The organism is Halomonas bluephagenesis (assembly GCF_054790765.1).
Map to the genome: position 1 here is coordinate 3,684,794 of NZ_CP133631.1, position 230,686 is coordinate 3,915,479.

The following is a 230,686-nucleotide window of genomic DNA, read 5'->3' on the forward strand; positions in this document are numbered from 1 at the left end:
GTTTTTAACCAGCGCGCCCGCCATCGGCGGGAGGGCTTTTGCCGGGGCGCGGTTATACAGCGCTTCCTGGGCCAGTTCGCCAGCCATGAGCAGCTTGAGCCAATCCACCAGCTCCGAAGTGGAGGGCTTTTTCTTGAGCCCTGGGGCGTTGCGTAGATCGAAAAACACTTCCAAGGCTTCGCCGACCAGCCTGGGGGCGATATCCGGAAAGTGGACATCGACAATCGCTTGCATGGTCTCGCGGTCGGGGAATTCGATGTAATGGAAAAAGCAGCGACGCAGGAAGGCGTCGGGTAGCTCTTTCTCGTTATTCGAGGTGATCACGATAATCGGACGCTGTTCGGCGCGGATGGTTTCGCCCGTTTCATAAACATGAAACTCCATACGATCCAGCTCTTGCAGCAGGTCGTTGGGAAACTCGATATCCGCTTTGTCGATTTCATCAATCAGCAGTACCACGCGCTCACCTGCGGTGAAAGCTTCCCATAACTTGCCGGGCTTGATGTAGTTACCTACATTTTCCACCCCTTCAACGCCCAGTTGGGAGTCACGCAGGCGGCTAACCGCATCATACTCATAAAGCCCCTGGGCGGCTTTGGTGCTGGACTTGATATGCCAAGTAATCAGCTTAGTGCCCAGGGATTCAGCGAGTTCCTCGGCCAGCAGTGTTTTACCGGTACCAGGTTCACCTTTGATGAGTAGTGGACGCTGTAGCACAACCGCGGCATTGACTGCCTGTTTGAGTGCATCAGTTGCGATGTAAGAAGAGGTTGAATCAAACGCCATGGGGAGTGCCTCGGCTTGTCGAAACGAGTTGTTTAAAAATAGATTCAAACAAGTGTACGTGAGGGTAAACCCCATGGCCAACTAGTGGATAGAGCAATTGGCTATCAGCCCTGCCAGTTGGGGGGCACAATTCCCTGGCGCTGCATTTGCCGATATACCGTGGGCCGCGAAACGCCTAGCTCACGGGCAACCGCGCTGATATTCCAGTGATGTTGCTTGAGCAGATCGATAAGTGAACCTGAAAGGGCTTCGCTGGCGTTCGTTTCAATTTGGGCCGCCACGTTGCGGGTAATGCGCTGACTAAGGCATTGTTCTGGTAGGTCGTGAACGGTTATTTCGTCGCTTTCCGAAGTGGCCAGGGCAAAGGCGAGGGCGTTTTTAAGCTGGCGGATATTGCCGGGCCAGGAATACGCGAGCAGCGCACTAATGGCATCTGCGCGCAGGCGCGGCGAGGCACGCGTGGCGCGTTCGGCAGCGACGTCTTCAAACACGCGGCGAATAACAAATAGTTTATCGGCGCGTTCGCGTAGCGCGGGTAGTCGAAGCTGTGCACCGTTTAGCCGGTAATAGAGGTCTTCACGGAATTCCCCTTGTTGGATCATTTCTTCGATATGCCGATGGGTGGCCGTAATAACGCGAATATCGATCTTTACCGGCGTGTTAGCCCCTAGCGGCATCACTTCCCGTTCGGACAGCACGCGCAACAGTCGGGTTTGTAGCGCTAATGGCATATCGCCGATTTCGTCTAAAAACAGCGTGCCACCATGGGCCTGTGGAATAAGACCGCGCATCCCTTTTGAGCGGCCGCCGGTAAAGGCGCCAGGTTCGTAGCCAAACAATTCGCTTTCAATCAGTGACTCGGGAATGGCCGCACAATTAACCGCAATAAACGGCTGTTTGGCGCGGTTGCCGCTTTCGTGCAACGCCCGTGCAACGACCTCTTTGCCGGTACCGGTTTCTCCACTAATCAGCACGTTAACGTTAGCTTCATTGCGCAAGCGTTCGGCCAGTTTTTGTACTTTGCGCATCGCGGGGTCGTCGGCGCCCAGCCGAGCTAAGGGTTCCGGCAACTCAGAAGCAGACGGCGTTGCCCGTTGCGACATGCGGGGGCGGCGGGGTTCCAGCAGGCTAATAAAGTGGATGGTGTTGCTGGCACGAGCGCGGAAGGCGCGTAATTGATCATCAGTGCCGCTATTAATGCTCAGTATATCGGCGATCTCACACTCAAATAGTTCGCCAAGCATTGGGGTGTGATTCGCTGACCAAGGTGGCCAGCGGTGCTGGTGTTCGGCGATTAGCTCGCGGCCCACGGCGTTGGCGGCGATCACCTGTCCATTCTCTTCAATGGCGATTAAACCACGCCCGTTGACGTGCACAAATTCCCGGGAAGTATCTAGACGCACCATCAGGCAGTCGCGGTAGCGCTGAAGAAAATAGGCATCCTCAATCATGCGTGCATAAAGCGTTACCAGCGATAGGCTGAAATTCTGGCTTTCGTGCTGGGTAGGCGACTGCAGCGCGGAGATATCTAACACGGCCATCACATTACCCTGAGGGTCAGCAATAGGAGCGGCGGTGCAGGTCAGCGAAATATGGGAAGCATCGAAGTGCTCCTGGCGGTGGCAGATGATGGCCTGACGATCATGTAAACAGGTGCCAACAGCGCAGGTGCCGGCAAAGCGTTCATCCCAGTCAGCCCCCAGGTAGAGGCCTGCTTTGCGTAATTGCTGGTCCTGGTTGGGATCACCGCGAAACTCAACGGTAATGCCGCGGTGGTCGGTGACCAGCAGCACGTAGCCAAGCTGGGCTATTTGTCCATAGAGCTGATCGACCCCGGCACGGGCGACATGCAGTAACTCATCGACGGACTCGCGGTGCTCAATCAGTGTTTGCTGGGGCACCACTCGTGCTGGGCGAGGGTGAGTGGGGTCTAGCTGATAATCATTTAGGCAGCGCAGCCATGAGCGACGAATGGTGGCCTGTGCAGGTAAACAGGGGGTGTCTAGCCCTTCACCGAGCTGAAAAATATGCTCGATATGTCGACGCTGTTCAGACTGAAGCTGTGTAGTTGTCTGAAACTGTTTAGTGGCGTGCGTGTGATGCAGCATGGCGTTACTCAATGGGCGCTGTTGTTATTGTCCTTTTAGCCTATGCGCTTTCCCCCCAGAGTCAACGTGGGCTGCTTACGCCGTTAGTCGTGCGTTACACCTGTAACGTCAAGCTGTAAACGGCGTGACAGGTGTACGGCACTTTCGCTGTCTTATCTATTTGTCTGTATGTGGATAAATTATATATTTTTCAGTTGCTTATTTTTTATATGATTGGTTTGGCACGGCGGCTGCTATGTATTTGGTGCATCACAGTTAACTCAACAATAACAAATGCACATGGAGTACCCGCTATGTCTAAGATAACGGCACAAGTCCAGCAATCCCCCACGGATACTGTTCAAGCGTGGCTGCACGATTTCGATACTGCCCTTCAAGCCCAGGATATTGAGCGAGTGCTGTCGCTGTTTGGAGACGAGTGCTACTGGCGTGACTTTCTTGCGTTTACCTGGAATTTAAAAACCTGTGAAGGCAAAGACGAAATTCAGGCCATGCTCAATGCCACGCTCAATAACGTACAGCCTTCGAACTGGCAGTTAGACGGCGAGGCCACTGAAAACGGCGATATCTACGATGCGTGGTTTACCTTTGAAACAGCGGTTGCCAGCGGTAAAGGCTATTTGCGTCTTAAAGAAGGCAGGTGCTGGACGTTGTTAACCACCATGCAAGCGCTGAACGACTACCCTGAGCAGTGCAATCACCATCGCCCAAAAGGAGCTGAACACGGTGCCAATAAGCAGCGTGAAACCTGGTTAGAGTCACGACAACGCGAAGAAGCTGAGCTTGGCTACACCCAGCAGCCTTACTGCGTGATTATTGGCGGTGGCCAGGGCGGTATTGGTTTAGGCGCACGGTTAAGGCAACTGGGTGTGCCAACGATCATCATTGAGCGAAACGAGCGCGCGGGGGATTCCTGGCGTAATCGCTATAAGTCGCTCTGCTTGCACGATCCAGTCTGGTACGACCACCTTCCTTATATCCCCTTCCCAGATAACTGGCCTGTATTCGCCCCGAAAGACAAAGTGGGCGATTGGCTGGGAATGTACACAAAAGTGATGGAGCTCAATTATTGGAGTTCCACCGAGTGTCAGAATGCTAGCTACGACGAAGTCGCAGGTGAGTGGCTGGTTAAGGTTAAGCGCAACGGCGAAGAGATCACGCTACGACCCAAACAGTTGGTGATGGCCACGGGCATGTCTGGGATGCCCAATGTACCGACATTCCCAGGGGCAGAAAACTTTGAAGGTGAGCAGCAGCACTCTAGCCAGCACCCAGGGCCGGACGCCTATAAAGGTAAGAAGTGTGTCATTTTGGGCTCGAATAATTCAGCTCATGATATTGCCGCCGCACTATGGGAGCACGATGCCGACGTCACCATGCTGCAGCGTTCATCTACCCATATTGTGAAGTCGGATTCGCTGATGGAGGAGGTGCTGGGGCCGCTTTATTCGGAAGAGGCTGTGGCGAGTGGCTTAACCCATGAAAAAGCCGACTTGGTGTTTGCCTCAATCCCTTACAAGGTGCTGCCGGATTTCCAGCGCCCCGCCTTTGAGGCGATTAAAAAGCGTGACGCCGAATTTTACCAAAAGCTTGAGAGCGCAGGCTTTATGCTCGATTTCGGTGACGATGAATCGGGGCTGTTTTTAAAGTATCTACGCCGCGGTTCGGGTTACTACATCGATGTAGGCGCATGCGACTTGGTGGCCAGTGGTGATATCAAGCTGCGCAGCGGTGTGGGCATTGAGCACATTAATCCTCACTCCATCACGCTGACTGATGGCAGCGAGCTTGATGCTGACTTGATCATCTATGCCACCGGCTATGGATCGATGAATGGCTGGGCGGCGCGGCTTATTTCTCAAGAAGTGGCCGATAAAGTGGGCAAGTGTTGGGGGCTAGGTTCCGACACCACCAAAGACCCGGGCCCATGGGAGGGTGAGCTGCGCAATATGTGGAAGCCCACTCAGCAAGAGGCACTGTGGTTCCATGGCGGCAACCTACACCAGTCGCGGCACTATTCACGTTATTTGGCGCTGCAGTTAAAAGCACGCATGGAAGGGCTAGACACTCCTGTCTATGGCCTGCAGCCAGTTCATCACAGAGCATGAGATAAGGGGCAGTATATGAGCCAGTCAACGATGCAGGCAGCAGTTTGGTACGCAGCGAAAGACCTTCGTGTTGAGCAAATGCCAATACCGACGATTAACGACCCTCATGAGGTAAAGGTCAAAGTGGCGGCTTGTGGTATTTGTGGTAGCGATTTGCACGAATACGCTGCTGGGCCGATTTTTATTCCGGTCGATAAGCCGCACCCGATTAGCGGTGAACAAGCACCGATTATCATGGGGCATGAATTCGCTGGTGAAGTGGTTGAGGTAGGCGACAAAGTAACACGGGTGAAAGTGGGGGATCGCGTTGCCATAGAGCCGATTCTTTCACCTCACCAGAACGGTGCTTATCAAATGGAGCGCTATAACCTCACGCCGCTATTGGGTTTCCATGGCCTTTCTGGCGGCGGCGGTGGCTTCTCGGAGTTCACTGTGATGGGGGAGCACATGGTGCATAAGCTGCCGGATGACCTCAGCTTCGAGCAAGGGGCATTGGTAGAGCCAGCGGCGGTTGCTTTGCATGCCGTTCGTCAAAGTAGTTTGAAAGCGGGGGATAGTGCGGCAGTATTTGGCGCTGGCCCAATTGGGTTAATGACCATCGAAGCACTAAAAGCAGCAGGCGCCGCTCAAATTTACGCCGTGGAAGTAGCACCTTCACGTAAAGCCAAGGCCGAAGCGCTTGGTGCTATTGTGGTGGACCCGCAGCAAGAAGATGCAGTGGCGAAGCTGCAAACGTTAAGCAATGGCGGCGTTGACGTGGCGTTCGAGGTGACCGGGATTCCGGCCGTACTGAATCAGTCCTTGCACACTACCCATGAAGGCGGTGAAGTGGTCGTGGTCAGTATTTGGGAGGGAGAAGCGAGCTTTCAACCTAATGACCTGGTCATTAAAGAGCGCACCATGAAAGGTATTATTGCCTATCGCCATGTGTATCCAGCGGTGATGGCGCTAATGCAGCGTGGCTACTTTCGCGCTGAAGACATGGTGACTCAGCGTATCCCGTTGGCGGATATCGTGGAGGAGGGATTTGAGGCGTTGTTGAGCGATAAAGCGCAGGTGAAAATAATCGTAACGCCTTAGTATCGTTGCGAACATCTACTAAAGGCCATCCGATGATGGCCTTACTACAAAAGAGTAGTCGACCGTGGAAAGAGTGCGTAGTCACCGAAAACTTGATTCGGCTACGCTTTTTTTTGGAATACCTTGGGCAGCGAATCAAGCTGGTTGAAGAAAGAGTCTGGTAGGTCGGGTATCGCTAGCTTCAATGCGCTGACAGGATCATTCATGAATTGCTCCATGTGTGATTCACTAGCCCCTAGCCATGCGAAAAAGCGCTTTTCATGTGTCAATAGTTCCTGGATTAATTGCTCCACATTGCTGGCTGCTTTGGAGTCAGTTTCTGCCAATTTCTGGACTAACGGATGATCTCGGCCAATTTGTAGAGTCATAGGCGCTCTAGAGCTGAAGGTGATGTACTGCTCCTTCAGGTTTGGGCTTTTTAATCGATATTTTACGAAATGAGTAGAATCAGTTGCCATGACAATATCCTTCTGCAGAAGTTGTTAAGCAGTGACCTGAATAAATGGGTCCCATGAGTAGTAGCCCTGAACAATGTTGTCCCGATCTGTGAGCATAAAATTGAAAGCGTAGGTAATTTCCCCTTCGGCAATAGCTTGTGCTGACCAAAAATAACTGTTGATTGTTTGAGTCGCAGGGTGAAGAAGGTTGCCAGGAACAGGAAGCGGGGTTTTGACCTCTGCAACAACTGGGTAAGGTGTTGACAGAATGTTCTGTTTTCCACCCACGGGGGCGTATTTGTACAAAATTGCTGAGTATGTCGCATTTACAGAAAGCGATGTCTCTCGCCATCTGAGAGTGTCTAGTGTGCGAGCAGTTACTTTTAACTCTCCCGTTCCCTCTCCGAAGACCCCATTTTCTTGACGTACAATCAAGTAAATCATCGTTTCGTCAATCGGCGTTGGCTTGGATGGGGTTCCAGGGGGGTAGCTTGATATAATGGTATCCGCGTCAACCGCCATCAGAATATCGATGATTTGAGGTGTCGTGCTTCGTCCCATACAGTATTCTCCTTATTGTATTTTTTCTCTTGGTTGCAAGAGGTACAGAGAGAATAAAATCAGTCAGTGATCTGGATGAAGGGATCCCACCAATAGTAACCCTGTACATTATTATCACGATCAACAATCATGAACTTGAAGTGGTAAGTTACGCTTCCGGGCCTGGTGACCGTGCAGTTCCAGAAATAGTCATTGATCGTTTGCGTTGATGGTTGAAGGGGGTCAGAAGCAACTGGTAGCGGTGTATTGACCTCGACAATAATGGGTTGAGGTGGAGTAATCAGCCCATCGTTATTGGTTGAATCGAACTCATAAAGTATGGTTGAGTAAGTGCCGTTTAGGGTCAATGACGTTTCTCGCCAACGAATGACGTCCAACGTCTGAGCCGCAATGGTCAACTCCGCTCCGCCGTTTCCAGAAACCGCTTCGTCACTACGTACAATCATGTAGATAAAGTTCTCACTGGCAGCGATCTGTTGCGGGTTGTCTGGGTCTGTGTTCGTTCCGTATTTATTAATGACTGACTCGGCATCAATTGCGATCAGTACATCAATAATTTTTTCAGTATCAGCCATAATGTTTCTCCTTGGTTAGCGTTGCGTTGTTACACAAAGAGCGGATCTCCGCCTAACTGTAAGGAAATATTTGGATGTACATAGTCAAGCCTGAATGAGTCACTTCCGGTCCATTTGATAGGATCAACGGCATTAATCAGAAGTAAATCCACGGATGGCGATGTATCTTTATTGACCGACTCAATAGCACCTGTCGCAATTTGTGATGCCCCCAATAGCAATCCAATGACAAGCCCGCCGATGACGAGTGAGGCACCCTCAGTCAGGGGGGCGCAAATCAATGCCACTAGGCCAACAATGATCGATATGATGATCTCGGTAATGACGATCCCCGGATCTTGGTGAACCGTATACTGTTGGTCAGTTGGTTGTGTTTGTACAAAGTTGATGGTCTGCCCATTATTTGAGCTACCGAGATTTAGCGTGTACCAGTTGGTTGCGGTTGTCTCTGATGTAATGCCAAACGTGATGTAGGTTCTGGTTGTGCTGGTTACGATGAATGTTTCTCCATCGGTCTCTAATGTAAGAGATGTGAGCTTAGGGTGATAAGTCGAGCCATCATGTTCAACTGGAGGCATATCCACTGATACCCCCTGATCCAGATAAAGTTTGGTTTTATCATTACTCATCAAGAAGTTATCGCTGTTAAGCCCTGGGTAGGCAACCATAATGGCTGGGCGTACCAGATCGTATAAGGTTCTTTCCTGGGAGACGAGAAAACCGGCTTCGCTGTTCGCTGGGATGGCATTTGGAGAAACCTGCTCGCTCAACGATTGCCCGGTTCGATCACCTGTCATCGTTAGCACGCCAAGAATGCTGTCATTAAGCGAATTGCCATCTAGGTAAGCGTACTCTGTATAATTTGGCGTTACGAACCCCCACTGTCCCTGGTCAATCATTCGGTTGAGGTCAACCACTGAAAACACATGGTTGAATTCACTTAAATTAGCGCAGATCCAGTCTAAAAGGGCCTGACCAAATACGGCCTGAGTGACACTTCCTGGGTTGGGGGTGAGTGATACCTCGCCCACCAAAGCGGCTACTGGGGGTGAGGTATTGTCTGAGCTGGTTTTTGCAACCAAAGCAACTAAACTCGATGAGTCGTCATTCGCGGCGCTGTGGGGAATGTAGTGAAGGTTGATTTCTATCGTTGCGTTGCCAGCATCAACGGTAACCTTACTGCCACTGCTGTAGTCAACAACGATGTTGGTCATGGGGATGGAAATACGGATGTTTTTGCCATCCCCGCCCATACAGACTTGCCAGTCCGAGAAATCAGCGGAGGCTGTGTAAGAACCTTCTGCCGTCATCGAGAAGTTTTGCGGCGATGATTGCTGATCCACAATTGTTTTATTTACGTCGGGAATAGGAATAGCAAAAGCGGTATCCCAATTATAGGTATTTGCGGCAGCATTTTGGGTGGACATGGGCTGCTTTCCTTTGTCGCTGTTTACTTGGTCTTCAGGCCAATTTGTAAAGAATCGGCGAGCCATGCTGATTTGAGTTCATATCCGCTGACACCAGGGAAGGTATAAGGCTCGATAGCATCGTTGGCAAATTCGTCAAAACCAGGCACGTTTTCCCAATCGTTTTTGTATACAGACTCCAAAATAGCCGCCACGGTCATTTCAACCCCGTACGCCGCAGTCAAAGCTGCTGTGACACCACCGAAGACTTTCCAGCGAGTGGAATTGAAAGCATTTTTTATCCGCGTCATTCGCCCCGCGGCTTGTTCGGTGCCATTAGCTAGTGCATCTTCTTCGTTAACGATATTTTGCTCTTCACTCTCGCTGTCTTCACCCAACGCGCTGAAAAAGCTTTCTTCATCAAGAAGGGCGGATCCTTCATCAACACTGGCAACTGTCACATCTGCAGAGGCGGCAAGGCCATCCACAACCGGCCCAAGAACCGCTACCAATGCGAGGGTCGCGGTGACCGCTCCCATGATAATTTCAAAATCTATTTCGGCTTGGGTTTTTGTGACATTGACGGTCATGTTACGTACAGACTCAGTGAAATTAAAAATCTGTTTCGTATCTCCTGAAGACGTCGTAACCGTTTTTAGGCCTAAGCTTACCTGCTCGGTATAGTTAATATGAACGTCGTATTGCCAGCTTTGGTGATAGGTCAAATCAATGAATTTTATTTCCAGAAAACTGTGCTCTAAGTTCATTTCAAATTGGTGAGCTTCAATGGTGACCTGGGTGGCGGTGTAAAATTCGAGTGTGCCGTTATTGAGATCTACGATGTATTCGTCCCCGTTACCACTGAGGAACCATTGACTTCCCTTGATATTGACTTTAACTGAATCGTTTCGGAGGTCAGGGTTATAAGTATCTCCGTACTGGCCCTGAGTCCTGAAGGCATTCACCAGCCCCTCGGGGAGAATTCCCTCGTCTAGTTGAGAGGAATAACCGTCGTCTGCCGTTGTGGCATACGGGTCTTCATCCATCTTGAAGTAGCCGTAAGTCAACTTGTTGAGGTTTTTTACAGACAGACCATCGTTAAATATAGTGAAGTCGTCGTCCGTCGCATCGTCAAAAAGATGCTTGGCGCCACCCAATAACATATTTTTCACAAAGTTCGGGCCGCTAATCAGCAAGCCTGTATCGGCACCGTTGGCATCCTCGCCTGTTGGAATGGCATTGGGTGACACTTGGTGATTTGATCCGGGAGTATTGTTCTGAATCATCGTCAGTACCCCCATCACTGAACTTTCCATGGTCTGCTTGTCCACCACGGCATAACTGGTGGCTGTGGGATCAATCCAGGTATAGTTGGGAGACTGGCTGAGTTGGGGAGTCAGATCTATCACTGAGAAAACGAAGTTGAAATAGCCAATATTGCTGTTGAACCACTCACTAAGAAGCTCTGGTAATTCCGCGTTACCGATGCTGCCAGCATCTGGCGGATTGACGATGTTCATAACGACTACGGCGGGTATTCCGCCAGCTTCCTGGCTAAGGGCACGAAGCTGGCTCTTGAAGGAATCAGAGTATTGATAAACAGATAGAAACTTCTCCTGATCCTTATCTTCACTGTAGAACATGTAATAGAAAGAGCCGTCCGCTGCGGTCACCACCCAAGCGGCGCCATGCGTAACAGTTGACAGTGTAGAATCACTGCTAATCGTTACACCGTTGGTTGCAAAATCCCCAATAAGAGCAGCGTCCACAACACTATTGTCGAGATCGGCAACGATGGCACCAACACCTTCGTTGATCACGAAAGCCTTTTGATTTGGGTCTGGAATCCAATCCATATTGATCTGGATAATGATGCTCATCTCCAGCCCGTCCAGTGAGTAACTTTCGCCCCCCGCTAGATAGACACCACTAGAAACTGGAACGCTCATATTGATGTTCTTGCCATCGCCACCGGTAGACAACTGCCACGCGTCCAAACTTGCTGTGAGCTGGTAGCTGGGATCATCACTGGCTGACTGTGAAATGTTCTTGGCTCTATCATCAACACTACTCCAGTTGTCAGTAAGTGCTCGGTTGGTCGTGTCAAAATGCAGCGCCACAACGGTATCCCAATTGTATGTATCGGCAACCGCACGGGCGTCAATTTCCTTTACAGCAGCTGGGGCAAGTGAGGTGCTATCAGTCATGGTATTTCTCCTTAGTCACTGTATGAGTATTCACTCCAATTTATGCTCAGATCAGCTAAGTGGGGTGGTCAGGAAAGGTTTCCACGGAAATAGAGGGCTCCGTCTAGGCCTCCCTCGGTCAAGCTGAACGACTGCCCATCAATTTGCCAGTCGAGAAGGCTGGCTACGTTGACGACATCGTTATCAAAAGTTGATTGCACGGCGGCGTTAATATTAGACATGCCCACAGCATTTACTTGGTCGCCATAATGGTTGACCGCATCGGTTATATCGGCAATCAGACCGGGTAGCGTTAAACCTAGGCCAACAAGGATGATGTAGTCATACCAAGGAATATCCTGATCATGCGTCGTCTGAGGGCTAGGGTCTTCTTCAAAAGTCATGACCCCGGTCGAATAATTCAAAGAAAGCGGATTGACAGTTTTTGACGTCCAGCTATAGGTGGCATCTGGCAGGTCGGCTAGGCCAAAAAGGAAGGTAAGCGGGCCGCCGCCAGCAGAGGATGTCTGGAGTCCGTCACCAGCATCGGAAGGCCAAAGGGAAAAGGAGTCGGTGTTGATATTGTCGCCATCAATCTGCGCATCAAACGCCCCATTATTAGAAATAACCGAATGCTGGTTTGTTTGATGTACAGCAAATGTACCCTTGGGAAAGGTGTCTTGAACGCCGGGCAATAGCGTGTTTTTAAAAAAAGCTTCTTGAGAAATCAGTGCAACAGCGTTAGAACCAGAAGTTAGCGCTGTGGAATCAAATGCAGGGGTGGAAGGAAACGGCGAGTCATCGAGCATCGATAGAAAGCAAAGTGCTTCAATATCACCGGATGCAACAAAGTATTGCCATTTATACGGGCGTAACCATGTGGCCGCCCCAGCAGGCACTGGAACTACACCTGCGAAGATGTACTGCAGATTATCCCGGTTTTCATAAAATGCTTGCTGCGCAATTTGTTTTAGCATGCCGGTGGCGGCACTTGTCATCTGTCCTGATGGGTCTGTTACAGTGAGAACTGCAATATAGCCGGGATCGTTGGGCGTGCTGGCTTCGGAGGGAGAGAAAACTAGGCTGGTCAGCGAGCCTTCGCCATCGAGTTCTTGTTGATTCCCGGGGCCAAGCCAACCGAGTGTGATTTCTACCAGCATTGAAACCCCGGTCATATCCCAACTACCATTAACGCCTGGCAGGCCCGATATACTCATAAAACCCTCTTTAATCGGTATATTGAGCTTCATTAATCTGTTCTGCCCCCCATCTGCCATGCTCCATACGCCGAGGTTGACATTAATATTGGTGACAGCGCCTGTGACAGAGTCATGGTCTGTATAGACAAGAGGCATCGAAACCGATGCAAGGTTGGTACTCATGATGTCATTGACCTTGTCTTTGGTCAGTGCATAAGAGTAGTCGTACTGATAGGTATCCATGCATACTCCTTTATTGTTGACCGACTCTTTTTTTGTTCATCACACGGAATAAGTAAAATTAATCAACCGCTTAGTTAGTTAGCTTTTTAGCAAGCGATAAAGTTGTTAGGGAAGATAACTGAGTGAAAATAAGGTGTTCTGTGTGTTTCAAAAAAATCTAATAAGAGAAATTAATTAGACATAAAAATTTCCTCGCCCTAATGAGGTGATCCGAAACGCGTAGCCTCAAGCTGTTTAATCAGACAGTTACCTCTGCAGGCTTAAGTAGCTACCGATTAGGGTTATGGTAATTCTGCATGGTTAAAAAGTATTAAAACTCAGCGTAGTCCATCTTATTGCGTTTGCCAGTGTTTTAGCTTTGCATCAGTAAATTTAGCTGATGGTAATCAGCTATCTTAAAAAGAACGACTAACTGGACTGAAGAGAGGGGGCTTGAAAGTCGACTAAAGTTAGCGCTTACCCAAACGTGTCGCCAAGAGTCGTTTTGTGCCCATGCAATTCAAGGATAAGGGATTTTTGAGATTGAAGATGCCCGCCAGGACAACCGTTTTAAAGATTATGTTCTGGTAAAAACGCATCGTGGCATACGCTTTTACGCGGGCATACCGATGACAACGACGGATGGCCTTAGGGTAGGGGCGCTGTGTATCATTGACTCCGTGCCACGCCGTTTTAATGACCAGTAGCGTCAGGTGTTAAAAGATTTAGCAGCGTGTGCCGAAGAGGAGGTCAACCAATCAGGGTAGGATCTTATACGTTGCAGCGTGTAGCTGTCGCGTTTATGACGGCGAAAATATAGCCCGATGAGATCCAATAATTAACAGCACTCGGTGCTGTTAGCGTTATCGCAAAGCCGTTCGACCCGATGACGTTGTCACATCAAGTCCGCAGTCTTTGGGAGCAGGCAAGTGGTAGAGAGTGAGCGTAGTAAATTAGAACAAAAGCTTGAGCTTTTAAAACAGTCTTATCAGCATAATCTGCAAGAAGAACTGACATCGTTGTGCCATGTGCTGAAAAAAGCACAGCGACGCGAGGAAAGCCCGGAAGCCGATGTGGTTTCTTCGGCAGTATCGGTTGATGATAAAGCGCACGACGAGACCTCTCTAGATGCTATTTATCGTCGGATACATAAAGTATCAGGTTCTGCAGGTACCTTCGGCTTCGAGCATGTCAGTCAACTGGCCCGGGCATTGGAAGTGACCTTACTAAACGCATTAAAAGAAGGTAAGTCGTCGCTGGACGCATCTTTGGTTACGTTGCTGCAATCTCAGTTGACCTTGATGCAGCGCTCATTGGTGCCGGAGGCTCAGCCATTACCACAATGTACAATTGAGCAGAGTGATATACGTTCAGTGGCCAAGATATGGCTAATAGAGGAAGATGCCCTGCTTGGAAAACGTATATTGGAGCAGTTAGCTAACTTTAGTTATGAAGTGACACTATTCTCTTCAGTGCCTGCCATTGCTAATACCGACAGTGAACCACCGGATGTCCTGATTGTCGATGCAGCTGCGGGTTCTGCTTACCTTTCTCCGCTTCAATCGCTTTCCTGCCCCCTGTTTTTTATCAGCGAGCAGGACGACTTTGATGCGCGCATGCGTGCTGCGCAGCTTAACGCCTATGGCTATTTTTTAAAGCCGCTGAATATTCCACAACTTGTTAATCGTTTAGAACAGTTGCTTCAAGAGCGCCATGCGCCCCCCGCACGGATTTTAATTGTAGACGATGACTATCAGCTCGCTGCCTACTACCAGTTGGTGCTAGAAGCGGCTGGTATGGAAGTGCAGGTGTTGGATAAGCCCCGCTATGTCATTGAGCAATTAACCACTTACAGGCCTGAGCTTTTGTTAATGGACGTGCATATGCCGGACTATAACGGCCCGGATATTGCCGCGATGATTAGGCAATACGATGCCTGGAGCAGCCTTCCCATCGTATTCCTTTCCGCTGAACTGGATCTAAACAAGCAGGTAGATGCGTTAAGCCACGGTGCGGATGAATTTCTAACGAAGCCGATTTCGGCCGCTCAGTTAGTGGCCTCCGTTCGCGCACGGGTATCACGTTCACGAACACTGTCTGCACTGCTCAATAAAGATTGCCTTACGGGCCTTCTGAAACATGCCAGCATCAAAAGTGCCGCTATTGATGAGCTGCATCGTGCTGCTCGTCAGCATTATCCGGTAACGGTGGCGATGATTGATATTGACCATTTTAAGGCGGTCAATGATACCCACGGACATGCTGCGGGTGATGTTGTGATCGCTTCTTTAGCAACGCTATTACGTCAGCGTCTTCGTCAAACCGATATGATTGGCCGCTATGGAGGCGAAGAATTTCTAGTGGTATTGCCTCATTGCACGTCCGAAGATGGCCGCAAACGGCTGGAAAATATTCGTGAGTACTTTTCCAGATTACGATTTAATCAAGGGGCTCAAGAGTTTGGCTGCACTTTATCTGCAGGTATGGTGTGCAGCATTGATATGACAGAAGGTGAACAAGATAGGTTATTGGTGCGAGCTGACGAAGCGCTTTACCGAGCTAAGCGAGGAGGGCGTAACCAGGTTTGCCAATAGCGCGATTCGTTATGAGGCAAAACTATCCTGCCATGCTCACGGATGGTGCGCTTTGGCATTGGCAACAACGCCGCTCAATTAACATTCTGCCGTATTTTCTCCATAGGTTGTTGTTTTTAAATATTAAAATTAAATATGGCACGCAGTTCGCTAAATGTTAAGTAAGAAGCAAATGAACAGAGTTCCAGACGATAAATAGGGTGCTCTTCCTTCTTTGCTATATCGCCCCGACAGAGATTGGTAAGCGATACACTGAGTGAGCTGGCGTGCTCCACCTGGGTCCCCTTCGGGGGACTTTTTTTATGCCTGTCATTTGTACCTGACTTTTATAACTGATGCTGTTGGCCGGCTGTGCTTGATATGTAAAACTTATATTAAAATAACACAACAAGTTTGGAAACGCTGTTCGATTGGTATATATTGTATAGGTAGCTGGAGTTACCGGCACCAATCCCCAGTAAGATGTAAGAGGATGACCCTGATGAGTAAATTAAAATTAGTATCTGCTGCTGTTCTTTCCGCTAGCGCCTTGATCGCCAGCCAAGCAGCATTCGCTTACGAAGCAGGTGACGTTTTCGTACGTGGTGGTGTCGCCCAAACGGATACGGGTTCTGGAAATGGCAATGTTGGCGCGGCAGATCTAAACGTACAAAGCGCGCGAGGATTTACGTTTGGCGCGGGTTACCTGTTCACTGATAAGCTTGGTGCTGAACTTAACAGCTCCGAGAAGTTTGAACACGACCTCAACACCAGTCCTGGTGGCGACGCAGGTAGCGTAGATCGTTTGCCAATTAATCTGATGGTTAACTACTATCCGATGGGCGGTTTGGACTCTAAAGTTCAGCCCTATGTCGGCGTTGGCTTGAACTACACTCGCTTCTCAGGCGAGCCCACTGGCCTAAGCGTTGATGAAAGCTATGGCGCGATAGGTCAGGCGGGGGTTGATTTAGCGGTTACCGATAACGTCATGCTGAATGGTTACGTTAGCTACGCAGACGTGAACGCCGACATTAATGCAAGTGGTAACAAGGTCGGTGAAGTAAACATGGAACCAGTCACTATCGGTGGTGGCGTTACCTACCGCTTCTAACGGTTCGATCTGATAGTCGCCCGGCCCGGGGAATTAATCCTCGGGCCGGGCGTTTTGCTTATCAGGGGGTCAAGTTTTTGAAGCCACTCTCTGTGACGACAACGTTATCTTCAATACGGATGCCGCCACAGTTGGCTAACGAATCAACGGCTCTCCAGTTAATCGGCAGTGCCTTGTCGCGCAATGGTTTCAGCAACATAGGGATATAGTAGAATCCAGGCTCTATGGTTACTACCATGCCTGGGCGCAGTGTACGGGTTAAACGTAGCGCTGGGTGTTGTTCAGGAGCAGGTGAGGGCGTTCCGTCTGGATGACGAAGCCCTGCCACATCATGAACCTGTAGCCCCAACGAATGCCCTAATCCGTGTGGGCAAAAGGCCCGCGTAATCCCCTCATCAACTGCCTGTTCTGCACTACCCTGAAAAAGATCATTGGCAATAAGAATATCTGCCAACAAACGATGCATTTGCTCATGTAGCGCAATGAACTCCACGCCTGGAGCAACGCTTCCGACAAGCGTGTCTTTTAACTGGTGGATACCGTCAATTAAATCGCGATAGAGGGCTGGCGCGTCAGGACCTGCATAAGTGCGTGTAATGTCAGCGCAGTAGCCGCGAAAACGGCGACCAGCGTCAACCAGTAGGCTATGTCGTTGCGTGGGACTTTTTAGGCCATAGTGTTGGTAATGCAAGACACCTGCATGTTCATTTAGCCCAATGATGTTCTGATAGGGGACATCGGATTCACGCTGTCTGCTGGCAGCCAGGTAGGCCAGTTGAATATCTAACTCCGCCGACGCGCCAATAAAAGCCGCCTGTGCGGCTTGATGACCTGCCATGGCGAGTCGGTTAGCTTCGCTCAAACAAGCAATTTCATAAGCAGTCTTGAACATGCGCAGTTCGTCTAGAGCCTTAACCAGCGGTTCGGGCTGGTACTGTGCGTCTAATGCGAGGCACGTGGTGGCCTCAATATCGCCGATCACGGCAGCGCGACCGGCTAACGTTGGCATGGGTTTTTCACTACATAGATGAATATCAAACTCAGTCACCCATGGCTCTTCAGGAAGGCGAGTAGGCAAATGCCAGAAATCTGCCGGCGCATACAAGTACAACTGCGGGCGCTTGCCTGGTTGAATCACCAGCCAACTGTGCTGGATATCGGCCATGCCCACCCAGTGCATAAAGTGGCCGTATGTCTGGAAGGTTGGCGTTTGGTCGTCGCCAAAGTGAGGGTCGGTGTGACCGCTATAGATAGCCAAGCTATCGAGACGGTGACTGGCTAACAGGTCTGAATAAGCTTGCTGTAAATGCGCTAGGTGTTCGCGCTGCAGTTTAAACAAAGAAGCTGACATTCAAGTAGTGTCCTTTTTTCAATGACGGCTCGGCCATGAACTCTGATGACGGTAACAAGTCGGGTAATAGCCTTAACTGTTGGCTTAATTGCGCAGCGGAGCGAGCTCACTCCACAGGCTATCCAGCTCTGCGTGATGCTGGTTTTGGTGGCGATATAGTCGCAGCTCCATCGGGACATCCCAGCGGCTATCGCCTGCTCTGATTAATGTTCCGTTGGATAGCTCAGCGGCTATGTTGCGTTCAGGTAGCCAGCTCATGCCATAGCCGAGAAGCACCAGCTCTTTAATACCTGCCGCATAGAGATTTTCACTTTGCGCCATGAGGTAGGTGCTCTGCGGTAGGCGAGCGAGATGCGCCTTTACCGCTGAACCCAATAGGCCCCGCTTTGGATAGGCCAGCCAAGGCGCGGGGTGCTGCCGTGAGCCGGGCAGCAACGCGCAAGGTGTGCCGTTCGCGTCCAAGCCAGTGACAGGAATCAAGCGCTCGTGGCCAATGACTCGATACGTACAGGCACTGGTATCGATGTCTAAATCGCAACGCCCGATTGGCCAATAGCAAATAGCGAGATCGCACTCTGCTCGGCCAAGCGCTTGAAAATAATCGCTCGCCACCCAGCCAGTCGCTCGTAAGTACGGCTGTATACGCTCTTGCCAACCCGTAGAGGCAAGCCACTCCGGCAAAAACTGTGGAAGTAAGCTCTGCGGAGCAGCCACCATGATGCGGCGCTGCTGTCCGGCGCTGATTTCTCGCACGCGGTCACGTGTTAAACGCACGCGATCGGTTACCTGCTCGCAAAGCGTCAGGAACTCCTCTCCCGCTGGGGTTAGCGAAAGCGGCAATGTCTGCCGGTTGATCAGCGTCACGCCCATCTCTTCCTCCAGCAACTTAATGCGCCGTGAAAAGGTGGGCTGTGTGACGTGCTGATCATCTGCTGCGCGAGAGAAGTGCCGCGTTCTGGCCAGGGCAATAAAGTCTTCTAGCCAGCGAATTTCCATGTCTTACCTCGCAGTGCTGCCAAACGTGATGCTGTTGCTGAAACTGACGTCATAGGCGGGCTTCTTCAACAGCGTGGCACGCAACGCGAGTGCCGTCATCCTGGGTTTGCAGGATAGGAATTTCCTGGTGGCAGCGGGCGTTGGCATAGGGGCAACGGCCATGGAATACGCAGCCGCTCGGTAAGTTGACTGGTGTCGGCACTTCGCCGGTAAGACGAATATGCTGGGGCCGGTCATCCTTCAGGCGTGGAATTGCCGAGAGCAGCGCCTGGGTATAGGGGTGGCGCGGTTTAGCGAACAGCGTCGCTGTCGTTGCCACTTCACAAACTGTACCTAAATACATCACCGCTACACGAGTGCCAAAGTGCTCTACAACCGCTAAATCGTGGGTGATGAATAGATAAGTCAGGTTACGCGCTTGTTGCGCCTCCATCAGCAGGTTGAGCACTTGTGCCTGAATGGATACATCCAGTGCCGAAATGGGTTCGTCGGCAACAATAAACTCAGGATCGACGGCTAGGGCGCGTGCTATGGCGATACGCTGGCGCTGGCCACCTGAAAACTCGTGCCCAAAACGCTTGCCCCAGTCGGGGTCAATCCCCACTGAACCCATGACGTCCTGAACCTTGTCGAGTATCTTTTCACGGTTCCAGTCTGGGTGGTGCAAGCGCAGCGGTTCTTCCAGCGTTTGCTGGATCGTCATCCGAGGATTAAGCGATGCATAAGGATTTTGGAAAATCATCTGCATGCGCTTGCGATAAGGCAATAGCTGGCGGGAACTTAAGTTGTCGATCCTCTGCCCGTCATAGCGAATTTCGCCCTCGGTGGGCGTGAGTAACCCCATGACTGTTCTGGCAACAGTGGATTTACCGCAGCCAGATTCACCAACCACGCAGAGCGCTTCGCCGCGTTTTATATCGAGGTTAACGCCGTTAATAGCGTGTACATGCTCTTGGTGACGAACCAGCTTGCCGCCTTTAAAGCGCAACTGATCCAAAAAATCCCCTGATAATGAAAAACGCTTTTTTAGGCCACGAATTTGCAGTAGCGATTCGCTGCTCTCTTCATTTTGAGTGTGCGACGTACTGTGTATTGTACTGTGCATTTCTCCCTGAGCACTCATCGTGTTTCCTCCTTCAGGCGACGGTCTTCAAGCATTTCAGCCACCATATGGCAGGCGACACGGCAATTGCCGGATTCGACAAATTCAGGCACTTGCTGGGTGCAGGCAGGGCGTGGTTGACCATCTGCTCTATTGATGAAGTCGCAGCGCGGATGAAACGCGCAGCCGCTAGGCAAGTTAGAGAGTGACGGCATGCTGCCGCGGATTTGATTGAGCTTTTCGCCGGGCGTCGCCATTTGCGGTAACGCGTTGATCAGCCCTTGGGTATAGGGGTGCTGCGGATCATTGATAATTTCCCGCGTGGGGCCTTGTTCAATAACACGACCAGCATACATAACCAGCATACGCTGAGTGACCTGACTCACGACACCCAAGTCGTGAGTGATAAGAATCAGGCCCACGTTGTGCTGTTCGCATAGCTCAAGAAGGAGCGCCATGATTTCCGCTTGGATGGTCACGTCCAAGGCGGTGGTCGGTTCATCAGCAATGATAATGTCGGGGTCGAGCAGTAGGGCGATGGCGATAATAATGCGCTGGCGCATACCACCAGAAAGCTCGTGGGGGTATTGATCCAAGCGTGTCTCTGGCGACGGAATCTGAACTTGGCGCAACTTATCCAGAGAGATGGCGCGTGCTTCTTTGGTGGAGATACGTCGGTGCGCTTTTAGGCACTCGACCATCTGCTCACCAATCGAGAGTACGGGGTTTAGCGTCATCATTGGGTCTTGGAAAATCATCGAGATGCGATTGCCGCGTACTTTGCGCAGACCGCGCTCGGACATGGTATTAAGTGTCTGACCTTCAAACTTAATGCTGCCACCGGCTATAAAGCCGGGCTTGGCAATCAGATTAAGTAGTGAGAAGGCGGCCACGGATTTACCCGCGCCAGACTCGCCTACGATGCCTAAGCGCTCGCCGCGCTCCAGGGTGAAATTGACATCGCGAAGAGCGCGCACTTCACCTTGGCGAAGTGCAAAACGTACGTCGAGTTGAGAGACTTCAAGTAGCGCCATGGTGTCCTCAGCCTTTATAGAGTCGTGGGTTCATGACATCGCGCAGCCAATCGCCCAATAGATTGATAGACAGCACCAGCACAATGAGTACCGCACCAGGAATCAGGGTGATCCACCAAGAGCCTGACTGAATATAGTCAAAGCCGGCTTTAATCAGCGATCCAAGAGAAGGGTGGGTTTCTGGCATCCCGAGGCCTAGGAATGACAGTGCCGCCTCAGAAATAATGGCGTTGGCAATTTGCACCGTTGAGATAACAAAAATCGGAGACATGGTGTTCGGCAGCACATGGCGAAACATAATACGTTTGCTGCGTAGGCCCATCACTCGTGCAGCATCGACGTACTCTTTGTTTTTCTCAGCTAACACCGAAGCGCGCACCGTGCGTGCGTACTGAGGCCACTCAGCTAGCCCGATAATTAAAATCAGCATGAGCACGGCATATTGGCTGTAAAACGCGCTACCCATGGTGGCTTTCACCAGAGCACCCACCACGATAGCGACCATTAGTGTAGAAAAGGACAGCTGGATATCGGCTAAGCGCATCAAAAAAGCATCGACGCGGCCACCTAAGTAGCCTGCCATTAGGCCGAACGTTACGCCGAGCAGCGCTTGAAGTATGACAGCGCCAAAACCAATTAGTAGCGATACGCGTGTGCCGTAGAGAATAATCGACCATAAATCGCGTCCCTGGGCATCGGTGCCTAAGCTGTAACGCTCATCAGCACCATCAATCCAAAAAGGCGGTAATTCGGACGACATAATGTCGATTTGTGCGAGGTCATAAGGATTGGTGGGGGCTAGCAAAGGCGCTGAAAACGCCGCAATGACTAGGCAAATAAATACCGCGAGACACAGTTGGGCCGTGCGATCGCGCTTAAAGCTGTACCATAAATAGGAATCACGCAGGCGTTCCCAACGGCTGGGTGCCATCGTTGTTGTAGGCGTTGTCATGCGGGCTTACCTGTCAGTTTTACGGTGGGGTTCACGAAGCCGTAGATCAAATCCACAATGGTGTTCGTCACCACGAAAATGACGCCGACAATCATCAAGTAAGTAACAATTAGCGGTATATCGGCTCGGTTAATAGCATCAAGGAACATCAGTCCCATGCCCGGCCATTGGAAAACAGTTTCGGTCAAAATGGTGTAAGCCACCATGGTGCCGATCTGTACGCCGCCAACGGTGATAACCGGCAGCATGGTGTTTTTAAGCGCGTGAACAAAGTAAACACGTCGCATTGAAATGCCTTTCGCTCGGGCGTACTTCACATACTCTGACTGCAGCACTTCCATCATTTCTGCGCGAATCAGGCGGATAAACAGCGGCAACATAATGGAGGCGAGTGAAATAGCGGGTAGTACCAAATGCTGTAAGCCATTCCACGTGGCTAAGTTGGTGTCCCAGTGGCCTACCACATGCACTAAGTCATAGCCACGGCCAAACGATGGCATATTACCTTCTGTCGACAGCAGGCTATTTAACCAAGCTCCCCAGCTGGTACTTTCAGGAAACAGGGTGATAGTGATCCCAATCGAGAAAATCTGAATCAATAAAATGGCGGTCAAAAACACCGGTATCGAAATACCAATAATTGAGGCGCCCATAAAAAAACGTGATATAGGAGAGCGAGGTTTTATCGCGCTATAAACGCCGATTGGTACGGAAAAAAGCACAATAATGAGCGTGGCGGCAAACACCAGTTCGAGCGTTGCAGGCAAATGCCGAGCAATTACTTCCAGCGCAGGTTCGCGGTAGAAATAGGAGTACCCAAAATCGCCTTGCACCGCATTTTTAGCAAAGCGTACATACTGAACTAAAAACGAATCATTTAAGCCTAAGCGCTCGCGAATAGCTTCACGTTCACTTTCGGGGACCGACTGTCCGACCATCTGTTGTACAGGGTCACCCAGGTTATCCTGGATGGCGAAGGCCAGTACACTGATGACAAACATCACCAATATCGCGTGCATCAGGCGCTTGATTAGAAAAGCAATCATGGCGTACGCCACCTATGTCATAGGTTTAATAGAGAATTAATGGCAAGTAAGGGCGAAGCCTGTGATGAGGCTGTTACCACATAAAATGCTTCGTCCCCCAGGGTTATGGGGAACGAAGCATCCTTGCACGTGTAAAAATAAGCGTGGAAATTAGCGATTAATTACCAGATCACCTAGATAGGGGAAGTCAATGGCGTTAACGATTGGTTCGATATCTATGCCGTCAGCAGCGCCATAGGCGAGATTTTGCCAATGCAACATGATGTAGCCTACGTCTTCATAGAGCATGGCTTCCGCTTCACGCAGCATTTCATTGCGTTTTTCTAAATCAGTTTCGCTATCTGCCGCAGTAACAAGCGCGTCAATTTCTTCGTTGCAATACCTGCCGTAGTTGTATTGACCAACGCCGGTCTCTTCATCAATGCAGAAAGAGAGATACTGGAAGAAGTTAGCGGTGTCTTCGGTGTCCGCATGCCAGCCAATCATTGCAATGTCAGATTCGCGAGTATCGTATTCGGGCCAGTACTGAGCAAGCGGCATCGTGCGCAGGTTAACATTAATGTTGATCTGCGCCAGCATGTTAGCCACTGCTTGAGCGATCTGAGCATCGTTCACGTAGCGGTTATTCGGCGCGATCATGTCAACGCTGAACCCTTCCTCGTAGCCCGCTTCTGCCATCAGCTCTTTGGCGCGTTCAATGTCATAACGTGGCACTAAGTCAGGGTTGTGGCCAGAGTAGCCTTCTGGAGAGAACTGGCCCGCTGGCGTGGCGAAACCACGCATCAATCGGTCGGCAATACCTTCTTGGTTAATCGCCAAATCAACAGCTTGGCGAACCCGTGCATCCTGGAAGGCTTCAACGCGTTCTTCATTCATTTGGAAGCCAATGATGCGTGTGCCGTCCACTTCTACGAGATTGGCGTTATCGGCTTTGCGAACACGATCCAGGTCGTTAGGTGGCACCGCATCGATAAAGTCAACGCCGCCTGACAGTAGTGCCGCCACGCGTGAGGCATTTTCAGCAATGGGCGTCAGGACAATTTTAGAAACGTTACCTTCGCTGTCGGTATCCCAGTAATCCTCAAAGCGTTCAAAATCAACGCGGACACCTTGACGGCGTTCAGTGATAATAAATGGGCCAGTGCCTGAGACATTTCGCGATGCAAATGAGTTGCCCGCTTTTACGATTTCAGCTTTTTCATTGCCGCTTTCGGTTTCACCCGTGTAGAACTCGCTATCCATGGGGAAGATGTAAGTTGCAAGGTTCAGCAGTAGCGGGTAGGGCTCAGTGGTTGTAATTTCGACAGTGTAATCGTCAACTGCTTCAGCACCTGCGACGGGCTCAAAAATAGCGCGATAATCCGGGCTCTCTTTCAGACGTTCAATCGTCCATACCACATCTTTGGCGGTAAATTCGTTACCTGAGTGGAAGGTGACACCTTCACGCAGGGTCATGCGTGTCGTCGTTTCGTCTACCTGTTCCCATTCAGTCGCCAGACGCGGCTCAAACTGAAAATCTTTTGTCCAACGTACCAGCGGGTCAAACGCTAAGTGCGAAAGGCGCAGCATGCCGCCAGATAACTGCTCATGGATATCGAGGGTTTCAGGGTCGGCAGAGTAACCAATGCGCAGGGTTTCAGCACTTGCGGTCATCGGTAGCATCGTCGTGCCCGCAACCACAGCACCAATGACAGAAGCCAGTAGCGTTTTCTTAAACGTCATAATGTTTCCCTTTGTATTGTTTATTGTTCACTTTACTGGCCAAACCTAGCGTGTTTAAAAACCAATTGCGTTTGAAAACTAGGTGCGTTTGAAAAACCAGTAAAACAGACACGGTCAGCTTGTAAGCTGTTCTAACAGCATTGTGTTCTCTATAAACATAGAGAGTGCGGGTTGCGTCATACAATCGAAATAATGAGAGGTATCATTCATCTGCTGAATGACAGGGCTGGTAACGGCCTCAAAAGATAGGGGCGTTAGACGAAGGTGGGGTGCAGTGGGCGCCGCTATTCGGCTTTTCAACTCCATAGCGGCAACTGTATAAGTGTGTTCTAAGCGAAATGTTGGTGTAACCAGCGGTTAATGGCATCTGACTCGTAGAGCCACTCTTCCCGGCCGTCTTCATGGTTAATTTTTAAGCACGGAACTTTAACTTTGCCACCGCCTTCTTGAAGCGCTTTTTTATGGTCAGGGTCTAGCTGAGCGTCGCGTAATTCGATATTGAGTCCCAGTCGCGCGATTTCTTTACGTACTTTGATGCAGAAAGGACATGTGCGGAACTGATAGAGGGCTAGGTGTTCACAGGCGGCATCGACCTTAGCTTGCTCTTCCTCGGTACGCTCTACAGATTTAGGGGTTGAAAGCTTCTCTGAGATCAACATGACGGGGGCTAGAATAAGGCGGACACCTCTGAAGAAATAGCGAATCAAAACGCGCATTGTAAGCTCCCTCGGCAACGCTGAGATTGGTCAGCGGTTGGATGTGTGTGAATGATCATCTTTAAAAGATCATGAGCAAAAAGTTAGCCGCATCCTGCATCAAACTGGGCGTTTTGTCACTTCTGAACGAGCTTTGGCTCTAGTTTTAAAGCCAAGACCTGCCTTGAACTAGATGAGCAAGTTAACGTTGCATGCTAGTCTCAGCAGCTTAGTTAACTGGTTAAGTAAGGAGCGCTTCACCTATGCGTCTGCATATTATGGGTATCTGCGGCACTTTTATGGGGAGCCTGGCTCTGCTAGCGCGGGAGTTAGGGCATCAGGTGAGCGGCTCAGATACGAATGTGTATCCTCCCATGAGCACCCAGTTAGAAGAGGCGGGGATAACCCTGATGGAGGGATATCGCGCCGAAAATCTTGCTGATCAGCCTGCACTTGTCATTGTGGGAAATGCGTTATCTCGGGGTAACCCCGAAGTCGAGGCGCTGCTAAATAGCGGTTTGTCCTATACCTCAGGCGCTCAGTGGCTGGCTGAACATGTACTGCCTGGCAGGCAAGTCATTGCCGTTGCAGGTACTCACGGTAAGACCACCACTGCCAGCCTTTTAGCATGGTTATTGGAAAGCGCTGGCTTTACGCCTGGATTTTTAATTGGTGGTGTGCCGCGTAATTTTGGTGTGTCGGCACGCTTAGGTCATCACGATAGCCCGTTTATTGTAGAGGCTGACGAGTACGATACGGCGTTTTTTGACAAGCGCTCTAAGTTTGTTCACTACCGCCCCCAGATTGCGGTGATGAACAACTTAGAGTTTGACCATGCCGATATATTCCCTGACCTTGCTGCGATTGAGCGCCAGTTCCACCATTTGGTACGAACCGTGCCGAGCCGAGGTTGCTTGTTAGTTGCTGATCAACAGCCTGCGCTGGAACGTGTTTTAGAAATGGGAGTATGGTCGCCGGTCGAGCATTTCGGCACATTAGAGAACAGCGAGTGGCAATTGCGTTTGGAACGCTCTGATGGCAGCCGCTTTCAGGTGCTCCACATTGGGGTAGAGGGCGAAGAGGACGGCGTAGTCGAGTGGGCGTTAACCGGTGAGCACAACGCGCGTAATGCGCTTGCGGCACTTGCCGCTGCGAGCCGTTGTGGTGTGAATCTTGCTCGCGCTTGCGCTGCGCTTTCTCGTTTTAAAACACCCCGTCGCCGTCAGGAAGTCCTCGGGGAAGTGGACGGAGTGCAAGTCATCGATGACTTTGCCCACCATCCAACAGCGATTGCGGCCACCTTAAAAGGGCTGCGTGCAGCCACCACCAAAGGGCGTTTGCTGGCGGTGATTGAGCCACGCTCCAATACCATGCGTTTAGGCGCACTGCGTGCTCGACTGAATGAGAGCGTTGCCGATGCGGATGCCGTGTTCTGGTTTCAACCGGCAGGGCTTGACTGGTCAATGGAAGCGTTAGTGGCTGAACAAGGCAAGCGCGCTGAACTATTTAGCGATATCGATGCGCTCGTGCAAGCGGTTGTGACTCAAGCGTCACCACTAGACCGTATTGTTGTGATGTCTAATGGCGGTTTTGAAGGAGTTCATCAGCGCCTGTTGAGCGCGCTATCTGCCAAGGAGCAAGCTGAGTGACAGACTTTAAACCGCCGGTAACAGTGGCGCTGACAGGTGCTTCGGGCGCGCAGTATGGCCTGCGCTTGATCGACGTATTAGTGGCTGCAGGTCATGAAGTGTGGGTAATGATTTCCAAAGCAGCGCATATGGTCATTGCCACTGAGACAGATGTGTCGTTACCTGCTCAGCCTAAACGCTTAGTCGAGGCACTCACCGAGCAGAGTGGCGCTAAGCCCGGTCAAATCCGCTGTTTTGGTCGTGAAGACTGGATGGCACCCGTCGCATCAGGTTCTGGCGCCCCCTCTGCGATGGTGATTTGCCCCTGCTCTACAGGCACGCTTTCAGCAGTCGCAACTGGCGCGAGCAATAACTTAATTGAGCGTGCCGCCGACGTCGCTATCAAAGAGCGACGGACGTTAGTCATGGTGCCACGTGAAAGCCCCTTTTCACCCATTCACCTAGAGCACATGCTGGCGCTAAGCCGCTTGGGAGTGGTGATTTTGCCTGCGGCTCCCGGTTTTTATCATCGCCCGGAACGAATAGAAGATTTAATCGACTTTGTGGTTGCCCGGATACTCAACCAGTTAGGCATTACCCACCGCCTTGTACCGCGTTGGGGTGAAGGGTATGAAACCACGTCTAGCGATGCAGATAACGATGTAAACAATACGGAAGAGTAATGATGATGTCATGGGCGACGCTGTCGGTGTTTGTACCCACGTTTTTGTTCGTTTCCCTAACGCCGGGGATGTGTATGACGTTGGCGATGGTGCTGGGAATGACCCAGGGAGTGAAGCGAACGCTGTGGATGATGATAGGCGAGCTAATTGGCGTTGGCATCGTTGCGGCCGCCGCGGGTGCTGGTGTGGCAGCGTTAATGCTGCGTCAGCCAGAGCTGTTCATTGCGTTTAAGTGGGTGGGCGGCGCGTACTTGGCTTATTTGGGCATTATGATGTGGCGCTCTAGGGGGCGTATGGCTATCCCTGACGAGCTTAATGCTGGGCCAGCCGCTGGGCGGGTACAGCTGGCTACTCAGGGGTTAGTCACGGCAGTGGCCAACCCCAAGGGGTGGGCCTTTTTTATGGTGCTGCTGCCACCGTTTTTAGATGGCAGTCGGCCACTAGCGCCTCAGCTTACCCTTCTTATTGCGGTTATTTTAGTGATCGAGTTTGCCAGCATGCTGGTGTACGCCACTGGGGGGAAAACGCTGCGTAACGTGCTAGGCAAAAGCGGCAATGTACGGTTGCTTAACCGTATTGCAGGGACACTAATGATTGGGGTGGGTGTCTGGCTGGCACTGGGGTAGCGTCGAATTGCTAAGTAGCGCCGAGTTGCTAAACAGGTGGTAGCAGGATAACACGCAGGCCTACCAGCACGATGGTGGCTGCTATTAGTCTGCCCCACGGGCAACGAGGTAAGGGAGTTCTAACGCTTCGCTGCCAATTCAGCCGAACGAGGGCGCATACTAGCAGGCCCAAGAGGGCGCCGCCGATGAGATCACTTAGCCAATGAACGCCTAATATTAAGCGCGATAACGCCATCGGCGTGACCAGTATAATGGCTAGCCAATAAAACCAAACGCGTTGTTTGCGGTGCAACCCGGCTGCAATGAACGCAGCTGCTAGCCCAGCAACGACAACTGCCGTGGAGGTGTGTGCGCTTGGGTATGAAAATGAGCCAGCCAGATAGTCTGGTGTTTCTGGCCGTACACGCCCAAAAACCATCTTTCCCATTGTGTTGAGCAGCGCAACACCACCGATGGCAAACGCCCAATGGCTAAGAGCATCCATGCGCTTGTGGTGTATCAGCCAAACTGCCAAAGGCAAAAGTAGGGCGGTAACCCCAAGTGAGTCGCCTATTTTGGCCAAGCTCAAGCTGACTAACTGAAGTGGCTCATTGGTTAACCAGCTAACCAGCCGCTGCGCTTGTAGGTCAATCGCCAGTGGGCCTTGATGGTTCATTACCAGCAGTGTCCAGGCTGAGACACTTGCCAACGTGATCACAAATAACAGTAACGAGGCTAGCGGCACTTCATCATTAAGGCTCATTGAGAGCCAGGAACGACGCATAAAAGGGACACGACGAATAAGGCGTGCTGTTGCCAAGTAGATAAAGCCATGGCGCCCAACCTGAGCTCTTCCCCAGGAAAAAACCACCGCAAGCACGACGATGCTGGCGCCTAATGTAATGATTGCCGTTTCAATGTTTTGGGGGAGATTGAGGTGCTGTTGCCAGGTTCTTCCTAGTAAGTAGCCAGGCAGCACATAAGCGGGTGCCCACAGGGCGGCGGAAGTGATATTAGCCCACAAAAATGTGCGTTTTGGCATCCGCATCATGCCTGCAATAAGCGGAATAATGGGACGGACTGGCCCTACGAATCGGCCAATAAATACTGAATGGATACCATAACGTTCAAAAAAAAGTACGCCGCGTTCAAGCCATTCTGGATGGATGGATAACGGCCAGCGGTTGGTGACCTGTTCGCGGTGGTGATAGCCGAGCAGGTAGCTAATGCTATCCCCCAAAATGGCGCCTAGTAACGCAGCGCCGGTTAGCCATGGTAGGGCAATGGCTTCATGCCCCGCCAAAGACGCGGCTGCGGTGATTAACACAACGCCTGGAACCAATAAGCCAACCAACGCAAGGGATTCAAGCAGTGAAATTAGCGCAACCATCAGTAGTAACATGGCTGGTGAGAGCGACAGGGCAAAAAGCGTATCAGCCATGACGAGTACTGCTCCATTTTATAAGCATCAAGCGATAGATAATGCCTTCGCACGTGCTTCCAAGCGATTTATGTAGCGTTCAAAACTTTCATTTCGGCACGGCAGGCAAACAGCAATACGGGTTTCTAATTGCCCCGTTTCCACTAGAACACGTTGTGATAATGCGCGTTGCAGCCGCTCGCGCACCAACATAGCACCGCTTTCGCTTGTGTCAGGCAACACCAACCAGAATGTGGCGTTGTCTGCTCGGCCTAATAGGTCGTGGTCACGGCAACGGCTATTCACTTCGTTACAGAGAGCGCCCAAAAGAGCCGTTTGAGCGCGTGAACCAAATTGCTCTTCCGCCATATCAAGTTGGGGTAAATGCATTACTAATACCGCCAAGCGCTTGTTGAGCATCGCTGCGCGTAGAAATTCATTATGCAGGCGCTCTTTTAGCGTATCGATATGGTAAGCATTGCAATCATTGTCGTTTGGATCCGTCGCCCTTAACAATGCTCGCTGACGTGCGTGTTCCCATGGTGGTAAGGCGAGCAGCAGAATGAGAGCGGTATAAGCAATAATCATCTCTGCGGATGTGCCATTGTGGTTGGTTAACAGCCACCACAAGGGGCCGGAAAATGTAGTTAGCAATAAAGCGCTCGATAGCGGGAGCAAAAAAAATGCAGCAGCCGTGGGCAGTCCAATCCAAATAGTCGAGATGCTAGGGTGGTTATAGAAAGCGGACAGGGTAATGACATAACTACTACCCAGTAAAATAGCGCGAGGAAGAGCAGGGTTTAACGCCTGACTTTGGTGCATTAATAACGCCGCGAGTAGCAGCAGTGCCACAAACATCGGCACTAACAAGTCGTGATAATTTCCCATCCCATAAAGCCAGAACGTGTACCCTGCTACTAAGATAACGCTGGCAGTGTAGGCAAAGGTCATCAGGTGTCTGTGCAGCGGTTGGTCAATCATCGTTATTTTCCCGTTGTAGAGGCGGGAGCTGGGCTAGCGCCTCGACGGACAGACCTGATAGTTCTATGTCCATTAGCGGCAGGTGATGGGAGTGCTGTTTTTCTGGGAGGCCGGCACAGAGAAGCTTGCGGCGGTGAGCGGCTTCCTTTGGATTATGCGACAGCATTAAGGCGGCAAGCGTCTGACTGTTTAAGCGATAAACGTGTTCGAAGCTGTATGTGAGGTTGCACAATTTTTGCGCCGACGACCAAAGCTGATGACGTTTTACTTGGATAATGAATAACTCTGCATAGATGGCTTCACGTTCAGAGCGGGTTTGTTCGCGACTTAGGTCTCTTAGTAGTTGGCCGCTTGGCCATAGATTAAGACCGGGAATAAGCCGAAGACGTTTGCGAATCGAGCCATTAATATCGATTAACTGGCACGCTTTGGCACTGGACAGCACGCCCAGTGTCATCAGAGTAGCCAAAAGCAGTAGCCCTTCGGGTAAGGTGAGAAGAGGGGCGATTAATAACCAGCTAAGTAGCGCAGCGCACGCGTTGAAAGCAGCTACCCAGCGTTTCTGGGGAAGCATAAACATTGCCGCCCAAGCCCATATTAAAAAGCTATGACGTTCTGGAGCTGCGGCAATAAGAGACAATAGCAGCGTCCCGGTGAGCACTTGCCAAGGTAGGCCTTTAGAACGGCGGTGGCTAAAATCGAGTAATAACGCAGTAACGAAAAGCCAGCCTACCGACAACCAAAGCGCCAGCGCAGCCACTGGCTGTGCCGTATATGTCCAGAGTGCTAATACTACTGCCGCTGCAAATAGATTGGCTCTTAGTAGGCGTATTTTGTACTTGCTTTGCATGGTGGCTTACTATTCACCTTTAATTCGGGATTGCCCATGGAACACTTTGACTAGGCGTGGGCGTCTAAATGTAGTCACTAACAGCGTCAGTATAACGCCCTAATGGCGTAACATACTGCCAAACACCTAGTACCACTACCATAGAATGCAACTTGCCTTGCATACGCGATAACACAGGGAGAAAGTATGAGCGGTTCAAACGCACGCCAAAACGTAGCCCTACAGCAATTAGCTGCGGGGGATGTGCCCGCTTATATCCAGGTGCTCGGTCAAGGCGCTCGGGCAGCTGCTAGAGAGTTGCGTCGTGCTGATACGGGATTGAAAAATCGTGCGCTTGAGGCAATGGCATTACGCCTTGCGGCATCTAGACAATTAATATTAGAGGCTAATGCGCTTGACTTACAGCGTGGTAAAGAAACCGGCTTAGACAATGCGTTGCTAGATCGTCTGGCACTTAACGATGCGCGAATTGATGCCATGATCGAAGGTCTTCATCAAGTGGCTGCCTTGCCAGATCCTGTCGGCGAGATTGACGATATGCGCTATCGCCCGAGCGGGATTCAAGTTGGCAAAATGCGCGTGCCGCTTGGGGTTATTGGCATTATTTACGAATCTCGCCCCAACGTTACCCTTGAGGCAGCAAGCTTGTGCTTAAAATCCGGTAATGCCTGCTTGCTACGCGGGGGATCTGAAGCCAGTGCGTCAAATGCTGCAATTAGTAGTTGTATACAGGAAGGATTAGCCGATGTTGGCTTGCCGCCTGAGTCAGTACAGGTCGTTGCCACCACTGATCGAGCTGCGGTGGGGGCAATGATTAGCATGCCTGACTATGTTGACGTCATTATTCCAAGAGGGGGAAAGTCACTGATCGAGCGCATCTCCCGCGAGGCAACGGTGCCGGTTATTAAACACCTTGATGGCGTTTGTCATGTTTACATCGATACCACGGCAGACCCCGCTAAAGCGATGGCCATCGCGGTAAACGCGAAAACGCATCGTTATGGCACCTGCAATACGATGGAAACGCTACTGGTGGATGCGCCAATTGCCGATATTGTGCTGCCAGAGTTGGCTCGTGCCTACGCCGAGCACAGTGTAGAGCTACGTGGTTGCGAGCGCACACGGGCGTTGCTGCCCCAGGCAACGTTGGCCACTGAAGAAGACTGGAGTGCTGAGTACCTTGCGCCTATTTTAGCGATTAAAGTCGTCGATGGTATGGATGAGGCGATCCAACATATCGAACAATACGGCTCTCATCATACCGATGCCATTGTGACTCAAGACATCAGTCTAGCGAGACGCTTCATGGCAGAGGTCGACTCGAGTTCAGTCATCGTGAATGCATCTACGCGTTTTGCTGATGGCTTCGAGTATGGGCTGGGAGCCGAAATAGGTATCTCAACCGATAAGCTGCATGCACGAGGGCCTGTTGGATTAGAAGGGCTCACAACGCAAAAATATGTAGTGTTTGGGGATGGGCAAGTCAGGCAATGAGTTCAACATCCATGCGAATAGGTATGCTGGGAGGTACCTTTGATCCTGTGCATCTGGGGCATTTACGAAGCGCCGTTGAGGTTCGTGAAGCCCTTGGGCTTGATCGTCTGCACATGATTCCTGCGCCTCAGCCGCCTCTGCGTGATACGCCTCAGGTGTCGCCGGAGCAGCGTTTTGAGTTGTTGACGTTAGGTATTAGCGACACACCAGGGGTGGTGGCAGATGATCGTGAGCTACGCCGAGAAGGGCCTTCTTATAGCGTGGATACGCTTGCCGAGCTGCGGCAAGCGTATGGCGATAGCGCTTCTCTAGTGATGATTATCGGGTTCGATGCTTTCCTGCGGTTAGCCAAATGGCACAAAGCCAAGCAGATATTCTCCTTGGCGCACCTCGTGGTGATCGCTCGACCTGGCTATAACGCTCCTTGGCCTGAAGCGTTAAGGGAACTGGTGGGTGATCGTGAAGTCGATAGTGTAGATGAACTGATGCAATGCCCGAATGGCAATGTTCTTACGCTGGCCTTGCCTTCCATGATGGCGATTTCGGCTACTTATATAAGAGAGCGTTTGAAAATGGGCAAAAGCGTTCGTTACCTACTGCCTGAGGCAGTTGAAGAAGCCATTCTGCATTATGGTTTCTATCATTCTAGCGAATAGCGCTGGCAGTCAGGAAAGAAGCCGTTACAATGGCCGGCTTATTGACTGAATATCACTGAGCTCGTTTTTGCTGAGCTTACGACAACAAGGGGTTGCCTTTAGGAGCCATGCACATCGATACACTTAAAAATCTAGCGGTTGATGCCCTAGAAGAGCTTAAAGCACGAGATATTACGCAACTAGATGTTTCCAAGCTGACAGAAGTTACTGACTTGATGCTGATCGCCAGTGGTACGTCTACTCGCCACGTGGCTGCTTTAGCGCAAAACGTTGTGGAAAAAGCCAAAGCGTCAGGCCTTTCGCCCCGTGGTGTTGAAGGTGGCGATAACGCTGACTGGGTGCTGGTAGATCTGGGTGATGTGGTTGTCCATATTATGTTGCCTGAAGCGCGAGCGCTCTACGATCTTGAGCGTTTATGGGCAGACTTGCCCAATGATGCTGGAGCCATTAGTGAGTCGCTCAAGCGGTTTGAAGAGCGAGCCACGATGTCATGAAGATCCGGCTGTTAGCGGTGGGCACCAAAATGCCTGCGTGGGTTGAAGAGGGCATTGAGACCTACCGCAAACGGCTACCTCGAGATTTCACGCTTGAAATCGAAGAGATTCCACTGGGTCAGCGTGGTAAAAATGCTGATATAGCAAAGGCGCGTGCGCAAGAAGCGCAGCGTATACGCGACAAGCTACGTGGTGACGAGTATATCGTGGCACTTGAGGTTAAGGGTAAAACCTGGAGTACCGAGCAACTTGCTGACGAGGCTGACGCCTGGCGTATGTTGGGCAAAGATATCGTGCTATTGGTGGGAGGGCCTGATGGCTTAGAGCCATCCCTTTCAGCAATGGCTGATAAAGCGTGGTCTTTATCACCGCTCACGTTACCGCACCCACTAGTACGCATAATGCTGGCTGAGCAGCTTTACCGGGCGTGGACCCTGCTAGTAGGCCACCCCTATCATCGATAATTGCTTTTTGTCTGATTTGAGAGTCATCGTTACCCATGCCTAAGCGCCGTGACACGCTTAAAAACCCTGAGCAAGAATTGCGTATTTTTCGTGTCAGGGCGCTGCTTGCCGTCTTAGTGGTGGTTATTTTGACGGGGTTGTTGACTGGGCGATTAGCATACTTGCAGATCGTTCAGCACGACTTATACAGTACCCGCTCCGAAAAAAACCGTGTTCGTGTTGAGCCGTTACCCCCCAACCGAGGGTTAATCTACGACCGCAATGGTGTCCTCCTCGCCGAAAATCGTCCTACCTATAACCTCACTTTGGTACGCGAACGCGTTGATGATTTAGATGAAACGTTAGCACTGCTAGTTGAGCTTCTCGACTTGCCTGAAGAAGATATTGAAGCGTTCAATGTTCGTTCGCGGCAACGCCAACGCCCGTTTCAGCCCGCGCTTTTAATGAGTGATTTGAGTGAAGATCAAATCGCAAGGCTAGCGGTGAATCGACATCGCCTGCCAGGGGTTGAAGTAGAAGCACAATTACTCCGCTACTACCCTGATGCTGAAATGATGGCGCATGCGTTGGGTTACGTAGGGCGTATCAACGCAGAAGAGATGCAAACTCTAGATGCTGGGCGATATGCAGGGACACACTTTATCGGTAAAACGGGTGTTGAGCGTTTTTACGAGACGGAGCTGCACGGGCAAGCCGGGCTGCGCAAAGTAGAAACGAATGCACGCGGGCGTGTGCTTAGAGAACTTGGCCGTACTGATCCGGTGCCGGGGGGAAACCTTACGTTAACGCTTGATAAGTCAATGCAAATGCTGGCTTACGAATTGTTAGCTGGAAGGCGCGGCTCTATCGTCGCTATCGTGCCTGGCACGGGAGAAATTCTCGCTATGGTATCGACACCTGGCTTTGATAGTAATCAGTTTGTTACGGGAATTGACGTCGCTTCCTATCGAGGCTTGCAGGAAAATATCGACCTACCGTTATTTAATCGGGCAATTCGCGGTCATTATCCGCCTGGTTCCACGATTAAGCCTTTTTTAGCGCTGGCGGGATTAGTTGAAGGGGTGATCACCCCCGATAGCACGATTAGCGACCCAGGTTTCTATCAATTACCCAATGACTCTCGCCGTTATCGCAATTGGTTGCGCTGGGGGCATGGCCGGGTAGATATGGAGCGTTCGATCGCTGTTTCAAACAATACCTACTATTACACCCTAGCCCATGACCTGGGTATCGATAACCTGCATGAACAAATGTCTAATTTTGGTTTTGGTCGGCGTGTTGCTCATGATGTGCAGGGTGAAAGTACTGGCCTGATGCCGTCTCGTGATTGGAAGCGAGCGCGATTCAATCAGCCTTGGTATCCCGGTGAAACACTCTCGGTAGGTATTGGTCAGGGCTACTGGCAGGTAACTCCGCTACAGCTGGCTAGCGCAACCGCTACATTGGCTAACCGTGGTCATTGGGTAAAGCCGCGTATTGCGTTAGAGATAGGCGACGTGCCCTTGGCACAGGACTTGCCGGATACGCTGCCTGATATTCAGCTGGATAATGAAAATTGGTGGAATCGTGTCTTCAGTGGTATGGAAAAAGTTATCAGTGGTAACGAAGGCACGGCGCGGCGAACGGGGGTGGGGCTAGAGTATCGTATGGGTGGAAAATCAGGCACTGCCCAGGTGTTCTCGCTTGGGCAGGATCAGCGCTATAACGCCGATGAGCTTGAGGAGCGCTTGCGCGATCATGCTCTTTTTATGGCGTTTGCACCGCTTGAAGACCCACAAATTGCGGTATCAGTGATTGTTGAAAATGCTGGCGGCGGTAGTACCCACGCTGCCCACTTGGCGCGCGCGATGACTGATGCATGGCTGTTAAATGATGATGCGCCGGATGTTGAAGAGGTTAAGGAAGTATTGGAAGAAGATACTGCCAACGTGGAGGGCAATTAATGAGGTCATGGCAACCCCTCTCCCGCCCGTTACGCCGTTACCCAGTGCGCCCGCCAGATAGCGGTATCGCCAGACGCAAAAGCATCTGGGAGCGAGTTCATCTTGATCCATGGTTGCTAGGTTTTCTGCTGTTGCTGATGGGAGGTGGGTTGTTAGTGCTTTACAGCGCCTCTGGGCAGCGTATTGATACCGTCATTGCTCAGGCCATTCGATTTGGTGTTGCCATCGTGGTGATGGTGGTTATTGCTCAATTATCGCCTTCCACGTTTCTGCGCTGGGCTCCCTTGGCTTACGGCGTGGGGCTGGCAATGTTACTGGCAGGTGAGATCGCTGGTGATGTGGGTATGGGGGCAAAGCGGTGGCTTGAAATACCGGGTGTTATTCGCTTTCAGCCATCTGAAATGATGAAATTAGCGGTGCCGTTAATGGTTGCCGCTTATCTGAATCGTTGCCAATTACCGCCGCGTTTCAGGCATATTTTGGTATGTGCGGTGATAATCGGTTTGCCGGTGGTGCTTACCGCTATTCAACCGGATCTTGGTACATCGCTTTTAGTGGCCAGTGCGGCGGTCATTGTTGTGCTCCTGGCAGGCTTGTCCTGGCGCTTAATTGGTTTAGTGGGTGCCTTAATAGCGGCAGGGCTTCCTGTTCTATGGATGAACATGCACAACTATCAGCGTCAACGGGTTTTAACGTTCCTGGATCCGGATAGCGACCCTTTAGGGTCGGGTTGGAATATTATTCAATCGACGACGGCTATAGGTAGCGGTGGCTTATGGGGGAAGGGGTGGTTAGAAGGTACCCAGTCTCAATTAGAGTTCCTACCTGAGCGCCATACGGACTTTATTATTGCCGTGTTAGGTGAAGAGTTTGGTCTGGTAGGAATGCTGGTGCTGCTGTCCCTATATGTCATGATTGTGGGGCGAGGCCTTTGGTTAGCGACTTCTTCTCAGGACACCTTTGGTCGGCTATTTGCAGGCAGTATTATTCTGACGTTTTTTATATATGTGTTCGTCAATGTCGGCATGGTGAGTGGTATTTTGCCCGTTGTTGGCGTACCGCTGCCGCTGGTGAGCTATGGCGGGACTTCCAGCGTGACCTTACTGGCAGGGTTCGGTATTCTCATGTCAATACATGCCCATCGGCGGTTGTTACCGCGATAATATCGAATGGATAAGTGGCGGTGCTTTTTCACAGGAGTGGTGAGTTAATGAACTGGGTCCGAAATAAAGTAGGCGGCTGCGTGGCAGCTGTTTTAATGGCGTGTTCTTACACGGTTGCGTGGGCTGACGACGCGTCGCCTTTTGATCCGCAGCAGCACGAAGGTACTCAACAGTTAGTTGACGAGTTGGCAGCGCAAGGAATTTCTCGACAATGGCTAACAGATACCCTGAATCAAGCCAACTATAGCCAGTCTGTTTTGGACGCTATGGAAGGCGCGGCTGAACGTCGCTTACGTTGGCATGAGTATCGCGATATATTCTTAACGCAGCAACGTATTGAGGAAGGCGCTGAATTCATCAATGAGTATGAGGATGCACTTGCCCGGGCTGAAGAGGAGTATGGTGTTCCCCCAGAAGTTATTGCTGCCATTATTGGCGTTGAAACCTATTACGGTAAGCATAAAGGGCGCCATCGGGTACTAGACTCATTAGCAACCTTAGCGTTCTATCATCCCGTCCGTGGTGGCTTTTTTCGAGGCGAGCTGGCGGCTTTCTTGAAAATTGCTCATGAGCAAGGCGTTGAAGCTGACGAGCTTTATGGCTCGTATGCTGGCGCAATGGGATATCCCCAGTTTATTCCCACTAGTTATCAAGCATATGCTGTTGATTTTGACGGCGATGGTAAACGAGATTTATGGGAAAATCCGGTTGATGCCATTGGCAGCGTGGCGAATTACTTTGCTGTCCATGGTTGGCAGCGTGACGGGGCAATTTATCACGAGGCCGTTGGCCCTGAGTTAGCGCCTGAAACGCTTTCAATTAATCAAACAAGTAAGCCCGTTGTGACTGCGTCTGAAGCAATCGAGGCCGGTATTGAACCACAGAGTACGCTTGATCCAGAGTTACTTGTGGTGCCTTTAAGGCTCGAACTTGCCGATGAAAGTATCCAGTATCGCTTGGGTGAATATAACTTTTACGTTATTACCCGCTATAACCACAGCCATCTCTATGCAATGGCGGTGGCCGAGCTATCGGAAGCCATTGAGCGGCAGGTTGAGGGCTAAACATGAGAACAGTGCTGTCTGAGGCTCGCTGTATTGGTGGTGCGGTGGTCATCATGGCGTTGGTTAGCGGTTGTGCCGGCCATGAAGCTAAACAAAGTAGCGCCAGCGTGAACCAGCCAGCTAGCGGGCCTACTACTGCGACAAATGCGAGTGGAACGACCGGCAGTGGAGCGAGTGGTAACGTGCAAAGCAGTAGTCCGTCGACGGGGGAGCGCTATGCAATGACTGGCGATGCGTATCCGCTAGAGCCGCCGGATGTGAGCAAAGTGCCAAACGCTGAGCCCCGTGTAGAACCGCTATCACGTGCCGGTAATCGCTCCACTTATGAAGTGTGGGGTGAAACCTACCATGTGCTGCCGGATGCAGCAGGCTACGTGAAGCAGGGAACGGCCTCTTGGTACGGTGAAAAATTTCATGGTTATGCCACATCAAACGGTGAAATTTATGACATGTATAAAATGTCTGCTGCTCACCGTTCATTGCCACTACCAACATTTGCCCGAGTCACCAGTTTAGATAGTGGTCAATCTGTTATCGTGCGCGTCAATGATCGAGGCCCTTTTCATAGTGACCGTGAAATTGATCTTTCCTACGCTGCGGCTGCACGGTTAGGCTTTTTAGATAATGGTACTGGTGCCGTCCGGGTTGAGGCCATTGAGCCTGCACAATGGCTGGCGCAGCAGGGGAGGAGCAGCAGTCATGGAGCAGCCGGTGCGGTTTCTTCGACGTTCCCTGCTGTAGATGCACGGTCTGTTCGAGATATTCCTGATCAGCGACCAATGGCAACGGGGGACGCGATTTATCTACAAATTGCGGCATTGGGCAGTGAAGAAGGAGCCCAACAGTTGCAGCAGCGCTTGGTCAGTGAGCTACCACATAAAGTGCGGGTGATGAGTGATACAGATGTGCATCGTGTGCAAGTCGGGCCTGTAAGCCCTGCGCAGGAAACCCAAGCGCGAGAAGAACTCCGTCGGGCGGGCTTCCCACAAGTGTTTATCGTGAGATAGTTCACCCCATTTATTAGCTAAAATAACGTGCTTCGTTGACGTTTTTTTCTTTGTTGTGAGAAGTAAGAGATGAATGTATTGATGTCTATTCGCCGTACCGCCGGGCTTTGTTTGTTTGCGGTTTTTGCCGTGGTGGCTTCCCCGGCTGGGGCTCAAGTGACCCCCCAGCCGCAAACGATTATTCCCTCCGCTCCTCAGCTAGCGGCCAGCTCATGGATTTTGATGGATGCCAACAGCGGTCGTATTCTTGCCGAGCATAATTCTGATGAACGCTTGCCGCCAGCGAGTCTGACTAAGCTCATGACCGCTTATTTGGTAGAGCGTGAGTTAGACCGAGGCACCATTAGCCTGACGGATATGATCAATATTAGTGAAAAAGCTTGGCGCACCGGCGGCTCCAAGATGTTCATTGAGGTGGGGGATCGAGTCTCTGTCGACGATCTGCTGCATGGTATTATTATTGTTTCGGGTAATGACGCTAGTGTGGCAATGGCAGAGCACCTTGCTGGTGGCGAAACGCCATTTGCCGATTTGATGAATCAGCACGCTACGCGCTTGGGAATGAACAATACTAATTTCCAAAATGCGACGGGCCTGCCTGGTGACAATCACTATTCAACAGCTCGTGATATGGCGCTGTTATCTCAGCATATTATTAACGATTACCCCGAGCATTACGCTATTTACTCTCAGCGTAACTTCGCTTTTGGTGGTATCGATCAGCCAAACCGTAACCGTTTGCTATGGCGTGACCCGAGTGTCGATGGCTTGAAGACCGGTTGGACAACGGAAGCAGGTTACTGCCTTGTCTCCTCGGCTCAGCGCGATGGCATGCGCTTAATTTCAGTCGTGATGGGTACTAGCTCAGAAGAAGCAAGGGCGCAGGAAACACAGAAGCTTCTTAGCTACGGCTTCCGTTTCTATGAAACGATGAAACTCTATGAGCGTGGTGCAGTGCTTGCAACTCCACGTGTCTGGGGCGGCGATAGTAATGAGCTGCGTGTTGGTGTTGACGGCGAAGTGTTCATGACCCTTCCACGTAACCGTAATGAAGAGTTGCGCGCTCGCTTGAACCTAGATGGTGATCTTCAAGCGCCGGTTGCTGTGGGTGACGATGTAGGTACGTTAGAAGTGTATTTAGGTGAAGAAATGGTCGGCGAGCGTCAACTAGTGGCTCTTGAAAATGTTGAAGAGGGCGGTTTGTTTAAACGACTATTTGACCAAGTAAGGCGTTTCTTCAGTGGTTTGATCAGCAACTTCACCGATTAATAGTAGCGAACGAACTTAAGCGCAGGATTTTCAGCATTTTGCGCTTAAGCTACTAATCTTATAAGGCAGTGCTGCATCCGTATTCTGAACAGAAGTAACTATATTCCGTGTAAAGGCGAGCTATGAAAAAAGGCGCGAAAAATGGGCTAAGAGATTTACGTCAGCCTGAGGTAAACGAGCCACCTAAAATCACCTTTCCCTGTGATTACTCACTGAAAGTTGTTGGCGATGCCGCTGAGGATTTTCCAGCCTGTGTGTGCCAGGTGATTGTCAAACATTCCCCGGATTTTGATGAGACGTCACTTCAAGTTGTCGATAGCCGTAATGGCCGCTTCCAATCAGTGCGTGTCACTATTGTTGCCACTAGCGAGCAGCAAATACGCCAGTTATTCGATGATCTGAAAGCTACAGGTCGCGTACACATGGTGGTATGACCATGGCTAGTCAAGCTATCGAGCTACATCAGCTTGGTCATCGTGCCTATTTACCTGTGTGGAGCGCGATGCGCGAACTCACCGATACCCGGGATGAGTCAACGCCTGATCAATTCTGGTTAGTTGAGCACGATCCCGTTTTTACTCAAGGTCAGGCGGGTAAACCCGAACACGTGTTAATGCCAGGTGATATTCCTGTAGTAAAAACGGATCGGGGTGGACAAGTCACCTACCATGGCCCAGGGCAGGTTGTGTTATATCCACTGCTAGACGTACGGCGTGGCAAAATCGGTGTTCGAGAGCTGGTCACTGCACTAGAAAATTCAGTGATTGATGTACTTGCGCTTTATGATGTGTCTGCCTGGGCGAAGCCCGACGCACCTGGTGTCTATGTGAATACGCAGCAAGGGGAGGCGAAAATTGCTTCTTTGGGGTTACGTATTCGGCGGGGCGCAAGCTATCACGGGGTTGCCTTGAATGTAGATGGCGACTTATCCCCCTTTGGGCGGATTAATCCCTGTGGTTACGCGGGTATGCAGGTGACGCGATTGACTGATTTAGTGGTATTGCCTGCCGTTCACCGGGTAGGTGACCAATTGGCGTCCGCGTTAGCCCAGCGGCTAGATCGTGAGCTGGTTGATGTGGCCGTTTATTAAATAAAAAAAATGAGACTACCTACACGCAATGCACTTGTTAGTACTGATCTGACTATGCTGATTTAGCCGTGTCAATTGCGTGCAGGTAGTTGGTTTATCAGTTTATCCGACGTTAAACGCAGGAATGCGGTTAGCGTCAGGTTCTTGGCCAGGTACCGCGGCGGGAGCAGCGAGACCGAGGTTGTTTTTTTCAAAAACGCGGTCGGCGCGATAACTAGAGCGAACCAGCGGCCCGGAAGGTACTTCCATAAAGCCTTTTTCAAGACCAAGCACACGGTAGCGGTCGAACTCTTCTGGGGTGACCCAGCGCTCTACGGCTAGATGGTTTTTGGTTGGACGCAAGTATTGCCCAAGCGTCACGATATCAACGCCAATCTCTCTCAGGTCATCAAAGGTTTTAAGAATCTCTTCGTCTGTCTCGCCTAATCCAAGCATCAAGCTTGTTTTGGTAATAATGTCTGGCCGATATTGCTTTGCATGCGCCAGAACGTCCAGCGTTTTACGATAACCAGCGCGTGGGTCACGTACTTTACTGGTCAGGCGCTCTACGGTCTCGACGTTCTGCGCAAACACTTCCAAGCCTGAATCGGCTAACCGCTCAATGGCAGCTTTATCAGCGTCAAAGTCGGGTGTGAGTGCTTCTACAACCACTTCCGGCGTGCGGGATTTAATCGCTTTAATACAGTTGGCGTAGTGCGTAGCGCCACCGTCATCCAAGTCGTCACGGTCAACGGAGGTCAGCACGATGTAGCGCAGCCCCATCAGCTCGACTGATTTTGCGGTGTTTTCCGGTTCGTCTAAATCCAGCCAGCCTTTCGGGTTGCCTGTGTCCACTGCACAGAATCGGCATGCGCGTGTGCAAACAGACCCCATCAGCATAATAGTGGCGGTGCCATTGCTCCAGCATTCGCCCATGTTGGGGCAGTGCGACTCTGCGCAGACAGTGCTGAGACGGTGCGTAGAGACATTTTTTTTGACGGCTTCGAAGCGTTCGCCTCCCGGAATCTGGGCGCGCAACCATTTAGGTTTACGGTCAAGACTAGGAGACGCTTCATCTGATGGCGTTTTACGCTGCTTCATGCCGTCTTTAATGACCGACATGCCATGCTCGTTGCGGAATTTTTCGCCGCTAGGGACACGCGTTGTGGGGTTGTTGCTCATAGGAGAGAGCCTCTCTACTGTGCGGCAGGCAATGCCCAAACGTTGTGGCGTCGAACCATATGCTATGGCGATGACGTTTAAATGCCATGGCGTTGACAGTTGGATCGCCTGCGCGAATACATGCCAAACCCTGAAGATTCTGAATGATACGTAGGTAGTAGGCTAATGTAACATATCTCTTGGTTAACAAGACACTAAGCCCTCTTCATCGAACCTCTAAATAGACAGCTCGCCAAATCGATAGCCCACTATATTGACAGCAACGGTAGACAGGAAACGCCGTGGCTAGGCAGCGGGCTAGAAGGGGCTTGGAAATACCGACGAAAATCCGGCAAGTGTTCCCTTATAAAGCGTAAAAAAAGATCGGCGACGGGCGTCGGAAAATGATCGCGACGATACACCGTGCACCACGAGCGCCGAATGGGGAAGTTAGGTAAGGGGAGCGCTGATAGCAGCCCTTGCTCTAGTTCAAGTTGAACCGCCAAGCGGGGCAGAACGGCAACGCCCAAGTGAGCCATAATGCCTTGTTTAATGGCTTCATTGGTGCCTAGTTCAATGCGGTGGGGAAGACCGATTTCTTGGTCAACGGCCAACTGCTCAAATGCAATACGCACTCCAGAACCTGGCTCACGCATCAATACATAGTGACGCGCAAAGTCGGCTAATGTTGGTGCTTCCATATGAAGCAGTGGGTGGTCTGGCCATACGAGAGCGATGAGTTCATTTTCAAGAATGGGCATTACCACCAAGTCGTCGTCTTCAGGCACCATGGCCATAATCACGACATCATCTTTCTGTTCTGCCAGCCTTTCTAGCGCTTGACTGCGATTGCATACCTTTAAACGAATGCGTACGTCTGGGTAGCGTGCTCGAAACCGTGCTAATAGATACGGCACCACATATTGGGCTGAGGATACGGCCGCGATATTCAGCTCGCCGCTAATGTTGCCATTAATCTCCGAAAGATTCATTTGCAGCCTAGAAAGCTGCCCAAAGATTTCGCGTGTGGAGAGCGCTAAGGTATCCGCAGCAGGTAGCACGTGAAGGGTTTTACCGGCATATTTAAACAGCGGCTGACCAAGCGCGAGTTCTAATTGGCGAATTTGCGCGCTAACCGCAGGCTGTGTAAGTCCTAGTTGCTCGGCAGCGCGTGAGTAGGAGCGCTGACGGTGGACTGCCTGGAATACTTGTAATTGTCGGAAGGTCAAACGGTTGAGTAGTGTAAGGGACGACATAACAACCTCTAGGTATACACCCTCCGAAGATAGAAAGTGCCACAAAACAAAAAATCTCAGCATTACGCTGGAAATGCTATCACCGATGATGTGCGGCGTCTTTATGACAACAATGATGAATTTGCAAAGGTAAGCATCGACGTTACGCAGTGAGTGGCCTAAACTATATTGCATTGCAGCATCATTGCTTCGGGACGGGTGCTTTGCATCAACCCAATGGGAGAATTTATGAACTTTCTCGCTCATCCTATGTTGCCTGGCAGCACGCTGAAAAGCTTGTGGCCAGGAGCGTCTGATCAAATGGCTCCACTGCCGGGCGGCGAGGCCCTGGCTAGCATGGTAGATCCGTTCGGGTTCGGGCGGGCTGCAGCGAGCTATTGGCGCGATAGTATCGAACGTAGCGTCCTTTACTGGGATGTTATGCGTGAACGCGGAAATCAATATCTTGAGCATATGGAGCAAACCAAGCCAAACGTGCTTGGGTTTGATACCGAAGTGCTCATTGATGGTCGCACGCTTCCGCATCCGACTAACTATGAGCTACTGAGAGTACTGCCCCCCAGTCATATTCAGATTGATCCTGAAAAACGACCGTTTGTTGTCGTGGATCCTAGGGCAGGGCATGGTCCAGGGATTGGCGGGTTCAAGCCTGATAGCGAGCTTGGGGTCGCTCTGAAGGCTGGCCATCCTTGTTATTTTATTGGTTTTTTGCCTTTTCCCGAGCCGGGTCAAACCGTTGAGGATGTGGTTGAGGCGGAAATTGCGTTTTTACGCCATGTTATCGCTTTGCATCCAGAAACCGCTGAAAAACCGATGGTAGTAGGTAACTGCCAGGCGGGTTGGCAGATAATGATGGCTGCGGCGCTTGAGCCTGACGTGTTCGGCCCGATTCTTATTGCGGGCGCACCGCTTTCTTACTGGGCGGGAGAGCACGGTAAAGCCCCTATGCGTTATACCGGTGGTATGGCCGGTGGCAGCTGGATTACGGCCTTAACCAGTGACATTGGTAATGGCCTTTTTGACGGCGCGTGGCTAGTGCAGAACTTCGAGCGCCTCAATCCAGCCAACACCTATTGGAAAAAGCAGTATCACCTGTATGACAACATCGATACCGAATCCAAACGCTATCTAGAGTTTGAGCGTTGGTGGGGTGGTCATGTTGTGCTAGGTGGCGAAGAGATTCAGTACATCGTCGATAATCTTTTTGTCGGTAACCGTCTCTCGACTGCTCAGTTGGTAACTCGCGATGGCCGTCGTGTTGATCTACGCAATGTGCGCTCGCCGGTCGTCGTATTTTGCTCGCGTGGTGACGATATAACCCCGCCGCCTCAGGCACTGGGTTGGATTCGTGATTTATACGAAGGCGAAGAAGATATCATCGCCAACGAGCAGACGATCGTTTATTGCCTGCACGACACGACAGGACACTTAGGGATTTTTGTTTCCGGTAGTGTGTCACGCAAAGAGCATACTGAGTTCACGGCTAACATGGACTACATCGATGTTATGCCGCCTGGATTGTATGAAACAACGGTCTCGCATGTCAGCGAACGAGATGATGCGGAGTTACTTGAGCGCGACTACTTGCTTGAGTTTACGTCACGTAACTTTGAAGAACTTGATCGTGACGTGATGCATAAGCCTGAAGATGACCGTAGATTTGCCACGGTTGCGCGAATTTCCGAAATAAACCTCGGTTTTTATCGGCTTTATGTTCAACCCTGGATTCAGGCCGCGATGACACCAGAGGCAGCCCGCTGGATTCGTCGTATGCATCCTATTCGGTTAGGTTACAAGCTCCTTTCTGATCGTAATCCGCTGACAGTACCGCTACCGGTCATGGCTGAAACAGTTCGCCGTAATCGTCAGCAAGTGGGTCAAGATAATGTTTTCAAAGCACTAGAAACCATGTTCTCCGATCAAATAGTTGCCAATCTCAATGCAGTACGAGATTTGCGTGATAGCACGACAGAACGGCTGGTTATGGATATTTATGGACAGCCACTATTGCAAGCAGCGGTAGGTTTGCATGGCGATGCGCACGTGCATCGTCGTCGTCCCGGAGCAGAGCCAGAGCATCAACGGTTTGTTGAAAACCGTAAAAATGAGCTGCGCAATAAAATTGCTCAGGGCGGTGCTCACGAAGCTGTAATGCGCTCGGTTATCTATGTTTTAGGCGGCGCTCCTGCCACCGACGAACGTAACTTCAAACGTTTACGTGCTTCCCGTGCTGAGCTAGAGCCTAGTTCGACGTTGAGTGAGTTTAAGCGTTTGGTGCGCGATCAATTCTTTATCCTGAAATTGGATCGTGAGCGTGCGCTATCATCATTGCCTAAACTGTTAAAAGGGCAAAGCGACAGCGACATTGATGGTCATATTGAGCACCTTAAGCATGTGTTCGCCGCGAGCGGAGAGCTATCTGAGCATGCAGCAGAGCGCTTTGATCAGGTGAAAAAATTATTTGATCAAGCGAGGCCGCCGAAAGCTGCTCAACCAAAAGCGATAGAGAGCAAGCCAGCTGCTGAAACTAAAAAAGTAGAGGCTAAAAGCGCCGCTGCAGATACCCAAACTGCTGTAAGTTCTTCAACTGAAGGCGCGTTAGCAGAAGATGCCTCGGCGGAAAGCGCTGCTAATAATGTAGTGGCAGACGCATCTAAAAAAGCTAGCAAGCCTCAGCCGAGAGCGGCATCGCGTAGGAAACCACCGCGCAAGCGTTAAGTGTTACAACGCTTGTCTACGCCCCTGTTTTCATACAGGGGCGTTTTTTTGTTTCTATATTTTGGGTTGCCGTCTGCGTATGGGCAGTCTAGTGTCTAGCTACTTCATTATGAAAAATAGTGTTTATAAGCACCTCGCGGTTCAGCATCAATTCGTTACCTATGCGTCGGTTGTTACTGGCGCTTGTTGCAGGCCTGGGGTAGGGTAGGCGCATTTTTCTCATGGCCGTCAAGTGGTAACGACAGGCGGCAACGTATTCAGAGCATGGGCGATAGCGCCTGAGCATTAGGAAAGTGGAGCACTATGGGCAAGTCACTGGTCATCGTCGAGTCGCCTGCGAAAGCGAAGACGATCAATAAGTATCTCGGCAACGATTTCATCGTAAAGTCGAGCGTGGGTCACATCCGTGACCTGCCGACCAGCGGCTCAGGTAAGGCAGCCTCCGACCCGAAGGAGCGCGCTCGCCAGGCTGCGGCAACACGCAAGATGTCGGCGGAAGAGAAGGCAGAGTACAAAAAACGTAAGACCCATGATCAGTTAATTAGGCGGATGGGGATTGACCCAAGTAATGGTTGGGAAGCCCGCTATGAAGTGCTCCCAGGTAAAGAAAAAGTCGTCGCAGAATTAAAGAAGCTGGCTGAAAAAGCCGATGCTGTTTATCTCGCAACGGATTTGGATCGCGAAGGGGAGGCGATTGCCTGGCATTTGCGCGAGACGATTGGTGGCGATGACAGTCGCTACAAGCGCGTTGTATTTAATGAAATCACCAAAAATGCCATTCAGGATGCGTTCAAATCGCCAGGGACGCTAAATATTCCTCGCGTGGAAGCACAGCAAGCGCGCCGTTTTTTGGATCGCGTTGTCGGTTTTATGCTTTCCCCATTGCTGTGGGCCAAGATTGCCAGAGGCTTATCAGCTGGCCGTGTCCAATCGGTTGCGGTTCGACTAATCGTTGAGCGTGAGCGAGAGATTCGTGCGTTTATCCCTGAAGAGTTTTGGGATGTGCATGCAGATCTCGCTTCTCCGGATGGCGAGCTAGTTAGGTTTGCGCTGGTGCGTCAGGATGGTAAACCTTTCCGCCCCACCTCCGAAAAAGACACGCTTGCGCGTATTGAGCAACTACGTAAAGCCAAGCTTGCGATTCCCTCCCGTGAAGACAAGCCGACGAGCTCCAAGCCTACTGCACCGTTTATTACCTCAACGTTGCAGCAGGCCGCCAGCGGCCGGTTAGGGTTCTCTGTTAAGAAAACCATGACCATGGCCCAGCGCCTCTACGAGGCTGGCTATATTACTTACATGCGTACCGACTCCACCAATCTTTCAAAGGATGCGGTAGAGAGTGTTCGTTCGTTTATCGGTGATGAGTACGGCGCACGCTATTTGCCAGAGTCTGCTAACCGTTACAGCAGTAAAGAGAGTGCCCAAGAAGCCCATGAGGCCATTAGGCCCTCTAGCGTTGAGCGCAAAGCGAGTGATCTCTCTGGCATGGAGCGAGATGCAGAACGCCTCTACGAGCTGATTTGGCGTCAATTTGTCGCCTGTCAGATGACACCTGCTGAGTATCTTTCTAGTACGTTGAGTGTTGAAGTTGATGGCTACGACTTGCGTGCCAAAGGGCGAGTGCTCAAGTTTGATGGTTACACGCGGGTGATGAAGCCAACCGGCAAAAATGAAGACCAAAGCCTGCCTGATTTGCCGAAGGGCACGGCGATGGCGCTTGAGAAGCTTGATCCTCAACAGCACTTCACTAAACCTGCCCCGCGTTACACGGAAGCCAGCTTAGTTAAAGAGCTTGAGAAGCAAGGCATTGGTCGTCCTTCTACCTATGCTTCCATTATTTCCACGATTCAGGATCGTGGTTATGTGAAGTTAGAAAGTCGTCGTTTCTATGCTGAAAAATTGGGTGATATTGTCACCGAGCGATTGAAAGAGTCTTTCCCCGATTTGATGGATTATTCGTTCACGGCTCGAATGGAAGATAGCCTGGATGAAGTTGCGGAAGGTGAGCGCAACTGGCAAGCCCTGTTGGATGCTTTCTACGGTGAGTTCAGCCAAGAGCTTAGCAAAGCGGAAAGCGATGAAGGAATGCGCCCTAACCAGCCGGTTCCTACGGATATTGACTGCCCAAGCTGCGGCCGCAAAATGCAGATTCGGACAGCCTCCACCGGGGTGTTTTTGGGCTGCAGCGGTTATAACTTGCCGCCCAAAGAGCGTTGCAAAACCACCATTGATTTAATTCCTGGTGAAGAAGCCGTCGCAGAAGACGCAGGCGAAGAAGCAGAAACGAATGCTCTGCGTGCCAAGCGACGTTGCCAGAAGTGTGGAACCGCCATGGATAACTATCTCATCGATGAGGGGCGCAAACTGCATATTTGCGGTAATAGTCCTGATTGTGATGGTTATGAAGTGGAGACGGGTAAGTTCAAAATCAAAGGCTACGACGGCCCCATTATCGAATGCGATAAATGTGGTTCTGAGATGCAGCTTAAGTCGGGTCGATTTGGTAAGTATTTCGGCTGTACCAACAGTGAGTGTAAAAATACCCGCAAGTTGCTTCGTAGTGGTGATGTGGCGCCGCCCAAAATGGACCCCATTCCCATGCCGGAACTGGCCTGCCAAAAGGTAGACGACCACTACGTGCTGCGTGATGGTGCTAGCGGCTTATTCCTTGCCGCCAGCAAGTTTCCTAAAAACCGTGAAACCCGTCCGCCGCTGGTAAAAGAGCTGAAAGCTCACGCTGATGAGCTGCCGGAAAAGTATCACTTTATCCTGAAGGCGCCCAGCGAAGACCCAGATGGCCGTCCTGCGCAAATCCGTTATTCACGAAAAAATAAAGAGCAGTACGTGATGACCGATGAGGAGGGCAAAGCAACTGGCTGGAAAGCAACTTTCGAAGCAGGGAAATGGCACGTGGAGGATAAACGTAAGTGAGCCCACGTTCGCGCACCAACCAATTGCTTTATCAAGCTGAGCTTTTGGTTGGTCTTCCAACAGGTAACGACGAGCATACTCAGGCTCGCCAAATGGCGATTGAAGAGAGCGCCTTGGCGCTCTTTGAGCTGGCATTAAATTCGCTGCTCAAAGAGGTGACCGAGCATGCGCGCCTTAATGAACATGGCTGGCAAGCGCTCCTCAATGAGAAAGGCCCCACCGTTGCTGAGCTGCAGCGCCTAAGAGATATGATGCACCAGCCAGATAGTTGGTTGCATTGGTTGATTGGGCAAGTTGAGAAGCTGCATAGTGATGAAGGGGCGAGTAAGCGCGTTGTGCAGAACCCCTCAATGATTGCTGTCGGCAGTCAGCTGAGCGTTGCCGACCAGTTGCTAGCTAATCTTCATGCTGCAAAGCGCGACATTGCAGCGTTACGTGAAACTAGCCAAGAGTGGTAATCATAGCGACAAACGTATTGCCTAGAGAGTGCGAGTAGCAAAAGGAGATATAGATGCGCTATAACCAAGTCAAAGATTTAGTTGAATGGGCCGCAGGTTATCATGGCCAAATGGCGCGTCAGTATCGTGCTGCAGCCGATTCAAGCGAGCATCAGCGTCTTGCCATGGCGCTAACGTACCTAGCCGACAGCGAACTGCGAATGAAAACCGGGCTGGAAGCGCTTATTCGTGATAGCTCTAATCACAAAGAAGTGTTGGAAATATGGTTTGATGACCCTAGTGATTTTCCTCAGCCCCCAGTGCTCGAGGCGCTTGCTCACCAAACGGTGGCAGACTCTACTGATAAGTTGACTCACGCAGCAGTTGAGTCGCATCGTAAGCTGCAGGGCCTCTATGAGCATCGTGCATCACGCGCAAAAATAGAGCCAGAAGAGGCTTTTTTTAACGCCTTGGCAGAAGGGCATAATGCAGAAGCACGTAAGCTAGTAGCGAGTATGCAAGAATTTGAAGATATCTAGGTAAGACTTTGGGAGATATCTAGATAGCGTTCAACAATGGTGCGGTTGCCGACATTGACATACTGGCATGTTATTTGGCTTATTAAAGCACTGACATTTGGTGTGAGAATAGGGTATAACAATTGCCACAAATGCTTTGTTGGCTAGTGATGCTGGCCTATATAGAGAGCGATAACGATGCCTGTAAACCGTCGCCGTTTTTTAGCGTTGGCGCTGGGCTGGCCTGCTGTGGCCAGTGCAGCGACTTCCAGTACCTTAAATAATTACGAACCTACAGATCTTGTTGAGACGCTGCTTTCTCGTGCGAGTCTCCCGCGTCACAGCGATGAGCTGTGGGTGTTAATTGATGATAAAGATGCCACGTTGAGTGTCTACCGGGGTAATGCTTTGGTTGAGCACTATGCACCCATATCTCTTGGGCGTGGTGGAGCGAAAACCCAGCGGATCCGTGGTGATAATGTGACACCGCTTGGCGAGTTTCGAATTAATCGATTTAATTACGAAAGTCAGTGGCATATCTTTATTGGTATCGATTATCCTACGCCACCTCATGCGAGGATGGCGCTCGAAAAAGGCATTTATTCCCAAGCGGATTACGATGCTTATTTTGATCACTATCGGCGCCACGGCTCTCCGCCACAAAATACGGCGTTGGGCGGCGCCATTGGCATACATGGCATCGGTGGTGGTGATCCAGATATTCATGGTCAATACCACTGGACCCAAGGTTGCGTTGCTGTCACCAACGAGCAAATTGAGCGTGTTGCTTCGCTGGTAGGTGTTGGCACTCGCGTGGTGATCCGCTAGGCTATGTCGTTGAAGGAAGTTCAAGGTTTTGAATACGTGGCTATAGACAAGCGCTGTGGTCTATTATAAAACAGCGTTTGACTTGCGTGCTTTGGTGTAAAGCCATGGTACAAGTCACTGTAAAGAACCTGCACCGCAGGTAGACAAAATTGAGCTAACGCTTTAGCCTTAAATTTGTCATACCCCTAATGTTGTACCCAAGGAAGACTCAAGGAGAACACTATGACTCTGAAGACTGCTCTGAAGATGACTGCCGCTGCCGCTTCACTGGCAATCCTGGCTGGCTGTGCTTCTACCAGCGCTCTGGAAGAAGTTCGCATGACTGCTGAATCTGCACAGGCTGATGCCGCAGAAGCACGCAGCATGGCTTCACAAGCAATGAACACTGCTAACCAAGCTCAGCGCGACGCGCAAGCTGCCCTGCAGATGTCTCAGCAAAACCGTGAAGAAATGAACCGCATGTTCCAGCGTTCCATGCAGAAGTAATTCTGCCTGGGCCCTAAGCGTTAAAACTTAGGGTTGCTGTAGATGTAAAAAAACCCCGCCTCGGCGGGGTTTTTTTTATGTCTTTGGTTATGCCTCTTCTTCGCCTCGAGCAACTGTCGTGAGCTCAATTTCCTCTAATAAACCATCAAGTTCCACAGGCTCTTCAGCGGGAGCTGGTGCTGGTGCTTGGGGGCCATAAAGCGCGATAAGGCGACCATCCGGGTTTTCCACCGCGAGTTTTACCTGGGCATAGTCAACTTCTGCTTGCTCTTCAGCAAGTTCGCTTACTCGCTCGATGGCGTTAAGCAGCGGCTCAAAATCGCCAACGTTTTCTTCAAGCTGTGGGTAAGACTGCACAAACAGTGTGCCGTCCGCTGCCCAGCCTGCTTTAAACGGTGCATCCATCAAGTTGACCTGAGTGCCACTGGGCAAGCGCTCGTAGAGCGACTTGATATCTTCGGGGAACATGCGGATGCACCCGCGGCTGACCCGCATGCCCACACCTTCAGGGCGGTTGGTGCCATGAATCAGGTAGCTAGGCATTGCCAACAAAATGGCGTGCCGACCTAATGGGTTGTTGGGGCCAGCAGGCACAATAGAGGGTGCTGGCTCACCACGTGCTGCTGCTTCGCGACGCATAGAGGCTGGCGGTGCCCAGGCGGGATCTTTTACCTTCACTGTTGTGCGGGTAATGCCGATCGGTGTTGCAAATTCCTCACGGCCAACACTGACCGGATAGGTTTCAACAATGCCTGGATTGTCAGCTGGGTAATAGTAAAGTCGCAGTTCGGATAAATTAACGACCACGCCTTCACGAGGAGCAGGTGGCAGAATATAGCGCGCAGGTATGACGACTTCTGTTCCTTCCCCAGGCACCCACAGGCTGACGCCTGGATTCGCCATACGAATTTCTTCGTAGCCAATGTTGTGGCGCCGCGCTATATCGATAAGTGTCTCTTCAGGGTCTTCTACGACGACGGTGTAGTGTTCTCCAATAATGTCTCCCGTCTCAGGCAGGCGAAAATGGCCGCGTGGTAATTCTCTCTGCTCAGAGGGCTGGTCAGCACTGGCTAGCACCTCTTCCGCAAGGGCTGCTGAGCCTTCAGTCGTGCTGGCTGACTGCTGTGCGTAAACGGGGCTGGAAAGGCTTGCTGTAAGCAAGACAGCGAAGCTAGTCGGGCCCCAGACGTTATATAGCTTACGAATATTCATGGTGGTTCCTAATTAATATATGCGCTAGTTACTGCAAACTGGCATTGTCATGGGAGGCGGTTAGTAGGGCTTTTATACAAGTTTGCCCCAAGGTTCACGCCGCCGCTACTTTTTGATTGAGTGTTGTAAGCAGAGCTTCGACCTTATCAAACCGCTGTTCGGTAGTTTTCATTGGAAATTCAAATCGTAAGGTGTCTGAGCCATCTAAACGATAGTGCTGTGGCGATTTTTGAATGAGTGTCACGAGTGTTAACGGATCGACCTGAGTGGCGCTGTTGAAAAGCAATCTTCCGCGGTTTTCTCCGGCTTCAATGCGCGCTACACCCAGTTGTTCGGCGCGGTGGCGCAGCTTGGTTTGACGTATCAGGTTCTTCAAGGGCTGAGGCAGCAGTCCAAAACGATCGATAAGCTCGACTTGTAACTCTGTAAGCTCGGCGTCGCTTTGGGTGTTGGCAATGCGCTTATACATCACTAGGCGCTGCTGCACATCGTGAATATAGTCGTTGGGAATCAATGCAGGCAGGGTAAGGCTAATCTCGACACCTATATTGAAGGGGGCGTCAATGTTAGGCGTTTTGCCCGCACGGATAGCTTTCACTGCACGATCCAGCATTTCCATGTAAAGCGTGTAGCCGATAGTTTCCATTTGGCCACTCTGCTCGTCGCCTAACAGTTCGCCTGCGCCGCGAATTTCCATGTCGTGGCTTGCCAGGGTAAAACCAGCACCGAGATCATCGGATGCGCTAATCGCTTCCAGGCGCTTGATTGCATCTCGTGTCATTGCCTTTGGGGGCGGTGTTAGCAGGTAAGCGTATGCTTGGTGGTGGCTGCGTCCAACGCGGCCCCGCAGTTGGTGAAGTTGGGCCAAGCCGAACTTGTCTGCGCGCTCAATCAAAATGGTGTTAGCGCTGGGTACGTCAATGCCTGTTTCTATAATGGTTGAGCACACAAGTACATTGAAGCGCCGATGATAGAAGTCTGACATTACTCGCTCAAGACTGCGCTCAGGTAACTGGCCGTGAGCAACAGCAACCCGTGCTTCTGGTACCAGTTCGCGAATTTGTTCGGCAGCGTTTTCAATCGTTTTGACTTCATTGTGCAAAAAATAGACCTGTCCGCCGCGTAGAATTTCACGCAGCAGGGCCTCTTTAATGACGCTGCTATCTCGTTGTTGCACAAACGTTTTGACCGATAAGCGTCGCGCTGGCGGGGTGGCGATAATCGAAAGGTCTCGGATGCCGCTCATGGCCATATTCAGGGTGCGGGGAATCGGTGTTGCCGTTAGCGTCAGAATATCGATTTCGGCGCGCAACGTTTTGAGCTTCTCTTTTTGCGCGACCCCAAAACGGTGCTCTTCATCGATGATTAAAAGCCCCATTTTGGGTAGCTCAACGCTTTTAGAAAGCAGTTTATGGGTGCCGATGACGATGTCAGTTTGGCCATTCTTGATGCTTTCTAAGGTTTGCGTCATCTCCTTGCCGCTGGTGAAGCGTGAGATAAGACTAATGTTCACCGCGGTGTCGGCAAAGCGGTCGCGGAAGTTTTCAAAATGCTGGCGAGCTAGCAGCGTAGTGGGCACGAGCACCACAACTTGGCGACCTGTCTGAACGGCCAGGAACGCAGCGCGCATGGCGACTTCGGTCTTACCAAAACCTACGTCACCGCAGACGACGCGATCCATTGGTTGGGGGGAGATCATGTCGCTTATAACCGCTTCGATGGCTGCCTGCTGGTCGGGGGTTTCTTCAAACGGGAAGCTGGCAGTGAAGCGAACGTACTCATCTCCTGGCGTGTCATAAATAAACCCTTCCTGAGCCTCTCTTCGAGCGTAGATGTCGAGTAGCTCAGCAGCGGTGTCGCGGATTTTTTCAGCCGCTTTACGGCGCGCTTTTTCCCACTGCTCTGAGCCTAACTTGTGCAGTGGGGCCAGTTCGTCATCAGCGCCGCTATAGCGCGAAATAAGATGCAAGCTATCGACAGGGACATATAGCTTAGCGCCGTCGGCATATGAGAGAGCCAAGAATTCGTTAGCCTGTCCACCTGCTTCAAGGGTTTCCAGCCCCAGGTAGCGGCCTACGCCATGCGCCTGGTGAACAACCGGTGCGCCTTCACGTAGCTCGGATAGATGACGCACGGCCAATTCATTGTCGTCGGTGGCTTTTTCCCGCCGACGGCTCTGGCGCACTACATCGCCAAATAGCTCCGTCTCGCTAATGACTGCGATATCAGGCTCGGTGAGCCATAAGCCGCTTCCCACCAAGCTCTCAGTAATGGCAATGCGATCAGAGCTAGTTAAAAAGGCTTGGAAACTGTCAATATGAGGTAATTTTAATTTAAGCGGTGCCAGTACCTCTTCTAACGCTTCTCTGCGTCCTCGTGACTCTGCAACAAACAGCACTCGCGTAGCTTGCTGCGCATCCAAAAAGGTCGCCAGTTCGTTAAGGGGTTGCTTGGCGCGAGCGTTAATCGCAAGCGAGGGGAGTGCCTGGGCTTGCGGCGACAGGGCATGGCGTTGCGTGTCATCTTCGGTTAGCTCGATTCGTGGGCGAGCTTTAATCGCCGAAAAAACGTCATTGACGGGAATGAACGCCCGGCGAGGTGGCAATAAAGGTCGTGTCGGATCAACACCTAAATTTTCGTAGCGTGATTCAATAGACTGCCAGTGTTGTTCAGCCGCTTCGAATACGTCAGGCAGCAGTGCCACGCGAGTGTCGTCGGTGACGTGTTCAAATAAAGAGGCGGTTTCGTCAAAGAACAGCGGTAAATATTGTTCCAGGCCCGGGGAGGGGATCGCCTTCAGTGCATCGTTATAGAGAGGGCACTGACGCGGGTCGACATCAAATAGTGTTTCAAACTGCTCTCGGAAACAAGCAATGGCGCTGCGGCTTAGCGAGTACTCATGGGCGGGTAGTAGCTCAATCACATCGACTTTGTTGGTAGAGCGCTGATTGCCTGGGTCGAAATGGCGCAGCGTATCAATTTCGTCATCAAACAAATCAATACGAATTGGCTCATCCATGCCCATCGCAAAAAGGTCAATGATTGCGCCGCGCATGGCGTATTCGCCCGGCTCGTAAACCGTCTCGACGGCGCGATAGCCAGCACGTGACAGTGACTCGCGAAACGCTTCCCGATTTAGTTTAGCGCCCGCTTTTAGCGTCATAACGCGCCCGGCAATGTATGACACTGGAGGCAGCCGCTGCATCAGCGTATTGATTGGCACCAGCACAATGCCGCGCACGCCATCCTGTAACAGACGCAGCGTGCGTAGGCGTGACGAAATTATATCCTGGTGAGGAGAGAAACTGTCATAAGGCAGCGTTTCCCAGTCTGGGAAGGGCAGTACGGGCACATTACTGTAGAACGCCAGATCCTGTTCCAGACGCTGTGCGCTGGCAGTATTCGGCGTAATTACCAATAATGGTGCGCTTGACGCGATCTGAGCCAGTGCCAGGGCAGTCGCACTGCCCGGCGGCGCTGTCAGGTAAAGCGTGTCGCGAATCCCTTTTGGCTGGGGTGGTTCGAGCAGAGAAAAAGAAGGCATAGTCACGGTATCGTTTTGCGCTGAAACGGAATCTGGATCATACACGATCAGTACTTTCAGGCAGAGACCTGCGCAAAGCAAGCGGAGGTTAACTAAGCTTTCAAGGACTGTTTCAAGGACTGTTTCAAGGACTGTTTCAAGGTCTATAGTGTTACTATATTGTTTCGATACATTATTGTGGCTTGTAGTCAATCCGCTCTTTCTGTAATACCCCTACATGTTGTGCGACTATCCATTCATTGCGGCATGCTGGTAAGCCCAGGATAATGTTCCCAGAATTTTCTCTTCACTACCCAATGAGGCCGCACGTGAGTCAGCAAGCTCTCGAAAACGTTTTTCAGGAATGGCAAAGCAACGAAGCTCTGGCTGAGCAAATGATCCCGTTGGTAGGTCAGCTGTATCGTCAGAACAATGTTGTTGCCACTATGTTCGGTCGTTCCCTGATCAAGCGGTCAGTTATTCGCATCCTTAAAGATCACCGTTTTGTACGCAAAATTGAAGGTACCGAGCTGTCAGTTGAAGATACGTTCCCCATCGTGAAAGCGATGAGTGAGATGAATCTCGGCCCTGCGCATGTTGATGTTGGCAAGCTGGCGGTTAATTTTAAACGCCAGAACGGTGGAGACCTTGACACCTTCTTGCGTAAAGAGCTTGCTGACATTATTGATGGCTTCCAGCCAAATGGCAGTAAAGGCGAGCCTCAAGACGTAGTACTTTACGGTTTCGGTCGTATTGGTCGTTTGCTTGCTCGAGTCATGGTGGAGAAAGCAGGCGGTGGCAACCTGCTGCGTTTGCGAGCAATCGTTGTGCGTGGACGTGGCGATGTCGCAAAAGACCTTGAAAAGCGTGCTAGCCTGCTGCGTCGGGACTCGGTACATGGGCCTTTCGACGGTACAATTACTGTGGACGTTGAAGCACGCACACTTATCGTTAACGGTAATGTGGTTCAGGTTATTTACGCCGACTCTCCCAGTGAAATTGATTACACCGCTTACGGTATCAACAATGCAGTGATTGTTGATAATACGGGTATCTGGCGTGATGAAGCTGGCTTAGGGCAGCACCTTGAGTGCAAGGGTGCTAAAAAAGCACTGTTAACGGCCCCTGGCAAAGGCGACATCAAAAACATCGTATTCGGCATTAATCACGCAACCATTGGCGACAATGACCGTATTGTGTCGGCAGCTTCCTGTACCACCAATGCCATTGTTCCAGTGCTGAAAGCGCTAAACGATGAGTATGGTGTCGTGACGGGGCACGTAGAAACCGTACACGCTTATACCAACGACCAAAACCTCATCGACAATTACCATAAAGGCGATCGTCGTGGCCGTAGTGCGGCGCTTAATATGGTATTGACCGAAACAGGTGCAGCAAAAGCTGTCGCAAAAGCGCTACCTGAGCTTGAGGGTAAGCTGACGGGTAACGCCATTCGTGTGCCCACACCCAATGTTTCTATGGCCATTTTGAATTTGACCTTGGAGAAGGGTACTGATGCTGAGGCGCTGAACGATTACCTGCGTCGTATGTCGATTGATTCTGCTTATCAGAAGCAAATCGACTTTGTTGATTCTGCCGAAGTTGTGTCGTCTGATTTTGTTGGCAATCGCCATGCGGGCATTGTCGATGCTAAAGCCACTATCGCAAACGGTAATCACGCCGTTGTATATGTGTGGTACGACAACGAATTTGGCTATAGCTGCCAAGTTATTCGTATTCTTCAGCATATGTCCAATGTGAAGTTTTTGAAGCTACCGCATCAGGCAGTTTGACCGTTAACTGCATTTAAGCAGCCTTTAAAGCGCTTTTAAGCGCGAAGTTGTACAAAACGCCACCTTCGGGTGGCGTTTTTTGTGCTGAAAACAAATGCAGTGAAAGCGTATATAGCACTTTCGGAGGCTATCAGGGATGTGGTCATTGGCCGCGCTTATCTTTATAATACGATAGATTTTTCGGGGTGGTTCAAGCGTGCTTGGGCCTGACTGGTAACAATCTGAACAGACAATAAGAATTTACTGAACAGAAATAAGCATTCGAACCCCTTACCTTCGTATATCCGATCCATCAACTGGGCGAGACTATGATCGAAGTCAAAAAAGGCCTGGATCTCCCCATCACGGGAGCGCCCGAGCAGCGTATTGAAGATGCGCGGCCTGTGCGCCACGTGGCAATCCTGGGCACCGACTACGTTGGCATGAAGCCGACGATGGAAGTTCAGGAAGGGGATAAGGTCAAACTGGGCCAATTACTCTTCACCGATAAGAAAATTGATGGTGTGCGTTTTACAGCGCCTGCCAGCGGTGAAGTAGTTGCTATTAACCGTGGCGAAAAGAGACGTCTGCTGTCTGTCGTTATTAAAGTCGATGAAAATGAAGAAGCGATGACATTTGCTTCTCATGATCGTGGCGCTTTAGAACAGCTAGAACGTCAATCTGTTGTTGACCAACTGGTTGAGTCAGGGCTTTGGACTGCTTTGCGCACCCGGCCTTTCTCTCGCACGCCAGCTATCGACAGCGTGCCTACCGATATTTTTGTCACTGCTGTGGATACTCATCCTCTTAGCGCTGACCCTGCGGTAGTGATTAACGAAAACTCCCAAGCATTTGAAGACGGCCTCAAGGTGCTAACCCGCCTGACCGAGGGCAACGTTTTTCTGTGTACGGGTGCTAATGCTTCCATTCCTGGTGGTGATGTCAGCGGCGTAAAGACTGAAAGCTTTGCAGGCCCGCATCCGGCAGGTTTGGTGGGAACGCATATTCATTATCTTTCGCCGGTAGCTCTGCACAAAAAAGTGTGGCACATCGGTTATCAGGATGTGATTGCGTTCGGCAAACTGTTTGTTGAAGGCAAGCTTGATACGAGCCGTATCATTGCTGTCGGTGGCCCGCGTGCTGAAAATCCTCGCTTATTGCGCACCCGAGTTGGTGCCAGTACGGAGGAACTCTTAGCAGGTGAGGTCATCAAACCTGATGACACCCGCGTAATTTCAGGCTCTGTGTTCTCTGGCGCTTCTGCTGAAGGGAATCTGACCTATCTGGGGCGTTTCCATAATCAGGTGAGCTTGCTAGAAGAAGGTAACAAGCGCACCTTTATGGGGTGGCTGTCCACGGGCGCCAATCGCCACTCAATTATGGGCATCTACATTTCCAAGATTAAAGGCTTAAGTAACTACGCGCCGACAACGTCTACTAATGGTTCTGAACGAGCCATGGTGCCGGTGGGTAATTACGAGCGCGTCATGCCGTTGGACGTAATGCCAACACAGCTACTGCGTTCGCTGATTGTGGGCGACATTGAGGTTGCCATGCAGCTTGGGTGTCTTGAGCTGGACGAAGAGGATCTGGCGCTGTGTACCTATGTTTGCCCAGGCAAATATGAGTACGGCCCTATCCTGCGTGACAATCTCACCATGATCGAGAAAGAGGCCTGATGATGGGTATTCGACAAACACTCGATAATCTCGAGCCGCACTTCCATAAAGGTGGCAAGTACGAAAAGTTCTATCCGCTCTACGAAGCGATAGATACTGTTTTTTACTCGCCGCCCAGCGTTGCGAAAACCACTGCCCACGTGCGTGATGGTGTTGACCTTAAACGCATCATGATCACGGTGTGGATGTGTACTTTCCCCGCAATGTTCTTTGGTATGTGGAACGCTGGTTGGCAAGCGAATACCGCGATTGATGCTGGATATGCATCGATGAGCGGCTGGCGTGAAGCAATCATGATGACCCTGGCGGGGGGTCATGATCCTAGCAGTCTGTGGGCAAACTTCGTCCTTGGTGCAACTTACTTCCTGCCTATCTACCTCGTTACGTTTGCGGTAGGTGGTTTTTGGGAAGTTATGTTTGCCATCAAGCGCGGCCATGAAGTTAACGAAGGTTTCTTCGTCACTTCCGTGTTGTTTGCCCTGATTCTTCCGGCAACTATTCCGCTATGGCAGGGCGCACTGGGGATTACCTTTGGTGTCGTGATCGGTAAAGAGATCTTCGGTGGTACGGGTAAAAACTTCCTGAACCCCGCCTTAACCGGTCGTGCGTTCCTATACTTCGCTTATCCGGCGCAAATTTCCGGTGATGCCGTATGGGTAGCTGCCGATGGTTATACTGGTGCAACAGCACTCTCCATGGCCTTCCAGGACGGTATGACAGCATTGACCAACACTTACAGCTGGTGGGATGCCTTCTTAGGTTTCATTCCTGGCTCAGTTGGTGAAGTGTCAACGCTGGCAATTCTGATCGGTGCTGCGGTACTGCTTTGGACTAAGATCGCTAACTGGCGAATCATGCTGGGCGTTTTCTTGGGCATGGTCATTACCAGTACGCTGTTTAACCTGATCGGTTCTGACAGCAACCCCATGTTCGCAATGCCCTGGTACTGGCACTTGGTAATTGGTGGCTTCGCTTTCGGCATGGTGTTTATGGCAACGGATCCTGTGTCTGCCGCCATGACCAACCAAGGTCGCTTAGTGTTTGGCGCGCTAATTGGTGTGATGACTGTGCTGATTCGCGTAGTAAACCCGGCCTTCCCAGAAGGCATCATGTTGGCCATCTTGTTTGCCAACCTGTTTGCGCCGTTGATTGACCACATGTTCGTCCAGGCCAATATCAAACGCCGTCTCAAGCGGACTGGCGTACCGGCCGAGGAGACTGCCTAATGGCACAAGGTAACAACTCCATCAAGAAGATCCTGATCGTAGCGTTTTCGCTGTGTATCGTGTGTTCGGTGATCGTGTCGACGGCTGCTGTGGCACTGCGCCCTGCACAGCAGTTAAATCAGGAGCTGGACCGTAAAACCAACATTCTTAACGTGGCACGTCTTTATGAGCCCGGTATGGATGTTGAGGAAGCGTTCCGCACTCAGATCACTGCACGTGTGGTAGAGCTTGATACCGGTGAGTACACCGATCAGTTCGACCCAAATACCTTCGATGGCTTCGAAGCATCTCGCGATCCAGCAACGGGGCGTACCCTTTCTGGTGATCGTGACATTGCTGGTTTGTCTCGTGTTGAAAACTACGCGACTGTCTATCTTGTCGGCGATGAAGAAAACCCGGACCAAATTGTTCTGCCTATTCGTGGGCAAGGGCTCTGGGGTCGCATGATGGGCTTCCTAGCTGTCGAAGGTGACGGTAATACCATCGTCAGTATCACCTACTACGACCATAGCGAAACGCCTGGTCTTGGTGCTGAAGTGAATAATCCGCGTTGGCAAGCCCAGTGGGAAGGCAAAAAGATTTACGATGAAGAGGGCGACCTCTCACCGGAAATTCACCTGACCAAAGGCGGCGCGAGCAACGAGTACGAGGTTGATGCGCTATCTGGTGCAACGCTGACTAGTAACGGCGTGACCAACATGCTGCAGTTCTGGTTCAGCGAAGAGGCTTTCGCTCCGTATTTGGCTAACTTCCGTAGTGGTACTGAACCAGAAGACGCCGAAGACACCGATACTGACTTCGACGACGTTGAGGGGGCCTGATCATGGCGGATGCAAATGCAAAAAGCGTCTTAACGGCGCCGATCTTTAAGAACAATCCCATCGCGCTACAGATTTTGGGGATTTGTTCTGCACTAGCGGTTACTACCAGCATGAGCGTATCGCTGGTAATGGCGTTAGCGGTAATTTTTGTAACGGCTTTTTCGAACTTGTTCGTATCGTTGATCCGGAACCACATTCCGTCTTCGATCCGTATCATTGTTCAAATGACCATTATTGCGTCGCTGGTTATTGTGGTTGACCAGATCCTCAAAGCTTACGCTTATGAAATGTCTAAGCAGCTGTCGGTATTCGTGGGTCTGATCATCACCAACTGTATCGTAATGGGCCGTGCAGAAGGCTTTGCTATGTCCAACACGCCGGGCATGTCATTCCTTGACGGTATCGGCAATGGATTGGGCTACGGCTTTATCCTGATGGTCGTTGGCTTCTTCCGTGAGCTACTGGGTGCTGGCAGTGTATTTGGCTTCACCATCCTGCCGACTGTGCAAAACGGCGGCTGGGATGTACCTAACGGTATGATGCTTTTACCGCCTTCTGCCTTCTTCATTATTGGTTTGCTGATCTGGGTACTGCGTTCAGTTAACCCTGAGCAGGTAGAAGAGAACGAGTTCAAAATGAAGCACAACACCAAGCCGAAGGAGGCCGTGTAACATGGAACACTATCTAAGCCTTTTCGTTGCTTCGGTTTTCGTTGAGAACTTGGCACTGGCCTTCTTCCTAGGGATGTGTACGTTCCTGGCGGTATCTAAGAAGGTTTCCGCTGCATTTGGCCTTGGGATTGCCGTTATTGTCGTACTGACAATCTCGGTTCCGGTCAACAATCTAGTGTTCAACCTACTGCTGGCTGAAGGCGCGCTGTCTTGGACTGGCATAAGCGGTGCTGAAAACATCGATCTCTCATTCCTAGGCCTTCTGAGCTACATCGGCGTTATCGCCGCACTTGTTCAGATTCTGGAAATGTTCCTCGATAAATATGTTCCTGCGCTTTACAACGCGCTAGGCGTATTCCTGCCGCTGATTACCGTTAACTGCGCCATCCTAGGTGGTGTACTGTTCATGGTTGAGCGTAACTATAACTTCGGCGAATCCGTAATTTACGGTTTCGGTTCTGGTGTTGGCTGGGCGCTTGCTATTACAGCGCTGGCTGGTATCCGTGAAAAGCTGAAGTATAGCGACGTGCCTGGCGGTCTTCAGGGGCTTGGCATCACGTTTATTACCGTTGGCTTAATGTCGTTGGGCTTCATGTCCTTCTCAGGCATTCAGCTTTAATCGGAGCCGGTTTTCTCGGCAGCCTCAGGCTGCCGAGGTACAGAAAACCTTCAGCAATAGGAAACCGACATGGTTGATACATCTGTCATCTTGCTCGGTGTTGTCATGTTCACGATCATCGTTATTAGCTTAACGGCGATCATTCTGGCAGCGCGAAGCAAGCTAGTGAGTAGCGGGGACGTGACGATTGAAGTCAACGGTGACCCCGAGCACACCCTGCAGACTCAGGCTGGTGGTAAGCTTCTTAACACCTTAGCCGCAAACGGAATCTTTCTTTCCTCTGCCTGTGGCGGCGGCGGTTCTTGCGCTCAGTGTAAGTGCCGAGTAGAAGAGGGCGGCGGCTCTATTTTGCCGACGGAAGAATCTCACTTCACCATGCGTGAAAAGAAAGAAGGCTGGCGTCTATCTTGTCAGGTTCCTGTGAAGCAGGACATGAAAGTGGAAGTGCCTGAAGAAGTCTTCGGCGTTAAGAAGTGGGAGTGTGAAGTTACCGCTAATCCTAACGTCGCGACCTTTATTAAAGAGTTGAACCTGAAGCTGCCCGAAGGCGAGGAAGTTGCCTTCCGCGCCGGTGGTTATGTACAGCTGGTAGCGCCGCCTTACGATATCAAGTTCTCCGATTTTGACATCGAAGAAGAGTATCGCGGCGATTGGGAAAAATTTGATATGTTCAAAATTTCCCATAAGAATGACGAGGAAGTGATACGCGCTTACTCCATGGCTAACTACCCGGATGAAAAAGGACTTCTCAAGTTCAACATCCGTATCGCTACACCGCCTCCGGGTACGAGCCATCCGCCTGGTCTTATGTCCACTTACGTCTTTAGCCTGAAGCCGGGTGACAAAGTGACCGTAATGGGGCCGTTTGGTGAGTTCTTCGCTAGAGACACTGATGCAGAAATGGTCTTCGTAGGCGGTGGTGCGGGTATGGCACCGATGCGTAGCCACATTTTCGATCAGCTTAAGCGCTTGAAGTCAGATCGTAAAATTACTTTCTGGTACGGTGCGCGCTCCTGGCGTGAAACTTTCTACAATGAAGAGTATGACCAGCTAGCGGAAGAGTTCCCGAACTTTGAGTGGCACTTGGCGCTTTCTGATCCGCAGCCTGAAGATAATTGGGAAGGGCCAACAGGCTTCATCCACAACGTATTGTACGAAAACTATCTGAAGGATCACCCTGCGCCTGAAGATTGTGAGTACTACATGTGTGGGCCACCCATGATGAACGCCTCGGTTATTAAGCTACTGCTTGACCTGGGCGTTGAGCCGGAAAACATTCTGTTGGATGACTTCGGCGGTTAATGAAGTGATTGTGTAAATTGCCTTCGGGCATGAACGGGGCTGGCCTTTTGGTCAGCCCCGTTTGTATGTGAATGTTGGAAAAACGACGTGTTGCCTGATCATTTTGGAGTGGCTGAGGTACAATAGGCATTAAAATTCTACGGCACTTAACGACATGACCGTTGTCGGCAGGTGAGCAGTTAATGCAATGCTGGGAGGTGAACATGACTATCTGGCTACTGGTATTTGGTTTTATGGCGCTGGTAATGACGGCAATGGCCGTCGGCGTATTAATGGGCCGCAAACCTATTGCTGGCTCCTGTGGCGGTTTAAATCAATTGGGACTAAAAGAAGGCTGTGACATTTGCGGTGGCAAAGACGAGGTTTGCGAAGAGGAAAATCGCAAGCGTGGGAGTGTCCGCCGTCGTAGCGACGAGAGTCGTGGAGCTGACCTAGGTTATGACGCAACCCGTCGTTAATCTGGCAATTTTCTGCTCAAACGCTCGCTAACTGCGAGCGTTTGTGTAAATGCCTTTGAAGCGCTTTTAAGTCAGGAATAAGGAGATCCAAGTCGTATGGCAGTTCATAATTACGATGTCGTGGTGATAGGTACTGGCCCCGCTGGGGAAAGCGCTGCCATTAACGCCGCTAAGCACGGTAAGCGAGTGGCGATTATTGAGAAGCAGGCTCAGGTGGGCGGCAACTGTACCCACTGGGGCACGATCCCTTCAAAAGCGCTTCGCCATCAGGTCAAACAGATTATGGCGTTCAATACCAACCGTATGTTCCGCGATATCGGTGAACCCCGCTGGTTTTCTTTTCCCAAGGTGATGGAGCGCTCGCGTGGCACCATCGATAAACAGGTTGAAATGCGCACGACATTTTATGCGCGCAACCGAATTGATCTGTTTCATGGCGTGGCTCGATTCAAAGATGAGCACACCGTGGTGGTACGAGACCGACAGGAAGGCGTGGAAGAGCTGATAGCTAAGAAAATTGTCATTTCTACCGGGTCTCGGCCTTATCGTCCGGCGGATATTAACTTTCGTCATCCGCGTATTTACTGCTCTGATACGATCCTCAGCCTTTCCCATACACCGCGGACACTGGTGATCTTTGGGGCAGGTGTTATCGGCTGCGAGTACGCCTCCATCTTTTCGGGTCTTGGCGTTAAGGTTGATTTAATCAACAACCGCGATAGCCTGCTCTCGTTTTTGGATGATGAAATCAGCGATGCGCTTTCCTACCATCTGCGTAAACACGGTGTCTTGATTCGCCATAATGAAGACTATAAAAGTGTCGAAGGCGACGAAGCCGGCGTAACCGTGAACCTGAAGTCGGGCAAGAAAATCCGCGCCGATGCGTTTCTCTGGGCGAATGGCCGTACCGGTAATACTGATAGCCTTGGGCTTGAGAACATTGGCTTAGAGGCAAACGGCCGAGGCCAGCTCAGCGTTGATGAGCACTACCGTACAGCGATTCCGCATATTTACGCTGCAGGCGATGTGATTGGTTGGCCGAGCCTTGCCAGTGCTGCCTACGACCAGGGACTAAACTCCTGTAACGAGCTGCTGGAAAAAGAGTACCGCTTTGTTAGCGATGTACCCACCGGGATCTACACCATTCCCGAAATCAGCTCTTTTGGCCCTAACGAGCGAGAGCTAACCGAAGCCAAAGTGCCCTACGAAGTGGGTAAAGCCTTCTTTAAAGATACTGCTCGTGCGCAAATTACCGGCGATACAGTGGGAATGCTGAAGATTTTGTTCCACCAAGATACGCTGGAGATTTTGGGTATCCATTGCTTTGGTGACCAAGCGTCGGAAATTTTGCACATTGGCCAGGCAATTATGCAGCAGGAAGGTGAGGCGAATACCGTGAAGTACTTCGTTAACACTACTTTCAACTATCCGACGATGGCAGAAGCGTACCGGGTAGCTGCGCAGAACGGTTTAAACCGAGTGTTTTAAAATGTTTTAAGTATATGGGGGCTTATGCCCCCATACTTCACACCTCACAAACCATTCAGCAGTTGCTGAGCGCGTGGCTGCCAGTCACCGTCTAAGATGGCAGCCTGAGCGAGTGCTTCGCGCGCACCCTCCCTATTTTCCATCTGAAGCCTTAGGATGGCTACATTAAGCCATGCAGCACCCATGGCAGGATCAAGCTGTGTGGCTGATTCGAAGGCTTCCAGCGCTGCTTGAGGTTGTTGATCTGCGTGTAGTGCATTGCCGAGCGCAAATTGACCCAGTGGATTGGTAGGGAAGCGTTCAGTAAAGGCTTGCCAGCTGGAAAGCGTTGCTACAGGCCCATGCTGCTCCTCATAAGCGCTAATGGATTCCAGTGCATTGCGGGCGGCAACACCCTCGGGCAGGCTACCAGGTTCGCTAACCACAAATCCCCAGCGTTCACTGCGCGCCCAAGTGGCATCAAAGCGGCTAAACGACATCGTATGGCGTTCGATTTCACCGCTACGCAAAATCAGCGTTTCATTGGGTAAATCAAAACCAATGGCCACTGCGTAGTGCCACATCGGGAAGGCTGGCAGGGAGAGGTTTTGCATTACCACCACTGGGTCACCTGCTGCCAGGTGGCCAAGCAATGCATCCAGGGTGCCACGTATTGGAATCGCCAGCTGCTTATAACGACGCACAGTGGCTAGCATTTCAGGTTGGACGCTTCCCTCTCGTCTGGGTTGAAATACCTGTGGAATTAACTGCTCAAGCCCTGCATCTACTCCTTGATGGTTAAGTACCATCGCCAGCGTTGCGGGGCCGCACTGATACTCTGTCTGAGCGTAAAACGGCACCTCGGTAAGCTCGGTTTGCGGTGCCAGGCTAGCTTTAGTGCTTTCTAACAGCACCGGGCTTCTGGCACAGCCGCTAAGCAAGGTGGTTAGCAGTAGGGCAAGCAGTAAAACGCCCGCAAAGCGGGCGTTTAAAAGGTGTTTCATCATGGCAGGCAAATCAGCGAGTGAACGGATAAACATCAGTTAAGCCGAGAATGTCAGTCACCAGCAGAATTACAAATACCGCAAACAGCGCGCCAATCACACCGGCACCGGCTGGTAGCTGTTCGAGTTGTTCGGCCATTTGCTGCGCTTCTGCATCGCTCAGTGCGGCAACGCGGGCTTCAACGTCATCTAAATCGACACCCTGCTTGAGCAGTTGGTCTTGCACGTCTGCACGGGCAAGGATTTCATTGATGCGCTCGCGGTCAGCACCAGTACGGTCAGCGGCTAAAACAGATTGCGTAGAGACTAATTCTGTAGAGACCAGCTCTACAGAGTCTATGTCCATACCTTGCGGAGCCGTGGGGGCGGCGGCAACGGGCAGGCTGGTAATGACTAACGCAGCGATCAGTAAACTTGAGAGGTAAGCACGCACTTTATTCATTGTCTTCATCCTTAGACGTATCGGGGAGCAAGCGGTTTTGTTTCTTGAAGCAAGAGTATAAAAACAATTAGTGCAGGATTTAAGACGAAAACGCAAAGTGCTAATTATTTGCACTAATGCGGTAGGTCCATGGGGTTTCAGCTAAAAGCCCCTTGCCACCCGCCATGGTCAAGGCTAGGTCGTGAAGCCCAGGCCATAACGGCACCACTGAAGCCCCTTTCACAGCAAGATCCAGACGCTGGGCCATCAACAGAAGTTTATGTAAACGTTTCATTGATAGGCGGCTGATCGCTTTTTGATAAGCGGGGCGGCGTTTATCAAAAATCATCGGTTTCTGTGTTTTACACGCGTGCTCAAAGCTTTGCCCCTGATCCAAATGCTGGTGTAACGATAACAGGGTACGTAGCTCACGACTGAGTGCCCAAAGCACGATGGGGGCTTCAACCCCTTCACTGCGCAGCCCATTAACGATACGCGAAGTGCGTGTTGGCTCACCTTTTAAACACGCATCCGCAAGGTTAAACACATCAAAGCGGGTGCTGTCTTCTACGCCCTGGGCAATACTTTCGACATTAAGGCGAGTGTTAGGCGGATGAATAAGCGCGAGTTTTTGCAGCTCCTGATCAGCGGCCAACAGATTGCCTTCAGTGCGCTCACCCAATAAACGAGCCGCTTCTAGGTCAATTTGTAAACCATGCAGCGATGCGCGATCCCGCAGCCAATAGCCTAAGCGCGAGGCATCGACGGGCCATACGGGTACAAATAAACCTTGTTTGTCGAGCGCTTTAAACCAAGCGCTTTTTTGCTGCTTAGCGTCTAACTTGCCCATGCTGATCAGCAGCAAATCGTCACTACCACTCATCATTTCAGCATACTGTGCCAGTGCTTTACTGCCATCTTGGCCCAGCTTGTGTGTTCCTAGCCGCAGTTCAAGGAGCTTATTAGAGGCGAATAATGAGAGGTTGCTGGCGGTTTCCAGCAGCCGACCCCAGGCAAAATTAGGCTCTACATCAAGCACTTCCCGCTCTTCGACTCCCGCTTGCCGTGCGGCTAAACGCACGGCATCGCAGGCATCTCGATGCTGCAGTGGTTCATCACCGGCAACAATCACGACCTTAGGCAATTTTTTTGCTAAGGCCGCGGGAAGCTGGTCCGAAAATACCTTCACTGAATGGCCTCTAGGTTCGCGAGTCTTTCGATAATGCGCTCAGCCAGTTGCCGCGTTAGCGTTTGTTCCGCTTCTTGAAAGAGGGTTTCGCGATTGAGTAGGTCATCATCACTGACTCGAATGCGCGTACTGGTAGTTACCGTTGCATTATTAAGCACGTAAGCATTGTTTTCTCGCTGCTGTACAGAGAGAGACGTACTTAACGTTAGCTCGTGTTCTTGGCTGGCACGCCCTTCGCTACCAATACGGCGTTGGCGAAGTGCTGGCGAACCTAGCGTGACCCGCCAGGGCGCACCATCAGAAACCTCGGTGCTTTGCTGCAGTAATCTGATGCGCAGCTGTTGGGCCAAGGCACTTTTGTCGTCGCCTTCAATTGAAAGTGCGGGCAAGCGCGGCATCGAATCTAAACCGCGCAAGCGAAACCCGCAGCCGCTTAGCAACACCGCCGCTGAGGCGGCGATGCTGGTAGCGAGGAAACGACGGCGTGTAACCTGTTGGGATGGCTTCATCCACTCACCACAATGTTAACCAGCTTGCCGGGTACAACGATGACTTTACGAACCGTTTTACCTTCCAGATGGCGCTGGACGTTTTCGTTCTCCATCGCAAGCGTCTCGATGGCTGCTTTATCTGCGCTGGCCGGAGCTTCTAGGCGCGCGCGAAGTTTACCGTTTACTTGCACGACTAGTTCGATACTGTCGCGGGTTAGCGCGGCTTCATCCACCTTCGGCCACTGAGCTTCAATGGCAGGCTGGTCATAGCCCAACTGTTGCCACAGCGTGTGACACAGGTGCGGTGTGATGGGCGCCAGCAGCAGCACACAGGCTTCAAGTGCTTCACGACTGACCGCCAAGCCAAGTTCGGACGTATCGTCGAACTTAGCCACTGCGTTAGACAGTTCCATCACCGCGGCAATGGCGGTATTAAAGGTGGTGCGGCGGCCAATGTCATCACTAGCTTTCTTGATTGTCTCGTGGGTTTTACGACGCAGCGCTTTTTGGTCATCGTTTAACGCATCAACAGTTAATTCGCCCGGTGTACCAGCAGCAAGATGCTCGGTGACCTGACGCCAAATCCGCTTCAAGAAGCGGTGAGCGCCCTCAACGCCGGAGTCAGACCACTCCAGCGACTGTTCGGGCGGTGCGGCAAACATCATAAACAGGCGGACGGTGTCGGCACCAAATTTGTCGATCATCGACTGCGGATCAACACCGTTGTTTTTCGATTTGGACATCTTCTCGATGCCACCCATTTCCACCGGCTGGCCCTCACTCACAAGAACAGCGCTTAACGGACGACCTTTCTCATCGCGTTTTACTTCCACATCAGCGGGGTTGAACCACTCCTTACCACCGTTATCTTTAAAGCGGTAGAAGGTTTCCGCGATCACCATGCCCTGGGTGAGCAACTGCTGGAACGGCTCATCAGAATCCACCATGCCGAAATCGCGCAGCAGTTTGTGGAAGAAACGGGCATAAAGCAGGTGTAAAATCGCGTGTTCGATACCGCCGATATACAGGTCAACGGTTAGCCAGTAATTGGCGCGCTCATCCAGCATGGCTTCGTGGTTATCCGCACAGCAGAAGCGAGCGAAGTACCAGGAAGATTCCATAAAGGTGTCGAAGGTATCGGTTTCGCGCACCCAGCCATCGCCCAGTTCAGAAAACTCGGGCATTCTCTTCAACGGCGAGCCGGAAGCATCTACGGTCACTTCCATGGGCAGCGCTACCGGTAGCTCGTCATCGGAGAGCGGTACGGTTTGGCCTTCCGGGCCATATTTTACTGGAATCGGCGCGCCCCAATAACGTTGGCGAGCAATGCCCCAGTCACGCAGGCGGTAGTTGGTTTTCACCTCGCCACGGCCAAGCTCCGCAAGCTTCGCGGCAATCGCATCAAACGCTGCCTGGAATTCCAATCCATCGAACTCGCCTGAGTTAATCAGCGTGCCGTGCTCAACGTAAGCACCTTCGGAAATATCCGGCTGGTTACCGTTGGCATCGGCCACCACAGGCTTCAGCTCTACGCCGTACTTGGTCGCAAATTCCCAGTCGCGTTGGTCGTGGGCAGGAACGGCCATGACCGCGCCGGTACCAAACTCCATTAACACGAAGTTGGCCACAAACACCGGCACTTCATCGCCAGTTAGCGGATGAATCGCTTTGTGCCCAGTGAGCATGCCCAGCTTTTCTTTAGTGGCCATTTCGGCTTCTGATGTGCCACCTTTGGCGCACTCGTCACAAAACGCCGCCAGCTCGGTGTTTTTTGCGGCAGCCTGCTTCGCCAGCGGGTGGCCAGCAGCTACGGCTACATAGGTCACGCCCATCAGCGTATCCGGGCGGGTGGTGTAGACCGGCAGCGGCTCGCAAGCGCTGCCGTCTTCTGCCTGAATTTCAAAAGTCATTTCAACGCCACGGGATTTACCAATCCAGTTGCGCTGCATGGTTTTAACTTGCTCGGGCCACTCGACGTTTTCCAGGTCTGCCAACAGTTCATCGGCATAGTCAGTAATCTTCAAGAACCACAACGGGATCTCTTTACGCTCAACCGGTGCGCCAGAACGCCAGCCGCAGCCATCAATTACTTGCTCGTTGGCCAATACCGTTTGGTCAACCGGATCCCAGTTCACCGTAGACATTTTCTTATAGACCAAGCCTTTTTCGACCAACTTGGTGAAGAACCACTGCTCCCAGCGGTAATAGCTGGTATCGCAGGTGGCGAATTCGCGGCTCCAGTCATAGGCAAAGCCAAGTGCCTTCAACTGGTTACGCATATAATCAATGTTTTGATAGGTCCACTTCGCGGGCGGTACCTGGTTTTGAATCGCGGCATTTTCCGCAGGCATTCCGAACGCATCCCAGCCCATGGGCTGCATGACATTTTTACCCTGCATGCGCTGGAAACGGGACACAACGTCGCCGATAGTGTAATTACGCACGTGGCCCATATGCAGCTTGCCGCTGGGGTAGGGGAACATGGATAGGCAGTAGAACTTTTCGCGGTTAGCATCTTCTACTGCTTTGAAGCACTGGTGTTTGTCCCAGTACTGCTGAGCGTCACGTTCAATCTCACGGGGGCTGTAATGTGCGTCCATCGGTGTTTTCAATGCCTTGGGGTAATTCGCCCAAAAAGGGCGCAAAGTGAATAATGGATGACGGCTGTCAGATAAGTAACGTCGATTGTATCCTATGCAGGTGTATCCTTGAACGGTTAGCCGATGATAGGCCGCACCTTGGGTCGACAAAAGGAGAGGTACCATGGAACAACATAACGATCACCGTTTACGCGAAGGCTACGAGCGCCTACTAGAACGCATGCAGGACGGGGCCAATGATCTTACCTGGGATAATCTACAAAAGGATTTGGACGACGCCGTTGCCTTTGAAGCGGAGCTGGAAGAGTACACCAAAGATGAGCTAGCCCTGCTGCGTGCCTGGGTAGAGCGCGACCTGAAAGATATGCGCTACTACATGGCGGATACCGGTAAACAGGTTGCTAGCTGGTTGGGCATCGATATCGATAGCCTCTCCCGGCGTGTGGCGGAATCGCTGCTCTCAATCGCCGACCGCAGTGTAGTGGAACGCGAACGCTTCGAAGATGACCTGGAAGCCGCCCGCGCCGACTACTGCGAAGGTGAAGTTGCTGCGCCAGGCCTGATGGCGTGCGTACACTGCGATGCCCAGGTGATGCTAGAAAGCGTCTCGCGCCTAGAGCCATGTCACCAATGTGGCCACCGCTATTTCTACCGGTTTCCCAGTAAAATCGTCGAAACCTGAGAGCTAACGCACTCAACAATTAATTGACCCACACGCTCAAGCCTGCGATCGCCCCTAGCGAGAGCAGGCCCATCATGGCGGCATACAGTAAATTATTTTTCATCATGCGGTAACCGCTAAACCCGTAACGCCCCTGCAGAGAAAGGTTAATGCCGGAAAGCGGCCCAACGCTGGTACCTACCGCCCAGGCGCTCAGCGCGACAAAAGCAAACAGCGTTTGCTCACCATTCGCTAAATTCAAAATAGATGCCAGTACGGAAACGCCAATAATCGGGTGTAACCCCACCAGTGCACTCAGTGTAATAGCCGCAAAGCTAACCATGGCCTGCCACATGCCAAAGGTGGCAAATAGCGTCCAGTCGTCACCTGCTGCGGCCGCGACCAGGGTAGAAAGCCCCAGGGTTAATAAGCCCGCCGCCAGAAATAGCGAAATTTCACCACGCATTGCGGGTAGCCGTGTAGTGGTATGTTGGCGAATGCGTCGCAGGGTATAGCGCGAACCTTCCCGCAGGTTGCTTAGTATCGCCACCGCTGGTAGTAAAAAGGTAATGATGCTGACAATGGTGAGCGACGGCGTCAGCCAAAAGTGAAACAGCATCACCAGCGCTGCCATGCCCGCAGGCATTAACAGGCTGCGGGGTGAAAGCGAAAAGCCATCCACCTCGGCTAAATCAAAACGTCGCCTAAGCTCTAGTGTGGTTAACAGCCCCGACAGCATCGCCAACGGAAACCCAATCATCGCAATCTGGCCGTACTGCACCTCTGGCACCAGCGCAATCACCACCGCCATAGAAGCAAAGAAGGGCGACCACAACGCCGCACTTGAAAGCCCACGGTTCAGCGCTAACAGCTGGGGTGTGGTTAGCGGTGAGCGTCTGGCTAAGCGGTCGCCGACCATAAAGACCGTCGAAAGATTCAAAATAGTGCCGAGAAAGTGCACCCCCAGCCACGTACGCAGCACGCCATCTGCACCGGTCACCCGCTTACCTGGTGGGCGCTTATTACCCTGGGTGCCAATCAAGGAAATAAAGCTAACACCCACCAGCATCGTGGCCACAAATACATTGCCCTGAAGCATGGCAGGCCAATTCACATTGGCACCATAAACCACCCGCGCCACTACCAGCATTAACACCCCAAGGGCAATCAACACCCCCGCCTGAATGCGCGAACGCTTTGGAATATCCCGCCACAGCAGCGCCACCGCCGCCCACAGCAAATAGCTCACCGCCTGCGCCGTTGGCACCACGCCGATAAAGCCAATAATTTGAGCGACCAGCCCAAGCAGAATTAAAACACCCGCCACCCGCTGCCGCATCGTTGTCTCTTGCATCTCAATCCCTTACTGGTTGAGTTAGCAGGCTAATCGGGTTTTCAACAATTGGCTAGCGGGAGAGAAACGAAGAGGGCGTTTACCGAAAAGAAAAGTCACATTTTCGTAGCGCGGTGCCTGATGCTACCCCAGGCCGCGCCGTTATACCCAATGAAAGCAACTTGTAGCGCGTGGTAACGAATCTCGCGAGGAACGAGCAGTGAGGCACCCGCGGGGAGCGGCGTAACAACGTCCCATGGCACATAAACAGCCCCTGTCTTGGCCGCCGTCGCGGGTTCGCTGACGCTATAAAGCCAACTGCCATACCGTAGCGCGTGGTAACGAATCTCGAGAGGAACGAGCGAATGAGGCACCCGCGAAAGAGCAAGCACGGATCAACACATACAACGATATAAGCATAACAAAGCGGCGTTTCTGCTTTGCTATATCGAAGAAAACTGAGTAATGTCAAAATATAGTTTGCTTAACGTAATATCAGACAAGAAAAACACCGACGGTCGCCAGCGGAGCGTGTTAACGCAGCCCAGTTGTACCGGGGCGGTAGCGTGCTTTCATGGTGCTTAGCTAGCGAGATGCCAGTAGTATGTTTACCTCGGAGTACATCAACTGCTCAGTAGTTAGGTAATCGTATCAAGAGGACTTGTTAAGCCTGCAAAATGTTGGCCGAGCACATGGGTATAGATTTGTGTAGTAGATACATCAGAATGCCCAAGGAGCTCTTGAACAGTTCGAATATCTCTTCCATTTCTCAGCAGCTCGGTAGCAAAGCTGTGACGAAATGTATGGCAAGAGACCCGTTTATTAGTCAGCTTTGCAGCAACTACGGCTTTCTTTAACGCTTTTCTGGGCACAGAATCATGCAAGTGGTGGCGACACAGCACGCCAGTGACTGGATGGTGAGAGATGCTGTTAGACGGAAATAAATACATCCACGCAGGCTGCCGATAGGCAGAAGGGGATTTTTTTGCCAAAACACCCGGTATAGAAGGGCCAACACTTTTCTGATTGTCTCGTTCTTGCAGCGCTAGCGCAGCGCTGATTATGTCTCTCGTGCTTTCATAAAGCGTCGAACTAAAGATGGTTACTCTATCTTTTGAGCCTTTACCGTCTCTCACTGTTATTGATCCCCGGGAGAAATCGATGTCTTTCACCCTTAAGCGCAGACACTCAGAGATACGTAACCCAGAGCCATACAAAAGTGAAAAAATCAGTTTATCTCTTCCTACCATCTCCTTGAGAATGCTGGCAACTTCAGCCGCCATGAGCACTTCAGGTAAACGCTGTGGCTTAGAAGCATAACTGAATTCAAGATCTCCCAATGGCTGTTTCAGGAATTGATTATACAAATACGCCAGCGCGTTTAGCGCTATACGCTGGGTGTTGACTGCCACATGGCGCTCAGTGGCTAGGTAGCCTAGGAAACGTACGACTCAATCTCACTAGGATGACGGCAATTATTGTATCGAATGAAAAAACGTATCCAGTAAATGTACGTTTTCTCGGTTCGGATACTCATCCCACGCACGCGGATGGACGTGCGAACCTCATTCAGGAAAGGGCTGCTGGCCATTTGGTGAACCCATTATTTTCTGTATGTATAAACAGTATAATTAGGCCTTTTCATTCTGCAATGCGTATTTTTCTATCCCATCGGAGTGAAGGGGTGCTCGATTTCAAGGAAGGTTTTTTTAAATAATTATATATAACAATAAGTTGGTGAGCTTCTTTGTATGTTTATGTGCAATATGTAAGGATGGCTTAAAATGACAACGCGCATGCGCATTTTTCTAGCAGGCTTTAGGGCGGGAGGTGGTGATATTTCTTTTTTATCAATCGATTGGAATGCTTTTAGAGAGGTAGGCCTTCCAGGAAAACGCGCATGCGCACTAATAAACTGTTAAGCGTCACAACGAGAATATGGCGGGGATTTAAGCCCATGCTAGATAATATAAAACCAAGGGAACAGTCAGGGCGAGATGCTTTAGCAAGGTTTCGAGCGCAAGCACGATCAGCTGCACTAGCTTCTCTTTCAATTCTTGAAGGCAAGGATATTGATCGTGTGTATTGCGATATGCATGATGATTTCGTAGTACGACTCAACAGAGATGATCAATTTTTCTATATATTCTACCAAGTAAAAACCAACAGCAAAAAGAATCACAATTGGACATTGAATGAAATTTTCGGATTGAGCTCTAGGGTTAAAGATTTATCAAAACACAAAGATATTGATATTTTAAACAGCTTTGCTGGAAAGCTTCTCTTGCATACCGTTAATTTTGGAGACTGCTGCGAAGCAGTTATTTTTCAAACAAATATTAATATTGAAGACCCAATAGAAAACTTGTTAAATGACATTCAATGTGGAAAGTTTGAAAACAAAATAGCAAAATTGCTTGAGAAGCGCTTCCCTGCATGCTTTTCATGCTCAGAACTTAGCTCTGACAAAGTAAAGATAAATCTTAAGAAATTAAAATTTGAAACCGATGTCCAGTATATAAAATTAGAGACAAATAATTTTAGTTCGATTGCCAAGGATGCTATATACAAATATAGCGAAATTGATTTAACTCACGATGAATTCAAAGATATTTTAGTAAAACTTGTCGAGTTGGTTGAGGCAAAATCATCTGGAGTTATCAATGAACTCAGCCAGGCATCCTTAGAAACATACTCCGGCATATCGATTTATGATCTGCTTGAGATTTTAAGTATATCTAAAGCAGCATATACTGCGCTTATAGATGGAGGGGATCCCCTCGCCGTAAAAAATTCTTCAATTATTCAACGAACCTTGAGCGATGCAGGAGCAAGTGAAGTCCAAATAGAATTCTGTTCTCGCTGCAAAATTGAGTGGGATGAGTGGTTTAGAAATAACAGGCATGTACTACCCGAGTTAACAGTAATGACTGTTCAATCTGATCTTGCCAGCATACTGCGAGATACAATGGCCTCAGGCCGGCTTAACCTTTCTTCATTAGAAAAGCCTATTAATGATTACAAGGCTAAAATAGAAAATAGAAATTATGGCCTCAGTGATAACGCCATTTTAGGTGGTGTTATGGCTGAACTCGTAAGGGTGCAGAGATGAATTTAGACACATTCTTTGAGGAGATTAAAAAAACACCTATTAATGTGACAGTTAATAGCGAAGTGTCTCCAACTAGGGCCAGCCTAGACAATGAAGCGTTATTTCAACTACCTTTTATATGCATGGCAATACTAGTTATCGCAAAAGGAAATAGAAAGCCGATAGTTTCTCAGTTAGGTCAGCTTGTTGGCGAGTGCCTAGAGAGGTCAATGCCAACCTTTAAAGGTTCTAGTCAGCATCTAGGCTGGTCTGCTAACTTAAGGGTTCGAACAGTAAAAGCATTAAGTTTTTTAGAGTTAACCAATCTCATTGTTGTCAGCAATCGAAACAGTAGAGTGCAGTTATCAGAGATAGGTAAGAAGGTGGCTCAAAAAGCATTGGACGGACAAGATGATCTTGCTGCAAGCTTGCTCAGCATCGCTCGAGAATACAGAAATATATGTGTTACGCGCCAACTAGAAATGGAACTTATTGAATGAAACTTAAAACTCTTCAAATTCATTCACATGGTAGCTATGGATTAGGCTGCGAGCCTTTAGACTTTTCTGATCATATTACGCATATATATGGCCCGAATGGTTGTGGAAAAACGCCAATAATAAAATCAATTGCTTTCTGTCTCGGCTATCCTGCTGTTTTTAGAAATGATATATATGACCGATGCAAAATGGCTTCTTTTGAAGTTGAGGTCGATCAAAATTTTTTGAGAATTGAGCGCCAACTATCAAGAGAATTTGATATAGAAGTAATTGACAGAAATGGAATAAGGCAAAGATTTTTTTCTGAAGGTGAATTTTCGGAATTTTTATTCAAAATACTCAAGTTAGATTATCCGAATCTTGTCTCTAATCGCGGAGTTGTAACTAAACCATATATTTCAACACTAATCCCTCTAGTTTTTACTGATCAAGACAATGGATATTCTGGAGTTTATGCTTCCCCAGGTAGTTTTATTCAAGACCAATTCCAAGAAATGGTTAGATTATTATTTGGCCTTCCCCCGAAAAATTTCTTTGATGCAAAAAAGGAACGAATTGATAGCAAAAAAAATCTCGAATATTTAGATCTTGAGGTTAAGCGAAAAGAAGATGAATTAAAAACAGCTAAATTGGCCACTGAAGTTATAGGGCGTTCAAGTGAAGAAGTTCTTGTTGAGATTGACTCACTTGAATCAGAACTAAAATCTATAACTACACAAAATTCCACTAAAGCCGACTCTATTCGGGCTTTTGACAATTTAATCTCACAACAACTAGCCCAAATCAGGACGCTTGAGGCAACTCTATTAGACATTACGAAACGGCGTAAATCTTTAACCATAATGATCGACGAGATCAATAGTGAAGCGAATACTTTGAGCTTGAATGAATCCTCCAGACAAATTTTCATGTCGTTTGAGGAGGTTTGTTCTAATCCTAAATGTGGTTTATTTGCCTCAAGCTCGAACTCATACGCAAAAAATTTACTTTACTTAAAAGATCAAATTAAAGATCTTGTTAGAAATGATGCCTCATATAGTCGTGATGAGATGCGGATTGAATCGCAGATTTTTTCCAATACAGAATCTGTAAAAAATCTATTGGCGGAACGAAAGAAACAAGAAGATAATAGTGAAATAGCCGCATTAGTTGCTTCCGTATCAAGCTTAAAAGATCGAATATTTCAGTTGCAATTGCAATTATCTGAGTACGACAAACTATCTGAACTTGAAAAAGAATACGTGCTCTATCTAAACAAGAGAAATGATGCCCTAGAAAAATATGAATCTACTCAGGTATCGCGTTCAAATACTCCTGATTTAATCCGCGTTCGTTCCGATCTTCGAAAATTATTTCTTGTATGGCTTGATCGTTTGCATACGCCAAGTAATGTTAGCAGGGACATTACGTTTCGAAATAATTTCGAACCAGTTATGGGAAATGAACAGATTTCGCAGCTTTCAGGAAGCACAAAAGTAAGAGTTGTACTGGCATTTCATGCAGCTCTAATTGAAAATCTGGTAGCAAATAAATCACCTATTAAATTATTAGTTTTAGATACGCCAAAGCAGCACGAAATTAACAACGATGATCTAGACAGATACTTCAAGGCATTAAAAACTGTATGTGAGGCCGGAGATGTCCAGATTATTTTCTCGACAACGGAATACAAGTATGTAGGTGATAAGTTTGATGCGACGTGGGAGCCTAGATATGACGGAGACGAGCAAAAAATGTTTATGCGAAGTATCGGATCGAGTGGCGCTTAACAAGGCCAATCACGGCGACACCTTTTTCGTTCCTGCTTCGCCTTCACTACAAAGCTGCGTGTGTTGGCGGCGTTAGACCTTTGGGAATGTTATGAAAAGAATTAATACCGATATCCTGATGAAAGGCGATGTTGTTCTCACGACCACTTCCGGGAAAGACAGTGGATTTATCCGAAAAGTAACTCGCAGTGACATATCTCACGCAATGATTTGTGTTGCCTATGGGTCTGTCATTGATTCGACGGGAGAAGGTGTGCAAGCAAGGAATATACAGAAGCTCCTATACGACGATGAATGTGCGATCTACATTTTGAGACTAAAAACACCACTTTCAGAGGTTCAAGCAGACAGTATTGTAAATTATGCAAGACGACGTCACCCCCAGATTGAGTAGCGCTACACTTTAGAGTCCGATCCTATGCTAAGGAGATTGGACATGAAGAAGCGTTTCAGCGAAGAACAGATCATTGGCTTCTTGGGCGAAGCGGAGGCGGGACTCCCCATCAAGGAGCTATGTCGTCGGCACGGTTTCTCGGAAGCAAGTTATTACCTTTGGCGCAGCAAGTTTGGCGGCATGAGCGTCCCCGATGCCAAGCGACTGAAAGAGCTTGAAGCCGAAAATGGACGCCTGAAAAAGCTGCTCGCGGAGTCGCTATTGGAGATGGAGGTCACTCGCGAGGCGCTGAGAAAAAAGTGGTGAGCGCCCCGGCACGTCGAGACGTGGTGCGTTTTATGGTGTCACGTGGCCTGAGTGAGCGCCGAGCGCTCCGTGTCATGCGTATGAGTGCCAGTGCATTGCGCTACCAACCGGCTCCTGACCGCAATGAGACATTACGTGAACGCATTGTTGCCTTGGCACACCGACATCGTCGTTACGGCGCGGGCATGATCTACCTGAAGCTGCGTCAAGCCGGTGAACAGGTCAATCACAAGCGCGTCGAACGCCTCTACGCGGCGGCTCGGTTGCAGGTAAAGCGACGCAAGCGTAAGAAGATTCCCCTGTCTGAACGCAAGCCCCTGGGCCGCCCTGGCGCTGCCAATCAGGTCTGGTCAATGGATTTTGTGTTTGACCGCACGGCGGAAGGGAGAGTGATCAAGAACCTCACTATTGTCGATGACGCCACCCATGAAGCCGTGGCTATCGTGCCTGACCGTGCCATTGACGGGCTGTCGTTAACACGGATTCTGGATCATCTAGTGCTACAACGTGGCCTTCCAAGTGCCCTTCGTACGGATAATGGGAAGGAGTTCTGCGGACGCGCCATGCTGACGTGGGCTCATCAACGTGGTGTTGCCCTGTTTTTAATCGAACCTGGAAAGCCCAATCAAAACGCCTACATCGAATCGTTCAACGGGCGTTTTAGAGACGAATGTCTAAATGAGCACTGGTTCACCAGCCTGCATCACGCGAGAGTCATCATCGAGGCGTGGCGACGGGAATACAACGAGGAAAGACCGAAGAAAGGACTGGGAGGATTAACGCCTTCCGCCTATGCCGAGCAACTGGTTTTAAAACACGATAAAGTAACGTCAGACTCTAAACCCGGGTGCTACTGAAGATGGGGTGACGTCGAAGAGCCTCTACAGGAACATCTTATACAAAAATAGAGGCTGCAAAATCAATAGCGCCAGAAATCGCTGGAAACGGAGGGATTAAGCAGTTCTGTTCACGAATGGTAGCTAGAGCCTATGCATCTGCAGGAATCATGTTGGTGAATAATCCAGATTACTGCACTCCGAATGATCTAAAGAACTCTGAGCTATTGATGCATGTCGAGAATCCATGGGTTGTGGTTTCAGACAATGAGGTCAAGACAGTAAAGCAGGTTGGTGATACAACCGAAGGAATGCGAGAAAAAACTAACAAGTTGCTTATGGCCATACGAGCATTAGACCCTAATGTCGAAAGCATTAATGATATAGACAGTTTGGTAATCCGGCGGGCAGATTTAGATAATTCAATTGCTAACGCGTTCCGTACTTCTGGATATCTTGATCATTGGAAAGTGGAGCTATCACGCTTTCCTTGGCGGTATGATCAAATATTGATTACTCAGTTTTACCATTCACTTACTGATCCTAAAGAGCTTATACAGTATTGTCGCGACACAGTGAGAGACGATGAAAATGGGGCTTTTGCCCATTGGGAAGCTAACGCACGCGGTTATAGCGAGGCCAATCGTGCGTACCCTCGCGAAACGTTCCGGTTGCTGAACGAATTGTATAGCCAGTTAAGTTTGAACCATCATAAACGGGTACTTTTAGCAAAATTACTGATTAATACATATGGAAAAACGGACGCGCTGTAACCAAGTGTTATTGTGCTGGTCTAACAATCCAATGCACGCGGAGCCAGCTACGTTGCGCAATATTTTGTGGTGTCGCTACGCTCCCTTATACCACAAAAATTGCTCCACTCCGCTGGCCCGGTGATTGGGGCGTTAGCCAAAAAGGAATAGCCTTGGTCACTGGATTAAAACTACAGCGCGCCTTTCGCAAACAATCTCTCGGTGCGAGAGGGGAGCTGGCACTTTTCAGGGCCTTCATCCGGGCCTTCAGTTCTCTTGGATCCGAGGCATTGGCTAAGGAGTATCACGGAAATCGCTATCAAGTCACGTTCAATCAGGCACGCGGGGCGGGACGTTCGACACCACGCTGTGAGCTATGTGATGTACTCATAGTTCACTACCCTATGGGTAACCCGAGTGCAGCGCGTATCACGTTCAATCAGGCAAAGGTTGCCTCAAAGCCATTCGGTTGTTACAGAACTGCGCAATTGAGTAAACCATATTCCTTTCGGGCGAACCTAGAACAATGGGATCTTCTGTCTAATCGGCCGCTCATAGGCCCAGCTACGCGCACCTTCAAACCGCCATCAGACCTGCTGTCGGGTGCAATCCTTCCCTCAGTGGGAACCTTTGGTGTTTTCTACCCGGTTGGGCACGGATTCGATTTTGCGTATTTTGTTGCTGACGGACTCACCGCGTTGAATAATCTGGGTGGGAGATCGGGAACGCTTCAGTGGGCGAATCCGCTGCACCAGCTCCGCACGGTTTCTGGACATACTGAGATAACCGGCACATGCTGCATGCAGATGTTTGGGGATGCACTGCAGATGGGTTACGTTGGCACGCCTGTTGCTCAACTTCTTAGTAGCTCCAATAGGCCCTCAGCGCTGCGTGCGTGGTTGGCGAGTGTACTCGTTGCGCTCCGTCGCGAGCATCAAGATTCGGAACTCCCTAATGAACTTTTGGAGGGGCTTGAGCTGGTGGGAGCTACTGAGGATGGTAATGCCTTGCTTGGTGGAGAAGGACCGACGCCAGTAAGAGCAGTAGTTCTCGTCAGGACTGACGGAAGCCATCGAAATGAATAGGCTAACAATGCAATGCACGCGACAAGCGCGTGATTGCGGCGTTGAGCCTGTAGAAAAACTCCGCTGACGGCTAAGTTTTGGTAGGATCGAGGAAACATACGAGGAGTGGTCAGCCTGCCGCGCTTCAAGGCTTATAACTACGATCAGAACGCCATGGTGGTGATCAACTACCAAGATCAACTCCAACCTGGCACCTTTGAACACGCAGTGCATTACCTGATCGAGCACAAGCTCGACGTGTCCGTTTTCTATCCCCAGTACCGCAACGATGCGACCGGACGGCTGGCCAATATTGAGACGTTGGCTAATTACGGCCACTTGGCCGCGCCATGAAGGGCTTAGAGCGGGGTAAGTTGCTTTTTAAGAGCAAAAGGCCGTCTTCAACAAGCTTTAGCTGGGCGCCCAAGTGGCTAAATGCCGATACGAAGATTACTCCGCCAGATGACCGGCTGGGTACATGAATAAGGATAACAGGCGGTGGAGACAGCTCGAAATCGGGTTTTTCTACAGCCTCGTTATGTGTTTTTCAGTACGCCCTCGCTGTCTTTACGGACAACTCAGTTTTATAAACATGTACTCAATAACGGGCAATACTCAGCTATCAATTTTTAAGGAAGGAAATCCATGTCACTAACGAAGCTACTCGTCCCAACCTATACGCAAATGCTACGGGCGCTCTCAGGCTGGCTGAGGAAGGCACAGGCGCAGATTCAGAAAGCAGATGCGGAAGCGCTGTTATCCGCGCGCCTAGCGCCGGACATGTTTCCTCTGTCGACTCAGGTTCGGTTTGCTTGCGTGCAGGCTCAGGAGGCAATATTCCGGCTTCAAGGAAAGCCTTTTCCAGAATCTATCGATGAACTGCTCGCAGAAGGGCGAAATGCAGGTGAGCGGCCCGGTTCGCTTGCCGACGCTCAAGCTCGGATTTATGAAACTATCGCATTATTGGACGGCCTCGCCCCGGACGCGCTAGATGCAAAAGCGGATAAGCCACTTACGCACGAACTTCCGAACGGTATGATTCTCGATTTGACCGCCGAGCAATATGCACGCGATTGGACATTAGCCCAGTTCTATTTCCACATTATGACTGCTTATTCAATATTGCGCAGCGAGAAGATCGAACTTGGAAAAGCTGACTACGTAGCGCACATGCTTCCATATATACGTCCTGATACGATACCCAAGAGTTAACAGCTTGCTTATGGCACATGGCAATCCTTATGCCAGCGCAATTTTCAAGCGAGATCAACACATAACACCTATGAGCCTTCTGCCTGTCAATAGGCCGCAGTATTTATCAAGTCCCTGAGCCAGTGACCCTACTTCATTTGTCATTGTTGACTGTGAATGGCTTACAGCAAAAATACCGCAAGGGTACTTCCTTCGGTCGCCTATTGAGGCTCTCTTAGTGTGACCGTTAATTACTGGCAGACAGGGTTGCTCCCTGTAAGTTGGCCTGGGGCACTAGACATTCATCGGTTAACCAGCATCTTTCCTATTCAAACAGCGGGTTACTTTACAGTCCCAGTTAGTTTCAGGTTTAGCGCCGGTGTAAGCCCACTCGCTCAGAGTATTGATAGCAGGATGGATAATCAAAGCGACGGGCCTCGAGTTAGGTGTAGAAGCCCGGTTTCAGGACACTCCGTAATGATCCAGTTAGACAACGATCATCATCCTGCTGCAGAAGACTTTTTTATGCAGCAGGGTTTACCTGTGTTGATTGAGCAAGCAGGCATAAAGGCGTCGAGCATGCAGTTCGATATGTCAGCAATTACGATGGGTGCTATGGTAAAAGTTTATTGAGTCTTATTCTGTTAGGTTTGGTCGTCTTTTTAGCTTATCCAAATTGGTTGAATTAGGGGGAAGGCTCAATAAGTATCAATACGCTTTTGGGAGTCAATCTTTGCGGTGCTCTGGCTTTTCCCAGAGCGTAGCGCCGGGTTGGGATTGTGAGATAGGCACTCTGAGACAGTTATATACCAAGAGGTACAGAGTATGTCTTTGCAGCTATGGATTGGGTTCGGCTTTACTGTCTCTCTCGTTGTATTCCTTATAATCACGTTTTTCGTGAAAGATACGTCTTCTCCAGCCCAGTACAATACGTTGCGTTTTTTGACGGCGCTTTGCGGTGGATTTGCGGGTGGCTTTCTGGCTGGGGAGGCTTTGTTCTCACTTCAAAAAGAGTATCTTAGTGGAGCAAAACTTGGCGTGTCAGGCACAGCAGGCTTTGCTATATTTTTCGCTGTTTGGTTTACCTATCCGAAGCGCCACAGAGAACAGCTCGAAGACAACTTAAGGCTAAGCATTCCTGAAGGTTGGACCTTTGAGCAAGCTGCTCTCGCAATAGGAAAAGCGACTCGAAGAGAACTCAACCTGAGGGGCATCAAACCAGAACACCGATCCACGAAACTTCACGCCATCGAAATAAATGCCTCGGACGCCGGAAAAGCCTTAGAACAGCTGCGTTACTCATCGAATGCACTTCCTGACTATCGGGTTGAGTTGGATGGAGGTGTTTACCATCTTCGCGATTCGTAAGGAGCAAAGTATGCCTGTCAAAAATATTTGTGACTGCGATAACCCTCCAGGCGGACAAATAACCTGCGAGCCACATCAGATGGCTGTTTGTGGTGTAATTGATGGAGTTGTCAGGCGAGAGTGCGTCGATCCTCCATCTGGACCTAACACGCCGACAGAGTTGGCGAACTGGGCGTTGACGCAGATAGTGGGCAGATGGCGGCTTGGAGACCAGACTGTCAGTACCGTGGATCTCTATACTTTGGAGGCGGGAGCCTATCGTGCACCGAATGGTGATAGCGTGAATTTTGTATTACCAACACATCTGCAAGAGGCCGTGAGAGAGTTGCTTTCGACCGGTACAGGCTCTGGAGCGGGTGGCGTCTCTTAAGGTTAATCGGTCATGGCGAACCGCTACGCGGCTTTCTGGCCGCTGAGAGCGAAGTTAGGCTGGACGAAATCATTTGGCATTTTCGGCTCAAGATTAATAAACGCAATCAGAGGTGGCTTTTTCCGTTGGGGCTTCACCTTCACTACAAGGCCGCGCGTATTAACAGCGTTATATTTTTGGAGTAGTTCGTGCCACATTGCATTGTTGAACATTCAGCTTCATTGGACGGCGAGTTGATCTTGCCATTGGTATTTTCAGGTGCCATGAAGTCGGCGCTATTTGAGGCTGATGGCAGTGACATAAAAGTAAGGTCAATCGCTTATCAATGCTATCTGACGGGGCAGGCAACGTCATATTTTGTTCATGTGGTGTTAAAAATTCTGTCAGGTAGAACCCCTGCCCAAAAGCAAATGCTTTCAAGATCGGTATTAGCGCAATTGCAAACACTTGAGATTCCACGTTGCTCGTTAACCGCCGAGGTCGTGGATATTGAGCGTGCCAGTTATTCAAAGTGGGTTAGTGGGTCATAGCAAGGTGAAGCATGTGGCCACTGCAATGCTCACGATTTGGATGTTGAATGGCTGGCTATGGGGCGAAAAATCTACCAGCAAAAAATCAGGGTAGGTTCCATTAGAGAATCTGAAAGAGGCTGCGGAGTAGTATTTAAAGCCGCGCGTGCATTGTTCATAAGGAGCAATCAATGAACTCTTACGGAACGTTGATATTCTTCTGTGGAAAGATGGGCGCTGGGAAAAGCACGTTGTCTGCCAGCATTGCTCGTGAGCGCGGCGCGGTGCTTCTTTCAGAGGATGACTGGTTAGCTGCTCTTTTCCCTGCCGACATCAATGATTTCAACGACTACATCAGTTACTCGTCACGCCTTAAGCCATTGCTCAGAGCACATGTTGAGCAAATACTCATGGCCGGTACCACTGTGGTTCTAGACTTCCCCGGCAACACCAGGAAGCAAAGGGCTTGGTTCAAGGATATCTACTCGCAACGAGAGATACCTCACGAACTGTACTATGTGGTGGCAGATGACGAGATTTGTCTAAAACAGCTGAAACAGCGGCAAAAGGAGCAGCCTGAGCGCGCGACGTTCGACACCGAGGAGGTTTTCAGAGTGGTGACGGGCTACTTTGAGCCTCCCGAAGAATCAGAGGGATTCAATGTCGAGGTTGTAGCACGAGCGTTCACATAATCTCCATATTGCCGATCTGGATGCTTTTGGTACCGTTTTATCAGCGTTAGCCGCACTTTGAAAACATGTATCTAGAGCTTCATTATGGACTAAAGGGAATTAGAATATGACTCAAAGAAGCGATGATAGAACAGTTAAAATGGGTATGCTGCTAGGGTTTTTGGGGACTATAGTGGTGTTTATTTCTTTCTATAGTTTTTTGCCTCAAGTTGCTGAAGAGGTTAGCTTAGTTGAGCGGCTAAAGCTCGGAATAATGTGCCTTGTTTTTCCCGTGACACTATTTTTTTTGATGATTGTTAGAGTTGGCTCCCAGCGTTTCGGAAACCTGTCAGCGGATCCAACTAAGTGTGAAGCAAATACAGAAGGGATGAAGGTTGATCTAAGAGTCCTCTCTAATACTCATGAGCAGCTTATGATATTCGCTATTAATATATTGGCGCTATCTGCTTTAATGCCTTATCAATTCTTGAGCTTGCTGCCCATCTATTCTGGAGTTTTTGTTGCTGGTCGCGTCATATTTTGGGTAGGTTACAGGCGTAATGTATTATGGAGAGCCCCAGGGTTTGCGATGTCTACACTGCCTGCCGTGATAGGAGTGGGGTATAGCTGTGTTGCGGTTTTATTAGCTGCATTCGAAAGTGTTTAATAAGATTGAGTTTTAAACTGCAGCGTTTTTTATTTTTATTGTTGATTTCAATTCGAGTTTTTAATTTTTTCTAAAGAAGGGTGGTCTATGCTTGCACTTTCAATAGTAAGCCCACATGGCTCCAATATAGCTTCAGGGAAAAAGACGCTGGAGGTTCGCTCGTGGCGCCCGGAATCTTTACCTATCCGTGATCTTTTGATTGTAGAAAATTCTCACTTCTTATCTGCTGATAACCCCGTTGACCCTGATGGCTGGGCTGTTGCAATTGTGGATGTTGAAGAGATACATGAATGGCAGCCTTCTGAAGTCAAAGCGGCTTGCTCAAATGGCTGGGAGCCAGGTTATTTGGCTTGGTGCTTGTCAAACGTTCGCCCTATTACCAACAACACCCCGACTTTTAACAATGTGGCTGTGCCAGCCAAGAGAAAGCTCTATGACGTTGAGCTGCTGCAAATTTCACAGCTCGGCTTTGGATAGCCTGAACAAAAAACACTTGCTCTTCCGTATTTAAGGCACTAAGTGCCAATGCAGGAGCCTTGGTAGGGCTGGTTCGGCGCCACAGTGACCAGACGGGAGTATATGGCAATGGTGATTTTTGATCAGATTGATGGTGCAAGGGATAGTGACGATGGATGAAGCGGAATCCCTAGAAAGAGCGATTAATGAGGAGGTGGTAATCTTCCCATATGATGCCAGCTGGCAACGAATGTTCGAGGAGGAGCGAGAGCGTCTCTTTGATTTGTTTTCAGGTGATTTTTTGGCCATCGAACACGTTGGGAGTACTGCCGTACCGGGGCTTTCTGCCAAGCCGGTTATCGATATATTGGCTGGCGTGGATTCGATATCACGTGCTGACAAATTAATGGAGCCGTTGTGCCGTGCAGGCTATGCAACATCGATGGCGTTCAACGCTTCGTTAGTTGAGCGGCGTTGGCTTATGCGGTGGACTGAGGGGCGCAGAACACATCACCTACACCTCATGGTCTACGGTAGTCACGAATGGGATCAGCGCTTGGCATTTCGGAACATACTGCTTGCCAATACCCAACTAGCCCAACGGTATGAGAAGAATAAGCGGTTGTGGGCGGCAGAATTTAAGTCAGACAGGGAAGCATATACGGCTGCCAAAGCGGGGTTTATCCTAGAGGCCTTGGAGAGCGCTCCATAGGCCATATAGACAGACGAGGTGATCGATTTACCCCTCGTTATAAATTTTATGATTTTAAAAGGATGATGAAGGTGGATTGCAAACAACGAGTTTCGCGCTGGGTTATGTCGATTTTCTTAATAGCGGTTCCTTCTGTGTTGATGGCTCAGGATGATAATTTGCTTACAGAGGTTGATCGTATCGAGAGACAGTTGGACGCGCGTGTTGGTTTTGCAGCCTATAACTTGGAAACTGGGCAGCGTTGGGAATACAACGCAGACCAGCTGTTCGCCATGTCCAGCACCTTTAAAACCTTAGCATGTGCATCGCTGCTGCAGCGTGTGGATGAAGGAAATGAGCAACTCGAAAGACGAGTGAAGGTATCTGCTTCTGACATTGTCACTTATTCACCCGTTACTGAAGCGTATGCGGATAATCGGGAGATATCGCTTTTTGAGCTCTGCGAAGCGACGATGACAACTAGCGATAATACGGCGGCTAACCTAATTTTACAGGCGATTGGTGGACCGCAAGCCGTGACGGAGTTTGTTAGAGAGCTGGGTGATAGTGTCACGCGCTTGGATCGTTGGGAGACAGAGTTAAACGAGGCTACCCCACATGATGAACGTGATACTTCAACACCCAATGCCATGGTTAGTAACCTTGAGAAGCTAGTAGTGGGAAACGCGCTATCACCTCAGTCGAAAAACCAACTGCGTGAATGGTTGGTTAATAATGAAGTGGCTGATGGCTTGTTTAGGTCACATATGCCTGATGAGTGGGTGATTGGAGATCGGACGGGAGCCGGTGGTTTTGGTTCAAGATCTATTACCGCCGTTATATGGCCGCCAGAGCGCGAGCCTACCATCGTGGCATTTTATATCACCGAAACTGATGCATCATTTGAAGAACGAAATAGCGCAATAGCTGAATTGGGAAGTGTGATCATAGAGTCTATTGAGACGAGTAGCTCTTTGTAATTGCCTAGGCACTGCTCGCGGGTGCCTCGAAGGTTCGTTCCTCGCCACTCGTTACCACGCGCTACTTATCGCCTTGATGGTATTCAAAGCATGCTTTCAACATTGGAGGCGTTTTTGTCGCGCACGTATGGGCATGTTCGAGTTTGAAAGTTGTTGAGCAACAAGGAGTGTTTGCTGATGGCACTGCATTATAGAAAAACACAAATTGACGATGTGAGCGCACTTTTTGAGGTTCGTGGTAAAACCCGAGAGAACCCGATTTCCAAACAGCAATTGGCGCAAATGGGGATCACCCATGCAGCAGTTGTTGAGGGACTTGATGCGGGGGGGCTTTATGGCTGGGTGTGTGTAAGCCAAGAGAGCATCGTTGGGTTTTGCACAGGTGATATGGCGACGGGAGAAATATTGGTGCTCGCGGTGTTGCCTGATTTCGAAGGTCAGGGGGTTGGTAAAAAGTTACTCAGTAACGTGGTCGATCAACTCCAGCGCAACGGTGCAAATTCGATTTGGTTAGCCGCCGATAGCAACGCGAGCGTTCGCGCCCATGGGTTTTACCGTCGGTTGGGGTGGTTGCCTACAGGTGCGGTATTAGAGAACGGCGATGAAGTTTTAGAGTTTCGATTAACATAATAATTTCGAAAGTACCGGTGAGTGGTTGCTCAGTCACTGCTCGCGGGTGCCTCGAAGGCTCGTTCCTCGTCACACGTGCTACGTGGGTGTTATGCGCTGGATAGAGAGTTATGGTTGGTTGATGATGGGCCATCCCATGGCATCGCAATGCGATTTGTTATACATTTGAGTAACAAGAGGCTGTTTTGCAGTCACTGTTAATCTCGAATGTGAAACGAAGGAAGCTGCATGACCAACGCGAACTCGATTCTAGGCGTCTATCTAAGTGATTCGCTCGACCTTGATGCTATTTATGGCAACGCCTTGCGCGATGAAGCGAGCGATGTCGTACTGCGCCATCCTAACGAGATTGATACCCCCGAAGATGTGCGTTTTGCGATCTGCTGGTTGCCCAACGATCAGGCTTTCGAGAGCTATCCTAATCTTGAACTGGCGATGTCTATCGGGGCTGGTGTTGATGCTCTGCTGGCGCATCCTGGCCTGAGCGATGAAGTACATATCGCTCGGGTGCGGGACCCTCATCAGGCTGACTTGATGGCGGGCTTTGCAGCGCATGAGGTACTTCATCGCGAGCGCGAGTTCACCACCCTGGAACAAAATGCAGCCAAGGCGCATTGGGCGCCGTTGGCGATGCGCGCGCCAGCATCAAGGAAGGTGGCGGTACTGGGGCACGGCACTATGGGCCGCGCCGTGGTTAAAGCGTTGGCCGCGCTCGGCTTTTCCGTGCACGTGGCCTGCCGCAGTGAGCCAGAGGCACCGGTTGAGAGTGTGACTTATTTGACAGGTGATGGGGCTGTCATGGCGGCGGCAGATGGCGCCGATTATCTGATCAATGTGCTGCCGCTGACGGCCTCCACTGAGAATGTGCTTAACAAAGCGCTGTTCGCGAAGCTCGCCAAGGGGGCTTGGCTGGTGCAGATCGGTCGGGGAGAGCACTTGGTCGAGGATGATCTCATTCCGGCGCTAGAGCAGGGCTATTTGGGCGGGGCGAGCTTGGATGTGTTCCGTGAAGAGCCGCTGCCCGCGGATCATCCCTTCTGGCAGCATGAGTGCCTGCGCATCACACCACACATTGCCAGTGATTCGTTGCCAGAGGTGGTTGCAGGGCAGGTGATTGACACTGCCCGTGCCCTTCGCGATGGTCAGCCGCTTGCCATGGGTGTCGATCGGGCGCGGGGCTACTGAGGCGAACATTAACCACGTTGCACGACAACCAATTTGCTGCAAAGGAGCATCTGATGAGTCTCGATCAGTCTCAACGCACCACGATGAGTGACGCCGAACGGGAAACCCGCATCGCGCTGGCCGCCTGTTATCGTCTGGCTGCCCACTATCGCATGACGGATCTGATCTACACCCATATCACCGCGCGGGTGCCTGGCGAAAAGGGACATTTTCTGATTAACCCTTATGGCTGGCGTTGGGAAGAGATTACGGCTTCTTCGCTGGTCAAGATTGACGTTGATGGTCATAAAATTGATGACAGCCCAGAGCAAGTGAATCCGGCGGGTTTTACCATCCATTCCGCGATTCATGCTGCCAGCCATAATGCGGCCTGGGTGATGCACACTCACACCTGCGCTGGGGTGGCGGTCTCATCGCTGGAGTCAGGTCTTGAAACACGGCTTAACCAGATTGCGCTGCAGTTTCACGAACGTGTGTCTTACCATGAGTATGAAGGTATTGCCCTGAACCTGGCCGAGCGCGAGCGCATCGTGGCTAGCCTCGGTGATAATCCGGCGCTGGTGCTGCGTAATCATGGTTTGTTGACGACCGGCGCCTCGGCTGCAGAGATGTTCAACAATATGTTCTACCTTGAACGCGCCTGTGAGCTACAGGTAGCCGTGCAATCTACTGGCCAGCCTTTACGGCTGGTGCCAGAAGAGGTGGCGCGTCATGTGGCGCGTCAGTACGACCAGACCATTCATGAAGATGGCGACCTTGAACTCGAGTGGGCCGCGCACCTGCGCACGCTTGAAGCGCTGGACCCTGGCTATAAAGGCTAAAGCAGCGCGATTGTCAGTATCAGGACTAGAATCAGCACTAGAAAGAGGGGTGGCCACTGGGCCACCCCTTTTTGGCTGTGTCACGTCCTGAATTAGCGTTGATACGCGTGATGTTCGCACAGGCCAACGGCCGTTAATGCGGTACGCGGTTTTCCAGCCAGCGCAGCCCAACGACCAAGATGCCGCTCAGGCAGAGGTAGACAGCGACCAGGAACAGTAACGGTTCGTAGGTCAGGTACGTGGTCTGGCGTACCTGGGTGATAACGGCATACAGGTCCATTACGGTGATGGTAGCAACCAGCGGTGTGGATTTCAGTTGCAGGATGATCTCGCCCGTTAGTGTCGGTAGAGCCCGGTGAACGGCACGTGGAAACCAGACGCGGCTAAATACCTTACGCCGCGACATGCCGAAAGCCTTGGCGGCTTCCAGTTCGCCATGGGGCACACCGGCAAAGGCACCGCGCATCACTTCACCCTGATAGGCGGCAAATGACACGGTGAGGGCAATGAAGCCATAGGGCCAGGCTTGGCGCAGATAATCCCATGCCCAGGATTCGCGGATTTCTGGAAACTGGCCGAACAGCGCACCCAACCCGAAATAGAATAGCCACAGTTGCAGTAGCAGTGGTGTGCCGCGAATGACGGTACAGAAGCCGGTGGCCAACCATCGCAGTGGCCACGCTCCTTTGACTTGCGCAAGCCCTAACGGCAGTGCGATCAGAAAGCCTACCACCACGCTGGATACCAGCATGATCAAGGTCATCTGCAGGCCTTCCCAGAGCTTGGGCAAGTAGCGGGGTAGCCAGCTCCAGTCCATCAATTGAATCGCAGCCACTAGGCCGACGATGAATATCACAAGAAGGATAATGCGATGAGGCTCGAGTAGGCCAGACAACTTGGTTAGTGTGGGCGTTCGCGAGGGTCGGGTGAGCGACGCTAGAGTATGAGGGTCAGACACAGGCATTCCTTGAGTTCAGCGTGTGGAGACAAGGCCACGCCGTGCGTAGCGTTCGAAGCGGCGCAAGGCTAAGTTTGATACCAGCGTTAGCGCCAGATACAGCACGCCCGCAGCCAAAAAGAACATAATGTAATGCTGCGTAGCACCAGCAGCCTGCCGAGTGACCAGCGTTAGCTCGCTGAAGCCGATGACGGCCAGCAGGGCGGTATCCTTGGTGGCGATCATCCACAGATTCGCCATGCCGGGAAGGGCATGTGGCGTCATTGCTGGCAGAGTGACTCGGCGCAACACTTTGCCGGGCGACATGCCAAAGGCTTGGGCGGCCTCGGTCTGCCCGCGGGGAACGGCGAGAATGGCTCCGCGAAAAACTTCGGTCGCGTAGCCGCCCTGTACTAGGCCTATTACCAGAATCCCGGCAGTCAGGCCGTCGATATCGACGCTGCCAAACCCCATCGCGGTTGAAGCACGGCTCAAAAGATCGGTGCCGACGTAGTAAAACAGCAGCATCAGCACCAGTTCGGGTACGGCACGAATGACCATGGTGTAGATTTCAAACAGGTCGCGGACGACCTTGTTGCCGTACAGTTTGCCAGCGGCGCCTGCGATGCCGATTAGGATGCCCAGCAAGTAGCCACCCGCTGCCAGCTGGATCGAGCGTAGGAACCCGACGAGCAGCACCTTGCCCCAGCCGGGAGGCTCATAGGCCAGCAAGCTTAAGTCGAAGACAGTCGTCATAGTGGCGGTTGTCCTTATGAGAATGGAAAGCGAAGGCCGCCTGGGTGCGCGGCCTTCGCTGGTGGGGATTAGCTGCCGTAGATATCAAAGTCGAAGTAAGGGGCGCTAATTTCTTCGTAGGTGCCGTCGGCGCGCATCGCGTCAATGGCTGTATTGACGCGTTCGCGCAGTTCGGTATCACTCTGGCGAAGGCCTACCCCCATGCCCTCGCTCATGAGTTCAGGATCGCTTGCCACCTCGCCGCGGTATTCGCAGCAGGATTGGCCGGTCTCTGAGTTGATAAAGGTCTGCACCGCCAAGGAGTCGGCGACGATAGCGTCAATACGGCCAGCGACCAGATCCTGAAGCTCTTCATTAAGAGTTTGATAGACATTCAGGTTGGCGCTATCCGCATAATGTTTGCGCGCATATTGCTCTTGGTTGGTACCGGACTGAATGCCCAAGTAGGCGCCTTCCAGGCTTTCGGGGGTGGGGTCTATGTCAGTGGATTTACGTGCCACGATGCCGGTGGGGCTGGAGTAGTACTTATTCGAGAAGGAGATTTGTTCAGCGCGCTCTGGGGTGATCGACATTGAACCGATGATCATGTCGATTTTGCCGGTTTTCAGGGCCGGAATGATACCTTCCCAGGCCACTGGGCTGATCTCGCACTCAGCATCCAGGCGAACACACAGTTCCTCGATGAAATCGATTTCCCAGCCCGACCAGTTGCCGCTGGCATCCGGCGAATAGAAGGGTGGGTAAGGCTCAGCGGATAGTCCGATTTTGTAGCTATCTGCTAATACGGGGGCGGCGAAAATGCTCAGGCCAATAAGGCCAGCGGTAGCGGTGAACGTTTTGAACATAGGAATTACCTCATTCGTTTTCGATGTTGTGTGGTTACGTAGTTTCAGATCTGTCGATGTGAAAAAGGTGATAGTGATTAGGCCACTGAGCCGATGAATTGCTTTAAATGTGGCGAGCGCGGGTCACCAAAAATCTGCTCAGGAGGGCCCTGCTCTTCGATCATGCCTTCTCGGAGGAACACCACATGTGTGGCCACGTCACGCGCAAACGCCATCTCATGGGTCACTAGCAGCATGGTGCGCTGTTCGGCCGCTAGATCACGAATCACGGATAACACTTCGCCGACCAACTCAGGGTCGAGTGCCGATGTGGGCTCATCGAATAGCATGGCCAGGGGATCGACGGCCAACACTCGGGCAATCGCAGCGCGCTGCTGTTGCCCGCCAGACATAACGGCTGGGGATATGTCCTTCTTACTGCCAAGACCCACTCGGTTGAGTAGTTCCTCAGCGCGATGAATGGCCTCGTCGCGTTTCATGCCCAACACATGAATAGGCACCTCGATCACGTTTTCCAGAACCGTACGGTGTGGCCACAGGTTGAAGTTCTGGAAAACCATGCCGAGGTGAGCGCGAATACGCTGAACCTGGCGACGGTCTGCGATTTCAAGACCGCCATGGCGGGCGCTCTTCATGCGATAGGGTTCGCCCTGGATCGCTATCTCGCCCGAGGTAGGGCGCTCCAGCAGATTAATGCAGCGAAGTAGTGTGGACTTTCCCGAGCCTGACCCACCAATGATGGCGACGATATCGCCCTGGCGTGCGGTCAGGGAGATGCCCTTGAGGACCTCGAGAGAGCCAAATTGTTTGTGAAGATCACGGATCTCTATTGCAGGTACGTTTGCCATTGATTGTCTCGTCTCTGGGGGCGCCCATCTGCCTCCCGGAGGGGAAACGTCTTCATTTAGCAGGCGCTTGCAATTAGTTCCTTGTTATACGACAGTATAACTGTAAGCCAAGTACGGCGAGATTCAAAGCATCAACATTAAACGAACGACTAACCTAATGTGGTGTTCGCTGGCCTTAAGGTCAGATGTTGCAGTGAAATCAGACGCTATTAGGCGGCTTAATTTATCTGGCGGCGCCTAGGTCAAACAGCCTAAGTGAACCTGTCTGTTTGACGTGAAAACGCCGAGAAGGCGGCATCTTACCGGAAACGATGGGAATTATGAGCAGGAAATCATTTCAACGTTGGTCAATGGACGCGCGGCGCCGCAGTTTGCTCGAGGCCACCTTAGACTGTGTCGCTGAGCATGGCATGAGCGGAGCCAGTGCACGACGCGTGGCTGAGCGTGCCGGTGTGACAGCAGGTCTTACCCGCCACTATTTCGGCTCTAAGGATGCCATGGTGAGTGCCGCTTACGGTTATCTGATCGGGCAGCTGACCAGTGAGGCAGAGGAGTCTGCCGAGAAGGCCGGAGAGGCGCCCGAGCAGCGTTTGGCACGCTTTATTGTCGCCAATGTCACGTCGCCTAACCTGTCTCCCCGCAAGGTGGCGCTGTGGGCGACGTTTATCGGCCGCGTACGAACCGAGCCCGAATACGCTGATATTCATCGCGAAAGCTACCGTGAGTTTCTGGTTCTCTTGGAAACACTGATTCATCCGCTGCTATTGGCACTGCAGCGTCCGGCAGACCCCGTCACTTGCCAGCACTACGCTATCGCGCTGAATGCGCTTATTGATGGTTTGTGGATGGAAGGAGGGCTGGGGCACGGCCTTTATGATACTGCGCTACTGCCAAAGATCGCGCTGAGTGCCGCAGAGGGAATCCTCGCGCTACCTAGTAACACCCTGATGCAGCATGTCTCTGTCGACTCATTGTCTTCTCAACCCGCAACACGATAGGAAACGTCTAATGCGCTACGCAGCGATTACCGATCGCCTTTACGATTTAGGCAGCGACAAATGGGCGGTTCACAATGCCGCCAGAGCGCGCCAAGCAAAGGGTGAAGCGCTTATTGAATTGAGTATCGGTGAACCGGATATCACCACCGACCCCGCCTTGGTTGAGCACTGCATCGATGCCTTGCGGGCTGGGCGAACTCGCTATTCTAACGGTCGAGGTGAGCCGGGCTTGGTGGATGCATTGATTGACACCTATGCCCCTCGCTTCCCTGATATCGGCGAAGAGAATGTACTGTGCTTCCCGGGTACCCAAACCGCGCTATTCGCGGTGATTCTGGCGTTGGCCGGTGAAGGTGAAGGAGTGATCACTGGCGACCCCTACTATGCCACTTACGAAGGGGTGATTCGCGCCGCGGGCGCGCATTTGCAGCCAGTGCCACTGCGCATGGAGCATGGCTTCATCATGCAGCCCGAAGACCTCGCTGCCGCTATCACCCCCGAAAGTCGGGTGCTGATGCTCAATACACCGCATAACCCCACCGGTGCGGTGCTTGATCGCGAGACCCTGGAGCAGTTGGGCCAGCTATGCATTGAGCATGATCTGTGGATTCTCTGCGATGAAGTTTATGAGGCACTGATCTTTGATGGCGATTTCGTCTCGCCGCTGGAAATCGAAGCGTTGCGTGAGCGTACTATCGTGGTGTCCTCAATCTCCAAGAGTCATGCTGCCACCGGTTTCCGCAGTGGTTGGTCTATCGGCCCGGTGGAGTTCTCCCGGCGGTTACTGCCGATCTCGGAGACCATGCTGTTTGGTAACCAGCCGTTTATCGCTGACATGACCGAAGTTGCCCTGCGTCAGCATTTCGATACCGCTGACCGCTTGCGGGATGCTCTGGGACGGCGTGCAAAGCTTCTGCACGAAGCCATTAATGGATTACCACTGCTGTCGTCAAGCCTGCCTCAGGGCGGTATGTTCCTGATGATTGATGTTTCCAAGACAGGCTTGGACGGTGAGGCCTTCGCTTGGCGTCTGCTCGAAGAGCAGGGCGTGGCGGTAATGCCGGGCGTCTCTTTCGGCGATAGCGCTACCCACTTAATTCGGCTAGCGCTGACGGTGCCGGATGAGGTGCTGATGCAGGCGGTCGATAGGCTGGCGGCGCTTTGTCAAAATCTGGAAGGCAAGCGCCTTGAGGCTTAAGAGAATGCCGCTGAGCTTGACGGTCTGATCAGGCTCTTAATTGACTCACTCTTCTTGATCCGCCATGTGTCTGTCATGGCGGTTTTTTTTGCTAAAGGTCACGCGCCTTCCAGTTCTTCAATCATTTTTTTAGCGGCATTGGAAAGCGTACGGTTGGTGTGGACGAGATAACCCAGTGGGCGCTGGATGGGGGCGGTGTCTACGTTAAGTTCAATCAGTTCCCTATCGATCATGCTTTCAGGTAGCAGGCTCCAGCCAAGGCCCACGCTACACATCATTTTCAGCGTTTCTAAATAGTTTGTCGCCATGCTGACAGGAAGTTGCATGCCCGCTTCGGCAAAACGTTGGCCAATTAAGGTGCGGGTAAAGGTTTTTGCCCCTGGCAGCACGCAATTGAATTCACATAATTCAGCCAAGCTGAGCGGGCTGCTGGTGTGGCGGATACGCTGAGCCAGTGGGTGGTCGGTGGCGCAGACAAAACACAGCCGGTCGCGCCATAGCTCGACCACGTGCAGTTGTTCGACGGGATGGGGGGCGAGAGTGACGATTGCCATCTCCAGCGTGCCGTCCATCACCCCTTGGTAGGCTAGCTCTGAGTCTAGAAAGTGCAGGTCTAACGCTACTTCCGGGTGGCGATGAGTGTACTGCTTTAAAAGCGGTGGCAGTCGGTGCAGACCGATGTGGTGACTGGTGGCGAGCGTAAGCTTACCGCCTACTTGGCCGGAAAGGTTGGCGAGTGCGCGGCGGCTATCTTCCACGGTAAACAGTATGTGCTGTGCTTTAGGAAGCAACACATTGCCCGCTTCGGTCAGCGCAATCCGCCGCCCGATGCGGTCAAACAACCGGGTGCCAAGTTGGTCTTCCAGAGTGGCGATGCGTTTGCTTACCGCTGGCTGTGTTAAATACAGCTGTTCTGCTGCGCGGGAAAAGCTCTGGGTTTCGGCAACGGCCAGAAATGCTTGCAGGCTTTGAGTATCCACTTGCGACTCCCTGAACAGGTATTTCTAGATAGGCATTTCTAGATAGATGCTGCTGAATAAGTATTCCAATTTGGAATCTAATCTATGAATAACATGAATTGCTTTTATGCGCGACTCGCGTGACACTGCCTGCATAGACATATAAGCAGCACGTAGAGGCTGGCATACCGAACTAGCAGGGCAATGCCCAGGAGAGCAACATGTCAGGTCAAACGCTTTACGACAAACTCTGGAATCAGCACTTGGTGAAACAGCGCGACGACGGCACGGCGTTGATTTACATCGACCGTCAGTTGCTTCACGAAGTCACTTCGCCCCAGGCGTTTGAAGGCCTGCGCTTGGCTAATCGTAAGCCCTGGCGTTTAGATGCCAACTTGGCAACGCCTGATCACAACGTGCCCACGACGGTAAAAGAGCGTGCTGAAGGCAATAGCGGTATTAAAGACCCGGTATCGTTAATTCAGGTGCAAACCCTGGACGATAACTGCCTTGAATACGGCATTGAAGAGTTCAAAATCAACGACCCGCGCCAGGGTATCGTGCACGTGGTAGGCCCAGAGCAGGGCGCAACGTTACCCGGTATGACCGTGGTGTGTGGCGACTCCCACACCGCTACCCACGGTGCGTTTGGGGCCTTGGCCCATGGTATCGGCACCTCGGAAGTTGAACATGTCATGGCGACCCAGTGTTTGCTGGCGCAAAAGATGAAGAACATGCAGGTGCGCGTGGAAGGCGAGCTTGGCCTGGGCGTGACCGCTAAAGACGTGGTGTTGGCGATTATCGGTAAGATCGGCACCGCTGGTGGTACAGGGTATGCTATTGAGTTTGCGGGCAGCGCGATTGAGTCGCTCTCTATGGAAGGTCGCATGACCGTATGCAACATGGCGATTGAAGCTGGTGCTCGTGTGGGCCTGATTGCCGTCGATGATACAACGATTGACTACCTTGCCGAGCGTCCGTTTGCGCCCACCGCCGAGCAGTGGGAAGGGGCTGTGGCGGACTGGCGTAATCTGGTTTCCGATGCCGATGCGCAGTTCGATAAAGTAGTTACTCTGCAAGCTGAAGAGATCGAGCCTCAGGTTAGTTGGGGCACCAGTCCTGAAATGGTCACCGGTATTTCTGGCCAAGTGCCAGATCCCCAAGCCGCGTTGGATGACACCGTGCAGCGCAGCCACGCGCGCGCCCTCGAATATATGGGCTTGCAGGCTAACCAGAAAATTACCGATATCAAGCTCGATAAAGTATTTATTGGCTCCTGTACTAACTCGCGTATTGAAGATTTACGCGAAGCGGCCAAGGTAGCGAAAGGCAATAAAGTCGCTGACTCTATTAAGCTGGCTATGGTGGTGCCGGGCTCTGGCTTGGTAAAACGCCAGGCAGAAGCAGAGGGCTTGGATAAAATCTTTATTGAAGCAGGCTTTGAGTGGCGCGAGCCGGGTTGTTCAATGTGTTTGGCAATGAATGCCGACAAGTTGGGTGCTGGTGAGCACTGTGCATCAACGTCTAACCGTAATTTTGAAGGTCGGCAGGGTTACGGTGGTCGCACACACCTGGTGAGCCCTGCGATGGCTGCGGCGGCAGCGATTGCTGGTCACTTTGTTGATGTACGTACTTTACCCGCTAACGACACTAGCCACGCGCAGGAGGCCTAAGCCATGAAAAAGTTTGAACGTTTAGAAGGAATCGTAGCGCCGCTTGACCGTGCTAATGTCGATACCGATCTGATTATTCCGAAGCAGTTTTTGAAGTCGATCAAGCGCACCGGCTTTGGCGTTAACCTGTTTGATGAACTGCGCTACCTGGATGAAGGCCAGCCGGGACAAGACTGTTCGCAGCGTCCGCTGAACCCAGATTTTGTCTTGAACCAACCGCGGTACCAAGGCGCTGAAGTGTTACTGGCGCGCCGCAACTTTGGCTGTGGTAGTTCCCGCGAGCACGCCCCGTGGGCACTGGAAGATTTTGGTTTCAAAGCGGTGATTGCGCCAAGTTTTGCCGATATTTTCTACAACAACGCTTTCAAAAACGGCATCTTGCTGATTGCCTTGGAAGAAGGCGTCGTTGACCGCCTGTTCGCGGAAGTGGAAAACAGTGAAGGCTATCAATTAGACGTAGATTTAGAAAACCAGCGGGTTATTACACCTGGTGGCGAAATTCTCGAATTTGAGGTGGATGCGTTCCGTAAGCACTGCCTGCTGAACGGCTTGGACGATATTGGTATTACTCTGCAGGACGAAGACGCAATTCGCGCGTTTGAAGAAAAACACCGCCAGCAGCGTCCGTGGTTGTTCCGTCAGCCTGCGTAAGTGTTAATTCACCTTTAACGTTTGAAATGCTAAGGAAACTGCATGACTCATAAGGTATTACTGCTGCCGGGTGACGGTATTGGCCCCGAAATTGCGGCTCAGGCGGCTCGCTTGCTGAAGGCCTGCCAGGAAGCTGGTTTGGATATCGACGTCGAAGAAGGCCTTGTCGGAGGCTCTGCTTACGATGTTCACGGTGAGCCACTGCCTGCTGAAACTCTTGAAAAAGCCAAGGCAGCCAGTGCTATTTTGCTGGGCGCTGTTGGTGGTCCTAAGTGGGACAAGCTCGAAGACCTTTCCAAACGTCCTGAAAAAGGCCTGCTAGGTCTGCGGAAAAACTTAGGTTTGTTCGGCAACCTGCGTCCGGCCATGCTTTATCCTCAGTTGGCTAGTGCTTCTAGCTTGAAGCCGGAGTTAGTGGCTGGGCTGGATATTATGATTGTCCGCGAGCTCACCGGTGGCATTTATTTCGGCCAGCCACGTGGCATTGAAGAGCGCAACGGCGAGCGGGTGGGTTTTAACACCTACATCTACTCTGAAAGCGAAATTGAGCGTATTGGTCGCGTCGCCTTTGAAATGGCTCAGAAGCGCGGCAAAAAACTCTGCTCGGTAGATAAAGCCAACGTATTGGAAGTCACTATTCTGTGGCGTGAAGTGATGGAGCGTTTAGCACCAGAGTACCCGGATGTTGAGCTTTCCCATATGTACGTGGATAACGCCGCCATGCAGCTGGTGCGCGCGCCGAAACAGTTTGATGTGGTAGTGACGGGCAACATGTTTGGCGATATTCTTTCCGATGCCGCTGCCATGCTTACCGGCTCTATTGGCATGTTGCCATCAGCGTCGCTAAACGAGAGTGGGCAGGGCATGTACGAGCCTTGCCACGGTAGCGCGCCGGATATCGCTGGGCAGAATATTGCTAACCCGTTAGCGATGATGCTGTCGGTTGCGATGATGTTGCGCTATTCATTAAATGAAACCGCCATGGCTGAGCGCATTGAAGCTGCTGTTGGCAGCGTGTTGGATGATGGTTTGCGCACTGCTGACATTGCCTCAGAAGGGACGCGCCGTGTCTCTACCAATGAGATGGGTGATGCGGTATTGGCGGCCTTCGCAAAAAATTAAATTACGTATAAAGCGTGCTAACTAACTGACGCTGAAAGGTATTAGCAGTCGGCCACCCTAGGGTGGCCGACGTTGTGTCTAATATTTGTGTATAATATCGCTCTCATTCTTAGTTGGAGGACTTCACATGTTGAAAGTCGGTTTCGTGGGATGGCGTGGCATGGTTGGCTCGGTGCTGATGCAGCGCATGCAGGAAGATGGTGATTTTAACGGTATTGAACCGGTATTTTTTACCACCTCCCAAGTTGGTCAGCCTGGCCCCGATATCGGCGTGGACGTGCCTCCGCTGAAAGATGCGTTTGATATTGAAGCGTTGAAAGCACTGGACGTGGTGGTTACCTGTCAAGGTGGCGATTACACCAAGCCGGTTTATAAAGACCTGCGTGAGGCGGGCTGGAAAGGCTACTGGATCGATGCGGCCAGTACCCTGCGCATGGAAGATGAAGCGACCATTGTTCTGGATCCAGTTAACCGCAAGGTGATTGATGCGCAGCTAGCGAAGGGTGCTAAAACCTTTGTTGGCGGTAACTGTACGGTCAGCTTGATGCTGATGGGGCTGGGTGGCTTGTTCGAAGCTGACATGGTTGAGTGGATGACCTCCATGACGTACCAAGCAGCTTCCGGTTCAGGCGCCAAGCACATGCGCGAACTGTTGAACCAGATGGGTCAATTGCGCGATAGCGTTGGCGAAGAGCTTAAAGATACCTCTAGCGCGATTCTGGATATCGACCGTAAAGTGACTGCCGCTATGCGCAGTGGTGACTTCCCCACGGATAATTTCGGTGCGCCGCTAGCGGGCAGCCTGCTGCCATGGATCGATACCAAGCTTGATAATGGCCAAAGCCGCGAAGAGTGGAAAGGTAGTGTTGAGACCAACAAGATCTTAGGTCTCGAAAACAACCCGATCCCCATCGATGGTCTTTGCGTGCGCATCGGTGCTATGCGTTCTCATAGCCAAGCGTTCACCATCAAGCTTAAGCAAGACGTGCCGCTTGACGAGATCGAAGATCGCATCGCTAAGCATAATGAGTGGGTTCAACTGATCCCGAACGACAAAGACGCTACTGTTGCTGGGCTAACGCCTGCCGCTGCGACAGGTACGCTGCAAGTTCCGGTCGGTCGCTTACGCAAGCTTAATATGGGCGGCGAGTATCTGTCTGCATTCAGTGTTGGTGACCAGTTGTTGTGGGGTGCGGCCGAACCGCTCAAGCGTATGCTGAAAATTCTACGCGAGCAGTAAGCACGCCACACTTTAGGTAAAGACGTTGAAAATAAACGGGAAGCTGTTCGCAGCTTCCCGTTTTTGTATGCTCACATTGGCTCTTAATGTACCGTTGATGCCAAGTAATAGACGATTTTATAGTTGTAATATGCAGGTGATGATCATAGCTAGTGACAGGTAGTTAGCGACAGGTAGGTAGTAATAGACAAGGTGTGGTAAAAACGGTTTACTCCATGGCATTGATGCTTGATCCATTCGTATGAGGGTGGCACTAACAACGAAAAGCAGTCGGGGCGTGAATGAGAAAAAAGTTGGCAAAGTTGTTGTGGCTATCGCTCAGTACCGTTAGCCCGCTAGCGCTGGCTCTCGGGTTGGGCCAAGCAACGGTAAATTCGCCGTTAGATGCGCCGCTTGAAGCAACAGTGCCACTTCAGGAAAGCGAGCGATTCGCGCTAAGTGACTTACGTGTTGACGTGGCGAACGAATCGGCGTTTAGGGCGCTGGGTTTAGAGTGGACGCCTCTCACGGCAAGCGTCAGTGTTCAGATTCAAGAGCAGCCTAACGGGCATCGTCTGCTGCTGCGCTCTTCCCAGGCAATTCATGAGCCGTGGTTGGATCTACTGCTAACCATTTCCTCGCCTGAAGGGCGTCAGACGCGCGCTTTAACGCTGCTGTTTGATCCGCCTGAGTACGCGATGGACAGTCCCGCTGACGCCATTAGCACGCCCGAAGTGATTAGCCGAGCGCCTGTCGCTACTGCAAAAGCCGCACGAGATATTGCCTACGTCGCAAGTGGCGATACTCTGGGGGGCGTTGCCGCAAGGGTGAAGCCAGCCGACGTTACCATTCAACAAATGATGATGGCGCTTTTAGAGGCCAACCCCAGTGCGTTCCCTACGGGCAATGTGGATGAACTCCGTGCGGGGCAGACGCTCAATGTTCCCAGTCGTCAGCAGATAACCTTACGCACGCCCAGTAATGCCGCGCAGGCGATTCAGGCGATGCGTCAGCCTGTAAGTCGGCAGGTGGCTGAAGAACCCCAAGAAACACCTGAAGACCAAAATGATTCGAGCCAGGAGCCGACTGGTGGGCCCGCTATGGTGAGTGACGATCAGGGCGCTAATCAATCTCAGGAAATGTCTGAGGCTGATGAGGCCGTCGTCGAAGAGCAAGCGTTAGCTGAGCAGCTATTAGAAAGCCAGGCTAGGCTGCAAGCCTTACTGGATGAGCGCGACCAAATGCGCGATGAGCTAGCCACGCTGCGTCAAGAGATGGCTTCGCTAACTCAAGCATTAGACGCTTCTCAGCGTGAACTTCAGCAAACCACTGAAATGTCTGATGCGCTGGCGAGCAGTGCCGCGCTGACGGCAAGCAATGCAGGGGGGCGTACTGCCTCCAGTGAGGCGTCGAACACCAGTCGCTCAAAGAGTAGCTTTGAAACGATCGTTAATCGCATTTCTGCGTATCAATGGCCGCTTGCTAGCATCGCCCTGGCGCTTTTGTTAGGAGCGCTAGTATGGTCGCGTAAGCGTCGTGAACGGCAGTGGGAAGACGTCCCCTTAGCCTCGCCTGCAGACGCGCCACGACCTAATGCCGTTGCTGAAACCAAGCCTATCGACGGACCACTCGAAACCTCAGAGCGAAGTGTTCCGGAGCAGGTTGAGACAAAGTACGTTGAACCAAGGCAATTTGAACCAGAGCAGTCTGAACCAGAGCAAATTGCGCAAGAAGAACCGATATCTGAATTGTTTACGCCGCTGAAAGAGAAGCAAGACGAAACGGGCCAAACGGATGAGGATGAACTGGCGCTTGATAACGCTTTTTTAGACACTCCTGAGCCAGTCGAAGTGCCCTCGCAGAGCGATGAGGGACGGCGAGCCGGTACGATTGATTATGAGCCGCCTTCGATCGAGCCCCGAGAGCAGCCGGCAGAGACTCCTATGCAGCCCACGGTAGATTTTACATGGGACTATGTTTCTTCTGAACAAGAGGGTGACGTGGCTAAAGCAGCTGCAGAGCAAAAGCGAAAGGCTGCTGAGGATGAATGGGAAATCGAAGAGGTGGCATTCGAGCCGCGACGTCGGGATAATGGTACACCTTAAATATCTTCTATGTGACGTGGCTTCATGACGCTGTTTTACCATTTTGACGAAACAAAGCCCCTGGTGGGGCGCCTAGCGATGGGCATTGAATATGATGGTACGCGCTTTTGCGGCTTTCAGCGTTTGAAGCATGCAGCATCTGTTCAGCAAGCGGTGGAAGATGCCCTGGAGAAAGTGGCCAGTGCGCCAGTGCGTATTCATGCCAGTGGTCGAACCGATTCTGGTGTGCATGCCACGCGGCAAGTCATCCATTTTGACCCGCCTGTTCAGCGTTCTGAAAAAGCCTGGATTTTTGGCAGCAATACCAATCTTCCCAGAGACGTCGCTGTGCGCTGGGTAAAGCCAGTGTCCGACGACTTCCATTCCCGTCTAGGCGCGCTTGGGCGTCGCTATCGTTATATTTTATTGAATCAAATTAGCCGCCCGGTGCTAGAACGCCACAACGTAACTTGGTGCCGAGACCCGCTAGATGCCGATGCTATGCATCGAGCGGCGCAGGCCTTGGTGGGCGAGCATGACTTTAGTAGCTTTCGGGCGGCGGCCTGCCAGTCCAAAACGCCTTGGCGGCAAATGCACTTTGTAGAAGTGAAACGCTATGGGCCGATAGTGGTCATTGATATTCAGGGCAATGCTTTTTTGCATCATATGATTCGCAATATTGCGGGGGCATTGGTCAGCGTAGGGCGCGGTTCCCAGGATGAGGGGCATATTGAACGCTTGCTGGCGCTTAAGAATCGCCGTAAAGGCGATGTCACCGCACCGGCTTGTGGCCTTCATTTCGTAGACTCACTCTATGATGAGCGATTTGATCTGCCCAAAGAGCCGCTAGGTCCTAACCTGCTTGCATTTACCGGCGAGTGGACCGGTGAGCGTGAGCTGCCTGATAATCCCCGTATTGCTGCTAGGCGCAAGCTAACATTTAAGAAGCAGGAGCCTTTAGATCAGCAGGGGGTGTCGTCATGAGCGCATATTTAGCCCGCACGCGAATCAAGTTCTGTGGCTTAACCCGCCATGAGGATGTGGCGCTGGCAGCATCGCTTGGTGTGGACGCGCTGGGCTTTGTAATGTGGCCTAAGAGCGCTCGAAGCATAACGCCGGAGTTGCTTGAAGAGCTGGCAGTGCGAGTACCTGCGTTTGTGACGCGGGTAGGGTTATTTGTTAACCAGCCCGTTGAATTCATTGAGCGGTGTTTACCTTATTTGGATTTAATCCAGTTTCATGGTGATGAGCCAGCCTCGTTCTGCCAGCAGTTCGGGCGGCCTTGGATTAAAGCACTGCGCATGCGTGATGATATCGACCTGCATCAAGCGGCAGCTGACTATTCACACGCCCAAGCGTTGCTGTTAGATGCCTATCGTCCTGGCATCCCAGGAGGAACCGGAGAGACCTTTGATTGGTCTAGAATTCCCGCAACCTTAGAAAAACCTGTTATCCTGGCTGGTGGGTTATCGGTTGATAATGTGGCTTTTGCGGTTAACCAAGTAGTGCCTTATGCGGTTGATGTTTCTGGTGGTATAGAAATGTCCCACGGCATAAAAGATGCCGAGTTAATGGCATCTTTTGTTCAAAATGTGGCGTTAGCCAGCGCCCAATAAGCTCATTGCGTAGCGTGCCCTGCGGGCAACTACGCCTCATTGTTAGTTCATTTATTGTTTGCCTGTTCTGGCGATCTTGTGAGGTATGCCTGTGACTGTCTCAGCGACTGAAACCAAGTTCAGCGACCTGACCCGAATGCCGGATGCCCGTGGTCATTTTGGCCCCTACGGCGGCCGGTTTGTGTCGGAAACCCTGAGCTTTGCCCTGGAAGAGTTAGAGCAGACCTACCTGAGTTTGCGTGATGATCCCGCTTTCCAGGCTGAGTTTGACCGTGATCTTGCCCATTATGTAGGGCGTCCATCGCCGCTTTACCATGCTGAACGATGGTCACAGTCTCTAGGGGGCGCGCAAATTTGGTTGAAGCGTGAAGACTTGAACCACACGGGTGCCCACAAGGTTAATAACACTATTGGCCAAGCGCTGTTAGCCAAAAAAACCGGCAAGCCCAGGGTTATTGCTGAAACCGGTGCGGGCCAGCACGGTGTTGCCACGGCGACAGTGGCAGCTCGCTTAGGCCTGGAATGTGACGTTTATATGGGGGCGGCAGACGTTCAGCGTCAGAAATTGAACGTTTATCGTATGCGCCTGTTGGGTGCGCGGGTAATTCCTGTGGAATCAGGCACTCGTACGCTTAAAGACGCGATGAATGAAGCATTGCGTGACTGGGTCACCAACGTTGATAACACGTTCTACATCATTGGTACCGTGGCTGGTCCGCATCCTTATCCGCAGCTGGTGCGTGATTTCAATTCGGTAGTGGGACGTGAAGCGCGCCAACAGTCATTAGCGCAAATTGGGCGTCTGCCGGATGCGCTGATTGCCTGTGTAGGCGGTGGTTCTAACGCCTTGGGCCTATTTTATCCCTTCGTCGAAGATGATGCGGTGGCTATGTACGGTGTCGAAGCTGGTGGCGATGGTATCGAAACAGGCCGGCATGCCGCGCCGCTTTCGACGAACGCGCCACGTGGTGTTTTGCACGGCAACCGCACTTACTTGATGTCTGACGAAGCGGGGCAGGTATCGGACACACACTCGATTTCTGCTGGGCTCGACTACCCAGGTGTTGGCCCTGAACACGCGCTATGGAAAGATGTTGGCCGAGTTAACTACGTAGCGGCAAACGATAAAGAAGTGCTGGAAGCGTTCCGTGAGCTGACGCACATGGAAGGGATTATGCCAGCGTTGGAATCTGCCCATGCGCTTGCCCATGCGAAGGTGCTGGCCCCGACCATGCGCCCTGACCAGCATATCGTGGTCAACCTTTCTGGTCGTGGTGATAAAGATATCATGACCGTTGCGAACATCGATGGCATTGAGTTTTAAGGGCTAGCATGAACCGTATTGACCAACGTTTTTCCGAATTAAAAGAGCAGGGTCGTAAGGCCTTGATCCCGTACATTACCGCCGGTGATCCTGCGCCTCAGTACACCGTGGGCTTTATGCATGCCCTGGTAGAAGCGGGCGCTGATATTATTGAGCTTGGCGTGCCGTTTTCAGATCCAATGGCTGACGGCCCGGTGATTCAAAAAGCCTGTGAGCGGGCGCTTAAGCAGGGCACTCGCTTAGTTGATCTGCTGGATATGGTCGCTGAGTTCCGTCAAGTGGATGCTAAAACACCTATCGTATTGATGGGATATCTCAATCCGATAGAGCGGATTGGCTATGAAACGTTTGCTGATAAAGCGGCAAGCGTTGGCGTTGATGGCGTGCTGGTAGTAGATATGCCGCCTGAAGAGGCTGACGAGTTCGGCCCGCTATTAAAAGCGCGCGATCTAGCAGCGATTTTCTTGGTTGCGCCTACCACTTCCAATGCTCGTGCCGCTACAATATGTGCTCACGGTGAGGGCTATCTCTATTATGTTTCGCTTAAGGGCGTTACCGGTGCTGCTACACTCAACGCTGACGATGTGGCTGAGCACCTCGCGCCTTTGCGTGAAATGACCGACTTGCCACTGTGTGTTGGCTTCGGTATCCGTGATGGTGTGACGGCCGCTGAAGTAGCGAAAGTCGCTGATGGGGTGATTGTTGGCAGTGCGCTAGTGAACCGCATTGCAGAAAGCGTTGACGCACCTGAAACCATTGCTGGTCAGCTTAAAAGCGTGTTGGGCGAAATGCGCACCGCGATGGATGCCTAAGCGCATTCCCTCATCGCCTACACTGAATTTTGATTGACGACACTCATCAAGCTTGGCGTTGCTAAGCATTGACGTATACGGAAACTTTTTGATATGAGCTGGTTAGACAAGATTGTGCCCTCCATGGGGCGTATCCAGCGTAAAGACCGTCGCGCCAGCGTGCCCGATGGCCTCTGGCGTAAATGTCCCAAGTGCGAAGCGGTTCTCTATCTCCCTGAGCTTGAGAAGCACCACAGCGTATGTCCCAAGTGCGATCACCATTTACGGTTGACCGCGCGTAAACGTTTGGACTGGTTTTTGGATAAACAGGGTCGACAAGAGGTCGCGGCTGAAATTGAGCCTAACGATCGCTTGAAATTCCGCGACTCTAAAAAATACAAAGACCGTTTAGCGGCTGCCCAAAAAGAAACCGGTGAGAAAGATGCACTGGTCGCTATGCGTGGTGAGCTAGACGGACTTCCTGTTGTTGCTGTTGCCTTTGAATTCACCTTTATGGGCGGCTCAATGGGAGCAGTGGTGGGCGAGAAGTTTGTTCGCGCGGCGACCGTTGCTCTTGAAGAGCGACTTCCTCTGATTTGCTTTGCTGCTTCTGGCGGGGCGCGGATGCAGGAAGCGCTGTTTTCACTGATGCAAATGGCTAAGACGTCAGCAGCACTTGAAAAGCTCAAACAATCAGGCGTGCCTTACATCTCCGTTCTGACGGATCCAGTGTTTGGTGGTGTCTCCGCGTCGCTAGCGATGTTGGGCGATCTAAATATCGCTGAACCCAACGCTTTGATTGGTTTTGCTGGCCCGCGGGTTATTGAGCAAACCGTGCGTGAAACGCTGCCGGAAGGCTTCCAGCGCAGTGAGTTCCTGCTCGAGCACGGCACTGTGGATATGATCGTGCATCGTCATGATATGCGTACTCGCATTGGTGGTGTTCTGCGTAAACTGACCCACAATATCGCGCTGCCTACCGAAGGTAGTGTTAGTGACGACGCATTAGTTGACGAGCCGTTGGTTGATGAAGCGCCCATAGCAGATGCAGCAGATGTTAATACGCCTGAAACGCATAGCGAAGCCAGCACTGTTAAGAGCGACGATTCGACCCGCAATGTCTAAATCTTCAACCCCTAATTCATTGGCCCCTAGGTCTTTAGCCGAATGGCTGGACTACCTTGAAACTCTACACCCGGTAGGGATTGATATGGGGCTTGAGCGTGTAGCTGAAGTTGCCAAGCGCATGGGGTTGCTAAGTCGCCCGATTGCAACACAGGTAATTACGGTGGCTGGTACTAATGGCAAGGGGTCGACCCTTGCCATGATGGAGGCTGTTGCACGCACTCACGGTCTACGGGTGGGTACTTATACTTCGCCCCATCTAGTGCGCTATAACGAACGTGTCACGATCGACGGTGACCATGCTGATGACCAACGGCTAGTTGCTGGCTTCTCTAGCGTAGAGGACGCAAGGCTACAAGCGCCTGAAATTAGCTTAACCTATTTTGAAGCGGGAACGTTGTGCGCCCTCTGGTGCCTAGCACAGGAAAATCTCGACTTAGCGCTACTCGAAGTTGGCCTGGGTGGTCGATTAGATGCCGTCAATATCATCGATGCGGACGTTGCTATTGTCACCACTATTGCTCAGGATCATGCCAATTTTCTCGGGTCCGACATTGCACAAATTGGCCGAGAAAAAGCAGGCATTTTTCGTACTGCGAGACCCGCGGTGCTAGGCAGCCGGCTACTGCCCAGCAGTGTGGCAGAGACTGCCAATGCGATTGCCGCTCCTGTCTACTGCCTTGGCGAGGTTTTTAGCCACTCTTCTGATTATGACCCTGCTAATTTAAGCGCTGATACTCAGTCTGAATGGAGTTGGAGCGGGCTGACCTGTCAGGGAGACGTTATTTCTCTGACAAATCTTCCTGATCCCGGTTTGCCGATTGATAATGCGGCAACGGCTCTCCAAGCACTTATACTTAGCGGATTAGTGGTAAATGCAGACGCTTGCCGTCGTGCGCTTCATGGGGTGCAAGTACCAGGGCGTATGCAGTGGATAGGGCAATGGTGCTTGGATGTCGGGCATAACCCCCATGCGGCCGATTATGTGTCTAAGCGGCTGCCATTGGCGCCTGAAGGTGGTCGTCAGTGGGCGTTGATCGGCATGCTAAATGATAAAGACGCTGATGGTGTTATTAGCGCTTTGTTACCACGTATTACCGACTGGGTGTGCGTGACGTTGGAGGGTGAACGTGGTCGACCAGCCGCTGAGCTAGCCGCGCGTATCACGTCTCTCGGTGGGCATGTGCATCACTGCGCCAGTTCCCCAGAGGCCGGTGTGCAAGTAATTGCTAAACAGCTGGCACCCGCTGACCGGGTATTAGTTACTGGCTCGTTTTTTACAGTTGCGGCCCTGTTGGAAATGACACTGCCGCAAGCTTAATCGCCCCGGCCGCTGTGCTTGTTAAGCTTGATGGAGAGGGATATGAAATACGGTAAAACGGAACGCATCAGTGGTATTGTCATTTTACTCGCGCTGTTGGCGATTTTCGTGCCGTGGTTGATGAGTGATCCTGCTCCACGAGAAGAGCGCCCTCAACCTACGTTTGTTATTGAACAGCCCGTCGATGCAACGCGGCAGGACGTTCCGATCCCGGAAATGCCGTCATCTATCAACACGTCCTCATCTTCCAGCGAGGATCGTTCTGGAGATGGCTTAGCTAATAGCGTGCCAATTGATGCCAATCCAAGGCAGCCACAAACAGATCAAGCCAGTAGCTCGAACACTCAGAGCGCTGACGCAAACGACCCCATCGCTGAATTAATGGCTGCAAATAACCGTAATAGCGCGTCTACAAGCTCCTCTACCAGCTCCTCTAATGAGTCATCGAATTCAGCTGGTCCAACGTCTTCTTCCCAGGGTGAATGGGCAGTTCAAGTGGGAAGCTTTGGTGAAGCGGGTAACGCGCAGCGTTTAAGTGATCAGCTTACTCAGGCAGGCTTCAACACCTATCTCCGCGAGCGCGATAATAACCTTACCTCTGTTTATGTTGGTCCGTATGCGACGTCTGAAGACGGTGAGTCTGCAATGGCGATTATTAAGCAGCGTGCTAATGTGCAGGGCTTGTTAGTGCGGGTAAGAGATTAATCTATGGCGCTTACTTGGATAGACGCGCTTTTCCTGGCGGTGCTGGCACTTTCCATGCTGGCAGGCTTTATGCGCGGATTTGTCAGGGAAGCTCTTGGCTTGGCTGCGTGGGTAGTCGCGCTGATGGTAGCGCGCGTTCTGGCAGAGCCGGTGGCGGATCTAATGAGCGGGTTCATCGACAGTTTCGATGCTCGTTTGGTGTTGGCATTTATTTTAGTGATTTTTGCGGTCATTTTACTTTGCGGGATTGTTATCCGCCTCGTTCACGCGGCCGTAGAGTGGGTTGGTATGGGGTTGCTTAATCGCTTCGCTGGTGCAGCCTTTGGGCTTGCCCGTGGCGCCGTCATTTTATTGGTGGCAACCGTCCTTATTACACTAACACCCTTAGCTGAGCTACAGGCTTGGCAAGAAGCTGAGCTACGGCCGACGTTTATTGAGCTGCGCGATTGGGCGGTAAGCCAGTTAGATCAGTGGGAGCGTGAGCTACCGCAAGCACCTGACTCGCTTCGCGACATATCGTTACCGGATTTCCGAACTCAGGAAGAGCTAGTTCCACAGCCTTTTACGCCAACATCTGAAAATGCTAGCCAATGAGTGTGCTACTTAGGTTGGTTCAACGCTGCGTGATGTTTAGTTAGTTATACAGTCAGCTACTGTCTACTAATGCCTGCTCTTGCGAGCGAAAAATAGACAGTGGCTCACATTCGTTTGATGAACGTACGGGTTTGCTACGGTAAACCATGGCACTAAAGCGAGGTAACTTGAATGTGCGGTATAGTGGGCCTTCTGGCCAAGCAGGCGGTAAATCAGGGAATCTACGATGCTCTGACCGTACTTCAGCATCGGGGCCAGGACGCTGCCGGCATGATGACTTGGAGCGAGGGACGCTTCCTACTGCGCAAGAGTAACGGGCTGGTTCGAGATGTGTTTCATACCCGCCACATGGCTCGCCTGAAAGGCAATCTTGGCATTGGCCACGTACGTTATCCAACCGCAGGTTCCTCCAGCGAAGCTGAGTCTCAGCCGTTTTATGTCAACTCGCCCTACGGTATTGCGCTGGCCCATAACGGTAACTTGACTAACTCCGAGCAGTTAAAGCAGGAGCTTTTCTCGACCGACCTTCGCCACATCAATACCAGTTCTGACTCTGAAGTGCTGCTAAACGTATTTGCTCATGAGCTGGGCAAGCAGGGCCTACACTTAGAAGCCGAAGATATTTTTGATGCTGTTCGTAGAGTGCACCGGCGCTGCAAAGGCGGCTACGCGGCGGTCGCGATCATCAACGGTTTTGGTATGGTGGCATTTCGGGACCCCCATGGTATTCGTCCAGTGGTTTTTGGTACTCGTCAAGGTGACGAGGGGCAGGATGTCATGATTGCTTCAGAATCCGTCGCGCTAGATGTCGGTGGCTTTGAGCTGGAGCGTGATCTTTCACCAGGTGAAGCGATTTTCGTTGACATGCAGGGACAGATTCACACCCAGGTGTGTGCTGATCGGCCTGTGCTGCGCTCATGTATTTTTGAGCATGTCTACCTGGCGCGCCCTGATTCTATTCTCGATGGTGCCTACGTGTATGGCACGCGTATGCAGATGGGGCGCAAGCTTGGCGACCGCATTCTAAACGAGTGGCCAGATCACGATATTGACGTTGTCATTCCGATTCCTGACACGTCACGCACCTCTGCCCTTGAGATGGCTCAGCACTTGGGTGTGACCTATCGCGAAGGGTTTATGAAGAACCGCTATATTGGCCGTACGTTTATTATGCCGGGCCAGACGCAACGTAAAAAATCGGTGCGCCAAAAACTGAACGCTATTGACGTTGAATTTAAAGGCAAGAATGTACTGTTGGTAGATGATTCCATTGTGCGCGGAACCACCTGTAAGCAGATTATTCAGATGGCTCGCGATGCGGGTGCCCGTAAAGTGTATTTTGCTTCTGCAGCGCCGCCTGTTCGTTACCCCAACGTTTATGGCATTGATATGCCTGCGGCAAAAGAGCTGATTGCGCATGGCCGCACAGAGGAAGAAGTTGGTCAGCTAATTGGTGCGGATCGAATTTTCTATCAAGACCTGGACGATTTGAAGGCGGCTTGCCGTGAGGTTAACCCTGAGATGGAAGAGTTTGACTGTTCTGTCTTCGACGGCAACTACGTCACTGGCGATATTGATGATGCCTACTTGGCGGTGCTTGAAGCGAGCCGTAATGACGCGGCCAAAGATCAAAGTGCGGGCGACCATGCGCTGGTGGATATGCATAATCAAGATGATGATGATCTCGACGACTAACGCCACGCATTAATAGTTCGTATTACGATTTATATTGACGTTTTGTACAAGGTGCTCAGCCATGCATGATGATAGTCACCAGGATGAGTGGTCGCTAGAGACCCTTGCCATTCGCGCGGGCCATCACCGTACGTTTGAGCAAGAGCACGCCGAGCCCATTTTTCCCACCTCAAGCTTTGTTTACGAAAGTGCGGCTGAGGCCGCACGCAAGTTTGGGGGACAAGAGCCAGGCAACGTCTATTCACGCTTTACTAATCCCACGGTTCATACGTTCGAGCGCCGTTTGGCGGCGCTTGAGGGTGGCGAACGGTGTGTGGCGACGAGCTCGGGGATGTCGGCCATTTTATCGACGGCATTGGCGCTGCTAAGTGCCGGTGATGAAATCGTTGCATCACGCTCGTTGTTTGGTTCTACCGTGAGCTTGTTTGACAAATACCTGGGCAAATTTGGTATCACGACTCGCTATGTGGAGCTGTCAAATGTTTCTGCCTGGGAAGAGGCCATCGGCCCAAATACCAAGCTGTTGTTTGCGGAAACACCTTCTAATCCATTATCTGAAGTCGCGGATATCCCAGCATTAGCCGAACTTGCTAAGCGTAGTGGTGCACTTTTAGCGATTGATAACTGCTTCTTAACCCCGGCTCTTCAGCGGCCAATTGCACTTGGCGCCGATTTAGTTATCCATTCCGCGACGAAGTATCTGGATGGGCAGGGACGTGCTGTTGGTGGAGCGGTCGTTGGTAAACACGACGTGTTGGAAGAAGTGTTTGGTGTTGTACGCACCTGTGGACCTTGCCTTAGCCCCTTTAATGCGTGGATTTTTACCAAAGGCCTTGAAACTTTATCGTTGCGTATGAAAGCGCATTGCGAAAATGCGCTGACCTTGGCGCGCTGGCTAGACCAGCACCCGGCCGTTAACAAAGTGTACTACAGCGGCCTGGAAGCGCACCCTCAGCATGTGCTTGCCAAGCAACAGCAGCAAGGGTTTGGTGCCGTGCTAGGCTTCGAAGTAAAAGGTGGCCAAGAGGGCGCTTGGCAGGTGATTGATGCCACCAAGATGCTGTCTATTACGGGTAACTTAGGGGATGTTAAAACCACAATTACCCATCCGGCCACCACAACGCATGGACGTCTTTCTGATGCGCAAAAAGAAGCTGCGGGTATAACGCCTGGGTTAATTCGCGTGGCGGTGGGGCTGGAAAGCCAAGCTGACATTCAGCGCGATCTTGCCTCTGGGTTGGATGTTTTGGCGGCTAGCTGAGCGATTCAGATAGCGTTTGATAAGCCGGCCATTCGTGGCCGGTTTTTTTATTACTTGCTTGGCTGACGATTTTCTTAAGTACGGGTTTTTAAGAATGGCTTTGAAGGATGGTTTTTAACAAACGTTTTTTACGAATGGTGTGTTCTGCTTTTTTCAGCGGTGTTTTGATGATTAAGACGGTATGCTTTATATAAGAATGTGCTTACAGCGGGTATGACTTAGCGCTGTTGTGAACGAGGAAATCAAGGATGTGGCGGAACACGCAGAGTGGTTGGGGAGTCATTAGTATTGTTCTTCACTGGCTAAGCGCACTAACGATTGTGGGATTGTTTGCGCTAGGCTGGTGGATGACAGATCTTGGCTACTACGATACTTGGTATAACCAAGCACCGTGGGTACATCGTTCTATTGGTATCTTGTTGTTAATCGCTACCTTTGCTCGCTTGGTGTGGCGACTAATTCAGCCGACACCCCATGCGGAAGGAAGTCGCTTTGAACGTTTAGCCGCCCATGCTGGCCATACAATGCTGTATGCCTTGTTGTTGTTGGTTCTTGTCAGTGGTTACTTGATTTCTACAGCCAACGGGCGCGGAGTTAGTGTCTTTGGTTGGTTCGAAGTGCCTGCGTTGCTTCACGGGCTTCCTAATCAAGCCAGTCTAGCGGGCGATGTTCACTGGTATAGCGCCCTGGCACTCATCGCATTGGCTGCAGGGCACGCTCTAGCCGCTATGAAGCACCATTGGTGGGATCGCCATTCAACATTCGTGCGGATGGTGAATCCTGCTCATAGCCGCAAGCGATAATGGAATTTTTTGTCCACTGCGTGGGTATTTTGCTCGTAGTGTTTATTAGGAAAGAAAGGAGATTTCCACGATGTTAAAGAAAACCGCTTTTGCGACTGCAATAGCCGCCGCTTCGCTAGCGACGTTCGGCCAAGCGCAAGCAGCAGAATATCAAATTGATACCGAAGGCCAGCATGCCTTTGTTCAATTTAAAATTAGCCACCTCGGCTTTTCTTATATTCTAGGTACTTTCGAAGAATTTGACGGTCAGTTTTCTTATGACCCAGAGGATTTAGAAGCTTCTTCTGTAGAAATGGAAGTGCAGGTGAGCAGCCTAAACACTAACCACGCAGAGCGTGATCGCCACTTCTTAAGCAGCGACTTCCTTGATGCCAGCGAATATCCTACCGCAACCTTCACTTCAACAGGTTTTGAATCGACAGGTGACAATGAAGGCGTGGTAACCGGTGAATTAACGCTTCACGGTGAGACACAGGAAATTGAAATGCCTGTCACCTTGATGGGCGAAGGCGATGACCCCTGGGGTAATTACCGTGCAGGCTTTGAAGGTAGCACCATGCTAACGCTGGGTGATTTTGGTATTGATATGAGCGATTTCCCAGAATCGATGCACGAACTGGAGCTTTACGTGACGTTTGAAGGCATTCGTCAGTAAGCTAGTGCAAGCAAGAAAGCGCCATCACCCTTGCATGGGTGATGGCGCTTTTGCGTTGGGTGCCACTATAAACAACGCTCATCTAGCAGGCTAGAAAGTGTCCTTAACTACACTATATGCATCGTTACTCACCCTGTTTTGAGGAGTTTTCTTTGGCAGCAGTCGTTATGCAACAGCGCGAGCTGGCGATAACCTTATGGCGTCAAACATGGCCGATGGCCATTGGTGTGCTGGCGCTATTGGGTTTTCAGCTTGTGGACAGTGCTTTTATTGCCCGTTTGGGAACCGCGCCCTTGGCCGCCCAGTCGTTCACCTTCCCTTTGTCATTTCTGATTATTGGTATTCAGGTAGGAATGGGGATCGCGATTGCGGCGCTTATCTCCCGCGCCTTAGGGGCTGGAGAAGACGTTAGAGCGCAGCGCTTAAGCAGCCTTGTGCTAATTGCTGGTGGGCTTGTCATTGGCATGCTGGTAGTAGCGCTTTGGTTTCTTCAAGTGCCAATATTTAGGCTGTTAGGCGCCGATGATAATGCGCTGGTCTATATTCGCGCTTACTGGGGGCCACAGCTCTTTTCGGCTTGGTTAGGTGCGCTGCTCTATTTTATTTACAGCGTGTTTCGTGCCCACGGCGATACACGTCTTCCAGGTAAGATGATGGTACTCAGCAGCCTTATCAACCTGGGGTTGGATCCGCTGTTTATTTTTGGCATCGGCTCTTGGCAAGGGTGGGGGTTGCCGGGCGCGGCTTGGGCGACCGCCATCGCTTTTTCTGTCGGGCTTTTATTCAGCAGTATTAAACTAAAGCGTCGACAATGGACGACGACCACCGCGATATGGCAAGAAGCTGGACACTCGTGGCGGGCTTTTACCAGTATCGCCGCTCCCGCTATGGTTAGCCAACTGATGCCGCCTCTGGCAGCGATGCTGGCGATTGCGGCTGTTGCTGGCTTGGGGGATACCCAAGTAGCAGCATGGGGGCTTGCTAGCCGGCTTGAAACGGTTTCGCTGATGGTGATATTGGCGATGACGATGTCGCTGCCACCGTGGCTTGGGCGTTGCTATGGGGCGGGCGACTGGGGACAGATTCAGCAACTGATGCGCTTGGCAGTGAATGTCGCGTTGATATGGCAGCTCAGCCTAGGGGTGTTATTGGCACTGGCTTCACCCTGGGTGGCTATGGTGCTAGCCGGAAATCAGGAGGTGCAGAGTGAACTCGCGCTTCTGATTCGCTTTTTGTTGCCAAGTTATGCTGCGCTGGGTGTTTGCATGCTGGTGGTATCCGCAGGTAACGCGCTTGGCTGGCCCCTTAGGGCGATGCTGCTTTCGAGCGCGCGGCTGTTTATTTGCTACCTACCTTGTTTATGGGTGGGAGCACAGTTGTTTGGGTGGACAGGCTTAGCCGTTGGCGCAGCAGTGGGTAATGTGTTGGCAGGGGTTGTTGCTTGGATGGTACTCAGACGCATTTTATCCCGCCCACATCGGCAGGCGGGATTCAGCCAGTAATGTAGTTTAAGGTTTCTTTGGGGCTTCCTGAAATGAGAAATACATAAACAGCAGCGCCATGCCCAAGTAACCCATGACAAATTCAGGCGCCGCATTAAAGGCTAGTTTGGGGGCGTGCATCAGTCCTACGAATGAGAAGCCTGCCGCAATAGCGGCAAACGCGGCTGCCCGTCGGAACTGATGGTCGATCACTGACACTGTCATTGCCCCTAGGAAGATGGCCATAAACATCGCGCCTTGCCCCATGACAACAATGGCACTGGAAATATCGCTGACGACGTCACCTGCGCCCCGGTTGAAGCGCGTCATCACATAGTTGGCAAAGTAGGGCAGCATCGCCAGCGCAATAGCCGGATAGTAGCGGGTGTCGTTCGCTTGAAATGCGGTGGCAATCATCGACATGCCCACAAATACCAAGATAGGGGCCACTACTGATACCGGAATAATGGCCGCTAAGGCAGCGATCAGGCCAAACATGGTGGCTAAGGCATAAACCGCACCGTTTAAAATGCTGTAGCCTCGTCCTGCGCCCATCCACTTCGCGCCCACCGTTGCGATATAGACAGTTGTTGGAAATACGCCGCCAAACAGTGCGCCGATCATCGTGCCTGCCCCATCAACTGCCTGGCACTCACGCACATCGTATTTATCGCCAGCCGCCTCCATCGCTTCAACGTTATTCATGGTTTCAATAGCGTTATAGAGAGTGATGGGGAGCACGACGGTAAGTACGGCCAACATGCCGGTAAATAGTAAGCCGAGCCCTTCATACCACGCTAAGTTAGGTAGCAGTGGGTAGAACCCTAAATGCGTAAAAGCATCGCTGAAGCGTTCGCTGCCCGCATCACCAATCAAATAAGCCATCGCAGTACCGACCACAATGGCAAACAGCGATGTCGGTAGCTTAAACGGCATGCTGACACGTGCCACAAGACCAACAATGATAATACCGAGCACCAGAAGTCCAATGATAGGCATTTCCAAGGTTTTAAATAGCATCTCACCGGCAATAAAGGTGAGTGCGACGCCAGCAACAGCACCCAACATGGCGGCCCGTGGGAGGTGATACTGCACCCAGCGGCCAATAATGCTAATCAAGGCTTCTATTGCGCCACTAATAAAGCAGGCGGCCACGGCAACTTTCCAGGCTAATTCTGCGTCACCGGTTAATTGCTTGGCGGGAAGCAATACGCCGAATAGAAATACAAACATAACCGGGGTAGAAATGCCGTAGGAGAGCGCAGTGACATCACTGCGGTTTTCTTTTCGTGCGAGTCTTGCAGCACTCCATGCGTAATAAAAATTGCCTGCCATGACAGCTACCGCGGCACCAGGCAGCACCTGGCCATAAACAATGGAGGTGGGGAACCCCATGCCAAGCATGGTGATTGCGATAATGACAAAGTTGGCAATATTGTTTTGAAACAGCGCGAAGAACGCGTCGGTATCTTCTTTTTTGTACCATGGATAGTGAGTGCCGGCAGCCGCCCTGTTAGGCCTCTTGGTTATGGTGTGTTGTATGCAAGGCTATGCTGAGTGTGCCGAAAATTTGACTAATCGGTCAAGCATCGCGTTGTAGTGGACGCCGCACGGGCGCCCCAGGCTCTGGCGGCAAGCGCACAATTGTACATAACAATTGCTTGTCTGTTCAGTTGCTTAATATCAATCCACCAACAAAAACGCCCAGGCAATTTGCCTGGGCGTTTCAGTCGTTGAGATCAACAAGTTATCAACGGATAAGTGTTATTCGTTAACGGCAGGGATGGCCTTAGCGAGGTAAGGCAGATTCTCGTGGGAAAACCCTGCAACGTTGGCACGGCCAGAGCGCACCATGTAAATACCGAACTCATCACGCAGGCGATCTACTTGTTCCGGTGTTAAGCCGGTGTATGAGAACATGCCGCGCTGTTCAGCAACACATGCATACTTTTGGTCAAGGCCGTACGGCTTGAGGGCCTCAACGAAGTCACGACGCAGCGTGTTGATGCGATCACGCATTTCAGTTAACTCTTCACGCCAAATAGCAGATAGTTCAGCGTCGTGGAGAATTTCACTAACAATCGCACCGCCGTGGGCGGGCGGATTAGAATAGTTCTCACGGGCAACGATGGCCGCTTGAGAGCGAACGTTTTCCATCTGCTCGGCGTCTTTTGCAATCAGAATCAAGCAGCCAGTGCGTTCGCAGTAAATGCCAAAGTTCTTCGAGCAAGAACTCGTAATGATGACTTCATCAAGGTTTTCGGCCAGCAGTCGAACACCGTATGCATCTTCATCCAGGCCTTCCCCGAAGCCCTGGTAAGCGAAGTCAACCAGTGGCAGCAGCTTGCGCTCGCTCAGTACCGCCATCACTTCTTGCCACTGATCTTTAGACAGATCAAAGCCGGTCGGATTGTGGCAACAGGCATGAAGTACTACAACGTCGCCTTCCGGAATCTTTTTCAGCGCCGCTAACATGCCATCGAAATCAAGGCGGTTGTTGGCGTCAACATAAGGGTATTTGTGAAGTTCTATGCCCGCAGCGGTAAAAATGCCGTGATGGTTTGGCCAAGTAGGATCGCTGACCCAAATTCCTTTTCCAGGAAGCTGGTGAGCAATAAAGTCAGCGGCTAAGCGCAGTGCACCTGTTCCACCGGGAGACTGGGTAGCGCTCGCGCGATTGGCTTTCAACACGGCAGAATCTGCACCTAATACCATAGGCAGCACAGCATCACCGTAAGCAGGGGCACCATGAGAGCCAATATAGGTCTTGGTGGTTTCATTCTTGAGCAGGCGAGCTTCTGCTTCCTTGACAGCACGCATAACTGGCGTATTGCCTTGTGCATCTCGGTACACGCCAACCCCTAAATCGACTTTCTGGGGATTGGTGTCTTTTTTGAAAGCTTCGATCAGCCCGAGAATGGCATCTCCTGGGACTCGCTCAATTTGCTCAAACATTTATTCGGCTACCTCGTCGGTTCTGGCGGCAAGAATGAAATCATTAAGATGCAGGCCCTTTATTGCATGGGACCACCACGTGACGGTGGTTTTACCCCACTCAGTAACAATGACAGGGTGGTGCCCAGCCTGCTCTGCTATGTCGCCGACGCGCTGGGTAAATGCCAGGGCATCAGCAAAGTTGCGAAACGTAAACTGTCTCGTCAGCTTCATGATGCCATCGTGGTCAACAATCTGCCACTCTGAAAGCGCTTCTAGATGGGGTTGGCATGCGCTATAAGTGAGCGGTATGGCATTGCTACTGCAGGGTTCACAGGTGGTTTGAGCAAGGGTTGTCATGTGTTGTCTCCTTTTAATATTGCTCTTATCAGGGTAGAAGGCATACACAGTCACGACCAACCTCTTTGGCACTGTATAAAGCTTGATCAGCGCGCTCTATTAAGTTGGCTAAAGGCTCACCGCACCGATACTCCGCTACACCAATGCTCACCGTTACTTGGCCTGCCCCAATTCCAAAGTCGTAGTTTGCGATGGCATGTCGCAGGCGGTCAGCGAGTTTATGGCATTGTTGCAGCGGTGTGAGCGGCAACACGACCATAAACTCTTCGCCGCCAAGCCTTGCCACCATATCTTCGCATCGCAGGAGTTGCTGAGTTTGTATGGCAAGCTGTTCGAGTACGCTATCGCCTTGTAAGTGCCCCCAGCGATCATTGAGTTGTTTAAAATGGTCGATATCTACCATCATGATAGATAGAGGCGTCCCGTGCCGCGTGCTCAGTGAGGCTAGGTGCGTTAAGTGCACCATAAGTTTGCGCCGGTTGGGTAACCCCGTTAAAGGATCGGTGTCACAGAGCTTTCTTAGCCGCTGCTCTTCAGCGACTTGGTCAGTAATATCCATCATGATGCCGTCCCAGCGCACACCATCGGATGTTGGAGAGGGGTTAGCGCTAACCGCAATCCAGTGTGGTTTTCCTTTAGGGAAGGGGAGTCGAAAACGGGTGGTGAGCGGTAGCATCCAGCGGGCAGACCGCTCAATGGAAGACATTATTTTGGGGTGATCGTGACCGGTTAAATATTCAATTAGTTGGCCAGCATCATGAGCTAATTGTTGCCGGTCGATGTGTCCTAGCGCCTCGCCCCCTCCTTCAAGGTAGGGAAAGTGCATACGGCCACAATGTGATCGATAAAATTGAAAAATAACCCCAGGTATTTGGGATATTAGGCTGTCAGTACTGTGTGGTACTGGGACTGTGTCATTCACGGGCATGCGTGAAGCTCCAAATCATATGCCAAATAAAAGTTAATCGTGAAGATTAGCCCTAAAAAGGTAACTAATATGTAAGCCATTGCTGACAATTTCATCTTTTTTTAAAATTAATTGAACTATTAATATATGAAAAAAGAATTAAAGGCAGCTTTAAAGTGCATGCCATAGAAATGTTGGCGCGAAACAGGAAAACCTATTACTTTTCGGTATATTTAATTCTTTTTTTATTGCCGAGGTGTTTCTTTGAATGCAGTAAAGGGAGCCACTGTACAGACAGACCATTCGGCTAGCGCTCTAAAAGCGAGGGGTGGTTTGGTGAGTTTGGTGGGCGCTGGCCCAGGAGACCCAGAGCTACTGACGTTAAAAGCTTACAAGCGGCTTTTGACAGCAGAGGTCGTGCTTTACGATCGTCTCGTTAGCGATGAAGTGTTAGCCCTGATTGGGCCCCAGGCTGCGCGGTTTTACGTTGGTAAAGCAAAGTCTTCACACAGTGTCCCTCAAAATGAAATCAACCAAACACTGGTGACGTGGGCAAAGCAAGGTAAGCGCGTTGTACGCCTCAAGGGTGGAGATCCTTTCATCTTTGGTCGGGGTGGGGAAGAGCTTGAGACGCTAGTGGCTGAAAACGTGGTGGTAGAGGTTGTTCCGGGCATTACAGCGGCCTCTGGCTGTGCAGCCTATGCAGGCATTCCACTGACACATCGAGACCATGCGCAGTCGGTTCGCTTTGTAACGGGCCACTTGCAACATGGAGAGTGCTCGCTTGACTGGCAAGCGTTAGCACGGCCTGGCCAAACCTTGGTATTTTACATGGGGCTGAGTAACTTAGAGGCCATCTGTCAGGCGTTGATTGAAAATGGGCTTTCACCTAGTACGCCTTTGGCGCTGATTGAGCAGGGCACAACACAGCACCAGCGTACGCATATTGGTTCTTTGCAACAGCTGCCTGAAGCATTTCAGCAGGGTGAGGTTACGCCCCCTACGTTATTGATTATTGGTAGTGTTGTGTCGTTACACGCCACGCTTTCTTGGTTTGAGGTCACCGCTGCGGGTGCGGTAGGCTTTGAGGAAGGCAAACACCACACTAATCAAGAAGCGGGTACCAGCGGGTAATAGTATGGATCGTTGGTCATATACGTTGATCACTGGCTAGATGTTGCTAGATGTGTATGCTAGTAAAAGAATGTCAGGTGTTAAATACCTATCAACGCTGCTGATATCGGTAGCCTAAAAAAGAAGAGAGGGACGCAGTATGTCAGAAGCAAACCACTCGGATACTCAAGCGTCGGCGAGTAAGCCGGACATGAAAACGCTTTTTAAGGACAACCGTGTCAAAGGAATCGCCGGTATTGCCGCCATCGCTGTTATCTGGGCAATTATGGCGCAGTCTAACTCAGGTACTCGGCAAGAGCGCGTCGAGATGTTAGAAGGCCAGCTAGCCAGCGTTGAGCAAGATAATAGCCAGCTCAGCCAGCGGATTGCAGAAGTAGAGCAAGCTGAGACCGACTTGAGTGCAATGCGTGAGGAAATGGCATCGCTGGAAGAGCAGCAAACCCAGGCGCAAAGCGAACTTGAGTCCGCTCAGCGTGATACAAGTGCGGTGCAATCGCGTCTTGAAGAGTTAGAGGCTGAGCGTGATACGCTTCAGCAGGAAATTGATACGTTAAATGAACAGGTAGAAAGCGCTGAAACTGACATGCAGGCGCTAAAAGAAGAGCGTGACCAAGTCATAAGCGCACGTGACGAAGCTGAGTCTGCTCGCCAGCAAGTTGAAGAAGCCCGCCAAAGTGCCGAAGCAGCTCGCCAAGAAGCTGAGTCAGCTCGTCAGCAAGCTGAACAGGAGCGCCAGGAAGCCGTTGAAGAGCTTAGTGCCGCTCAAGAAGAGTTGTCTAGTCTAGAGACACAGATGAGTGAGGCTAACGAACAACTGACCGGTATCGAGGAAGAAATTTCAGCCGTTCAAAGTGAACTGGATAATTTACGAAGCGAGCGTGATTCGCTCACCAGTGAGCGGGATGAATTGCAAAGCGAGGTTGATTCGTTAACTGAGCTGCGTGAAGAAGAGCAGCAGAGCCTCGACCAAGTGCGCACCGAGATGGATGATCTTATGGTCGCGCTGGATATTGGTCGTGAAGAAGTCGCTAATATTGAAAGTGATATTGAATCCCGCGAGGAGCAGCTTGCACGTCTGGAAACTCAGCTTAGTGAGTGGCGCGATGAGCTTTCTTCGTTGGAAAGCCGCTTGCACGTAAACGATGCGGCGAATGACGAAGTGCCTTCTCTGGCTGGCGAGCAGGGTAACAATGCAGCTTCTAATTCAGATAGCTCTGATTCGAATGGTTCTGATTCGGACAGCTCTAATACAAATAGCTCTGAGAAAGCCGAAGCAGACAGCTCATCAGACCAAGAGCAGCAAAACAGTAACTAATCGATACACCTCAGTGCGCTGATTAATAGCGCAATGAAGCGGATGTAGGTAGCACCTGCATCCGCTTTTTGTATGTTGGTTTAGAAATAGGCCACCTAGGAGTATCATTCAAACTACGGAAAGATTGGTCGCAAAAGATAGGAGTGCCATTGATGGACGGTGTAAAACATATAGTAGCAGTGGCATCGGGGAAAGGTGGGGTCGGCAAATCGACCGTTACTGTGAACTTGGCACTAGCGCTTTCTGCTCAGGGCTATCGTGTCGGCGTACTGGATGCCGATATTTACGGCCCTAGCCAAGCGCAAATGTTGGGTGTTAAAGAGGGTGTACGTCCTCAGGCAACAGATGACAATAAGTTCCTGCCGCTAGAGGCGCATGGCCTTCAAGCGATGTCGATGGCCTTTATGGTTAACACCCGTGAGGCGATGGTATGGCGTGGACCTATGGTGGTTGGCGCGTTTCAGCAAATGCTGACGCAAACCCAGTGGGATAATCTTGATTTTCTGCTGATTGATATGCCGCCAGGCACCGGCGATATTCAGTTGACGCTAGCGCAAAAAGTGCCTGTTTCAGGGGCCGTAATTGTAACTACGCCTCAGGATATTGCGCTGTTGGATGCCCGTAAAGGCATAGAGATGTTCCGCAAGGTCAATGTGCCAGTGCTTGGTGTAGTAGAGAACATGAGCCTTTATCATTGTGAAAACTGCGGCCATGAGGCTGCTATTTTTGGTACCGGTGGCGGTGATCGAATCGCAGAAGAGTACGATACGACAGTCCTTGGCCGGCTACCATTAACGCTATCTATTCGTGAGTTAGCCGACTCTGGCCGTCCCAGCGTAATTTCTGAACCCGATAGCTCAGTGAGCCGCACGTTTGCAGATATTGCCAAACAAGTGGCGCAATCAGTCAATGCCAGCCATAGCGGCGGTCCTACTATTTCTTTTAGCGAGTGATGACGTAACAAATGAGTATTAAATCTGATAAGTGGATTCGTCGCATGGCACAAAGCGATGCCATGATTGAACCGTTTGAAGCTGAGCAGGTGCGCTATGTGAATGACCAGCGCGTGATCTCTTACGGCACGTCGAGCTACGGTTACGACGTTCGCTGTGCCGATGAATTTAAAGTGTTTACTAACATACATTCCGCTATTGTCGACCCCAAAGCGTTTGATGACAAAAGCTTCGTCGATATTAAGGGCGATGTGTGTATTATCCCGCCGAATTCCTTCGCATTAGCACGTACGGTTGAGTACTTTCGTATTCCGCGTAGTGTGCTGACGATTTGCCTTGGAAAATCCACCTACGCGCGCTGCGGCATTATTGTCAATGTAACGCCCCTTGAGCCAGAGTGGGAAGGGCATGTGACCCTTGAGTTTTCAAATACTACCAATCTGCCAGCCAAGATTTACGCCCATGAAGGGGTAGCTCAGATGCTGTTCCTGGAGTCTGATGAGGTGTGTGAAACGTCTTATAAAGATCGCGGTGGCAAATATATGGGGCAACGAGGGGTTACGCTGCCTCGTACTTAATATTTGCAGGTTAAATGAAAAACGCCTTACCGCTATTAGCGCGTAAGGCGTTTTTTATGGTCAGACCAGTGACGTTTAAGTGTTTTCGTCTAGTTCTTCATCTAACTCTTCTGCAGCATCTGTGTGGGAGAGCCGCATGCCATGAGGCGGCAGGGGGTGACCATCCATGGTGGCACTTTCAGCGCTATATTGCAGGCGGCCTTGCAAAAACCACTGAACGGCAATTGGAAAGATGAGGTGTTCACGAGCGTGCACCTTTTCCTTAAGCGTATCAACAGTATCTTCACTGGTGACGTTCAACTCCGCTTGCAGTACAACGGGGCCACCATCTAGCTCTTCAGTGACGAAATGCACGCTACAGCCATGCTGTTTGACACCATCTGCTAACGCCCGAGCATGGGTATTTAACCCTTGATAAGCCGGTAGCAATGAGGGGTGAATGTTGAGCATTCTGCCTAAAAAACGCTGCACAAAACGGGGCGTCAAAATGCGCATGAAGCCTGCTAAAACAATTAAATCAGGCTCATGACGTTCGATGACTTTGATCAGCGCTCCGTCGTAAGCATCGCGGCTGTCATATTCGCGATGCGGTAACGCAACGGCTTCAATATCTGCTTCTAAGGCGCGCTTCAAACCATAGGCATCGGGCTCATTGGATATAACAGCGACGATTTCCCCGCCAAGTCGGTCATGGCTTTGGGCGTCAATCAGCGCCTGTAAATTACTGCCACTGCCAGAAATCAACACCACAATACGCCGCGCCGCTGTTGGTTCTGGCGCCACGTCGTTTATGGTGTCGTTGAACGTGCCGCTATTGAAGTCAGTGCTGCTCATGCGCGAAGGTTCTCCAAAACGACGGCTTCCTCCTGGCGCTGAATAATCTGACCAATTTGATAAACGGTCTCGCCTTGAGCTTGCAGGTGCGCCATGGCGTTTTCAGCGTGGGCCTGAGGCACCACGACGACCATGCCGATGCCGCAGTTCAGTACACGGTGCATTTCAGTTTCGCTGACATTGCCTTGGGCTTGTAACCAGTTAAATACTTCTGGGCGCTGCCAAGTAGAAAGATCAACGTGGGCTGCGAGGGTGTCGGGAAGAACACGGGGAATGTTTTCCAGTAAACCGCCACCCGTAATATGAGAAAGCGCGTGAACAGGAATATCAGTGCCGCGCATCATCGACAGCAGTGACTTCACATAGATACGCGTTGGTGCCATCAACGCGTCGCCAAGAGGCTGGCCATCCACGGTATCGTTGAGTGATGTGTTGCTAACTTCTAGGATTTTGCGAATCAGCGAGTAGCCATTGGAGTGCGGGCCGGAAGAAGCGAGTCCAAGCAGTACATCGCCTTCAGCTACCTTGCTACCATCTAAAATGTCGGCCTTTTCAACAATGCCAACGCAGAAGCCTGCCAAGTCGTAGTCACTACCTTCATACATGCCGGGCATTTCGGCGGTTTCGCCGCCTACTAGTGCGCAACCAGCCTGTTCGCAACCAGCACCAATGCCGGTTACAACATCTGCAGCGATATCCACATCCAGCTTACCCGTGGCATAGTAGTCAAGGAATAGCAGCGGTTCAGCACCTGCAACGATTAAATCGTTGACACACATAGCGACAAGATCAATGCCAATGGTGTCATGCTTACCAAGGTTCATGGCAAGCCGCAGCTTAGTGCCGACACCATCCGTGCCGGAAACCAGGACTGGCTGTTTATAACCAGCGGGAATCTCGCACAGTGCGCCAACCCCGCCAAGGCCACCTAGTACTTCAGGGCGTGTCGTGCGTTTGGCAACGTGTTTGATGCGGTCAACCAGCGCGTTGCCGGCATCAATATCGACACCTGCGTCTTTGTAGCTGAGTGAAGGAGTGGCCTGAGAAGTGGAGGTATCGGTCATGACAGATCCTGTGAAGCCTATAGCAGTACGGGTAGTGCTGGCGAATTGGCCAGTGCTGGGGCAATAACGGAACGGATTGTAACACCCAGAGACGTAAGTCGCATCGATGTGCGGCGTTAACCGATGTTCATTACGCTACTTTTGTTACTATTCAGTACGCTAGGGGCGCTAACCATCTTTCCAGGAGGGATATAAAGAGCATGCGACATTCATGGTGGGGCGTTGTGTTTTTGGTGGTGTTGGTGGGCTGCGTCTATTTGTTAGATGCAGTACTGATGCCATTTATCGCTGGTTTAATTTTGGCCTACCTGGCTGATCCGTTGACCAATTATTTTCAGCGATTAGGCATGAAGAGAACCTGGGCGGTTAGCTGTGTCTTCTTAGTTCTGCTGCTGATACTTACTTTAAGCCTGCTTATTTTGATTCCGCTGGTTGTTCAGCAGACAAAACAGCTGGGAGAGGCGTTGCCGAGTGTATTCAACTGGGTTGAGAACATACTGGCGCCGCAAGTGCAGGAGTGGACGGGTTACGACTTAGGCGCAGAGTTAACGAATGTTAGAGAAACATTGATCGAAAACTGGCGTGATGCGGGTAGCTATGCGGCTCAGGCATTAAGTCAAATTGGCCGTTCTGGGATGGCCTTTGTTTCCTGGGTTACCTACGTTGCCCTGATTCCAGTGGTGACGTTCTATTTATTACTTGATTGGGACAGGCTGATTTCTAGTCTTGCTGATTTGGTTCCTCGTCAGTGGACAAACGATGTTTCCCGGTTGGCTCGACGCTGTGATGAGGTTCTGTCAGCTTTCCTACGTGGGCAGCTACTGGTCATGCTGTGTTTGGGTATTATCTATGCGACGGGCCTAACGTTGATGGGATTGAGCTTTGGTTTACTGATTGGTGTTGTGTCCGGGCTTGTCAGTATTGTGCCGTTTCTTGGCTTTATCGTTGGGTTAGTGGTGGCGCTCATCGTTGCGCTTTTCCAATTTGACACGTGGTGGGCTGTGCTGGGTGTGATCGCGGTATTCAGTATCGGTCAAGCGGCAGAAAGTGTCATACTTCAGCCTAAGCTGTTAGGCGATAAGATTGGTTTGCATCCTGTTGCGGTTATCTTTGCGGTACTGGCGGGTGGTCATCTTTTCGGCCTGACGGGGGTACTATTAGCATTGCCTGCAGCAGCGGTCATTATGGTGCTTTTAAGGGAAATTAAAGATCGTTATAAAGGCAGTGCTCTCTATGATGCCGAGCAACGTCCGCTAGAACAGCAACATCACAATGATGGACAGGGTCGTCACGATGAAAGGGAGTCACCATGAGCCGATTACCGGCACAGCTACCGCTTGGGGTAGGGTTGCGAGACGACGCGACATTTAATAATTACTATGCCTCACAAGCAAACGCTTCACTAATAGAGTACTTGAGCCGACAGCTTAAGTCTGATGCTGAGCCGTTCTTATATTTATGGGGCGCGCCGGGGAGTGGTCGTAGTCATCTCTTACAGGCAGCGTGTCATGCAGCCTCTGATGCAGACAAGCGGGCACTTTATCTTCCGCTGGCAGACCTTGGTCATTTTCCACCGCTGATGCTGGAGGACATTGAACGCCTGGATCTGGTCGCCATTGATGATCTTGAATATGTGATAGGGCGTAAGCGTTGGGAAGAGGCGCTGTTTCACGCCTTTAATCGGCTGCGTGATGCAGGCAAAGCCTTAGTGATTGCCGCCAATACGTCTCCACGCCAGTTAGATGTTGCATTGCCTGACTTGGCATCACGATTGACCTGGGGAGTTACGTTTCATCTGCATCCATTGGATGATAACGAACGCCTAGCGGCGCTAAAGCTTCGCGCCAACGTACGAGGAATGCAGCTGCCCGATGACGTAGGGCGCTATATTATGCACCGTGGGCCGCGGGAGTTGGGGGATTTGTGTCGTGCACTCGAGACGCTAGATCAAGCGTCATTATCCGCTAAGCGGAAATTGACCATTCCTTTCGTCAAGTCCGCTCTCAATTGGTAAAGCGCAATTGACAAAAAGCCCCTGCCAGATCACTGGCAGGGGCTTTTTAATGACAGCAAGTCAATAACTGCAACAGATTAAGCAGTTTTGCTCATTTTGCTAGCAGCAGCTTGTGCTTGCTTTACATTATCTTCTGTCAGTTTTTGGCCTTTCTGCAAGAAGTCCTGCTGAAGAGCAACGGCTTTATCCGCATCGCCTTTTACGCGCTCAGCCAGTTCTTTAGCAACTTTCTGCTGGCCTTCCATGTAGCTACGCAGGCCGTTAGCGTCTTTCACGCTCATCAGCTGACGCATTTGGGCGATGCCGGTATCAACGTAAGATTTGTTGGCATCAAGCTGTGCGTTAAGCATTTTTTCAGAGTAATCGATGCTTAGCGTCATGTATGCACGCACAGGTGCCATGAACATGTTGTCGAACTGCTGGGTCATTTCGTTGGTGTTAAATGTTTGCATGGTAAACACTCCTGTTCCATTGCCCACTAATCGGCCCATTGATTGACGGTGCCGTTAGTGTTGGTTGATCAGCAACGGTTTTGTTAAGCACCCACCGCAGCTGATATCTAGTTATCTTGCGTTGCAGCATAACAGGGGGTTTTGTGCAGTGCAACATTTCTGTGGAGTGAATTTAAAGATCGTGTGGATGTAGCTGTGTGAGTCGATGATGCACTCGAATTTACCTAACGCGCCGCTAGGGCTAGGCTTAAGCGTATAGATAACCGTTATCACTAAAATAATCATTGGGAAATGTGATGTTAGTGATGTGAGCGACGTTAGCTAAGTCGTCTTTAAAAAAGGAGTGCAAGGATGGATACACGTATTGAACGGGATAGCATGGGTGAGCTCGATGTGCCTGCAAATGCGCTTTATGGCGCTCAAACCCAACGGGCTATCAACAACTTTCCTGTCTCGCATACACCAATGCCCACGGCATTTATTCATGCTGTCGCGCGGATAAAGCTTGCCGCTGCGCGAAGTAACTGCCAGTTAGGTTTGCTAGATAAGCCCCGTGCAGAGGCGATTGAAAATGCGGCCCAGGCAGTGATTAATGGCCACCATGATGCGCATTTTCCGATCGATGTCTTCCAGACAGGGTCTGGCACGTCGACAAATATGAACGTCAATGAAGTGTTGGCGACGCTTGCGAGTCGTGAAGGGGTTGAAGTATCGCCAAACGACCACGTCAATATGGGGCAGTCGAGTAACGATGTTATTCCTACGGCCATTCCCCTTTCGGCAGCGATAGCCGTTAATGAAACGCTTCGTCCCGCATTGGTGACGCTGCAGGCTACGATTGATCGAAGGGCCAGTGAGTTGGCTCACGTGGTCAAAACAGGTCGCACCCACCTGATGGATGCCATGCCACTGCGCATGGATCAAGAACTAGGAGCGTGGTCAAGCCAGGTGGGGCAGGCCATCGAGCGTTTTGACAGCGCTATGACCCGACTGTGCCGATTAGCGCAAGGCGGCACGGCGGTGGGCACTGGTATTAACGCGCCCGACGGTTTTGCCGAGCTAATGGCTAGCGACTTAAGTCAGCAAACCGGACTCCTTTTTGTGCCTAATGATAGCTTTTTTGCCAGTTTGGCATCCCAGGATGCTGCCGTAGAGTTATCGGGTCAGTTGAAGGGACTTGCATGTGTCGTCATGAAAATCGCTAACGATTTGCGTTGGATGAACTCAGGGCCGCTGGCAGGGTTGGGCGAGATTGAGCTTGAGGCACTACAGCCAGGTAGTTCCATTATGCCGGGTAAGGTAAATCCAGTGATTCCTGAGTCGGCCGCCCAAGCGGCCGCGCCAGTCATCGGCCTGGATGCTGCGGTGACGGTGGCTGGGCAGAGTGGTAACTTCCAGCTCAACGTGATGCTGCCGTTGGTGGCTTCGAATCTTCTCACGTCTATTACATTGATGAGTAACACAACCACCTTGCTGGGTGAGCGCGCTATCGCCACCTTTAAAGTACGAGACGATAATTTACAGGGACCGCTTGCTCGCAACCCTATCTTAGTGACTGCCCTTAATGGTGTGATTGGCTATAACGCTGCTGCCGCAGTGGCTAAAAAAGCCTATCAAGCTGGGCGACCAATTATCGACGTCGCGGAAGAAGAAACCGATCTGGATCGCGCAACGCTTGAACGCTTACTAGATCCCACTGTACTCACGAAAGGAGGCATACCGGAGTAGCCTCTTTAGGTTTCTTGCTTTTCCGTTTTGCCTTTTTGAATGGTTTCGTTCGCTTCTTGCCGCTCTTCTGTACTGGCATCGGGTGTTTCGTGTTCATCTTGGCGTGAGGGCCGATAGCAGAAAGTTGCCAATATAGGAAAGTGGTCAGATCCGAACGCCCCAAGGCGCTGCATGTTTACGAGGGTGAAATGCTCGCTTACAAACGCGTGGTCGAGAGGCCAGCGTAGCAGGGGGTAGTTGGCATGGAAGGTACTGAACATGCCGCGTCCGCGACGTGGGTCGAGCATCCCCCCTATGCGACAAAAACGTCGTGTTGTGCGTGACCAAGCGACATCATTCAGATCTCCGGCAACGAGAGTGGCCTTGGGGTTTCGGTGAATTTCTTTTCCAATCCATAACAGTTCTGCGTCACGCCATAGAGATTTTTCGCTTTCACTGGGTGCAGGCGGTCTTGGATGGACGGCAAATAAGCGAATGTGCTGACCGCTTTTAAGTTCTACCTGGGTGTGAATCGAAGGTATATCGTCCTGGATAAGCCACTTAACCTCAGTGTTTTTCAGCGCTAGGCGAGAATAAAGGTGCATGCCATAAAGGTTATCTAGTGGGATCTTAACGCTATGTGGCCACTGTTCGTCTAAAGCTGGGTCAAGCTGATCTTGCCACCATTGATCGGATTCTAGCGTGAGAATCATATCGGGCTGGTGATGCGTTATCATCTCCAGTAATTCTTTTGACTGACGGTTTGGTGTCAATACGTTGGCGATTAACAGCGTAATCATCTGGTCTTCAGGCGCGTTATGTGCGTTTTTTACCTGCACAGGCCAGAGCCTTGTCCATGGCAAGATGTAGCGTAATTGAAGCGCTAGCGTGGCGAATGAAACAAGTATCGCGGTAACGCGCCACTGCCCTGGGTCTAATAGCCACAGGCTTGCTAAGCCACACGCTAAAGCCAAGACGGCAACTTGCAGTCGGGGAAATTCAAAACTTCGCACCCACCACCAGCGCATAGGTACGCGGGCAATCAGTGTGGCGAGTAACAGTGAGATGGCGATGCATCCTAGCAAAGGCCCAAGCAAGGTTTACCTCCTGGTCTAACCGTAGATAGTTGTTAGTCTGTGATTAGCTTAGCGGCAAGGGGAGATAAGTGTCGATCTCACTTTGCAATTGAGGTGAGTTAGTTCATTTGCTCTATTTCAAAGAGCTAAAAACTACTTGCAATTCAGCTATAAAGCCGTAGAATACGCATCCGTTGCACAGCAGGACCATAGCTCAGTTGGTTAGAGCGCCACGTTGACATCGTGGAGGTCGGCGGTTCAAATCCGCCTGGTCCTACCATCTCGCTCGTGTGCAGCTAGTTACCTTTGTGTCAATATTTAGGACCATAGCTCAGTTGGTTAGAGCGCCACGTTGACATCGTGGAGGTCGGCGGTTCAAATCCGCCTGGTCCTACCAAATATCTGAAAAGCCCCATGCTAAGCATGGGGCTTTTTCTGTTACTGGTCGAGAAAGCGCGGTAGGTCTGTTTGGCGAATGAATGTTGCGACGAGTGCCTCAATGCCAGCCTGATCTTCTTGGCTAAAGCGTGCATGCTGCGGGCTATCTAAGTCGAGCACTCCCCAGAGGTGGCCGTTGATCACCACGGGGGCAACGAGCTCTGAGCGAGAGTCAGCATCGCAGGCGATATGGTCAGCAATAGTGTGAACGTCATCAACCCGTTGGGTAGCTTGTTGGCGAGCCGCAGCACCGCAAACGCCTTTACTAAAGGGGATTGGGTGGCAGGCAGGTTTGCCCTGAAAAGGACCAAGGCAAAGCTGGTTGGGTTGGCGCTGCAAATAGAACCCCACCCAGTTTACGTCGCTCAGTGCTTGCTGAATAAAGGCGCAGGTTTGTGCGCTGTTAGTTAGCCAGTCACGGGTGTCTAGCAGGGCTTCAAGCTGCCGGTTAAGCAGCGCATAATCAACGCTATGCATACGAATTCCTCATGGAGTTAAACACATCAGGCCAGCCCTAAGGCTGGCCTGATTACATCGATAGAGAAAACCGTACTGTTTATTCGATCCAGCCGGGCACAGCTGCGCCCTTAAACAATTCTTCCGCTTTTTCGATAACTTCATCGCGCTGGTAAGCGTCAACAAGTTGACGGATTTCTTCGCGCTCTTCATCGCCACCACGTACCGCAATCAAGTTGACGTAGGGAGATTCAGGACCTTCCTTGATTAGCGCGTCATTCAGGCTCAAGCCAGCCGGCTGGGCGAATGTATTGTTAATGAACGCCATATCCACGTCTGGTAGCACGCGGGGTAGCTGTGCTGCTTCAATTTCCCGGAAGCGGAAGTTGCGCGGATTTTCAGCGATGTCGATGGGGGTGGCTTCCAGGTTGCTCGGATCATTAAGTGTGATCAGGCCCTGGTTGTGCATCAGGATGAGTGCACGTCCTTCATTAGACGGGTCGTTAGGCAGCGCGATTTGAGCGCCATCGGGTAGCTCTTCGATGCTGTCGTATTTCTCAGAGTATGCGCCGATCGGGTAAACAAAGGTGTAGCCCGCGATGGCAAGATCGTATCCACGGTCATTGACCATAGCCTGTAGGTAGGGCTCGTGCTGGTAAGCGTTAGCGTCTAAGCTGCCATCGGCGAGGGCGGCGTTCGGCGTGACGTAGTCGGTGAACTCAATGATCTCGACGTTTAGATCGTACTCTTCTTTGGCAATTCGAGCTGCCACTTCCATGACTTCGGTTTCCGGACCCGCCACAGTGCCCATTTTGATGGTGCGTGTTTCTGCGTTGGCAACGTTAACCGCGAGTGCTAAGGCAGTCAGGCTGCCGATAAGTAGTTTTTGCATGGTGTCACTCCTGTGGCACAGTAGATGTTGGATGTGATTATACGGCAATAAGAAACAGAATTCTAATGCGTTTTAGTTATATTCAGCTATGCCGATAAAAGGCGCAGACTATCATTACTTGCGGTCGCTTTTACGCACCAAGTAGTCGCCCAGGCTTTGGAAACCTTGAACCATCACTACCAGAATAACCACCGTAATCAACATAATGGTGGGGTTGAAGCGGTTATAACCATAGCGAATTCCCAAATCACCAAGACCACCGCCACCTACGGCCCCTGCCATGGCGGAGTAGCTTACTAGTGTCACTAGCGTAATCGTCAGCCCTGTGATGATGCCGCCCCTTGCTTCAGGGATCAGTACCTTGGTAATGACTTGCCAGGGGGTTGCACCCATTGATTGGGCGGATTCAATCAGCCCAGGGGATATCTCGTTAAGCGCGCCTTCAATCAGGCGAGCCACAAATGGAATAGCGGCAATAGTTAACGGCACCGAGGCTGCATTAATGCCAATAGAGGTGCCTACCAGCATGCGCGTGAACGGAATGATCGCCACCATCAAAATGATAAACGGGATTGAGCGGCCAATATTGGTAACAATGCCGAGCACTTGGTTAAGTGCCGGCATCGCTAGAATCTGGCGGGGGCGAGTCACGTAAAGCATTACGCCAAGTGGCAGGCCAAGTAGGGTGGCGATCACACCTGAAACAGCCACCATATAAAGCGTATCCAGCGTGGCTTGTAAAATAAGATCAAACATTGCGCTGGACATGACCAAGTACCTCTACCTGTAGTTGATGTGCTTCTAGATAAGCCATTGCTTCCTGAGTTTGTGCGGGGCTGCCGAGCAGCTCAGCAATCATTAGCCCTAGCGTGCGGTCTTGAATGGATTCGACCTTTGCTTGGAGTATGCTGACGTCAACGCTGCACTCCCGCGCTAAGCGTGAAATAAGGGGGGTCGAAACGGCGTCGCCAGAGAAGGTTAATCGAACAACGGGGTGAGTGTGCTCGCTGGGCGTGTCGCTCAAACGCTCGATCAGCTCTTTAGGTGGGCTTAGCTGTAAAAAGTCATTCAGAAATTCCCTGCCCAGCTGCGTGCTAGGCGCAGTAAAAAAATCACCGACCTCAGCGTCTTCAACAAGCTCGCCATCGGAAATGAGGCTTACGCGGTGGCAAATAGATTTCACCACCTCCATTTCGTGAGTGATCAACAAGATGGTGATACCAAGCTGCTGATTAATTTCTCTCAACAGCTCAAGGATGGAGCTGGTGGTCTGGGGGTCTAGTGCTGAAGTGGCTTCATCGCACAACAATACGTTAGGTTTGCTGGCTAGTGCGCGGGCGATGGCGACACGCTGCTTTTGACCGCCAGAAAGCTGGGCTGGGTATTGTTTGGCTTTATCAGACAAGCCGACCAGCTCTAGCAGCGGTAATACGCGATTCTTTATAGCGCTGCGACTTTCGCCCATTAGCTCAAGGGGGAGTGCCACATTATCAAATACTGTGCGTGTGGTTAGCAGATTGAAATGCTGGAAAATCATTCCAATACGGTGCCGGGCGCGGTTTAATTCGCCGCGACTAAGACGGGTCATTTCCTGGCCATCGACTGATACGCTGCCAGTGCTTGGTCGTTCAAGCAGGTTGACGCAACGGATAAGGGTCGATTTGCCTGCGCCCGAAAGGCCAATAACGCCGTGAATAGTGCCTTTCGGAATCGTTAAATTAACGTCTTTTAGGGCATGAACGGCACTATTGCCGGTGCCATAGGTTTTACTAACGTTGCTAATTTCAATCATAGCGTCTGCCTTAATGGTAGGGCGAAGACGGAGTGCGAGGGGGCAAGCGTAGGGCGGGAAATAAAAAAAGGCCACCCTTGCGGGTGGCCATCAACGCTGGACACACCCTTTTAGCTGCACTTCACCAGGCCATTGGCTTGGTGGACGCCCGCAATCTGGGTACAAATCGGCGTCATTACATTTGCGGCGAAAGTCTAAAGAGTGGTGGGTGCCTTGTCAATTAGAACCGTTCTATTTGATGTTTTTATGCAATCATTTAGGGTTATTTCCTGATTCAATGATCTCTGTTAGTGATTAATTCTAATGAGTGTCGATTCAACTGCTTGTTATCAGAAAAAAAACCGTTTCAACGTTTGTATCAAGACTTCTGGCTGCACAAGGTCTGGGCATTAGTAGTAAGCTTGCACAAAATTTTAGAACCTATTTTATCTTTAATGCGTGGAGAAAGAGGACGTAGCAATATGTTTACAGGCATCGTGCAAGGCGTGGCTGAAGTCGTCGCTGTTAAAGAACTAGAAGAGTTTCGCACCCACGTAGTCGCATTGCCGGAAGCGTTGCGCGAAGGGCTCACCATTGGCGCGTCGGTAGCCCATAACGGTGTTTGCCTAACGGTAACCGCGATAGAAGATGGGAATGTCAGTTTTGATCTAATGCGTGAAACGTTGCGTTTGACAAATCTTGGTGCAATTGCACCAGGTCAGTGCGTCAACATAGAGCGCGCGGCGCGTTTTGGTGATGAAATTGGTGGGCACTCCATGTCTGGCCACATTATTTGTATGGCCAATGTGGTGGCGATAGAAGAGGCACCTAACAATCGTCGGCTTTGGTTTTCACTGCCTGAGAAAGTCGCTAAGTTTGTATTCGAGAAGGGATACATTGGTGTTGATGGTATTAGCTTGACGGTAGGTGACGTAAGACCCGCGGGCGATGGTGCTGGGGTTGAGTTCAGTGTCAATCTGATACCGGAGACGTTGGCGCGCACGGTTTTAAAAGATCGGTTGCTAGGCGACAGAGTCAATATCGAGATTGATCCACAAACTCAGGTGATTGTTGAAACAGTTGAACGCGTGTTAGCGAGTCGTCTTTAATCGTGTTTTTTGTCTTACCGTTGACCGATCGGTTAGCTCATGGCCTGAAGTTTGCTATTCATAATAGATAGGTGGGTGACTTCCCACCAACGCTAGCGGCACACGGGGCACTCGCAACGCGTAGAGCCTTTAGGTAGTATGTGCGGCTTTTCTCGCATCAAGGGACGCATTCAGCGTAAGCGCGAAGGATAAAAACGACATGAAACTTCTGGACAATTACTTCAAGCTCACCGAGCAGAAGACCAATGTAAAGACCGAGGTGATCGCGGGATTCACCACCTTCCTTACAATGGCTTATATCATTTTCGTCAACCCGAGCATTCTCTCGGAAGCGGGGATGGATTACGGCGCGGTATTTGTTGCTACCTGTGTCGCGGCTGCCATCGGCTGTTTTGTCATGGGGCTTTGGGCAAACTATCCGATCGCGCAAGCACCTGGTATGGGGCTGAATGCCTTCTTTACCTATGGTGTTGTACTGGGAATGGGCTATACCTGGGAAGCGGCATTAGGGGCTGTATTCTTCTCGGGCTTTGCGTTTTTTCTGCTAAGTATTTTTAAAATCCGCGAATGGATCATCAATTCTATTCCACTTTCATTGCGTTTGGGCATTGCCGCGGGTATTGGCTTGTTCCTTGCGATGATTGCACTTAAAAATGCCGGTATTGTAGTGGCCAATCCAGCCACTTATGTGGCGCTGGGTGATCTGTCTGAACCCCCTGCGCTGTATGCGCTGCTGGGCTTTTTCGTTATTACAGCACTTTCTTACCTACGCGTAACCGGTGCGGTAATGATCGGCATTTTGGGTGTCACGGTCCTGGCGATGCTGTTCGGTCATAATCAGTATGGCGGTATTATGTCGATGCCGCCTTCGATTGCTCCCACCTTCATGGCAATGGATCTGATGGGTGCGCTGGATGTAGCGATGCTAAGTGTTATTTTTGCCTTCTTGTTTGTAGATCTGTTTGATACCTCAGGCACGTTGGTAGGTGTGGCGCATCGTGGCAAACTGCTGGATGAAAATGGCAAACTGCCGCGTATTGGCCGCGCCATGATGGCAGATAGCCCCGCCTCTATGGCAGGGGCTGCATTGGGTACCTCGACAACGACTAGCTATATCGAATCAACCGCAGGTATCGCTTCCGGTGGTCGTACCGGTTTGACGGCTGTTGTGGTCGGTTTGCTGTTTTTGATTAGTCTTTTCTTTGCGCCGTTAGCAGGGTCCATTCCTGCTTACGCGACGGCAGGGGCGCTGCTTTACGTGGCCGTTTTGATGGCGGGCAGCTTAGCCCACGCAAATTGGGAAGACCCTACCGACGCTGCGCCTGTACTGATCGCAGCACTGGCTATGCCGCTGACTTTCTCAATTGCTGAGGGGATTGCGCTTGGCTTTATTAGCTATGTGGCAATCAAGGCGCTCTCGGGGAGGTTCAGCGATTTGAACCCTGCCGTCATAACGCTGGCACTGCTATTTGCAGCAAAGTTTCTTTTCCTGGGTTAATTACCCGCTTTATTCTTAATCAATGAGAGACGCGATGAGCATCTACGGCGACTACATTAAGTCCGTTATTCGCACGGTTCCTGACTGGCCAGATCAGGGCGTAAATTTTCGTGATATCACGCCGCTACTGCAAAATAGTGCTGCCTTTCGTAAGCTGATTGATAGCTTTGTGCACCGCTACCAGGAAATGAACTTAGATGCCATCGCGGCTATCGACGCCCGTGGCTTCATTATTGGTGCACCGTTGGCCTACGAGTTAGGCTGCAGCTTTGTTCCTGTTCGCAAAAAAGGCAAGCTGCCGTTCAAGACAATCAGTGAGACCTATACGCTTGAGTACGGTCATTCCGAAGTTGAGCTTCATTCTGATGCTTTCCAGAAAAATGATCGTATCCTGCTGATGGACGATTTGATTGCCACCGGCGGCACCATGCTGGCAGCTGCGAATCTGATTCAACGCTCCGGTGGGCACGTGGTAGAAACTGCAACCATTATTGACTTGCCTGAGCTAGGCGGTTCCCAGAAAATTCGCGATGCTGGTTATAGCGTATTCGCGGTATGTTCATTCACCGAAGACGAGTAACGCCTTTTATGAGCAGCGAACGCTATCATCAGCACTTCACCATTTCCTGGGATCAACTGCACCGCGATGTGCGTCAACTTTGTCATCAGCTAATTGAGCGAGACTTCAAAGGTATCGTCGCGATTACCCGTGGTGGATTAATACCTGCGGCGCTTATCGCTCGTGAGCTCAATATTCGCTTGATCGATACCGTTTGTATCAAAAGCTATGATCATATGGACCAAGGCGGTTTAGACATCATGAAGGGCGTTGATCATGATGGTGATGGTTGGCTGCTGGTAGATGACTTGGTGGATACCGGTAAAACCGCCCGAGCCGTTCGTGAAATGCTGCCTAAGGCGCATTTTGTGACAATGTATGCCAAACCAGAAGGGCGCCCTCTGGTTGACCAATATCTTACCGAAGTGGCCCAGCAGTGTTGGATCCAATTCCCTTGGGATATGGGCATTGCTTATGTTGAGCCGCTGGCGGACCAACTGAAGAAGTAATATGGCTAACCCGCTACCCGACGATTGGAATCAATGGCTTGGGCAAGAGTTTCAGGCTGACTATATGTCAGCCCTGAAAACATTTTTGGCCCAAGAAAAATCAGCCAAGAAAGTTATCTACCCGCACTCATCACATTGGTTTCGCGCTTTTGAGCTGACGCCTTTAGCCTCTGTGAAAATCGTTATTCTAGGGCAAGACCCTTATCACGGCCCAAACCAAGCTCACGGGTTGTGCTTCTCGGTACAGCCGGGTATTCAAGTGCCTCCCTCGTTGGTCAATATTTATAAAGAATTAGCTGCTGATGTGGGGTTTACACCTGTGCGACACGGCTTTTTGGAATCGTGGGCAACACAGGGTGTGCTGCTGCTTAACACCGCATTAACGGTTGAGCAGGGTAATGCCGCTTCACACCGTGGTAAGGGGTGGGAACACTTTACTGATTGCGCGATTGATACCGTCAGTCGGCATGCTGAGCCGTGCGTTTTCTTGTTGTGGGGCAGTCATGCGCGCCAGAAAAAAGTCCTGATTGATCAGTCACGCCATTTGGTGTTGGAATCCCCGCATCCTTCGCCACTCTCTGCACATCGAGGTTTTTTTGGTAATCACCACTTTTCCCGGGCCAATCAGTTTTTAACAGAGCATGGGCGCTCTCCGATTGAGTGGCAATTGCCGGAAACCTCTTAACCTACTGGTCAGTTGCGGGTAGAATGGCGCGCAATTTTGTAAGCTTGTCGATGCGACCTAGGTCGCCATCCTGAATCCCATGCCGCGAGGAAGTCCCATGAGTGTTTACGCCATTAATCATCCGCTTGTTCAACATAAGCTGGGACTGCTGCGCGAAGCTGATTTGAGCACCAAGAGCTTCCGAGAGCTAGCAGGTGAAGTGGCTAAGCTTCTGACCTATGAAGCAACAAAAGGTCTAGAGCTTGAGGATCATGAGATTCAAGGCTGGAACAACGAGCCTATCGCGACGCGTCGCTTAAAAGGAAAAAAAGTAACGGTTGTGCCAATTCTGCGAGCCGGTTTAGGCATGCTAGAGGGCGTAACTGACCTAATCCCAAGCGCACGCGTCAGTGTAGTGGGTCTTTATCGTGATGAAGAGACTCTTCAGCCAGTGCCTTATTTCGCCAAGTTCGCCAATGATATTGAAGAGCGCATGGCGCTAGTTATCGACCCTATGCTTGCGACTGGTGGCTCAATGGTTGCGACGCTAGATATGTTACGTGAACGTGGTTGTGAACATATGAAAGTCATTGTGCTGGTAGCTGCCCCTGAGGGCATTAAGCGAGTTCAGGACGCGTATCCAGATGTTGAGATTTACACAGCATCCGTTGATGACCGGCTAGATGAGAACGGTTATATCGTCCCTGGTTTGGGAGATGCCGGCGATAAGATCTTCGGGACGCGCTAAGCACTCCGACTGACAATGCCCCTTACGCTTCGCGTTGGGGGCATTTTTTTGGCTAACCACCGACAACGAAAACATTGGAAACGTTTAGATGAGACATTCAGCAAGTCATGAGTCTTGGCCCAAAATGCTGCTGACAGGTGCACAAATGCTATTCGTAGCCTTTGGTGCGCTGGTATTAGTACCGTTGTTGACTGGGCTAGATCCCAGTGTCGCACTATTTACGGCGGGTATTGGTACGCTGGTGTTCCACGGCATTACCAAACAGACTGTGCCGGTTTTCTTGGCGTCATCATTTGCGTTCATTGCACCTATTCAAGGCTCGATTGCAAGCTTCGGTGTATCGGCCACGCTGGGTGGCTTGATGGCGGCAGGGGTGGTGTACGTTGCTATTTCTCAAGCAGTACGTGTTAAAGGCACCGCTTGGTTGCACAGACTGTTGCCGCCTGTCGTGGTCGGGCCGGTCATCATGGTGATTGGTTTAGCGTTGGCGCCAGTCGCTGTCAGTATGGCGACAGGAGAGACAAGCGATAACATTGGTTATGGCCAAGCGATTTTCCTTTCCATGGCTAGCTTGCTGGTGACGCTTATATTGGCTGTTTTCGGGCGTGGAATTTTACGCTTGGTGCCGATTATGGGTGGCATTGCAGTGGGGTATGGTTTGGCGCTTGTTATGGGCGTTGTCGATTTTACCCCCGTGCGTGACGCTGCTTGGCTATCAGTGCCCAGCTTTACCGCGCCGAGTTTTCACTGGGCGGCTATCTTATTCATGATTCCGGTCGCGATTGCCCCTGCGGTTGAGCATATCGGCGACATGGTGGCGATAGGTTCAGTTACGCGCAAAAACTATCTAGAGAAGCCAGGCCTTCATCGCACCCTGCTAGGCGATGGGTTGGCGACAATAGCGGCTGCGCTGTTTGGCGGTCCCCCTAATACCACCTATTCAGAAGTGACGGGGGCAGTGACGCTGACTAAGGCATTCAACCCCATGTACATGATCATCGCCGCGGTGATTGCGATTGTCCTGGCCTTTGTGGGTAAGCTGGGCGCGTTACTGCAAACTATTCCTGGTCCTGTGATGGGCGGTATTATGACCCTGCTGTTTGGTTCGATTGCGGTGGTGGGTATGAATACTCTGGTGCGTGCAGGTCAATCATTAACTGCGGCGCGCAATCTCGTGGTGGTTTCATTAATTCTAGTATTTGGAATAGGTGGAATGCAGTTTGGTGGCGGTCAGTTCACTCTCCAGGGCGTGAGCTTGGCGGCATTGGTTGGCATTGCGCTAAACTGGCTCTTACCTGTTGAAAAAGAGGGCGAGTAGCCACTCAGCCACCGCTTCATAATTGGGAGTCGTTAATGGAAGAGGTCATTGATAGTCCATTTCCTGTGCTAGGTATTGCCGCGTGGAGCGGTACTGGTAAGACGACCCTGTTAGCACAGCTTTTGCCTCGTCTGCGTGAAGCGGGGCTCAGGGTGGGCGTAATAAAGCATGCTCACCATAGCTTTGATGTCGATCAGCCAGGAAAAGATAGCTATAAACTTCGTCAAGCTGGCGCTGCACCGATGTTGATTGCATCCCGAGAGCGTTTTGCCATGATGCAAGAGACACCTGACCAAGAAGAGCCAGATTTGGTTTATCTCTTGTCACTGATGACCACCCAGGCGCCAGACTTGGTCATTGTGGAGGGTTTTAAGGCGTGGCCAATTCCTAAGCTAGTCCTGTACCGTGCGGGTATTGGAGACGATTCCATTGTCAGTGGCGATTGGGTGCAAGCAGTGGCGTCAAGTGGCCCGCCGCCCCAGTCAATTCACCCGACAGCCAAGCACCTGGACCTGAATAATATCAAAGCGATCACTGAGTGGATAATGGAATGGATGAATGCTCAGCCCAACGCTGTGCTAAATAAATTAGCAGCTTCCACACATCTGTAGCTTTATAACACCGTGGTTTGATTACAAGGGTAACGATATGCAGCTAACTCACCTCAATACACACGGCGAAGCCAATATGGTTGATGTCGGAGATAAGCGAGAGACCCGCCGCGAGGCGGTAGCGTCTGGACGTATCGTTATGCAGCCTAAAACGTTGCAACTGCTAAGTGATGGCGAGTTGCCCAAAGGTGATGTACTGGCAACTGCTCGCATTGCGGGTATTCAGGCGGCTAAGCGAACGCATGAATTGATCCCGTTGTGCCATTCATTAGCGCTTTCAAAGGTCTCCGTGGACTTCGATATTGATCACGCTAACGGTTGTGTTCATGTCTCCGCGCTGTGCCGTCTTAATGGCCAGACAGGGGGGGAAATGGAGGCCCTGACAGCCGTGTCAGTGGCTTGTCTGACGCTTTACGATATGTGTAAAGCGGTGGACAAAGACATGCGTATCGAAGCCGTTCAGTTGGAAAGCAAGCGGGGCGGTGTTCGTGGTGATTACCAACGAGGCTTGCCAGAACCTATTGTGACTGGCGGTGGCGTTGCGGGAGAAGTCAGCTTAGGAGAGCGATGTGCATCCCCTTGCGTTCGGGTTAAGTTTCTTGCTGAGCTGCGTGAACGCGTGGAAGAAAGTGACCTGTCCATTGGGCTTGATCAGCTGCCAAGCCGAGATGTGGCTGGGGTAAAAGCGGCATTAAGCGCTAGGGATGCACGCTTTAACGTGCTGTCAGAGCAGCGCACGCTGTGTGCTATCAACCAAGTGATGGCAAACGATAGTGCGCGTCTCACCGATGAGGATGAAGTGGCCTTCTTTCCTCCTGTGACGGGGGGGTAATCAGATGGCTGATATAGTAGAAACTGAGATGGATATTGCCGTTAGGGTTCAAGAAGAACCATTTAAGATGGATGATGGCTATGAGAGCTTGCTTCGCAAGCGTACCGATATTGGCGCTATTGTCACCTTCACAGGGCTGGTGCGTGACTTTAATGAAACTCCCGACGTTATCGGACTCACTCTTGAGCACTACCCTGGAATGACCGAGCGCACATTAACGCAGATTGGTGAACAGGCTTATCAGCGTTGGGCGTTACAGGCCGTACAGATTATCCATCGCATTGGTGACTTGACACCGGGAGACCCTATTGTGCGGGTTCTGGTGGCCAGTGCTCATCGCCGTGATGCTTTCCAAGCCTGTGACTTTATTATGGATTTTTTAAAAACTCAGGCGCCATTTTGGAAGAAAGAGCACTCCCGTCAGGGCGCTTACTGGGTAAAAGAGCGGCACACCGATCAGCAAGCTGCAGAGCGCTGGTAGGCAATATCGCCAATGGCTTAAAAATCGCTGCCAAGCGCTTCTGAAGTGGGCATTTCGGTTGCCATTATCTGCAAATGCACATCTGGCATGTGCTGAAGGTGGTTGGCTAACCAATGAATTAGCCTTGGCTGCAGTGCTTGACGCAAATCTGCCAAGGTCTCTGATGCTATTTCTTCCAATTGGTCATCCAGCCATTCGCTGAAACTATCTTCGTCGAGTGGGCTGGTGCCGCTGGCATCTAGCATCAAGCGGCCAATGCGGCACCAGCCAGTGTCGGTAGCCGTAACGGGAAGTGCTAAGAACAAACTGCCGCGCCGCGATGAATGGGAGCCGGTATCAAGCCCTGGGTGAGGCACGACGCTGTTCTGATTAACGATGCAAGGCGGTTGGGGATAGCGAGCTTCGCAGCGTAACCCTAGATTATCGAACATTAACATGTCGCCATTTACCGGAGCGAGTGGGGCGTTAATGCCGAGGCTGGCGGCAATTTTCTGATGGGCTGCTTGATGGCGCGCCTCCCCATGAACCGGCAGCAGCGTTTTCGGACGAACCCACTGATACAGCTTTCTTAGCTCATCTTCGGCAGGATGTCCGGTAGCGTGTAGTTCTGGATGGTTCATTTCATCGAAAATTGACACGCCAAGCTGTGCTAAGCGTTTTTTAAGCTGTTCAATAGGCCGCTCGTTGCCTGGTATGGCTTTAGCAGAAAAAATAATGCTATCGCCTGGCTCCAAATCCACAAACGGATGTCTCCGCTGTGCTAAACGCTGCAGCGCGGCGCGTGGTTCGCCTTGACTACCCGTGGCAATAATCACAACCTCTTCTGGCGGCAGATAGCCTAAATCGTGGGGCGGCACTAGCGGCGGAAATTCGTCTAGATACCCCAGGCCTTTCGCCACACTCACCATGCGCTCCATTGAGCGGCCCATGAGGCTGACGCGTCGGCCACACTGTTGTGCAGCAAGCCCAATAGCTAACACGCGTGCGAGATTACTGGCAAAACAAGACACAACCACGCGGCCTGTGCACTGTTTTAAGGTGTGGGCGAGTGCTTTAGCAACATCGCCTTCACTACCCGAATGACCAGGCATCGGGGCGTTAGTGGAGTCGCCTACAACTAAATCAATAGGCGCGAGCGCGCGAAATTGAGCAGCGTCAATGGGAGAGCCAATGAGTGGGGTGGGGTCTAGTTTCCAGTCCCCTGTGTGCAGCACGCGATAGTCGCCTGCCTGCATTAGAATGGAGCAGCTTTCAGGAATCGAATGGGTAACCTGAAGGTAGCGTAGCGTGAAGGGGCCAAGCTCCATTGCATCGCCTGGTTCCACGACGTGTATAGCGGCGCTACTAAGCTGATGCTCTGCAAACTTATGGCGTAGCAATCCCGCGGCTAATGGCGTAGCAAAAATAGGGCAGTTCCATCTGGGCCAGAGCCACGCCACGGCTCCAATGTGATCTTCATGGCCGTGGGTAATATAGAGCGCCTTGGGGATAATGTTTAGCGCTGCTAACGTATCTGTATTGGGCACCTGCAGCGGGGAGTTAGGTAGATCCTGGCGAATCATCATGCCGCAGTCGACGGCGATCCACTCATCGTCGTATCCATACAGCGTAAGGTTCATTCCAATTTCACCACACCCACCTAGCGGCAGCAGGCGCAGGGGTGGACGACGGCGGGGACGAAGTTGAACGCGTGGTGGATGCATCAGTAATGAAAAGCCTAAAAAGTAAGACCTTAACTATACGGGAAGGCAGGGGCGGGTAACAATCATCGTGGCATTCGGCTGCGGTGCTTCCTTGATGTGCATAAGGTACACTATTTCGTCTATATACAGCCTTCCTGCCGTTGGTAGGTGCTTGTCGAACGTGCCGTTAAAATATGTCAAGAGTGTTTATTTATGTCTCATTATTACCGTTTGGTGGTTTCTTGCCCTGATCAAGTGGGCATTGTGGCGCGTGTCTCAAGCTTTATTGCTCAACAAGGTGGTTCTATCACTGAAGCAAGCCAGCATTCTGATCTTGAGACTGGCCGGTTCTTCATGCGATACGAAATTTTGGCAGATTCGCTGGGTATGTCGGCGGAGGCCTTACGCAGTGCATTTGAGCCCGTGGCTGAAGCCTTTAATATGCAGTGGTCGCTGGTTGATACTCAAAAGCGCAGGCGTGTGGTGCTGATGGTGTCGCGTGAGTCTCACTGTCTGGTTGATCTGCTTTATCGTTGGCAGGCAGGGGAGCTTGATTGCGATATTGTCGGGGTTATTTCAAATCATGAAGATATGCGGTCACTCACTGAGTGGTATGGCATTCCTTACCATCATGTGCCCGTAGACCCTGATAACAAGCAGGCCGCTTTTGAGCAGGTTCAGGCACAGATTGATAGTGCCCGGGCAGACTGCGTTGTGCTAGCACGTTACATGCAGATTTTGCCGCCTTCTCTCTGCTCGCGTTACGCGGGGCGAGTGATTAACATCCACCACAGTTTCTTACCCTCTTTTGCCGGTGCCAAGCCTTATCATCAAGCTTACCAGCGTGGGGTTAAGCTTATTGGTGCCACCTGTCACTATGTCACCGAGGAACTGGATGCTGGGCCGATTATTGAACAAGATATCCATCGGGTAAGCCACTGCCATACGCCGACGGACCTAGTGCGCTTTGGACGCGATGTTGAAAAAGCGGTATTGGCGCGTGGCCTACGATGGCATTTAGAAGACCGAGTATTAATCCATGGCAATAAGACTGTAGTGTTTAGTTAATCAGGTTTTTTAGTGAATTAAGGTTTATAGCTGACTTGTCGTTAACTGATATGTAGATAGGGGCCTCCATGTCTTTCGCGCAAAGTGTTTTAGCTCCCTGGGCATTGGTCCTGACGTGGTTGGTATCGCTTAGCGTACTTGCGTGGGTGCTATGGCTGGGCCCCCGGCAGGCGCTGGTAGAGGATGTGGCACTTCAGCATCGCTGGTTGGCCACAACGCTTGCCGTAGTGTTGATGTGGCAGCTCCGTGCTCAGGCAGTGGATTGGTTAACTCTGCACTTAGTGTTCACGGTCTTAATGGCGTTGGTATTTAAAGTGCCTCTCGCGTTAATCAGCAATGTGCTGATTAACATAGCGATGTCAGCCATTGGTCGCAATGAATGGGTATTATTAGGCGCTAATGTACTAGTAACCGGCATTGTGCCTGCGGTCATTACTGGGCTGGTATGGCGATTGGTAGACCGGCGACTACCGGATAACTTGATGGTCTTTCTATTTGCATGCGGCTTTTTTGGCGCTGCGCTTGCAACATTGGGAGGTGGGTTATCAGCTGTCTTGCTAATAATCGCGGCGGGTACCGACTCTGAGGCTATATACTTAGCCCAAGAATATGCGCGCTTTTTACCCCTATTAATGCCATCAGAGGCCTTCATTACGGGCATGTTGCTTAGCATTTTGCTGGTGTACCATCCGAGCTGGGTGGCCACGTTCAATGATCATCGCTATATAGACTCTCAGTAACGTTGCATTAGCCGTAGAGGCACCTATCGGTTGCCTCTACGACATTCATGCAGGCTTGCTTACCCCAATGCTTGGCCGTTACCGCCACGTATGACACCGACACCCACCCCTTCGATATCTAACTGCTGCGTACGTAGGTCAATTTCTATAGGCGCAAAGTCGCTGTTTTCGGCAATTAGTGTCACCGTATAGCCCTGTCGTTTAAAGCGCTTTACGGTCACTTCATCTTCGAGTCTAGCTACGACAATCTGGCCGTCACGAACTCGATCTGTGCGATGAACAGCAAGAAGGTCACCCTCCAGTATGCCAACATCCTTCATTGATAAACCTCGCACCCGAAGTAGGTAATCCGCCTTGGGGGTAAAGTACTCAGCGGGTAGTGGGCAATAACGATCAATGTGTTCCGCTGCTAGAATCGGGCTTCCTGCAGCGACTTCCCCAATGACAGGTAAGCCATTCGGTAGGGGCTCCACGTTGGTGGCAGGCGTTGTTGGCGAGACGTCACTTACATCCTGCGGTTCCTGATTAGGCAGTCGGATTCCACGTGAGGTATTGCGAATGATGCGGATAGCACCTTTGCGCTCAAGTGCTCGTAAATGCTCTTCGGCAGCGTTAGGAGAACGAAAGCCCAGCGCTTTGGCGATTTCTGCACGAGTCGGCGGGTAGCCAAATTCACCCATCGTTTTAACAATGAAATCAAAAACATGCTGCTGACGAGCAGTGAGTGGACGCGACATAACAAACTCCAAAAAATTGAACAAAAACAGTGATTATATGTCTGCTTAAACAGTATGTGGTTAAGTATACAGTATGTTGCTCTGTCCAGTACATGCAAGAGCGCTTGCAATGGCAGTCGCTGTGGTAAGTACATCAGAATTAGAGGGAGAGTGATGAATTTGGAAATGCTGCTATCTCAACGGCAAACTCGATAGCGTCATTCGGGATAGCGTCATTCGGTAGGTGTTTGAATATGTGCCCAAGGCGCTTTTTTGCGTTGGACAAAAAGCTAAAGATAAGTGATTGAGCCAAATAACGTTATGGCATAGTATTTAACGATGTTTTAAACACTCGTTTTCTGGAGGGCGCTATGGCGCAATCTGATACGGTAACGCGTATCCTCGATACCGCTGAGGTGCTATTTGCCGAGCGTGGTTTCGCCGAAACGTCGCTGCGCAATATTACCAGTAAAGCGCGGGTCAATTTGGCTGCTGTCAATTACCACTTTGGTTCTAAAAAGGCGCTTATTCAAGCGGTGTTTGCGCGCTATTTAGACCCGTTCTCGCAACGCTTTCATACGGCGCTTGATGAACTTGAAGCGCAGTACAAGGGGGATGTGATTCCCCTTGAAGTACTGTTGGAAACAATGGCAGGTACGGTGCTAGCAGTGCCCGCTGAGCGCAACAGCCTGAAGGTGTTTATGCGTCTCCTAGGGTTGGCGTATAGCCAGGCACAAGGGCATTTGCGACGTTATATCCAACAGCAATACGGTGACGTGTTCACCCGCTTTACTGAGCTGGTGCGCCAAGCAACGCCAGATTTACCTGATGCTGAGCGTTTTTGGCGACTGCATTTCATGCTTGGTACCGTGATTTTTACGCTGTCTGGTTTAGATGCACTGCGGGACATTGCCGCGAAAGACTATAATGAGCAAGTAACGGTAAGGGACTTAGTAAGACGTTTACGTCCGGTGGTGGTTGCCGCCATGAATGCACCGCTGCCGCCTGCTGTTGATGAAGGACATTATGCGAAAGCCTACGCTAGCTGAGCTACCCCCTCAGGATGAAGGGTGGATAGAGATCAATACCAAACGACAGCAGCTATGCTGGTGGCAGGGGCGTACGCTGCAACACACGTGTGCTGTGTCAACCGGTGAGAAAGGCGTAGGGCAGCAGGAGGGAAGTGGTCAAACCCCTCTTGGATGGCACTATATACGCGCATCGATAGGTGGTGGATTACCTGATAATGCAGTGTTTCGGGGGCGTCGGTGGACTGGAGAGGTGTTTACACCGCTACTCGCGGCGGAATTTCCTCACCGTGATTGGATATTAACGCGCATCTTGTGGCTGTGTGGTTTAGAAAAAGGGGTGAACCGAGGCGGGAGTGTCGATACACAGCGTCGTTACATCTATCTTCACGGCACACCAGCTGATCAACCGATGGGCGTTGCTGCTTCACACGGCTGTATCCGGTTGCGAAATAGTGATCTGCTTTATCTTTTTGATCATGCGCGGCCAGGTACACCCGTTTGGCTTCACGATGGTCAAGTCTAGGCAACTTATTTACTGTTTTTTTGACACGCGAGACTGATCAACTAAAATTGACGGCCCTTTTGTTGGATCCATCACAATGACTCAATCTTTAGGCCCGGTCATGCTCGACCTTGAAGGGCCGCGATTAACTAAAGCTGAAAAACATCTTTTGATGGACCCTGCGGTGGGTGGTGTCATTTTATTCGCTAGAAATGTCGAAAATGCTTACCAGGTTCGAAAACTTTGCAGTGATATTCGTTGCGTCCGCAGCGAGCTTTTACTTGGTATTGATCAAGAAGGTGGCCGGGTTCAGCGGATCAAAGATGGCGTTACTCGCATGCCTGCCATGGCACGCATTGGCGATCTATTTGCTGAGGATCCGGCATCCGGTCTTGCATTAGCTAAAGATGCGGGTTGGTTGCTGGGCATGGAAATGGCCGCGTGCGGTCTTGATCTCAGCTTTGCCCCTGTTTTAGATGTTGAAAGTGGCATATCCAGCGTTATCGGTGATCGCAGTTTTAGCACTGATCCTGAGCACGTCGCAGCGCTGGGTCATAGCTTTATCAACGGTTTGCATGAAGCGGGTATGGCGGCGGTAGGTAAGCATTTTCCTGGTCATGGTGGCGTTGCCGCTGACTCACATGTGGCGTTACCTGTGGATGACCGCCCCCTGGCACTTATTAAACAGCGTGATCTTGTTCCGTTTAGCCAGCTTGCGGCTCAGCTTGATGGTGTTATGCCGGCTCATGTTATTTATAGCGCGTTTGACTCACGTCCTGCCGGTTTCTCTCCTAACTGGTTGGGAATGCTAAGAGAGTCCCTAGGGTTTAAAGGCTGCATTTTTTCAGATGATTTAAGCATGGCGGGTGCTCATGAAGCGGGTGATCCGAAAGCACGCGCTAACGCTGCCCTTGCCGCTGGGTGTGACATGCTGCTGGTCTGTAATGATCGCTCAGCAGCGTTAGAAGTTGTTGAGGCATGCCAAGGGTTGCAAAGTAAACGACCAACCAAACTACGCTATGGCCGGGCCCGCCCGGACGTGGATGCGCTAACGGCACTAGGTCGCTGGCGTCGCACCCACGCCAAATTAGAAGCGCTGGCAAATTAAGCACATCCTTTCTTAAGTCATTTACTAGTTAACCCCTTCCTGGAGTAACCCAATGTCCAAACTGGATAAAGAGGCGCTTGAGTCGCTCGACTCAATGCGTGAGCTGATGGATAACGCTGATTGCTTAATTTCTCAGGAGCAGGTTGAGCGTGCGTTGGATCGAATGGCTGAGGCAATTAGCAAAGATCTAGGGGATAAGTTACCGGTTTTTTACTGCGTAATGAATGGCGGTTTGATTACCACAGGACACCTGCTAACTCGATTAGGTTTCCCTCTTGAAGTGGATTATCTGCATGCGACTCGTTATCGCAACGAATTACGTGGTGGCGAACTTTTTTGGCGCGTTTCTCCAGAAATTCCCATGGCGGGGCGCCACGTAGTCATCGTTGATGACATTCTTGATGAGGGGTCTACGTTAGCGGCCATTCTTGCCTACTGCGAGGAAGCCCAAGCGGCGAGCGTTACTACGGCCGTGCTGGTGGACAAGCAGCACGACCGTAAAGCGGTGCCAGGCTTAAAAGCCGATTACTGTAGTCTTGAAGTCGCAGATCGTTACGTTTTCGGTTTCGGTATGGATTACAAAGGCTACTGGCGTAACGCCCCAGGAATATTTGCCCCCAAGGGAATGTGATGGTTTGGCCTAGCGGGGCGAAAAGCGTCTAGCTAGGCCTGTCTCCGCAATCATTCGGGTTGATATCTCTTCTACTGAAAAGCGCGTCGTGTCGATGAACGGAATGTGCATTGAGCGATATAGCGATTCAGCCTGTTCAACTTCTCGCAAGCACTGATCCATCGAGCTATAGCGGCTGTTGGGGCGGCGCTCGTTGCGTATCGCTGCTAGTCTGCGAGCATCAATCGTTAGGCCAAACAGCTTGTGCCTATGGGGGGCTAATGCTCTAGGCAGCTTTAAACTGCCATCTTCATCCAGGTCATCTTCAGTCAGAGGGTAGTTAGCTGCTCGAATGCCGAATTGAAGCGCTAGATAAAGAGAAGTGGGGGTTTTTCCGCAACGTGAGACGCCAACCAGAATAATATCGGCTTTATCGTATTGGTGAGTCCGCGCACCATCATCATTATCTAGCGCAAAATGGACGGAATGAATGCGGTCCATGTAGACATCATCGCTACCAATCGAGTGCGTTCTGCCGACGCTGTAAGAGGAGTGTGTTTCTAGCTCTTGTTCTAGGGGCTCTAAAAAGGTGGAGAAGATATCCACCTTGAATCCGGAGGCCTGTCGAATGACGTTGCGAATATCTTGATCCACAATAGTATCAATGATGATTGGGCGCTGGCCGTCTCGGTTGGCGGTAGACTCGATGATTTCCGCTAATGCTTGAGCCTTTTCCAGCGTATCAATGTAGGGCTTTGTCAGCATATCAATTTCAACATCACTAAATTGAGCTAACAGACTGCGTCCAAGGCTTTCTGCCGTAATGCCAGTACCATCAGAAATAAAAAAGGCTGTTCGCTTCATCACTAAATCCGTCAATAAGTAAAGTTGCTATTGTGGGTTGGGCGGTGGATTAGCACAATCATTGCCAAGCGATTCACCCGTCGATTCGTTTAAAATTAGCTAATAAAAGCTATCTAATAAAAACCATCTAATGAAAGCTATTTAATAAAAACTACCTCATTGAGACTACATAAAAAGCCCTTTATCGCACTTTGTTGTAAAAATCCTCCACTCTGTTCGCTATTAGACCAATGGCGAATGCGTTGCGTCGATGCTAGTGTGACATGGTCAATTAGAGTCGGCCTATTGGGTCGCAAAGCAGTCTAAAAGCGAGGGGGTTGCGTGGAAGAGTACATTCTATGGTTCGATCAGCTTGGTATGGCAGACGTCGAACGCGTGGGTGGTAAAAACGCTTCGCTTGGCGAAATGATCTCAAACTTGTCAGGTGTGGGCGTAACAGTGCCAGGCGGATTTGCCACGACGTCCCATGCGTATCGCGAGTTTCTGTCTCACAAGGGGCTAAATGATCGTATTAACGCCACACTCGCTCGCCTCGATGTCGATGATGTTAAAGCGCTGGCAGAGGCAGGCAAGACTATTCGCCAGTGGATAATCGATACGCCGCTCCCCCCCGCATTTGAAAATGCTTTACGAGATGCCTATGAGCAGCTTCAGGCTAAACATCCCAGTTTAAAAGTCGCCGTACGCAGTTCAGCAACGGCAGAAGATTTGCCTGATGCGTCTTTTGCTGGTCAGCAGGAGACATTCCTCAATATTGAAGGCTTTGACAATATTAAACAGGCGGTGCATGAAGTGTTTGCATCGCTATTTAACGACCGTGCCATCTCTTACCGCGTACATCGCGGCTACGCCCATGAAAATGTGGCGTTGTCTGCGGGTGTTCAGAAGATGGTTCGTTCCGAAACAGGCGCATCTGGGGTCATGTTTACTCTGGATACTGAGTCCGGTTACCGCGATGCGGTGTTTGTCACTGCTTCTTGGGGGCTTGGCGAAACCGTCGTCCAGGGGGCTGTCAATCCTGATGAGTTTTATGTGCATAAGCCCACGCTCGCAGCGGGCCGTCCAGCGGTACTACGCCGGACGCTGGGTTCTAAACTGATCAAAATGATCTATGGGAAAGATGCCAGTGCCGGTAGGTCAGTTGAAACCGTTGATGTGCCTCATAAAGACCGTGGTCGCTTCTGTATCAACGATGAACAGATCATGGACCTTGCACGGCAAGCCATGACCATTGAAGACCATTACCAGCGTCCAATGGATATCGAATGGGCACTGGATGGAGATGATGGTCAGCTCTACATCGTTCAAGCGCGCCCTGAAACCGTGGTTTCACAGCAGGAGGGTGGCAAGTTGGAGCGCTTCCACCTGCGCGAAAAAGGACGCACGCTGATTACGGGGCGGGCGATTGGTCAGCGAATTGGTCGTGGTACGGTCAAAACCGTCCTAAGCCCTGAAGAAATGGACAAGGTTCAAGAAGGTGACATCCTAGTGACCGACATGACCGACCCGGATTGGGAGCCGATCATGAAGCGTGCATCTGCGATTGTTACTAATCGTGGGGGGCGAACCTGTCACGCGGCTATTATTGCCCGGGAGCTTGGTATTCCTGCAGTAGTAGGTTGCGGGGATGCAACCACTCAGCTTAAAGAGGGCATTGATGTCACCGTTTCCTGTGCCGAAGGTGACACTGGCCACGTATATGAAGGTCTCCTGGCATTCGATTGCAAGGTTTCAAGTGTCGATGCGATGCCAGAGATTCCCTTCAAAATTATGATGAATGTGGGTAACCCTGACCGTGCTTTCGGCTTTGCTGGCTTACCCCATGCTGGGGTCGGTCTTGCCAGGTTGGAATTCATCATTAACCGTATGATTGGCGTGCACCCCAAAGCGCTTTTGGATTACGACACGCTGCCTGCCGATCTTCAGCAGGTCATTGATTTACGCACCGCCGGTTATGATGATCCTGTCAGTTTCTATGTTGATAAGCTGGTCGAAGGCATCTCAACCCTAGCCGCTGCTTTTCACCCTCAGCGGGTGATCGTAAGACTCTCTGATTTCAAATCGAATGAGTATGAGAACCTTATTGGCGGCAAGCTTTATGAGCCGGGTGAAGAGAATCCAATGCTTGGTTTTAGGGGAGCTTCGCGTTATATCTCAGATGCCTTCAGGCCTTGTTTTGAGCTTGAGTGTCGAGCGCTTAAGCGGGTTCGTGAGGAAATGGGCTTTGATAACGTTGAAATCATGGTGCCCTTCGTTCGTACAACTGATGAGGCGCGCGAGGTAGTAGAGTTGCTAGCGGCTAACGGCTTGCCGCGGGGCGGTGAGTCTAATCCTGATGGCTTAAAAGTTATCATGATGTGTGAGTTGCCTGCCAACGCGCTACTGGCCGATGAGTTCCTAGAGTACTTCGATGGTTTCTCTATTGGTTCTAACGATTTGACTCAGTTGACGCTTGGTCTTGATCGTGATTCAGGCATCGTTGCGCATCTGTTTGATGAACGAAATCCGGCGGTGAAGAAGCTGTTAGCAATGGCCATTAAAGCATGTAAAGCTCAAGGCAAGTACGTTGGCATTTGTGGCCAAGGTCCCTCTGATCACCCAGATCTGGCCAAGTGGTTAATGGAACAGGGAATAGATTCTGTCTCTTTAAACCCAGATGCAGTGCTGGAAACTTGGTTTATGTTGGCGGGTGAAACCATCGAGTAACGCTATTCAACAACACTGTCTTGTAACACCACCTAGCAACATAGCAGATTTAGTTGCCCATCTTCGCCCGGCCATTGTGCCGGGCGACTGTGTTTTATAGGCTAAGCTTTGGTTTGAGTTATCGAATGTTGAAGCGTCGCGAGGGTTATGGGTGACTAACCCACATAATAAATATCCAAATACCTGAATTTACTGACGTAGCCAGTTACGCAGTTTTACCAGCATTAGACTGCCGTCGCTCAGCGCGCGGCGGTCTTCTATTAGCTCGCTCAAACGGTCTGGATAGTCGGTGATTATTGCATCTACACCAAGATCAATAAGTGTCGACATGCTAGCCTGGTCATTAACTGTCCATGCATGTATTTCGTAATTATAAAGCGCAGCCAATCGAATTTCCTGCGGGGTGATGCGATTATGGCGAAGGCCTAACGCATCAAATTGGCGTCGATCCAATGTGCCAGCCAAGATCAATTGGGCGAGTAGAGTGACGCGTAATTCGGGTGCTTGCTGTTTTAAATAGGTAACCATACTGGGCGACATGGTCGCCATTCGCATTTCCAAGAGCACATTCGGAAACCCGCAGTTTGCGTTGGCATATAGAGCATTCTCTTGGGTTGCCCAACAGCGGTAACGGATATCGCTTTCTGCTGCGAGGGTGGCCAATACGGCCCGAGCAAGCCTCTCTTCGTTGCCCGGTGATGGCTTCATGTCAATCATTAAGCCTGCATGGCCTCGCACTAGCGCCAGTGCATCATCCAGCCCTGCAATTCTCTCGTTTTGAAAGGCATCGCCAAACCAGCTGCCTACATCAAATTCGCTCAATTCTGCTCGGCTGAGGTCGTCAAATTCTCGTCGATCGCCGGTGAGACGGGCCAGACTCCGGTCATGATAGAGAAGTACTTGATTATCGGCACTCAGGCGAACATCCAATTCAATGGCGTCAGCACCATCTTCAAGCGCTTGCCTTATCGCGGCTAAGGTATTCTCTGGCGCTACCATCGAGCTTCCGCGATGGGCGATGATAGCTACGTTATCGCGTATTTCAAAGCTGTTGAGTATCCACCAAGCTTGTAGCCCAGCCAGTAACAGCACGCTCAACTCAATAGCCCATGCAAGGCGCCCAGGGTGAGCGTTTTCTGAACGAGGAGATGGGCGCGCTTCGCGATAAGCTAGCTGCAAGTAAAGACATGCGGATAGTAGAGCATTGGTGGCAATACCTAAAAATGTAATGGTTAATGTGACGAGTACGTAGCTGGTTATATAAGCCAGCATCGCTGGAATCAGCACAGCGTTATGTTCGGGTAGCCCCCACAAGAGAGGCGTCACGACACTATCAAATACCCATGTTGAGATAATCGGCAGGCTGATAATGACAATCAGTAGTGTCAGAACCGCCACGCCAATCGAACGATGCCAGCCTCGAGTCAAATGTACGCTACGCTTAAGTGCTCGAAAGGGGGAGCAGTTGTCCAGGGCGACCAGAGGAAGCGCCAGTAACCAGCGTAGGTAAAGCCATGCAGAAAGCCCAAGCCAGATAATCATTAAAGGCAGTGCGCAAGCAATAAAATACCAAAGTGAGGCTGGGCGGGGTTGCTGTAAGTAGTAAGGATCTATACCGCTTAGCCAGACGTCATAAAGCCACGTTAAGCCCAGCATAAAAGGGGCTAAGAGCAGTAGATGGGAGCCTACCTGAAGGATCACCAAACCCGCGAGTGCTGGCAAGCGACGGGTGCTCAACCAAAGCGCTTCAAAGGCGAGTCGGTAGTGGTTGTCTTTAGGTCTTACGGCAACCAGCAGCATTCCTGCTTGTTGCCAATAAATCAGTAAGAATGCAAAACCAAGGCCCACGAGCATCGCGACTAAGCCCAGTGGGCTGAATAGCAGTGCAATCAGTGCATCATTGGTTACCACTGTTCGGTTGAGTTGCGCTAGCAAAGCCCGAGAGACCCACGCAATCATCGGCACTATAAGGGCAGAGGCCAATAGCGTAAAAAGCAGGTGGTAGGCAATGAGAGGACGAAGATGGTCGCGCAGAGTACGAAGTAGGGTGTAGCCCAATTGGTTTAGCGGCTGCATGGTCACAATTTTGTCAGAGTTGAATTACCAGGGTGGCACTATGCGCCACTCCTGGCAAGCCATTGCCCTAGGAAAGCTCAAGCGGTTTTTCGGCGATAATAATGCCGTTGTTATCTGCGTAAAGCCATTGCCCAGCGCTTATTGTGGCGCCCGCAAATGTAATTGGAATATCACGTTGCCCTTCACCGCGCTTTTCGCTTTTGCGCGGGTGGTTACCCAATGCTTGAATACCAAGCGGCAGCGTGACAAGAATATCGACATCTCGCACGCAGCCATACATCACCACGCCAGCCCAACCATTTTCAGCGGCTTTCTCGGCGAGCATATCACCTAGCATGGCGCAGCGGTGAGAGCCACCAGCATCAACCACCAGCACTGCACCATCACCTGGTTCGGCAACGGCTTGCTTAACCATTGAGTTGTCTTCAAAGCACTTAACGGTACGAATAGGGCCGTAAAAGCTGTCGACGCCGCCATAGTTAGCAAACATCGGTTCAAGTACTGTCACATCAGGATACGCATCACATAAATCCGGTGTGACAACAGGGGTTGCATGTGTCATTACACGCTCCTATGAAGCATTGTTTACGAAAGACTATAAGTCTATGAAGACCCGCTGATGAAAACCAGGCGGCTATAAAAAAAACGCCCTGACCTGGTTACAGGTTAGGGCGTTCGGTCATCGGCTCAAGAAGGGGACATTGTCATCCTGCTTGCGATGTTGCGAGCATCGGCGATAGGTTCGGTGCTGCAAGAGTATTAAGCTTCTTGAGCAACCGGAATCACGTTCGAGGCGATTTTTTGATACTCCTCGATTTCGTGGAAGTTCATGTAACGATATATTTCTCCAGCGAGTGCGTCAAATTCACTCATGTAACGCTGGTACTCTTCTACTGTTGGAAGGCGGCCTTCCACGGCAGCAACGGCTGCAAGTTCCGCTGAAGCGAGGTACACATTTGCACCATCACCTAAGCGGTTCGGGAAGTTACGTGTAGACGTAGACACAACAGTGCTTTTCGCTGCAACGCGTGCCTGGTTACCCATACACAGAGAACATCCCGGCATTTCCATGCGGGCGCCAGCACGGCCATAAATGCCGTAATAGCCTTCTTCGGTAAGCTGGTGTTGATCCATTTTGGTCGGCGGCGCCAGCCAAAGGCGAGTTTTTAGGCTACCCGCAGGCTGTTTTTCAAGTAGTTTACCCGCTGCACGGAAATGACCAATGTTGGTCATGCACGAGCCAATAAATACTTCATCAATTTTTTCGCCAGCAACGTCAGACAGTAGGCGAGCATCATCGGGATCATTAGGCGCACAAAGAACGGGTTCTTTAATTTCGCTCAGATCGATTTCGATGACTTCGGCATAGTCTGCATCTTTGTCAGCACGCATCAAGCTTGGGTTAGCAAGCCATGCTTCCATACCTTCAATACGGCGGCTAATAGTGCGCTCGTCGCCTTAACCATTAGCAATCATCCACTTCAGCAGTGTGATGTTGGATTTCAAGTACTCAGTGACGCTCTCTTCAGACAGCGTAATCGTACAGCCAGCCGCACTGCGCTCAGCTGAGGCGTCAGAAAGTTCGAAAGCTTGCTCGACGGTCAGGTCTTCAAGACCTTCAATTTCCAATACGCGACCAGAGAAAGCGTTCTTCTTACCGGATTTCTCAACGGTTAGCAGACCTTTCTTGATGGCGTAAAGCGGAATAGCGTGAACCAAATCGCGCAGTGTTACACCCGGCTGGCGCTCGCCTTTAAAACGAACCAGTACGGATTCGGGCATATCCAGGGGCATAACGCCGGTCGCGGCGGCAAACGCTACCAGGCCAGAGCCTGCTGGGAACGAAATGCCCAGCGGGAAACGAGTGTGCGAGTCGCCACCGGTACCCACCGTGTCGGGCAGCAGCATGCGGTTCAGCCAGCTGTGGATGATGCCGTCGCCGGGGCGAAGAGAGACGCCGCCACGGTTCATGATGAAGTCAGGCAGTGTGTGGTGCGTATCCACATCGACAGGTTTTGGATAGGCTGCAGTGTGACAGAATGACTGCATTACCAAGTCGGCCTGGAAACCAAGACACGCTAAATCTTTCAGCTCGTCACGGGTCATCGGCCCAGTTGTGTCCTGAGAGCCAACTGTTGTCATCCTGGGCTCGCAGTACATGCCGGGACGCACGCCGTCCATGCCGCAAGCTTTACCCACCATTTTCTGAGCAAGGGTGAAGCCCTTACCAGTATCAACCGGCTGGTCTGGCAAGCGGAAGACATCAGAGGGCTCAAGGCCTAGCGATTCACGCGCTTTACCTGTTAAACCGCGACCAATAATCAGCGGAATGCGTCCACCGGCACGCACCTCGTCAAGAATCAGTTGGGTTTTAAGCTCAAAGGTTGTCAGTACTTCGTCGGTGCCGTGCTTGCACACTTTACCTTCGTAAGGATAGACATCAATGACGTCGCCCATTTCCAGTTTGGAAACATCCATTTCAACCGGCAGTGCACCAGAATCTTCCATTGTATTGAAGAAGATTGGCGCAATTTTGGCGCCGAAACAGAAGCCGCCAGCGCGCTTGTTAGGCACATAAGGAATGTCGTCGCCAAAGTACCACAAAACAGAGTTAGTGGCGGACTTGCGAGAAGAGCCAGTGCCCACAACGTCACCCACGTAGGCAACAGGGAAGCCTTTCGCTTTTACGTCTTCAATTTGTTTCAGCGGGCCGGTTGTGCCTTGGACTTCGGGCTCAATACCTTCGCGCTCGTTCTTGAGCATTGCGTTGGCATGCAGCGGGATGTCAGGGCGCGACCATGCGTCAGGCGCAGGAGACAGGTCATCGGTATTGGTTTCACCAGGAACCTTGAAGACTGTTAACGTGATTTTCTCTTCCAATGCAGGCTTGGAGAGGAACCACTCCGCCTCGGCCCAGGACTGAATAACGTCCTTAGCAACGGCATTACCTTTGTTGGAGCGCTCTTCAACGTCATGGAACGCATCAAACATGAGAAGGGTATGCTTGAGCTGTTCACCAGCTTCACGGGCAAGTTCTTCGTTATCTAATAGTTCAACCATGGAGACGATGTTATACCCGCCTTGCATGGTGCCAAGAAGTTTGACGGCATGGATCTTGTCGATCAGCGGAGAGGTGGCTTCACCTTTAGCAATCGCGGTTAAGAATCCTGCTTTTACATAAGCAGCTTCATCAACGCCTGGGGGCACTCGGTTGGTGATTAGATCAAGGATAAACTCTTCTTCACCTGCCGGCGGATTTTTAAGTAGCTCAATTAAGGCAGCAACTTGTTCGGCGTTCAGGGGCTTGGGCGGTACGCCCTCTGCAGCGCGTTCCTCGACATGTTGGCGGTAAGCTTCAAGCACGTTGGGGCCCTCTCATCTTCTTAATGGTGACGAACGCATACCCACACGGTATTGAGTATGTGCCCGGACACGTGACATACGCTTGACAAACAGCGTCTGGTGGATGAAATGGATTCTACGGGAAACTGTCGACAATGTTAAGGCGACAAGCTCTTGAGGGCCTTGTACTTTATGTTGAGGAGGTGGCGCAGGGTTTCTTAACGACACGTTTTTTTATCTTAATTCATCCAGCGGGTGGAAGTTTTTTACCGAACAGGTGTAAATGAGAGTGAGGGCACGTGTGATTATTGTGATGCCGCGTTACCATACTGTTTGGTCATTTCGTCGTATTCTTATCACGACGACAGTAGAATCGCAGATGCTGAAGCGTGGAGCTTCAATATAAGCGTATTTTTATATTAGTAGTGTGCTATATAAAAAGTACTGTTACGACTCTTTCAACGGCGAGCGTAATGGTAGGGGACAAACGCCAAGGGCGGTTATATGTTGTACAATAGTGAGATAGGCGCTTGGTAATGGTGTTATGTCGATACAATTAAATATGCTGCAATCGGTAGGTCATTCGTTCCAGGCGGATGATTTACTACCGGAATGTCTTCATCAGTTTCTTGCTTGCCCAACGCCTGATGCATGGCTGCAATGGGCACTGGCTAATCCTGAGACACTTCTTATTGACCACGCTCAGTGTGAAAAGAAAGCCGCTTCAACGGCAATGAGCCTGCTCTACCGTTACGTTGACCAACCGTTATTATTAAGCAAAATGTCGCAACTAGCGCGAGAGGAGTTGCTGCATTTCGAGCAGGTTGTTGGCTTAATGGAAAAGCGCGGCGTGGCGTACATACACCTGACTGCTTCACGCTATGCCGAAGGCTTGCGTAAGCATCTGCGCAGCAATGATCCTGACCGCTTAATTGATGTGTTAATTATTGGTGCGCTCATTGAAGCACGCAGTTGCGAACGCTTTGCGCGCTTAATACCTTATTTAGATGAAGAGCTTGCAAGGTTCTATCGCACGTTAGTGAAGTCAGAAGGTCGTCACTTTGAAGACTATTTGCTGCTTGCCAGACAGCAAACAGAGGCATCGATAGATGACAGAATCGCCTTTTTTGTGGCGCGTGAAGCGGAGTTGATTACTTCGCCAGATACGGCTTTTCGTTTTCATAGCGGTGTGCCTGCTTGAGCCACTGCTAGTCTAGGTAGGATATGTATCATGCGCGATGCTCGTGAGACAGACCAACTGACCCTGTTTGGCCATTTCTCTTTATCACAAGGAGAAGATGTGCTGACGCACTTCAGTTATGACAAGGTAAAAGCGCTGCTCGTTTATTTGCTGCTGCACCGACAGCCAGTCAATCGGGCTTCCCTCGCAGAGTTACTTTGGCCAGACCAAGGGTTGTCATCGGGCAGAACCAACCTACGTCATGCGCTTCACTGTCTGCGTCAGTCGATGGGGGACAATGCCGAGCAAGTGTTGAACGTATCCCGCCAGACCATCGCTTTTCAATTGCCCGCCCACTGGCGAGTTGATCTGCACGAATTACAGCAATTGCTGGAAGGGCCTCGAGATTTAGCTAACCTCGAAGATGTGATGTCGTGTTATCAGGGTGATTTGATAGAGGAACTTCAGCTTGCCAACTGCAGTGAATTTCAGCGTTGGTTAGTTCAGGTGCGAAATGAGTGGCGTCAACGCGTCATTCGTTTCGCTGAACAGGTGTTAGATGCCCACACTGATGTACCCGACAACCTATTGGAAGGATTAGTCAGTCGCTTTTCTGGCTACGGTCCATTTCATGAGCGACTGGTGCGTCAGTTGGCCGAGCAAAATCAGATGGCGGCTGCTCATGAGCAGTACAACAGCTATTTACAGTTGTTAGCGCTTTCTGGTCAGCAGCCTGAGCCAAGCTTTCTACAGTTAGCTAATTATTGGTCAGATGGTCACCATGATCCGCGCGTAATGAGCCCGCAAGGCGCTTTTTCTCGCGTACTGGCGGCAGATAGTAAACCTCTTCGCGAAGATGAAATTGAGCTGCGCCAATTATCTGTAATGGCTATTCGGCTTAAGTTACAAGGCGACTGGCAAGACCGTGCGGCTACCCGAAACTGTTTGGCGCTTCAATTAGAGCTACTGCGCTGGTTAGAACAGCAGTGTCATCACTTAGGTGGCTTCTGGTTGCCGGGCGCAACAGGTGGGCTTGGCTTGGCCTGCTTTGGTACCCATGGTCCGGCTCATCAGTTGGCAGAGTTGGTTGCGCTTTATGAACACTGCCGTCTGGCGTTACCTTTAGAGTCTCAGCGTCACTGGATAGGTGATGGTGAACCCCCCAAATTTGAGCTCGCCGCAGGCCTTAATAGTGGAAGGGGAGTTTATCTTCCTGAACGTCAGTTAGCTGACCCACTTGGCCAAGTGACCCAAGTGTCATTGGAGTTAATGAGCGCTGCAGAGGGCAGCGAACTGGTAATCTCTCAAGAAGCCAGCCAGCACATGCCCCCTGCGCTTGATTTGCAGCCGCGGCTGGTCTCTCGCTTGGTGGCTAGTGATGGCCGCGTTCGTTTAAGAGCGCTAGTCCTGGGGGTGAATGAAGGCGGTAGGGATGCGTTGCCGCCCAGTTTAGTGGGTCGAGAAACATCACTACGCACGCTAAGAGACGCGCTGGCGAGAGCCGGTATTGGTTTGCGCCAAAGCGTTCTGGTTCGCGGTGCGTCAGGGATGGGTAAATCTGCCCTGATGGTGGGGTTTCGCCAATTAGAGTTGAGCCGTGATGCTGCCATTTGTTGGCAGCCAACGACGCGGCTATCGGTGCTAGAACCCTATGGTGTCGCACGTACTTTGCTCGCTTGGTATCTAGAAGCAACGCCAACCTGTGGGGATGTTCGACAGTTACAAGAGACACTTTCATTGGAACCTCTGGATGATGAGCGTCAGCAGTTGCTTGAAGAGGCGCTCGGTGTCCGTGATGTCCAAGAAGTTGCCCAGTTGACCCAGAATGGTGAGGCCATTGAGCTAGTCGTAAAGCTCTTACACCGCCTAATTGATCATCAAGCTAGTTCACGTACATTGGTACTAATGATTGATGACCTGCAATGGCTTGATGAACCTTCGTTCAAAGTGTTGGGAGGGCTACAGGCTCGGTTACCGATCAATACGGCCTTCATGCTGGTAGCTAGCCACCATGGCCGAGAGTCACTGCCGGTCAAACTGCACTGGGACCAGCAAATTACTCTTGGCAGGCTGGATGCACTGCAGTCTTCACGTTTGCTTTCTCAGTTATCCCGTCGGTACCGCATCCACTTAAGCCCGCGGCTACGCAACCAAATTATTGAGCGTTGTGATGGTGTGCCGTTGTATATGCAAGAGATTTGCCGGCGTTTGGATATGGATCGCCGTGAAGGTCGCAGTGTGCAGTTTGATGAGTTACCAAAGGGTCTGCTAGGGCTGCTGGCCAGCCGTATTGATCAGTTGGAAGGTGATCGGGAAATTGCCCACGTAGCGGCGGTATTAGGTAAGCGTTTCCGTCTTGATTTTCTGCAAGAGTGCAGTGGTTGGGAAAAGCCGCGCCTGTCCCAAGCGATTGAGCACATGCGGCAGCTGGAAATTATAGAACCGGTGGATAAAGAAGGGGGTGAGCCAGAACATCAGTTTAGCCACCAACTGCTTCAAGAAGCTGCTTATCTTTCATGTCCTAGGGACGTGCGCGTTAAGCTTCATCAGCAGGTAGTCACGCTGATTGAAGAACGCTTCCCTGTATGGATTAGCCGCCACCCAGGTGATTTTGCAACCCACTTACGCCGCAGTGGCCATTACGCCAGGGGCGCTCGTTACTTTGAGCTGGCCGCACGGGAAGCCCTCAAGGTGAGTGCTAACCGAACGGCACTGCGCATGGCGGACTTTGGTCTTGCTAGTCTGCGTCATGTTGATCATGAAGTTGAGCGCGAAGTTAGCTTGCTCACCGTGCGTGGTCAAGCAGCCTTCGCCTTAGAAGGGCATGGTTCGCCCACCGCACATGAAAGCTTTGTGCGTGCCAGAGAGCTGCTTCGCCAGTCGGGTAGCACTGCCACGGAAGATCCAGAAGATCTTGAGCAAATATTTTTGGTCAAGTGGGGCTTATGGGTCGGCCGTAGCCAGCGCTATGCCCACGCGGATGCCTTTGCGTTAGCCTCGACGCTTGCAGACATTGCCGGGCGTTTAGAAGATCCCCGCTATCAGAGGCTGGCAGACTATGCGCGGGCGCATTGTGAATACTGGGCTGGGCGCATTCAGCAGGCGCATGACCACCTGGACGAAATTGACCCGCTCAATGCGTCAATGATGATTGAATGGCTGCCGTTCTCCGATCACCCGCAAGTAACCGCCGCTTCTTTCCAAGGCTGGGCGCTTTGCTTACGTGGTGATTATCAACGTGCAGAGCGGCACATATCTTCCGCCATCCGTTTAGCTGAAAAAATTGGCCATCCAGGTACGCTTGCCATGGCGTTGATGTTTGCCGCTGCCCTCTATCGTCAGCTTGGTCATGTGCATCTTGCAGCACGACATGCAGAGCGTGCTGCTGCCATGACGGGTACGCCCGATTTACAGCTGTGGCAGATTTCCGCTCAGGGGATTCTTGGCTGGCAGCGTGCGCTCGCGGGCGATCAGGGTGGCTTAGTACAGGTGCGGGACAGCCTAGACCAGATGGCAGAGCTGAATGGGCGGGATCGCTATCAGCGTCCGGTGCTGTGGTACTCAGATGCGTGTATTGAGCTAGGAGAGTTAAAAGCGGCTGAAGATTACCTGGATCAGTGTCTTGTTATTGCTAAAGAGCGCACAACACTCTTTTTGCCTGAGTTGGCAACGCAGCTAGCTAAAGTGCGCGATTTGCTTGGGCACCCAGCTAATGAAGTGAAAGCGCTGGCTGAAATGGCGATTAATCAGGCCCGAGAGCATGGAAATCGCCATCAGGAGCTCGCGGCACTTGAGCTTTGGTTAACCCGTATTGCACCAAACGACCTGCAGGCCAAGGAAGCATTTAGGCGCTTATTAAGTGAAGTGAGCCATAGCGATGCGCCAGTGCTTGTTCGCTGGGTTAGCCTGCTTGATAGACGGTTGCCCCACGCGGTAAGTGTTGAAAACGAAACCTGATCTGGTGACTAACGCGTTGTTGATTCCAGCCAGTTAAGTGTGGCGAGCGCCTCTTCTCGGTGTTCGCCACACACATCAGCATCATAGTCGAACCGCTCACATACGGCAGGGCGGCTAGGGTCGCCAAATAACCGGCATAGATTGCCATCACTTAACTGTACACATCGAACGCCCGCCGGTTTGCCATTTGGCATGCCGGGTATATAAGAGGTAATCGACGGTGCAATACAGCAAGCACCGCAGCCTGCTCGGCAGGCGGCGGTGTCTGTTGCAAATACGTGACTACTCATGGCGAAGCTTCAGCCGTTGCGCCTTTATCAATCCCTTCGAAGGCTTGAACCAGTGTTTTATGGCCGCTGTGCTCTGCAATACTCTTGGCAAGCCATAAAGCAATATTCTCGACGGTTGTAGGCTTGGGCAGTACACAGCAGCGTTCTTGAGGCAACGTGATCGAAAATGTGCCTTGTGCAGACTGGTATCGGCAAGTCAGTTTTTCATCAATCTGACTTTCAATGTCGGCCTTTTCAAGCAAATATCGATTATCTAGCCATGCTGCCCAGCGCTGCTCAAGCGCTGGCTGACGTGCCTGATGTTGCCAGATAAACAGGCGCGAGCGGTGGCCATGAGCAATCCGCTGGCAGTTGCCGAGATGCCGTTTCAGTCCGTGAGTGTAACCGTAGGCAGCGCCGTCTATAGGCTCGTCACTAAGCGTTAGCGTGACACTATGGACATTGGCTGGCCGTTGCTCTTGCTTCGTCAGCTGTGAGCTTAAATGGTGGGTGACACGCTCAAGAGTGATGGTGTCCCAAGGGAGCAAGCTAAACGCTTGGGCCGGGCCACGAACTTCCATTTCGTAGGGAGACGCTGTTCTAATGCAGATGCCTTCATCGCAGTCAGTAATTTCAATGCCGGGCGCGTTGATAGGTACGAGTAGCGTATGGTCTAGGCCGCTATCGAGCGTGCGCTTTATCCACGGCTTTACTTCTCCAAAGTCAAAAAGCATACCGTCTTCGCCTAACTCCCCATCCAACTGAGCATCTACTTGCCAGCTACAGCCTACCAACCCTTTTGTAGGGCACCACACTGAAACATCAATATGGCTAAGACGATTTACAAATAACGCCATTACTCAAATCCTGCAATTTTGTGCGTTTGAAGCGATAGTCGCCATTGGGGGTTAGCCATGCAATAGGCGGTGGTTGCCTGCACAGTTTCGTGATTTTTATGCGCTATGCCGTGGTCCATTGGCTGCAAAAAGAAGTGGTTGAAGTCCAAATTGGCGAACTGAGTGGGAGGTGCTGCAGATTGTGGGAAAACCAGCTTTAACTCATCGCCGCAGGTGACCACCAGTGGGTTCGTGCTCTTAGGGCTAACACATAGCCAGTCAATTCCTGGCGGTGGTACAACCGTGCCATTCGTTTCAACGGCCACTTCAAATCCATCGCTATGCAACAATGCGATCAGTGGGGTATCAAGTTGGAGCAATGGCTCGCCGCCGGTGAACACAACGTAAGGAGTCGCTCTTCCCAAATGAATTGGCCAAAGGGCTTTAATGTGGTCAGCGAGTTCACTTGCTGTGTTAAAGCGTCCACCGTTAAGGCCATCCGTACCGATAAAGTCGGTGTCGCAAAAGGAACATTTTGCGCTGGCGCGATCAACTTCACGCCCAGACCACAGGTTGCAGCCGCTAAAGCGGCAAAATACGCTGGCACGGCCTGCCTGTGCACCTTCGCCCTGCAGGGTATAAAAGGCTTCTTTAACGTGATACATCAGCCGGTAACCTGTGCAGGGGTAGATTCATACGTCAGAGGGTCTACAACATCATTAGCCGCAAACGCCGCCAAACGCTCATGGCAGCTGCCACATTTGCCGCAAGCCAGCGCGCGCCCTTCATAGCAGGTCCAAGTATCACGGTAGTCTAGGCCCATCGCTAGGCCATCGCGCAATATATCGGCTTTGCTCGATGTTAAATAAGGTACATGTAGCGTTACCGGTTCAAAATTGGCGATGCCAGCAACGTGGTTCATTGCGTGAACAAATTCAGGGCGGCAGTCAGGGTAGAGAATATGGTCACCGCCATGGGCACCATAATCGACACGCGCTGCACCGATATTAACCGCTTTAGCAATGGCTAACGAAAGTAAAATCATGTTGCGGTTAGGGACAACAGTGGTGTGGAGGTTGTCAGCAGCATAGTTGCCTTCGGGCATTGATAGGTCTGGGTTGGTCAGCGCTGAGTTATCAATTAAGCCGTGAATAGCGCGTATATCAACGATCTGATGGGGAATGTTATGCTGCTTACAAACTGCTTTTGCTATGTCCAGTTCTTTTGTGTGGCGCTGGCCATAATCAAATGAAAGAGCGTGAACGTCGAGCCCTTCTTTAATGGCGCGGTGAAGAACGGTGTAGGAGTCCATGCCGCCGGAATAAATCACAACGGTAGATGACGCATCTGCGCCAGAGGTCTGGGGTAACGACATAATAATTACTCACTGGTCGGAGAATTTATTGAGTGCTTTAGCGTCGCGCTAAATGAGATTCCGGGGTCCGGTCCGGAAGGGCGGCAGTTTACGCAATGCTGGGTTGCCTGGCCAGTGGCAGCGGCAATTGGTACTATTTTCTGTTCGGTATGTGCATGGGTCAACATGCTAAGCTGGTCTTTCTAGTCGTAAGGGATGAATCCATGGCCACCATAGAACATAGCGAAATTATCAACGCTCAGCCTGAAAGAGTGTTCGAACTGCTACGCCGAGTTGAAGATTTTGCTGACTATTCTGATCTCATCAGATCAATTGATACCTTAGGCGATAATCGTTATCGCTGGCATGTCCGTGCGGTGGGTATGGATTGGTCATTTGATGTGGCAGTAACCGAGATCAAACCACCGAATGTGCTGGCGTGGGAATCATTAGAAGGCGTTAAAAATCAAGGTCGTTATCAATTGCGTGAAGTGCCGGAGGGTACAGAGGTGTCGCTCACGCTGAGTTATGAAATCCGCAACCGATTAATGGAAAAAGCGGTGAACCGCGCTGCAAAACCATTAGTAGGAAAAGTGAGCAGACAAATTCTGGAGCGTGTTGAAGCACGGTTAAATGAATAACTTTTTTAAGCACTCCTGGCGTTGGGCCGCCGGTTTTTCTATCGCGGCAATGCTCGCCTATGTTTGGTTATGGTATTCGCCGGACTTAATGGCTGTAAAACGCTGGGCAGCGACGATGTCACACCATCCTCTTATTGTGATTGCTGTGATGAGTACGATGGCAATCACACTGGCAATTGGTTTGCCAGGCAGTATAGGGCTATGGTTAATTGCGCCTTTCTACCCACCTTTAGTTGCTACCTTAATGTTAACGCTTAGCAGCGTTGCTGGGGCGTGGGGTGCCTATTTATTAGCAGCGAGAGCCGGGGGGCGTTGGCAGCCCAAAGGTTTGACGCTTAAAGTAATGGAAACATTGAAAGAGAGAAGTGATCTGTTAACTCAATGTGCACTGCGTGTTCTACCGGGTTTCCCGCATTCAGTGATTAATTTTGCCGCAGGATTAGGGCATATTCCTCTAAAGCGGTACTTGATAGCGGCAGCAATCGGGCTCTCGGCAAAGTGGGCGGTTTACAGTAGCGCTATTTACGGTGCGCTTGAAGCGGTTGAAGAGAAAGATGCACTGCAATTTGATGTGATCTTACCACTCGTTGTACTTACGGTGCTTCTCTTTGCTGGTGGCTGGTATAGGCGCCGCGTTGAGGCGGCGCGCCCAGTAATAAAATAGGTAGTTTGGTCAATTATTCAGTCTGATAGTAATGTTGTTGTCAGCTGGCTTTGTGCATTGAGACATCAAGATGGTCGACAACTTCGGCCCAATCGGCATCTTCTTCCACGGCTTCACGAAGAAATTCAGCTTGGCCTTCGTTCCAGCAGGGAGCATCCGCGAGCGGCATTTCTTTGGGTAGAGGAGAGTGGCGTTCAATAAAGTGCTCAATGGACTGTGCATCCGAGCGTAGCCCGAGCTGTTCAAATAGCTCGCTAAAATGGTGTACAGGCTGTTCCATACGCTGCTTTCCTTTTGGTTATTAACGTATGTTTAAACATAGCGTGTATAAGTGATGACGCCAGTGCGAATTGCTCGGCGTGCGGTGTTTAGCGCTCGCCGACAAGTGATGTTAAAAATCGCTGGCGCCGATCATCCATTGACAGAGGTTGAGCCAGTAGATGAATGAGCTTGGTGAAAGCCGCCTCTGGTGTCATGTTATCGCCTGACAATAGGCCCGCTTCTGCCAAGCCATGGCCAGCGGCATAGGCGCCCAGATGAATGCTGCCCTGGGGGCACTGGCTAATAGCGGCCAACAGCTTTCCTTCACCACTGGCGTTAGCGATGACATCAATCAGAGCCGGGTCGTTGGGTATATTACCTGATCCCCAAAGCTGGAGTAGAGCACCCTTTACGCGTGAGTCACCCAGCAGGGCTTCCAATTGCCAAGGCGATATGCCTGGCCACAATGCCAGCCTGATAACGTCGCCATTGGAGACGGTGTGATAGTCAGAGAGCTCGAAACGTGGGGCGCCACGTTGCTGAAATCCTAGACCTCTACTTGGGTAATAAATGAAATCGTCGCCGACGCGTTCACCGATAAATGGATAGCTTGGCGAGATAAAGGCATCTAAGGCTTCTGCGTGCTGTTTGATGGCTCGTGAACCCCTCAGAAGGCGATTTGAAAAATAGATCGCAACCTCTTGTAATTCAGCGTTGGCAGCAAACTTTAGCGCACCGTGGAGGTTGTCGATCGCATCGCTATTAGCTGTTTCAAGAGGATGCATAGATCCTGTTAAAACAACCGGGCGGTCAATCCCTTGTAGCTGGTAGGCAAGACTCGAAGCGGTCCAGCTTAGGGTGTCTGTTCCGTGGATAACAACAAATCCACGATAGGTGGCTAGGTGAGCAGCAATATCCTTGGCTATCTGTTGCCAGGTCAGTGGTGTTGCTGCACTTGAGTCGATTAATGATGGATAACTTAGAACGTCATAGGCAGGTAGGGCATGTTGATGCAATAAAGGAAGCTGGCTTAATGCGTCTGCCATGCGATCTTGAAAATTTCCCCCAGGGGTTAGCCCCTTTACATTTGGCTGCATGCCAATGGTGCCACCCGTATAAATCACCAACACACGTTCTTGAGTGGGGGCGGCGTTTACCAGAGGAGAAGTGATGCTCATAGCCGTTTCCTGAATTGGGCGAATCGAAATAGTTGTGCTTAAGTGGTCGTATCTCAAAAGTTGTATCGAAGTTGGTGCTGTTGAGAGAGGTTGTTAGCCGCGATGGACTAATAATTCGCCACTTTGATCGTCTAGTCGACGGTTACGCCCAGCTAATAATGCGAACCCGCAACAAAGAGTAATCAGTAAAATGAGCAGCCACGCTATATGGGCTAACTCTGCTCCGGCTTGCAACATCACTCCAACCCCAAACGGCCCCAGCGCTGCCAACGTATAGCCCCCACCCTGTACTAAGCCAGAAAGCTGCCCTGCGAGACGCGAGTTAGCCGTTCGTAACACCAACAGGCTCAGTGCTAGGCTAAAGCTGCCGCCCTGGCCAATGCCAAGCAGTACGGCACCAGGCCACTTCCATGCTAGCGGTGCAATAAGCAACATCCAAAGCCCCAGTGCAGTGCTAAAAAGTACTAGTAACAATGCAGGGCGTTGATCACGGGTTAAGCGGGCAAGCCAAGGTGCGCCCAGCGCTGAACCTAGTTGACACATGATTGAGATGGCCATTGTCCAGCCGGCCGCTGCTTCATCATAGCCTCTATACACTAATAACGTGGGCAGCCACCCAAAGACAATATAAGCCATGGAAGACTGGATGCCCATGAACAGCATGACATGCCACGTAAGTGGTTTGCGCATTAACTGGGCAAGCGAAGAAGATGTTCTCGGGTTGGGCTGGGTGCATTGAGTCGTTGGAATGTTGATCAGCCAGAGTGCCAGCGCAACAAGCGCTAACAGTGACCAGCTCATTAGACTCAACTGCCAGCTGCCTAGCCATTGCATCAGTGGAACGCTAAGACCAGCGCCTAGTGCACCGCCGAAACACAACGCCATGGTGTATAAGCCTGTCAGAAGATCGGCGCTGTGGGGTAGCTCTCGTTTAACGAGCGCTGGGAGAAGGGTGCCGCCAAGGCCAATCGCGCTGCCTGCCATTGCAGAGCCAATAAAAAGCGCGCCAGGAACTGGCAGGCCTCTTAAGATTAACCCGCAGGCTAGTAAAAGCAGTGCAGTGCTCAAAGCCCGCTCGCTGCCTATATGCTTGGCCAGCAGCGGGGCAAGAGGGGCTGATAAACCTAAAAAAAGCACGGGTAACGTAGTTAAGATGCCCGCTGCTGCAGGACTTAAACCAGCAGTTTCTTGCAGTCGGGCAAGAAAAGGTGCAACTGATGACATGGCAGGGCGTAAATTAAGCCCTACCACGAACATCAGAATAATAAAGGTGCATGCGCGACGAGATGCCATGCTTACGCTTATTTGAGATGAGGGCGTAAGTCGCCGCGAACCGCATCAAGCAAGGTAATGAAGTGATAATCTTGCTGCGTGTCCAAACAGTCTACGCGCACCTCGGTACGCATTCCTTTATCAATATCTAGTTTATCGTAGATTTCGAGGGTTAATTTACGTGCAGGTTTATCCCCTGGCGTAATAATGCCGTCTTCCAGCGTAAATGTTTCAAGTAGCGTTACCCGCACTCGCGTGCTGCTCTCTTCGCTGAGTACGCGTCTTACAAATAACCACCCTTCACAGGGCAGCGATTCGTTATTATTACGTTCACGTAAGAAAAGCGTGCGATAACAGGCACCCTCCGTAGAGGCCTTTTCTGCCATGCTGCGATACGCCTGGAGTACCTGTCCAGCTGATGCTCGTGCATCTTCTAGCCGCTGTGAAATACCTTGGTGCTCACGGCTTAGCTGCTCTTGACGTTGAAAGGTAAGCCACTGGCGATAATCGTTAATAAGTTGAGATGACGCCATAATCACTCCATGAATAAATTAAGCTGTACCAGCGGAATACGCGAATCGACAACCTTCGCATATTCCTAGGCTAAGAGCTAGCGACGGGCGCGTCGGCGACGTTCACCACCAGTATTCGCTGCTTGTCCTTCCGGTTTGCGCTTGGCGCGGGGTTGTTTCTGACCACGGCGGCCATTTTCGATGGGCTCTGGCTTGGCGTTGGGATCAGGTTCAAAACCGGGCTCGATACGTTTAGGCAGGTTTTGCTTAATAAGCCGCTCAATCCCGCTCAGCAAGACGTGTTCGTCGACACATACGAGCGAAACTGCCTCTCCATCGCTACCCGCTCGGCCGGTCCGTCCAATGCGGTGAACATAGTCCTCTGCCACATTAGGTAAGTCGAAGTTAACGACATGAGGGAGTTCGTTGATATCTAACCCACGAGCGGCAATGTCAGTGGCGACAAGTACCTGTAAATCACCGCTTTTGAAAGCACCTAGTGCACGCGTTCTAGCACCTTGGCTCTTATTGCCATGAATGGCCATGGCGGGTATGTCTTGCTTAGAAAGCTGCTCTGCTAAGCGGTTTGCGCCATGCTTGGTACGAGTAAAAACGAGTACCTGAAACCAGCCATGCTGCTGAATTAAATGAGCTAGCAGCTCGCGTTTTTTATCACGGTCTACTCGGTAAATGGTTTGCTCAATCTTTTCAGCTGTCGTATTACGAGGTGCGACTTCTATCAACGCCGGATTGTTAAGCAGCTGTTGCGCCAGTAACTGAATTTCATTGGAAAAGGTTGCAGAAAACAGTAGATTTTGGCGCTGTTTCGGTACTAGGCGTAATAACCGCTTAATATCATGGATGAATCCCATGTCGAGCATGCGGTCAGCTTCATCGAGCACCAGGATTTCGACCGCCGATAGATCCACATGACCTTGCTGATGCAAGTCCAACAGTCTACCTGGGGTGGCTACCAATACATCAAGTCCCGCTTTAAGTGCATCAACTTGTGGTTGTTGGCCAACACCGCCGAAAATAATATGCGAGCGTAAAGAGAGGTGCTTGCCGTAAACGGTCACACTTTCACCTACCTGGGCAGCAAGCTCACGAGTAGGGGTGAGCACTAACGCGCGTACTTGGCGTTTGCCGGGACGTTTGCCATCCGCTAACCGCTGCAACATGGGTAACGTAAAACCAGCGGTTTTGCCCGTGCCAGTTTGCGCACTGGCAAGCATGTCGCGACCTTCAAGTACGACGGGAATAGCTTTTTGTTGAATAGGGGTAGGCTGTGTATAGCCCTGCGCGGTAACCGCGCGTAGTAAATCGTCGTGCAGACCAAGTTCAGAAAAGCTCATGCGTTCTCCGCAATCGCTTAGTAAGTGACGTCGCTTGGCGTCGTCGTTACTGAGCGTAATGTTCAAAAAGCGAGGATGGTACACCGTCGCGGCAGCGAAGTTTGCCAGATAAAGTGCGATGCCGCGATGGTCATTTTTTTGCCGATCAAGACGGTGAAATAGACATTGGCCTGAATCGGGGGTGACGTGGTAGCGCTGAAAGATGACTCCTTTAGTATATCATGGATCCTTCATTTCAGCGTTTAACATAGGGATGGGGGCATCCTAACAATGGCACATCTAAAAATAATTTCCTTTGCGTATCTCGTTGGCAATTTGCAGGGCTACCTTATCCCAGCTTTCGCCAAGCGAGCGTACCAATGCAGGGTAACCATCCTGCTGTAGCTCTGTTTCAGCAGAAAAGCTTTTTAGCGCAAGCAGTTTGTTATCAGCACTGCGTAATTGCCATTGTCCGCTGGCCACCGCCCGCCCGTCGTGTCGTCCCTGAAATTGATCAACTTCAAGCAGTAACGTGAGCGCTTCAGGCGCATTGCCGTCAGCGTGAACGACTTGAACGGACATAAGCTCTTGAGATAGTTGAACGCGCAATGCACGCTCTAATTGGCGTCCAATACTTTCAGCCCATTGATGTTCACGGGCTTCATTTAGGGTGATGTCATCAAGCTGCATGACGATACCATCTACATCTAGATAGTGTGCTAAACGTGGTGGCCGCACCTGCAGTGTGCCAATGGAATGGCTTGGCGCATTCACAGCGCTTTTGCTCGGTAGCATGTAGCGAGAGGGTGGTGTAACACTGCTAGCGCAAGCGCTTAGCAGTATGCAAAGGCTAAGCAGTGATACATAGCGGATTGCCTTACAGCGCATAGTAAGTTCCTTCTTAACGTGGTGCGCGAGGCACGGGATCTTGGGTATCCAGATTATCGAACAGGAGCGCCCTTGGATTTTCATTTAATGTGCGGGTAAGTGGTTGTAAGTCGCGCATTAAGCGATCAAGTCGTTGAATAGCCGTTGTTAATTCTTGATAGGCTGGAGATGACGGCGATACACCTTGCAAGGTGCTACGCAGCTCCTCAAGGGTGGCATTTATGTTTCCGCTGACTGCCTGAGTATCTGGGTCATTCAGCAGCTGATTGATGGAAGTGCTTACCTGACGTATTTCGTTGAGAACACTTTCAGATGCTTGTAAGTTTCGGTCTAAACCCGCGAGGAGTGGTTCAACTTCAAGCGCGTTTAATTTCTCAAGTAGGCTGGTTACCTGCGCTTGGATCTGCGCAAACCCGCCAGCGACCGAGGGAAATACTGTCCGCTCGGAGAACGTTTCAGCGACATATTCGTTAGCCAATTCACGTTGAAAATTAAGGTCAACGAAAAGTGCACCCGTTAATAAGCTGCCATTTTTGAGCGATGCACGTAGTCCTAGTCCGAAAAGGCGCTTAAAGCGAGAGTCCCATTCTTCTATGTCAATATCGGTGTTCTCAATGCCCAGCCGCTGAGGCTCGATTCGAATTAGCACTGGAATAGCAAACTGCGAACGAGAATCGGGCTGTGGTGCAGTAAAATTCCAGGGTACGGAGGCAACCGTGCCGATTCTTACACCACGAAATTCGACGGGGGCACCTTTCGATAACCCGCGAACGGTATCATCGACCAACATCACGTATTCAAGATACCGGTTAAAGGTTCCTTCTCGGGCAGTATTTTCATCTGCATAGAGGTTAAAACGAGCATTAGGCTCTACTGGCTGCCCCATCGGCAGGTCTTCTGGCACGCCAAAAGTAACACCGCCTCCCAGCAACGCTTCAAGGGATTCAACATTGACTCGTACACCGTCGGCATCTAGTTGAAAATCAACACCGCTCGATGTCCAAAAACGAGTGCTATCCGTCACCAGTTGACCGTAAGGTTCTTCAATAAATACTTGATGGTGCATTGTGCGAGATTCAGTATCAAAGCGAGTATCTTCAACTCGCCCCACGGTATAACCCTGATAAGAGACAGGGTCGCCTATGCGAAGCGAGTTACCTAGCTGGCTGACCAGACTGATTTGCAAGCCAGCCTGTCCGGCTGGTGCAACAGGCGGTGTATCACTTACCGTAAACTCGCGCTCAGGCTCATCAGATTGACCTGCCTCTAGCTGAATATAGGCGCCAGACAATACAGTGCCAAAGCCGCTGATGCCTTCGCGGCCAATACGTGGCTTCACTACCCAGAACCGGCTATCTTCTCTAAGCATTGCCTCCGCTTCTGGTTGAATACGGGCGGTCATGACCGCGTGCGAAAGATCATCAGACAGGCGAACGTTTTGAACTCTGCCAATTTCAACATTTCGACTTCGAATGAGCGTACTGCCCGCTTCGATACCTTCCGCGCTGTCCATTGTTAGCGTAACGAGCGTACCTCGGCTTTCGTAGTTGTCGTAGACAAGCCAAAGCCCGATCACAACAGCAACGATTGGCACGATCCAAATCGGAGAGAGCCGCGTTTGCGGTGATGACTTTGCACGATGTAAGTCGTTGTTGTCGTTAGTGTCAGCTTTCTTTGGTGTTGAATCATTAGCCATCAACAGTTTCCTTGGTGGCCGTTTTACGGCGAGGAGAGCTAGGGGGCGGGGGGTCCCAAATTAAGCGCGGATCAAATGTCATAGCAGCTAACATTGTCAGCACAACGACGGCAGCAAATGCGAGCGCTGCGGGCCCCGGTGTAATTGACATTAAAGAACCAGCACGAATCAAAGCAACCAATATGGCAACTACAAATACGTCAACCATCGACCATCGGCCTATAAATTCAGTGAGCCGGTAAAGCCGGGTGCGGCTTTGTGCATTAAGTTCGTTGCTATGTTTTATAACCATACAGAGCCAAATCAATGCGACAAGCTTACCAACGGGAACGATGACACTCGCCACAAAGATTACAGCGGCTACTGGCCAAGAGCCCATTTGCATGAGTTGTACAACGCCACCGATGATCGTTGAGGGTGACGAGTGCCCTAAACTGGTAGTGGTCATAATAGGGTATACATTAGCGGGTATATACATTACCGCTGCTGCAAAAAGCAGTGCCCAGGTGCGCTGTAAGCTATGAGGGAGCCGTGGGTGGAGCTTTTCATGGCAGCGTAGACAGCGTCCCTTTCCAGGCTCAGGAAGGCGATTAATCAGGCCGCAGGTCGGGCAGCCGGTTATCCCTTGGCTAGCAGCCGTCGTCCCTGTGCGAGTGCCTTCAGGCGCGAGGGGCTCTTTCTCTAATGAGAACCACATCCAATCCGAATCAATAGATTGCGTCGTTAACAGTAAAAGGATGGCAAATACGCTGAATGCCCAGAAAGAGATGCCCAGTTCAATTTGTGCCATGCCAGCTATTTTTATCAAACTAACCAGTGCACCAACGATGAAGACATCAGCCATCATCCATGGGTTAAGCCTTGCTAGTGAACGGGCGATGTCTCGGCTAAACGGCATTGGATGGCCGCGCAGTAAACCAAATTGGAGCCAGATAACGCCAATTAGATAAATCGCAGGCAGTACAACAATGGTCATAATGACAGCAATGGCGACAATAGGCTGATGAAAAGCGATCAACGTAGTGGCGGTCTGTGAAAGTTCTATGCGATTACCAATGCCACTGACACTAAAGCTTACAAAGGGAAACGACACTGCCACAAGTAGTGCTATCAGGGATGAAAGAGCTAGCGCCATACTTCTCTGAGCAGGATATCGATGCCGCTTTACTAGCACATGCGAGCAGCGTGGGCAGGATGCTTTCTCTCCAGACCCGAGTGGAGGAAGCGCAGAGACCCAGTCACATTCATGACAGGCGCGTAAGCGTCTGCGTTGAACGCGTGCTTCGGGAGGGTGGCAGTCGACCTGAGGTGTGTTCACCCTCAAAGAAGGTCGTTTGATAAACTGATAGTGAGGCAACAGCTAATTCTCAATACGTTGAGGAGTTCAAATTAGTACGGTGGGCAGATACCACTGTCAAATCGCGTCGTATAATCGCGCCACCAAAACAGCACTTGACCTAACTAAGTAGTTAGACAAGGATGCCCCGGCAATGGTGCCTAATGATAGTGCCTAACATTACGATATTAAGGAAATGAAATAATGTTGCTCCCTTTTTTGGCTGTTGTCGTGGGATTAGTGCTTCTTGTATGGAGCGCTGAGAAATTTATCGATGGTGCTGCAGCTACCTCAAGGTGGTTAGGGCTATCGCCTCTATTAATTGGCATGCTGGTCATTGGTTTTGGCACCTCTGCACCAGAAATGATGGTGTCAGTGTTGGCGGCTATACAAGGAAATCCTGGTTTAGCGATAGGTAATGCATATGGTTCCAATATCGCTAATATTGGTCTTGTCTTGGGATTTGTTGCGTTGATAGCTCCTTTAGCGGTGCATTCGGGGGTGATACGCAAAGAGATGCCGCTGTTGATAGGTGTCATGCTTCTAACGGGTTATATGCTATATGACGGTTGGATTTCTCGCGGAGAAGCCATCTTGTTGCTAGGCGCGCTGGCGCTCTTTATTGGGGTCAGTATTGTTCGTTCACGGGGACAGCAAGATGATCCGCTAGTCGGTGAAGTAGCAGAGGCGCTTGATAGTAAGGCCATGTCGCGTGGCAAAGCGATTATGTGGACGTTAATTGGGTTGGTACTGTTGATCGCAAGCTCGCGCATCTTAGTGTGGGGAGCGGTCGAAATAGCGATAGCTTTTGGAGTCAGCGACTTAATTATTGGGTTAACCGTTGTTGCAATTGGCACGTCTCTACCCGAGCTTGCTTCCTCTATTAGTGCTTTGCGCCGCAAAGAGCATGATATGGTGTTAGGTAATGTAGTGGGTTCTAATTTATTCAATAGCTTGGCAGTGGTAGGCCTTGCAGGGGTTATTACACCGATTGAAGTGGGGCGCGAGGTATTAATTCGTGATTGGAGCGTCATGACCTTTATGACCTTAATGATGGTGTTTTTTGCCTTCTCCTGGCGGGGGCGCCCACGGCGTATAAACCGTATCGAGGGTGGTTTATTGTTCTCTATGTTCATTGCTTATACCGGCTACATGGTCAGCATCGTAGTGATGTCTTAGCTGCGTCAATGTGACGCGGTCTATAAAAAGAACTAGTGGTGTATAGCTTTTGTCACAGTCTCAAATTACAACACATTCGAAGATCAAGCTTAGTAGCTGCAGCTGTCATCGTTCTTAGCACTAAAATGCAGCACCAGTGAGGCTCAACTAAGCTTGTGTGGCCCGTTAATGGGATACTTATCCAGGTCTTAGGAGAGTGTGATGGAGCTTGATCCCCTTGTACTATCACGAATTCAGTTTGCCTTTGTAGTTTCGTTTCACGCGATTTTTCCAGTTTTCACCATTGGGCTGGCATCTTACATAGCGCTACTCCATGGGCTTTTTTTTAAAACTAAAAATCCCGCTTGGGACCGTCTATCGTTGTTTTGGACAAAGGTGTTTGCGGTTGTCTTTGGCATGGGAGTGGTGTCTGGCATTGTCATGTCGTTTCAGTTCGGCACCAACTGGAGTAACTTTTCCTTAGCTGCGTCAAACTTTCTAGGTCCGGTATTAAGCTATGAAGTTGTGACAGCTTTCTTCTTGGAAGCGGCCTTTCTGGGCGTGCTGCTATTTGGGCGCGGTAAAGTGCCTCAAGGTGTCCACTTGTTTGCAGCCATCATGGTAGCTGTGGGCACCTTTATTTCCTCTTTCTGGATTTTGTCGGCAAATAGCTGGATGCACACGCCAGCCGGCGTGGAGTTGATTGATAACCGCTTCCATGTGACCTCGTGGTTACAAGCGATTTTTAATCCGTCCTTTCCCTACCGCTTTGCTCATATGGCCATGGCGTCATTCTTAACCGGCGGTTTCGTGGTGGCCGGTGTAAGTGCTTGGTTCCTTCTCCGTGGTCGTGATCTAGAAGCTAACCGCCGAGCGCTGTCGATGTGTTTGTGGTTGCTGTTGTTCCTAGCCCCAGCGCAGGCTGTGGTTGGCGATTTTCACGGCCTCAACACGTTAGAGCATCAGCCAACTAAAGTGGCGGCAATGGAAGGTCACTGGGAAACGTCATCGAACGTACCGCTCCTGTTATTCGCAATTCCTGATCAGGAAGCACAGGCAAATCACTTTGAGTTGGGCATTCCAAATCTAGCCAGCATTATTCTTACTCATTCGCCTGAGGGTGAGATTCCCGGCATTACCGAGGTAGCACCAGATGAGCAGCCGCCGGTTTTCATTGTGTTCTGGGCATTTCGAGTGATGGTGGGAATTGGGTTATTAATGATTGCGACTGCGCTTATTGGATTGCTTATGCGTAGCAAAGGAAGGGTGTATCAACATTCGGCCTACTTGAAAGCATTGGTCTTCATGATACCCATGCCGTTTGTTGCGGTGCTAGCAGGCTGGATTGTCACAGAGGCCGGGCGCGCTCCTTGGTTGGTATACGGCATTATGACGCATTCTGAAGGGTTAACGCCTTCTCTTACTGGGCCAATGGCGCTGTTTACGTTGGTGGGCTACGTGCTGGTATACGCGGTAGTGTTTTACGCTGGCATTTATTACCTAACACGTGTGGTACGCAACGGTATGCTGCCTGAAGAGGAACGGGAGGCAACTTCAGAAAACTTCAAACGTCCGATGCGGCCCTTTTCAGCTGCGCATACGCCTTTTGATGAGGATGTTGATCCGGCAAGGAGCTAAATATGGAAGTGTTGGATTTAACGCTACTGATGAATCCTGTCAGGCCCATTTGGAACGGAAGCGAAATATGATTGATATCGGTTGGGGCTGGTTGGTTAGGCGTTCTCTTGTGGACGTATTTGGCTTGGATATATCCATTGTTGGCAAGGCGCGATCATCAAGTGAGGAGTGCCACTAACGTTATGGCGACATCTAAATCAGATCAGGTAATGTCCTTAACCTCACGCTCATGGTTGAAATCACTCGCTCGGCGTGAGCAAAAAAAGCTCACGCTAGCAGCGATATGGGGAGTGCTTGCAGGGGGGCATACGGTTTTACTAGTGGTGGGGCTTGCGTGGGTTATCGATCAGCTTGTAATTCATGGCCGCTCACCGACATCACTGACAGCTTTTTTCTTTGGGTTGATGGCAGTGGTGCTGCTTCGCTCACTATTTCAAGCAATGCAAGAAGCCAGTAGTGCAGAGGCAAGTCTCCGTATTCGACAGCATGCGCGAGAGATGTTGCTAAATAAAGTGGCGACGCTTGGCCCAGTTTGGCTTCCCCGCCAGCAGAGTGGCGCGATAGCGACCCAGGCGGTAGAGCATGTTGAAGCGTTGGATGGTTATTTCGCACGCTTTTATCCGCAGATGAGGATTGTCGTCGCATTACCGTTACTGGTGCTTTGCATTGTTGGCTTGCTGGACTACCTTGTCGCCATCTTTTTATTGCTTTCAGCGCCGCTTATCCCGCTTTTTATGGCGTTGGTTGGTATGGGCGCTGAGCGTTTGAATCGTGATCAATTCATGGCTGTGTCGCGTTTGTCAGCTCACTTTGTAGATCGGGTCAGGGGAATGACGACACTGCAACTGTTTGGCCATACCAAGTCAGCACAAAAAGATGTTTGGTATGCCACTGATGACTATCGACGACTAAGCATGCGCACGCTGCGATTAGCTTTTTTGTCATCAGCAGTGCTTGAGTTTTTTGCATCAGTTGCGATTGCTGTTGTAGCAATGTACGTCGGTTTTGGCCTGCTAGGTTATATCGACTATGGGCCATCGTCGTCACTAACCCTCTTTACTGGGCTAGCCGTTTTGCTGCTGGCGCCAGAGTTTTTTCAGCCTCTGCGAACGCTATCCCAGCACTATCATGATCGCGCGGCAGCATTAGGAGCGGCTGAAAGTGTTGTGGCAATACTTAATGAGCCAGATCTAGTCCCTTCAGCCTCTTCAATGCCTCACGCTGAGGATGCTGTCATTGAGCTTCGTGGGGTTGACATTGGGTATGAGGGTCGCGCCACGGTATTGGCTGCTCTGGACGCCACTATTCGACGAAGTGACGTGGTTGCCATCACCGGTGAATCGGGTAGCGGTAAATCATCCATCCTAGCCTTAATGGCTGGGTTTATGATGCCTAGCAGCGGCGAGTGCCGCTATCGTCACGGTGGCCAAGTTGCCTGGCTGGATCAAACCCCTTGTATCATTCAGGGGACTCTTGCCGATAACTTACGCTTGGCCGCTCCTGAGGCGGATCAAGCATCAATGGCCCAAGCGCTGCAGCGGGCGGGGCTAGGCGAGTTGTTGTCTCAGTTGCCTGATGGCCTGGAAAGTAAGGTAGGCGAGCGTGGTGTAGGGCTGTCTGGTGGCCAAGCGCAACGCCTTACACTGGCGCGTGTATACCTTAGCGAGGCGCAACTAGTTTTGTTAGACGAACCAACGGCGAGCTTAGACGCCATTACCGAGAAGGCCGTCATTCAAGCGTTGTTAGATTGGGCAAAGGAAGGCCGTACGCTAGTAATCGCAACGCATCATCCTGCGGTGGTGGCTGTTGCTAATCGCCACTTTACCTGTGAAGCAGGTCAGCTTATCGAGGCGACCGCATGAAGCAGTTTTATCATGATATGAAGCCGTGGCTGCTGATACTTCTGCGCCGTCGTCAGCGTTTTTTTGTTGGCGCGTTATTGGTGTGGGTAACGCTTCTGGCCGGCTTGGCCTTATTAGGGCTGTCAGGTTGGTTTATTACTGCGTGCGCGCTGGCCGGTATAGCGCTGGCGGCTGGTTTGCCCGTCACTTTGGATATTTATGTTCCCGGCGGTGGTATTCGTTTCTTTGCACTGTTGCGAACGGTGGCGCGTTACGCGGAGCGCCTTTATAACCACAACACTGTACTGACGTTGTTAGCTGATTTGCGCTACCGCGTGTTTGGCAATTTAACAAGGTTGGATGAAGCAACGCTTAAGCGCCGCCGTGCTAGTGAATGGCTAAGTCGCTTAACGTCGGATATTGATACGCTTGATAATCTGTATCTACGATTGCTAATCCCACCGTTTGTTGGACTGTTAAGCATACTTGTTGTCTCCGGCTTTATCTCTATCTGGCTGCCTGTGTTGGGCGGTTTGATAGCAGCTGTACTAAGTGTGCTATGGCTTGTGGTAACGGTTGGTTATGCGTGGCTTGGTTTTGGCAATAGCTATCAGCAAGTTAACGACCAAGAAGAGTTACGCCATCTGGTGCTTGATCAAGTACAAGCTTCGGCGGAGCTAATGAGCTACCAAACTAATCATTGGTATCGTACACGGGTTAATCAACACGAAGACCACGCGCTTAGTAATCAACGCCAGTTGGCCTATAAGTCGGCCATTGGCAATGCGCTCGTATCGGCGGTAACCGGCATGCTGGTGGTAGGTGTTTTATGGCTGGGCAGCTTCACTGTTGCAGCTGGCCAGGTGGCCGGGCCTATCGTTGTTATGGCGGTTATCGCGGTACTGGGCATAAATGAAGTATTCACTACGCTACCCGCCGCCTTTCTTAAAGCTGGTGCTAGCTATGGTGCTGCTCGGCGTTTAAATACATTGACTGGTATAGCGAGTGAGGCGCCATCGCAAGTCTTGCCTGACGCTTCTCGCGGACACGAAGTGGCGTTTCGCCATGTTTCATTGCGTTATCCTGATACGGCCCACTCTGTGCTTTCTGATATTACATTTACCTTGCCAGCCGGAGAGCGAGCGGTGGTGACGGGTATCTCTGGGGCAGGCAAGTCAACGCTGGCTAGTCTTATCATGGGTAGAATATCGTCCTCACAGGGACAGATTTACGTTGCCAGTTGCGCGCCTTCTAACGTCATTGCGGAAAGCCGCGCCAAACATTTTGCCTTGCTCACTCAGCAAGTTGATCTTTTTGATGGATCGTTAGCAGCGAATCTTCGTATTGCGAACCCGGAGGCAAGCGATGATCAACTGTGGGAAGTTCTCTCTCAAGTTGCGCTAGATGATTGGGTAAAGCAGCAGCCAAAGCGGCTTAAGACTCAAGTCGGTGAAAAAGGCCAGCAGCTCTCAGGAGGACAGGCACGTAGAGTGGCATTGGCTCGTGTTTTCTTGCGCGACCCAGCGGTGGTGCTATTAGATGAACCTTTTGCCGGTGTGGATGCATTAACCGCTATGCATATTGCTAAATCATTGGATCATTGGCTTATTGGTCGAACAGTGATCTATTTTATTCATCAAGTGGAAGAGCCGAGCTTGTTGCCGGGCGTTAACTATCACTGGCGACTTGCTGAGGGGAAGTTAAATACGGATACTCTTGATAATGTTGGAAATAATTTATCCTAATGCTAGGAGTTTCGTATGCATGAATTTCTTCTTCAGCTTCCTAAGGTAGAGCTCCATTTGCACATCGAAGGCTCCCTTGAGCCTGAGCTAATGTTTGAACTTGCCAAGCGGAATGGTATCGAGCTTCCTTACGCAACGGTTGAAGAGGCAAAAGCAGCTTATGAGTTCGATGACCTTCAGGGGTTCTTAAATCTTTACTATCAAGGCATGAATGTACTGCGCACGGAGCAGGATTTTTATGACTTGGCGATAGATTACTTCCAGCGTGCTCGTGGAGAAGGGGTAGTGCACATTGATATGCATTTTGACCCGCAGGCCCACCTCCAGCGTGGCATTCCTCTTGAGATAGTGATGGCGGGTTTGCTTCGTGCCAAGAAAGAGGCGGAGGCAACGCTTGATTTGTCTGTTGGTATGATTATGGCTTTTTTGCGTGATCGTCCCGCTGAAGAAGCGCTCAGCGTGCTTGAAAGCGCTGCACCGTATTGGAAGTTTTTAGATGCGATTGGTTTAGACAGTGCCGAGCGTGGTAACCCCCCGTTCAAGTTTCAGGCACTCTTTGCGCGAGCCAAAGAATTTGGCTTAGTGCGTGTTGCCCATGCAGGAGAAGAAGGGCCCGCTGAATATATTTCTGAAGCGCTGGACCTTCTCGATGTTCAGCGAATTGACCACGGGGTTCGCTGTCTCGAAAGTAACGCAGTGGTTAAGCGACTCAGGGAGCGTCAAATCGTACTAACGGTTTGCCCGCTTTCTAATGTCAGTCTAAAGGTGGTTGATGATCTTCGAGACCACCCTCTTCCTCAGTTGTTGAAAGAAAACCTCAAGGTGACGATTAGCTCAGACGATCCTGCTTATTTTGGAGGTGGGTTGCTGACAAATCATGTTGCTTGTGCTGAAGCGTTTGGCTGGGATGCTGATGTATTCCGCATGCTAAATCGTAATGCAATCGAAGAAGCTTTTGTTGATGAGCCTCGCCGCCAAGAGCTTTTGCTGCGCCTTGAGCAAGCATGAAAGGACCGCCGACTTCTGGTCGGCGGTGGCTCATTTAAGGAAGCGCAGGAACGTCAAATTCAGGCATTTCACCTGTTAACGTGTGCAAGAAAGCAGTAATCTCATCTATAGTTGTGGTATCAAATTCACGCCCCAACATTTCTTGCCCCATGATCGCGACAGCTTCCTCTAGCGTTTGTGTTGCGCCGTTATTCATATAGGGGTAAGTGACGGCCACATTGCGAAGGGTGGGTGTACGGAATCGGTATTTATCACCCTCTTCACCGGTGACAATATAGCGGCCAAGGTCTGTAGAGCCAGGTACCTGAATAGCATGAAATTGACTATCGGTTAAATTAGGGCCGCGGTGGCAGGCAATACAACCATTATCGACAAACGCGACCATTCCATTTTTTGCTTGCTCGCTAATGGCATCCATGTCGCCTTGTAAGTAACGGTCAAAAGGCGCATTCGGTGTATTAAGTGTCCGTTGAAACACGGCGAGTGCTTTTCCAAGGTTTTCTGCATTAATAGGATCTTCTTGGTTTGGGTAAGCCTCCGCGAATTTATCTTGATAAAGCTCAAATTCCGCAAGCCGTTCTAGCGCGTGATCAAGCTGCATGGCCATTTCGACATCGGCTTCGATGGGTCCTAATGCTTGTCCCTCGAGGTCGGGTTCGCGCCCATCCCAGAATTGTGCATTTAAAAATCCGCTGTTCAATACAGTCGGCGTGTTGCGTTCGCCAATTTGTCCGTTATGGCCCACTGCCCTGGGGATGCGGTCAGACCAGCCTAGCGCAGGGTTATGGCAGGGGGCACAGCTAATGACTCCGCTTGCAGAAATGCGTGGTTCAAAAAATAGCATATTGCCTAGCTCTACTTTCTCATCTGTTTGAGAGTTTTCAGCAGGTAATGGTGGCAGATGTGGCAGTGGTTCAAAACGAAGGCGATAATTCTCCATGTCATCATCGGCCAGCGTCATATTTGAAGCTATCAGTAATGCAGCTCCTGCTAAATAAACTGGACTCTTAAACAATTGCATATTATCCCCCTCCAGATGGCTGTTAAGTGTCGTGCTTTTTGTTTTGTATGAGCACTATTGAAATGCTAGCGCCAGTCTAGAAAGAAGGGGGAGAAAGAGGCTTGCGCTAGGTCAATTTTAGATTCGATCCTTTTTGCTCATTTTACTCATCAGAAAGGATAAAAAAGTGTTGACGAATAAATAGAAATGAGTAGAATACGCCCCACATCGAACGGCAACGCCAATCGATAGCTCTTTAACAATTTGATCAGGTAATTCATGTGGGCGCTTGCCGATGAGGGTGATAAATCACCAAATATCAAGGCAAGCGGTCATGACAATGTAAATTGAAATGAATTCGTTTGGACCTTGAGCCAAGTTTGATGCACTTATGTGACTTTCGAGTGACATGTAAGCATCACAATGATTTTAAACTGAAGAGTTTGATCATGGCTCAGATTGAACGCTGGCGGCAGGCCTAACACATGCAAGTCGAGCGGTAACAGGGGTAGCTTGCTACCCGCTGACGAGCGGCGGACGGGTGAGTAATGCATAGGAATCTGCCCGGTAGTGGGGGATAACCTGGGGAAACCCAGGCTAATACCGCATACGTCCTACGGGAGAAAGGGGGCTTCGGCTCCCGCTATTGGATGAGCCTATGTCGGATTAGCTAGTTGGTGAGGTAATGGCTCACCAAGGCAACGATCCGTAGCTGGTCTGAGAGGATGATCAGCCACATCGGGACTGAGACACGGCCCGAACTCCTACGGGAGGCAGCAGTGGGGAATATTGGACAATGGGGGCAACCCTGATCCAGCCATGCCGCGTGTGTGAAGAAGGCCTTCGGGTTGTAAAGCACTTTCAGCGAGGAAGAACGCCTAGTGGTTAATACCCACTAGGAAAGACATCACTCGCAGAAGAAGCACCGGCTAACTCCGTGCCAGCAGCCGCGGTAATACGGAGGGTGCAAGCGTTAATCGGAATTACTGGGCGTAAAGCGCGCGTAGGTGGCTTGATAAGCCGGTTGTGAAAGCCCCGGGCTCAACCTGGGAACGGCATCCGGAACTGTCAAGCTAGAGTGCAGGAGAGGAAGGTAGAATTCCCGGTGTAGCGGTGAAATGCGTAGAGATCGGGAGGAATACCAGTGGCGAAGGCGGCCTTCTGGACTGACACTGACACTGAGGTGCGAAAGCGTGGGTAGCAAACAGGATTAGATACCCTGGTAGTCCACGCCGTAAACGATGTCGACCAGCCGTTGGGTGCCTAGCGCACTTTGTGGCGAAGTTAACGCGATAAGTCGACCGCCTGGGGAGTACGGCCGCAAGGTTAAAACTCAAATGAATTGACGGGGGCCCGCACAAGCGGTGGAGCATGTGGTTTAATTCGATGCAACGCGAAGAACCTTACCTACTCTTGACATCCTGCGAACTTGTGAGAGATCACTTGGTGCCTTCGGGAACGCAGAGACAGGTGCTGCATGGCTGTCGTCAGCTCGTGTTGTGAAATGTTGGGTTAAGTCCCGTAACGAGCGCAACCCTTGTCCTTATTTGCCAGCGGGTAATGCCGGGAACTCTAAGGAGACTGCCGGTGACAAACCGGAGGAAGGTGGGGACGACGTCAAGTCATCATGGCCCTTACGAGTAGGGCTACACACGTGCTACAATGGCCGGTACAAAGGGTTGCGAGCTCGCGAGAGTCAGCTAATCCCGAAAAGCCGGTCTCAGTCCGGATCGGAGTCTGCAACTCGACTCCGTGAAGTCGGAATCGCTAGTAATCGTGAATCAGAATGTCACGGTGAATACGTTCCCGGGCCTTGTACACACCGCCCGTCACACCATGGGAGTGGACTGCACCAGAAGTGGTTAGCCTAACGCAAGAGGGCGATCACCACGGTGTGGTTCATGACTGGGGTGAAGTCGTAACAAGGTAGCCGTAGGGGAACCTGCGGCTGGATCACCTCCTTAAACGATGCATCATCCCTCGCGGTAAGCGCTCACAATGAATTACCTGATCAGATAATAGAGCAAACGGTAGCTAGTTTGGCTGTCATAAGGGTCTGTAGCTTAGTTGGTTAGAACGCACCCCCTGACCTTAAATGGAAAGCAGGGTGAGGTCGGCTAACAGGCTTATGGTGCCTACTGATAGTTGAATGCCCGGGTCTGTAGCTCAGTTGGTTAGAGCGCACCCCTGATAAGGGTGAGGTCGGCAGTTCAAGTCTGCCCAGACCCACCAAATTTGCGTGATGCGTCGTTGAAAGACTCCTTGTGTAGCAGGCTACACGTTGTCGTCTTTTGCCTAGTCTCACACAAATTATATTTTATCCAGTACGGCGTTATTTTATGATCCGCATAGCAGGCTATGCGTCGCCATAAAATGCCTTGTTCTGTATAAGATTACCCGGAAAAAGCAATACGATGGGGCCATAGCTCAGCTGGGAGAGCGCCTGCCTTGCACGCAGGAGGTCAGCGGTTCGATCCCGCTTGGCTCCACCATTATGTAGTACACTACCCACCGTTTGTTGATGTTTTGTGACCATTGATAAGCCATGCGCAGCTAGTGCGTTGTCTTATCACTGTTCATCGAACAGTCGCTCTTTAACAATGTATATCATGCTGACATAAACGTTTTTAAAACGTTTATACGTAATTGTTTTGTGATACGTCTCAAGCGTATCCGGCAATCGTTATCATTGCGAGACACCAGACTCCTTCGGGTTATAGGGTCAAGCAATGAAGCGCACACGGTGGATGCCTAGGCAGCCAGAGGCGATGAAAGACGTGGAAGCCTGCGATAAGGCTCGGCGAGGTGGCAAACAACCTGTGACCCGGGCATTTCTGAATGGGGAAACCCACTCATCATAAGATGAGTATCTTACGCTGAATATATAGGCGTAAGAGGCGAACCAGGGGAACTGAAACATCTAAGTACCCTGAGGAAAAGAAATCAACCGAGATTCCCCTAGTAGCGGCGAGCGAACGGGGACCAGCCCTTAAGCATGTGACTGATTAGGCGAATGAGCTGGGAAGCTCAGCCGTAGCGGGTGATAGCCCCGTAGTCGAAAGTCTGATCATGTGAAATCGAGTAGGTCGGGGCACGAGAAACCTTGACTGAAGACGGGGGACCATCCTCCAAGGCTAAATACTCCTGGCTGACCGATAGTGAACCAGTACCGTGAGGGAAAGGCGAAAAGAACCCCGGAGAGGGGAGTGAAATAGATCCTGAAACCGTGTGCGTACAAGCAGTAGGAGCAGACTTGTTCTGTGACTGCGTACCTTTTGTATAATGGGTCAGCGACTTATATTCAGTGGCGAGGTTAACCGTTTAGGGGAGCCGTAGGGAAACCGAGTCTTAACTGGGCGACACAGTCGCTGGATATAGACCCGAAACCGAGCGATCTATCCATGAGCAGGGTGAAGGTTGAGTAACATCAACTGGAGGCCCGAACCAGGATCTGTTGAAAAAGATTTGGATGACTTGTGGATCGGAGTGAAAGGCTAATCAAGCTCGGAGATAGCTGGTTCTCCTCGAAAGCTATTTAGGTAGCGCCTCACGTATCACCGCCGGGGGTAGAGCACTGTTTCGGCTAGGGGGTCATCCCGACTTACCAACCCGAGGCAAACTCCGAATACCGGTGAGTGCGAGCGTGGGAGACACACGGCGGGTGCTAACGTCCGTCGTGAAAAGGGAAACAACCCAGACCGTCAGCTAAGGTCCCGAAATCCTGGTTAAGTGGGAAACGATGTGGGAAGGCTCAGACAGCTAGGAGGTTGGCTTAGAAGCAGCCATCCTTTAAAGAAAGCGTAATAGCTCACTAGTCGAGTCGGCCTGCGCGGAAGATGTAACGGGGCTAAACCAGGTACCGAAGCTACGGGTTCACACTTAGGTGTGAGCGGTAGAGGAGCGTCGTGTAAGCCGATGAAGGTGAATTGAGAAGTTCGCTGGAGGTATCACGAGTGCGAATGCTGACATGAGTAACGATAAAGGGAGTGAAAAACTCCCTCGCCGGAAGACCAAGGGTTTCTGTTCGACGCTAATCGGAGCAGAGTGAGTCGGCCCCTAAGGCGAGGCCGAAAGGCGTAGTCGATGGGAAACAGGTCAATATTCCTGTACCGGACATGATTGCGATGGGGGACGGAGAAGGCTAGGTGAGCCAGGCGTTGGTTGTCCTGGTGAAAGTGAGTAGGCTTGCATCTTAGGTAAATCCGGGATGCTCTAAGGCCGAGACACGAAACGAACTGACCACGGTCAGGAAGTCATTGATGCCACGCTTCCAGGAAAAGCCTCTAAGCTTCAGATCATGTGCGACCGTACCCCAAACCGACACAGGTGGTCAGGGTGAGAATCCCAAGGCGCTTGAGAGAACTCGGGTGAAGGAACTAGGCAAAATGGTGCCGTAACTTCGGGAGAAGGCACGCCGGCGTAGGGTGACGAGACTTGCTCTCAGAGCCCGAACCGGTCGAAGATACCAGGTGGCTGCAACTGTTTAGTAAAAACACAGCACTCTGCTAACGCGCAAGCGGACGTATAGGGTGTGACGCCTGCCCGGTGCCGGAAGGTTAAATGATGGTGTTAGCCGCAAGGCGAAGCTCTTGATTGAAGCCCCGGTAAACGGCGGCCGTAACTATAACGGTCCTAAGGTAGCGAAATTCCTTGTCGGGTAAGTTCCGACCTGCACGAATGGCGTAATGATGGCCACGCTGTCTCCACCCGAGACTCAGTGAAATTGAAATCGCCGTGAAGATGCGGTGTACCCGCGGCTAGACGGAAAGACCCCGTGAACCTTTACTATAGCTTCACACTGGACGCTGATGTTGCCTGTGTAGGATAGCTGGGAGGCTTTGAATCTCGGACGCTAGTTCGAGGGGAGCCAACCTTGAAATACCAGCCTGGCATCATTGGCGTTCTCACTCAGGTCCGTTATCCGGATCGAGGACAGTGTGTGGTGGGTAGTTTGACTGGGGCGGTCTCCTCCCAAAGAGTAACGGAGGAGCACGAAGGTACCCTCAGCACGGTCGGACATCGTGCAGTGAGTGCAAGAGCATAAGGGTGCTTGACTGCGAGACAGACACGTCGAGCAGGTGCGAAAGCAGGTTCTAGTGATCCGGTGGTTCTGTATGGAAGGGCCATCGCTCAACGGATAAAAGGTACTCCGGGGATAACAGGCTGATACCGCCCAAGAGTTCACATCGACGGCGGTGTTTGGCACCTCGATGTCGGCTCATCACATCCTGGGGCTGAAGTCGGTCCCAAGGGTATGGCTGTTCGCCATTTAAAGTGGTACGCGAGCTGGGTTTAGAACGTCGTGAGACAGTTCGGTCCCTATCTGCCGTGGGCGTTGGATGTTTGAGAAGGGCTGCTCCTAGTACGAGAGGACCGGAGTGGACGCACCTCTGGTGTTCCGGTTGTCACGCCAGTGGCATTGCCGGGTAGCTATGTGCGGACGGGATAACCGCTGAAAGCATCTAAGCGGGAAGCCCCCTTCAAGATGAGACATCCCTGAGGCCTAGAGCCTCCTGAAGGGCCCAGCGAGACCAGCTGGTTGATAGGCACGGTGTGGAAGCGCTGCAAGGCGTTGAGCTAACGTGTACTAATGGCCCGTGAGGCTTGACCCTATAACACCCAAGGGGTCTGGTCGCAGTGATAACGAAAACCGGATACGCGACTCAAGCCCACGTGACACACGGAGGGCGTGAGACGAAAGAGACGCCACAAAACATAGTAACAGCACAGCATGATATACATGACCAGTTACGCCTGACGACCATAGCACGCGTGAACCACCTGATCCCTTGCCGAACTCAGAAGTGAAACCGCTTAGCGCCGATGGTAGTGTGGGGTCTCCCCATGCGAGAGTAGGTCATCGTCAGGCACTTATTGAGAAACCCCGGCCATTTGGTCGGGGTTTTGCTTTTTAGGGGTCTCCCCTGGACCCCGTTTGTCGGGAACAAACGGGAACCGCTTTAGCGGGCCCGAAGGGCGAGTCTCAGGATGAGACGAGTAGAGTAGCGGAGCGCCGCCCGGATCATCGTCAGGCACTTATTGAGAAACCCCGGCCATTTGGTCGGGGTTTTGCTTTTTAGGGGTCCCCCCTGGAGAGTAGCGGAGCGCCGCCCGGATCATCGTCAGGCACTTATTGAGAAACCCCGGCCATTTGGTCGGGGTTTTGCTTTTTAGGGGTCTCCCCTGGAGAGTAGCGGAGCGCCGCCCGGATCATCGTCAGGCACTTATTAAGAAAACCCCCAGCTTCCAATGAAGCTGGGGTTTTTTGTTGTTGGGCTATTGGTTATGAACTATTTGAAAAATCCCCAGGGCGCAAGCCCTGGGGATTTTTTGCGTGAGCCTTACCCTTCAATAAGGACGCATACTGGGGGCATGAGGGGAGGGGCAATGCTTAAAATTAATCCCGTTGGTGCTGGCACTGCCCATTTGACCAAGTTTCATAGATGGCGCGATCATCAGCGAGCATCATGAGTGTAAATAATCGCTCGCCGAGCGTTGTGCAGTGTTGAGTTCGACGTGCCAGCAGTGATGTCGCGTGAGGGTCAATCACTACAAAATCTGCCTCGTAGGAAGGGGCAAGCTGTCCGATATAGTTATCTAAAGAAAGGGCTTTTGCATTGCCATGGGTTAAGCCATAAAAACCTTGCCATGCGGTAAGAGGTTGTCCGCATAGTTGACCCACTTGGTAGGCTGCTTTAAGCGTCCCAAACCCTGATAAATCGGTGCCTGCGCCGATATCGCTAGCATAGGTAAATGCCATACCGGTCTGCTTAGCTGCCTCTCGGTCAAATAATCCGCTGCCTAGGAAAAGATTGGAGCTTGGACAAAAGGCAATATTGGCGCCTCGATCCGCCAGGCGTTTACGCATATCGTTATCCAGATGAATACCGTGCGCGAAGGTGCTGCGGGGGCCGACTAACCCCGCTTCCTCGTAAACGGCTAAGTAGTCGCGGCTACCAGGAAATAATTCGGCTACCCAGTCTAATTCCCCACTGTTTTCAGCCAAATGAGTTTGTAGCCAAAGGCTAGAGTCATTGCGTAAGAGGGCGCCGGCAGCATCCATTTGCATTTTGGTAGAGGTAGGCGCAAAGCGTGGTGTGACGCTATAACCTAGTCGGCCATTGCCATGCCAGTCTTGAATAAGTCGCTCACTGTCTGCAATCCCTGACACGCCATCCATTAGGGCGTCAGGTGCGTTGCGATCCATTAATACTTTACCGACCAGCATGCGTAGCTGACGTTTTTGGCAGGCGGTGAAGAACGCATCCACGGAGCCAGGATGACTGGAGCCAAATACTTGGGCTGTTGTCGTTCCTGCGCGAAGCATTTCATCTAGAAAAGCGTTCGATAGTGCTTCTGCATGTTCATGATTGGCAAAGCGGCACTCTTCAGGAAACGTATAGTCATTTAGCCAATCAAGTAGCTGCCTGCCGTAGGAAGCCATAATGTCTAGCTGCACATAGTGAACATGGGTATCGATAAAGCCGGGCATAATTAGCTTGCCACGATAATCAATAACGTGGGCGTCGCTGGGCAGTTGGTGAGCGAGATCACCATAATGGCCGACAGCATGAATATGGCTACCTTTTAGCCAAAGTACCCCGTCGCCATAATGCTCTAGGCTACCCGGCTGAGGCAGATCTTCATTACCTGGGTCGCGTGCAAAGCTGACAATTTCAGCGCGGATGAGCGTATCGATTGAGGAATTCATATTAACTCTGAGTCGTTTTCGTATCGTCAACAAGTGCACGTATTGCGTTCGGCTCAAGGCCGCGCATTTCTAGTGAGGCTGGCTTGTCCGTTAGCCAAAGCAGTTCGGTTACCACCGTCAAAGCAATCGCATAGGGGGTTTTGTTGCTAAGTTTAGTGTTATGAATACAGCCAATGGGACTGCGTACACGCTCTATTTCTTCAGCGGTGTAGCCTTCGCGCTGCAGTCGTCCTCGGAAACTTGCCCATTTGCTATCAGAGCCGATTAGTCCTATCGAGGCGATGTCGTGGCGCTGTAGTAAAGCGGTGATAAGGGCGTAATCTTCATCATGGTTGTGGGTTAATACCAGTGCATGACAGTAGGGTGGCAGGGCTGAAGTGTCCTCCTGTGGGCTGCTCAGCATATGGCAACTAAGTCGGGGTTGCTGCTGATCGCGTTCGTTAAATGCATCTGCTCGGCTATCAAACCAGTGTATTTGCCAGGGTAGCGGTTCGCTGAGCTTTACGATCTCTCGTCCGACATGGCCAGCACCAAACAAGGCGATATTGATAGCGGCTCCAGGAAAAACCTCCAGCAGCACATTGACATAACCGCCACAGCACTGGCCGCTGCGTCCACCGAGCGAGAATGCCTCTAAGTGAAAGCCCACGCGGCCTTGCTGTAAAAAGTCTCGGGCAGAGTGGATAGTTTGCCACTCGAAAGTGCCCCCGCCTAGCGTGTCATAGACCGCCTCGTGGGTGATCACCATGCGCGCACCAGGCTCACGCGGGGTTGAACCCGCGCTGGTTACTTGAGTGGCTAATACATGGGGGACACCGTTGCGCTGCAACCGATCGAGTGCCGCGTGCCAAGTTTCTGCTGAGGGCTGTGTCATAGTGCTTTTTCTCTGATTGCGTTTGCAGCCAGCATCACTCGCTCAGGGGTTGCGGGAGTGTCGAGATGGGGAGACGCTTGGTAATCGGTTAAGCTTGAAAGCGCATCACGTAGCGCAGACCACACACAGATACCAAGCATAAACGGTGGCTCGCCAACGGCCTTGGAGCGATACAGGCTTGCCATGGAGTTGGGGTGTCCCTCCAGTAACTCAACGTTAAAAATAGCGGGAAGATCGCCAAACGTAGGTATCTTGTAAGTTGCAGGGCCGTCGCTAACCAGCACACCTTTATCGCTCCACTTAAGCTCTTCACTGGTTAGCCAGCCCATCCCCTGGATAAACCCACCTTCTACTTGACCAATATCAATCGCTGGGTTTAGCGAATTGCCAACGTCGTGTAGCACATCAACGCGGTCGACTAGGTATTCGCCGCTTAATGTATCAACACTAATTTCGGCAACGGCTGCGCCAAACGCGTAATAATAAAAAGGACGGCCTTGACCCGACGCGCGGTTGTAGTGAATCAGTGGTGTGGCATAAAAGCCTTTTTCTGAGAGCGAAATACGATTGAGGTAGGCCGTTTGGACAAGCTCGCCCCAGGGAATGCGGCGCTCGCTCTCTCCAATACCAGCAATCAGCATGCCATCTTCCAGGCGCATACCTTCTCGCTCTAAGCCTCCCTCAAAATGCATTGCGGCAAAGTCGAACAACCTTTCGCGCAGTTTGCTGGCGGCATCTCGCGCGGCCATGCCGTTGAGGTCGGCACCGCTTGAAGCCGCCGTTGGGGATGTATTGGGTACTTTATCTGTGCGGGTTGCACTAATCCGCACGCTATCTAAATCCAAACCAAGCTCACGAGCTACCACTTGGCAGATTTTGGTGTGCAGGCCTTGCCCCATTTCGGTGCCACCATGATTGATCATGATGCTGCCATCGGTATACACATGCAGCAAAGCACCGGCCTGATTAAGGTGCTGGGCGGTAAACGAGATGCCAAATTTCACCGGCGTTAGCGCAAGCCCTTTTTTAATAATGGGGCTGTTGGTATTGAATGCCTTGATAGCCGCGCGGCGCGCCCAATAGTCACTGCTGTTTTCCAGTGCCTCTACCAGCGTATGCAATAACTGTTTTTGGTCCACTTGCTGACCGTAGTGGGTGACATCTCGCCCGTCGCGATAGAAGTTTCGTTTTCGGATGGTGAGAGGGTCTTCACCGACTTTACGCGCGATATCATCCATCGCAGCTTCGATAATCATCATGCCCTGGGGGCCGCCGAAGCCCCGAAAAGCCGTGTTGGAAGCGGTATGGGTCTTAGCTCGATGACCGGTGACGCGAGCACTGCCTAATGAGTAAGCGTTGTCGGCATGGAACATTGCACGATCAACAATGGCGTCCGAAAGATCTGGCGAGTAGCCACAGTCACCAATAACGGTTATCTCTCCGCCTTGGATGATGCCTTGCGAATCAATCGCAAGTTGGTAGCGATTATGAAAGGGGTGTCGCTTACCGGTCGCGCGCATATCATCACTTCGCGGTAGCCGTATACGTGTGGCTTTTCCGGTTCTGCGGGCAATGATGGCTGCCATACATGCCCATGGGGATGCTTGAGTTTCTTTGCCTCCAAAACCGCCGCCCATCCGGCGGACCTCAACGGTGACCGCATGAAAGGGAATGCCCAGTACTTCGGCAACGAGTTTTTGGGTTTCGCTGGGGTGCTGGTTAGAGGTATGGACAATGACCCCTTCGTCTTCGGTGGGCAGAACCAAACACGCCTGGCCCTCCAAGTAAAAATGTTCCTGTCCGCCGATAAAAAGCTCGCCCTCAACCGTTTGCTCGGCTTGACGCAGTTCCGCTTGCCAATCGCCTCTCTCCTGAACGTGTGTAGGGCGAACCACATCATTGCGTTCGGCAGCAGCAACAGGGTCGAGGCTTGCCGGTTGTTCATCAATACTTAGCTTGGCCAGCGTCACCGCTCGGCGAGCAGCCTGAAGCGAGTTAGCCGCAACGGCAAAAATACACTGGCCTGCGTAGCTAATTTCTTGATCAACAAAAATGGGGTCGCCTGGAAACACAGGGCCGATATCCGTATGGCCGGGCACGTCGTGAAAAGTGATGACATCGACAACGCCAGATGCTTGCTTAACTGCCTCGAGATCAAGTGCGGTCAATGTACCGTGCGCGACAGGAGAAAGCCCCAGGGCTACATGCAGTGCATCGGCTGGTGCTTTGAGGTCATCAATGTAGGCGGCCTTGCCGGTAACGTGTTTTTCAGCGCTTTCATGGAAGCTAGCGGTGCCTGCTTGGCGCTGACCATGACTATCGACGGTATGGCGGGCAAGCGGGCCTGACCCTTGAATGTGATCATGTAACTCGCGACGAGCGCGGCTGCTGTCGCCATCAAGTTTAGTGAGCGTACGCATGGAGCATCACCTCCTGGTTGGGTGACAAAAGCGATAGGTAAAGGCGCTCTAACAGGTTGAGTGCGGCCTGTTCTCGGTAATATTGGCTAACCCTTACATCGCTCATCGGCTGGAATTCTTCGGCAAGGGCTCGTTGAGCTGCTTGAAAGCTAGCTTTGGAAACGGGCTGTCCTTCTAACGCTGCCTCTGTTTGGGTAGCTCGCTTGGGAGTTGCAGCCATACCGCCAAATGCAATGCGAACATCCTTCATAACACCCTTATTAACACGGTAGCAAAATGCGCCTAATACCGCCGTTATGTCATCTTCACGTCGCTTGGAAAGCTTCCAAACCCTCAGTGTGGCTGTTTGTGCCAATTGGGGAATAAAAATTCGACTGATGACTTCATCAGGAGCCAACGACGTTTTTTTATAGTCGATAAAAAAGTCGCTCAGCAAAAGCTGGCGTGTGTCGTCATGGCTGGGAAGTTCTACCCAAGCATTGAGGGCCAACAGTACGGGGGGCGTATCACCAATTGGGGATGCGTTGGCGATGTTTCCGCCTAGCGTTCCCCGGTTACGAACTTGCTGGGAGCCGAGTCGGTGAAGTAGATGTGCAAACGCAGGAAAGTGGCTGTCTAATAAGGGCTCAAGCTGCGAGTACGTTACTCCAGCGCCTACCCACCAACCTGGTTGAGCTTGGAAGGTCGCCTCTTCAATTTGGCGCAATTCAGCCACACGAGTGATATCAATAAGCTGGTTTAATGCAATAAGTCGCTGAGTGCTTTCCAACCATAGATCTGTTGCGCCAGCGACAAGACGTGCATCAGGGTAACGACGCTTTGCGTCGGTCAACTCGGCCAAGGTAGTTGGCTGTACAAAGAGCGCTTCATCGTTGGCTGTTGACTTAGGCACATGAAGCGGATTGCTGGCTGGCTGAGACGCATCGAACCACAGTGGTGCTTCCCAAGAGTAGTCTTGCATGCTCAATGCGGCGTCTCGGATAGGGCGGTAACCCGTGCAGCGGCACAAATTTCCACCCAATGTTGCCTCGAGTGTTTCTGGCGTAAGGGGTGTAGGACGCTGTTGCTGGTTGGCATGCAATGTGAATAGCGACATAACAATCCCTGGTGTGCAAAACCCACACTGGCTGCCGTGGCACTCAATCATTGCTCGCTGAGCTGGGTGCAAGTTGCCTTCAGTTGCTAACCCTTCGACGGTAATTACGTGCTGTCCGTGCAGTTGATGAGCGGGGGTAATACACGCATTGACGCTTAAAAAGCGGTTTTGCGTGCCGCTTGGATTGTTGATTGCCACTGTGCAAGCACCGCAATCGCCCGATGCGCAGCCCTCTTTTGTACCAGTGACGCCCAAATGATCACGCAACAGCGTTAGAATGCTGGTGTCAGGTGACACATGACACTGCTTGGGGGTGCCATTGAGCAAGAACTCAATCGTAGCCATGCCAAACTCCGTTATGATTGTTCTGACCGATCGGTCAATAATGTTGAGCTTGGGACAAAACAGCGCACCTTGCAAGAATTTGTTGATGGTGTGGCCACCTGCACTCTTATACGGCAGGGGACGATAAACCTATTTAATGTAACAAGCCCCATGGGGTAACCATTGGCGCTTATCAAAGGAGCTTAATCAATGACGGCTGATACCGCTAACCATGAAAATGCCAGCAGGGATCGTATTGAACAGACCATACTGAGCGCTGCGGAGCAGGTGTTTTCTCAATATGGTTATCGTGGTGCCAGCCTTCAGGCAATCGCCGATCTAGCGGAGCTTCCCAAGGCGAATATTCTTTATTATATGGGCAGCAAGCAGCTGCTTTACGTTCGTCTGCTCAACCGAATGATGAGTCGTTGGAATGCGGTACTTGAGGACATTACACCTGAAAGCGACCCGGCTAGGGTATTGAGCGATTTCATTCGAACTAAAATGATGCTGGGGCAGCGTTATCCCGAAGGCTCAAAGTTGTTTGCCGCTGAGATTTTGGCTGGTGCGCCGTTCTTGAGTAATTACCTCTCTGGCGAATTAAAAGAGTGGGTAGCTTCCCGCGCAACAATTATTCGCCAGTGGTCTCAACAAGGAAAAATGGATGATGTTGATCCACGCTGGCTTATATTCCTGATTTGGTCAGCCACTCAGCATTACACGGAATACAGTGCACAGGTGACTGGAATCTTAGGGGCTGAAGGGCTCAGCGAAACGGATCTCGAATCTATCTGCCAATTTTTAGAGCATGTCATTATAAAAGGATGCGGTATTTCAGCGGCGCATTTACCCAACAGTTCATCAGTTTAACCGCGATGCCTATACAAGCGATGTCTACGCTTCCAATCGAACAGCATCTAACAGCGATCCAGGTCGCTCTAGATGTTCATAACCGCCTTATCTTAGTCGCCCAGCCTGGGGCAGGTAAGACAACCCGCGTTCCCTTGACCTTGCTTAACAGTCAATGGGCGAAAGGGCAGAAAGTATTGTTGCTGGAGCCGCGACGTGTTGCGGCGCGGTTGGCGGCAAGCTTTATGGCTGCACAGCTTGGGGAGCCTATTGGCAAGACGGTTGGCTATCGTATGCGGGGGGATAGCAAAGTAGGCCCATATACTCGCTTGGAAGTGGTTACTCAGGGGGTTCTGACGCGTATGTTGCAAGATGATCCGTTACTTGACGGGGTCGCTGCTATCATCTTCGATGAGTTTCATGAGCGCAGCATAGAAGCAGATCTTGGGCTGGCGCTATCGCTGGATATCCAACAAAGCATTCGTGCTGACTTACGATTGATTGTGATGTCTGCGACGTTAGATGTCGCCGCGTTAACAAGCATTTTGGGCAACGATACACTAGTGATTGAAAGCACGGGTCGTGAATTCCCAATTGAAACGTACTATCGCCCTTTTAGCAGTGATGACGCGTTAGACGTTGCTGCTTACCGAGTGGTAAATGAGGCCTTGGCGAATGTTAATAGCCATGATGTGCTGGTGATTTTGCCTGGAGTGGCAGAAATAACTCGGTTGGTGAAAACGCTGGAAAATAGCGCCCTTGATATTGAGGTGCGGGCATTACATGGCGGGATGCCCATTGAGGAACAGCAAGCTGCATTGGCACCTCACGAAACTCGCCAGCGCGTGATTGTATCTACTGCCATTGCTGAATCCAGCGTGACAGTTGATGGTGTTAATGTGGTTATTGACGCTGGCTTGGAACGTGTACCGCTATTTCAGCCGCGAACGGGTCTTACTCGGTTAACTACCCGACGTGTCAATCGTGCCAGCGCTGATCAACGCCGCGGTCGTGCAGGGCGGCAACAACCAGGAATATGTTATCGATTATGGTCTCGGGAGCAGCCACTTGTTGCCTACGGTGAACCTGAGATAGCGCAAGCTGATTTATCAAGACTAGCGCTTGAAATTGCCATGTGGGGAGCGCGTTCGCCAGATGAGCTAGTCTGGATGACACCACCACCTAACGGAGCATGGCAAAGTAGCCAGGCTTTGCTTCGTCAACTTGGTATACTTGATTCAGCGGGCCTGCTAACGCCGCTAGGTAAGCAAAGTGCGCGTTGGCCGCTTGAGCCTCGTTTAGCGGTAATGCTATCAAAAGCGGCGTCACTCAAGGCAGTACAACTAGCCTGCGCTTTAGCCGCTTTGCTGGAGGGTAGGGAGCGTGTCAGTGGTTCGCTGAGAGATGCGTTGGCTCAGCGATTTATTCAACCCTCGCGATTTCCTCAATGGCAGCGAGAAACCAAGCGGCTTACAGATATGGCTAACCTGCTGGTGACACATAAGATGTCGCTCGAGCCGCTTAGTTGTCTGCTAGCTATGGCTTACCCTGACCGCATTGGTCAACTTATCAGCCCAGGTCGCTTCAAACTCGCTAATGGTAAACCAGCCACGCTGTCTAATAATCATCCGCTAGCAAATACTCCATATCTTGTTGCGGTTAGCGTTGAAAGTGCCACCAGCGAGGCGACAATATATCAAGCCGAGCCAATCACGTTGGCAGCGCTCATCAACATATATCCGGCTACCCAGCATTGGGAAGATCGTATTACGTGGTCTGATACCCAAGGTAAGCTTCTCGGAGAAGCTGTTCAACGTCACGGTGAGCTTGTATTGGCAAGTAGGCCTTTAGCGGAGCTATCTGTAGAGGCTGTCCAACAGGCGTTACTCCAGGCGTTAAAACAACGATCTACGGCGCTTTTTAATGGCAAAGTTAAGCAGTTACAAGGGCGAATGGCGCTGTTGGCGAGTGCTTATCCTGACGTATGGCCTGATTGGTCAGAGTGTGCGTTGTTAGAGAGTTCTGACAAGTGGCTGGCACCCTATATGGCGGGTATGACACGTTTCAGCCAACTAGAAAAAATGCCGTTTCATACCTACTTAATGGCAACGCTAAGCTGGGATGAGCGGTCCCGGTTTGAGCGTTTAACGCCACCAACAATAACGGCTCCTAGCGGTAATCAAGCATCAATTGATTATGCGCCCTGTCTAATAGGAAGACCGCCAGTACTTGCTCTAAAATTACAGGAAGCGTTTGGCTGGCAAGATACCCCTGTCGTCGCGGACGGCCATATGCCCGTCGTCGTTCATCTTCTTTCACCGGCAAAGAGGCCGCTTCAGGTTACCCAAGATTTGCGCAGTTTTTGGTTAAATGGCTACCCAGAGGTGCGTAAAGAGATGCGTGGTCGCTACCCGAAGCACCCCTGGCCAGAAGATCCACTTACCGCTCAAGCAACGGCATTCACTAAACGTCGATAAGTTTAAATATCATCGTTTAAAGAAAATTTAGATCGAAGAAAATCATTCTGGTTGTTCCTCAGGGACTTTGCCTGGTACACGATAGCGTACTCCGTCAGCGCGCTGTTCTTCATAACGACGGTTTTCTTCTTCAGGGGGAACACCCAGCACTGTTTCTTGCGACCCATCTGGCCAGGTGTAAGTTGTGCAGCCAGTCAACGGTAGTAAAACCATGGCTATTAACGGGAACAACGGTAAAAATCCACGACATTTGGGCATATTAGGCTCCATCACCAGTCCAAAGCTGCTCTTAGCAAATAGCAAAGCGTGCGTAGTGTGAATGGCACGACAATAAGCCGCAAGCTTAATCCCAAATTGTTAAATTTCCTCCCATAGGCTGCGTCGAAACTCGTGGGAAAGTTGAGACACTTTAGCAAAGCGCTCAAGATTGGCATCTGTAAGCGTTTTGACCATTTCTTGGTAATGCTCAGTGAGCTCCTTGGCGTTGCCGTTTTTTTTGTTGTCAGTCATGCATAGCGTTAGTTTTTCGCTACTTTTAGCGATAGCTTGGAAAAGTTCAGCCTCCAATTGCATGGCCTGTGTCACGTTCTCCAGCCAAGCAATCTGACAACGTACTATGGGCATGGTGCTCAACAGGCAGTAATGGTGCCACCAAGTCACGATATCTTGGTTCGTGTCAGTAATAGATACGGGCTGTTTCTTGTTTGAATGATCCATAGTGTGCTCCTATCAAGTTTTGCAATCTGTGAGGCATTCTTCACAGGTTCACCTATTCTCAACTATAGCTAAGCTCTGCAGAAGAGTTGTGCATTTGAGCAATGAAATACGTGATATTGAGGAGAGGCTCAATGTGGTCAGTTGTCAAATCAGTACTGTCAGCACTTCTAGGCGTACAAAATGACCTCAACCGGCAACAGGATTTTTCTAGTGGTAAACCCGCTGCCTTTATTGTGACAGGGGTTGTGATCACGCTCATATTTGTTTTGATCCTGGTAGGGATTGCAGTGATCGCATCGCGTTGAAACGTTGATACACCTCACGATAGTTGTTCGTGACGAATGCCTCATGTTTTCTATACTGACGTTAATCAGTTATTCCTGACCTAATAAATGGGTTGGCGTGAACAACAATAATAAGGAGGTTTCTATGCATCGATCGTGGCAATGGCTGCTAACCATTACCAGTACCTTCAGTATCACTCAAGCTCATGCGAATGGCTGGAATATGCCGGTAGGGGTCACCGATATCAGCCAAGATATCTTTGGTCTGCATATGGCTATCTTTTGGGTATGCGTGGTGATCGGGGTGATTGTGTTTGGGGTGATGTTTTACTCGTTATTTAAATACAGACACTCAAAAGGGGCAAAAGCGGCTAATTTTCATGAGCATACTTCCGTCGAGGTTCTTTGGACCGCTATTCCTATCCTGATATTGATTGGAATGGCCGTGCCAGCGACCGCGACCTTGAAGAATATGTACGATTCTTCAGAAGCTGACCTGGATGTGATGATCACTGGCCAGCAGTGGCGCTGGCGCTACGAGTATCTTGGGGAAGATGTTGCGTTTACATCCAACATGAGTACACCAAGAGAACAAATTCGTGGGGAGGAGGCGAGAGATGAGCACTATTTGTTAGACGTAGATGAGCCATTGGTGCTGCCGATCAATCGTAAAGTGCGTTTTTTAATGACGTCGGATGACGTTATTCACTCCTGGTGGGTGCCTGAGTTAGCCGTTAAGCAGGATACGATTCCAGGGTTTATCAATGAAAATTGGGTGAAAATTAACGAACCGGGCATTTACCGTGGCCAGTGTGCTGAACTTTGTGGCGTTAATCATGGGTTTATGCCAGTGGTTGTGCATGCCATGGAAGAAGAAGAGTTTGAAACATGGTTGTCTGAACGTAAAGCAGCAGCAGAGCAAGAGGCCATGGGAGTTGACCGAGAGTGGGAGATGGAGGACTTGATGGCGAGGGGAGAGTCTGTTTATCAGACCATTTGTTCGTCCTGTCATCAAAGCGAAGGCCAGGGGGCTTTACCGGCGTTTCCTGCACTAGCAAATAACGACCAATTAATTAATGACCTAGATTGGCATATAGACCGAATCGTTAACGGTGTTTCTGGTGCTGCTATGCCCGCGTTTCGTAGTACGTTAAATCCTGTCGAAATCGCAGCGGTTGTCACTTATACCCGCAATGCCTGGGGCAACGACACAGGCGATGTGGTGCAGCCAGCTGCGATAGCTGAACGTATTGCACAATAATCTAAGGTATTAACAACAATAAATCAGGCGGAGATGCTCATGGCGCCCAAACTACCTCCTCAACATTCACTGCAACATAGCTCTACAGCAGTGGCTGGTGGCCATTCTCAGCACGACCATGCGGCTCAGCCAAAAGGGATTATGCGATGGCTGCTGACTACCAACCATAAAGAAATTGGTTCTCTGTACCTGATTTTTTCTCTCATTATGTTTTTTGTAGGGGGCATATTTGCCTTGGTAGTGAGAGCCGAGCTGTTTCAACCTGGCTTGCAACTGGTAGAGCCAGAGTTCTTCAACCAAATGACCACCATGCATGGATTAATCATGGTGTTTGCTGCGGTAATGCCAGCGTTTACCGGGTTAGCCAACTGGATGATTCCACTTCAGATTGGTGCGCCGGATATGGCACTGCCGAGGCTCAATAACTTTAGTTTCTGGCTGCTTCCTGTGGCGTTCACGTTATTACTTTCTACGCTGTTAATGCCAGGCGGCGGACCTAATTTTGGCTGGACGTTTTATGCGCCTTTGTCGACCACTTATGCACCTGCCTCGACGACATTTTTTATTTTAGCCCTACATATCGCAGGCATTAGCTCGATTCTTGGGGCTATTAATATTATTGCGACCATTTTGAATATGCGCGCGCCGGGCATGCGCATGATGGATATGCCGCTGTTCGTATGGACATGGTTAATTACGGCTTTTCTGTTGATTGCGGTAATGCCTGTACTAGCAGGTGTCATTACCATGATGTTGATGGATATTAACTTCGGTACCAGTTTCTTCGACGCAGCGGGTGGCGGTGACCCCGTGCTTTTCCAGCACCTATTCTGGTTCTTTGGGCACCCTGAAGTTTACATCATGATTTTACCGGCCTTCGGTATCGTCTCGGCCATTATTCCAACTTTCGCGCGTAAGCCTTTGTTTGGATATGCCTCTATGGTGTACGCCACGGCAGCTATTGCGCTGCTGTCATTTTTAGTCTGGGCGCACCATATGTTTATCGTCGGCCTTCCGCTAACGGCGGAGCTGTTTTTCATGTATTCGACCATGCTGATTGCCGTGCCGACAGGCGTGAAAGTGTTTAACTGGGTGACCACACTATTCCGTGGCTCGATCAGTTTTGAGCCGCCTATGCTGTTTGCTTTAGCTTTTGTCGTCCTATTCACCATAGGCGGTTTTTCAGGGCTAATGTTGGCAATTGCCCCTGCGGATTTCCAGTATCACGACACCTACTTTGTCGTGGCACATTTTCATTATGTGTTAGTACCAGGTGCTATTTTTGCCATTATGGCCGGCGTCTACTACTGGCTGCCAAAATGGACCGGCTATTATCCTAACGAGCGGCTGGCTCAATGCCACTTCTGGTGTTCTATTATTGGCGTTAATCTAACGTTTTTCCCTATGCATTTCGCTGGTTTGGCAGGCATGCCTAGGCGTATTCCCGACTATGCGTTGCAATTTGCGGATTTCAATTTGCTTTCCAGCATTGGCGCTTTCTTTTTTGGTGCGTCGCAGCTGATTTTTGTATTGGTTGTGGTGATGTGTGTGAGGGGAGGAAAAAAAGCGCCTGCAAAAGCCTGGGAGGGTGCAGAAGACCTTGAGTGGAGCGTCCCCAGTCCAGCACCGCTGCACACCTTTGAGACACCACCTGTATTTAACCGTACTCATCACCATGACTAATTAGCTGCCCATCAGCGAATAGTCTAGGGGGATATATGGCAGTAAATAATACGGTGCAATCAGTTGGGGTAAAGCGAACGGTTATTCGTACGGTGGCAGCGCTAATTGGTATGTTTGCCTTCGCATTTGCGCTCGTCCCTCTTTACGACGTGTTTTGTCGTGTGACGGGGCTTAATGGCAAGGTGGATACTACGGCTAAGGCCATTATCCATGAAGAAGTTGATCAGTCCCGTTATGTCACCGTGCAGTTCATTACCCGTGGTAGCGCAGGGTTGCCATGGCGAATGAGTGTCGAAAACCGCCAAATGCGCGTGCATCCAGGCCAAACAGCGGAAGTTGATTTCACTTTTACCAACAATAGTCGTGTCGAAAGTTGGGGGCGGGCTGTGCCTAGTGTTTCTCCTTCAAGCGCTACGACCCATTTAAGAAAAGTAAGCTGCTTTTGTTTCCAAGAGCAGCAGCTCCAAGGGGATGAGCGTTTGACGATTCCTCTGATATTCCAGCTGGCGCGGGACCTCCCTGAGGATATTAATACGATAACGCTAGTGTATACCTTGTACCCAGTTCATCACTTAGCAAAAGACATCTCAAAGAATGACAACAAGACGATAGGGGATTCCATATGAGTGGCGGCTACTATGTTCCAGCAACGAGTCGGTGGCCTATTTTAGGTTCGCTGGCGCTCGGGGCTATGATGGTGGGTACGGGAGTCAAGCTTGTGTACGACACGGGTACCCCACTAATGCTAATCGGTGTGGTTAGCGTGATTGCAGTGATGGGACTTTGGTTCAGAGATGTTATTCACGAATCAATGAGCGGTTTGTACGATGCCCAGATGGATCGGTCGTTCCGGTGGGGGATGGGCTGGTTTATTTTTTCTGAAATAATGTTTTTTGCCGCATTTTTTGGTGCTTTATTTTACGTTAGAACGTTCGCCATACCCTGGTTGGGTGGAGAGGGGGCGAAGGGGGTTTCTGCCTTATTATGGCCAGGCTTTGTGCCGCAGTGGCCGTTGTTTAATCCGCCTGATAGCGCAGTGCTTGGGCCTGAACGGGTGTTTAGTCCCTGGCAGTTACCTTTGGTCAACACACTGATACTAGTAACCTCCAGTATTACATTGACGGTCGCTCATGAGGCGTTGAAATTAGGCGAGCGTAAGACGTGCAGAAATTGGCTGGCGGGTACAGTGCTGTTGGGCTGCTGCTTTATTGTCATCCAGGGGGTCGAATATTACGAAGCCTACCATCATTATGGCATTACGCTGGAAGCGGGGATTTTCGGAGCAACCTTCTTCATTTTGACCGGTTTTCATGGGGTTCACGTTATTGTCGGCACGATTATCCTGGCGTGTATGTTAGTGCGGATATGGAAAGGGCACTTCGCCAATGATCATCATTTTGGCTTCGAAGCGTCATGCTGGTATTGGCACTTTGTAGATGTTGTGTGGGTTGGGTTATTTATTTTTGTATACGTCTTCTAATCAATCAACCTAAGTTTCCCGACCAGAAGCCAAACACTAATAAGACCATAAGTAGGCATGTTAACCCAATGCGCCACTTAAGGGATGCCAGTAGCCGCCGGGAGCTGCTGTCATCCCTCAATAAGAAGCCCGCCCCAGCCGCTAAGCTAGCGACTATTCCAACAAAAACTAGGCCAATGAGCAGCTTTAACCACATGACGAAAACCTCTTTTGGGTCGCAACGCCTATACGTCTGGTGTGTATTTTGGGGCGTATTAGTTTCGCTTGGTGTCTTGCTAGGACTATGGCAGTGGGAGCGTGCTGATGACAAGCGTGTTTTGTTAGCTGCTAGGGAGGCAGCGCCTTTTGTCAAATCGCCGACCGCTGTGCCAGAAGAGGGATCTGAACTGCATTTGCAAGGAGAATACCTTGCTAATCACACTCTCTATTTGGATAACCGCATTGTTGACGGGCGTTTAGGCGTGGCTGTGCTAACGCCTTTCCGAGACAGTTTTGATCAATTGTGGCTTATTCAGCGGGGTTTTATTGAAACAGGGCCAAGTAGAGCAGCGCCTCAAGCTGATACTCCTGAGGGCAGCGTCACAGTTTCAGGAGAGTGGCAAGTTGCGCGCCCCGGCGGGCCGCTGTATGGCGCAAACAGAGAAGGGGTAAGACTGCAGCAGATCGGCTTAACCCCGTGGGAGCCAATATTACCTGCCTTCACTTATAACGGATGGTTACATGCTGACCAAGGCGAGGGAGTGTTTACGCCTTGGTGGGAAGCTAGCGTGATGCCTCCTAGCCGTCATCTTGGATATGCTTTTCAGTGGTGGGGGCTGGCGCTTGCTGCGGCAGTGGTCATGGTGTTGGGAGGGTATCGCTTGCGTAAAGATAGCCTTACTGATGACTGAGGGGGAAAAGCATGGAACAACGCCAGCCAGTTCGTTACCCGCGAGTTAAGTTGTTACTTATTTTTGCAGCATTCGCCGCGCCTATTGTTACCGCGTGGACGATGTTGACATGGCAAATAGGCATACCTAGTGATGATACAGCCCATGGGCAAGTGCATGTCGGTGTTCCATTACTGGATGATTGGCCTTTGAGCGCTAAACCTGAAAAAAACGATGCGTGGACATTAGCATTTGACTGTACTTCGCTCTGTGATGAGCGCATGGATGAATTGTGGCGATTGCATCGGGCGTTGGGCCGAGAAGCTACTCGGTTAGAGCGATTACGAATAGGTGGGAGCGCACAAGAGCTACCAGGGGAAACGGTCAATCGTTGGCTCGTAGAGCCTGAATGGCGTGAAGAAAACAGCGTATGGCTAATGGATCCCTTTGGCAGGCCTGCGCTGTCATTTAACAATGCGGTGCCTGCCGCAGATATTCTCGATGACATACGTCATTTGTTTAAGGTCAATCCGCTGTAGCGAAGAATAAATCGTTACTCTGCATGCTCGACCTAGTAGGTCGTAAGGAAGCAACGTGCCACATTCTACTGAGCGGCGCTTACAATGGCTGAAACGTTTAACCTTGGCAGGTACTGTACTGACAGCGCTAGTGATTTTAGTTGGCGCTTGGACCCGCTTAGTCGACGCGGGATTGGGGTGCCCTGACTGGCCAGGCTGTTATGGACGTCTGTTAGTTCCCGATAATGAATATGCTGCTCTGCGCCATCCCGATGTGCCTCTTGAGCCTTTTAAAGCTTGGGTAGAGATGGCTCACCGCTATGTGGCAAGTTTTTTAGGGCTTATTGTGCTAAGCGTTGTAGCCCTAGGATGGTCACTGCGTAAGCGACCAGGGTTTCCAGGGAAAGTAAGCATTGCCCTGTTAATTGTCATCCTGCTTCAAGGCGCGTTTGGTGCCTTTACCGTTACGCTAAAGCTCTGGCCACAAGTGGTTACTCTGCATTTGTTGGGCGGTCTAAGTGTGCTGATGCTGTTTTTTTGGCTGCATTTGCGAATCCGCCTTAGCTTAACGAGTCGTACGTCTTTTCCCATCAACCATATTTCTACTTCCACAAGCGATGCCTCTTCACCTAAGACTATTAATGTGCTCTGGGTAATCGGCGTGTCGGCATTGGTTTTACAGCTTGCATTAGGTGGCTGGGTGACCAGCAACTATGCAGGTATCGCCTGCCAAGGGTTCCCGACCTGCAATACCCAGTGGTGGCCAGAAATGGACATAAGTGAAGGCTTTCACCTGACACAAACCGTCGGCCCTAATTATTTGCATGGGCAGTTACACGCCGACGCACGTACTGCAATTCACATGATGCATCGCTTTGGAGCGCTTCTACTCGGAATTGTACTGTTAGCACTATGGTGGCGATATCGTACGGCAGGTTCTGTTGGACGAGCCCTCATGCTGGTGTTAATTGCCTACTTTGTTCAGGTTGCGCTTGGCATTGCCAATGTATTGTTGTGGCTTCCTCTATGGCTGGCTCTGTTGCATACCGCTGGAGCGGTTGCATTAACCTTGAGCATGGAGTGGGCCTTCTGGTGCTGGAAACGCCAGCCTAGTCAGCAATCTATAGAGGTGAATGATCTAAAGGCAGCCCAGGTAACCTTTACGCACTGTAGTAAATAACGGTAGTAAATAGAGGTTTTGCTTCGTCTAGAACAAGAATAGTTATTACGGGGTAGGATAATGAAAAATGTTGCCGTGTTATCGCATTCAACAGTGCCAACGCTTATATGGGGTTGGAGAGAGTTGCTAGGGCTGTGCAAACTCAATGTTGTAGCGGTTATGTTGGTGTGTGTAGGGGTGGGCATGGCGCTATCAACGGTAGGCCTCCCACCATTAAAAAACGTCGCCTTTGGGTTATTGGGCATCGGACTTTCTGCATGTGGGGCAGCGTCGTTTAATCATGTAATTGATCGTCGCTTGGACGCTGTCATGTCGCGCACCGCCAACCGCCCGTTGGCATCAAATCGCTTACCCGTAACGGTTGCGCTAATATGGTCAACGATGCTCTCCTTGGCTGGCTTAGGTCTCTTAGCGTGGAAGGGGAATTATCCTGTAGCAATGCTCACCTTCGCATCGTTGGTAGGCTACGCGTTGGTTTATACCGCTTTTCTTAAACGAGCAACGCCGCAAAATATAGTGATTGGTGGTGTTGCTGGTGCAGCGCCACCTTTGCTGGGGTGGGTAGCTATTACGGGTCAAGTCACAGCAGAATCGCTGCTATTAATGCTGATTATATTTGTATGGACCCCGCCTCATTTTTGGGCGTTGGCTATTCATAAATATGACGACTATGCTCGCGCTAGTATCCCCATGTTGCCCGTCACGCATGGTTTGGCTTTTACAAGGCTGCAGATATGGCTTTACACATGGCTTACGGTAGCTGCCACGCTGCTTCCTGTGATGATTGGTATGAGCGGTTTGGTTTACCTAATAATAGTGACTGCGCTTAACGGACGATATATATACTGGAGCTGGAAGGTGTGGAAAGGGCGGTGTGATAAAGCCCCTATTCAGTCGTTTTGGTTCTCAATTCGCTACCTGCTAGGCTTATTTGGCGCGCTGCTTTTGGATCATTATGTTGGGGTATTCTTTCTATAGAAACTATTCACCTTCGCTCTCAATTGGGGGCAAAAGACAGCGAAAGTAGTCTCCAAGGGGTAAGAGGGTGTACAATTCTCGTCAAGCTTTCTACCTCTCCATTGTGAAAGGAGCGTTATGAGTTCCACTGGAGCATTGTTACTACTCATCGTTGCAATTATTGTCATTGCAGCTCTTGGTGGTTATGCCTATAAACTTCGCCAAGAGGTTAAGCGTCGAGAAGCATTCCGGCTTGACGAAGAGCGTCGTGCCCACCAAAACAGCCTAGAAAACCTTGATTTTGTCGTTAGCGCGCTTGTGCAAGAGCAAGTCGACATCACAGAAGGGTCTTGGCGATGCAAAGTTCTGCTTGAGATTGTTGATCCCAGCTTAGCAGAGCGTCCAGACTTTCAAGCGTTTGCAGAAGTGTACAACCGTACTCGACATTTAAAAACTCACTCTGCACGTAAGCAATTAACGCCACGAGAGCGTATGCAAGAAGACAAGGAGCGCCTCGCTGTTGAGGACGAAATGCGACCTGCAGTTCTTGAGGCAGCACAGAAGGTAATTAACTGGAGATCCGAGGGATCTGCAGGTCTTCATTAACCTTGTTTAACGAGCATAGGGGGCTATAAATACGGTAACCTATGTTTTTTGACGCTTATTGCGTCAATTTTGCTATGCTGAAAATGTCGGTATTGGCAAGAAGTTGATATCACGGCATTGTTGCCTTCTCGTGATTAAACGTTAATCATAGGCAAACGTTCAGCCATATGGTGAAAGCATAATATTGCCATGGTGCTGAGCAGCGAAAAATGGATGCTCTCGCAATAAGAAGCATTGGATAGATTTGGTCTTAGGACCATGTCAGCATTGGATCAAGAAGGAGTCTTGCATGAAAAAATCAACGACTGGCTTGCTAATCGGTTCTGCACTGGTAGTAGGTTTATCAGGCTGTGCCAGCTCAGCATCACAATCATCTGGCCAAACCAGCGCAAGTAGCGACCGCGATTGGTATCAACATCCTTTCGTTTGCGGCTTTGCCGGCAGTGTTATCGGCGGCAGTATTGCATACGCTACTAGCGGCAACTCTGACGAAGATGAAAATACCGCTATTGGCGCAACTGCTGGTGCAGCGATTGGCGGCCTGCTATGTGCAGACCGCACGCCTGAGCCAGTAGCACCGCAGTGCCCAAGCTATGGTGAAGTGCCTGCAGGCGTTGCAGTTGATGCCGAAGGCTGCCCGCTGGACTCTGATGGTGACGGTGTGCCAGATTACCGTGACCAGTGCCCGGGAACTCCTGCTGGCGTAGCCGTTAATGCTAATGGCTGGCCGCTGGATTCTGATAACGATGGCGTGCCGGATTATCGTGATCAGTGCCCGAACACCCCTGCAGGTGTTGAAGTTAACTCACTGGGTTGCCCTGAAAGTTTAGTGCTACGTGATGTTAATTTTGAGTTTGATTCTGCACAGCTAACGCCGGGCGCACAAAATGTATTGAATGGTGTGGCTGAGCGTTTGGTTAACAACCCGAACGTGCGTGTAAGCATCGAAGGTCACACTGACTCTCGTGGATCGGATCAGTACAACAAGAACTTGTCTCAGCGCCGTGCAGAGTCTGTTGCTGCTTACCTTGCCCAGCGTGGCGTAGGTGCTAACCGTATGCGTGCCATTGGCTATGGCGAAGAGCGCCCAGTAGCTAGCAACGATACTAATGAAGGTCGCGCACAGAACCGTCGTGTTGAATTGGATGAGTGGAACTAAGCCACACATCAATTTACATTAAGGGGTAGGCCGTAGCGCCGTTGATTAATACCCTTTAGGCACAGAACGGGAGGCTTATGCCTCCCGTTTTATTTTACGGCTTTCTAAATTCTGGTAGGCTGGGCAACCCTCAAAAGCACCTAATACTCTCGACCATTGATAGCGAAATGTGATCCTTGGTATGGATCACCACTGCGTTCAAGGAATACTTAATGCCCATAGTAACATTGCCTGATGGCAGCCAAAGAACGTTCGAAGCACCTCTCTCTATTATGCAGCTCGCAGAATCGATTGGCCCTGGTTTGGCCAAGGCTTGTGTGGCTGGCAAGATTGATGGTGTATTGGTCGATGCTGCTGATTTAATCGAGCAAGATGCTGAAATAGCGATAATTACCGCCCGTGATCCAGAAGGCCTTGAGATTATCCGCCATTCGTGCGCCCACCTGATTGGGCATGCGGTTAAGCAGCTGTATCCTGATGCGAAAATGGCAATTGGGCCGGTGATTGATGATGGCTTTTATTACGACATTGATTTTGGTAAGTCGGTAACGCCTGACGACTTGGAAGCCATCGAAAAGCGCATGCAGTCTCTCATTGAGCGTGATTACGACGTGGTGCGTGAGTACGTTGATCGCGACAAAGCGATGAGTACGTTTGTTGAGCGTGGCGAAACGTTTAAGCAAGAAATCGTCCGCGATATACCTGAAGATGCAACGATACGTTTGTATCATCATGAAGAGTACACGGACATGTGCCGTGGGCCGCACGTGCCGAATACGCGCCATCTGAAAGCTTTCAAGCTGACAAAGCTGGCTGGTGCATATTGGCGTGGGGACGCCTCAAACCCAATGCTGACCCGTATTTACGGTACCGCATGGGGTGACAAGAAGCAGCTCAAGGCATACTTGAAGCGCCTTGAAGAGGCCGAGAAACGAGATCACCGCAAGCTGGCACGCAAAATGGATCTTTTCCATTTACAAGAAGAAGCGCCAGGCATGGTTTTTTGGCACCCCAATGGCTGGACAATGTACCAGGCATTGGAAGATTACATGCGGAAAATTCAGCGAGCGCATGGCTATCAAGAGATTAAAACGCCGCAGGTGGTAGATCTTTCGCTATGGAAGAAGTCGGGCCACTGGGGGCACTATAGTGAACTCATGTTCACCACTGAGTCAGAAAAGCGTGAGTATGCTGTTAAACCCATGAATTGCCCCTGTCATGTTCAGGTGTTTAATCAGGGGTTGAAAAGTTACCGGGATTTACCTTTGCGCCTAGCAGAATTCGGTAGCTGTCACCGAAATGAACCATCAGGTTCTTTGCATGGTCTGATGCGCGTACGTGGTTTTACCCAAGATGATGCGCATATTTTTTGCACCGAAGGCCAGATCCAGGCAGAAGCAGAGGCATTTATTGCGCTTACCCTCCAAGTCTATAAAACGCTTGGTTTTGAGGATGTTGAGCTCAAGCTTTCAACTCGTCCAGAGGACTTCCTTGGCGAAGCAGAAATGTGGGACCGAGCAGAGCATGGGCTTGAAGCGGCGCTCAATGCGACGGGCCTTGATTGGGAGCTTCAGCCGGGAGAAGGTGCTTTTTATGGACCGAAAATTGAATTTGCCCTGCGTGATTGCCTGAATCGTGTGTGGCAATGTGGTACTCTACAGCTAGATTTTAATTTGCCAGGGCGCTTAGGCGCGCAATATGTTGATGAAGACGGGACGCGCAAGACTCCTGTGATGCTTCATCGTGCTATCTTGGGCTCCTTTGAACGGTTCTTGGGAATCCTGATTGAGCACTATGCTGGTGCGATGCCGCTATGGTTGGCGCCTCAGCAAGCCGTTTTGATGACCATTACTGATGCGCAGCGTGATTATGCGCTTGAGTTGGAGCAACGGCTGCAAAAAAATGACTTACGAGTTAAAGCGGACTTGAGGAACGAGAAGATCGGCTTTAAAATCCGTGAGCACACGTTACAGAAAGTTCCCTATCTCCTTGTGGTGGGAGATAAGGAAGTCGAAGCTGACTCAGTGGCCGTGCGAACTCGCAGCGGCGAAAACCTCGGCACGATGACAGTCGATGAATTCATCGAACGTTGCAGTGCAGAGCGAGCAGCCCTGGCGACATCGTCAATTGCCTAAGGAGACGGAGCAATCAAGCGAAGCAATCAGCGCGGGCGTCCACAAGACAAACGCCCACCAATGAACGAGAGAATTACCGAAGAAGAAGTACGCTTAATTGATGCTGAAGGTGAACAGTTGGGTGTTGTGCCCACCACCGAAGCGCTTGAGCGTGCAGAAGCTGCCGGTTTAGATCTCGTGCAAATTTCGAATGCCGATCCAATCGTTTGTAAGATTATGGATTATGGCAAATTTGTTTTTGAGACGAAGAAACAGAAAGCGGCTCAAAAGAAAAAGCAGAAGCAAATCCAGGTTAAGGAAGTTAAATTCCGTCCTGGCACTGACGAAGGCGATTATCAGGTCAAGCTTAAAAACCTGACACGCTTTTTAGAAGGTGGTGATAAGGGCAAAGTCACATTGCGCTTCCGTGGTCGTGAAATGGCGCACCAGGACATTGGCCGCAAGCTAATGGAACGGATCGCGGCAGACCTGGAAGAGATCGGAGCGGTAGAGTCTTTCCCGAAAATGGAAGGCCGCCAGATGATCATGATTATTGCCCCGAAGAAGAAGTGATCCAACGGCGAAGCTAACGGGTCGGCGTGGAAGCGCTGATCGGCCCTGGGTTTTCTAAAAAATATCGAGCGGAGTTTTCTCATGCCGAAAATCAAAAGCAACAGCGGCGCTGCCAAGCGCTTTAAAAAGACCGCTAATGGCTTCAAGCACAAGCAGTCTTTCCGTAGCCACATCTTGACCAAGAAGTCGACTAAGCGTAAGCGTCAGCTACGTGGCATGAAGCAGATCCATGCTTCTGACAAAGCGCTGATCCAGCGCATGCTGCCGAACCTGTAAGGTCGAATTTTCTTATCTGAGTGCATTTAGCCTCAGTCATAAAGTCAGGAGTGTGTTATGACCCGTGTTAAGCGTGGCGTAGTTGCCCGTCGTCGCCATAAAAAAGTATTGAAGCAGGCCAAAGGTTACTACGGTGCCCGTTCGCGTGTTTTCCGCGTAGCTAAGCAGGCTGTTATCAAAGCCGGTCAGTATGCTTACCGTGACCGTCGCAACCGCAAGCGTCAATTCCGCGCTCTGTGGATTCAGCGTATCAACGCTGGTGCGCGCATCAATGGCATGTCTTACAGCCGCTTTGTTGGCGGTCTGAAGAAAGCCGGTATTGAAATTGACCGTAAAGTATTGGCCGACCTGGCGGTACACGAGAAAGCTGCATTTGCTGCTATCGTGGAAAAAGCCAAGGCTGCCCAATAAAGCACATTGCGCTGATGTAAATCAGTGTGACGTGTCTGAGGTCATTTCAGTGTGACCCATGCAGGGGAAGAGCAGCCGCTCTTCCCCTGTTTTTTTGTCACCTTCAACATGCCAGCCATCTTTAGAGATGGAAATCGCTTAATTCGGAGTGAATCGGATGGACCATCTTCCTACTCTGGTGTCAGAGGCTCGCGATGCTATTCATGCGGCGCAAAGTGTCCCTGCCCTAGATGAGTTGCGCGTACGTTACTTGGGTAAAAAAGGCGAAGTGACGGCCTTGTTGAAAGGCTTAGGGAAGCTATCAGCAGAAGAGCGTCCTGCCGCCGGTGAGCAAATTAATCAGGCGAAACAGACCCTGGCAACTGAAATTGATACGAAGCGTCAGCAGCTTGAAAGCGAAGCGCTCAGCGCTCGCTTGGCCGCTGAACGAATTGATGTGACGCTGCCTGGCCGAGGTCAGGAGAGTGGTGGTCTACACCCTGTCACCCGTACGCTTGAGCGTATTGAAGGCTTGTTTACCAGAATTGGCTACGATGTGGCGGTAGGGCCAGAAATTGAAGATGACTATCACAATTTTGAGGCGCTAAATATACCTGCTCATCACCCTGCGCGTGGTATGGCAGACACCTTCTATTTCGATGCTACCCGTTTGTTACGTACCCATACGTCGCCCGTTCAAGTACGTACTATGAAGAGTGGCGAACCGCCGATCCGTATTGTCTGTCCCGGTCGTGTCTACCGTAGTGATTCAGATCTCACTCACACCCCAATGTTCCACCAAGTGGAAGGTCTGTTGGTCGACGAAGGTGTGAGTTTTGCAGATCTTAAGGGCACTATTGAGGATTTTCTCCAGGCGTTTTTTGAACGCGATGATCTCTCAGTACGCTTCCGTCCTTCTTACTTTCCATTCACTGAGCCCTCTGCAGAGGTCGATATTCAGTGCGTGATGTGTAGTGGAAATGGTTGTCGTGTCTGCTCGCATAGCGGCTGGTTGGAGGTTATGGGCTGTGGCATGGTGCATCCCGAGGTGTTCCGGCATTCAGGCATTGATACTGAGCGCTATACAGGGTTTGCGTTTGGTATGGGGGCCGAGCGGCTTGCGATGTTGCGCTACGGTGTTAACGATCTGCGTTTGTTCTTTGAGAACGATCTGCGTTTTCTTCGCCAATTTACCTAAGACCGCTGCCAGCGACGGGAATCAATATGAAATTTTCAGAACAGTGGCTGCGTGACTGGGTGGCTCCGCAGCTTGATACACAGGCAATCGCCGATCAAATCACCATGGCAGGCCTTGAAGTCGATGCCATTGAGGCCGTTGCGTCCTCGTTTAGTGGGGTAGTCATTGCAGAGGTGCTGACTAAAGAGAGGCACCCTGATGCTGACAAGCTCAACGTATGTACTGTCAATGATGGTACCGGTGAGCCTGTGCAGGTTGTTTGCGGCGCTCCCAACGTCGACGTTGGTCAAAAAATTCCGTTTGCTCAGGTAGGTGGGGTTCTGCCTGGCGACTTTAAAATCAAGAAAGCCAAGTTGCGTGGCGTTGAGTCCCGCGGAATGATTTGCTCGGCCTCTGAGTTAGGTCTGGAGGAGGACACGTCACCTGGTATTTTGGTGCTGCCTGCTTCCGCACCGGTAGGCATCAGTTTTCGGGAGTACATGCAGCTTGACGACATGACCATTGAGGTTGATCTCACGCCGAACCGTGGTGATTGTCTCAGCATCAAAGGGCTGGCACGAGAAGTGGGTGTGCTCAATCGCCTTCCGGTGAGTGGGCCCGACATTGCTGCTGTTGATGCCAGCATCGATGATACTTTTTCAGTACGTATTGAGGCGCCGGAGCAATGCCCGCGCTACATGGGTCGTATTATCAAAGGCGTTGATGTTAGCGTCGAAACCCCACTGTGGATGGTAGAGCGCCTCCGGCGCAGCGGTGTTCGCTCTATCGACCCCGTAGTTGATGTCACCAACTATGTGATGTTAGAGCTGGGGCAACCATTGCATGCATTTGACCGTGACAATCTTCACGGCGGTATCACCGTTCGTTTGGCGCGTAATGAAGAGCGTTTGACCTTGTTGGACGGGCAAGAAGTGGCGCTTAGGCCGGAAACGCTGGTTATTGCAGATGATAAGGGCCCTCTTGCAATGGCAGGTGTCATGGGGGGCGAGAATTCAGGGGTGAATGAGAAAACCGATACGATTTTCTTGGAGTCTGCCTATTTCACGCCGCTGGCTATCGCAGGACAGGCCCGTTCTTATGGCCTCCATACAGATGCATCTCATCGTTTTGAGCGTGGCGTTGATCCGGCGCTTGCCAGTGTGGCCGTTGAACGTGCCAGTCAGCTCCTGATGGATATATGTGGTGGCCAGGCAGGGCCTGTTACTGAGTCGTCTAGTGATGAGCACCTGCCAGTGCCACGCAGCATCGTGCTGCGCGAGGCGCGTCTTGAAAGTGCGCTTTCGAAGCGTCTGCCAGTTGAAGACGTAACTGATATTCTTCAGCGTTTAGGGCTTGCGGTTGATAAGCAGGTAGATGGCTGGTCAGTCACAGCGCCCAGCTGGCGTTTTGACGTGGCGATCGAAGAAGACCTCATTGAGGAGATTGCGCGCGTTCATGGCTACAACAACCTGCCTGTCCGACGTCCTGCGGCGCGTTTGGCGTTACGTCCGGCTAACGAGGCGGTGTTAACGCAAGCTCAACTGCGCAACCAAATGGTAGCTCGTGGTTTTCAGGAGGCGATAACTTACAGCTTTGTTTCGCCTGATCTGCAAGCGACGATGTTGCCAGATGCAGTTTCACCAGTGCTGGCGAACCCGATTTCGTCAGATTTGTCGGTGATGCGGGCTAGTCTGTTCCCCGGCTTAGTGCGTGCGCTTGAGCACAACCTCAACCGCCAGCAAACTCGTGTCAGACTGTTTGAAACCGGATTGGTATTTAACGGCCATTTGGACAACCTCTCGCAGATCCCAATGATGGGGGCGCTGGCGTGCGGAGGTCGTGAAGTTGAGGGTTGGAATGGTGTTAAAGCCCAGGTCGATTTCTACGATCTTAAAGGGGATTTAGAAAGCCTGCTAGCGCTTGGTGGCGCGCTTGACGCATGGCGCTTTGAGCCAGGTGAGCATCCTTCATTACATCCTGGGCAAACGGCGAAGCTGTTGCATCATGGTAAGCCTGCTGGTTGGATTGGCACGTTACATCCTCAAGTGCGAGCTAAGCTTGGACTGAAAGTTGATGCTGTTATGTTTGAAGTTCGTTTAGATGCGCTCAGCGAGGGTGTCATTCCAGCTTTTGAACCGCTGTCTCGTTATCCTGAGGTTCGCCGTGACTTGGCCTTTACTGTTAAGGCGGAGACGCCGGTGCAGGCGCTACTTGACTGTGCAAAAGCGCAAGCGGGGGATTACTTAAAAGACATTAAGCTGTTTGATGTCTATGCTGGTAAGGGCGTCGCCGATGGTTACAAGAGTATTGCGTTGGGCTTGACGTGGCAGCATGCATCGCGCACGCTAAATGACGATGAAATCAACCCGTTGGTAGATTCCATCGTATCGCAAGTGCGAGCTGAATTAGACGCTGAGCTACGTGGATAGTATTCGTGGGAAGTATTTGTGAATAGTTACGCGAATAATTAAACAATGCCATGACACGCGCTTATCACGTTCTTGGCAATGCGTTTGCTACATGGAGGGGGCCTTATGGGTGCGTTGACCAAAGCAGAGCTAGCAGAACATTTACACACTGAGCTTGCGCTGTCGAAGCGAGAAGCCAAAGCCATGGTTGAGGCTTTTTTTGAAGAAATTCGTGCCTGCTTGCGCGAAAATGAGCAGGTTAAGCTATCGGGTTTCGGAAATTTCGATTTGCGTGATAAGCGTGAAAGACCGGGGCGTAACCCCAAAACAGGTGAAGAGATTCCCATTTCTGCCCGGCGCGTGGTTACTTTTCGTCCCGGTCAAAAATTAAAGCAGCAGGTAGAGCGCTATACAAGCAGCTAATGTGTAGTGGAAATTTAAACGTACTGTTGCATTGGCTAAGATAGTTGCACATGAAAAGGAGCGCCGTTTGGTGCTCCTTTTTTTATTTTCTGGCTAAAGTCCACGCCCTTCGATGAGCCAAGTGATCACTACCTTGATGATATAACCCAGCATGCCGGCCCCCAAAACGACAAAAAGCATGATCGTGCCAAATTTCCCTGCGTTCGACTTCTTAGCTAAGTCCCAAATAATAAAGCACATAAACACGATTAAACCACCGACCATGATCGGTGTTATCCATGCCTCGAAGAGTTGCTGCATAAGATTTCCTACTGGAAGATTGATAGTCGCCTCATGAGAAGGCGTGTGCCGTTTTTACGAGTCGTGTTAATATTTGACCAAATTCATCGGGTATTTGTCGACTGAACAAAGCACAGTGCGACACTTTTGCAGAGGAGTACGGCCATGCCAACGCTAACGATTCTAGTCGGAACAATGTACGGTGGTGCGCTAGATGTCGCAGAGCAAGTAAAGCCGTTGTTTGAACAGGCTGGCTATAAGGTTAATATTTCTGAGCAGCCGACGATTGAAGATTTAACTAATAACCAAGATCTTACGCTGTTTTGTGTATCGACCACGGGAAGCGGCGACTATCCAGGTAATTTTGTTTCCTTTGTGCGGGGTGTGCAGGAAAAAAACCCTTCGCTTACCTCATTGCGGTATGGGCTAATTGCGTTGGGTGATAGCTCCTACGGTGATACGTTTTGTGGGGCGGGAAGGGCACTCGATGCGCTATTAGAGGACCATGGTGCAACGCGTTTAGGTGATCGGCTGGAAGTAGATGCTATGGAAACCTTTATGGCAGATGACGCCGCTATCCCGTGGGCGGAAGAGTGGATTGAATCTCAGCAGCTAAAGGTTGCCTAACGATGCAGCGAGTCCCTTATTCTCCAGAGCGCATAAGCGTTGCCCTCGGACTTTGCATTGTGATGCTGGCTGCGATACCCCGCTACATGGTAGAAGGGCATGAAACACGCCAAACCTTGTTGCTTATTGCGTTAGCCATCGTAGCGGGCGCTGCCGTTATTCAGTGGAAAATGCTGTCCGCTAGCGCACGAAAAGCCCTGCCAAAATTATGTCAGCGCTTATTAATTATGCTGCTAATGGGTGCCCTGGTAATGGGTTTCTGGCATGGTTTGTTTACTGATTGGATTAGCTGGCAAGTGTTTATTTCCCACGCCGCAACATGTGGGCTGCTATTCCATGCTGTTTCTTTGTGGTGGGCAAAGCGCGATTAAAGGCCATTGTCTTAAGTGTGATAATTAGACCGAAAAGCTACGTTTAACATTTGGAAATGGTTTTGACTGTGCTGCGGTCAGAAAAAACGGCCTAAAACGATCGTTTTGCTAGTGATTACCCTTGTATTTGTGGGTTATGCCCCCATCTTGCGAGCATGGCGCTTGCCACGATGCGCTAGGGTTCTTAAAATTGCCCCCTTGAACTTAATTTACGCAATCAACATAACGCCCAGCCGCTAGAGGACAATTCATGCAAGTTTCCGTCGAGACGACCTCCCAGATCGAACGCCGTATCACAATTCAGGTGCCGGCCGCCGAAATCGACGAGGCCGTCAGCGCTCGCTTGAAAGACACCGCGAAGAACGTTCGCCTGAATGGTTTTCGCCAAGGCCGAGTGCCGATGGCTGTAGTTCGTCAGCGCTACGGCGACAGCGTGCGCAATGAAGTGGTAGGGGAAGTGATGCGTGAGCGCTATGTGCGTGCCATCACCGAAGAAGGCCTAAACCCTGCCGGATTCCCCCAGATTGAGCCAAAAGTAAATCAAGCTGGCAAAGATCTAGAGTTTGTGGCGGTTATGGAAATTTATCCGCAGGTCGAGCTTGCATCTATCGAAGGCACCGAAGTTGAGCGTCCGGTAGTGACGGTTAACGATGCTGATGTCGACGAAATGATCGATACGCTGCGCAAGCAAAACGCTGCGTGGGAAGAAGTAGACGCCGCTGCCGCTGATGGCGATCAAGTTACCATCGATTTCCAGGGCTTCCTGGGCGATGAGCCGTTTGAGGGTGGAAGCGCTGAAGGCCATGCCCTGGTCATTGGTTCCAATAGCTTCATTCCAGGCTTTGAAGAGCAGTTGATCGGCACGAAAGCAGGTGATGAGAAAACCATCACTGTTACGTTCCCTGAAGATTACCAAGCCGAGCATTTGGCTGGTAACGAAGCCACATTCAAAGTCACTGTTCATAGCGTGAGCAGCCAAGCGCTGCCTGAAGTTGACGCTGAGTTCATTGAGCGTTTCGGTGTTGAAGATGGTGATGAAACCAAATTCCGCGCTGAGATCAAAAAGAACATGACCCGTGAAGCGGCCCAGGCGGTTGATAACCGTGTGAAGCAGCAGGTATTAGATGCGCTGAAAAAAGCGAATGATATTCCTGTGCCAAGTGCGCTTGTCCAGCAAGAAACTGACGGTATGAAACGCCAAGCGGCACAGCAATTTGGTCTTGGCGAAGATTTTGACGTTAGTCAGCTGCCGAATGAGCTGTTCGAAGCACAAGCGAAAGGTCGTGTTCAGGTAGGCTTGTTGTTGGCCGAGGTTATCAAAGCGAATGAGCTAGACGCTGACGATGACGCGATTAAAGCCAAGGTTGAAGAACTGGCAGAGCAGTATCAGGATCCTTCCGAAGTAGTTGAATACTACATGGGCAATGAGCAGCTCAAAACTCAGGTGAAGTCTGCCATTCTGGAAGAAAAGGCCGTTGATAAGCTGCTGGAGCAGGCGAACGTTAAAGACGTTGAAATGTCATACCAGCAAGCACTGGCAGCTGCCCAGCAACAAGCCGAGCAAGATGAAGGTGTTGAAGAAAGCGAGCAAGCTAGCGCCTAACTTTATCGCGTGGCGCACCCAAGATGGGTGCGCTTTCCCTTACCGGACGCAAGGAATCACGAATGAGTGAGTTTGATATTCAAAACGCCGGCGGTTTAGTGCCCATGGTGGTTGAGCAGAGCGCCAAAGGGGAAAGAGCCTATGACATCTACTCACGTCTGCTAAAAGAGCGTGTTATTTTCCTGGTGGGACCAGTTGAAGATTACATGGCGAATTTAGTCGTAGCGCAGCTGCTGTTTCTTGAGTCAGAGAATCCTGATAAAGATATTCACCTTTACATTAACTCGCCTGGTGGATCTGTTACGGCAGGTATGTCTATTTATGACACCATGCAGTTTATTAAGCCTGATGTTTCGACCGTATGTATTGGTCAAGCAGCCAGCATGGGTGCACTGTTGCTGACGGCCGGCGCAGCGGGTAAGCGTTATTGTTTGCCTAATTCTCGTGTGATGATTCATCAGCCGTTAGGTGGCTATCAAGGCCAAGCGTCTGATATCGAAATTCACACTCGTGAGATTTTAGGTATTCGTGAGAAGCTGAATCAGATTTTGGCTCACCACACTGGTCAAGATCTTGAGGCTGTTGCTAGGGATACTGACCGTGACAACTTTATGAGCGCCACTACAGCCCAAGAATATGGCTTGATTGACGCAGTGCTGGATAAGCGGCCTACATCCTGATAGCGTGATAGGATTCTGCTTTTCTAACGAGCTTTTCCGGCGGCGTAAGCCGCCGCAGTGATAGAGGTACGCGAATGGCCGACGGCAAAGGCAAGGACGAAGGTGGCAAGCTCTTATACTGCTCGTTTTGTGGTAAAAATCAAAACGAAGTACGTAAGCTAATTGCAGGCCCGTCCGTATATATCTGCGATGAGTGTGTCGACTTATGTAATGACATCATTCGCGAAGAAGTTCTCAAAGCCGATGCCGAGAGCGATGAAGAGCGTTTACCTACGCCTCGCGAAATACGTCATACGTTAGACGACTATGTCATCGGACAAGATCGCGCCAAAATGGTGCTTTCTGTAGCGGTTTATAACCACTACAAGCGTCTTAAGACGGAAGTGCGCGAAGGCGATGTAGAACTAGGTAAATCAAATATTCTGCTTATTGGTCCTACGGGTAGTGGTAAAACACTGCTGGCGGAAACCATGGCGCGGCTATTGAATGTGCCTTTTACCATTGCCGATGCCACCACGCTGACAGAAGCAGGTTATGTGGGTGAGGATGTTGAGAACATCATCCAAAAGCTTTTGCAAAAGTGTGATTACGACGTCGAGAAGGCTGAGCGAGGCATTGTCTATATCGATGAAATCGATAAGATTTCGCGCAAGTCTGACAACCCTTCCATCACGCGTGATGTGTCGGGTGAGGGCGTCCAGCAGGCGCTACTCAAGTTGATTGAAGGCACAACAGCATCCGTGCCACCTCAGGGTGGTCGTAAGCATCCCCAGCAAGAATTTGTTCAGGTTAATACGGCCAACATTCTGTTTATTGTGGGTGGTGCTTTCGCGGGACTTGATAAAGTTATCCGCGACCGTGCTGAGAAAGGCGGCATTGGTTTCAATGCCAGTGTGAAGAGCAAAGAGTCTTCACGTGGTGTCGGTGAATTGTTAGCAGACGTAGAGCCAGACGATTTAGTGAAATTTGGTTTAATTCCTGAGTTTGTTGGACGTCTACCCGTTATTGCGACGCTCACTGAGCTAAATGAAGATGCGCTGGTGCAGATCTTAACCGAGCCTAAGAACTCGCTGGTTAAGCAGTACGCTAAGCTCTTTGAGATGGAAGATGTCACGCTCGAGTTCAGAGATGATGCGCTGCGTGCTGTCGCAACCAAGGCCATGGAGCGTAAGACCGGGGCGCGAGGGTTGCGGTCTATTCTTGAATCTGTGCTGCTAGATACCATGTATGAGATTCCTTCGCTTGAAGGTGTTAGCAAGGTGGTAATTGATAGTTCAGTGATTGCTGGCGAAAGCGAGCCACTGCTGATCTATTCGCAGCAGGAAGACACTCGTGTTGATGGCACCGATGGCTAGTATCTAAGTGCACGACACGGCCTAGCTTTTACCGCTTGCGCCAAACCAAGGGGTCGCCTAGGCGACCCCTTGTTATTCATAAGTTACTCATGAAATGTTTGCCTAGCCGCTCAGCGCCTAGCGCCATGCTTTTCATACTGTGAGGTACTTGGCTAAGTACCCTTTCAAGTACTCATCCGATTTTGAGGAACGTCTGCGATGCAGCAGAACGCCGATCAGACACAATGTCTACCCCTGTTGCCTTTGCGGGATGTGGTTGTGTACCCGCAAATGGTTATTCCACTTTTTGTTGGTCGTGAGAAGTCCATCCAAGCGTTGGAAGCGGCGATGGAGGCCGACAAACGTGTGCTGCTGGTGGCTCAGCGCGAGGCCTCCCAGGATGAGCCCGATAACGCTGATCTTTATGCCATGGGCACCGTGGCCGATATCATGCAACTGCTAAAATTGCCCGATGGCACTGTGAAAGTGTTGATTGAGGGTAATTTTCGCGCTGACGTTATTGATATTGAAGAGCACGAGGCGGGCTACACCCAAGCTTACTTGGTCCCTCGCGAGAGTGAGCCGCTAACCAGTCGAGAGCAAGAAGCGCTGGTGCGTGTGCTGCTCAACCAATTTGAGCAATACGTTAAGTTGTCTAAAAAAGTGCCTAATGAGGTACTCAATTCGCTTTCTGGAATTGAAGACCCAAGCCGGCTGGTCGATACCATCTGCGCGCACCTGTCATTAAAGATAGGCGATAAGCAAGAGTTGCTCGAAATGGATCGCGTACGCGATCGTATAGAGCACTTAATGGCGCTTATCGAGTCAGAAATTGATCTGTTGCAGGTTGAAAAACGCATCCGCTCGCGTGTGAAAGAGCAGATGGAAAAGACCCAGCGCGAGTATTACCTCAATGAGCAGATGAAGGCCATCCAGAAAGAGATGGGTGAGCTGGATAATGTGCCGAATGAGGCTGAAAAATACGAGCAAGCCATCGCCTCATCTGGCATGCCTAAAGAAGCCGCTGAAAAAGCTACGCAAGAGCTTAATAAGCTAAAGATGATGGCTGCTAACTCAGCCGAGGCTACCGTGGTTCGCTCCTATCTAGACTGGCTAATTGCCGTCCCATGGAAGAAGCGTACCCGCGTCAAGCACGACCTAGTGAAAGCTCAGGAAGTGCTGGATCAAGACCATTACGGCTTAGAAGAAGTAAAAGCGCGTATTCTTGAGTATCTTGCGGTACAAAAGCGTGTGCGCAAGATGAAAGGGCCCGTATTATGCTTGGTGGGCCCGCCAGGGGTGGGCAAAACCTCGCTTGGTCAATCCATCGCGCGGGCCACGAATCGTAAGTATGTCCGCTTGGCGTTAGGTGGCGTGCGCGATGAGTCTGAAATTCGTGGTCATCGCCGCACCTATATCGGCTCCTTGCCGGGTAAGTTAATGCAGCGGATGAGTCGTGCTGGCGTTAAAAACCCGCTGTTTTTATTGGATGAAGTCGATAAGCTCGGTATGGATCATCGCGGAGACCCGGCGTCAGCGCTGCTAGAGGTGCTTGATCCTGAGCAAAACAACAGCTTTAGTGATCATTACCTTGAGTTGGACTACGATCTTTCTGAAACGCTATTTATCTGCACTGCTAACTCGATGAATATTCCTGGTCCGCTGTTGGACCGTATGGAAATAATTCGTCTGCCGGGTTACACCGAAGATGAAAAGCTAGCGATCGCGAGACGCTATTTGTTGCCTAAGCAGCAGGAGGCGAATGGCCTCAAAACAGAAGAGCTGGCCCTCAACGATGATGCGCTGCTAGAACTGGTGCGTTATTACACGCGTGAAGCCGGGGTGCGAGAGCTAGAGCGTCAGATAGCTAAAGTGTGCCGTAAGGTGCTGCGTGAGCGCTTAGAAGCCGAGCAGACAACTAGTGGCAAGCAGGGAAGTAAGCTGCAGGCTCAACAGGTGCTGGCAGCTGAAGATATTGAAGCCTATGCCGGTGTTCGCCGTTATAGCTACGGGTTGGCTGAGCAAGAAGATCAAGTCGGCCGCGTGACGGGGCTGGCGTGGACATCGGTTGGCGGCGAATTATTGAATATCGAATCTGTTGTTACGCCCGGCAAGGGGCGTATTAACAAAACCGGCTCACTGGGCGATGTTATGAAAGAGTCAGTGAGTGCGGCGCAAACGGTCGTTAAGGCGCGTGCGAAAGAGTATGGTATTGATCCGCAGCGGTTTGAAAACGAAGACTTGCATATCCATGTTCCAGAGGGCGCTACGCCCAAAGATGGCCCCAGTGCAGGCATTGCCATGGTAACCGCCATTGTCTCTGCTTATACTCAACGCCCTGTGCGTTGTGATGTGGCCATGACGGGCGAAGTGAACCTACGTGGCGAAGTGATGCCTATTGGGGGGCTAAAGGAGAAATTGCTGGCAGCCCGCCGCGGTGGTATAAAGACGGTCTTAATTCCTGAGGAAAATCGTCGGGACCTCAAGGAAGTGCCAGAAAATATTAAAGGGGCTCTTGATATCCGCCCCGTACAGTGGATAGATGAAGTTCTGGCCGTAGCGCTACATAGCGACCCAATTGACGAGAGTGTATCGTTAAAAGGTTCCGATCCGGCTTTTAGTTCAACCGCCGTAACGAGTACCCATTAAGCGTTAATGCTCTACTGAGTTTTAACATTACTTAATAATTTTGCCCAAGGCCTTGAGTTACGGGCATTTCTCGGCACTGTCGCTTGACAGGAGTTTCAAGGCATTGCTATAAAACACAGCTACGCTTTGAAGTTGTATCTAACGGTGGCAGTGC

At 51.0% G+C, this 230,686-nt stretch carries 206 protein-coding genes, 4 tRNA genes, 3 rRNA genes and 1 pseudogene (1 of these 214 only partly in view); 139 read left to right on the forward strand and 75 right to left on the reverse strand.

All coding sequences use genetic code 11. From position 1 onward, the window contains the following. Together REH51_RS16740 and REH51_RS16745 are read right to left on the reverse strand one after the other, a co-directional pair. Positions 1–786, reverse strand: the 5' portion of a protein-coding gene (locus REH51_RS16740) for an AAA family ATPase (protein WP_498936390.1). Its footprint begins 69 nt before the window's first position; 786 of the gene's 855 nt are visible here — the first part of the coding sequence; its start codon is at positions 784–786; the stop codon falls past the left edge of the window. Positions 787–890: 104 nt separating this feature from the next. Then, positions 891–2,894 carry a sigma-54-dependent Fis family transcriptional regulator gene (locus REH51_RS16745; RefSeq protein WP_009723562.1) on the reverse strand — a complete coding sequence of 668 codons (2,004 nt, stop codon included), beginning with the start codon at positions 2,892–2,894 and terminating at the stop codon, positions 891–893. Between the two features lie 293 nt (positions 2,895–3,187). Here REH51_RS16745 and REH51_RS16750 point away from each other — a divergent pair, with 293 nt between their 5' ends. Beyond that, on the forward strand, positions 3,188–5,002 hold the full coding sequence (locus tag REH51_RS16750) for an NAD(P)/FAD-dependent oxidoreductase (RefSeq protein WP_498936391.1): 1,815 nt from the start codon (positions 3,188–3,190) through the stop codon (positions 5,000–5,002). 15 nt (positions 5,003–5,017) lie between these two features. Then, positions 5,018–6,082 (forward strand): 2,3-butanediol dehydrogenase, encoded by a 1,065-nt coding sequence (locus tag REH51_RS16755; RefSeq protein ID WP_313769750.1) that lies wholly within the window; start codon positions 5,018–5,020, stop codon positions 6,080–6,082. Positions 6,083–6,183: 101 nt separating this feature from the next. Here the strand turns inward: REH51_RS16755 and REH51_RS16760 are convergent, their stop codons facing one another. From REH51_RS16760 to REH51_RS16785, 6 genes are all read right to left on the reverse strand, one after another. Continuing rightward, positions 6,184–6,540 carry a hypothetical protein gene (locus tag REH51_RS16760; protein ID WP_009723559.1) on the reverse strand — a complete coding sequence of 119 codons (357 nt, stop codon included), beginning with the start codon at positions 6,538–6,540 and terminating at the stop codon, positions 6,184–6,186. 24 nt (positions 6,541–6,564) lie between these two features. Then, a complete protein-coding gene (locus REH51_RS16765; protein WP_009723558.1) occupies positions 6,565–7,080 on the reverse strand; it encodes an inclusion body family protein in 516 nt (171 codons plus the stop codon). 59 nt (positions 7,081–7,139) lie between these two features. Continuing rightward, positions 7,140–7,655, reverse strand: coding sequence for an inclusion body family protein (locus tag REH51_RS16770; protein ID WP_009723557.1), 516 nt, complete (start codon positions 7,653–7,655; stop codon positions 7,140–7,142). A gap of 29 nt (positions 7,656–7,684) precedes the next feature. Beyond that, complete coding sequence (locus tag REH51_RS16775; RefSeq protein WP_498936393.1) at positions 7,685–9,082, reverse strand: TULIP family P47-like protein; 1,398 nt, start codon at positions 9,080–9,082, stop codon at positions 7,685–7,687. Positions 9,083–9,105: 23 nt separating this feature from the next. Further along, complete coding sequence (locus REH51_RS16780) at positions 9,106–11,268, reverse strand: TULIP family P47-like protein (RefSeq protein WP_009723555.1); 2,163 nt, start codon at positions 11,266–11,268, stop codon at positions 9,106–9,108. 68 nt (positions 11,269–11,336) lie between these two features. After that, positions 11,337–12,689, reverse strand: a complete 1,353-nt coding sequence (locus REH51_RS16785) for a TULIP family P47-like protein (protein ID WP_009723554.1) — start codon at positions 12,687–12,689, stop codon at positions 11,337–11,339. A gap of 521 nt (positions 12,690–13,210) precedes the next feature. Between REH51_RS16785 and REH51_RS16790 the strand changes: the two genes are divergently transcribed. The 3 genes from REH51_RS16790 to REH51_RS16800 all read left to right on the forward strand — a co-directional run bounded on the left by REH51_RS16790 (position 13,211) and on the right by REH51_RS16800 (position 16,352). Next, complete coding sequence (locus REH51_RS16790) at positions 13,211–13,375, forward strand: GAF domain-containing protein (protein ID WP_498932466.1); 165 nt, start codon at positions 13,211–13,213, stop codon at positions 13,373–13,375. A 222-nt stretch (positions 13,376–13,597) separates the two neighbouring features. Next, positions 13,598–15,262 carry a diguanylate cyclase gene (locus tag REH51_RS16795; RefSeq protein ID WP_009723553.1) on the forward strand — a complete coding sequence of 555 codons (1,665 nt, stop codon included), beginning with the start codon at positions 13,598–13,600 and terminating at the stop codon, positions 15,260–15,262. A gap of 481 nt (positions 15,263–15,743) precedes the next feature. After that, a complete protein-coding gene (locus REH51_RS16800; RefSeq protein WP_009723552.1) occupies positions 15,744–16,352 on the forward strand; it encodes an OmpW/AlkL family protein in 609 nt (202 codons plus the stop codon). A gap of 61 nt (positions 16,353–16,413) precedes the next feature. Here the strand turns inward: REH51_RS16800 and pepQ are convergent, their stop codons facing one another. The 8 genes from pepQ to REH51_RS16840 all read right to left on the reverse strand — a co-directional run bounded on the left by pepQ (position 16,414) and on the right by REH51_RS16840 (position 25,271). Continuing rightward, positions 16,414–17,703: a Xaa-Pro dipeptidase gene (pepQ, locus tag REH51_RS16805; RefSeq protein WP_498936395.1), complete on the reverse strand. Its 1,290-nt coding sequence runs from the start codon at positions 17,701–17,703 to the stop codon at positions 16,414–16,416. Between the two features lie 84 nt (positions 17,704–17,787). After that, positions 17,788–18,699, reverse strand: a complete 912-nt coding sequence (locus tag REH51_RS16810) for a LysR family transcriptional regulator (protein WP_498936397.1) — start codon at positions 18,697–18,699, stop codon at positions 17,788–17,790. Positions 18,700–18,748: 49 nt separating this feature from the next. Next, positions 18,749–19,822: an ABC transporter ATP-binding protein gene (locus REH51_RS16815; RefSeq protein ID WP_498936399.1), complete on the reverse strand. Its 1,074-nt coding sequence runs from the start codon at positions 19,820–19,822 to the stop codon at positions 18,749–18,751. Then, positions 19,819–20,835 carry an ABC transporter ATP-binding protein gene (locus REH51_RS16820; protein WP_009723547.1) on the reverse strand — a complete coding sequence of 339 codons (1,017 nt, stop codon included), beginning with the start codon at positions 20,833–20,835 and terminating at the stop codon, positions 19,819–19,821. The genes REH51_RS16815 and REH51_RS16820 overlap by 4 nt, the downstream gene beginning before the upstream one ends. Before the next feature lie 7 nt (positions 20,836–20,842). Beyond that, a complete protein-coding gene (locus tag REH51_RS16825) occupies positions 20,843–21,787 on the reverse strand; it encodes an ABC transporter permease (RefSeq protein WP_009723546.1) in 945 nt (314 codons plus the stop codon). Then, the gene (locus REH51_RS16830) at positions 21,784–22,833 is read right to left on the reverse strand and encodes an ABC transporter permease (protein ID WP_009723545.1); all 1,050 of its coding nucleotides are present in this window, start codon (positions 22,831–22,833) and stop codon (positions 21,784–21,786) included. Before REH51_RS16830 ends, REH51_RS16825 begins: the two co-directional genes overlap by 4 nt. A 150-nt stretch (positions 22,834–22,983) precedes the next feature. Next, positions 22,984–24,555, reverse strand: coding sequence for an ABC transporter substrate-binding protein (locus REH51_RS16835; protein ID WP_498936401.1), 1,572 nt, complete (start codon positions 24,553–24,555; stop codon positions 22,984–22,986). Positions 24,556–24,884: 329 nt separating this feature from the next. Next, positions 24,885–25,271, reverse strand: a complete 387-nt coding sequence (locus REH51_RS16840) for a glutaredoxin family protein (protein ID WP_009723543.1) — start codon at positions 25,269–25,271, stop codon at positions 24,885–24,887. A gap of 242 nt (positions 25,272–25,513) precedes the next feature. Here REH51_RS16840 and mpl point away from each other — a divergent pair, with 242 nt between their 5' ends. The 3 genes from mpl to REH51_RS16855 are packed head-to-tail and all read left to right on the forward strand — an operon-like array spanning position 25,514 to position 28,187. Continuing rightward, on the forward strand, positions 25,514–26,899 hold the full coding sequence (gene mpl, locus REH51_RS16845) for a UDP-N-acetylmuramate:L-alanyl-gamma-D-glutamyl-meso-diaminopimelate ligase (RefSeq protein ID WP_009723542.1): 1,386 nt from the start codon (positions 25,514–25,516) through the stop codon (positions 26,897–26,899). Next, entirely contained in the window at positions 26,896–27,561 is a 666-nt protein-coding gene (locus tag REH51_RS16850) for a flavin prenyltransferase UbiX (protein WP_009723541.1), read from the forward strand. The genes mpl and REH51_RS16850 overlap by 4 nt, the downstream gene beginning before the upstream one ends. Positions 27,562–27,563: 2 nt before the next feature. After that, the gene (locus tag REH51_RS16855) at positions 27,564–28,187 is read left to right on the forward strand and encodes a LysE family translocator (RefSeq protein WP_186004651.1); all 624 of its coding nucleotides are present in this window, start codon (positions 27,564–27,566) and stop codon (positions 28,185–28,187) included. Positions 28,188–28,215: 28 nt separating this feature from the next. On the opposite strand, the gene REH51_RS16860 is transcribed toward REH51_RS16855, so the two are convergent. From REH51_RS16860 to REH51_RS16870, 3 genes are read right to left on the reverse strand one after another with little or no spacing between them, the layout of a single operon-like run. Continuing rightward, positions 28,216–29,607, reverse strand: coding sequence for a VTT domain-containing protein (locus REH51_RS16860; RefSeq protein WP_498936403.1), 1,392 nt, complete (start codon positions 29,605–29,607; stop codon positions 28,216–28,218). A gap of 27 nt (positions 29,608–29,634) precedes the next feature. Continuing rightward, the gene (locus REH51_RS16865; protein ID WP_009723538.1) at positions 29,635–30,567 is read right to left on the reverse strand and encodes a diguanylate cyclase domain-containing protein; all 933 of its coding nucleotides are present in this window, start codon (positions 30,565–30,567) and stop codon (positions 29,635–29,637) included. After that, complete coding sequence (locus REH51_RS16870) at positions 30,560–31,417, reverse strand: hypothetical protein (protein WP_009723537.1); 858 nt, start codon at positions 31,415–31,417, stop codon at positions 30,560–30,562. Before REH51_RS16870 ends, REH51_RS16865 begins: the two co-directional genes overlap by 8 nt. A 186-nt stretch (positions 31,418–31,603) precedes the next feature. Between REH51_RS16870 and REH51_RS16875 the strand changes: the two genes are divergently transcribed. The 11 genes from REH51_RS16875 to lipB all read left to right on the forward strand — a co-directional run bounded on the left by REH51_RS16875 (position 31,604) and on the right by lipB (position 42,061). After that, a complete protein-coding gene (locus tag REH51_RS16875; RefSeq protein ID WP_009723535.1) occupies positions 31,604–32,911 on the forward strand; it encodes a glutamate-5-semialdehyde dehydrogenase in 1,308 nt (435 codons plus the stop codon). Positions 32,912–32,922: 11 nt separating this feature from the next. Further along, a complete protein-coding gene (nadD, locus tag REH51_RS16880) occupies positions 32,923–33,567 on the forward strand; it encodes a nicotinate-nucleotide adenylyltransferase (protein WP_009723534.1) in 645 nt (214 codons plus the stop codon). Between the two features lie 107 nt (positions 33,568–33,674). Next, positions 33,675–34,061 carry a ribosome silencing factor gene (gene rsfS / locus REH51_RS16885; RefSeq protein WP_009723533.1) on the forward strand — a complete coding sequence of 129 codons (387 nt, stop codon included), beginning with the start codon at positions 33,675–33,677 and terminating at the stop codon, positions 34,059–34,061. Beyond that, a complete protein-coding gene (gene rlmH, locus REH51_RS16890) occupies positions 34,058–34,525 on the forward strand; it encodes a 23S rRNA (pseudouridine(1915)-N(3))-methyltransferase RlmH (RefSeq protein WP_009723532.1) in 468 nt (155 codons plus the stop codon). The genes rsfS and rlmH overlap by 4 nt, the downstream gene beginning before the upstream one ends. Positions 34,526–34,560: 35 nt before the next feature. Beyond that, entirely contained in the window at positions 34,561–36,468 is a 1,908-nt protein-coding gene (gene mrdA / locus REH51_RS16895; protein ID WP_009723531.1) for a penicillin-binding protein 2, read from the forward strand. Beyond that, complete coding sequence (gene rodA, locus REH51_RS16900) at positions 36,468–37,631, forward strand: rod shape-determining protein RodA (RefSeq protein WP_498936405.1); 1,164 nt, start codon at positions 36,468–36,470, stop codon at positions 37,629–37,631. The genes mrdA and rodA overlap by 1 nt, the downstream gene beginning before the upstream one ends. A 47-nt stretch (positions 37,632–37,678) precedes the next feature. Beyond that, positions 37,679–38,695 carry a lytic murein transglycosylase B gene (mltB, locus tag REH51_RS16905; RefSeq protein WP_009723529.1) on the forward strand — a complete coding sequence of 339 codons (1,017 nt, stop codon included), beginning with the start codon at positions 37,679–37,681 and terminating at the stop codon, positions 38,693–38,695. 2 nt (positions 38,696–38,697) lie between these two features. Continuing rightward, positions 38,698–39,702, forward strand: a complete 1,005-nt coding sequence (locus REH51_RS16910) for a septal ring lytic transglycosylase RlpA family protein (protein WP_009723528.1) — start codon at positions 38,698–38,700, stop codon at positions 39,700–39,702. Between the two features lie 69 nt (positions 39,703–39,771). Further along, positions 39,772–40,971, forward strand: a complete 1,200-nt coding sequence (locus tag REH51_RS16915; RefSeq protein ID WP_498936407.1) for a D-alanyl-D-alanine carboxypeptidase family protein — start codon at positions 39,772–39,774, stop codon at positions 40,969–40,971. Between the two features lie 122 nt (positions 40,972–41,093). After that, the gene (locus tag REH51_RS16920; protein WP_009723526.1) at positions 41,094–41,405 is read left to right on the forward strand and encodes an HP0495 family protein; all 312 of its coding nucleotides are present in this window, start codon (positions 41,094–41,096) and stop codon (positions 41,403–41,405) included. Between the two features lie 2 nt (positions 41,406–41,407). Further along, complete coding sequence (lipB, locus tag REH51_RS16925) at positions 41,408–42,061, forward strand: lipoyl(octanoyl) transferase LipB (protein ID WP_009723525.1); 654 nt, start codon at positions 41,408–41,410, stop codon at positions 42,059–42,061. Positions 42,062–42,163: 102 nt separating this feature from the next. On the opposite strand, the gene lipA is transcribed toward lipB, so the two are convergent. After that, the gene (gene lipA / locus REH51_RS16930) at positions 42,164–43,222 is read right to left on the reverse strand and encodes a lipoyl synthase (protein ID WP_498936409.1); all 1,059 of its coding nucleotides are present in this window, start codon (positions 43,220–43,222) and stop codon (positions 42,164–42,166) included. Positions 43,223–43,470: 248 nt separating this feature from the next. Then, positions 43,471–44,457 carry a LysR family transcriptional regulator gene (locus REH51_RS16935; protein ID WP_039869206.1) on the reverse strand — a complete coding sequence of 329 codons (987 nt, stop codon included), beginning with the start codon at positions 44,455–44,457 and terminating at the stop codon, positions 43,471–43,473. A gap of 228 nt (positions 44,458–44,685) precedes the next feature. Between REH51_RS16935 and REH51_RS16940 the strand changes: the two genes are divergently transcribed. The 6 genes from REH51_RS16940 to REH51_RS16965 all read left to right on the forward strand — a co-directional run bounded on the left by REH51_RS16940 (position 44,686) and on the right by REH51_RS16965 (position 52,375). Beyond that, the gene (locus REH51_RS16940; RefSeq protein WP_498936411.1) at positions 44,686–47,175 is read left to right on the forward strand and encodes a DUF3141 domain-containing protein; all 2,490 of its coding nucleotides are present in this window, start codon (positions 44,686–44,688) and stop codon (positions 47,173–47,175) included. Positions 47,176–47,478: 303 nt separating this feature from the next. Then, positions 47,479–50,106, forward strand: a complete 2,628-nt coding sequence (gene topA, locus REH51_RS16945; RefSeq protein WP_498936413.1) for a type I DNA topoisomerase — start codon at positions 47,479–47,481, stop codon at positions 50,104–50,106. Next, positions 50,103–50,564, forward strand: coding sequence for a DUF6586 family protein (locus REH51_RS16950; RefSeq protein ID WP_009723520.1), 462 nt, complete (start codon positions 50,103–50,105; stop codon positions 50,562–50,564). The genes topA and REH51_RS16950 overlap by 4 nt, the downstream gene beginning before the upstream one ends. A 53-nt stretch (positions 50,565–50,617) precedes the next feature. Beyond that, positions 50,618–51,082: a hypothetical protein gene (locus REH51_RS16955; protein ID WP_009723519.1), complete on the forward strand. Its 465-nt coding sequence runs from the start codon at positions 50,618–50,620 to the stop codon at positions 51,080–51,082. Positions 51,083–51,259: 177 nt separating this feature from the next. Beyond that, positions 51,260–51,889 (forward strand): L,D-transpeptidase family protein, encoded by a 630-nt coding sequence (locus tag REH51_RS16960; protein WP_009723518.1) that lies wholly within the window; start codon positions 51,260–51,262, stop codon positions 51,887–51,889. 222 nt (positions 51,890–52,111) lie between these two features. Beyond that, a complete protein-coding gene (locus REH51_RS16965) occupies positions 52,112–52,375 on the forward strand; it encodes an Lpp/OprI family alanine-zipper lipoprotein (protein ID WP_009723517.1) in 264 nt (87 codons plus the stop codon). An 87-nt stretch (positions 52,376–52,462) separates the two neighbouring features. Here REH51_RS16965 and REH51_RS16970 read toward each other — a convergent pair whose 3' ends face one another. Together REH51_RS16970 and mfd are read right to left on the reverse strand one after the other, a co-directional pair. Continuing rightward, the gene (locus REH51_RS16970; RefSeq protein ID WP_009723516.1) at positions 52,463–53,587 is read right to left on the reverse strand and encodes a L,D-transpeptidase family protein; all 1,125 of its coding nucleotides are present in this window, start codon (positions 53,585–53,587) and stop codon (positions 52,463–52,465) included. A 94-nt stretch (positions 53,588–53,681) separates the two neighbouring features. Continuing rightward, entirely contained in the window at positions 53,682–57,131 is a 3,450-nt protein-coding gene (gene mfd / locus REH51_RS16975) for a transcription-repair coupling factor (protein WP_498936415.1), read from the reverse strand. Between the two features lie 308 nt (positions 57,132–57,439). Here mfd and REH51_RS16980 point away from each other — a divergent pair, with 308 nt between their 5' ends. The 9 genes from REH51_RS16980 (at position 57,440) to sthA (ending at position 67,146) form a co-directional block, all read left to right on the forward strand. Further along, positions 57,440–58,903, forward strand: coding sequence for a glyceraldehyde-3-phosphate dehydrogenase (locus REH51_RS16980; RefSeq protein WP_039869137.1), 1,464 nt, complete (start codon positions 57,440–57,442; stop codon positions 58,901–58,903). 308 nt (positions 58,904–59,211) lie between these two features. After that, positions 59,212–60,561, forward strand: coding sequence for a Na(+)-translocating NADH-quinone reductase subunit A (locus REH51_RS16985; RefSeq protein WP_009723513.1), 1,350 nt, complete (start codon positions 59,212–59,214; stop codon positions 60,559–60,561). Next, entirely contained in the window at positions 60,561–61,787 is a 1,227-nt protein-coding gene (locus tag REH51_RS16990) for an NADH:ubiquinone reductase (Na(+)-transporting) subunit B (RefSeq protein WP_498936417.1), read from the forward strand. The genes REH51_RS16985 and REH51_RS16990 overlap by 1 nt, the downstream gene beginning before the upstream one ends. After that, on the forward strand, positions 61,787–62,608 hold the full coding sequence (locus tag REH51_RS16995; RefSeq protein ID WP_009723511.1) for a Na(+)-translocating NADH-quinone reductase subunit C: 822 nt from the start codon (positions 61,787–61,789) through the stop codon (positions 62,606–62,608). Before REH51_RS16990 ends, REH51_RS16995 begins: the two co-directional genes overlap by 1 nt. 2 nt (positions 62,609–62,610) lie before the next feature. Further along, the gene (locus tag REH51_RS17000) at positions 62,611–63,279 is read left to right on the forward strand and encodes an NADH:ubiquinone reductase (Na(+)-transporting) subunit D (RefSeq protein ID WP_498936419.1); all 669 of its coding nucleotides are present in this window, start codon (positions 62,611–62,613) and stop codon (positions 63,277–63,279) included. 1 nt (position 63,280) lies between these two features. After that, positions 63,281–63,898, forward strand: a complete 618-nt coding sequence (nqrE, locus tag REH51_RS17005) for an NADH:ubiquinone reductase (Na(+)-transporting) subunit E (protein WP_009723509.1) — start codon at positions 63,281–63,283, stop codon at positions 63,896–63,898. A gap of 69 nt (positions 63,899–63,967) precedes the next feature. Then, on the forward strand, positions 63,968–65,200 hold the full coding sequence (gene nqrF, locus REH51_RS17010; RefSeq protein WP_009723508.1) for an NADH:ubiquinone reductase (Na(+)-transporting) subunit F: 1,233 nt from the start codon (positions 63,968–63,970) through the stop codon (positions 65,198–65,200). Positions 65,201–65,403: 203 nt separating this feature from the next. Further along, positions 65,404–65,658, forward strand: a complete 255-nt coding sequence (gene nqrM / locus REH51_RS17015; RefSeq protein WP_009723507.1) for a (Na+)-NQR maturation NqrM — start codon at positions 65,404–65,406, stop codon at positions 65,656–65,658. Positions 65,659–65,754: 96 nt separating this feature from the next. Next, positions 65,755–67,146, forward strand: a complete 1,392-nt coding sequence (gene sthA / locus REH51_RS17020; protein WP_009723506.1) for a Si-specific NAD(P)(+) transhydrogenase — start codon at positions 65,755–65,757, stop codon at positions 67,144–67,146. Between the two features lie 44 nt (positions 67,147–67,190). Here sthA and REH51_RS17025 read toward each other — a convergent pair whose 3' ends face one another. The 5 genes from REH51_RS17025 to leuS all read right to left on the reverse strand — a co-directional run bounded on the left by REH51_RS17025 (position 67,191) and on the right by leuS (position 72,830). Beyond that, positions 67,191–68,165 (reverse strand): PA2778 family cysteine peptidase, encoded by a 975-nt coding sequence (locus REH51_RS17025; protein WP_009723505.1) that lies wholly within the window; start codon positions 68,163–68,165, stop codon positions 67,191–67,193. After that, positions 68,143–68,571, reverse strand: a complete 429-nt coding sequence (locus tag REH51_RS17030; RefSeq protein ID WP_009723504.1) for a PA2779 family protein — start codon at positions 68,569–68,571, stop codon at positions 68,143–68,145. Before REH51_RS17030 ends, REH51_RS17025 begins: the two co-directional genes overlap by 23 nt. 100 nt (positions 68,572–68,671) lie before the next feature. Next, a complete protein-coding gene (gene holA / locus REH51_RS17035; RefSeq protein ID WP_009723503.1) occupies positions 68,672–69,739 on the reverse strand; it encodes a DNA polymerase III subunit delta in 1,068 nt (355 codons plus the stop codon). Further along, the gene (locus REH51_RS17040; protein ID WP_009723502.1) at positions 69,736–70,248 is read right to left on the reverse strand and encodes an LPS-assembly lipoprotein LptE; all 513 of its coding nucleotides are present in this window, start codon (positions 70,246–70,248) and stop codon (positions 69,736–69,738) included. Before REH51_RS17040 ends, holA begins: the two co-directional genes overlap by 4 nt. After that, positions 70,245–72,830 carry a leucine--tRNA ligase gene (gene leuS, locus REH51_RS17045; protein WP_498936421.1) on the reverse strand — a complete coding sequence of 862 codons (2,586 nt, stop codon included), beginning with the start codon at positions 72,828–72,830 and terminating at the stop codon, positions 70,245–70,247. The genes REH51_RS17040 and leuS overlap by 4 nt, the downstream gene beginning before the upstream one ends. Positions 72,831–72,993: 163 nt before the next feature. On the opposite strand from leuS, the gene REH51_RS17050 reads away from it, so the two are divergent. Then, positions 72,994–73,512 carry a zinc ribbon-containing protein gene (locus REH51_RS17050; protein ID WP_009723500.1) on the forward strand — a complete coding sequence of 173 codons (519 nt, stop codon included), beginning with the start codon at positions 72,994–72,996 and terminating at the stop codon, positions 73,510–73,512. Between the two features lie 19 nt (positions 73,513–73,531). Here the strand turns inward: REH51_RS17050 and REH51_RS17055 are convergent, their stop codons facing one another. The 3 genes from REH51_RS17055 to REH51_RS17065 all read right to left on the reverse strand — a co-directional run bounded on the left by REH51_RS17055 (position 73,532) and on the right by REH51_RS17065 (position 76,415). Further along, complete coding sequence (locus tag REH51_RS17055) at positions 73,532–74,845, reverse strand: hypothetical protein (protein WP_039869133.1); 1,314 nt, start codon at positions 74,843–74,845, stop codon at positions 73,532–73,534. 617 nt (positions 74,846–75,462) lie between these two features. Continuing rightward, on the reverse strand, positions 75,463–76,236 hold the full coding sequence (locus REH51_RS17060) for an integron integrase (RefSeq protein WP_498936423.1): 774 nt from the start codon (positions 76,234–76,236) through the stop codon (positions 75,463–75,465). A 23-nt stretch (positions 76,237–76,259) separates the two neighbouring features. Next, complete coding sequence (locus REH51_RS17065) at positions 76,260–76,415, reverse strand: phage integrase N-terminal SAM-like domain-containing protein (protein WP_143759750.1); 156 nt, start codon at positions 76,413–76,415, stop codon at positions 76,260–76,262. Positions 76,416–76,724: 309 nt separating this feature from the next. Between REH51_RS17065 and REH51_RS17070 the strand changes: the two genes are divergently transcribed. The 18 genes from REH51_RS17070 (at position 76,725) to REH51_RS17155 (ending at position 93,075) form a co-directional block, all read left to right on the forward strand. Next, the gene (locus REH51_RS17070; RefSeq protein ID WP_498936425.1) at positions 76,725–77,936 is read left to right on the forward strand and encodes a dsDNA nuclease domain-containing protein; all 1,212 of its coding nucleotides are present in this window, start codon (positions 76,725–76,727) and stop codon (positions 77,934–77,936) included. Continuing rightward, a complete protein-coding gene (locus tag REH51_RS17075) occupies positions 77,933–78,415 on the forward strand; it encodes a hypothetical protein (protein ID WP_009723495.1) in 483 nt (160 codons plus the stop codon). Before REH51_RS17070 ends, REH51_RS17075 begins: the two co-directional genes overlap by 4 nt. Then, positions 78,412–80,184, forward strand: a complete 1,773-nt coding sequence (locus REH51_RS17080) for an AAA family ATPase (protein WP_498936427.1) — start codon at positions 78,412–78,414, stop codon at positions 80,182–80,184. Before REH51_RS17075 ends, REH51_RS17080 begins: the two co-directional genes overlap by 4 nt. A 436-nt stretch (positions 80,185–80,620) precedes the next feature. Beyond that, a protein-coding gene (locus REH51_RS17085; RefSeq protein WP_409559424.1) for an IS3 family transposase occupies positions 80,621–81,741 on the forward strand; the annotation gives its coding sequence in 2 pieces (ribosomal slippage) (positions 80,621–80,879 and positions 80,879–81,741; 1,122 coding nt in all). A 149-nt stretch (positions 81,742–81,890) separates the two neighbouring features. After that, the gene (locus tag REH51_RS17090; RefSeq protein ID WP_009723492.1) at positions 81,891–82,493 is read left to right on the forward strand and encodes a hypothetical protein; all 603 of its coding nucleotides are present in this window, start codon (positions 81,891–81,893) and stop codon (positions 82,491–82,493) included. Between the two features lie 1,169 nt (positions 82,494–83,662). Continuing rightward, positions 83,663–83,890: a hypothetical protein gene (locus tag REH51_RS17095; protein WP_009723490.1), complete on the forward strand. Its 228-nt coding sequence runs from the start codon at positions 83,663–83,665 to the stop codon at positions 83,888–83,890. 291 nt (positions 83,891–84,181) lie between these two features. Beyond that, positions 84,182–84,748: a DUF1993 domain-containing protein gene (locus REH51_RS17100; RefSeq protein ID WP_009723489.1), complete on the forward strand. Its 567-nt coding sequence runs from the start codon at positions 84,182–84,184 to the stop codon at positions 84,746–84,748. Positions 84,749–85,204: 456 nt separating this feature from the next. Beyond that, entirely contained in the window at positions 85,205–85,360 is a 156-nt protein-coding gene (locus REH51_RS17105) for a hypothetical protein (RefSeq protein WP_009723488.1), read from the forward strand. Between the two features lie 192 nt (positions 85,361–85,552). Beyond that, positions 85,553–86,095: a hypothetical protein gene (locus REH51_RS17110; RefSeq protein WP_009723487.1), complete on the forward strand. Its 543-nt coding sequence runs from the start codon at positions 85,553–85,555 to the stop codon at positions 86,093–86,095. Between the two features lie 558 nt (positions 86,096–86,653). Continuing rightward, positions 86,654–86,995 (forward strand): 5-carboxymethyl-2-hydroxymuconate Delta-isomerase, encoded by a 342-nt coding sequence (locus REH51_RS17115; RefSeq protein WP_009723484.1) that lies wholly within the window; start codon positions 86,654–86,656, stop codon positions 86,993–86,995. Positions 86,996–87,165: 170 nt separating this feature from the next. After that, entirely contained in the window at positions 87,166–87,666 is a 501-nt protein-coding gene (locus REH51_RS17120; RefSeq protein WP_009723483.1) for a P-loop nucleotide/nucleoside kinase family protein, read from the forward strand. Between the two features lie 106 nt (positions 87,667–87,772). Continuing rightward, complete coding sequence (locus REH51_RS17125; RefSeq protein ID WP_009723482.1) at positions 87,773–88,312, forward strand: MAPEG family protein; 540 nt, start codon at positions 87,773–87,775, stop codon at positions 88,310–88,312. Positions 88,313–88,399: 87 nt separating this feature from the next. Further along, positions 88,400–88,789 carry an ASCH domain-containing protein gene (locus REH51_RS17130; protein WP_009723481.1) on the forward strand — a complete coding sequence of 130 codons (390 nt, stop codon included), beginning with the start codon at positions 88,400–88,402 and terminating at the stop codon, positions 88,787–88,789. Positions 88,790–88,940: 151 nt separating this feature from the next. Beyond that, complete coding sequence (locus tag REH51_RS17135; protein ID WP_009723480.1) at positions 88,941–89,480, forward strand: GrpB family protein; 540 nt, start codon at positions 88,941–88,943, stop codon at positions 89,478–89,480. 65 nt (positions 89,481–89,545) lie between these two features. Further along, the gene (bla, locus tag REH51_RS17140) at positions 89,546–90,439 is read left to right on the forward strand and encodes a class A beta-lactamase (protein ID WP_009723479.1); all 894 of its coding nucleotides are present in this window, start codon (positions 89,546–89,548) and stop codon (positions 90,437–90,439) included. A 177-nt stretch (positions 90,440–90,616) separates the two neighbouring features. Then, a complete protein-coding gene (locus REH51_RS17145; protein WP_009723478.1) occupies positions 90,617–91,069 on the forward strand; it encodes a GNAT family N-acetyltransferase in 453 nt (150 codons plus the stop codon). Between the two features lie 228 nt (positions 91,070–91,297). Beyond that, complete coding sequence (locus REH51_RS17150) at positions 91,298–92,254, forward strand: NAD(P)-dependent oxidoreductase (protein ID WP_498936429.1); 957 nt, start codon at positions 91,298–91,300, stop codon at positions 92,252–92,254. A gap of 53 nt (positions 92,255–92,307) precedes the next feature. After that, positions 92,308–93,075, forward strand: coding sequence for a class II aldolase/adducin family protein (locus REH51_RS17155; protein ID WP_009723476.1), 768 nt, complete (start codon positions 92,308–92,310; stop codon positions 93,073–93,075). 133 nt (positions 93,076–93,208) lie between these two features. Here REH51_RS17155 and REH51_RS17160 read toward each other — a convergent pair whose 3' ends face one another. From REH51_RS17160 to REH51_RS17175, 4 genes are all read right to left on the reverse strand, one after another. After that, on the reverse strand, positions 93,209–94,039 hold the full coding sequence (locus tag REH51_RS17160) for an ABC transporter permease (RefSeq protein WP_039869124.1): 831 nt from the start codon (positions 94,037–94,039) through the stop codon (positions 93,209–93,211). A gap of 9 nt (positions 94,040–94,048) precedes the next feature. Further along, positions 94,049–94,768, reverse strand: a complete 720-nt coding sequence (locus REH51_RS17165; protein WP_009723474.1) for an ABC transporter permease — start codon at positions 94,766–94,768, stop codon at positions 94,049–94,051. 68 nt (positions 94,769–94,836) lie between these two features. After that, positions 94,837–95,613: a transporter substrate-binding domain-containing protein gene (locus REH51_RS17170; RefSeq protein ID WP_009723473.1), complete on the reverse strand. Its 777-nt coding sequence runs from the start codon at positions 95,611–95,613 to the stop codon at positions 94,837–94,839. A gap of 77 nt (positions 95,614–95,690) precedes the next feature. Beyond that, positions 95,691–96,461 carry an ABC transporter ATP-binding protein gene (locus REH51_RS17175; RefSeq protein ID WP_009723472.1) on the reverse strand — a complete coding sequence of 257 codons (771 nt, stop codon included), beginning with the start codon at positions 96,459–96,461 and terminating at the stop codon, positions 95,691–95,693. 320 nt (positions 96,462–96,781) lie between these two features. On the opposite strand from REH51_RS17175, the gene REH51_RS17180 reads away from it, so the two are divergent. Then, positions 96,782–97,459, forward strand: coding sequence for a TetR family transcriptional regulator C-terminal domain-containing protein (locus tag REH51_RS17180; RefSeq protein WP_498936431.1), 678 nt, complete (start codon positions 96,782–96,784; stop codon positions 97,457–97,459). A 10-nt stretch (positions 97,460–97,469) separates the two neighbouring features. Further along, entirely contained in the window at positions 97,470–98,657 is a 1,188-nt protein-coding gene (locus REH51_RS17185; RefSeq protein ID WP_009723470.1) for a pyridoxal phosphate-dependent aminotransferase, read from the forward strand. A gap of 98 nt (positions 98,658–98,755) precedes the next feature. Here the strand turns inward: REH51_RS17185 and REH51_RS17190 are convergent, their stop codons facing one another. Next, the gene (locus tag REH51_RS17190; protein WP_234667792.1) at positions 98,756–99,637 is read right to left on the reverse strand and encodes a LysR family transcriptional regulator; all 882 of its coding nucleotides are present in this window, start codon (positions 99,635–99,637) and stop codon (positions 98,756–98,758) included. Positions 99,638–99,837: 200 nt separating this feature from the next. On the opposite strand from REH51_RS17190, the gene leuC reads away from it, so the two are divergent. The 18 genes from leuC to REH51_RS17280 all read left to right on the forward strand — a co-directional run bounded on the left by leuC (position 99,838) and on the right by REH51_RS17280 (position 119,757). Then, complete coding sequence (gene leuC / locus REH51_RS17195; RefSeq protein ID WP_009723468.1) at positions 99,838–101,289, forward strand: 3-isopropylmalate dehydratase large subunit; 1,452 nt, start codon at positions 99,838–99,840, stop codon at positions 101,287–101,289. Positions 101,290–101,292: 3 nt separating this feature from the next. Beyond that, the gene (gene leuD, locus REH51_RS17200) at positions 101,293–101,940 is read left to right on the forward strand and encodes a 3-isopropylmalate dehydratase small subunit (RefSeq protein WP_009723467.1); all 648 of its coding nucleotides are present in this window, start codon (positions 101,293–101,295) and stop codon (positions 101,938–101,940) included. A 42-nt stretch (positions 101,941–101,982) separates the two neighbouring features. Next, positions 101,983–103,062, forward strand: coding sequence for a 3-isopropylmalate dehydrogenase (gene leuB, locus REH51_RS17205; protein ID WP_009723466.1), 1,080 nt, complete (start codon positions 101,983–101,985; stop codon positions 103,060–103,062). A 127-nt stretch (positions 103,063–103,189) separates the two neighbouring features. Next, entirely contained in the window at positions 103,190–104,302 is a 1,113-nt protein-coding gene (gene asd, locus REH51_RS17210) for an aspartate-semialdehyde dehydrogenase (protein WP_009723465.1), read from the forward strand. 293 nt (positions 104,303–104,595) lie between these two features. Further along, entirely contained in the window at positions 104,596–106,386 is a 1,791-nt protein-coding gene (locus tag REH51_RS17215; RefSeq protein ID WP_498936433.1) for a type IV pilus assembly protein FimV, read from the forward strand. Positions 106,387–106,410: 24 nt separating this feature from the next. Then, a complete protein-coding gene (truA, locus tag REH51_RS17220; protein ID WP_498936435.1) occupies positions 106,411–107,349 on the forward strand; it encodes a tRNA pseudouridine(38-40) synthase TruA in 939 nt (312 codons plus the stop codon). Beyond that, on the forward strand, positions 107,346–107,981 hold the full coding sequence (locus REH51_RS17225) for a phosphoribosylanthranilate isomerase (RefSeq protein ID WP_498936437.1): 636 nt from the start codon (positions 107,346–107,348) through the stop codon (positions 107,979–107,981). Before truA ends, REH51_RS17225 begins: the two co-directional genes overlap by 4 nt. Before the next feature lie 85 nt (positions 107,982–108,066). Continuing rightward, the gene (gene trpB, locus REH51_RS17230; RefSeq protein ID WP_009723461.1) at positions 108,067–109,305 is read left to right on the forward strand and encodes a tryptophan synthase subunit beta; all 1,239 of its coding nucleotides are present in this window, start codon (positions 108,067–108,069) and stop codon (positions 109,303–109,305) included. Between the two features lie 8 nt (positions 109,306–109,313). After that, entirely contained in the window at positions 109,314–110,117 is an 804-nt protein-coding gene (trpA, locus tag REH51_RS17235) for a tryptophan synthase subunit alpha (protein ID WP_009723460.1), read from the forward strand. A gap of 93 nt (positions 110,118–110,210) precedes the next feature. Further along, on the forward strand, positions 110,211–111,221 hold the full coding sequence (gene accD / locus REH51_RS17240; protein ID WP_009723459.1) for an acetyl-CoA carboxylase, carboxyltransferase subunit beta: 1,011 nt from the start codon (positions 110,211–110,213) through the stop codon (positions 111,219–111,221). After that, positions 111,214–112,542 (forward strand): bifunctional tetrahydrofolate synthase/dihydrofolate synthase, encoded by a 1,329-nt coding sequence (gene folC, locus REH51_RS17245; RefSeq protein ID WP_039869115.1) that lies wholly within the window; start codon positions 111,214–111,216, stop codon positions 112,540–112,542. Before accD ends, folC begins: the two co-directional genes overlap by 8 nt. A gap of 42 nt (positions 112,543–112,584) precedes the next feature. Then, the gene (locus REH51_RS17250) at positions 112,585–113,247 is read left to right on the forward strand and encodes an SPOR domain-containing protein (protein ID WP_009723457.1); all 663 of its coding nucleotides are present in this window, start codon (positions 112,585–112,587) and stop codon (positions 113,245–113,247) included. Between the two features lie 3 nt (positions 113,248–113,250). Beyond that, positions 113,251–113,841: a CvpA family protein gene (locus tag REH51_RS17255; RefSeq protein ID WP_009723456.1), complete on the forward strand. Its 591-nt coding sequence runs from the start codon at positions 113,251–113,253 to the stop codon at positions 113,839–113,841. Positions 113,842–114,012: 171 nt separating this feature from the next. Further along, positions 114,013–115,536, forward strand: a complete 1,524-nt coding sequence (gene purF, locus REH51_RS17260; RefSeq protein ID WP_009723455.1) for an amidophosphoribosyltransferase — start codon at positions 114,013–114,015, stop codon at positions 115,534–115,536. A gap of 61 nt (positions 115,537–115,597) precedes the next feature. Next, positions 115,598–116,797: an O-succinylhomoserine sulfhydrylase gene (locus REH51_RS17265; protein WP_009723454.1), complete on the forward strand. Its 1,200-nt coding sequence runs from the start codon at positions 115,598–115,600 to the stop codon at positions 116,795–116,797. 248 nt (positions 116,798–117,045) lie between these two features. Further along, positions 117,046–117,600 carry a cytochrome b gene (locus tag REH51_RS17270; RefSeq protein WP_009723453.1) on the forward strand — a complete coding sequence of 185 codons (555 nt, stop codon included), beginning with the start codon at positions 117,046–117,048 and terminating at the stop codon, positions 117,598–117,600. Between the two features lie 70 nt (positions 117,601–117,670). Next, positions 117,671–118,255: a YceI family protein gene (locus REH51_RS17275; RefSeq protein ID WP_009723452.1), complete on the forward strand. Its 585-nt coding sequence runs from the start codon at positions 117,671–117,673 to the stop codon at positions 118,253–118,255. 167 nt (positions 118,256–118,422) lie between these two features. Next, positions 118,423–119,757, forward strand: a complete 1,335-nt coding sequence (locus REH51_RS17280; RefSeq protein ID WP_234668061.1) for an MATE family efflux transporter — start codon at positions 118,423–118,425, stop codon at positions 119,755–119,757. Positions 119,758–119,763: 6 nt separating this feature from the next. Here REH51_RS17280 and REH51_RS17285 read toward each other — a convergent pair whose 3' ends face one another. From REH51_RS17285 to REH51_RS17300, 4 genes are all read right to left on the reverse strand, one after another. Beyond that, positions 119,764–121,140, reverse strand: a complete 1,377-nt coding sequence (locus REH51_RS17285) for an NCS2 family permease (RefSeq protein ID WP_498936439.1) — start codon at positions 121,138–121,140, stop codon at positions 119,764–119,766. Between the two features lie 360 nt (positions 121,141–121,500). Next, positions 121,501–122,691, reverse strand: coding sequence for an amino acid aminotransferase (locus REH51_RS17290; RefSeq protein WP_498936441.1), 1,191 nt, complete (start codon positions 122,689–122,691; stop codon positions 121,501–121,503). Continuing rightward, positions 122,692–123,030: a 4a-hydroxytetrahydrobiopterin dehydratase gene (locus REH51_RS17295; protein ID WP_009723448.1), complete on the reverse strand. Its 339-nt coding sequence runs from the start codon at positions 123,028–123,030 to the stop codon at positions 122,692–122,694. 28 nt (positions 123,031–123,058) lie between these two features. Continuing rightward, positions 123,059–123,958: a GGDEF domain-containing protein gene (locus REH51_RS17300; RefSeq protein ID WP_039869111.1), complete on the reverse strand. Its 900-nt coding sequence runs from the start codon at positions 123,956–123,958 to the stop codon at positions 123,059–123,061. A gap of 315 nt (positions 123,959–124,273) precedes the next feature. Between REH51_RS17300 and cobA the strand changes: the two genes are divergently transcribed. The 4 genes from cobA to dcd all read left to right on the forward strand — a co-directional run bounded on the left by cobA (position 124,274) and on the right by dcd (position 127,917). Next, positions 124,274–125,071, forward strand: a complete 798-nt coding sequence (gene cobA / locus REH51_RS17305) for a uroporphyrinogen-III C-methyltransferase (protein WP_009723446.1) — start codon at positions 124,274–124,276, stop codon at positions 125,069–125,071. Positions 125,072–125,210: 139 nt separating this feature from the next. Continuing rightward, a complete protein-coding gene (locus REH51_RS17310) occupies positions 125,211–126,386 on the forward strand; it encodes a coiled-coil domain-containing protein (protein WP_498936443.1) in 1,176 nt (391 codons plus the stop codon). A gap of 152 nt (positions 126,387–126,538) precedes the next feature. Next, positions 126,539–127,339, forward strand: a complete 801-nt coding sequence (gene apbC, locus REH51_RS17315) for an iron-sulfur cluster carrier protein ApbC (RefSeq protein WP_009723444.1) — start codon at positions 126,539–126,541, stop codon at positions 127,337–127,339. Between the two features lie 11 nt (positions 127,340–127,350). Continuing rightward, entirely contained in the window at positions 127,351–127,917 is a 567-nt protein-coding gene (dcd, locus tag REH51_RS17320; RefSeq protein ID WP_009723443.1) for a dCTP deaminase, read from the forward strand. 75 nt (positions 127,918–127,992) lie between these two features. Here the strand turns inward: dcd and purN are convergent, their stop codons facing one another. Then, entirely contained in the window at positions 127,993–128,751 is a 759-nt protein-coding gene (gene purN, locus REH51_RS17325; RefSeq protein WP_009723442.1) for a phosphoribosylglycinamide formyltransferase, read from the reverse strand. Then, positions 128,748–129,815, reverse strand: a complete 1,068-nt coding sequence (gene purM / locus REH51_RS17330; protein ID WP_498936445.1) for a phosphoribosylformylglycinamidine cyclo-ligase — start codon at positions 129,813–129,815, stop codon at positions 128,748–128,750. The genes purN and purM overlap by 4 nt, the downstream gene beginning before the upstream one ends. Positions 129,816–130,015: 200 nt before the next feature. Here purM and REH51_RS17335 point away from each other — a divergent pair, with 200 nt between their 5' ends. Both REH51_RS17335 and hda read left to right on the forward strand, forming a co-directional pair. After that, entirely contained in the window at positions 130,016–131,128 is a 1,113-nt protein-coding gene (locus REH51_RS17335; RefSeq protein ID WP_009723440.1) for an AI-2E family transporter, read from the forward strand. Further along, positions 131,125–131,829, forward strand: a complete 705-nt coding sequence (hda, locus tag REH51_RS17340) for a DnaA regulatory inactivator Hda (protein ID WP_009723439.1) — start codon at positions 131,125–131,127, stop codon at positions 131,827–131,829. The genes REH51_RS17335 and hda overlap by 4 nt, the downstream gene beginning before the upstream one ends. Before the next feature lie 77 nt (positions 131,830–131,906). On the opposite strand, the gene REH51_RS17345 is transcribed toward hda, so the two are convergent. Then, on the reverse strand, positions 131,907–132,281 hold the full coding sequence (locus tag REH51_RS17345) for a phasin family protein (protein WP_009723438.1): 375 nt from the start codon (positions 132,279–132,281) through the stop codon (positions 131,907–131,909). A 351-nt stretch (positions 132,282–132,632) separates the two neighbouring features. Between REH51_RS17345 and REH51_RS17350 the strand changes: the two genes are divergently transcribed. Further along, positions 132,633–134,009, forward strand: coding sequence for a class II fumarate hydratase (locus REH51_RS17350; protein ID WP_498936447.1), 1,377 nt, complete (start codon positions 132,633–132,635; stop codon positions 134,007–134,009). A 5-nt stretch (positions 134,010–134,014) separates the two neighbouring features. Here REH51_RS17350 and REH51_RS17355 read toward each other — a convergent pair whose 3' ends face one another. Beyond that, positions 134,015–135,085 carry an endonuclease/exonuclease/phosphatase family protein gene (locus REH51_RS17355; RefSeq protein ID WP_009723436.1) on the reverse strand — a complete coding sequence of 357 codons (1,071 nt, stop codon included), beginning with the start codon at positions 135,083–135,085 and terminating at the stop codon, positions 134,015–134,017. Positions 135,086–135,267: 182 nt separating this feature from the next. On the opposite strand from REH51_RS17355, the gene REH51_RS17360 reads away from it, so the two are divergent. Further along, positions 135,268–135,344: transfer RNA gene (locus tag REH51_RS17360), tRNA-Val, on the forward strand. A gap of 40 nt (positions 135,345–135,384) precedes the next feature. Further along, positions 135,385–135,461: transfer RNA gene (locus tag REH51_RS17365), tRNA-Val, on the forward strand. Between the two features lie 41 nt (positions 135,462–135,502). Here REH51_RS17365 and REH51_RS17370 read toward each other — a convergent pair. The 4 genes from REH51_RS17370 to REH51_RS17385 form a co-directional block, all read right to left on the reverse strand. Next, positions 135,503–135,979: a free L-methionine (R)-S-oxide reductase MsrC gene (locus tag REH51_RS17370; RefSeq protein ID WP_009723435.1), complete on the reverse strand. Its 477-nt coding sequence runs from the start codon at positions 135,977–135,979 to the stop codon at positions 135,503–135,505. Between the two features lie 79 nt (positions 135,980–136,058). Beyond that, complete coding sequence (locus tag REH51_RS17375) at positions 136,059–136,850, reverse strand: MetQ/NlpA family ABC transporter substrate-binding protein (protein ID WP_009723434.1); 792 nt, start codon at positions 136,848–136,850, stop codon at positions 136,059–136,061. A gap of 114 nt (positions 136,851–136,964) precedes the next feature. Further along, the gene (locus REH51_RS17380; protein WP_009723433.1) at positions 136,965–137,618 is read right to left on the reverse strand and encodes a methionine ABC transporter permease; all 654 of its coding nucleotides are present in this window, start codon (positions 137,616–137,618) and stop codon (positions 136,965–136,967) included. Beyond that, on the reverse strand, positions 137,599–138,642 hold the full coding sequence (locus REH51_RS17385; protein ID WP_009723432.1) for a methionine ABC transporter ATP-binding protein: 1,044 nt from the start codon (positions 138,640–138,642) through the stop codon (positions 137,599–137,601). Before REH51_RS17385 ends, REH51_RS17380 begins: the two co-directional genes overlap by 20 nt. A 461-nt stretch (positions 138,643–139,103) precedes the next feature. Here REH51_RS17385 and REH51_RS17390 point away from each other — a divergent pair, with 461 nt between their 5' ends. The 10 genes from REH51_RS17390 (at position 139,104) to moaE (ending at position 146,950) form a co-directional block, all read left to right on the forward strand. Then, complete coding sequence (locus REH51_RS17390) at positions 139,104–139,730, forward strand: riboflavin synthase (protein WP_039869192.1); 627 nt, start codon at positions 139,104–139,106, stop codon at positions 139,728–139,730. A 199-nt stretch (positions 139,731–139,929) separates the two neighbouring features. Next, the gene (locus REH51_RS17395) at positions 139,930–141,228 is read left to right on the forward strand and encodes an NCS2 family permease (RefSeq protein WP_498936449.1); all 1,299 of its coding nucleotides are present in this window, start codon (positions 139,930–139,932) and stop codon (positions 141,226–141,228) included. A 34-nt stretch (positions 141,229–141,262) separates the two neighbouring features. Further along, the gene (locus tag REH51_RS17400; RefSeq protein WP_009723429.1) at positions 141,263–141,808 is read left to right on the forward strand and encodes an adenine phosphoribosyltransferase; all 546 of its coding nucleotides are present in this window, start codon (positions 141,263–141,265) and stop codon (positions 141,806–141,808) included. A gap of 8 nt (positions 141,809–141,816) precedes the next feature. Beyond that, positions 141,817–142,296, forward strand: a complete 480-nt coding sequence (gene gpt, locus REH51_RS17405; protein WP_009723428.1) for a xanthine phosphoribosyltransferase — start codon at positions 141,817–141,819, stop codon at positions 142,294–142,296. Between the two features lies 1 nt (position 142,297). Beyond that, on the forward strand, positions 142,298–142,981 hold the full coding sequence (gene ung / locus REH51_RS17410; protein WP_009723427.1) for a uracil-DNA glycosylase: 684 nt from the start codon (positions 142,298–142,300) through the stop codon (positions 142,979–142,981). 97 nt (positions 142,982–143,078) lie between these two features. Next, positions 143,079–143,708, forward strand: a complete 630-nt coding sequence (gene upp, locus REH51_RS17415; protein ID WP_009723426.1) for a uracil phosphoribosyltransferase — start codon at positions 143,079–143,081, stop codon at positions 143,706–143,708. Between the two features lie 88 nt (positions 143,709–143,796). Further along, the gene (locus REH51_RS17420; RefSeq protein ID WP_039869106.1) at positions 143,797–145,026 is read left to right on the forward strand and encodes a uracil-xanthine permease family protein; all 1,230 of its coding nucleotides are present in this window, start codon (positions 143,797–143,799) and stop codon (positions 145,024–145,026) included. 35 nt (positions 145,027–145,061) lie between these two features. Then, positions 145,062–145,637 (forward strand): molybdopterin-guanine dinucleotide biosynthesis protein B, encoded by a 576-nt coding sequence (gene mobB / locus REH51_RS17425; RefSeq protein WP_009723424.1) that lies wholly within the window; start codon positions 145,062–145,064, stop codon positions 145,635–145,637. Between the two features lie 37 nt (positions 145,638–145,674). Further along, the gene (gene moaC, locus REH51_RS17430) at positions 145,675–146,469 is read left to right on the forward strand and encodes a cyclic pyranopterin monophosphate synthase MoaC (protein WP_498936452.1); all 795 of its coding nucleotides are present in this window, start codon (positions 145,675–145,677) and stop codon (positions 146,467–146,469) included. 4 nt (positions 146,470–146,473) lie between these two features. After that, positions 146,474–146,950, forward strand: coding sequence for a molybdopterin synthase catalytic subunit MoaE (gene moaE / locus REH51_RS17435; RefSeq protein ID WP_009723422.1), 477 nt, complete (start codon positions 146,474–146,476; stop codon positions 146,948–146,950). Between the two features lie 17 nt (positions 146,951–146,967). Here the strand turns inward: moaE and REH51_RS17440 are convergent, their stop codons facing one another. Continuing rightward, positions 146,968–148,569 carry a ribonuclease J gene (locus REH51_RS17440; protein WP_009723421.1) on the reverse strand — a complete coding sequence of 534 codons (1,602 nt, stop codon included), beginning with the start codon at positions 148,567–148,569 and terminating at the stop codon, positions 146,968–146,970. Positions 148,570–148,845: 276 nt separating this feature from the next. Here REH51_RS17440 and purU point away from each other — a divergent pair, with 276 nt between their 5' ends. Together purU and REH51_RS17450 are read left to right on the forward strand one after the other, a co-directional pair. Next, positions 148,846–149,700: a formyltetrahydrofolate deformylase gene (gene purU, locus REH51_RS17445; RefSeq protein ID WP_009723420.1), complete on the forward strand. Its 855-nt coding sequence runs from the start codon at positions 148,846–148,848 to the stop codon at positions 149,698–149,700. Positions 149,701–149,768: 68 nt separating this feature from the next. Then, entirely contained in the window at positions 149,769–150,440 is a 672-nt protein-coding gene (locus REH51_RS17450) for an energy-coupling factor ABC transporter permease (protein WP_498936454.1), read from the forward strand. Positions 150,441–150,499: 59 nt separating this feature from the next. Here REH51_RS17450 and lexA read toward each other — a convergent pair whose 3' ends face one another. After that, positions 150,500–151,177 (reverse strand): transcriptional repressor LexA, encoded by a 678-nt coding sequence (lexA, locus tag REH51_RS17455; RefSeq protein ID WP_009723418.1) that lies wholly within the window; start codon positions 151,175–151,177, stop codon positions 150,500–150,502. 350 nt (positions 151,178–151,527) lie between these two features. Between lexA and REH51_RS17460 the strand changes: the two genes are divergently transcribed. The 4 genes from REH51_RS17460 (at position 151,528) to REH51_RS17475 (ending at position 154,428) form a co-directional block, all read left to right on the forward strand. Next, the gene (locus REH51_RS17460; protein ID WP_009723417.1) at positions 151,528–152,205 is read left to right on the forward strand and encodes a TetR/AcrR family transcriptional regulator; all 678 of its coding nucleotides are present in this window, start codon (positions 151,528–151,530) and stop codon (positions 152,203–152,205) included. Continuing rightward, positions 152,183–152,710: a L,D-transpeptidase gene (locus REH51_RS17465; protein WP_009723416.1), complete on the forward strand. Its 528-nt coding sequence runs from the start codon at positions 152,183–152,185 to the stop codon at positions 152,708–152,710. The genes REH51_RS17460 and REH51_RS17465 overlap by 23 nt, the downstream gene beginning before the upstream one ends. Before the next feature lie 76 nt (positions 152,711–152,786). Further along, complete coding sequence (gene nagZ, locus REH51_RS17470; protein ID WP_009723415.1) at positions 152,787–153,797, forward strand: beta-N-acetylhexosaminidase; 1,011 nt, start codon at positions 152,787–152,789, stop codon at positions 153,795–153,797. A gap of 52 nt (positions 153,798–153,849) precedes the next feature. Next, entirely contained in the window at positions 153,850–154,428 is a 579-nt protein-coding gene (locus REH51_RS17475; RefSeq protein ID WP_009723414.1) for a hypoxanthine-guanine phosphoribosyltransferase, read from the forward strand. 9 nt (positions 154,429–154,437) lie between these two features. Here the strand turns inward: REH51_RS17475 and ppsR are convergent, their stop codons facing one another. Further along, positions 154,438–155,271 carry a posphoenolpyruvate synthetase regulatory kinase/phosphorylase PpsR gene (gene ppsR / locus REH51_RS17480; RefSeq protein WP_009723413.1) on the reverse strand — a complete coding sequence of 278 codons (834 nt, stop codon included), beginning with the start codon at positions 155,269–155,271 and terminating at the stop codon, positions 154,438–154,440. Between the two features lie 321 nt (positions 155,272–155,592). Between ppsR and ppsA the strand changes: the two genes are divergently transcribed. Further along, entirely contained in the window at positions 155,593–157,977 is a 2,385-nt protein-coding gene (ppsA, locus tag REH51_RS17485) for a phosphoenolpyruvate synthase (protein WP_009723412.1), read from the forward strand. A gap of 189 nt (positions 157,978–158,166) precedes the next feature. Here the strand turns inward: ppsA and REH51_RS17490 are convergent, their stop codons facing one another. The 3 genes and pseudogenes from REH51_RS17490 to acnB all read right to left on the reverse strand — a co-directional run bounded on the left by REH51_RS17490 (position 158,167) and on the right by acnB (position 163,416). After that, positions 158,167–160,053 carry a glycerophosphodiester phosphodiesterase family protein gene (locus REH51_RS17490; protein ID WP_498936456.1) on the reverse strand — a complete coding sequence of 629 codons (1,887 nt, stop codon included), beginning with the start codon at positions 160,051–160,053 and terminating at the stop codon, positions 158,167–158,169. A 67-nt stretch (positions 160,054–160,120) separates the two neighbouring features. Next, complete coding sequence (gene rraA, locus REH51_RS17495; RefSeq protein WP_498936458.1) at positions 160,121–160,615, reverse strand: ribonuclease E activity regulator RraA; 495 nt, start codon at positions 160,613–160,615, stop codon at positions 160,121–160,123. 197 nt (positions 160,616–160,812) lie between these two features. Further along, positions 160,813–163,416: pseudogene (acnB, locus tag REH51_RS17500) on the reverse strand (bifunctional aconitate hydratase 2/2-methylisocitrate dehydratase). Positions 163,417–163,939: 523 nt separating this feature from the next. Here acnB and REH51_RS17505 point away from each other — a divergent pair. Together REH51_RS17505 and REH51_RS17510 are read left to right on the forward strand one after the other, a co-directional pair. Next, on the forward strand, positions 163,940–164,596 hold the full coding sequence (locus REH51_RS17505) for a MiaE family protein (RefSeq protein WP_039869102.1): 657 nt from the start codon (positions 163,940–163,942) through the stop codon (positions 164,594–164,596). 30 nt (positions 164,597–164,626) lie between these two features. Next, positions 164,627–168,532 carry an ATP-binding protein gene (locus REH51_RS17510; RefSeq protein WP_498936460.1) on the forward strand — a complete coding sequence of 1,302 codons (3,906 nt, stop codon included), beginning with the start codon at positions 164,627–164,629 and terminating at the stop codon, positions 168,530–168,532. A gap of 8 nt (positions 168,533–168,540) precedes the next feature. Here REH51_RS17510 and REH51_RS17515 read toward each other — a convergent pair whose 3' ends face one another. Genes REH51_RS17515 through queC form a run of 4 tightly spaced genes read right to left on the reverse strand, consistent with a single transcriptional unit; the run spans position 168,541 to position 171,012 of the window. Continuing rightward, the gene (locus REH51_RS17515) at positions 168,541–168,822 is read right to left on the reverse strand and encodes a YkgJ family cysteine cluster protein (RefSeq protein WP_009723406.1); all 282 of its coding nucleotides are present in this window, start codon (positions 168,820–168,822) and stop codon (positions 168,541–168,543) included. Then, positions 168,819–169,658, reverse strand: a complete 840-nt coding sequence (locus REH51_RS17520; protein ID WP_009723405.1) for a 6-carboxytetrahydropterin synthase — start codon at positions 169,656–169,658, stop codon at positions 168,819–168,821. The genes REH51_RS17515 and REH51_RS17520 overlap by 4 nt, the downstream gene beginning before the upstream one ends. After that, a complete protein-coding gene (gene queE / locus REH51_RS17525; RefSeq protein WP_009723404.1) occupies positions 169,658–170,302 on the reverse strand; it encodes a 7-carboxy-7-deazaguanine synthase in 645 nt (214 codons plus the stop codon). The genes REH51_RS17520 and queE overlap by 1 nt, the downstream gene beginning before the upstream one ends. Then, complete coding sequence (queC, locus tag REH51_RS17530; RefSeq protein WP_009723403.1) at positions 170,302–171,012, reverse strand: 7-cyano-7-deazaguanine synthase QueC; 711 nt, start codon at positions 171,010–171,012, stop codon at positions 170,302–170,304. Before queC ends, queE begins: the two co-directional genes overlap by 1 nt. Positions 171,013–171,215: 203 nt before the next feature. Between queC and REH51_RS17535 the strand changes: the two genes are divergently transcribed. Together REH51_RS17535 and REH51_RS17540 are read left to right on the forward strand one after the other, a co-directional pair. Continuing rightward, positions 171,216–171,632 (forward strand): SRPBCC family protein, encoded by a 417-nt coding sequence (locus tag REH51_RS17535; protein ID WP_039869188.1) that lies wholly within the window; start codon positions 171,216–171,218, stop codon positions 171,630–171,632. Beyond that, on the forward strand, positions 171,625–172,296 hold the full coding sequence (locus REH51_RS17540; protein WP_009723401.1) for a TVP38/TMEM64 family protein: 672 nt from the start codon (positions 171,625–171,627) through the stop codon (positions 172,294–172,296). Before REH51_RS17535 ends, REH51_RS17540 begins: the two co-directional genes overlap by 8 nt. Before the next feature lie 40 nt (positions 172,297–172,336). On the opposite strand, the gene REH51_RS17545 is transcribed toward REH51_RS17540, so the two are convergent. From REH51_RS17545 to REH51_RS17580, 8 genes are all read right to left on the reverse strand, one after another. After that, positions 172,337–172,576: a DUF2789 domain-containing protein gene (locus REH51_RS17545; protein ID WP_009723400.1), complete on the reverse strand. Its 240-nt coding sequence runs from the start codon at positions 172,574–172,576 to the stop codon at positions 172,337–172,339. Between the two features lie 88 nt (positions 172,577–172,664). Beyond that, positions 172,665–173,735 carry an asparaginase gene (locus tag REH51_RS17550; RefSeq protein ID WP_009723399.1) on the reverse strand — a complete coding sequence of 357 codons (1,071 nt, stop codon included), beginning with the start codon at positions 173,733–173,735 and terminating at the stop codon, positions 172,665–172,667. A 93-nt stretch (positions 173,736–173,828) separates the two neighbouring features. Further along, positions 173,829–175,028, reverse strand: a complete 1,200-nt coding sequence (locus tag REH51_RS17555; protein ID WP_009723398.1) for an MFS transporter — start codon at positions 175,026–175,028, stop codon at positions 173,829–173,831. Between the two features lie 8 nt (positions 175,029–175,036). Further along, positions 175,037–175,540, reverse strand: a complete 504-nt coding sequence (locus tag REH51_RS17560) for a hypothetical protein (protein WP_009723397.1) — start codon at positions 175,538–175,540, stop codon at positions 175,037–175,039. Between the two features lie 77 nt (positions 175,541–175,617). Next, positions 175,618–176,874 (reverse strand): DEAD/DEAH box helicase, encoded by a 1,257-nt coding sequence (locus REH51_RS17565; protein WP_009723396.1) that lies wholly within the window; start codon positions 176,872–176,874, stop codon positions 175,618–175,620. A 279-nt stretch (positions 176,875–177,153) separates the two neighbouring features. Beyond that, positions 177,154–177,741, reverse strand: a complete 588-nt coding sequence (locus tag REH51_RS17570; RefSeq protein WP_009723395.1) for a PqiC family protein — start codon at positions 177,739–177,741, stop codon at positions 177,154–177,156. 13 nt (positions 177,742–177,754) lie between these two features. Then, positions 177,755–179,437, reverse strand: a complete 1,683-nt coding sequence (gene pqiB, locus REH51_RS17575) for an intermembrane transport protein PqiB (protein ID WP_498936462.1) — start codon at positions 179,435–179,437, stop codon at positions 177,755–177,757. Then, entirely contained in the window at positions 179,430–180,776 is a 1,347-nt protein-coding gene (locus REH51_RS17580; RefSeq protein ID WP_498937767.1) for a PqiA/YebS family transporter subunit, read from the reverse strand. Before REH51_RS17580 ends, pqiB begins: the two co-directional genes overlap by 8 nt. 201 nt (positions 180,777–180,977) lie before the next feature. Between REH51_RS17580 and REH51_RS17585 the strand changes: the two genes are divergently transcribed. The 5 genes from REH51_RS17585 (at position 180,978) to REH51_RS17605 (ending at position 188,163) form a co-directional block, all read left to right on the forward strand. Then, complete coding sequence (locus tag REH51_RS17585; RefSeq protein WP_009723392.1) at positions 180,978–181,952, forward strand: calcium/sodium antiporter; 975 nt, start codon at positions 180,978–180,980, stop codon at positions 181,950–181,952. A 201-nt stretch (positions 181,953–182,153) separates the two neighbouring features. Continuing rightward, entirely contained in the window at positions 182,154–183,569 is a 1,416-nt protein-coding gene (locus REH51_RS17590) for a cytochrome ubiquinol oxidase subunit I (RefSeq protein WP_009723391.1), read from the forward strand. A 182-nt stretch (positions 183,570–183,751) separates the two neighbouring features. Then, a complete protein-coding gene (gene cydD / locus REH51_RS17595) occupies positions 183,752–185,431 on the forward strand; it encodes a thiol reductant ABC exporter subunit CydD (protein WP_498936464.1) in 1,680 nt (559 codons plus the stop codon). Further along, positions 185,428–187,155 (forward strand): thiol reductant ABC exporter subunit CydC, encoded by a 1,728-nt coding sequence (gene cydC, locus REH51_RS17600; RefSeq protein ID WP_009723389.1) that lies wholly within the window; start codon positions 185,428–185,430, stop codon positions 187,153–187,155. Before cydD ends, cydC begins: the two co-directional genes overlap by 4 nt. Positions 187,156–187,170: 15 nt before the next feature. Beyond that, the gene (locus REH51_RS17605) at positions 187,171–188,163 is read left to right on the forward strand and encodes an adenosine deaminase (protein WP_009723388.1); all 993 of its coding nucleotides are present in this window, start codon (positions 187,171–187,173) and stop codon (positions 188,161–188,163) included. A gap of 34 nt (positions 188,164–188,197) precedes the next feature. Here the strand turns inward: REH51_RS17605 and REH51_RS17610 are convergent, their stop codons facing one another. Then, positions 188,198–189,184, reverse strand: a complete 987-nt coding sequence (locus tag REH51_RS17610; RefSeq protein WP_498936466.1) for a cytochrome-c peroxidase — start codon at positions 189,182–189,184, stop codon at positions 188,198–188,200. A 410-nt stretch (positions 189,185–189,594) separates the two neighbouring features. Here REH51_RS17610 and REH51_RS17615 point away from each other — a divergent pair. From REH51_RS17615 to rrf, 5 genes are all read left to right on the forward strand, one after another. Next, positions 189,595–191,127, forward strand: a 16S ribosomal RNA gene (locus tag REH51_RS17615). A gap of 191 nt (positions 191,128–191,318) precedes the next feature. Further along, a tRNA-Ile gene (locus REH51_RS17620) sits at positions 191,319–191,395 on the forward strand. A gap of 184 nt (positions 191,396–191,579) precedes the next feature. Beyond that, positions 191,580–191,655, forward strand: a tRNA-Ala gene (locus REH51_RS17625). Between the two features lie 228 nt (positions 191,656–191,883). Next, a 23S ribosomal RNA gene (locus REH51_RS17630) occupies positions 191,884–194,775 on the forward strand. A gap of 141 nt (positions 194,776–194,916) precedes the next feature. Beyond that, positions 194,917–195,032: ribosomal RNA gene (gene rrf / locus REH51_RS17635) — 5S ribosomal RNA — on the forward strand. The 16S, 23S and 5S rRNA genes sit together here with 2 tRNA genes alongside, the layout of an rRNA operon. A 528-nt stretch (positions 195,033–195,560) precedes the next feature. Here rrf and guaD read toward each other — a convergent pair. The 4 genes from guaD to xdhA are packed head-to-tail and all read right to left on the reverse strand — an operon-like array spanning position 195,561 to position 201,609. Continuing rightward, complete coding sequence (gene guaD / locus REH51_RS17640) at positions 195,561–196,874, reverse strand: guanine deaminase (RefSeq protein WP_009724269.1); 1,314 nt, start codon at positions 196,872–196,874, stop codon at positions 195,561–195,563. 1 nt (position 196,875) lies between these two features. Further along, the gene (gene xdhC / locus REH51_RS17645; RefSeq protein WP_009724270.1) at positions 196,876–197,748 is read right to left on the reverse strand and encodes a xanthine dehydrogenase accessory protein XdhC; all 873 of its coding nucleotides are present in this window, start codon (positions 197,746–197,748) and stop codon (positions 196,876–196,878) included. Further along, positions 197,745–200,168, reverse strand: a complete 2,424-nt coding sequence (gene xdhB, locus REH51_RS17650; protein ID WP_498936468.1) for a xanthine dehydrogenase molybdopterin binding subunit — start codon at positions 200,166–200,168, stop codon at positions 197,745–197,747. Before xdhB ends, xdhC begins: the two co-directional genes overlap by 4 nt. Next, the gene (gene xdhA, locus REH51_RS17655; protein WP_498936470.1) at positions 200,152–201,609 is read right to left on the reverse strand and encodes a xanthine dehydrogenase small subunit; all 1,458 of its coding nucleotides are present in this window, start codon (positions 201,607–201,609) and stop codon (positions 200,152–200,154) included. The genes xdhB and xdhA overlap by 17 nt, the downstream gene beginning before the upstream one ends. Positions 201,610–201,798: 189 nt before the next feature. On the opposite strand from xdhA, the gene REH51_RS17660 reads away from it, so the two are divergent. Further along, positions 201,799–202,458, forward strand: a complete 660-nt coding sequence (locus REH51_RS17660) for a TetR family transcriptional regulator C-terminal domain-containing protein (RefSeq protein WP_009724273.1) — start codon at positions 201,799–201,801, stop codon at positions 202,456–202,458. A 20-nt stretch (positions 202,459–202,478) separates the two neighbouring features. Next, the gene (gene hrpB, locus REH51_RS17665; protein ID WP_498936472.1) at positions 202,479–204,914 is read left to right on the forward strand and encodes an ATP-dependent helicase HrpB; all 2,436 of its coding nucleotides are present in this window, start codon (positions 202,479–202,481) and stop codon (positions 204,912–204,914) included. 42 nt (positions 204,915–204,956) lie between these two features. Here the strand turns inward: hrpB and REH51_RS17670 are convergent, their stop codons facing one another. Continuing rightward, the gene (locus REH51_RS17670) at positions 204,957–205,172 is read right to left on the reverse strand and encodes a hypothetical protein (protein ID WP_009724275.1); all 216 of its coding nucleotides are present in this window, start codon (positions 205,170–205,172) and stop codon (positions 204,957–204,959) included. A gap of 99 nt (positions 205,173–205,271) precedes the next feature. Next, entirely contained in the window at positions 205,272–205,631 is a 360-nt protein-coding gene (locus tag REH51_RS17675) for a hypothetical protein (RefSeq protein ID WP_009724276.1), read from the reverse strand. A gap of 131 nt (positions 205,632–205,762) precedes the next feature. Between REH51_RS17675 and REH51_RS17680 the strand changes: the two genes are divergently transcribed. The 5 genes from REH51_RS17680 (at position 205,763) to REH51_RS17700 (ending at position 210,339) form a co-directional block, all read left to right on the forward strand. Continuing rightward, positions 205,763–205,936 carry a DUF2970 domain-containing protein gene (locus tag REH51_RS17680; protein WP_009724277.1) on the forward strand — a complete coding sequence of 58 codons (174 nt, stop codon included), beginning with the start codon at positions 205,763–205,765 and terminating at the stop codon, positions 205,934–205,936. 124 nt (positions 205,937–206,060) lie between these two features. Then, on the forward strand, positions 206,061–207,176 hold the full coding sequence (gene coxB, locus REH51_RS17685; RefSeq protein WP_009724278.1) for a cytochrome c oxidase subunit II: 1,116 nt from the start codon (positions 206,061–206,063) through the stop codon (positions 207,174–207,176). A 39-nt stretch (positions 207,177–207,215) separates the two neighbouring features. Beyond that, on the forward strand, positions 207,216–208,859 hold the full coding sequence (gene ctaD, locus REH51_RS17690) for a cytochrome c oxidase subunit I (protein WP_009724279.1): 1,644 nt from the start codon (positions 207,216–207,218) through the stop codon (positions 208,857–208,859). 35 nt (positions 208,860–208,894) lie between these two features. Beyond that, positions 208,895–209,485 (forward strand): cytochrome c oxidase assembly protein, encoded by a 591-nt coding sequence (locus REH51_RS17695; protein WP_009724280.1) that lies wholly within the window; start codon positions 208,895–208,897, stop codon positions 209,483–209,485. Next, positions 209,482–210,339 carry a cytochrome c oxidase subunit 3 gene (locus REH51_RS17700; RefSeq protein ID WP_009724281.1) on the forward strand — a complete coding sequence of 286 codons (858 nt, stop codon included), beginning with the start codon at positions 209,482–209,484 and terminating at the stop codon, positions 210,337–210,339. The genes REH51_RS17695 and REH51_RS17700 overlap by 4 nt, the downstream gene beginning before the upstream one ends. Positions 210,340–210,343: 4 nt before the next feature. Here the strand turns inward: REH51_RS17700 and REH51_RS17705 are convergent, their stop codons facing one another. After that, positions 210,344–210,535: a DUF2909 domain-containing protein gene (locus REH51_RS17705; RefSeq protein ID WP_009724282.1), complete on the reverse strand. Its 192-nt coding sequence runs from the start codon at positions 210,533–210,535 to the stop codon at positions 210,344–210,346. On the opposite strand from REH51_RS17705, the gene REH51_RS17710 reads away from it, so the two are divergent. From REH51_RS17710 to REH51_RS17770, 13 genes are all read left to right on the forward strand, one after another. Then, entirely contained in the window at positions 210,534–211,229 is a 696-nt protein-coding gene (locus tag REH51_RS17710; RefSeq protein ID WP_009724283.1) for an SURF1 family protein, read from the forward strand. The two genes, REH51_RS17705 and REH51_RS17710, sit on opposite strands and share 2 nt — an antisense overlap. Before the next feature lie 11 nt (positions 211,230–211,240). Next, positions 211,241–211,747, forward strand: coding sequence for a redox-active disulfide-containing membrane protein (locus tag REH51_RS17715; RefSeq protein ID WP_009724284.1), 507 nt, complete (start codon positions 211,241–211,243; stop codon positions 211,745–211,747). Between the two features lie 55 nt (positions 211,748–211,802). Next, positions 211,803–212,906, forward strand: a complete 1,104-nt coding sequence (locus REH51_RS17720; RefSeq protein WP_498936474.1) for a COX15/CtaA family protein — start codon at positions 211,803–211,805, stop codon at positions 212,904–212,906. Between the two features lie 60 nt (positions 212,907–212,966). Next, positions 212,967–213,884: a heme o synthase gene (gene cyoE, locus REH51_RS17725; protein ID WP_498936476.1), complete on the forward strand. Its 918-nt coding sequence runs from the start codon at positions 212,967–212,969 to the stop codon at positions 213,882–213,884. Between the two features lie 117 nt (positions 213,885–214,001). Continuing rightward, positions 214,002–214,469 carry a DUF2489 domain-containing protein gene (locus REH51_RS17730; protein ID WP_009724287.1) on the forward strand — a complete coding sequence of 156 codons (468 nt, stop codon included), beginning with the start codon at positions 214,002–214,004 and terminating at the stop codon, positions 214,467–214,469. A 289-nt stretch (positions 214,470–214,758) separates the two neighbouring features. Beyond that, positions 214,759–215,628 (forward strand): OmpA family protein, encoded by an 870-nt coding sequence (locus REH51_RS17735; RefSeq protein ID WP_498936478.1) that lies wholly within the window; start codon positions 214,759–214,761, stop codon positions 215,626–215,628. Between the two features lie 212 nt (positions 215,629–215,840). Then, positions 215,841–217,763, forward strand: coding sequence for a threonine--tRNA ligase (thrS, locus tag REH51_RS17740; protein WP_009724289.1), 1,923 nt, complete (start codon positions 215,841–215,843; stop codon positions 217,761–217,763). Between the two features lie 12 nt (positions 217,764–217,775). Beyond that, positions 217,776–218,315, forward strand: a complete 540-nt coding sequence (gene infC / locus REH51_RS17745) for a translation initiation factor IF-3 (RefSeq protein ID WP_083003855.1) — start codon at positions 217,776–217,778, stop codon at positions 218,313–218,315. 81 nt (positions 218,316–218,396) lie between these two features. Next, on the forward strand, positions 218,397–218,591 hold the full coding sequence (gene rpmI, locus REH51_RS17750) for a 50S ribosomal protein L35 (protein WP_009724291.1): 195 nt from the start codon (positions 218,397–218,399) through the stop codon (positions 218,589–218,591). Positions 218,592–218,648: 57 nt separating this feature from the next. After that, positions 218,649–219,002, forward strand: a complete 354-nt coding sequence (gene rplT, locus REH51_RS17755) for a 50S ribosomal protein L20 (RefSeq protein WP_009097607.1) — start codon at positions 218,649–218,651, stop codon at positions 219,000–219,002. A gap of 157 nt (positions 219,003–219,159) precedes the next feature. Beyond that, entirely contained in the window at positions 219,160–220,179 is a 1,020-nt protein-coding gene (pheS, locus tag REH51_RS17760; RefSeq protein ID WP_009724292.1) for a phenylalanine--tRNA ligase subunit alpha, read from the forward strand. Between the two features lie 26 nt (positions 220,180–220,205). After that, complete coding sequence (gene pheT / locus REH51_RS17765) at positions 220,206–222,587, forward strand: phenylalanine--tRNA ligase subunit beta (protein ID WP_009724293.1); 2,382 nt, start codon at positions 220,206–220,208, stop codon at positions 222,585–222,587. A 105-nt stretch (positions 222,588–222,692) separates the two neighbouring features. Further along, complete coding sequence (locus REH51_RS17770) at positions 222,693–222,989, forward strand: integration host factor subunit alpha (protein ID WP_009724294.1); 297 nt, start codon at positions 222,693–222,695, stop codon at positions 222,987–222,989. 93 nt (positions 222,990–223,082) lie between these two features. Here the strand turns inward: REH51_RS17770 and REH51_RS17775 are convergent, their stop codons facing one another. Next, a complete protein-coding gene (locus REH51_RS17775; RefSeq protein WP_009724295.1) occupies positions 223,083–223,289 on the reverse strand; it encodes a DUF2788 domain-containing protein in 207 nt (68 codons plus the stop codon). Positions 223,290–223,433: 144 nt separating this feature from the next. Here REH51_RS17775 and REH51_RS17780 point away from each other — a divergent pair, with 144 nt between their 5' ends. From REH51_RS17780 to lon, 6 genes are all read left to right on the forward strand, one after another. Next, positions 223,434–223,895 (forward strand): flavodoxin domain-containing protein, encoded by a 462-nt coding sequence (locus tag REH51_RS17780; RefSeq protein WP_009724296.1) that lies wholly within the window; start codon positions 223,434–223,436, stop codon positions 223,893–223,895. Between the two features lie 2 nt (positions 223,896–223,897). Beyond that, the gene (locus REH51_RS17785) at positions 223,898–224,266 is read left to right on the forward strand and encodes a hypothetical protein (protein WP_009724297.1); all 369 of its coding nucleotides are present in this window, start codon (positions 223,898–223,900) and stop codon (positions 224,264–224,266) included. Between the two features lie 250 nt (positions 224,267–224,516). Further along, positions 224,517–225,869, forward strand: coding sequence for a trigger factor (gene tig / locus REH51_RS17790; RefSeq protein ID WP_009724298.1), 1,353 nt, complete (start codon positions 224,517–224,519; stop codon positions 225,867–225,869). 62 nt (positions 225,870–225,931) lie between these two features. Then, on the forward strand, positions 225,932–226,549 hold the full coding sequence (gene clpP, locus REH51_RS17795; RefSeq protein WP_009724299.1) for an ATP-dependent Clp endopeptidase proteolytic subunit ClpP: 618 nt from the start codon (positions 225,932–225,934) through the stop codon (positions 226,547–226,549). Positions 226,550–226,623: 74 nt separating this feature from the next. Then, positions 226,624–227,904, forward strand: a complete 1,281-nt coding sequence (gene clpX, locus REH51_RS17800) for an ATP-dependent Clp protease ATP-binding subunit ClpX (protein WP_498936480.1) — start codon at positions 226,624–226,626, stop codon at positions 227,902–227,904. Between the two features lie 198 nt (positions 227,905–228,102). Then, on the forward strand, positions 228,103–230,532 hold the full coding sequence (gene lon, locus REH51_RS17805) for an endopeptidase La (protein ID WP_009724301.1): 2,430 nt from the start codon (positions 228,103–228,105) through the stop codon (positions 230,530–230,532). The last annotated feature ends 154 nt before the right edge of the window (positions 230,533–230,686 follow it).

Bases quoted from the DNA above. Each gene is read 5' to 3' on its own strand.
- rraA (WP_498936458.1), bottom strand. From the start codon at position 160,615: ATGACACATGCAACCCCTGTTGTCACACCGGATTTATGTGATGCGTAT.
- REH51_RS17090 (WP_009723492.1), top strand. From the start codon at position 81,891: ATGTTGGTGAATAATCCAGATTACTGCACTCCGAATGATCTAAAGAAC.
- sthA (WP_009723506.1), top strand. From the start codon at position 65,755: ATGGCAGTTCATAATTACGATGTCGTGGTGATAGGTACTGGCCCCGCT.
- ctaD (WP_009724279.1), top strand. From the start codon at position 207,216: ATGGCGCCCAAACTACCTCCTCAACATTCACTGCAACATAGCTCTACA.
- pqiB (WP_498936462.1), bottom strand. From the start codon at position 179,437: ATGGCTAATGATTCAACACCAAAGAAAGCTGACACTAACGACAACAAC.
- purF (WP_009723455.1), top strand. From the start codon at position 114,013: ATGTGCGGTATAGTGGGCCTTCTGGCCAAGCAGGCGGTAAATCAGGGA.
- REH51_RS17350 (WP_498936447.1), top strand. From the start codon at position 132,633: ATGGATACACGTATTGAACGGGATAGCATGGGTGAGCTCGATGTGCCT.
- purM (WP_498936445.1), bottom strand. From the start codon at position 129,815: ATGACCGATACCTCCACTTCTCAGGCCACTCCTTCACTCAGCTACAAA.
- REH51_RS17475 (WP_009723414.1), top strand. From the start codon at position 153,850: ATGTCCAAACTGGATAAAGAGGCGCTTGAGTCGCTCGACTCAATGCGT.
- REH51_RS17710 (WP_009724283.1), top strand. From the start codon at position 210,534: ATGACGAAAACCTCTTTTGGGTCGCAACGCCTATACGTCTGGTGTGTA.
- REH51_RS17285 (WP_498936439.1), bottom strand. From the start codon at position 121,140: ATGCTTGGCATGGGGTTCCCCACCTCCATTGTTTATGGCCAGGTGCTG.
- REH51_RS16995 (WP_009723511.1), top strand. From the start codon at position 61,787: ATGGCACAAGGTAACAACTCCATCAAGAAGATCCTGATCGTAGCGTTT.
- REH51_RS17025 (WP_009723505.1), bottom strand. From the start codon at position 68,165: ATGTTTATCCGTTCACTCGCTGATTTGCCTGCCATGATGAAACACCTT.
- mobB (WP_009723424.1), top strand. From the start codon at position 145,062: ATGGAAGAGGTCATTGATAGTCCATTTCCTGTGCTAGGTATTGCCGCG.
- REH51_RS17680 (WP_009724277.1), top strand. From the start codon at position 205,763: ATGTGGTCAGTTGTCAAATCAGTACTGTCAGCACTTCTAGGCGTACAA.
- REH51_RS16860 (WP_498936403.1), bottom strand. From the start codon at position 29,607: ATGGCTGATACGCTTTTTGCCCTGTCGCTCTCACCAGCCATGTTACTA.
- REH51_RS16760 (WP_009723559.1), bottom strand. From the start codon at position 6,540: ATGGCAACTGATTCTACTCATTTCGTAAAATATCGATTAAAAAGCCCA.
- REH51_RS17225 (WP_498936437.1), top strand. From the start codon at position 107,346: ATGAGCGCATATTTAGCCCGCACGCGAATCAAGTTCTGTGGCTTAACC.
- upp (WP_009723426.1), top strand. From the start codon at position 143,079: ATGAGTGTTTACGCCATTAATCATCCGCTTGTTCAACATAAGCTGGGA.
- REH51_RS17490 (WP_498936456.1), bottom strand. From the start codon at position 160,053: ATGCAGCCGCTAAACCAATTGGGCTACACCCTACTTCGTACTCTGCGC.
- REH51_RS17135 (WP_009723480.1), top strand. From the start codon at position 88,941: ATGGATGAAGCGGAATCCCTAGAAAGAGCGATTAATGAGGAGGTGGTA.
- REH51_RS17100 (WP_009723489.1), top strand. From the start codon at position 84,182: ATGTCACTAACGAAGCTACTCGTCCCAACCTATACGCAAATGCTACGG.
- clpP (WP_009724299.1), top strand. From the start codon at position 225,932: ATGAGTGAGTTTGATATTCAAAACGCCGGCGGTTTAGTGCCCATGGTG.
- REH51_RS17440 (WP_009723421.1), bottom strand. From the start codon at position 148,569: ATGAACCTTACGCTGTATGGATACGACGATGAGTGGATCGCCGTCGAC.
- purU (WP_009723420.1), top strand. From the start codon at position 148,846: ATGTCTCATTATTACCGTTTGGTGGTTTCTTGCCCTGATCAAGTGGGC.
- REH51_RS17570 (WP_009723395.1), bottom strand. From the start codon at position 177,741: ATGCGCTGTAAGGCAATCCGCTATGTATCACTGCTTAGCCTTTGCATA.
- hda (WP_009723439.1), top strand. From the start codon at position 131,125: ATGAGCCGATTACCGGCACAGCTACCGCTTGGGGTAGGGTTGCGAGAC.
- REH51_RS17155 (WP_009723476.1), top strand. From the start codon at position 92,308: ATGAGTCTCGATCAGTCTCAACGCACCACGATGAGTGACGCCGAACGG.
- REH51_RS16940 (WP_498936411.1), top strand. From the start codon at position 44,686: ATGAACTTTCTCGCTCATCCTATGTTGCCTGGCAGCACGCTGAAAAGC.
- nagZ (WP_009723415.1), top strand. From the start codon at position 152,787: ATGACTCAATCTTTAGGCCCGGTCATGCTCGACCTTGAAGGGCCGCGA.
- REH51_RS16955 (WP_009723519.1), top strand. From the start codon at position 50,618: ATGCGCTATAACCAAGTCAAAGATTTAGTTGAATGGGCCGCAGGTTAT.
- REH51_RS16755 (WP_313769750.1), top strand. From the start codon at position 5,018: ATGAGCCAGTCAACGATGCAGGCAGCAGTTTGGTACGCAGCGAAAGAC.
- mpl (WP_009723542.1), top strand. From the start codon at position 25,514: ATGCGTCTGCATATTATGGGTATCTGCGGCACTTTTATGGGGAGCCTG.
- rplT (WP_009097607.1), top strand. From the start codon at position 218,649: ATGACCCGTGTTAAGCGTGGCGTAGTTGCCCGTCGTCGCCATAAAAAA.
- REH51_RS17110 (WP_009723487.1), top strand. From the start codon at position 85,553: ATGTCTTTGCAGCTATGGATTGGGTTCGGCTTTACTGTCTCTCTCGTT.
- REH51_RS16750 (WP_498936391.1), top strand. From the start codon at position 3,188: ATGTCTAAGATAACGGCACAAGTCCAGCAATCCCCCACGGATACTGTT.
- REH51_RS16785 (WP_009723554.1), bottom strand. From the start codon at position 12,689: ATGGATACCTATCAGTACGACTACTCTTATGCACTGACCAAAGACAAG.
- REH51_RS17460 (WP_009723417.1), top strand. From the start codon at position 151,528: ATGGCGCAATCTGATACGGTAACGCGTATCCTCGATACCGCTGAGGTG.
- dcd (WP_009723443.1), top strand. From the start codon at position 127,351: ATGAGTATTAAATCTGATAAGTGGATTCGTCGCATGGCACAAAGCGAT.
- REH51_RS17545 (WP_009723400.1), bottom strand. From the start codon at position 172,576: ATGGAACAGCCTGTACACCATTTTAGCGAGCTATTTGAACAGCTCGGG.
- lon (WP_009724301.1), top strand. From the start codon at position 228,103: ATGCAGCAGAACGCCGATCAGACACAATGTCTACCCCTGTTGCCTTTG.
- REH51_RS16810 (WP_498936397.1), bottom strand. From the start codon at position 18,699: ATGGAAATTCGCTGGCTAGAAGACTTTATTGCCCTGGCCAGAACGCGG.
- REH51_RS17385 (WP_009723432.1), bottom strand. From the start codon at position 138,642: ATGATTGAAATTAGCAACGTTAGTAAAACCTATGGCACCGGCAATAGT.
- REH51_RS16855 (WP_186004651.1), top strand. From the start codon at position 27,564: ATGATGTCATGGGCGACGCTGTCGGTGTTTGTACCCACGTTTTTGTTC.
- gpt (WP_009723428.1), top strand. From the start codon at position 141,817: ATGAGCAGCGAACGCTATCATCAGCACTTCACCATTTCCTGGGATCAA.
- REH51_RS17730 (WP_009724287.1), top strand. From the start codon at position 214,002: ATGAGTTCCACTGGAGCATTGTTACTACTCATCGTTGCAATTATTGTC.
- REH51_RS16800 (WP_009723552.1), top strand. From the start codon at position 15,744: ATGAGTAAATTAAAATTAGTATCTGCTGCTGTTCTTTCCGCTAGCGCC.
- REH51_RS17270 (WP_009723453.1), top strand. From the start codon at position 117,046: ATGTGGCGGAACACGCAGAGTGGTTGGGGAGTCATTAGTATTGTTCTT.
- coxB (WP_009724278.1), top strand. From the start codon at position 206,061: ATGCATCGATCGTGGCAATGGCTGCTAACCATTACCAGTACCTTCAGT.
- REH51_RS17380 (WP_009723433.1), bottom strand. From the start codon at position 137,618: ATGTCCAGCGCAATGTTTGATCTTATTTTACAAGCCACGCTGGATACG.
- lexA (WP_009723418.1), bottom strand. From the start codon at position 151,177: ATGTCGCGTCCACTCACTGCTCGTCAGCAGCATGTTTTTGATTTCATT.
- REH51_RS17420 (WP_039869106.1), top strand. From the start codon at position 143,797: ATGAGACATTCAGCAAGTCATGAGTCTTGGCCCAAAATGCTGCTGACA.
- leuB (WP_009723466.1), top strand. From the start codon at position 101,983: ATGACTCATAAGGTATTACTGCTGCCGGGTGACGGTATTGGCCCCGAA.
- REH51_RS17555 (WP_009723398.1), bottom strand. From the start codon at position 175,028: ATGGCATCTCGTCGCGCATGCACCTTTATTATTCTGATGTTCGTGGTA.
- rpmI (WP_009724291.1), top strand. From the start codon at position 218,397: ATGCCGAAAATCAAAAGCAACAGCGGCGCTGCCAAGCGCTTTAAAAAG.
- REH51_RS17175 (WP_009723472.1), bottom strand. From the start codon at position 96,461: ATGGCAAACGTACCTGCAATAGAGATCCGTGATCTTCACAAACAATTT.
- mrdA (WP_009723531.1), top strand. From the start codon at position 34,561: ATGCCTAAGCGCCGTGACACGCTTAAAAACCCTGAGCAAGAATTGCGT.
- lipB (WP_009723525.1), top strand. From the start codon at position 41,408: ATGGCTAGTCAAGCTATCGAGCTACATCAGCTTGGTCATCGTGCCTAT.
- REH51_RS17565 (WP_009723396.1), bottom strand. From the start codon at position 176,874: ATGAGCTTTTCTGAACTTGGTCTGCACGACGATTTACTACGCGCGGTT.
- REH51_RS17290 (WP_498936441.1), bottom strand. From the start codon at position 122,691: ATGTTTGAGCAAATTGAGCGAGTCCCAGGAGATGCCATTCTCGGGCTG.
- REH51_RS17185 (WP_009723470.1), top strand. From the start codon at position 97,470: ATGCGCTACGCAGCGATTACCGATCGCCTTTACGATTTAGGCAGCGAC.
- ppsR (WP_009723413.1), bottom strand. From the start codon at position 155,271: ATGAAGCGAACAGCCTTTTTTATTTCTGATGGTACTGGCATTACGGCA.
- REH51_RS17050 (WP_009723500.1), top strand. From the start codon at position 72,994: ATGGAACAACATAACGATCACCGTTTACGCGAAGGCTACGAGCGCCTA.
- xdhC (WP_009724270.1), bottom strand. From the start codon at position 197,748: ATGACACAGCCCTCAGCAGAAACTTGGCACGCGGCACTCGATCGGTTG.
- REH51_RS17030 (WP_009723504.1), bottom strand. From the start codon at position 68,571: ATGAATAAAGTGCGTGCTTACCTCTCAAGTTTACTGATCGCTGCGTTA.
- REH51_RS17465 (WP_009723416.1), top strand. From the start codon at position 152,183: ATGCGAAAGCCTACGCTAGCTGAGCTACCCCCTCAGGATGAAGGGTGG.
- folC (WP_039869115.1), top strand. From the start codon at position 111,214: ATGTCTAAATCTTCAACCCCTAATTCATTGGCCCCTAGGTCTTTAGCC.
- REH51_RS17375 (WP_009723434.1), bottom strand. From the start codon at position 136,850: ATGCAAAAACTACTTATCGGCAGCCTGACTGCCTTAGCACTCGCGGTT.
- REH51_RS17120 (WP_009723483.1), top strand. From the start codon at position 87,166: ATGAACTCTTACGGAACGTTGATATTCTTCTGTGGAAAGATGGGCGCT.
- REH51_RS17150 (WP_498936429.1), top strand. From the start codon at position 91,298: ATGACCAACGCGAACTCGATTCTAGGCGTCTATCTAAGTGATTCGCTC.
- REH51_RS17390 (WP_039869192.1), top strand. From the start codon at position 139,104: ATGTTTACAGGCATCGTGCAAGGCGTGGCTGAAGTCGTCGCTGTTAAA.
- REH51_RS16870 (WP_009723537.1), bottom strand. From the start codon at position 31,417: ATGCAAAGCAAGTACAAAATACGCCTACTAAGAGCCAATCTATTTGCA.
- trpB (WP_009723461.1), top strand. From the start codon at position 108,067: ATGCCTGTGACTGTCTCAGCGACTGAAACCAAGTTCAGCGACCTGACC.
- purN (WP_009723442.1), bottom strand. From the start codon at position 128,751: ATGAGCAGCACTGACTTCAATAGCGGCACGTTCAACGACACCATAAAC.
- REH51_RS17560 (WP_009723397.1), bottom strand. From the start codon at position 175,540: ATGGCGTCATCTCAACTTATTAACGATTATCGCCAGTGGCTTACCTTT.
- moaC (WP_498936452.1), top strand. From the start codon at position 145,675: ATGCAGCTAACTCACCTCAATACACACGGCGAAGCCAATATGGTTGAT.
- cydD (WP_498936464.1), top strand. From the start codon at position 183,752: ATGGCGACATCTAAATCAGATCAGGTAATGTCCTTAACCTCACGCTCA.
- REH51_RS17550 (WP_009723399.1), bottom strand. From the start codon at position 173,735: ATGAGCATCACTTCTCCTCTGGTAAACGCCGCCCCCACTCAAGAACGT.
- REH51_RS17170 (WP_009723473.1), bottom strand. From the start codon at position 95,613: ATGTTCAAAACGTTCACCGCTACCGCTGGCCTTATTGGCCTGAGCATT.
- moaE (WP_009723422.1), top strand. From the start codon at position 146,474: ATGGCTGATATAGTAGAAACTGAGATGGATATTGCCGTTAGGGTTCAA.
- cydC (WP_009723389.1), top strand. From the start codon at position 185,428: ATGAAGCAGTTTTATCATGATATGAAGCCGTGGCTGCTGATACTTCTG.
- queC (WP_009723403.1), bottom strand. From the start codon at position 171,012: ATGTCGTTACCCCAGACCTCTGGCGCAGATGCGTCATCTACCGTTGTG.
- REH51_RS16935 (WP_039869206.1), bottom strand. From the start codon at position 44,457: ATGTCGTCCCTTACACTACTCAACCGTTTGACCTTCCGACAATTACAA.
- REH51_RS16865 (WP_009723538.1), bottom strand. From the start codon at position 30,567: ATGATTGACCAACCGCTGCACAGACACCTGATGACCTTTGCCTACACT.
- REH51_RS17520 (WP_009723405.1), bottom strand. From the start codon at position 169,658: ATGGCGTTATTTGTAAATCGTCTTAGCCATATTGATGTTTCAGTGTGG.
- REH51_RS16915 (WP_498936407.1), top strand. From the start codon at position 39,772: ATGAATGTATTGATGTCTATTCGCCGTACCGCCGGGCTTTGTTTGTTT.
- REH51_RS17535 (WP_039869188.1), top strand. From the start codon at position 171,216: ATGGCCACCATAGAACATAGCGAAATTATCAACGCTCAGCCTGAAAGA.
- REH51_RS16910 (WP_009723528.1), top strand. From the start codon at position 38,698: ATGAGAACAGTGCTGTCTGAGGCTCGCTGTATTGGTGGTGCGGTGGTC.
- REH51_RS17585 (WP_009723392.1), top strand. From the start codon at position 180,978: ATGTTGCTCCCTTTTTTGGCTGTTGTCGTGGGATTAGTGCTTCTTGTA.
- rlmH (WP_009723532.1), top strand. From the start codon at position 34,058: ATGAAGATCCGGCTGTTAGCGGTGGGCACCAAAATGCCTGCGTGGGTT.
- leuD (WP_009723467.1), top strand. From the start codon at position 101,293: ATGAAAAAGTTTGAACGTTTAGAAGGAATCGTAGCGCCGCTTGACCGT.
- REH51_RS17055 (WP_039869133.1), bottom strand. From the start codon at position 74,845: ATGCAAGAGACAACGATGCGGCAGCGGGTGGCGGGTGTTTTAATTCTG.
- bla (WP_009723479.1), top strand. From the start codon at position 89,546: ATGAAGGTGGATTGCAAACAACGAGTTTCGCGCTGGGTTATGTCGATT.
- nadD (WP_009723534.1), top strand. From the start codon at position 32,923: ATGCGAATAGGTATGCTGGGAGGTACCTTTGATCCTGTGCATCTGGGG.
- apbC (WP_009723444.1), top strand. From the start codon at position 126,539: ATGGACGGTGTAAAACATATAGTAGCAGTGGCATCGGGGAAAGGTGGG.
- queE (WP_009723404.1), bottom strand. From the start codon at position 170,302: ATGTATCACGTTAAAGAAGCCTTTTATACCCTGCAGGGCGAAGGTGCA.
- REH51_RS16770 (WP_009723557.1), bottom strand. From the start codon at position 7,655: ATGGCTGATACTGAAAAAATTATTGATGTACTGATCGCAATTGATGCC.
- mltB (WP_009723529.1), top strand. From the start codon at position 37,679: ATGAACTGGGTCCGAAATAAAGTAGGCGGCTGCGTGGCAGCTGTTTTA.
- REH51_RS17780 (WP_009724296.1), top strand. From the start codon at position 223,434: ATGCCAACGCTAACGATTCTAGTCGGAACAATGTACGGTGGTGCGCTA.
- REH51_RS17000 (WP_498936419.1), top strand. From the start codon at position 62,611: ATGGCGGATGCAAATGCAAAAAGCGTCTTAACGGCGCCGATCTTTAAG.
- REH51_RS17180 (WP_498936431.1), top strand. From the start codon at position 96,782: ATGAGCAGGAAATCATTTCAACGTTGGTCAATGGACGCGCGGCGCCGC.
- REH51_RS17070 (WP_498936425.1), top strand. From the start codon at position 76,725: ATGCGCACTAATAAACTGTTAAGCGTCACAACGAGAATATGGCGGGGA.
- REH51_RS16970 (WP_009723516.1), bottom strand. From the start codon at position 53,587: ATGAATATTCGTAAGCTATATAACGTCTGGGGCCCGACTAGCTTCGCT.
- REH51_RS17695 (WP_009724280.1), top strand. From the start codon at position 208,895: ATGGCAGTAAATAATACGGTGCAATCAGTTGGGGTAAAGCGAACGGTT.
- REH51_RS17125 (WP_009723482.1), top strand. From the start codon at position 87,773: ATGACTCAAAGAAGCGATGATAGAACAGTTAAAATGGGTATGCTGCTA.
- pheT (WP_009724293.1), top strand. From the start codon at position 220,206: ATGAAATTTTCAGAACAGTGGCTGCGTGACTGGGTGGCTCCGCAGCTT.
- REH51_RS17040 (WP_009723502.1), bottom strand. From the start codon at position 70,248: ATGAAGCCATCCCAACAGGTTACACGCCGTCGTTTCCTCGCTACCAGC.
- ung (WP_009723427.1), top strand. From the start codon at position 142,298: ATGGCTAACCCGCTACCCGACGATTGGAATCAATGGCTTGGGCAAGAG.
- REH51_RS17675 (WP_009724276.1), bottom strand. From the start codon at position 205,631: ATGGATCATTCAAACAAGAAACAGCCCGTATCTATTACTGACACGAAC.
- REH51_RS16765 (WP_009723558.1), bottom strand. From the start codon at position 7,080: ATGGGACGAAGCACGACACCTCAAATCATCGATATTCTGATGGCGGTT.
- REH51_RS16780 (WP_009723555.1), bottom strand. From the start codon at position 11,268: ATGACTGATAGCACCTCACTTGCCCCAGCTGCTGTAAAGGAAATTGAC.
- pheS (WP_009724292.1), top strand. From the start codon at position 219,160: ATGGACCATCTTCCTACTCTGGTGTCAGAGGCTCGCGATGCTATTCAT.
- REH51_RS17540 (WP_009723401.1), top strand. From the start codon at position 171,625: ATGAATAACTTTTTTAAGCACTCCTGGCGTTGGGCCGCCGGTTTTTCT.
- xdhB (WP_498936468.1), bottom strand. From the start codon at position 200,168: ATGCGTACGCTCACTAAACTTGATGGCGACAGCAGCCGCGCTCGTCGC.
- REH51_RS16920 (WP_009723526.1), top strand. From the start codon at position 41,094: ATGAAAAAAGGCGCGAAAAATGGGCTAAGAGATTTACGTCAGCCTGAG.
- pepQ (WP_498936395.1), bottom strand. From the start codon at position 17,703: ATGTCAGCTTCTTTGTTTAAACTGCAGCGCGAACACCTAGCGCATTTA.
- REH51_RS17310 (WP_498936443.1), top strand. From the start codon at position 125,211: ATGTCAGAAGCAAACCACTCGGATACTCAAGCGTCGGCGAGTAAGCCG.
- REH51_RS17660 (WP_009724273.1), top strand. From the start codon at position 201,799: ATGACGGCTGATACCGCTAACCATGAAAATGCCAGCAGGGATCGTATT.
- REH51_RS17400 (WP_009723429.1), top strand. From the start codon at position 141,263: ATGAGCATCTACGGCGACTACATTAAGTCCGTTATTCGCACGGTTCCT.
- REH51_RS16820 (WP_009723547.1), bottom strand. From the start codon at position 20,835: ATGGCGCTACTTGAAGTCTCTCAACTCGACGTACGTTTTGCACTTCGC.
- REH51_RS17370 (WP_009723435.1), bottom strand. From the start codon at position 135,979: ATGCATAGCGTTGATTATGCGCTGCTTAACCGGCAGCTTGAAGCCCTG.
- REH51_RS17075 (WP_009723495.1), top strand. From the start codon at position 77,933: ATGAATTTAGACACATTCTTTGAGGAGATTAAAAAAACACCTATTAAT.
- REH51_RS17515 (WP_009723406.1), bottom strand. From the start codon at position 168,822: ATGAGTAGTCACGTATTTGCAACAGACACCGCCGCCTGCCGAGCAGGC.
- topA (WP_498936413.1), top strand. From the start codon at position 47,479: ATGGGCAAGTCACTGGTCATCGTCGAGTCGCCTGCGAAAGCGAAGACG.
- REH51_RS16990 (WP_498936417.1), top strand. From the start codon at position 60,561: ATGATGGGTATTCGACAAACACTCGATAATCTCGAGCCGCACTTCCAT.
- nqrE (WP_009723509.1), top strand. From the start codon at position 63,281: ATGGAACACTATCTAAGCCTTTTCGTTGCTTCGGTTTTCGTTGAGAAC.
- nqrM (WP_009723507.1), top strand. From the start codon at position 65,404: ATGACTATCTGGCTACTGGTATTTGGTTTTATGGCGCTGGTAATGACG.
- REH51_RS16830 (WP_009723545.1), bottom strand. From the start codon at position 22,833: ATGATTGCTTTTCTAATCAAGCGCCTGATGCACGCGATATTGGTGATG.
- rodA (WP_498936405.1), top strand. From the start codon at position 36,468: ATGAGGTCATGGCAACCCCTCTCCCGCCCGTTACGCCGTTACCCAGTG.
- rsfS (WP_009723533.1), top strand. From the start codon at position 33,675: ATGCACATCGATACACTTAAAAATCTAGCGGTTGATGCCCTAGAAGAG.
- REH51_RS17510 (WP_498936460.1), top strand. From the start codon at position 164,627: ATGCGCGATGCTCGTGAGACAGACCAACTGACCCTGTTTGGCCATTTC.
- cyoE (WP_498936476.1), top strand. From the start codon at position 212,967: ATGAAAAATGTTGCCGTGTTATCGCATTCAACAGTGCCAACGCTTATA.
- REH51_RS16840 (WP_009723543.1), bottom strand. From the start codon at position 25,271: ATGCGCGTTTTGATTCGCTATTTCTTCAGAGGTGTCCGCCTTATTCTA.
- truA (WP_498936435.1), top strand. From the start codon at position 106,411: ATGACGCTGTTTTACCATTTTGACGAAACAAAGCCCCTGGTGGGGCGC.
- REH51_RS16960 (WP_009723518.1), top strand. From the start codon at position 51,260: ATGCCTGTAAACCGTCGCCGTTTTTTAGCGTTGGCGCTGGGCTGGCCT.
- REH51_RS17345 (WP_009723438.1), bottom strand. From the start codon at position 132,281: ATGCAAACATTTAACACCAACGAAATGACCCAGCAGTTCGACAACATG.
- REH51_RS17505 (WP_039869102.1), top strand. From the start codon at position 163,940: ATGTCGATACAATTAAATATGCTGCAATCGGTAGGTCATTCGTTCCAG.
- REH51_RS17705 (WP_009724282.1), bottom strand. From the start codon at position 210,535: ATGTGGTTAAAGCTGCTCATTGGCCTAGTTTTTGTTGGAATAGTCGCT.
- REH51_RS17775 (WP_009724295.1), bottom strand. From the start codon at position 223,289: ATGCAGCAACTCTTCGAGGCATGGATAACACCGATCATGGTCGGTGGT.
- REH51_RS17605 (WP_009723388.1), top strand. From the start codon at position 187,171: ATGCATGAATTTCTTCTTCAGCTTCCTAAGGTAGAGCTCCATTTGCAC.
- REH51_RS17160 (WP_039869124.1), bottom strand. From the start codon at position 94,039: ATGCCTGTGTCTGACCCTCATACTCTAGCGTCGCTCACCCGACCCTCG.
- REH51_RS17335 (WP_009723440.1), top strand. From the start codon at position 130,016: ATGCGACATTCATGGTGGGGCGTTGTGTTTTTGGTGGTGTTGGTGGGC.
- REH51_RS17280 (WP_234668061.1), top strand. From the start codon at position 118,423: ATGCAACAGCGCGAGCTGGCGATAACCTTATGGCGTCAAACATGGCCG.
- REH51_RS16825 (WP_009723546.1), bottom strand. From the start codon at position 21,787: ATGACAACGCCTACAACAACGATGGCACCCAGCCGTTGGGAACGCCTG.
- thrS (WP_009724289.1), top strand. From the start codon at position 215,841: ATGCCCATAGTAACATTGCCTGATGGCAGCCAAAGAACGTTCGAAGCA.
- REH51_RS17670 (WP_009724275.1), bottom strand. From the start codon at position 205,172: ATGCCCAAATGTCGTGGATTTTTACCGTTGTTCCCGTTAATAGCCATG.
- asd (WP_009723465.1), top strand. From the start codon at position 103,190: ATGTTGAAAGTCGGTTTCGTGGGATGGCGTGGCATGGTTGGCTCGGTG.
- REH51_RS17295 (WP_009723448.1), bottom strand. From the start codon at position 123,030: ATGACAACCCTTGCTCAAACCACCTGTGAACCCTGCAGTAGCAATGCC.
- REH51_RS17300 (WP_039869111.1), bottom strand. From the start codon at position 123,958: ATGCCCGTGAATGACACAGTCCCAGTACCACACAGTACTGACAGCCTA.
- REH51_RS17255 (WP_009723456.1), top strand. From the start codon at position 113,251: ATGGCGCTTACTTGGATAGACGCGCTTTTCCTGGCGGTGCTGGCACTT.
- guaD (WP_009724269.1), bottom strand. From the start codon at position 196,874: ATGAATTCCTCAATCGATACGCTCATCCGCGCTGAAATTGTCAGCTTT.
- REH51_RS17590 (WP_009723391.1), top strand. From the start codon at position 182,154: ATGGAGCTTGATCCCCTTGTACTATCACGAATTCAGTTTGCCTTTGTA.
- nqrF (WP_009723508.1), top strand. From the start codon at position 63,968: ATGGTTGATACATCTGTCATCTTGCTCGGTGTTGTCATGTTCACGATC.
- REH51_RS17715 (WP_009724284.1), top strand. From the start codon at position 211,241: ATGGAACAACGCCAGCCAGTTCGTTACCCGCGAGTTAAGTTGTTACTT.
- REH51_RS17065 (WP_143759750.1), bottom strand. From the start codon at position 76,415: ATGGCCAGCAGCCCTTTCCTGAATGAGGTTCGCACGTCCATCCGCGTG.
- REH51_RS16835 (WP_498936401.1), bottom strand. From the start codon at position 24,555: ATGACGTTTAAGAAAACGCTACTGGCTTCTGTCATTGGTGCTGTGGTT.
- leuC (WP_009723468.1), top strand. From the start codon at position 99,838: ATGTCAGGTCAAACGCTTTACGACAAACTCTGGAATCAGCACTTGGTG.
- REH51_RS17145 (WP_009723478.1), top strand. From the start codon at position 90,617: ATGGCACTGCATTATAGAAAAACACAAATTGACGATGTGAGCGCACTT.
- REH51_RS17735 (WP_498936478.1), top strand. From the start codon at position 214,759: ATGAAAAAATCAACGACTGGCTTGCTAATCGGTTCTGCACTGGTAGTA.
- REH51_RS17785 (WP_009724297.1), top strand. From the start codon at position 223,898: ATGCAGCGAGTCCCTTATTCTCCAGAGCGCATAAGCGTTGCCCTCGGA.
- REH51_RS16745 (WP_009723562.1), bottom strand. From the start codon at position 2,894: ATGCTGCATCACACGCACGCCACTAAACAGTTTCAGACAACTACACAG.
- lipA (WP_498936409.1), bottom strand. From the start codon at position 43,222: ATGAGCAACAACCCCACAACGCGTGTCCCTAGCGGCGAAAAATTCCGC.
- REH51_RS17450 (WP_498936454.1), top strand. From the start codon at position 149,769: ATGTCTTTCGCGCAAAGTGTTTTAGCTCCCTGGGCATTGGTCCTGACG.
- mfd (WP_498936415.1), bottom strand. From the start codon at position 57,131: ATGCCTTCTTTTTCTCTGCTCGAACCACCCCAGCCAAAAGGGATTCGC.
- REH51_RS16775 (WP_498936393.1), bottom strand. From the start codon at position 9,082: ATGTCCACCCAAAATGCTGCCGCAAATACCTATAATTGGGATACCGCT.
- REH51_RS17610 (WP_498936466.1), bottom strand. From the start codon at position 189,184: ATGCAATTGTTTAAGAGTCCAGTTTATTTAGCAGGAGCTGCATTACTG.
- REH51_RS16965 (WP_009723517.1), top strand. From the start codon at position 52,112: ATGACTCTGAAGACTGCTCTGAAGATGACTGCCGCTGCCGCTTCACTG.
- tig (WP_009724298.1), top strand. From the start codon at position 224,517: ATGCAAGTTTCCGTCGAGACGACCTCCCAGATCGAACGCCGTATCACA.
- REH51_RS17080 (WP_498936427.1), top strand. From the start codon at position 78,412: ATGAAACTTAAAACTCTTCAAATTCATTCACATGGTAGCTATGGATTA.
- REH51_RS17105 (WP_009723488.1), top strand. From the start codon at position 85,205: ATGATCCAGTTAGACAACGATCATCATCCTGCTGCAGAAGACTTTTTT.
- REH51_RS17130 (WP_009723481.1), top strand. From the start codon at position 88,400: ATGCTTGCACTTTCAATAGTAAGCCCACATGGCTCCAATATAGCTTCA.
- REH51_RS16815 (WP_498936399.1), bottom strand. From the start codon at position 19,822: ATGAGTGCTCAGGGAGAAATGCACAGTACAATACACAGTACGTCGCAC.
- xdhA (WP_498936470.1), bottom strand. From the start codon at position 201,609: ATGGCTACGATTGAGTTCTTGCTCAATGGCACCCCCAAGCAGTGTCAT.
- REH51_RS17395 (WP_498936449.1), top strand. From the start codon at position 139,930: ATGAAACTTCTGGACAATTACTTCAAGCTCACCGAGCAGAAGACCAAT.
- hrpB (WP_498936472.1), top strand. From the start codon at position 202,479: ATGTCTACGCTTCCAATCGAACAGCATCTAACAGCGATCCAGGTCGCT.
- REH51_RS17770 (WP_009724294.1), top strand. From the start codon at position 222,693: ATGGGTGCGTTGACCAAAGCAGAGCTAGCAGAACATTTACACACTGAG.
- REH51_RS16875 (WP_009723535.1), top strand. From the start codon at position 31,604: ATGAGCGGTTCAAACGCACGCCAAAACGTAGCCCTACAGCAATTAGCT.
- REH51_RS17265 (WP_009723454.1), top strand. From the start codon at position 115,598: ATGCATGATGATAGTCACCAGGATGAGTGGTCGCTAGAGACCCTTGCC.
- trpA (WP_009723460.1), top strand. From the start codon at position 109,314: ATGAACCGTATTGACCAACGTTTTTCCGAATTAAAAGAGCAGGGTCGT.
- leuS (WP_498936421.1), bottom strand. From the start codon at position 72,830: ATGGACGCACATTACAGCCCCCGTGAGATTGAACGTGACGCTCAGCAG.
- REH51_RS16985 (WP_009723513.1), top strand. From the start codon at position 59,212: ATGATCGAAGTCAAAAAAGGCCTGGATCTCCCCATCACGGGAGCGCCC.
- REH51_RS17165 (WP_009723474.1), bottom strand. From the start codon at position 94,768: ATGACGACTGTCTTCGACTTAAGCTTGCTGGCCTATGAGCCTCCCGGC.
- clpX (WP_498936480.1), top strand. From the start codon at position 226,624: ATGGCCGACGGCAAAGGCAAGGACGAAGGTGGCAAGCTCTTATACTGC.
- REH51_RS17250 (WP_009723457.1), top strand. From the start codon at position 112,585: ATGAAATACGGTAAAACGGAACGCATCAGTGGTATTGTCATTTTACTC.
- REH51_RS17275 (WP_009723452.1), top strand. From the start codon at position 117,671: ATGTTAAAGAAAACCGCTTTTGCGACTGCAATAGCCGCCGCTTCGCTA.
- REH51_RS17700 (WP_009724281.1), top strand. From the start codon at position 209,482: ATGAGTGGCGGCTACTATGTTCCAGCAACGAGTCGGTGGCCTATTTTA.
- accD (WP_009723459.1), top strand. From the start codon at position 110,211: ATGAGCTGGTTAGACAAGATTGTGCCCTCCATGGGGCGTATCCAGCGT.